This is a genomic window from Sporosarcina koreensis (assembly GCF_000826145.2).
GTDB classification, from domain to species: domain Bacteria; phylum Bacillota; class Bacilli; order Bacillales_A; family Planococcaceae; genus Sporosarcina; species Sporosarcina trichiuri.
Genome location: NZ_LN651337.1, coordinates 520,128 through 749,647, shown reverse-complemented (window position 1 = coordinate 749,647; position 229,520 = coordinate 520,128). Strand labels below are relative to the sequence as shown.

Sequence of the window (229,520 nt, the reverse complement as noted above, 5' to 3'; positions counted from 1 at the left end):
GCTGATTTCTTCGTCATCTGCCACGCGAATTCCGAGCGCCAAGTACAGGCGATCGCCCGCGAGATTGCGGACAAAGCATCCGAAGGCGGTCATGATGTTAAACGGATCGAGGGCATGGATGCCGGCAGATGGGTTCTCGTCGACCTGGGTGACGTTATTGCGCATGTCTTCCATAAGGATGAGCGCGGATTCTATAACCTTGAAAAACTATGGGGAGATGCCCCGTCGATCGAAGTGGCAGAAGACTCTGCCCGATGATGTATGCACGATTTGCATCCGTCTACGATGAACTGATGTCAGACATCCCTTATGGAGCGTACATCAGTCTTCTGGAAACGGCAGTGGGCCCTATTGGTAACAAGAAAATCCTGGATGTCGCTTGCGGCACTGGGATTCTCTCCGTCCTGCTGGCAGAACGCGGAGCGGATGTAACCGGGATCGACCTGTCCGAAGAAATGCTCGATATTGCCAGGAGACGGTTGGAAGACAGGCGGCTTTCAGCAGTCTTCCTCCATCAGGCGATGCAGGATCTGGATGCCGGTACGGATTTCGACGCGGCGATCATTCCGATCGATTCACTGAACTACCTGGAAAGCGAGCACGATGTCAGCAGGACGTTCCAGGGGATCCACAAAGCCTTGAAACCCGGCGGGACCCTGCTGTTCGATGTCCACTCGACCTTCAAGACGGACATCCTGTTCCCGGAGGGCCCCTTCACGTATGACAGTCCCGGGATTTCATACATATGGGAAACCGAGCCCGGCGCGGAAATGCACTCCGTCCATTCGGAACTTGCATTTTTCGTCAAGGGAGATGACGGACGATACGATCGTTTCGACGAAGTCCATTATCAGAGGACATTTCCAATCATGACGTACGCGGAGCTGCTTGAAAAAGCAGGCTTCTCAATCGAACGCATCTTTGCGGATTGGGAAGAGGAAGCGCCGGAAGAGGAAAGTGAAAGAGTCTTTTTCCAAGTGAGAAAATAGCGGTTCCTCTTCATAGGGAAATGAGGTATAGTGGAGGGGGCTCGTCAAGGCGAGCCAAGCTATACAGAAAGGGATGACGCCTCTGTTTTCTGAATTGCTTTTCGGAAAATGGCGGAAAGTCACCACTCCTCTCGCGATAGCAGCGGTGATTTCGGCAATCCTGTTCTTTCCCCGAGGACAGGCGGATACCGGGCTGCTCCCTCAAAATGATAATTTCAACACACCCCAGGCTGCCCTGCCTGAAGACGGCAGACCGGAAGATCCCGCCGAAACAGCGGAGGATGCAGAACCCCTTGTCCCTCCGCCTGTGATGGTGGATGTCAAGGGTGCTGTCCTGCACCCGAATGTCTATACCTTCGAAGAAGGCCAGCGGGTCATCGATGCCATCACAGCAGCAGGCGGCTATGCAGAGTCTGCGGACAGCCGGCTGCTCAATCATGCACAGCTGCTGGCCGACCAGATGGTGATCTATGTTCCGGCAGAAGGTGAAGAGATGCCGGTGTTTGAATCTGCAGGCATATCGGAAACGGACCAGGGCAGCGGGTCTTCTGCACTCATCAACATCAACACGGCGGACGAAACCGAGCTGATGACGCTGAACGGCATCGGTCCTGCCAAAGCGTCCGCCATCATCGCCTACAGGACCGACAACGGAACTTTCCAGACTGCGGAAGACCTGATGAAAGTTTCAGGAATCGGGCAGAAGACGTTCGATGCACTGGCGGATGCCATCACGGTGAAGTAGACCATTCCAATAGAGAAGGGAGATGGAAGCATGGACCGAATCACCTGGGAACAGTTTTTCATGGCGCAGTGCAGTCTGCTTGCCGTCCGGAGCACCTGCACGAGACTCGCAGTCGGCGCAGTCATCGTACGTGACAACCGGATCATCGCAGGCGGTTATAACGGATCTGTGTCCGGCGGAGATCATTGCATCGACCAAGGCTGCTACGTTGTCGATAATCATTGCATCCGAACAATCCATGCAGAGATGAATGCCCTACTGCAATGCGGGAAGTTCGGGATCCCGGCGGCGGGCTCCACGCTGTATGTGACACATTTCCCGTGTCTGCAATGCTCCAAAGCCATCATCCAGGCCGGTATTTCAAAAGTGTTCTTTGGCCAGGATTACCGGAACAATGAGTATGCGATCGAACTGTTCCGCCACGCAGGGATCGATGTGCATCGGATACCATTCGACGCAGGAAGTCTGGATTTTGAAAGAGCACCGAAACAGGAGCTGTTCGAAGAAATGCTCATGACAATGGAGCAGGCGGGCATCCCGGAAAACGACCTGAGACGTTTCACTGAGAAAGCCCAATCGTTATTTGGCGGCTGATCCGTCCTTCCCGTTATATCTATTACACGATTTCAGCTGCCGTATCAGTGTTTGCTGCGTACGGCTCAGCTGAACTGCTGTGGCTGCAGCTTCCCCTCATCCCCCTTCTCATGAAACACAGAAAAGATTTTCCAGCGGTCCTGCTGTTCGGGTTTTTTGTGTTTCTATCCTTCACTTTTTTCCACAACCATTCATCAGTAAGCAGTGCTTCCAGCAATTCCGGCGCGGCGGAAACCGGAAGGGAGATCATGCGCTTCAAAGAACAAGTGAAAATCGACGGCGCAAGACTGAAAGGTTTCGCTGAAACAACGGATGGCATCGTCTATTATGTGCTGTATACGATTTCGGATGAACAGGAAAAACAGATACTCCAAAACTATGTCTTGGCCGGAAGGGCCATCACGGTGACCGGTTCAGCGGAACCGCCTGAGGCTCCGGCACATCAGTATGCTTTCGACATGGCATCCTATTTGCGCATGAATGGCGCCGCCCTGCTGTACAAGGCGGACAGCCTTAAGATCGCAGGGCAACGGGATACACGCCGACTGGCACGGCTGCATGCGCAGCGGCAGAAACTGAAACAGCATATCCGGAAGGTTTTTCCTGAATCGCTCAGGACGGAGGCGGAGGCTCTCCTGATCGGCGACCGGAGCAGCATGGACGAGGAAGTATCGGCACAGTACCGGACGCTCGGCATCACTCACCTGTTTGCGATATCCGGTCTTCATGTCGGACTCCTCACGATCCTTTTCCGGACAGCGGCAAAGCGCCTGCTTATCCGTATTGAAACAGTCGACTCACTGCTGCTCGTACTGCTGCCCTGCTATGCACTTTTGGCAGGAGGCGCGCCGTCCGTGTGGCGTGCCGTGACAGTGACGATGCTCATACTGCTGACGCTGACAGGGAAGATCCGCCTGCCGATGGATGATGCGCTTGCGCTCAGTGCGCTCGGTTTCCTCCTGCTGAAACCGTATATCCTCTTCCAGCCGGGTTTCCAGCTGTCCTATGGGGCAGCCTTTTCACTGATCTATTCCGCCCGGTTCCTCAAAAGCCGCACATCCGCCCTCGGTTTATCCGCAAGTGTCACAGCGATCACGCAGACGGCTCTTGCCCCGATCCTGCTGTACCATTTCTATGAGCTGTCGCTGTCATCATTTGTGGTCAACTTGGTGTATGTACCGCTTTACTCTGTCATCATCCTGCCCGCAAATATCGTCCTGCTTGCCGTTTCACTTGTATCCGGTACAGCAGCGCTCCCTCTGTTTGCGCTCTATGAACCGCTCAGGTCCCTGCTCACCGTCTGCACTGCCTGGCTGGCAGATCTGCCATACCAGATGTGGACGGCCGGACAGCCGTCAGGCGGGTGGATCGGCCTGATGGTGCTGGCTGTCATGCTGGGGTTCGTCAAAATTGAAAGGACCGGACGCATATCCAGCGGGATAGTGATCCTGGCTGCACCCATGCTGCTGTTCCATCTGAAACCATACCTCGATCCTGCACTGCATGTCACGTACCTGGATGTCGGGCAGGGGGACAGCATCGTCATCGAGCTGCCGCACCGCAAAGCGGTGTATGTCATCGATACGGGAGGGAATGTTCCGTACGGTGACCCCGATTGGCGGACTCCCGAGAAGCCGTTCCAGATCGGCAGCCAGCTTGTCGTCCCGTTCCTGAAAGGCAGAGGGATCAGCCGGATCGATACGCTGGTCATCACACATGCGCATCTGGATCATATGGAGGCGGCGGATGAAGTGCTGCGGGACATAAGAACAGCGGCAGTCCATGCGCCTGCCGGCAGTCTCCAGGAAGAGCAGATGATCCCGGTTGCTGCTGAAGCGGAACGCCGCCGGACGGAGCTGCTCAGCAGGCAGTCCGGAGATGCCTGGCACGCCGGAGACATCCGGTTCACCTACTTGTCGCCGTTCGATGATCAGTACACGCATAATGACAGTTCCCTTGTATTGCTGATGGAAACGGGAACGCATAGATTCTTGTTCACCGGAGACCTGGAGACTGATGGGGAACATAGGATCATCCGCAGCTATGGCCATATGGACTGGAGGGGTGTCGTCCTGAAGGCGGGGCACCACGGGAGTGATACATCGACAACCGCGGAGTTCCTGGAATTCCTCCAGCCGCGGCTCGCAGTCATTTCAGCCGGCCGGAACAACCGGTACGGCCATCCGCATCCGAATGTGACCGCTCGGCTGGACGAGCAGCAGATTCCATACTTCGTAACGGCCGACCATGGGACTGTCGGCATATCGGTCCGGGACGGGCAGCTCGATATCCGATTGACCAGGAAAAAAAAGGAAGACCCCGGCTGACGGGGTCTTCCTTTTCATACTGCTATTGTCTGATCAGCGCGCAGCGACTTCGACAATCGTAGCAATTACCCAAATTAAAGAGAAACCTACGAAAGATACGATGAAGCCGACACCTGAGTCAAGAAGATCATTACGTTTGGACTGAACGTCCTTTTCGAATTCGTTCATTGCTACACCTCCTGATTCAACTTCAAGTATAGAGCAACCGTCCGCAAAAATCCACAGGAAAACGGATATATGACAATCGTGTTCCGATTTGTCACAATTTCTTCATCAGCAGCGGAGTTGAGGTATAATGGATGACAGAGTGAGGTGAGGTTCCATGGTAACAGCGGCATGGAAAGAAATCGAGAAGAATGCCGGACAGGCAGTCTATCTGCTGACGGGCAGCGAGCACTATCTGCTGCAGCAGACGGTGGACAAAATCATCAGCGGACTGGAAGGGATCACGGAGGAGGATGTCACCTATATCGATTTGGAAGAGCAGTCTGCCGGCCTCGTCATCGAGGAGGCGGATACGCTGCCATTTTTCGGCGACCGTAAAGTGATCGTCGCGAAAAATGCGTCATTCCTGAAGGCCAAAGACAAAGGGAAAGAGAAGATCGATCATCCGCTGGACAGGCTGGCGTTATGGCTGGAACATCCGTCGCCTACAGCGACCGTCATCTTCACTGCGCCTTACGAAAAGCTGGATTCCCGCAAAAAGATCACGAAGCTCATGCAGAAACACGCGGTGGTCGTGGAAGCGAATAAGTTATCGGGAAGTGATCTGACAGTGTGGGTGCAGCATCAGGCCGGTTCGCTGCATCGCAGCATCGACCGGCAGACGGCTGATTATCTGATCGGAACGGCAGGGGAAAATATGATGCAGCTGTCGAAGGAACTTGAAAAAATCGCTTCCTATCTGGATGAAGGAAAAGAAATCACGGAAGAGGTCATCGATCTTCTTGTTCCCCGGTCGTCGGAAACGGAAATTTTCCGTCTGACGGATGCTTACATTTCAGGCAGCCGTCCGAAGACGTTGGCGGTCTACCATGATCTGCTGCGGAATGGGGAAGAACCGATCGCGATGACGTCGCTGATCGCGGGACAGGTACGTCTCATGCTCCACGTCGGCACGCTCAAGAAAAAAGGGTATCATCAGCAGCAGATTGCAAGTATGCTCAATGTGCACCCCTACAGGGTCAAGCTGGTCATGACGAGCCGTTCGATGCCGCCGGAACACCGGCTGCTCCAAGTGCTCGACCGTCTGGCGGCTGTCGACCTCAAACTGAAAACGACGTCCGTCAGCCGCGAACGCGTATTGGAACTGTTCTTCATGGAACCGTTATAACGAAAAAAGCTGCCCGTCATTGACGGACAGCTTTTACCATTACAAAGCTTTTTTTGTAAGGCGTGCTTTTTGACGAGCAGCTGTGTTTTTATGGATAAGGCCTTTACCGGCAGCAGTGTCCAATTGTTTGATCGCAGCGCGCTTAAGTTCCTCAGCGTTGTCAGCGTTGCTGCTGATCGCAGCATCTGCTCTCCGAACTGCAGAGCGCATTGCAGCTTTTGTGCTTGAGTTCTGCTCATTCGCAGCGTTGCTTTGCTTTACGCGTTTGATGGCACCTTTAATGTTTGGCATTTCATTCACCTCCAAAAATCAGGTAAGAAGAGTGTTTCCATTATTTCTCGGATATCTCTTTATAACAAAAGTAATCTTATCAAATTGACGCCGTTTATGCAACAAGAAAAGTATAGGGCATATGTTTGAACAAAATGAGAGAGCATAAAAAAACTGTCCCGCGTCCAGAATGGACAATGAGGTGATGAATATGGAGAGCCATGACTTTTACCGTACGGATCTGGTTGTCGAAAGCGAAGAGATGGTGAGACATAGAACTGAAGATGAAAAAGAGACGCTGGATAACTCACGGGGCGTCGAGTTCCGAGAAGACAAAAAAGGCAGGATGCTTGTGACAACAGTGCGGATCGACAAGAAGGGCGAAGAGCGGATCGGGAAAAAGGAAGGGACCTATATCACCCTGACAGATCCGCTGCTGCATGCCGATGACAAGAGCGGACTGGCGAAGCTCACGAAAGAGATGGTGCGCCAGCTGAAGAGTCTGACAGAGCCGCTTGCATTGAAAGACGACAGCAAGCTGCTGTTCGTCGGTCTCGGAAATCGGGATGTGACACCTGACGCAGTCGGACCGCTGACGATGGAGCGCCTGCAGCCGATTGTACCGGATTACTACCAGGAAACCGGCGCGGAAATCTACCTGTACGCACCGGGTGTCACGATACAGACTGGGCTGGAGACAGCGGATTTCATCAAAGGGATTGCAGACGTTATCCGCCCGGATCTGCTGGTGGTTATCGATGCACTTGCCGCCCGTGACAGCGGCCGGCTTTGCCGGACCATCCAGATCACTGATACAGGCATCCATCCGGGTTCGGGTGTCGGCAACAGCCGGAAGGAAGTATCGCAGGAAACGCTCGGTGTGCCTGTAATTGCAATCGGTATCCCGACAGTCGTCGATGGGCCTGTACTCATCGCGGATGCGATCGATACATTATTCGGCTACATGGCAGCTAAAATAGAGGAAGAGAGCAAACCGTCCGCCAAGCTGTCCGTAGCTCCCTGGCTGCACAATGAGAATAAGGGTGCCGACCGGAAGACCCTGATTCCGATATTCGGTGACTGGGCATCATGGCCGCACGAGGAACGCGTCCAGCTGTTCGAAGAGGTTCTGTCGAATCACCAGCTGAAGACGTTTATCTCCCCGAAGGAGATCGACGGATGGGTGCAGCTGTATGCATCTGCACTCAGTTCGGCACTTGCTTCCTGGATCCATTCGTTCAAGAAAAGTTCTTGAATCGCCGTCTCCGGCATATAGTAGCCGGAGACGGGGGGATGACTCTTGAAAAAAACACTGTATATCTGGACTTTTGCCGTATTAGCACTTTTTCTGTTCCCGATCCTGCTCCAGCTGATTCCCGCCAAACAGCCGGGCAGCGCGCCTGCCGCATTGAAACAGAAAGCGTACATCGTCTATGCATCGAATGTACTTGAACCGCCGAAAGCTGCAGACCGGAAAAAGATCCTCCTCCACTTCACCCATTCGGAGGAAGCGTATGAACCGATCACCAAGGCTGCAGATGGGAAAGTGGCCGTTTCCCATAAAACAGAAAACATCACCAAGTTCGGTGAAACGCTCCGTCTTCAGCTGGATGCCATGGGTGCGGAAGCGGATATCCTGCCTGTCGACATCCAAAAAGAGATGGTCAAACAGAAAATCCCTTATCACCGATCATACAAAGCAATACGTCCGTATCTGGAAAAAGCACTGGCAGGCAAAGAATATGATTTTGTGTTCGACATCCATAGGGATTCTGTGCCCGCAGGGAAGACAACCGTGGAATACGAGGAGAACCGCTATGCAAAGATTGCAATGGTCGTCGGTCAGGAACATCCCCAGTATAAGAAGAATTACCGGGCAGCAAAGGATCTGGCCGCTCAGATGGAAGCGATCGTCCCCGGAATCACGCGCAACATCCTGCTGAAAGGCGGACCGGGGGTCGATGGGAAATACAATCAGGATCTTCATCCTGGCTTCATCCTGATCGAGCTGGGCGGCATCGGCAATACGGAAGACGAACTCAACAGGACGATCGCCGTGATCGCCGAGGCGGCAAACCTTCTGCAAACGGAGGAACAGGCAGATTGATAAGTAGTCCTGCGTGTGCAGGTAACGAACAAGACGGCTGGATATGCGGCCGTCTTTTTGGCGTGGGGCAGGCGGACTACTCACTTCCGGATGAAATGTCTAACACCGGTGCCGGGTTTCTGCTATAATTCATACTAGCCGAATTAGGAGTGAAAATTATGATGAATCATCAGCAGAAACTGGACAGACAGAAAAACATACGGAACTTCTCGATCATTGCGCATATCGACCACGGGAAATCCACTTTGGCCGACAGGCTGCTCGAACAGACAGGCACGATCACTGCACGGGAAATGAAAACCCAGACACTCGACTCCATGGATCTCGAGCGCGAACGGGGAATCACCATCAAACTGAATGCCGTGCAGCTGATGTACAAAGCGAAAAATGGCGAAGAGTATACATTCCACCTGATCGATACACCGGGGCATGTCGACTTCACATACGAAGTGTCACGAAGCCTTGCCGCGTGCGAAGGCGCCATACTGGTTGTGGATGCCGCGCAGGGAATTGAGGCACAGACGCTTGCGAACGTATATCTGGCACTTGATAACGACTTGGAAATCCTGCCAGTCATCAATAAAATCGACCTTCCGGCAGCCGATCCCGACCGCGTCAAGGATGAAATCGAGAACGTCATCGGCATCGATGCATCCGAAGCAGTTCATGCATCCGCAAAATCCGGGATCGGTATCGGAGAGATCCTGGAACAGATCGTCGAGAAGGTGCCTGCACCATCTGGCGATCCGGACGCACCGCTGAAAGCGCTGATTTTCGACTCCCACTATGATCAGTACAAAGGGGTCATCGTTAATATTCGTATAATGGAAGGTTCCATTAAGCCGGGAGACACAATCCGCATGATGGCAACAGGAAAAGAATTCGAAGTGGTGGACCTCGGTGTCTTCACTCCGAAAATCTCGCCGCGCGACGAATTGACCGTCGGCGATGTCGGGTATCTGTCAGCGGCCATCAAGACGGTCGGAGACACTCGAGTGGGGGATACGATCACCCTCGCGGACAACCCGGCTGAAAAACCTCTGGCAGGCTACCGGAAGATGAACCCGATGGTCTTCTGCGGGCTGTATCCGATCGATACATCCAAATATAACGACCTCCGGGAAGCGCTGGAGAAACTTGAATTGAACGACTCCGCCCTGGAGTATGAAGCGGAAACATCCCAGGCACTCGGCTTCGGATACCGGTGCGGATTCCTCGGCCTCCTCCATATGGAAATCATCCAGGAGCGGATCGAGCGGGAATTCAATATCGATCTCATCACGACGGCACCGAGCGTGATCTACAATGTCGTCTTGACGGACGGCAGCGAAGTGAAAGTGGACAACCCGTCCATGATGCCGAACGCCCAGAAGATCGAGTACGTCGAGGAGCCGTATGTCAAAGCATCCATCATGGTTCCGAATGACTATGTAGGGGCGGTCATGGAATTGTGTCAGAAAAAACGCGGGAATTTCCTGACGATGGATTATTTGGATGCCTCCCGTGTCAATATCGTATATGAACTGCCGCTTGCTGAAATCGTCTATGACTTTTTCGATCAGCTGAAGTCCAGTACGAAAGGATACGCATCACTCGATTACGAACTGATGGGATACAAGACGTCGAAGCTTGCCAAGATGGATATCCTCCTGAACGGAGAGACTGTGGATGCGCTCAGCTTCATCGTCCACAAGGACTTCTCTTACGAACGCGGGAAAGCGATTGTCGAAAAGTTGAAATCCCTGATTCCGCGCCAGCAGTTCGAAGTGCCGGTCCAAGCGGCAATCGGCCAGAAGATCATCGCGCGTTCGACGATCAAATCCATGGGGAAGAACGTCCTGGCGAAGTGCTACGGCGGCGACATCTCACGGAAACGGAAACTGCTCGAGAAACAAAAAGAAGGCAAAAAGAGAATGAAGCAAGTCGGCTCTGTCGAAGTGCCGCAGGAAGCCTTCATGGCTGTATTGCGGATGGACGAAGAATAAGTATGAACTGCGCAGACAGGGGGCTTCCATGCCCTCTGTTTGGCGTTTACAGGAGGAAACCCAGCAAATGAGAGGTATGTACATCCATATCCCGTTCTGTCACCAAATCTGCCACTATTGTGATTTCAATAAGGTCTTTGTCAAAAACCAGCCGGTCGATGCCTATCTAGAATCGATCCGGGGAGAACTATCCATACTGAAACAGGCAGGTGCCGACTTCAGCACAGTGGAAACCGTCTTTTTCGGCGGCGGTACGCCGACTGCCCTGACAGCCGGGCAGCTCGACACACTGCTGGAAATCGTCGGCTCATTCGTGGACACTGCCCGTCTGACGGAGTTCTCGACGGAAGCCAATCCGGACGAACTGACGACGGACAAGTTGCGCGTGCTTAAAAACGGAGGCATCAAGCGGCTCAGTCTTGGTGTCCAATCGTTCGATCCAGCACTGCTGAAACGGATCGGCCGCTCCCACAGTCCTGAACAGGCAGTGCAAGTCATCGCGGATGCACGTAAGAATGGATTCGATGACATCAGCATCGACCTCATCTACGCACTGCCGGATCAGACCCGCAAGCAATGGGAGACGACACTGGATCAGGCACTCGCTCTCGATCTCCCTCACTACTCCGGGTATTCGCTCATCATCGAACCGAAGACTGTCTTCTATAATCTCATGAACAAAGGGCGGCTGCCGCTTCCCGGGGAGGATGCGGAAACAGCGATGTTCGAGTCGTTGATCAGCAGGATGGAACAAGCGGGCCGCGGACAGTACGAAATCAGCAATTTTGCAATCCCCGGCCATGAGTCCGTCCATAATATGATCTATTGGGAGAACGATGAATATGCAGGCGTCGGTGCGGGTGCCCATGGTTACCTGGACGGTGTCCGGTATGCGAACCTCGGCCCGCTGAAAAAGTATATGGCGGCGGTGGACGAAGGACGGCTGCCTCGGCTGGAGGAGCATGAAGTGACCCAGCAGGAGAAAATGGAAGAGGAGATGTTCCTCGGTCTGCGGAAGCTCGACGGGGTCTCCGCCGGCAAGTTCGCCCTCAAATTCGGTATACCCTTGGAAGAGAAATACGGCAGCGTGGTGGATGATCTGGCCGCCAGGGGCCTTCTGGAACGCCGGGGAGACCGTGTCCGTCTGACAAAGGACGGAGTTTTCAAGGGCAATGAAGCATTCCAGCAATTCCTCTTGTAAAAGCGATCCAATCGTTTGACACTGCTTTCGCATTTTGGTAAATTGAATATAGTATTAGCACTCGTTCTACTTGAGTGCTAACAGGAGTGATGATCATGTTGACAAACAGGCAATTGCTTATCTTGCAACTGACGGTTAACGACTTCATCGAATCCGCTCAGCCTGTGGGCTCCAGACAGCTTTCGAAAAAAAAGGAAGCGCCTTTCAGTCCGGCCACGATACGCAATGAGATGGCAGACTTGGAAGAAATGGGTTTTTTAGAAAAGACCCATACGTCATCCGGGAGGGTCCCTTCTGAGAAGGGATACCGATTTTACGTCGACCACTTGCTGACTCCCCAAAAGCTTAAGACGGAGGATAACCTCCAGCTCCGTTCGGTATTCCGGGAAAGGGCGCTGGAAGCGGAAGTGCTGATAAGAAATTCTGCGTCCATCCTGTCTGAACTGACGGATTACACGACGGTTCTGCTCGGGCCGGATACAAAAGCGCATAAGGTAAAACGTTTTTCGATCGTGCCGCTGTCGGATGACAAAGCTGTCGCCATCATGGTGACCAATACAGGAAGAGTGGAGAATCATGTCGTCGATATTACGGACGGCCTGTCACCATCTGATATTGAACGGATGGTGAATCTTCTGAATGAACGGCTCGTCGGAACGCCGCTGTCGGACATTCCCAGAAAGCTCGCTGCTGAGTCGAAACAGCTGTACGAGCGCCATGTGAGCAATGCAGGAGCAATCCTTTCGTCCATACAGGACGCCATGGCCGGAAAGACGGATGAACGGCTCTTCCTGAGCGGTCAGATGAACATGATGAAACAGCCGGAGTTCAATGACATAGAAAAAGTGAAGTCCTTTCTCGAGGCTATCGAACAGGGCGTACCGCTGCGGCTGTTCGAACAGACTTTTGCGGGCATCCAAGTCCGCATAGGTTCCGAAAACAAGGAGCATACGCTCGATGATTTCAGTGTTATCTCCACCGCCTATGCCGTTGGTACCGACATGACCGGTTCAATTGCCATCATCGGTCCGAAACGGATGGACTACGGCAGAGTGATCACGCTGCTCGATATTCTCAGCGAAGACTTGTCGGCGGCATTGGAAAAACTCACGATTGATGGAAGAACGGATAGGAGGAACAAACCATGACAGAAAAAGAACCAGTTTCCGAAGAAGTTGAAAACAGCAGCGGTGCGGTGAACGATACCGAAGAAGAAAACGCTGTGCAGCCTGACGCTGAAAATGGCACTGCAGATCAGACAGACGGTGCAGAGGCGGATGAAAGAGATCGGCGGATTGCAGATCTCGAGAACAGGCTGGAAGAAGAGGAGAACCGCCGGCTGCGGATTCTGGCAGACCTCGATAACACCCGCAGGCGGGCGAACCTGGACAAAGAGGCGATGCAGAAATACCGCGCCCAGGAAGTACTGACGCACCTCATACCTGTTCTCGATAATTTCGAAAGAGGTCTGTCCGTCCAAGCCGAAAGCGAAGATGCGAAAAGTCTGATGACGGGTATGCAGATGGTGTACCGCAGTCTTGGCGATGCACTGAAATCCGAAGGTCTTCAGGAGATCGAGGCGGCTGGTCTCGACTTCGATCCGAACTTCCATCAGGCCGTCATGACCGGTACGGATGAGGAGAAGCCATCCGGCATCGTGCTTGAAGTGCTGCAGAAGGGGTATATGCTGAAAGATCGAGTACTCCGTCCGGCGATGGTGAAAGTGAACGAATAATCGAGTCTGACAACCTACTATAACGAACACATTTTAGGAGGAATTTTTCTATGAGCAAAATTATCGGAATCGACTTAGGAACAACGAACTCAGTAGTGGCAGTTTACGAAGGCGGAGAAGCGAAAGTGATCCCGAACCCGGAAGGCAACCGCACAACACCTTCAGTCGTAGCGTTCAAGAACGGCGAGCGGCAGATCGGTGAAGTCGCAAAACGCCAGTCCATCACGAACCCGAACACGGTCATGTCGGTCAAACGCCACATGGGTTCTGATTACAAAGAGAAAGTCGACGGCAAGGAGTATTCACCACAGGAGATCTCAGCAATGATCCTCCAGTACATGAAAGGCTATGCGGAAGACTATCTCGGCGAGAAAGTGACGAAGGCTGTCATCACAGTTCCGGCTTACTTTAACGACGCACAGCGCCAGGCGACGAAAGACGCCGGTACGATTGCCGGTCTCGAAGTCGAGCGGATCATCAACGAGCCGACAGCAGCGGCGCTTGCATACGGTCTTGACAAAACGGAAGAAGACCAGACAATCCTGGTCTATGACCTTGGCGGCGGTACATTCGACGTATCCATCCTGGAACTCGGAGACGGCGTCTTCCAAGTGCGCGCAACTGCGGGCGATAACAAACTGGGCGGCGATGACTTCGACAATATCATCATCGATTACCTCGTCCAGGAATTCCGCAAAGAGAACGGCATCGATCTGTCAAAAGACAAAATGGCGATGCAGCGCCTGAAAGATGCGGCTGAAAAAGCGAAGAAAGATCTGTCGGGTGTTACATCGACCCAGATCTCACTTCCATTCATCACAGCAGGGGAGGCCGGACCGCTACACTTGGAAGTGAATTTGTCCCGTGCGAAATTCGACGAACTGACAGCATCCCTCGTGGAGCGCTCGATGGTTCCGACACGCCAGGCCATCAAAGACGCCGGCCTGTCAGCTTCAGAATTGGACCGCGTCATCCTTGTCGGCGGATCCACCCGTATCCCGGCCGTCCAGGAAGCAATCAAGAAAGAAACAGGCAAAGAGCCGTTCAAGGGCGTCAACCCTGACGAAGTCGTTGCGATGGGAGCTGCTGTACAGGGGTCGATCCTGACAGGGGACGTTAAGGACGTCGTGCTTCTCGACGTGACACCACTGTCGCTCGGCATCGAGACGATGGGCGGTGTCTTCACGAAGCTGATCGAGCGGAATACGACTATTCCGACAAGCAAGTCGCAAGTATTCTCGACAGCTGCGGACAATCAGCCTGCAGTGGACATCCATGTCCTTCAGGGAGAGCGCTCCATGGCGAGCGGCAATAAGACGCTCGGCCGTTTCCAATTGACGGATATCCCGCCGGCACCACGCGGAGTCCCTCAAATCGAAGTGACGTTCGATATCGACAAGAACGGTATCGTAACCGTCAAAGCGAAAGATATGGGCACTCAAAAAGAACAGAACATCACCATCCAGTCGAGCTCAGGCCTTTCTGATGATGAAATCGACCGCATGGTGAAAGATGCCGAAGCACACGCGGAAGAGGATAAGAAGCAGAAGGAAGAAGCTGATCTCCGTAACGAAGCGGACCAGCTCGTATTCATGGCTGAAAAAACCGTGAAGGACCTGGAAGGAAAAGTTTCCGAAGAGGAGATCAAAAGCGTAGACGAAGCGAAGGAAGCGCTGAAATCCGCAATTGAGGCAAACAACTTGGAAGACATCAAAGAAAAGAAAGATGCTCTCGAACAAGTCGTCCAGCAGATGACGATGAAAATGTATGAGCAGGCACAAGCCGAAGCGAACGCACAAGGCGGAGACCAGCCGGGTTCGGACGACGACGGAGTTGTTGACGCCGATTTCTCTGAAGTGGACAACGACAACAAAAACTGAACCGATACTTGATTGACGGAAAAGTCAAAGTCCGATATTCCGGCTTTGGCTTTTTCGTTTGTACCCAAACAACCTCTTTTAGTGTTACAATGCACTCAACGCTAAATGAGTTTTCAGGAGTGTGGACCAATGAGCAAACGTGATTATTACGAAGTGCTTGGCGTGTCGAAGTCGGCAACCAAGGAAGAGATCCGGAAAGCGTACCGCAAGCTTTCCAAGCAGTATCACCCTGACTTGAACAAAGAGGCAGGGGCGGAAGAGAAGTTCAAGGAAGTGACGGAAGCCTTCGAAGTGCTGAGTGACGAAAACAAGCGGGCTTCCTATGACCAATACGGGCACGCAGATCCGAACCAGGGCTTCGGAGGGGGCGGCTTCGGCGGTTTCGGCGGAGGTGACGGTTTCGGGTTCGAGGATATTTTCAGTTCGTTCTTCGGCGGTGCCGGCGGCAGACGGCGTGATCCGAATGCACCGCGCAAGGGAGACGATCTCCAGTATACGATGACAGTCGACTTCATGGAGGCGGCCTTCGGAAAAGAGACCGAGATCGAAATTCCGCGTGAGGAAGTTTGTGAAACGTGTCATGGCAGCGGCGCCAAGAAGGGCACCACTCCGAAAACGTGTACGAATTGCGGTGGAACCGGTCAGATTTCCGTCACCCAGAACACACCGCTCGGACAGATGGTCAACCGCAAAGTCTGTAACGTGTGCGGAGGAACGGGCAAGATCATCCCAGAGAAATGTGAAACGTGCCACGGTTCAGGCCGCGTGACCAAGCGCAAGAAAATAAAAGTCACCATCCCGGCAGGTGTCGATGATGGCCAGCAGCTGCGGGTGGCAGGCCAGGGTGAAGCCGGCGTGAACGGCGGTCCGGCAGGAGACCTGTACATCGTGTTCCGTGTACGCCCGCATGAGAAGTTCATCCGTGAAGCGGACGACGTCATCCTGGAAGTCAACCTGACGTTCCCACAGGCGGCACTGGGTGACGAAATCGAAGTGCCGACGATCCACGGGAAAGTGAACTTGAAAATCCCGGCAGGCACGCAGACCGGCACCACGTTCCGCCTCCGAGGTAAAGGGATCCAGAACGTCCACGGCCACGGAATCGGTGATCAGCATATCATCGTCAAGCTTGTGACCCCTAAGAAATTGACAGAGAAACAGAAGGAACTGCTGCGTGAATTTGCATCGATCGACGGAGATTCGCCGGGCGAATACTCAAGTTCCCTGTTCGATAAAATCAAGCGGTCATTCAAAGGCGACTGAAAGGATTGAGTACACGTGAAATGGTCTGAAATTACAATCCACACAACAAACGAAGCGACGGAAGCAGTCGCGAACATTCTCCACGAAGCAGGTGCCAGCGGTGTCGTCATCGAAGATTCCGTTGAGCCGGAGCGGGAGCACGAAGACCGGTTCGGTGAAATCTATGATCTTGATCCCGGAGATTACCCTTCGGAAGGCGTGCTCGTGAAAGCATACCTGCCTGCGAACAGCTTCCTGAAAGAGACGGTGCAGGAAATCAGTGAATCGATCGATAAGCTGAAGGAATTCAACCTCGATACAGGGAAAAAAGCGATCACGACAACTGAGGTGGATGAAGAGGACTGGGCGACCGCCTGGAAGAAATACTATCATCCTGTCAAGATTTCAGGCCGTTTCACGATTGTACCGACGTGGGAGTCGTATGAACCCGTCGAGTCGGATGAACTGATCATCGAATTGGACCCGGGTATGGCTTTCGGGACAGGTACGCATCCGACGACGGTCATGTGCTTGCAGGCGCTGGAGAAGTATGTGAAGCCTGAGGACTATGTCATCGACGTAGGAACAGGTTCGGGTGTGCTGGCGATCGGGGCTGCCCTGCTGGATGCTAAGGAAATACTGGCGCTGGATCTGGACGAAGTGGCGGTCGCTGCAGCGAAAGAGAATATTTCCCTGAACAATTGTGACGAAAAGATAGAGGTCATGCAGGGGGATCTGCTGGAATCTGTAAATGAGCAGGCCGATGTCATTGTCGCCAACATCCTTGCGGAAGTCATTGTCACCTTTTCCGCAGATGCACACGAACTGCTGGCTCCGGGCGGCCTGTTCATCGTCTCGGGGATCATTTCCGCAAAGAAGGACCTGGTCAAAGAGGACCTGATCGGAAAGGGCTTCGAACTGGTCGAATCGGTCGTCATGGAAGACTGGGTCGCATTGATCGCCCGTAAAAAAGAGGTGTAATCATGCAGCGCTATTTTCTGGATGCTCCATTCGATGAAACAGGTGCAGCCGTCATCACTGGCGAAGACGAGAAGCATATTACTCGTGTCATGCGGATGTCGCCGGGGAACACGATCTGCTGTGTGTACGACGGCATCGGTCATATCGCCGATATTACGCATATCGACGAAGCCGGTGTCCATGTCCAGGCGGCCGGCCGCACTGCACAGAAGAGTGAGCTGCCGGTCCGTGTGACGCTGGCATGCGGGCTTCCGAAAGGCGATAAGCTGGAACTCATCGCCCAGAAAGGGACAGAGCTCGGAATGGCCGGCATGATCCCTTTCCAGGCTGCGCGTTCGATCGTCAAATGGGATGAAAAAAAAGGCGGCAAAAAAACAGCGAGGCTTGAAAAGATCGCGAAAGAAGCAGCAGAGCAGTCACATCGCACGGAAGTGCCCGTGATCAGTGAACCAGTCAGTTTCCGCCACATACTCGGCATCGCCGGTCAGTTTGATGTATGCCTCTTTGCGGACGAGGAGGATGCGAAGGAAGGCATGTCAAATAAGATTGCAGTGCGTCTGCAAAAGGTGTATCATGGACAATCGATACTGGTCCTGTTCGGGCCGGAAGGCGGTCTGTCACGCAATGAGGCGGAACAGCTTGAAGAGTCCGGCTTCCTGCCGATGTCACTCGGGCCCCGCATCCTGCGGACGGAAACTGCACCTTTGTATGTCCTATCCGCCGTGTCCTATGAATTCGAATGAAAGAGGTGAGCAGCTGATGTCATTGGTTGCCTTCCATACATTGGGCTGTAAAGTGAACCACTATGAGACTGAAGCGATCTGGCAGCTGTTTAAAGAAGCCGGCTATGAGCGTACGGAGTTCGAGAAGAACGCCGACGTCTATGTGATTAATACGTGTACTGTCACGAACACAGGGGACAAGAAGAGCCGTCAGGTCATCCGTCGGGCTGTCCGACAGAATCCGGACGCGGTCATCTGCGTCACTGGCTGCTACGCGCAGACATCCCCTGCTGAAATCATGGCAATCCCCGGAGTCGACATCGTTGTCGGCACCCAGGACCGCACCAAACTGCTCGGACTGATCGAGGAGTACCGCAGCGAGCGCCAGCCGATCAACGCTGTGCGGAACATCATGAAAAACCGTGTGTACGAAGAGCTGGATGTTCCTGCATTCACTGACCGCACACGTGCTTCCCTGAAGATCCAGGAAGGCTGCAACAATTTCTGCACATTCTGCATCATCCCATGGGCCCGCGGCCTGATGCGCTCCCGGGATCCGGAAGAAGTCGTCCGGCAGGCACAGCAGCTTGTCGATGCAGGCTATCTCGAAATCGTATTGACCGGCATCCATACCGGCGGATACGGGGAAGACCTGAAAGATTACAACCTTGCGAGACTGCTGACAGATCTTGAAACGAAAGTCCATGGTCTCAAACGGCTCCGCATCAGTTCCATCGAAGCGAGCCAGCTGACGGACGAAGTTATCGAAGTGCTGAAGAATTCGGAAATCATCGTACGACACCTGCATATCCCGATCCAATCCGGCTCGGACACAGTCCTGAAACGCATGCGCCGTAAATATACGATGGAATTCTTCGCGGAGCGTCTCGACCGCCTGCGTGAAGCACTGCCGCACTTGGCGATCACGTCGGACGTAATCGTCGGATTCCCGGGGGAGACGGAAGAGGAATTCATGGAAACATATAATTTCATCCGTGATCACCGGTTCTCCGAACTGCATGTATTCCCGTACTCCAAACGGACCGGTACGCCGGCTGCCCGGATGGAAGATCAGGTCGATGAAAACGTCAAAAACGAGCGTGTCCACCGTCTGATTGAACTGAATGATCAGCTTGCCAAGCAATATGCTGCCGAGTTCGAAGGTGCCGTGCTTGAGGTCATCCCTGAAGAGAAATTCAAAGAAGATCCGGACAGCGGTCTGTATGAAGGGTATACCGACAACTATTTGAAAGTGGTGCTGCCGGCTGCTGAATCCATGGTCGGCAAGATTGTCCGCGTCAAATTGCTGAAAGCAGGATATCCTTACAACGAAGGCCAGTTCGTCAGGGTTCTTGAAGAGACGAAGGAATTGGTTCACTGATCGCAGAGAAGCTGCCGGATTGACGGCAGCTTCTTTTTTATCCGTCTTTCTGATAAGATGGAAGAGGTACATACAACCTTCAGGAGGTCATAGAAATGGAAACGACTGCTATTGCTAACATGATCGATCATACGCTGCTGAAAGCGGATGCAACGGAATCACAGGTCACATTACTGTGCCAAGAAGCAAAAAAGTACGGGTTCGCCTCTGTCTGCATCAACCCCGCATGGGTGAAAACGGCTGCAGCTGAGCTGGAGGGCTCCGCAGTGAAAACGTGTACGGTCATCGGTTTCCCCCTCGGCGCATCCACTTCTGAAGTGAAAGCGTTCGAAACGAAAGACGCCATCCGCAATGGAGCCGGCGAAATCGATATGGTCATCAATATCGGAGCGCTGAAAAGCGGAGATACTGAAACTGTCCGCAAAGACATCGAAGCGGTCGTGGATGCCGCTGGTGATCAGGCAATCGTGAAAGTCATCATTGAAACGTCACTTCTGTCGGATCAGGAAAAGCGGGCTGCTTGTGAATGTGCTGTGCAGGCGAACGCTGATTTCGTAAAGACGTCCACCGGCTTTTCAACGGGGGGAGCGACTCCGGAAGACGTCAAGCTCATGAGATCGGTAGTCGGACCTGAAATGGGTGTGAAAGCTTCCGGCGGTGTGCGGAGTCTGGATGATCTGAAAGCCATGAAGGAAGCTGGCGCTACACGTATCGGTGCAAGTTCTGGAGTTGCAATCATGCAGGGACTCCAATCTGAAAATGATTACTGATTTCTAGTTTTTTATTGACGGTTCTAAAATAATAGGATATAATTTTCAAGTACATAGCAGTGTGCTATGTTCGAAGTGTGTTCGGAGGGAGGGACAAGAGATGACTAAAACAACTGTTCGTAAGAACGAATCACTTGAAGATGCTCTTCGCCGCTTCAAACGTACCGTATCTAAGAGCGGTACGATTCAGGACGTAAGAAAGCATGAGTTTTATGAGAAGCCAAGTGTTAAGCGGAAGAAGAAATCCGAAGCTGCTCGTAAACGCAAATTCTGATTAACTCCAATATTGATTGCCTGCGGCAATGTTAAACCAGTAAATGCGCGTAAGCCGGAAAACCCTCAGTGGTTTTCCGGCTTATTTTTTTATTCCTTAAAGGTTTGGCTGTGTAAATGAATTGTTTCTGCAAAAACTTTCAAGAGAATGAAACTTACGTGAGTTTCATCCGTATAACAGGTATACTGAAGAGACAATCATCCAGGAAAGCAGGTGATAATTTGCATAAATGGGTTCGTATTTTGCTGCTCTTAACACTGATTGTTTCAGCTGTATCGCTGCCGTTTTCCATCCACGCTTCTGCTAAAAAGGAAACCGTTTACAAAGTTCCTGTACACGGCGAAGTCGAGAAAGGGCTGTACGCGTTCCTGAAACGGTCTTTCACGGAAGCTGACGAATCGGACGCGGATGCGATCATATTGGATATCAACACACCAGGCGGTTTCACGGAAACTGCCGGCGAGATCGCAAAACTGATGGATGAGACGGAACTTCCGATCATCGCTTATGTCAATACACGGGCGATGTCCGCGGGGGCGTTTCTTGCGCTCCATGCCGATAAGATCTACATGGCGCCAAGCTCCAAGATCGGTGCTGCAGCGGTTATCGACGGGTCAGGAAACGCAGCCGGCGTGAAGGCGCAGAGTGCATGGTCCGCCGACATGCAAAACGCTGCCGAATCACACAATCGGGATCCGAAGTTTGCACTTGCAATGGCGGATGCTGATATCGACCTGAGCGAGTTCCGGGCCGGTAAAGGGGAATTGCTGACGCTGACGGATAAGGAAGCCGCCCGGCCGGACGTCAAGTACAGTGAAGGCACAATCAAGGACTATGATGCCCTGCTGGCGGAAATCAAACTGGACAATGCGGATATCATCACATCGGAACCGGCGTTCAGTGAGAAGCTTGCAAGGTTCATCACGAATCCGGTCGTAGTCCCGATCCTCCTGTCAATAGCAGGACTCGGGCTTGTCGTCGAATTGTATTCACCAGGCTTCGGCGTGTCGGGGACAATGGGGCTGTCGGCACTGCTGCTGTTCTTCTACGGTCATCTGATCGCCGGACTGGCAGGATATGAAGCACTTCTGCTGTTCCTGCTCGGTGCTGCTCTGATCGTTGCCGAGCTGTTCCTGCCCCATGGCATCGCAGGCGTGCTCGGAGCGGTGGCAGTCACCGCAAGTATCATAATGGCCGGCGCGAATCCGATGTATATGGCAGTCTCGGTGCTCATCGCAATTGCTGTAGCAATTATGGGGATGGTGGTAATCATGAAATTCTTCGGGAAACGGCTGCATCTGCTCAACAAGATGATTCTGCTGGATGCAACCGATACGGAAAGCGGATATGTGTCCAATGTGAACCATATCGACTGGATCGGCAAAACAGGTGTCACCATCACGGCTCTCCGGCCGTCAGGCGCCATCGTCATGGACGGCGATCGGATCGATGTAGTTTCAGAGGGAAGCTACATCGACAAGGGGAAGCATGTTAAGATAGTGAAAGTTGAAGGCTCCCGCACCGTAGTACGGGAACTTCAGGAAATGGAGGGAAATGAATCATGATCAATGGCGGTCTTGTAGGGATTGTTGCGATTGTCGTTGCGGCGATCATCGTCCTGTCTGTATTTTTCACGTTCGTCCCAGTCGCATTGTGGATTTCCGCGCTGGCGGCAGGTGTACGGGTCAGTATTTTCACACTAGTCGGGATGAGACTCCGGCGGGTTATTCCGAGCCGGGTGGTCAACCCGCTCATCAAAGCACATAAGGCCGGTGTCGATGTGACCATCAACCAGCTGGAGAGTCATTACCTTGCAGGCGGGAACGTCGACCGTGTCGTCAACGCCCGGATTGCAGCCCAGCGTGCGAACATCGAGCTGTCATTCGAGCGTGCTGCAGCGATTGACCTGGCAGGACGGGACGTTCTCGAAGCGGTCCAGATGTCGGTCAACCCGAAAGTGATCGAAACGCCATTCATCGCAGGTGTTGCCATGAACGGTATCGAAGTGAAAGCGAAAGCGCGTATCACGGTCCGTGCAAACATCGACCGGCTCGTCGGCGGTGCGGGTGAGGAGACGATTGTTGCGCGTGTCGGCGAAGGGATCGTTTCGACAATCGGTTCCTCGGTCGACCACGCCAAGGTGCTTGAAAATCCTGACCTGATTTCTCAGACGGTCCTGACCAAAGGGCTCGATTCAGGGACTGCTTTCGAAATCCTGTCGATCGATATCGCCGATGTGGATATTGGCAAAAACATCGGTGCCGAGCTTCAGACCGAACAGGCGATGGCGGATAAGAGCATCGCACAGGCTAAGGCGGAAGAACGCCGGGCGATGGCTGTTGCGAACGAACAGGAAATGAGTGCGAAAGTCGTCGAGATGCGCTCGAAAGTCGTGGAAGCCGAGGCGGAAGTGCCGATGGCGATGGCGGAAGCTCTCCGCAGCGGAAATATCGGTGTCATGGATTACATGAACTATAAAAACCTGCAGGCCGATACCGGCATGAGGGATTCAATCGGAAAGATCGGCAGCACTGAAAGTAAAGATGACAAACCGAAAAAACCGTAATGAGAAGCTTCAGCTTCCCGGAAAGGGGATGCGCTGATGGAACAGATTATAATTTTAGCAGTGATCGGCCTTCTCAGCACACTGTTCAGTAAAAAGAACAAAGGGGATGCCGGAACGAAAGACGTCCAGGAAACACGGCGTATGCCTGAACCACAGCAAAAGACGCCGCGCCCGGCTTCCCAGCAGCCGGATCCATTCAAACGGCTGAAGGAACTGACGGGTGATATCTACCGCGAAATCCAGGAGGAACAGCGGAAGACGGTGGAAGAACAACCCCCGGCCAGGCCGGAAATCGTTCGGCAGCCGCCGGGCGCTGCCAAAACTCCTAAGCCTGCGCCTCGGGCTGCCGGTTCACCGGTCAAGAACGAGGGCCAGCGGAATTCCGCTCCAAGGAGCGGCAGACTGTCCGCACACAATCCTGCTGCAGCTGCTGAAGAGAGCGCAAATGCTGTTCGGCTGAGCCTGACGGACGAAGAGGATATCCTGAAAGGGATCATCTTCTCTGAAATCCTCGGGCCGCCAAAATCCAAACGAAGATGAATACGCATTGACCCCCTGTGCCAAGCATACATTTGGTATAGGGGGTCTGTGCTTTGAGAAAACTATTCGAAATGGGTTCATTTGTCTCAGTCGAAGATTGGGCGTCCTTCAAACTGCTGGGCGGATATGAACTTGTCAAGATCACTGATAGTAACGTTACATTGCGCAAGGAAGGCTACAATATAGAATTGCGGGGGACCGGACTTGAGTTCGATATGCTTCTCGAACATTCTGCATTATTATCCTTTTCCGAGCTGCATGAACTCCATATAGTGAAACAGGGAGCCGGAGGGGAAGCGCATGAAAAAAAGACTGTTTGATGTGGAGCTCAGCGGCTCCTCCTGCACATCCTTCATCAATGAAATGGTGCGCAGCCGCAGGAAAGTGACACGGGTGGAACAGCAGGCAGGGAAAGTCTGGCTGAGGACGGACAGCAGGGGACTCCGCTACATAAGGGCGAACCGCAGGCGGCACCGTCTGAAAGTCCATATTGTCCGTCTGGAAGACGGACTGCCCGCTGAGCGGCTGTTCCGGTCGTGGAGCCTTTTGCTGTTTGGTCTCATCCCGTTCGCGGCTTCCTTATTCCTATGGCAGGTGACGGTCGACGCGGAACACCCGGAGACAGCAGAAAAGGTCCAGCAGGCCCTCGAACGGTCGTCTGTCAAACCGATGCAGCTGCTTGGCGGCATACCGGCGGAGGATGCCCTCCGGACGCAGATCATGGCGGTGGACCATGATCTGTCATGGGTGCGGTTTGAAAAGAAAGGGACTACACTGCATGTCATTCCGATGCTCTCGCCGAAAACCGCGCGTGTACAGGAATCCGACGGAAAACCCAGCGAACTCGCTGCACGTACAGGCGGGGTGGTGACAGGGTTCAGGCTGTCCAGCGGTGAACCGGTCGCCCACCGGAACCAGACGGTGAAAAAAGGCGACTTACTCGCGACAGGGGTCCTCGTCCAAGGTGATAAAACAGCTGTCGTCGGTGCAGAAGGAGCGGTCTTTGCTGATTACTGGCTGGAATACCGCTTCAGCCTGCCCCGAACCGTCCGGTACAGGAGCGCAGGGGAAACGGAAACAGTCATTGACTGGCAGGCTCCATGGTCGGACAAACGGCAAAACGGACGGCCATGGTGGAAAGTCGTCGAGTGGAAAGAGATGACCGACTATCCTGTCAGGGCAGAGGAATTGAACGAAGGGATGGAGGAGTCATTTCTGATTCCTCTCCTGAAACACAAGCTGCTGTCTGAAACGTCCTATGAAAAAGAGATTAAGGATGAAAACATTTTACAGGTGACGTTTGACAGTGATAAAGTAACAGGGACTGTACTTTTTTTGATAAATGAAAATATCGCGGAAAAAAGACCGATATCCCAAGGGGGAGACGATTGATTGAGTGAACAAATGCTGCAACTTCATTTGGAAGACCCGAACGAAGCCGTCATGCTGCTCGGTATTTCCGATCAGAACATCAAATTGATCGAAGAGCAGCTCGGCGCTGCCATTGTCACGAGAGGCGAGACCATTTCCCTGAAAGGCACAGAAGAAAGCACAGAGGCCGCCAAACAGCTCTTGGAGCAATTGCTCAAAGTGATCCGGAAAGGCATCCAGATCAATCAGAGGGATGTTGCAACTGCGCTTGAGATGGTGAATAATGGTACTATCGAATATTTTGCCGAACTGTATGATGCAGAAATCGCACGCAACAGCAAAGGGAAGGTGATCCGGGCCAAGACGATAGGCCAGCGGGAATATGTGCAGGCGATCCGTCACAACGACCTGACGTTCTGTATCGGACCTGCAGGGACAGGAAAGACCTATTTGGCGGTCGTGCTGGCCGTGCATGCCATGAAAACGGGTGCTGCCAAACGGATCATCCTCACCCGGCCCGCTGTCGAAGCAGGTGAGAGTCTCGGGTTCCTGCCGGGTGATCTGAAAGACAAAGTTGACCCGTATTTGAGGCCGTTGTATGATGCCCTCCATGACATGCTGGGTGCCGAACATACCGAACGGCTCATCGAGCGGGGGGCGATTGAAATCGCACCGCTCGCTTATATGAGGGGACGCACATTGGATGATGCGTTTGTCATCCTTGACGAAGCTCAGAATACGACCCATGCGCAGATGAAGATGTTTCTGACACGCCTCGGATTCGGCTCCAAAATGGTCATCACCGGTGATAAGACGCAGATCGACCTGCCAAAAGGCGCAAAGTCAGGACTGATCGCGGCTGAATCCATCCTATCCAAGGTGCCGGAGATCCATTTCCAGTATCTCGAACCCGCTGACGTCGTCCGGCATCCGATTGTTGCGAAGATTATCGATGCCTACGAGGGAGAGCAGTCCTGACCGGGCTGCTCGTTACATATTGTAAGAATCACTTAACTGACTGCATTTCTTTTGGCTGAAAGGGGATTCAAGGGATGCACAAGCCGTTGATCCGACTTATCAAGTCCTTGACATTTCAAGTAACTGCATCGTTCGTGGTCGGCCTGTCCGCCGTCCTTCTCTTTTTCCTGCTCCTGGAAGACGTCCGTCAGGAAACCTACGAACTTTCGCCCTTCGAGATTGCACCGAGCACGATACGTTCCCTGAAAACAGTTGAAGATACGGAACGCACTGAAGAAGAACGGGAACGGGTGGCGGACGAGCAGCCGCCTGTCTATCAATTCAACGAAGAGATAGCGCCGAACCGGCGGATGATCGCCCGATCGCTGTTCGATGATATTCTGGAAGTGAAGCAGTCGGTGCTTGCAAAAGAAGAGCACGTCACAGACACCGTTCTGAAGAAATCGGTGGATGAGATGAAAAAGAAACTGAAGGTGCTGAAAGAAAAGGAACCGGATTTTTACCTGAATGATACGGTACTCCGCAGCCTGCTCCTGGAAAACGAAAGCGTACTCCTGAACATCCGTCAGGAGACCGACAGCATCCTGGAGTCAGAGCTGACAAAGCCGTTCAAAGCAAAGGATCTTGCAGCCGTGCTGTACGATGCGGAACGCAAAATCAGGATGTCCGAGGACGTACCCGAAGAGCAGATCCAGACGATGATCCAGCTGATCAGGCCGCTGATCGTCCCTACTGAAACAGTCAATGAAGAACTGACTGAGCAGCGTATCAAACAGGCGAGGGACAGCATCGAGGCGACGCGGATCCTGCAGGGACAAGTACTCGTGCGGGAAGGTCAGGTGATCGACAAGGAGACGTACCGGCAGCTTCAGCTGACCGGACTGCTGACAAATCAGAGCTCCGCAAAACCGATTGCGGGTCTGGTCTGTTTCCTGCTGCTCTTGTCAGGCCTGATCTACGGATACTTCATGTTAAGCCGTGAAGACAGCGCCGTCAGGAGAAAATACTTGTTCATCTTTTATGCGGTCTTATTCCTGACAGTCATCGTGATGAAACTGGCAGGCGTGCTCGAAAAGGAATTCGACGTGCAGGTCGCCTTCATGTTCCCTGCCGCCATGGCACCCCTGCTGGTGAAACTGCTGACGAACGACCGTCTTGCAATCCTGTCGATCGTTGTCACATCCGCACTTAGCGGACTGATCCTGCAGGAAGGCGTTGCGTCGATCATGCAGATGGAAGTGGTGCTGTACTTCCTGCTCAGCGGGGTGACTGCCCTGCTGGTGCTCGGCGACAGCGGCAGGCGGACTGCTATCCTCCGTACAAGTCTGGCGGCTGCAGTCGTCAATGTGTTGTATATCGCTTTCTATCTGCTGATGACACAGTCTTCCTATACGATAGCGGAGATCATTTTCTATGCCGTCGCTGCTGTCAGTTCTGCTATCCTTGCAGCAGCGCTTACGATCGGGCTGCTCCCATTCTTCGAGTCGGTGTTCAACGTCGTCTCGGATATGCGCCTGATTGAGCTGTCGAATCCGAATCATCCGCTTCTGAAAAAAGTGCTGACGGAAACACCGGGAACCTACCACCACAGCGTGATGGTAGCAAACCTTGCCGACGCGGCATGCGAAGCGATCGGCGCTCACGGACTGCTGGCGAGGGTCGGCAGCTATTACCATGATATCGGTAAAACGGTGCGGCCGATGTACTTCATAGAAAACCAGCATGGCAAAAATCCGCATGATCAGTTGACGCCGGAAGAAAGCCGGGATATCATTATTGCCCACGCAACCGACGGTGCGGATATACTGGCGGCTCACAAAATGCCTTCACATATCATCGACATCGCCCGCCAGCATCATGGCACTAGCTTTTTGAAATTCTTTTTCCACAAAGCGAAAGAACAGGACCCCGGCGTCCGGGAAGATGACTTCCGATATGCAGGACCGAAACCGCAGACGAAGGAAATCGCTGTTATTTCCATTGCGGACAGCTGCGAAGCTGCCGTCCGTTCCATGAAGGAACCGACACCTGAAAAGATTTCCGCGCTCGTGAAAGCGATCGTCAAGGAAAAAGTGAACGACGGACAGTTCGATGAATGCGACCTGTCGCTCAAAGAGATCCGTAAAGTCGAGCAGGTCATCTGTGAAACATTGAACGGCATTTTCCACAGCCGTATCGAATACCCGAAATAACTTACATTAAGGAGGGAGCCTGTGCTTACCATTGACTTCATGGACGAAACAGACGGAGCCGCTGCCGGTGCCGCGGAATTGATCGAGCGGCTGCTCGCGTTCGCTGCAGATAAGGAAGCGGTAGCGTCCGGCACTGAATTGTCGGTAACCTTTCTGGACGATGAGTCCATCCGGGACATTAACCGGGAATACCGCGGGAAAGACACACCGACTGACGTCATTTCGTTCGCCCTGGAAGAAGAAGGCGAAGGGGAGACGGCGATTGTCGGTGCAGCGGACATGCAGCGCCATCTCGGCGATCTCCTTATCTCCGTCGAAACCGCAAAACGGCAGGCAGAGGAATACGGCCACAGTCTGGAGCGTGAACTTGGGTTCCTCGCACTGCATGGATTCCTCCACCTGCTTGGCTATGATCATATGACAGAGACCGATGAAAAGAAGATGTTCGGCCGGCAGGATGAGATCCTGCAAGAATACGGTCTCGGACGGTAATATAGCTATGAAGAAGTACCTCATGGCGTTTACGTACGCATGGATGGGCATCTGGCATGGTGTCCTGTATGAACGAAATGTCAAATCCCATCTGGCTGCAGCGGCTGCTGTCCTGGCTGCCGGCTTATGGACGGGCCTGAGCCGGACGGAGTGGATCATCATCGTCATCGTCATCGGACTGATGATAGCACTGGAGCTGATGAATGCAGCCGTCGAGCGGACTGTGGATCTTGTGACTGGTGAATGGCATCCGCTTGCGAAGCAGGCCAAGGATCTGGCTGCCGGTGCTGTCCTTGTTTTCGCGATAGCAAGCGCTGTCACAGGCGCAATCATATTTTTGCCGAAATGGTTTGATTAAGCGGCTTAATTACTAGATTGGAGTGGGATTTTTGGATAAACAGAAACTGATAGATCATGCGATACACGCTATGGAGAACGCCTATGTGCCGTACTCGAAATTCCCAGTGGGTGCAGCACTCCTGACTGCGGATGGTGACATCATAGAAGGCTGCAACATCGAGAATTCAGCATACAGCATGGCGAATTGTGCCGAACGGACCGCTTTCTTTAAAGCGATCTCGGAGGGAACCCGGTCGTTTGCTGCATTGGCCGTTACTGGGAATACGGAAGGCCCCATCTCACCCTGCGGTGCATGCCGACAGGTCATTGCAGAGTTCTGCCCGAGCGACATGCCGGTCTTCCTGACCAACACGACAGGAAGCATCCTGGAAACGACGGTTGGCGGGCTCCTTCCCGGAGCGTTCAGCAAGGAGGATCTCGACTATGGAGCACAATGATTTCAAGTCAGGCTTTGTCTCCATCATCGGCCGGCCGAACGTCGGAAAATCGACATTCATGAACCGGGTTGTCGGACAGAAGATCGCCATCATGAGTGATAAGCCGCAGACAACACGCAACAAAGTGCAGGGTGTCGTCACAAACGAAAACTCGCAGATGGTGTTCATCGATACACCGGGCATCCATAAGCCGAAACATAAGCTCGGCGACTTCATGATGAAATCCGCCAAGAATACGCTGAAGGAAGTCGATGTCATTCTTTTCATGGTCAATGCCAACGAGAAAATCGGACCTGGCGACAGATTTGTCATGGAAATGCTGCAGGGGACGGAGACACCTGTATTTCTCGTCATTAACAAAATCGACCTAGTGCATCCTGATGATCTGCTTGGCATCATCACCTCATATACCGAGGAATATGACTTTGCGGAGATCGTGCCGCTGTCCGCCCTGAATGGCAACAACGTGGAACGACTGATGGAGACGCTGCTGACCTATCTTCCGGAAGGACCGAAGTATTATCCTGATGACCAGGTGACCGATCATCCCGAACGCTTCATCGTCTCGGAACTGATCCGTGAAAAGGTGCTTCACCTGACGCGCGAGGAAGTACCCCACTCGATTGCAGTTGTTATCGACAAAATCTCGCGGGAGTCCGACAGGGACCTGGTCAATGTCATGGCCACCATCATCGTCGAGCGGGATTCCCAGAAGGGGATTGTCATCGGTAAGCAGGGCGCCCTGCTGAAACAGATCGGTTCGAAGGCCCGTCGTGATATCGAAATGCTACTTGGTTCGAAGGTCTATCTGGAACTCTGGGTGAAAGTGCAGAAAGACTGGCGCAATAAGCCCGGGCAACTGAAGGAGTTCGGATTCAGGGAAGACGAATACTGACCGTTCTGCAATTGAGTGGAGGCGAACGTCATGATGAACAAATGGGAAGGGATCGTGCTTCGTACAATCCCATATGGCGAGACGAATAAGATTGTCACCATACTAACGAAGGAAGCGGGCAAGCTGACAGCGATGGCCCGCGGCGCAAAGAAACCGGCGAGCCGGCTTTCTTCCGTTACGCAGGTGTTCGTCCATGCATCCTTCCTGCTGCGGACCGGGAAAGGGATGGGCGCGCTGGAACAGGGGGAGACGATCGATTCCATGCGGCACATCCGTGAAGACCTGGAAGCGACTGCGTATGCCAGTTATATTGTCGAATTGACTGATAAGCTGACAGAAGACGGAAGCCGCCTGTCAGGTGTCTTCGATTTGCTCTACGACTCCCTGCATGCGATCGATGAAGGGTATGATCCTGAAGCTGTTGCACTGTTCGCTGAGTGGAAGATGCTGCCGGTCGCCGGAATATACCCTGTACTCCACCAATGCGCCTCCTGTGGTGCCACGGAAGGTGAATTTGCGTTCTCCTTCCAGGAGATCGGTTTCCTCTGCCACCGCTGCTTCCACAGGGATCCCTATATCGTCCGGATCACACCCGCACAGCTGAAACTGATCCGCACATTCGCCGCCGTGCCGATTTCCCAAGTGGGCTCGCTGATACTGAAGAAGACGACCAAGCAGTTCATGAAGAAATTGGTCCGCCAGATCTATGATGAGCAAGTCGGGCTGCGGCTCAAGTCACGTACCTTCCTCGACCAGATGGACAGGACTCCTGCACTGACACGGAAAACTGAAAAACCGGAGGAACCAGATGAGTGATCTGGTTTCTCCGGTTTTTTCACGGCTGTCAGAATGTGATGCGTTCTTCGATGTATTGCTGCAATTCACTGATCGGCATCCGGACCTGATCCATCGAGTCCCGATGGCGGACGGTCACTTGACGGTCCTCTTCGGAATCGAAATCATAGGTGATGCAGAAAGGCGTGCCGATTTCGTCCTGGCGGCGGTACCGCTTTCCGATCGACTGGGAATCGTCATATTGGACGGCAAAATGTTTCCGCAGCCCGGCGAACACTTCCTCCGCGCCGGCAGACAGTTTCTTGGACAGCGGCAGCACGGCAGCCTTGACCGGCGCGAGTGCTGGATGGAAGCGCATGACAGTCCGCTTGTCATCCCCTTCGAGATCCTCTTCGTCGAATGCGTCACAGAGGAAGGCGAGCGTGACACGGTCGGCCCCGACGGAAGGTTCGATACAGTAGGGTACGAATTTTTCGTTCGTCACAGGATCCTGGTAATGGAAATCCTCATTGGAGAATTCCATATGACGCTTCAGATCGAAGTCTGTCCGATTGGCGATTCCCCAAAGTTCGCCCCAGCCGAACGGGAACTTGAACTCGATATCAACTGTGCCTTTTGAGTAGTGGGACAGCTCATCCTGATTATGTTCACGCAGGCGGATGTTATCTTCTGTGAGCCCGAGAGCGAGCAGCCAGTTCTTGGATGCTTCCCGCCAGTATGCGTACCAGTCTTCGTCTTCACCCGGTTTGCAGAAGAACTCGAGTTCCATCTGTTCGAATTCCCGTGTGCGGAACGTGAAGTTACCGGGAGTGATCTCGTTCCGGAAACTTTTCCCGATTTGCGCGATGCCGAATGGAAGCTTCTTTCTCATGGAACGCTGGACATTTTTGAAGTTCACGAAAATCCCCTGTGCCGTTTCCGGACGGAGGAAGATTTCGTTGGCGGACGAGTCCGTCACCCCCTGTGTCGTCTTGAACATCAGGTTGAACTGGCGGATGTCCGTATAGTCGAGTGCTCCGCATGACGGACAGACGATATCATGCTCGACGATCAGTTCTTTCATCTTTTCGAATGGCATGCCGTCGACGACGACCTCCATTCCTTTTGCTTCGAGAGCGTCTTCGATCAGCTTATCCGCCCGGTGGCGTGTCTTACACTTCTTGCAGTCGATCATCGGGTCGTTGAAATTGCCGATATGGCCGGATGCTTCCCAGACTTTCGGATTCATGAGGATTGCTGCGTCCAAGCCGACATTGTACGGGGACTCCTGGACGAATTTCTTCCACCAGGCCTGTTTGATATTGTTTTTCAATTCGATGCCGAGCGGCCCGTAATCCCACGTATTTGCAAGTCCTCCGTAGATTTCCGAGCCCGGAAATACGAATCCCCGCTGTTTTGAGACGTTGACGATCTGCTCCATTGTGTACATAAGAATCCCTCCAATTAAAATAAGCACCCGTCCCCGGACATATACTGTCCGAGGACGGGTGCGACATGCCCCGCGGTTCCACCTCGATTGGCTGTGAGTCACAGCCCGCTTTCCAAATTGCAATGGCTCCAGGCTGCCGTTTCATGTCCGCTGCGGGCTTGCACCATCCCCGCTCGCTGTCTTCGTGACACTAGTTATAGGCCCTTCTTCGCCTTTTATTCAGCTGGATACAGTTTAGCACGGTTCTTCATTCTTCGCAATAGAACATGATTTGTTATATACTAGAGGGAGATTTGTTGAATTGAACGCTTAGGACGGTGACATAGATGGAACTCAATAAGCGCCAGACGGAGATCGTTGCCATCGTCAAGGCGGATGGCCCGATAACCGGGGAGCATATCGCAGACCGGCTGCATCTGACACGTGCTACAATCCGTCCGGACCTGGCCATCCTGACAATGGCCGGATACTTGGATGCCCGGCCCCGTGTCGGCTACTTCTATTCGGGGAAAAAGCAGGCGGCATCTGTCGGCGACGAGATGATCGGCATGAAGGTCGGTGATTTCCAATCCACACCCGCAGTCGTCACGGAGCAGGATTCCGTGTATGATGCCATCTGTCAGATGTTCCTGCAGGATGTGGGGACATTGTTCGTCGTTGACGGGAATTCCTGTCTGACAGGTGTCCTTTCACGCAAAGACCTGCTTCGGACAAGTATAGGGAATACCGAACTTGAAAAGATGCCGGTGCATGTCATGATGACACGCATGCCGAATATCATCTACTGCCATAAGCAGGATACACTCCTGTCCGCGGCTCGGAAGATGATAGATAAGCAGATAGATTCCCTGCCCGTCATCAGTTCCGCGTCCGTTGGGCTGGAAGTTGTCGGGCGGATTACGAAGACAAACATTACGGCTGCTTTTCTGACACTCGCACAAGACCATGAGCTATGAGGTGACCCATTCTATGAACAAACTCAAATTCTTCATCGTATCGGATTCTGTCGGTGAAACTGCGGAACTCGTCGCAAAGGCAGCGGCCAGTCAGTTCCGGCAGGACTTGGAGACGGTATCGATGACCCGTTTCTCACATATCGAAGAGGAGAGCCAGCTGAAGGAGATCGCCTGGCTCGCCCAGCAGCAGCATGCGATCATCATCTATACACTTGTCAGAAGCAGCATGCGTGAATCGCTGGTCCGTCTTTGCGGCACGCACAGTATCCAGTGTGTCGATCTGCTCGGTCCGATCCTGCATTCCATCGAGCATTTGACAAGAGAACAGCCGATCGAGGAGCCGGGCCTGGTCCGCCAGCTGGACGACGATTATTTCAAGAAAATCGAGGCGATCGAGTTTGCGGTGAAGTATGATGACGGCCGGGACCCGCGGGGGGTTTTGAATGCGGATATCGTATTGGTCGGAATCTCGAGGACATCCAAAACACCGCTGTCCCAGTACTTGGCGCATCAGCGTTTCAAAGTGGCGAATGTCCCCCTCGTCCCTGAAGTCGAGCCGCCCTCTGAGCTGTACAGTATTGACCCGGGCAAGTGCTTCGGGCTCGTGATTTCCCCGGAAGTCCTGAATTCGATACGGAAAGAGCGGCTGATCGCACTCGGCCTGAAAGATGATGCGAACTACGCCAAAATCGACAGGATCGAGCAGGAGATTGCCCATTTCTATAAAGTGGCGGACAAAATCGGCTGTACCGTCATCGATGTTTCCAACAGGGCAGTCGAGGAGACCGCCAATGTAATCATCGCGCAGCTGAATAACAGGAAATTCGAACAGATTCGGAAGGACCTCCAATGATTGGAACGGTCCCTCTTTTTTCGTTTTGGACTTCCTGAAGCGGGAAAACTATTTTGTATTGGTATTGTTCTGCAGAATGGTGTAAACTAGAAATTTCCGTATAAAATAAAAAATTGTCGAATTAAGAAGGGTTTTTCGGCACGATATCGAATTAAAGACTGTGAGATGGTGAGCATATGTCTAAAATACCTGAACAGACAATAGAGGAAATCAGGTCCAAGACGGACATTGTCGATCTGATCGGCGAACATGTCCGCCTTACGAAGCGGGGAAAGAATTGGTTCGGACTCTGTCCGTTCCACGGTGAGAGCACGCCGTCTTTCTCGGTCTCGGAGGACAAACAGCTTTTTCACTGTTTCGGCTGCGGAGCGAGCGGCAATGCAATAACATTCATCATGGATATTGACGGACTCCCTTTTACGGAAGCGGTCGTCCAGCTCGCTCAGCGGCTGGACATCCCGATCGATGCATCCGTGGAGATGGGGAACCGCTCTGAAAAGAATACGGTCCACAAACAAATGTATGAAGCCCATGAGTTCGCGGCAAACTTCTATAACCATCTGCTTTTGAATACGGTTGAAGGTGAAAAAGCATACGAATATTTGCTGGAAAGAGGGTTTACGAGGGAAACTATCGAAAAGTACAGCATCGGCTTTGCCCTGGACGACTGGGAAGCGCTGACTTCACTGCTGGCACGTCAGGGATTCGATCCGGAAGAGATGGTCGCTTCAGGGCTTATCATACAGAGGGAGGACGGCACAGGCTGTTTTGACCGGTTCAGGGGGCGGGTGATGTTTCCGCTGCACGATGACAATGGCCGGATTGTCGGTTTTTCCGGCCGCGTCCTCGTCAAAAATGATAAGGAAGCGAAATACCTGAACAGCCCGGAGACACCGATTTTCCAGAAAAGCCGTCTGCTCTATAATTTTCACAGGGCGCGAGTCAATGCACGTAAAACGGGTAATGTCATAGTATTCGAAGGTTTCATGGACACGCTGTCGGCGGATCGGAATGGGATCGGAAACACGGTGGCGGTAATGGGGACGTCACTGTCCGACCATCAGCTTATCAAGCTGAAGCGGATCACCAGCGACCTGATCATATGCTGTGACGGGGACAGCCCTGGCTGGGAAGCCGCGAAACGTTTTGCCGACCTTTCCATGCAGAAGGGATTCAATGTAAGGGTAGCCCTGCTGCCGGGAAAGATGGATCCCGACGATTATATTTCCGAGTACGGCATCGAAGCCTTCGAAGATAAGATCATCGGCAATCCGCATACGTATATGTCATTCATACTGGCTTATTCAAAACGGTCCAAAAACCTGTCACAGGAAAATGACATTCTCCAATATATCCACGAAGTCATGGAACAATTGGCGGCTGTCCTGACACCTGTCGAAAAGGATATCATGCTGCGGCAGCTGTCTGCAGAGACGAACGTCTCGGCGGACGCACTTGCACAGGCATTTGCAAAAGCCGCCGGAAAAGCTGCCAAACATACACAGAGCAGCACAGCTGCAGTCCAGGCGCCTCCTCCGGTCCAGCAGCCTTCCAAGAAGACGCTGTCTGCAACGGAACGGGCGGAACGGCTGCTGTTCGGACACATCGTGAACGATGGTTCCCTGTTCGATACGGTACGGCAGCATGATAATGTCTTCATCCATGACGAGTATGCAACGCTTTACATCCGCCTCGCAGGATTTTATGAACAGTACGGCAGTCCGGACTTCCACCGTTTCTCTGAAATGATCGAGGAACGGGAACTGCGCCGTCTGGTCCTGGAAGCTGCATCGGCGGACCGTGACCCCGAGCATGCCGAACAGGAAGTGGAAGATTGTGTGAAACACCTTAAGAAATACAGGATCCAGCAGCTGATCGAACAGAAAATGCACGAATCGAAAGACGCGGAAAAAATGAACGATCATCCAGCAGCTCTTGAGCTTGCGCGCGAGATCATACAGCTCCGGAAATCATTATCGGCAATGTAAGCCGACCGGCGTACTAAGGAGGAACAGGTTATTATGGCAAAAAAAGAGGAACTGACTGGCGAGACTGAAACTACATTGGAGGATGCCAAAGCGGCCCTGCTCGACAGCGGCAAGAAAAGCGGAGAGCTTTCTCTGGAAGAGGTTACAGAGAAACTTGCAGCCTTTGAAATGGAACCCGACCAGTTTGAGGAGTTTCTCGATCAGATCGAGGCAGCCGGCATCGAGATGGAAGGCAAAGAGGACAGCGCGGAAGATGCACCTGATAAGCCGGCTGCCGATGAGGAACGGTTCGATCTGAACGATCTCAGTGTTCCGCCGGGTGTGAAGATCAATGATCCTGTCCGTATGTATCTGAAAGAGATCGGCCGTGTCGACCTGCTTACCGGTAAAGAGGAAGTCGAATTGGCGAAGCGGATCATCGCTGGCGATGAGGAAGCGAAGAAAAGGCTTGCGGAAGCGAACTTGCGGTTGGTCGTCAGTATCGCAAAGCGCTATGTGGGCCGCGGAATGCTGTTCCTCGACCTCATCCAGGAAGGTAACATGGGGCTTATCAAAGCTGTTGAAAAGTTCGACCATACGAAAGGGTTCAAGTTCAGTACGTATGCGACTTGGTGGATCCGCCAGGCCATCACCCGTGCGATCGCGGACCAGGCGCGTACGATCCGGATTCCTGTCCATATGGTGGAAACCATCAACAAGCTGATCCGTGTCCAGCGCCAGCTGCTGCAGGATCTCGGCCGGGAACCATCGCCTGAGGAGATCGGCGAGGAAATGGAACTCACACCTGAGAAAGTGCGTGAGATCCTGAAGATTGCGCAAGAGCCCGTCTCTCTCGAAACACCGATCGGGGAAGAGGATGATTCCCATCTTGGTGATTTCATCGAGGATTCGGAAGCGCAGTCCCCGTCTGACCATGCAGCCTATGAACTGCTGAAGGAACAGCTGGAAGATGTGCTCGATACGCTGACCGACCGGGAAGAGAACGTCCTGCGTCTCCGCTTCGGACTGGATGACGGCAGAACAAGGACACTCGAGGAAGTCGGGAAAGTATTCGGCGTCACCCGGGAACGGATCCGGCAGATCGAAGCGAAAGCACTCAGAAAGCTGCGCCACCCATCCCGCAGCAAGCGTTTGAAAGACTTCCTGGAATGATTGCCGAGGTGCCGGACAAGCTGCCGGCGCCTTTTTTGAAAGAGAAGGAGAACGGTTATGAACCCACAGCGCAAGCGGATCATCATTTCTGAAATACAGTATTGGAAGAAAAACCGACTCCTTCCCGAGCATTATTGTGATTTTCTGATCACGCTGTACGCCCAGGGTGAATCGGAAGGACAGGAAGAGATGAAGGCAGAGACGTCCGTTCTTGAGAAAGAACGGTCTCCCGTTTCCGGCAGACTGATTCTGCTTCTCCTGGCAGCCGGCGGGCTCGGAGCAGTACTGTTTTTCGTCAAAAGTCATCCGCTGGCAGCAATCGCAGCCACTTGTCTGTTCACGGCGATGCTGCTAGTCCGGCTGATGACCAGCAAGGCAGTCAGGAATTCCCTGCTGCCATTTACCTACATAATTGCGGCGTTTCTTATTCTCGGACTCTCACTGAAAGTATGGTTTTCATATTTTGAGGGGGAGACCATGCTGCTTCTCGGTCTGCTGATGCTCAACAGTATCCTTTGGCTGTTTGCGGGCCGGCTTCTGAAACTGATGTATTTCACGATTTCCGGTTCAGCCGGACTTTTAATGATTATCGGATTCCTGCTCATGACCTATTGAGCAGGGATTCTTTTTTCTGTTAACCTATCCGTAAATTCGGTATAATGAATCATGTAAGCGTTCACAAAGGGGGAATGAGAGATGGATTTTAACTTAACTGAAGAACAGCAGATGATACAGAAGACGATCCGGGAATTCGCCAGTGAGGAAGTCGCTCCCGGCGCGATTGAACGGGACCGTACAAATGAGTTTCCGAAAGAGATTTTCCGCAAACTTTCAGACATGGGGATGATGGGCCTGCCGTTTTCGGAGGAGTATGGGGGCGCCGGTGCGGATACGACCAGTTTTGCAATTGTCACGGAAGAGCTGAGCCGTGCCTGTGCTTCGACAGGGATTACATACTCCGCACATATTTCACTTGGCGGTGCGCCGCTCAATCTGTTCGGGACGGAAGAGCAGAAGCAGAAATATCTGCGCCCGATCTGCGAAGGGACATCGTTCGGCGCGTTCGGTCTGACAGAACCGAATGCCGGCTCGGATGCCGGAGGCACACAGACAACTGCCGTGCTGGAAGACGGCACCTTCACGATCAATGGGTCGAAGGTGTACATCACCAACGCCAGCTATGCAAAGAATCTGGCATTGACCGCAATTACAGGGAAGGATGAGTCAGGCGGCAAAGAGATCAGCGCCATCATCGTACCGACGGATGCGGACGGGTTCACAATCATCGACAATTATGAAAAGATGGGGCTTCACGCATCCAATACGACGGAGCTCGTACTGGATAATGTCCGGGTGGCGGAAGAAAACCTGCTCGGCAAGAGAGGGAACGGTTTCCGTCAGTTCCTTGTCACATTGGACGGCGGCAGGATCGGAATCGGAGCGATGGCTGTCGGAATCGCCCAGGCAGCTTATGACAGGGCCCTCCGCTATTCAAAAGAACGGAAACAGTTCGGTAAGACGCTGTCCGAATTCCAGGCGACGCAGTTCAAGCTCGCAGACATGGCGCTGAAGATCGAGCTCGCACGCACAATGGTGTACAAAGCCGCCTGGCTGAAAGACCAGGGCAGGCCGTTCACAAAAGAAGCGGCGATGTGTAAACTGTATGCGTCCGAAATTGCGATGGAAGTCGCCGATCAGGCGATCCAGATTCATGGCGGCTATGGCTATATGCGGGAGTACGAAGTCGAGCGCTATATGCGGGACGCCAAGCTGCTTGAAATCGGGGAGGGAACTTCCGAAGTCCAGCGTATGGTGATCGCCCGGCAGATCGGCTGCTGAAAATCTTCACAAAGTATGGCGAAATTGTCACAAAATCGAAAAGTAGAATGATAAGTCTTTCGGTTTCGCCGCGAATACAGTACAATGAATGTGTGCACTATATACTACAGAATTGTTTCTGGTGAAGGAGGTTAGTTCGTTGGGTAAAAATCCTGTTGTTCCTTATATTCTGATTTTCGCGCTTGGAATCGGACTCATTTTCTTCATGTCCTTGTACGGGATTCCGCAGCAGAAGGAAATTGCCGGTTCGGATGATGAAGCAACTGAAGAAGGTACGAAAGACGAAGGCGCAGATTCCGGTGATTTCGATCCGGAAGCGGTCGCTCAGCAGAAATGTATTACATGTCATGGTGAAAACCTCGAAGGTAACATTGGGCCGAGCCTGCACGGTGAAGGCAAAGATGCCGATGAGCTCCATGAAATCATCAAGAATGGTAAAGGCGGCATGCCGGGTGGACTTATCGAAGATGCTCACATCGACGACATGGTCGACTACATTCTCTCTTTGAAATAATCCATGTGAAAAGCGACCGGGGGTATCCATACTTCCCGGTCGCTTTTTTGTGCGGTACTGCGTGCAACCGCTGTCCATTTCCGATATGATGGGGAGTAGGAATCAGCGTCATGTGCAGATGACGAAAGGTGGAACACTATTTATGAATGCAAAAAGATTATCCGAACGGCTGGCGTGTGTCGCATCGTTTGTTAAGCCGGGGTCGGTGCTGGCCGACATTGGCAGCGACCATGCGTACCTGCCCTGCTGGCTCATACAGAACAGCCGGATCGATAAAGCGGTCGCCGGTGAAGTCGTGCGGGGGCCGTACGAATCGGCAAAACGGAACGTCGCAAAAGAAGGTCTGGGTGACCGGATCACCGTCCGTCTTGCAGACGGTCTCCAGGCGATCATGCCGGAAGACGGAGTGGATACAGTAACGATTGCAGGGATGGGTGGAACACTGATCGCTTCCATTCTGGAGGCGGGAGCCGGCCGGCTGGCGGACGTGAACCGGCTGATCCTGCAGCCGAACGTCCATGCCAAGGCGATCCGGGAATGGGGCGCTGCGAACGGTTGGCGGCTTATCGGCGAAGCGATCCTGAAAGAGGACCGCAAGCTGTATGAAGTGCTTGCCATGGAACGCGGACATGCAGCATACTCGCCGGAAGAAATGCTCATGGGTCCGTTCCTCATGAACGAACGGACAGAGCCGTTCCTCGAGAAATGGCAGGGGGAAGCAGCAGAAATCTCCCGCGTCCTGGATCGGCTCTCTTCGTCCGCACAAAGTCCGGAAGCTTCGGAAAAGCACCGGCAGCTGAGTGAAACAAAAGAATTGATCGAAAGGGTGCTGACAGATTGAAGAAGGTCAACGGTCATGAAATCATACAATTGTTCGAGTCATGGTCACCTAGAAGGCTTGCGATGGAAGGCGATCCCGTCGGTTTGCACATCGGCCGGCTGAACCGAAGGGTGGAAAAAGTGCTTGTGACACTGGACGTGAATGAGCAGGTTGTCGAAGAGGCGATCGGCAGGGGGGCGGCTTTGATACTCGCGCACCATCCGCCCCTATTCCGGCCGGCTAAGCATATCTGGACAGACACACCGCAAGGCCGGATGATCGAGCTGTGCCTGAAGAATGATATCTCGGTCTATACCGCCCATACGAACCTTGATATCGCAATCGGCGGCGTGAATGACCTGCTTGCACAGAAACTGGGACTCGCCGATCTGGAAATCCTGCAGAAGACGGAAGAGGGGACGGGCGAAGCAATGGGCCTCGGCCGAGTAGGGAAGCTGCCGGACAACATGACATTGAGGGAGTTTGCCGAGCATGTGAAGGAATGCCTGGATGTTCCGATGGTCCGCGTCGTTGGAGACACGGAGCGGACTGTGCGGAAAGTCGGCGTTCTCGGAGGAGATGGGAACAAGTATATCCATGCGGCGAAACGGGCAGGTTCTGACGTGCTCGTGACCGGAGATATGTATTACCATACAGCACAGGACGCTGAAGCCATCGATCTGTGCATCGTCGATCCCGGCCATAACGTCGAGAAAGTGATGATCCGCGGCGTTGCGGAAAAAATGACACGCCTCTGCGAAGCTGAAACGTACGATGTTGAATTCCTCGAGTCCCAAATCCGCACAGAACCCTTCACCTTCATCTGAGCGAATGCCGGCAGAAGACAAAGGAAAAGGCTGTTACTGACCGTCAGCGGACTGACGGGCCGGCAACAGCCTTTTTGGAGTTTAAACGTACGGTTCGATCCGTGTGACAGGCGTCGGTTTCTTGATTTTCGGAAGAAGACGGCTGAGTTCGAATTTCCGTTCCGCACTGTGCGTCGATGGGTCTTCAGGGTTGTACTTCGTGAGGAATTCAATAACTTCCCGGACAATCAGTGTCGGCGTGGAAGCACCTGCAGTCACAGCTACACGCTCGACGCCTTCGAGCCATTCCAGCTGGATTTCGGAAACGTCAGAGATCCTGTAGGAAGGGGTTCCGGCGATCTCGACCGACACTTGTGTCAGACGGTTTGAGTTGTTGCTTTTCGGATCCCCGACAACGATGAGCAGCTCGGCCTCGCCCGCCTGCTCTGCGACAGCTTCCTGCCGTACCTGGGTCGCCATGCAGATTTCCTTGTGCACTTCGATCTGGGGAAACTTCTCTTTCAGCAGCTCCATCATGTGGGCGACATCCCACTGGCTCATGGTCGTCTGGTTCGTGACCAGCAGCTTATCATTGTGCAGATCGAGGTTTTCGATGTCTGCCGTATTTTCAACTAAATGCACTTTCCCCGGAGCGACACCGAGGGCGCCTTCAGGTTCCGGGTGATGCGATTTGCCGATATAGATGATTTCATATCCGTCGGCTGTCTTCTCGCGGATCAGGTCATGTGTGACAGTGACATCCGGGCACGTCGCATCAATTGAAACAAGGCCCTTCTTTCTTGCCAGCTCCCGTACTTCGGGGGAGACGCCATGCGCGGTAAAAATGACTGTTCCTTTTTCCACCTGGCTCAGAATATCCAGCCGGTTGTTCCCTTCAAGTGTAATGATGCCGTCCTCTTCGAATGCATCGGTCACGTGCTTGTTATGGACAATCATGCCTAATATATAAATCGGTCTCGGCAGCGATTCGTCGAGTGCCGCATTCCTCGCGATAACCATTGCATCGACGACCCCGTAGCAGTAGCCCCTCGGGGAAATCTTCAATACTTCCATTTACGTTCACTCCTCTAAAGGGATCTACAGTCCATTATAGCGGAGTTGAGGGAAAGGTTCAAAGTCTTAGATCGGTGGCTGGAACACTTTTGGAACAGAAGGCCGCGGTCCGGCTGCAGCTGCCGTCCGGTTCACCGATGAGGCAGCACTTGCGGCACTTGCTGCAGCGCCCGTATCAGGCAGGGACTGGAACCCGCGATACAGCTTCCACATCGCCGGGATGTTCTGGATCATCGGTGCAAACTGCTGGACGATCGGGGCATACTGCTGGACTGTCGTGATGAGACGGTTGGCGGTCTCCATATACATCTCCGGTTTTGAAGATCCGCGGGCCTGCGGAGCATTTCCGGGCTGCTGGGGCGCTCCTCCCATCAGATGGTTCATGCTGAAAGGGGAAAACCCCTGAAATGCATTCTGCTGATCCGGCTGTCCTGGCTGGGACTGAGGCGTATATGGCTGGTGCTGCTGGATAGACTGCTGATAAGGCTGCGGACTTGCCTGTGCGTAGCGCTGCTGGTTCGCAAATGGATAAAACGACTGATATCTCATAACAGACTCCTTTCTGAAGCATACTGGCTTTATACGGTATCCTATGCGAAAAAACGAACAGACGTCACCATTTCATGCTACAATGAACGAATGATAGGAGGACATCGAACATGTCTAGATACACTGATTACCAATTCAAGCTATTCCTTCGCGACGCGATCGAATCACTCGGATTCACAAGTCCCACTCCCATACAGAAAGAGATGATCCCGCTGATCCTGAAAGGGACGAGCGCAATCGGACAGGCACATACAGGAACAGGGAAGTCGCATAGTTTCCTGATTCCGATTGCAGAGCGCATCATTCCAAATGAAGACCAGCTGCAGGCAGTGATCACCGCACCTACACGGGAACTTGCAATCCAGCTGTCCGACGAATTGAAGAAGCTCACGGAAAACTCCGGAATCCGCTCCCTTCTCCTGATCGGCGGGACGGATAAGAAACGATCCGCGGACAAGCTGAAATCCAATCCGCACATCGTGATCGGAACGCCGGGACGGATCCGGGATATGGCCGAGACGGGATCCCTCGCAATCCATACAGCCAGCATCCTGGTGATCGATGAGGCCGACCTCGCATTCGACATGGGGTTCATCGAAGATATCGATCAATTCGCTTCCAGAATGCCGAATGATCTGGAAATGTACGTCTTTTCTGCGACCATTCCTGAAAAACTGAAACCTTTCCTCGGGAAATACATGGATTCACCGATGCACGTCCAGCTCGATGCGAAAAAGCCGCTGACGGAAGGGATGCATTATTCACTCGTGCCCGTACGGGGGATGGACCGGAGGAAGAAACTTGTCCAGGTACTTGGAAGCATCAACCCATACCTTGCGATCATCTTCACCAATACGAAACAGAATGCGGACGAACTGGCATCCTACCTTTCGGGCCAGGGCATTAAGACCGGGAAACTGCACGGTGACCTGAATGCCCGGGAAAGAACACGGATGATGAAGCAGATCCGTGACCTGGAGTACCAATTCATCGTGGCGACCGATCTCGCAGCACGCGGAATCGACATCCCCGGGGTCAGCCATGTCATCAATTATGAGCTCCCCGAAGACCTTGAATTCTACATTCACCGTGTCGGCAGGACGGCACGTGCGGGCTTAGAAGGGATTGCCATCACACTCTACGACCCATCCGAAGACGATGCGATCGTCAAAATCGAGAAACTCGGCGTGCCGTTCGTCCATGAAGATGTGAAGAACGGTGAATGGGTGCAGCTGAAAGAACGCCATTCCAGGAAGAACCGCCCGAAAGAGCAGGATGAAATCGATAAGAAAGCCGCCGCGATGATCAAAAAACCAACAAAAGTGAAACCCGGCTATAAAAAGAAACGCGCTCAGGAAGTGGAACGGTTCAAAAAACGGCAAAGGAGACTGACGAAGAAAAAATGACAGAACAGCCAATTTTAATCGGATCGCATGTATCCATGAGTGGGAAAGAGATGCTGCTCGGTTCAAGCAAGGATGCAGCCGCTTTCGGATCCTCCACATTCATGATCTATACAGGAGCACCTCAGAATACGCGCCGGAAAGCCATCGATGAACTGAACATCGACGCAGGCCGTGCACATATGGAAGCGAACGGACTGTCCTCGATGGTCGTCCATGCCCCGTATATCATCAATATTGCAAACACTGTGAAACCGGAGACATTCCGGTTAGGTGTCGATTTCCTGCAGTCCGAGATCGAACGGACCGCAGCGCTCGGCGCGGATCAGATCGTTCTCCATCCAGGTGCCCATGTAGGGGAAGGGACGGACAAGGGGATCGCCAAGATCATCGAAGGGCTGGATGAGGTCCTATCGTCGGATTCAACTGTCAGGATTGCACTTGAAACGATGGCCGGCAAAGGAACGGAATGCGGCCGCAGTTTTGCAGAACTTGCCCGCATCATCGATGGCGTGAAAAATAACGAGCGCCTTTCAGTCTGCTTCGATACGTGCCACGTGCATGACGCGGGGTACGATATCGTCAATGACTTCGAAGGTGTGCTGGAAGAATTCGATCACTTCATCGGGCGGGACCGCATTTCTGTCATCCATGTGAATGACAGCAAAAATGTGCGCGGGGCGGGGAAGGACCGCCATGAGAATATCGGTTTTGGCCACATCGGATTCGAACCGCTCCATTACATCGTCCATCATCCTTCTTTCAAATCGGTTCCGAAGATCCTGGAAACGCCGTTCATCGGAGTGGATAAGAAGAATAAGACAGCGCCTTATAAAGAAGAGATCAGCATGCTGAGAAGCGGTGAGTTCACGACTGCGCACAGGGATGCTCTTCTCGGTGAAGCATCAGACGTATGAATTTCATCAGAACAGGAGGCCCATCCCGGCTGAGGGAGGGCCTCCTGTTCACTTTTTCATGTTCAGATAGTTTTCAAGGATCTGATGGGTGCGCTGTTCCCCGATGACATTAGACACTTTCGATACGAATGTCTCCGGGACGCCCGTCAGGATCCAATGCATCGATATTTCATCCAGCAGCGGCCGGAGCTGACGGATTTCTTCTACGGAGAAATCCAGTCCATAACTCCGGGACAGCTTGAACATGTCTTCATCCGACCGTTTCTTCATCTCCAGCAATAACTTTGTATAATCCAATATGCCACCCAACTTTCTTTTTATTTGTCAGCGAACGGCCAATCGTATATAATCAGACGAGTAATCGTAACCGTTACTATTTAATAGAAGGATGATGGTATGCCAGAGAGTTTAGTGAAACTGACAGATGTCTCGTTCAGTTATGGCAGTTCGACTGTCTTGAAAGATATTACATTCTCCGTGGAGCCGGGAGAATTCTGGGCGCTGATCGGCCCGAACGGTTCAGGGAAATCCACGCTCATCAAACTGCTGCTCGGCCTTATGAAGCCGGGAAGCGGTACGATCGAGCTGTTCGGCCGGCCTGCAGGCTCCGCCGATCGCAAAGAGCGGATCGGCTATGTGTCGCAAAAGGCCAACTCGTTCAACAGCGGGTTTCCGGCAACGGTGCTCGAAGTGGTGAGGAGCGGTCTGACCAAGAAAAGAGGGCTCTTCAAACGGTTTACAAAAGAGGATACTGAGGCGGCAATCACTGCATTGCAGCAAGTCGGGATGGCGGATTTCGCCGCCCGCAATATCCGAGAACTCTCCGGCGGCCAGCAGCAGCGGGTATTCATCGCCCGCGCTCTCGCTGCACAGCCGGCACTTCTGATCATGGATGAGCCGACAGTCGGAATCGACCAGCAAAACTCGGCTTCTTTCTATACTATGCTGGAGCGGCTGAATCGTGACTCGGGAATCGCGATAATTTTGGTTTCCCATGAAATCGATCTGGTCACGGACTTGGCGTCACACGTCGCCTGCCTGAACCGGACGATGCATTTCCACGGCGGACGCCGGGATTTCGCAAAGCTCGGGGATCGTGACCTGTCGACGTGGTACGGCCATCCTGTTCGTCTCCTGCATCAGAAAGGGGGCATGGGAACCGATGATTGACGCATTGGCAACCTATGGATTTCTTCAAAATGCTTTTTTGTCAGGGATCATCATCGGAATCATCGCACCGATGCTCGGTTTATTCATTGTCGTCCGGCGCCTGGCGCTGATCGCAGATGCTCTGAGCCATGTGTCTTTAGCGGGGATTGCGGGAAGTTTGTATTTAAGCCAGCAAGTCGCCTTGTTTGCCGGACTCAATCCTGTCTATCTGGGAATGACGGCAGCGGTGGGGGGATCATTGCTCATCGAGAGGCTCCGGAGGGCGTATCGGAATTTCGAAGAGCTGGCGATTCCGATCATCCTCTCGGCGGGTATAGGCTTCGGGGCGATTTTCATTTCGCTTGCGAAAGGATTCGGCGCTGATCTGGTCGGGTATCTGTTCGGTTCCGTCTCTGCGGTGAGCCGGCAGGATCTGGCGGTCGTCACCATCTTGGCGCTTGTGGTGTTCGTGTTCATCTATCTGTTCTATAAGGAACTGTTCACCCTTTCGTTCGATGCCGATTATTCCAAAGCGTCCGGTATCAAGGGCCGCTGGATCCAGATGCTCTTCATGGTACTGACGGCTCTCGTCATTGGGGCGTCCATGAGGATCGTCGGGATCCTGCTCGTATCCTCCCTGATGACCCTGCCGGTCGCGTCTGCCATCCAGGTCGCGAAAAGTTTCAAGTCCGCTATGCTGCTGTCCGTGCTCTTCGGAGAAGTCTCCGTCGTCGCCGGATTGGTGTCTGCCTACTACTTGGATATCGCTCCGGGCGGCGCTATCGTCGTGACAGCCATCGTAATCCTGCTGGCAGTGCTATTGGGGAAACGCCTGCTCGGCATGCGTATGCCGAAAGTGGAGGAGGAAGTGCTTTGAATGTAGAGAGAGCGTGGGTCGTCCTGAAAGAACACTCGTTCAAGAGGACGAAGAACAGGGAAGCGATCTTGGAGTATTTGGCACATCAGGACGGTTACACACCTGCGATGCATGTATGTGATTTCCTGAAGAAAGATAACCCGGGTCTCAGTTTCGATACGGTCTATAGGAACCTCGCCACCTTCTCGGAGCTCGGGATCTTGGAAGAGACCGAGCTGAATGGAGAGCGGCAGTTCCGCATGCACTGTGATCCCGGCGTCCACCATCATCATTTCATCTGCACAGTGTGCGGAACGACCCGGCATATTCCGGCCTGCCCGATGGACCTTCTCGCCGTGGACCTGCCGGGTGTGGAGATTGAAGGTCACAAGTTCGAGATCTATGGGAAATGCTCCTCTTGCAAATAGCCCGTATAAAAAACTGCCCGATGCCGGATCATCATTCCGGCATCGGGCAGTTTTTATGTTTCAATTGACGTTCGCTGCGAAAAAGTGCTGTCTGATCCATTGATCCGCTTCATCCCATGTGTGCACCCGGATGACCCCTTTCGGAACCGGAAGGCGGTTGTAGGGTGTGTCGAAGAGAATGACCGGAATACCGAGTTCTTCATGGAGATCAACCGCATTGTCATGCTTGTCTTCAAAGAAGACGTCGATGCCGAATTTGCGGGCAGTTTCGATCTTCCTGTGACTGCCGATCAGTTCGATATGATCATAAGGAATCTGTTCCCGGCGGAACCATTCCGCCGTCGCATCTGTGACCTCTGCGCCGCGGGCGGAAATATAGAAAAGTTCCGCCTCATGCATGCGCCAGTCTTCCAGGATCCGTTTGGCATTCTCCTGGACAGAGGAAGCCAGGCAGATTTCCGCTTCGGTTTCTTTGTACCAGTTATGGAACTCCACCGGATCGACGTCGAAAGCGGCAGTGAGATCATACTCTTTGATATCATCCAGGACAAGATTGCAGCCGAACTTCTTATTGATATGCGGCAGGAGGGAGGACGGCGTCGTTACGGTTCCGTCTATGTCGATCCCAAAGCGGCAGCGGCTCAATTTGCAGCGCCGCTCTCCGCCAGTTTCTCTTCCTGACGTTTCTTCTCGAAGTATTCCTCTGCAAGCTTGTCGATTTCGACTTTAAGCTCTTCCACCATCGTTTCCTCAGGCACTTTGCGGACTGTCTTGCCGTGCATGAACAGCAGACCTTCTCCGCGTGCTCCCGCGATTCCGATATCTGCTTCACGCGCTTCTCCCGGTCCGTTGACGGCACAGCCGAGCACCGCGACTTTGATCGGTGCCTTTATAGTGGAAATATATTCTTCCACTTCGTTGGCGATCGAAATCAGATCGATCTCGATACGGCCGCAAGTCGGGCAGGAAATGAGGGTGGCTGCGTTGGATGACAGACCGAACACTTTCAGCAGTTCACGTGCAACCTTAACTTCCTGGACAGGATCGGCACTGAGCGATACACGCATCGTGTTGCCGATACCGGCAGAAAGAAGGGCGCCGAGACCGGCAGCACTCTTGATGGAACCGGAGAACAATGTGCCGGATTCCGTAATGCCGAGGTGGAGTGGGTAATCGAAAGCGGCCGCCGCTTTCTTGTAAGCTTCGATCGCCAGGTTGACGTCGGATGCTTTCAGTGAAACGATAATATCATGGAAATCGAGATCTTCGAGGATCTTGATGTGATGCAAGGCACTTTCCACCATGCCGTCAGCAGTCGGGTAGCCGTATTTCTCAAGGATCTTCTTTTCAAGCGAGCCTGCATTGACGCCGATACGGATCGGGATGCCTTTCGCTTTGGCCGCGTTGACAACAGCTTCCACTTTCGATTGTTTCCCGATGTTGCCCGGGTTGATCCGGATTTTATCCGCACCTTGCTCGATCGCGATCAGGGCAAGCTTATAGTTGAAATGGATATCCACGACGAGGGGGATATTGATGCGCTCTTTGATGGCTCCGATGGAATAGGCAGCACGCTCATCCGGACAGGCGACGCGGACGACCTGGACACCGGCTTCTTCAAGCCGTTTGATTTCTGCGACAGTCGATTCCACGTCATGGGTTTTCGTGGTCGTCATACTCTGGATGATCAGCTCATTGCTGCCTCCGATCGTAAGATTCCCGACTTTAACCGGACGTGTTTTGGATCGATGTATCATTTCAGTCATTAATCTCTCTCCTTACTTCGCAATACTACTGTACATTTTATCAACCATTCGGGCTAAAAGACAAGGAACTGCCCTCAGTACGTTACTGTTTTGTGCAAGATGTGACGATTTCATCACCGAGCGGCAGCTTGACCTGCTCGCCACCGGCAGGATCCTGTTTCTGCAGATGGGGGTTCAGCTGATAGAAGGCAGTCAGGCGGTCCATGAACGGCACCGCCGGATCAGGGTAGAGTGCAAACAGTGTCTCGATCGTGTCGCCTTCAGCAGCAGTGACAACGATGGAGGGGGGCTTGTCCACTTCCGGACAGCCGGCTTCTTCGGATGCAAACGCAGCGAGCTGAATTGTACCTTCCGTCAAGTCGCTTTTCAGCATATAGATGATGGCAAACAATGCAATGGCAGATAACAGAAGTCTCATTCGGCCGCCTCCTTTGCGTACTATATGCAGGAAGGTGCGGCAGGTATGCCGGTCATTTCACGGATGGGACAGGTTTTTTCGGATAATACGACACAGCCCTTCCGATGTAGAGGAGGTGGACCGCTCCGGTGACCAGGAAATTCACAGTGCCCGCGACATGGAAACTGTCCAGCAGCAATGACAGCAGTATCGGGGCAGTTATGGATACAGCGGCAGTCCGCCACGTATGCCGGTACTCCCCGCGCCGCTTCATCACATACAGCAGCCCTTTGCCGAGCCAGCCGAAAAAGCTGACACGGAGGAACAGGTAGAATGTGCTGACGACTAGCTGAAGGACGAAAGCGATCGGATACAGAAGGGCCCCGACTGTTTCTGCGTACTCTATCAAGTCATCCGACGCGCCGAACAGGTCGATGTCCCCCACAAGAAAACGGACGAACGATACGGCCGTCGACAGGAAGACGAACAGGAAGACGTATTGGAACACTTTTCCGATCGGAAGCAGCCGGAACGCTGCAAGTTTTTTCGGCTCATACAGGGAAGCCGTGAACAGCTGATGGATTTTCAAGATGATGGCTCCTTTCGATGCTACTAGTCAGTTTATCATCCGCGCAGAACTTTTGGACAGGAAATGACGGGAATCTGCAATTTGCGGCTGCCAATGTTAAAGGATTGTAAAGATTGCCGGATGTCTATTTACAACAACCTCATAAGACGCCAATAATAGAACCGTATACATATTGATATTGGGGGTTTCACATTGCATGGATATTAACTGGCAGCAAGTGGCGTTTCAATTTCTCGGGGGATTGGGGATTTTCCTGTTCGCCATCAAATACATGGGCGACGGTCTCCAGAAAGTGGCGGGGGACAGGCTGCGCTCGATCCTGGACCGGTTCACCACGAACCCTTTCATGGGCGTCCTGGTCGGGATCATCGTGACTGTACTCATCCAGTCGAGTTCAGGGACGACTGTCATCACGGTCGGACTTGTCAGTGCCGGCTTCATGAAACTCCGCCAGGCGATCGGAGTCATCATGGGGGCGAATATAGGTACGACTGTGACGGCATTCATCATCGGCCTGGATGTCGGTGCCTATGCACTGCCGATCATGGCAGTCGGTGCATTCCTCATTTTCTTCATCCAGAAACTGACCGTCAAGCATGTCGGGGAAGTGATCTTCGGGTTCGGCGGTCTGTTCCTCGGACTTGAACTCATGAGCACAGGGATGTCCCCGCTGCGGACGCTTGACGCCTTTTCCTCCCTGACCGTCTCGATGTCTGAGCATCCGATGCTCGGCGTGGTTGCGGGTACTGTGTTCACGTTGATCGTCCAAAGTTCGAGTGCAACGGTGGGGATCCTCCAGGGGCTCTATGCTGAACATCTCATCGATTTGAAGGCGGCGCTCCCTGTCCTGTTCGGCGACAACATCGGGACGACGATCACCGCGATCCTCGCATCGATCGGTGCATCCGTCGCAGCGCGGCGCGCGGCAGCGACCCATGTGCTCTTCAACGTCGTCGGGGCAGTCATCTTCATGCTTCTGCTTATACCGTTCACCGCCTACGTCGAATGGATCACGAGCGCCCTTGCAATCGAGGATAAGATGCAGATCGCATTCGCTCACGGATCTTTCAACGTCGTGAATACAATCATCCAGTTCCCGTTCATCGGTGCCTGGGCGTACTTTGTCACGAAACTGATACCAGGGGAAGATGTTACGATTGAATACAAACCGAAGCACCTCGATCCCCACTTCATCCACCAGTCGCCATCTGTTGCGATCGGACAGGCGAAGGAGGAGATCATCCGCATGGGCTCGTTTGCTGTTCAGGGATTAGGGGAGACATTCAATTACTTGAAAACAAGCAAGAAGAACCATGCAGAAACGGCTTATCAGATTGAAGACGCCATCAACAATCTGGATCGGAAAATCACCGATTATCTCGTGGAGATCTCGGCTGTCAACATCTCTCCCGTTGAATCGGTCCGGCACGTCATGCTGATGGATTCCGTCCGGGATATCGAACGGATCGGCGACCACTTCGAAAATATCATCGAGCTGATCGATTTCCGGGAAGTAAACAAAGTGAAGCTTTCCGAAGATGCAATGGAGGAGCTGTCCGAGATGTTTGAACTGACAGTCGGCACGGTCCAGAAGGCGGTGGATGCACTCGACACGAATGATCTGGATATCGCACGGGCAGTTGCGAAACAGGAAGAACTGATCGACAAGATGGAACGCAAATGCCGGAAGAGCCATATCATCCGGCTCAACGAAGGCGCCTGCTCCGCACAGGCCGGCATCGTGTTCGTCGATATTGTCTCCAACCTGGAGCGGATCGGCGACCACGCCGTGAATATCGCAGAAGCTGTGCTCGGTAAGAGGGCGTAACTGACGGAAGGGAGGCCACGATATGGAATGGATTGCGTGGATTGCAGCAGCCGTATGTTTCGCTGTCGCATTTCTCGGACTCATCTACCCGGTGATTCCATCAGTGGTATTTGTCATCGGCGGCTTTCTGATCTATGGGCTGCTTGATTCGTTCGCTTCGATGGGATGGCTGTTCTGGAGTATCCAGGTGCTCTTCACGATTCTTCTGTTCGGCGCTGATACGGTTGCCAACTTGTTCGGCATCAAACGGTTCGGCGGATCGGCTGCAGGCGGCTGGGGAAGCACGATCGGCCTCCTTGCCGGCCCCTTTGTCATACCGGTGGCGGGCATCCTGATCGGCCCGTTCCTCGGAGCTGTGCTCGCTGAGCTGCTGTTCACACGGGCAGGGTTCAGGCAGGCGTTCCGTTCGGGCATCGGGTCACTGGTCGGTTTCCTGACATCGGTTGCAGTCAAAGCTGCTGTAATGGCCGTCATGATAGGTGTATTCATACTATTCATTACTTGAAGACAAGATAATTGAATGCCCATAGGAAGTTTGTTACGCTTACAGGGCAGGAAAGAATTCAATCATTCGAGGAGGAATAGTAATGGCTTACAAATTACCCGAATTGCCTTATGCATATGATGCATTGGAACCGCACATCGACAAAGAAACGATGGAGATCCACCACACGAAGCATCATAATACGTATGTAACGAATGTGAACAGTGCATTGGAAGGTCACGATGACCTTGCTTCAAAATCAGTTGAAGAGCTGATCTCAGACCTGAATGCGGTTCCTGAGGACATCCGTACAGCAGTCCGCAACAACGGCGGAGGTCATGCAAACCACTCCTTGTTCTGGAAGCTCCTTTCCCCAAATGGCGGAGGCGCTCCGAAGGGCGAGCTGGCAGAAGCAATCGATAAGAAATTCGGCAGCTTCGACAAGTTCAAAGAAGAATTCGCAAACGCAGCAAAAACACGCTTCGGATCAGGCTGGGCGTGGCTCGTATTGGACAACGGTGAACTTTCGATCGTTTCCACTCCGAACCAGGACAGCCCGCTGATGGAAGGCAAAACACCGCTTCTCGGGCTGGACGTCTGGGAGCACGCGTACTACTTGAACTATCAAAACCGCCGTCCTGACTACATCTCTGCATTCTGGAATGTTGTCAACTGGGACGAAGTAGAAAAACTGTACGCAGAAAATAAGTAAGACTGCATGCAACTCAGCACACATCTTGTTCGTCAAGATGTGTGCTTTTTCATTGGATAATGCTATAATTCTCATGATGTGCACTTTGCCGAAGGAGGGAAAAGCGTGAAGAAAAATCAGCGTAAAGCCGACCAGGCGAAAGTCCGACAGCGTAAGCTGACTTCCTTCCGGATGAACTTCCTGTTCTTTTCAATTTTCGTATTGTTTTCATTGCTGATTTTCCGATTGGGATACTTGCAGATTGTCAAAGGAGAAGACTATAAAAAGTTATTGGAACGGACAGAGGAAATCGCTGTGAATACGAGTGTGCCGCGGGGGCGGATCTTTGACCGGAGCGGGCATCTGCTTGTGGACAATGAGCCGCGCAACGCGATTACATACACAAAAGCAACTTCCACCACTTCAGCGGAAATGCTGGAGATCGCCCGGAAACTTTCGAAGCTGATCGAAAAACCGACGAATCGCATTACTCTCGGAGATAAGAAGGATTTCTGGATCCTCCTGCACCCTGAGGAAGCGGCCGCGAAAGTGACCAAGAAGGAACAGCTGGCAATCCAGAACAATGATAAATTGACCAAAAAAGAAGGCCAGCGCAAGATCACTGAATTGACGAGGGAACGGATCACCGACGAGGATGTGGATTCGTTCACCGACAATGAGCTTGAAGTTCTTGCAATCTACCGCGAAATGATGTCAGGCTATGCGTATACTCCTCAAATCGTGAAGAGTGAAGACGTGACGGACCGTGAGTTCGCACTGGTATCCGAGCATTTAGCATCACTGCCCGGCGTCAATACAACAACGGACTGGGAGCGCATCAAATTGTCCGACAGTGCGATCCTCGGTACGACAACGAGTCCGCTGGAAGGGATTCCCCGGTCAGACCTCGATTACTTCCTGGCGCGCGGCTACTCCCGCAATGACCGGGTAGGGAAGAGTTATATTGAACGGTATTACGAGGATCTGCTGAAAGGTCAGAAAACTGTCGTCAAGAACATCAAGGACCGTACCGGAAAAGTGGTTGAAACGAAGACCGTCCGGGAAGGTGAACCGGGGAAAGACCTGATGCTGACGCTCGATACGGAGCTTCAGGCGCATCTCGAAAAGATCGTCGAGGATAATCTGATGAAAGCCAAACGGCTGCCCGGTTCCCGATTCCTGGACAGGGCGTTCCTCGTCATGATGGACCCGAACAACGGTGAAGTCCTGTCGATGGTCGGCAAGAAGGTCGTGACGGATAAGGAAACCGGCAAGCAGAGCGTGCAGGACTACACGTTCGGCACGTTTAGCACGTCGTATGAGGTCGGTTCCACAGCGAAGCTTGCAACACTGCTGACAGGATACAAATACGGAGCTGCCCGCATCGGCGAAGTGAAAATCGACGAACCGATCTATTTCAAGGGCAGCCGGCCTAAATCCTCGCTTTTCAACCAGAGCTCCCGGATCCCGGTTGATGATGTCGAAGCAATCGGCCGATCTTCCAACGTTTACATGTTCAAGATTGCGATGAATATCGCCAACTATAATTATGTCCGCGGAAGCGGCCTGAAGATCGACTTCGATGCATTCAATAAGATGAGGGAAGGCTATGCATCTTTCGGACTCGGCACCAAGACAGGCATCGATCTTCCCGGCGAGGTGACAGGATCATCGCCGGAACCGAACCGGGCGGAACCCGGAAAACTGCTCGACTTGGCGATCGGTCAGTATGATACGTATACCCCGCTCCAGATGGCGCAGTACGTATCGACTGTTGCGAATGGCGGATACCGGATTGCGCCGCGTATCCTGAAGTCGGTGTACGAACCGTCGAAAGACGGAAAAGAATTCGGTGCACTGCTGAAGGAGATGGAGCCTGTCGTCCTGAATAAGATTGATAACACACCGGAAGAGATCGCCCGTGTGAAAAAAGGGATGAAGTATACGTACTACGGGCCCCGCGGTACAGCCAGGGATCTCTTCAAAGGGGAAGCGTTCGACGCTGCCGGGAAAACCGGTACCGCGCAATCGGGCTATTACGAAGGCGAGGACCGATCGCTCTGGGGAACGCAGACCGTTTCCGTTGCACACGTCGGATTCGCGCCGTTCGATAATCCCGAAATCGCCTATGCGGTCATTGTGCCTCATGTGTCGACCTCCACAACACCGCCGCATCCGAACAACGATATCGTCCAGGCGGCAGTGAAGGAATACTTCGAGTTGAAGAAAAAACGGGCGGAGAGTGATATCTTCTCCACAGAAACGCCGGAGATCCAGCCGCCGTACGATGCAGCAGCCGATAAAAAGGCACCGCAGCAATAAGACAGCAAAAAGCTGCAGGGGAATTAGTCCCCTGCAGCTTTTTTCATTGTCTGACGGTTGTCAGCTCTTTTGCCAATTGAGCAAAATCCATCGATGAGTCGACCTCATGGCGGCCGATCTGAATCTTCCCGGACAGCCCTTCCTTGTTCAGATACCCTTCGAACTCCGAGGCGCTTTTGACGATGCCTGCCGTCTCCAGTGCATCCGAGGCGTCTTTCGACGTGTCGCCAGGCGACAGGGATATTATCATCTTTGTGACAGTCTCTTTCTCGGGTGTCTGCTCCTTGGCCGCTTCGGTCAGAGGGGCTTTGCCGGAAGAAGTGTTCGGAGAAGCAGACTGCTTCTTCTCCGCCTGTGTCGCTTTCTGTGCATCCGCAAGTGTTTCTTTCACTGAAGACAGATTCCGCTTCAGTTCGCTGTTTTCAGCTGTGAGCCGTTTGACAGACGCTTGATCATCAACAGGGTCGCCTGCGGTAAAGAACAAGACGGCGCCGGCAGTCAGACAGATGACTCCCGCCAGCTGCATCAGCTGCCGCATCATACTCGCACACCCTTCGACTGCAGGACTGCCACTACCTGTGAGGGAGGAAGGGACGAGCGCTGTGCGATCTCCTCTACGGAGAAGCCCTGGTTATGTAATACAGTGATCTGGCTGACGATGATCGAATGCACTGGTTTTTCCTGCGCTGATGATGCGGAAAGACGGGAGGATGGCGCGCTCTCCATCATCAGCTCCTCTTCCAGTGCTTTAATCCGTTTCTTCAGCTGGCTTGTCTCCTGATGGAGGCTGATGGAGATCTGCTCGATTTCATCTGACTTCGTCTGACGCGCATTCAGCAGAAGGGAAATCAGAAGAGCAGCTGCCCCAATTGCCATGAGGGTTATCGGAAGTGACAAAGTACCCCTCCTTGAAAGTATCATTTTCCTCTATCCTACCATAATCAGATCGTTTAAGGAATTCACTTTTAGGCTGGACAAAATCTCTGAGTATGATACAATAGAACAGTCGTATAAATCATGCTCATAAAAATTCAATTATCGCTGATGAGTGGGAGGGACAACCATGCGCGTAAATATTACACTTGCTTGCACTGAATGTGGTGAGCGTAACTATATCACAAAGAAAAACAAGCGTAACAACCCGGAACGTATTGAAATGAAAAAATATTGCTCACGCGAAATGAAGCAGACGCTTCACCGCGAAACAAAATAATTGCTCATGCCAAAACCTTTTACCGGTTTTGGTTTTTTCTTTTAATAAGAAGGGAAGAGGGGTACTATGGAGAAGTCTGAAATTCGCAAAAAAGTGCTGTCACTTCTGGAAGATCTGCCCGATGAGCACTATCGCAAGATGAGCGAGGAAGTCAGCGGCCGGTTCTTCGGAACGTCAGAGTATGCAGAAGCCGAAACTGTTGCCTTGACGGTTTCACGCGGAAGGGAAATTTGCACCCGACCGATCATCGAAGCGTGCTGGCAGGCGGGGAAGCGGGTGGCTGTACCGAAATGCAGACCTGCAGACAGAACGATGCAGTTCCGGTTCATCACCTCATTCTCCCAGCTGGAAACCGTTTATTTGGATCTTCAGGAACCGATCGAAGAACAGACAGAGAGTGCAGTGGCTGACGACATCGACCTGATTGTCGTGCCTGGCGTCGCCTACTCATCTGACGGCTATCGGATCGGCTATGGCGGCGGCTATTATGACCGCTTCCTTGAGGGATATGAAGGGAATGCTCTTTCACTCGCGTTCGAGTTGCAGATTGGCCCCTCGCTGCCAGTCGAACCGTTCGATATCCCGGTCGGCAAAATCATCACGGAAGAGCGTGTGATCGTATGCAGCAGAGCGGAATAACCGAGTTCTGGGACGTCGTTCGACTCTTAAGGCGTTTCGGCGCATATATCTATACAGGTGACCGGAAAGCCGATATTCTGCTGATGCAGTCCGAGCTGAAGGATCTGCATGCGGACGCTCTGATCATGAAAGAAGACTATCTTGCTGCCTCCCTTCTTCTCCGGAGAGAACTGGCAAACTGTGAATAGGCTGCCGGAGAGTGAATGCAGGGGGCTTCCTGCCTGACCGCTTCCCCATGGTTCGGTGCAGTCTGAAACTTTTTCACATACTCGAACGTTAGTATAAAGACCGTGCATCCCGATATGGTGGAAAGGAAGAGATAGAATGGGCAAAATTCACTGGCCGAAACACTCAGTGCTCGGAATCGCAGTCATTGCAACCTGGCTGACGACATACTTCGGCTATCTGACAAGCTTCAACATGAGCATCGATAACATGGTGCAGCAGCTGATTCTCTTCATGAATCCGTTGAGTTTCCTGCTGTTGATATACGGGGCAGGCTTGTTCATCAAGACAGCGAAACGCCGTAACCGTTACATCATTTTTGTAAGCGTCATCACCTCGGTGATCATGTTTGCCAACGCGGTTTTTTATCGATTCTTCAGTGATTTTATAACGTTACCGCTATTGTTCCAAACAAATAACTTCGGCGATCTGTCTTCATCCGTCATGGCGAACATCCATGGGGCGGATGTCTTCTTCTTTACAGACGTGATCATCATCGCACTGGCGGTGAAGTTCATTCCCCAGCCGGCAGAGTCGGCCGTGCAGTTCAAGATGGGACGGCGTCTGTATTTCATCGCCGCAGCGGCTCTGTTCATGGTGAATCTCGGTCTGGCTGAAGCGGAGCGTCCGCAGCTGCTGACCCGAAGTTTCGACCGTGAGCTCCTCGTGAAGAATATCGGCACGTACAATTACCATATCTATGATCTGATTGTGCAGTCTAAATCACATGCCCAAAGGGTGCTGGCGGATGGCAGCGAGCTGTCTGAAGTGGAGAACTATGTGCAGGCCAGCCGAAAGGAACCGAGCAAGGAAATGTTCGGCGCGGCGAAGGGGAAGAATGTCATCATCATTTCCCTGGAATCCTTGCAGAATTTCGTCATCAATAAAGAAATGGACGGCCATGTCATCACGCCGTTCCTCAATTCCCTGACCGAAGATCCGGACACGTATTACTTCGATAATTTCTATCATCAGACAGGTCTCGGAAAAACGTCAGATGCGGAATTCATGGTCGAGAATTCGATTTATCCCCGTAACGGCAGTGCCGTATTCTTTACGCACAGCGGCAATACGTATGATTCCCTGTCCGAACGACTCGGTGAGAATGGATATTTCACGAATGTCATGCATGCGAACAATCGCAGTTTCTGGAACCGCGACATCATGTACAAAGCACTGGATATTGACCGATTCTATGACGTGCAGAGCTATACGATCGGCGAGGGCCAGGCAGTCAACTGGGGTATGAAGGACATTCCATACTTTGAACAGTCCGTCGAGATGATGAAAACCATGCCGAAACCGTTTGCGTCCCGTATGATTACGCTGACGAATCACCATCCGTTCGACCTGGATGAAGAGGATATGCTCATACCGCCATATACATCGAATTCAAAAACACTTAATAAATACTTCCAATCCTCCCGCTACTTGGATGAATCCATCAAGGTGCTGTTTGATAAGCTGAAGGAAAGCGGCCTGTATGATGATTCCATTATCGTCATGTATGGGGACCACTACGGAATATCGGAAAACCATAACAAAGCGATGAGCATGTATCTGGACAAGGAACTCACGCCTTACGACAATACCGTCCTTCAAAAAGTCCCGTTCTTCATCCATATCCCGGGGAATGGGCAAGGAAAGGTCATGCATGAACTGGCCGGCCAGATGGATATCCGGCCGACCATCCTGAACTTAGCAGGGATCGACTCGAAAGACGACCTTCAGTTCGGTTCTGACCTTTTTTCAGACGAACACGAGAACTTTGTGATTTTCCGTGACGGACGCTTCGTAACGGATCAGTACGTCTATGCCCATGAAGTATGTTACGATGCGGAAACAGGCGAGCCGACGGACAATGAATTGTGTGCTCCATTCATGGAGCGGGCTGCCAAAGAACTCGATTACTCGGATGCCATCATCAACGGTGATCTGCTCCGTTTCAAAGATGGGGATGAGGAAAAGCAAAAAGATCAGCCGGAGATGACCGGCAAATAAAGAGAAAAGACCGTCGGCAGCGCAATTTGCCGATGGTCTTTTCTCTTGTCGGGCCAATGAAAAAAGCGCTTCCGGTTTTGGCCGGACAGCGCTTTTTCATTGGATTATGTGATTAGTGCAAGCTTGGCGGATACCCTTGGAAAACGATGGTGGCAATTGTGAACCCACCGAAAATAACGGCAGCCAGCAAATTGAATACGATACTGAGCAGGTTACGCTCTTTGAATCCCTGTACGGTTCCAACAACAGCTAAAATTGCGATAAGACCGAAAATAACCATTAAAAGATTCATAAAAGATGACACTCCTTTCGAAAAAGAACAGATGAATGCCTAGTTAGCAATACTCACCTTCCATTGTACTGTTTTGCAATCCATTTGTCGAGTTGTAAACGTGACGATTGTTTGAATTCCTATTCATCTTTCCGTATTCTAAGATGGAGGGGGAATTCTTGTGAAGATCAATACTTTGCCGCTTGGCCCTGTCCAGGCGAATTGCTATCTCATCATCCATGATGATGGAACCTGCCTGATCATCGATCCGGGTGAAGAAGCGAATAAAATCCAGCAGGCCATTGAGCAGGAAGGTGCTGTGCCGGCTGCCGTTTTGCTGACACACGCACACTTCGACCACATTGGTGCACTGGAGCCCATCCGCGCCCGCTACGGAATACCGGTGTACGTGCACGAAAGTGAAAAGGACTGGCTCCAGAATCCGGACCTGAATGGGTCTGCGAACTATCCGATGCTCGAGCCGGTTTCATGCAGGCCGGCGGACCGGTTTCTGCAGAAAGACGGCAGTCTGGCGATCGGTCCATTTGATATGGAAGTCCGCCATACGCCGGGACATTCACCGGGCAGTGTCTGTTATGTCTTCCATGACAACCGGTCAGCGATTACAGGCGACACGCTCTTCAGGCAGGGGATCGGCCGTACGGACCTTCCGGGCGGCAATGCCCACCAGCTGCTGACGGCCATCGAGAAGCAGCTGCTGTCGCTCGATCCGGACTACCGGATTTATCCGGGGCACGGACCGAAAACGACGCCGCAGTTCGAGATGGACACCAACCCATTCCTGAACGGATTCTAAAAAAACAGCCGAAGTTCGGCTGTTTTTTTTAGTGTCCGGCTCCTGGGACATGGATGAACGTCGCATAGTACGTAAACCCGACTGTAAAGATCATCAAATACGCGCCGAACATGTACAAGTACATTCTTTCGGTAAGCTTCATGTAGCCAAGCAGCATGAAGAAGATAGTGCTCGCGACGAATAAAAGAGCGACCTGGTCCATGTGACCGACAAAAAACATAACTGCGAAAATCCCTGTCCAGAAACCACACAGCTTGAACATATTATCCATAAGTGCGTCCCTCCTTACAACAATACAATAAACTCCTCTTCATTATAAAGGATAGGCTGGTGAAAAGTAAACTCAAATCAGGGCGGAGGTGTGACAGATCCGTGAGGGATTGTTCACATGAAATTATCACACAGTTCAACTTTTATACCCCTCAGTGTATGGAAAATGCGGGTTTGGCAAAAAGCATTCCAATTCATTTGCCAACCGTCTATACTGTGGGCAAGACATAAAGCGGTCTTATGTCCCAGAAAGAGGGGTGTGCATTGGAAACACAGGACAACCTGATTGAACAGAAATGTTTTCAGCTGCTGCAGCAGGCGATCGGAGCGGATGCAACGGATATCCACATGGTTCCGTCCGAACAGGATTATGACCTGTTCCACAAGAAGGGCAGCAGACTGGAACGGATCGGCAAGCTCCCCCCACAGCTGGCCATCCGGATGATTTCTTTTTACAAATATTTATCTTCCCTCGATATAAGCGATCGCCGCAAACCTCAGAGCGGCTCATTCCACAAACAATTCAGCGACCAGAACTTTTCTTTCCGTATTTCAACAATTCCATCAATCCATACAAATGAAAGTGTTGTCATCCGCATCCAGCAGCATAACAAAATCGTATCGCTCGATCAGTTGTGCCTGGATCCCGAGTGGTCAGGCCAACTGAAGAAGTCGATCAGCCAGCAGCAGGGGCTGTTCATGGTGACGGGGCCGACCGGGTCAGGCAAGACGACGACAATCTATTCCCTGACCGCCCATTGCGTCAACGAACTCGGCAGGCATGTGATCACCTTGGAGGACCCAGTCGAGAATCCCCACCGCCATCTGCTGCAGATCCAGGTGAATGAACGTGCAGGCATGTCCTATGCGGCCGGCTTGAAAGCCATCCTGCGGCATTCCCCCGATGTGATCATGATCGGCGAGATACGGGATGCCGAAACTGCGAAAGTCGCTGTCCAGGCCGCCCTGACCGGCCATCTTGTACTGACAACCGTACACGCAAAAGACGCAGCGGGCTGCCTGTACCGGATGATGGATTTCGGTGTCTCGGCAGAAGAGCTGCGCCAGACAGCGGTCTGCATTTCCGCTCAGCGTCTCATCCGAAAAAGCGATGGCAGGCTCGGGGCAGTGTTTGAGATCATCCAGGATGCGCCGCTTGAAGAACTGAAGCGATCCGTGAAGAACGAAGAACCAAGCTTGATCGCCGGGGAAGGGGGCGTGGAAGCCCTTGTCCGGAAATACAGCGCGTCCGTCTATTCGACTTAGACTGAATTCACTCAGGAAAACGGAACGGCCGCCTGCCGTCAAAGACCAGCCAGTATTCCTGCTGAGAGCTTCCGAGCTGCTTCAGGAAGGCTATACGATGCATGAGTGCTTCACCCTGCTGCTGCCGCATCATTGTGCGGACAGTCTGCAGGTCATCCGAAAAGTCGAGGAGGTTTTCCGGGAAGGTGAAAATATTTCAGAGATCCTCGAAATGCTCGGATTCCCGAACCGCATCCTGCTGTCCGTCAAATTATCCGAGAGTGACGGCAGACTTGCAGAAGCGCTGCGGGGGGCCTCCATACGGATGGAAGCGGCACAGCTGCGCCGGCAGAAGTTTGTACAGGCAGCGACCTATCCCGCTGTCCTGATCACCGCAATGGCGATGCTGCTCGTGGCATTCAAACTGTATTTCCTTCCGAATTTCGAAACGTTGGCAGATGCCCGTTCCGCTTCGTCAACCGGGCTGGAACGGTTCCTGCCGCGGCTTGTGGCTGCAGCACCTGATGCTGCCCTTGCCGGGATATGTGCATTGGCCGTCTGCCTGCTTGCTGCCGGGTTGCTTTACAGGCGGCTCAGCCCGGAGGATCGGATCCGCAAGATTTCCAGACTGCCGGTCGCCGGTAAATTGTTCACAGAGCGTCTGACGAGACTGTTCGCCTCCGAAACAGGAAACCTTCTCGCTGCCGGGAATACGATCCAGGAAGCGATGATGATACTCGGCACCCAGAAACTTGATCCGCTGCTGGCGCACATCGCTGACACGGTCCGGAGCCATGCAGCAAAAGGCGAGCAGTTCCATATAGCTGTCCAGCTGACGGGCGGTCTGACGAAAGAATTATCTTTTTTCGCAAAACACGGAGCCGACAGCGGGCATCTGTCCAAGGAACTCCTCCTGTTCAGCGAGCAGCTTGGAAATACACTCGACAGGAAAGTGAACCGGGCGGTCGCCATGCTCCAGCCGGCGCTGTTCGTCTTGCTGGCAGTCTGTATGATCGCAGCCTACCTGGCGCTTCTGCTGCCTGTCTATGGAATGATAAAAACGATGTAAAGGAGATCCAGAATGAAGAAACGACTGAATGAAGATGGATTTACGCTGATTGAAATGATGATCGTCCTTCTGATCATATCTGTCCTGATCCTTGTAGCGATCCCGAATGTTACGAAGCATTCGAAATCGATCGATGAAAAAGGGTGCGATGCCTATCTGAAAATGGTAGAAGGACAAGTGCAGGCATACAAGATGGATACCAAGAAGATCCCTGCCTCCCTTGTGGAGTTGAGCGAAAACGATTACTTGCCTCCGGATGCAAAATGCCCTGACGGCTCGGGTCTGACAATAGACACGGCGGGCAAAGTGACAGTAAACCGTTCAGGCGCCGGAGGCTGAATGAAGTGGAAAAGTGAAGCCGGCATGACGTTCCTGGAACTGCTGCTCGTTCTCATGGTGGTGGGCGTGCTGACGCTTCTGATCATTCCCGTCGGCAAGGGCTGGTCATCCGGACAGACTGAACAGGACGGCATCGAGGCTTTCAAGGCAGCTGTCCACCATATGCAGTCATATTCCATGGCCCATAAGGCACGGACCTCCATGACATTCAGCGGTGACGGCAGTGTCTATACCATTGTCTATTCCGATAGACCGGAAACTCGGCCGGCAAGTTTTCCGACGTCCATCACTCTCGACGATTCCAGCTCGTTCCGTTCCATCGTGTTCCAGGCGAACGGTGACATGCAGAAGACGGGAACCCTTTACTTGAAGACAGACAGCGGCGGAAAGAAAATCAAGTTTCAGTTCCAGAGAGGGAGGATGATAATCGATGGATGAGACGGGCTACTCCTGGCCGGAAGCGATCCTCACACTGGCTGTCATGATGCTGATTTTCGGTACGCTCCTTCCGGTTTCCTTCAGGATGATGACCGGCCTGGAAAGCAAGAAGCATGAGATGTACGCAAAGGAGACGATGTACCAGGGAGCCCTCCTGCATCGTTCATACGGCCTACAATCCGGGTACCGGAAAGAAGATGGCGTGCTGTTCAGCTGGACTGTGGAGAGGACAGCGATTTGCGTCAGCTATATGCGTGAACAGGAAACCCGGACGGTCTGCTCATCGTGAACACACGAACCGATGAATCTGGTTTCACGCTTCTCGAAAGCCTGTTCCAGCTGCTGATCGCCGTGGCTTTCCTTCATCTGATCGTGCTGTTCCTGTTATTCAAGGATACCGTCCACACCCAGCTGACCGACAGCCATGCCGTCGAGTGGGAGCTGTTCATGGTCGACCTTCAGCGGGATCTGTCTGACGTCATATCTGTACGGGTCTCTGCGGACGGGAAATCCTTCACTGTTCTGAACGCGTCCGATCAGACCGTCGACTACAGCACGGTCAATCATGTCATCCGCAGAAGGATCGGCCATGAAGGGCATGTCCCGCTCTTGACGTCCGTCCAAACAGCGGTTTTCAGTCTGGAAGATGAGTATATGGAAGTGTCTGTACTGACGTCCGGCAGCAGGGAACGGACAAGGAGGGTTGCGGTTGGTCTGGCTGAAGAATGAGCATGGCGTAACGATGCTGATGGCGCTTATTCTATTATTTTTCGTCACCCTCTTTCTTTTTACATTCGTTTCATGGCATAGTTATCTATATGAAACGTTCGACTCGCTGGGCACAATCTACGAGCAGGCAGCGAGAACAAAGATGCAGGGCGGATGATTTGAATGAACAAAGTATATCTTGTCGGATTCATGGGCTGCGGGAAAAGCGCCATCGGCAAACGGCTCAGCTTCTATACGAAGCTCCCTTTCTACGACATGGACCATGAAATCGTCCAGAAGACCGGTATGACGATCCCTCAGATCTTCGCGACCTACGGGGAAGAGCGTTTCCGTGATATGGAGACCGAATTCCTCCGGACGTTCCGCGACGAGAAATGTATCATTGCGACAGGCGGTGGGGCAGCGATGCGGGAAGAGAACCGGGCACTCATGCGGGCCGGCGGTCTCGTGTTTTTCCTGGATGCTCCGTTCCGCGATATCTGGCGGCGGATCGCAACCGACAAAAACCGGCCGATCGTCCAGCGATCGACGCGCGCAGAAATCGAGACGCTCTATAAGAAACGTTATCCCGCATACAAGACTTCGGCGCACTTCATCGTCCAGACGAAGAAGCGGTCCTTGAGGAAAGTGACCGAGTATATCGCCTTCCAGATGGACCGTCTGTCAGGCGGACAAGACTGAGTGACCCGCTTTCTGCCGGGCAGCCGGCGGACTCCGATTTTGATTGCGCTCCGGCTTGTAAACTGGTAAGATAGGGACGATATCAGCAGTTTTCCGAATCTTGAACTATTGGACGTAAATTAAATAGTGCGGATGAATGTATGGGGAGAGAGCGCAGGATGCGCCGCCGAAGGAGCAAGTGACCGAGTCATGAATCTCTCAGGCAAAAAGACCTGTACTGGACGCATTCCTGAACTGGGCTGCATGAATTCAGCTGGACGGACAGGGGCTCTCTTTTATCACAAAAGGGGCCTCTTTCTTTTTTTAGACGAATGGGGGAGAATGTGTTGTCTGAATCTTTGAAACGAACACCGCTTTTTGAGAGCTACGCATCACATAATGGAAAGACGATCGATTTCGGAGGCTGGGAGCTGCCGGTCCAATTCACGGGCATCAAGGCCGAACATGAAGCTGTCCGAACGGCTGCCGGATTGTTCGATGTCTCGCACATGGGTGAAGTCGCTGTTCGCGGCGCAGGGGCGCTGGCGTTCCTGCAGTCGATCGCAACCAACGATGTGTCGAAACTGAAGGACGGGCAGGCACAGTATACGGCGATGTGCTATGAAGACGGCGGCACGATCGACGATCTTCTGATCTATAAGCGCAGCGACGAAGACTATCTGCTCGTTGTCAATGCCTCGAATATCGAGAAGGATGTCAAGTGGCTGGAACAGCATGCTGCACAGGATGTCGAGATCGATGACCAATCCGACCGCTGGGCGCTGCTTGCCCTCCAGGGACCTAAAGCGGAGGCAATCCTGCAGCGGCTGACCGATGAACCGCTTGCGGACATCCGGTTCTTCCGTTTCAAGGATGATGTCTCCCTGGCGGGGGAGACCGTCATGATTTCCCGGACGGGCTATACCGGTGAAGATGGTTTTGAAATCTACTGCACACCGGAAAGTGCCGTGAACCTTTGGGAGAAGATCCTGCAGGAAGGCAAAGAGGACGGCTTGGTCCCGGCCGGTCTCGGTGCGCGAGATACGCTCCGCTTCGAGGCGGGACTGCCGCTGTATGGGCAGGAGCTGTCCAAAGATATTTCCCCTCTTGAAGCCGGTATCGGCTTTGCTGTCAAAGTCGGGAAAGAACCTGATTTCATCGGAAAAGAGGCGCTCGCCAGGCAGAAAGAGGCAGGGGTGCCAAGGAAGTTGGTCGGATTGGAAATGATCGACAAAGGAATCCCCCGCACCGGCTACCCGGTATTTGCTGACGGGCAGCCGGTCGGTGAAGTCACGACAGGAACCCAATCGCCTACATTGAAAAAGAATATCGGCTTTGCATTGGTCGGCAGGGAGTCATCCGCCGAAGGAACCGAACTGGAAATCGAAGTCCGGAACAAACGCCTGAAAGCGAGAATCATCGGGACTCCGTTCTACAAGCGCCCGTAACGATGACGCCTATCCGATACCCAACAAACAGGAAAGAAGGGATTTGCACATGCAGCACCGCTATATACCGATGACTGAGTCGGATCAGAAAGAGATGTTAGAAACGATCGGCATCACTTCCGTTGACGAATTGTTTGCAGATATACCCGAGAAGATCCGCTACACGGAAAAACTGAAGATCAAGGAAGCGAAATCAGAATCCGCACTTCTAAAGGAACTGTCCCGGCTGGCAGCGAAAAATGCGGACTCCCGGAATTATGCATCTTTCCTCGGTGCAGGTGTCTATGATCATTACAAGCCGGTGATCGTCGACCATGTGATCTCCCGTTCGGAATTCTATACAGCGTATACACCATACCAGCCGGAAATCTCGCAAGGGGAGCTGCAGGCTATCTTCGAGTTCCAGACGATGATCTGCGAGCTGACGGGCATGGACCTCGCCAACTCATCCATGTATGACGGCGGCACTGCACTTGCCGAAGCGGGTACGATGGCTGCAGGCCATACGAAACGCAAAAAGCTCATCGTTTCCGAGACAGTCCATCCGGAAGCCCGTGATGTTGTCCGTTCGTATGCGGACGGACAGCAGATCGAAGTGGTCACTGTGCCGCACAGGGACGGCGTCACAGATACGGATGTCCTGCAGGAATTGCTTTCTGACGAAACAGCGGCTGTGCTTGTCCAGTATCCGAACTTCTTCGGCCAGGTGGAAGACATCCAGGCGATCGGTAAGATGGCGCATGAAGCAGGCGCCCTCTCCGTCGTTTCTGCAAATCCGCTTGCACTCGGCATCCTGACACCGCCCGGAGCACTCGGTGCGGATATTACGGTCGGGGATGCCCAGCCATTCGGGATCCCTGAACAGTTCGGCGGACCGCATTGCGGCTACTTCGCCGTAACGAAGAAACTGATGCGGAAAGTGCCCGGCCGTCTTGTCGGCGAAACGACAGATGACGAAGGCCGCCGCGGCTATGTCCTGACTCTGCAGGCAAGGGAACAGCACATACGCCGTGACAAAGCGACTTCCAATATCTGCTCCAACCAGGCGCTGAATGCCCTGGCGGCTTCAGTGGCGATGACAGCGCTCGGCAGACAGGGAATCCGTGAAATTGCCTATCAGAACTATGCAAAGACGCATTACGCCAAGCAGGCATTCGAGCGGGCCGGTTTCACCGTCCTTGGCGGGGACCGGCACTTCAACGAGCTCGTGGTCGACTGTGGCCGCCCGGTTGCCGAACTCAATGAGCAGCTGCTTGATCAGGGGATCATCGGCGGCTACGAGTTGAGCCGGACGTACGAAGGCATGGAGAATCACGCGTTGATCGCCGTTACGGAACAGAGGACTAAAGAAGAAATCGATGCACTTGTGCAGGAAATGGAGGCCGTCCATGCATAACGAAAACCAGCCGCTCATATTTGAAGTCTCAAAAGCCGGCCGTGTCGGCTACAGCCTGACTGAACTTGATGTGCCTGAAGTCGACCTGGACACACTGCTTCCGGAGTCGCTGCTGCGCAAGGAAGCACCGGCGCTGCCGGAAGTATCCGAACTGGATATCATGCGCCACTATACAGCGCTGTCCAACCGGAACCACGGGGTGGATACCGGATTCTATCCGCTCGGTTCCTGTACAATGAAATATAATCCGAAAATCAACGAAGCCGTCGCACGCATGTCCGGATTTGCGAACATCCATCCGCTCCAGGCTGAATCCACTGTCCAGGGGGCGATGGAAGTCGCCTATGATCTGCAGGAGCATCTGTCCGAAATCACAGGGATGGCCGAAGTGACCCTTCAGCCGGCTGCAGGCGCCCACGGGGAATGGACAGCACTGATGATGATCCGTGCGTTCCATGAAGCGAACGGTGACCACAAGCGGACGAAAGTTCTCGTTCCGGATTCCGCGCACGGGACGAATCCGGCATCCGCGACAGTCGCAGGCTTTGATACCGTCACGGTCCTGTCCGATGAAAAAGGTCTCGTCGATATCGAAGATCTCCGCTCGAAAGTGGACGAACAGACAGCAGCACTCATGCTGACGAATCCGAATACACTCGGATTGTTCGAGGAGAATATCCTCGAAATGGCGGAAATCGTCCATGGTGCCGGCGGTAAACTGTATTATGACGGTGCCAATCTGAATGCCATCATGTCCAAAGCACGTCCGGGGGATATGGGATTTGATGCAGTCCACTTGAATCTGCATAAGACGTTCACAGGCCCTCACGGCGGCGGAGGCCCGGGATCCGGTCCGGTCGGTGTGACGGAGGAGCTCGCATCGTTCCTGCCAAAGCCTGTGCTTGAGAAGCATGACGGCGTCTTCACCTTCAATTACGATCGGCCGCAGTCGATCGGCCGTGTGAAGCCGTTCTATGGCAACTTCGGTATCTACTTGCGCGCCTATACGTACATCCGCTCGATGGGGCCGGACGGACTGAAAGCCGTAACGGAAAATGCGGTGCTGAATGCGAACTACATGATGCGCAGACTTGAGCCGTATTTCGATCTTCCGTACCCGCAGCACTGCAAGCATGAATTCGTCCTGTCGGGCCGGCGTCAGAAAAAACTCGGCGTCCGGACACTGGATATGGCGAAACGGCTGCTCGATTTCGGCTTCCACCCGCCGACTGTCTACTTCCCGCTCAATGTCGAGGAAGGAATGATGATCGAGCCGACTGAAACGGAATCGAAAGAGACACTCGATTCATTCATCGACGCCATGATCCAGATCGCGAAGGAAGTCGAGGAGAATCCTGAAATCGTACAGGAAGCGCCTCATACAACGGTCATCAACCGTCTTGACGAAACGAAAGCCGCACGGAAGCCCGTGCTCAGGTATACACCGGAGACGGAGAGCGAACTTGTGAAAGCATAAGAAAAAAGGCCGGAGCTGACTGCTCCGGTCCTTTCCATTATTTCTTACTTTTCACTTTCCCCGACCACGTGCGGAATCCGCCTTGCAGGTGGTACAGCTGGGAGTACCCTTTCTTTTTCAGGAAGAGGGCGGTCCGGGCGCTTCTGCCGCCATTCTGATCATACAGGTAGACGGGCTTATCTGGACGGATTTCCTTATAACGCTGGCGGAGCTGCGTATACGGCAGGTTCCGCGCGCCTAAGATATGACCGGCATCGAAATCTTTCGGTTCCCGTACATCGATCAGCTGCGCTTTCCGGTAGCCTTCGATGAACTGCTCCTGGGATAAGTTCGTAACTGCCTTGCGCAGCCGCAGGGCTGTAATTGCAAAGTAAGCGATCAATATAACAATCAAAGCTCCCAAAACGTAGAAATTAGCGTTCACAGCATTTTTCCCCTTTCTATCTCCCTTTCATTATAAAGATTAAGTGGCACTTGTTCAATCGCAATGGTAAAATTGAGTCCGAATGAAAGGGATGTGATTGAGTGGGGAAGACGAAATGGCATTTCATCGAGTCGGGCAAATGTGCGCCTGCCTATAATATGGCACTGGACGAGGCACTCCTCGAGTGGCACAGCCGCGGGGAGATCGGCCCGGTTCTGCGATTCTATGAATGGGATCCGGCGACGCTGTCCATCGGCTATTTCCAGCGTGTCGAAAAGGATATCGATCTGGAAGCCGTTCAAGCGCACGGGCTAGGCTTTGTCAGAAGACCGACCGGCGGCCGCGGCGTGCTGCATGAACACGAACTTACATACAGTGTCATCGTTACAGAGGATTATCCGGAAATGCCGGAAACGGTGACGGAAGCCTACCGGGTCATTTCAGGAGGATTGCTGGAAGGGTTCCGCAATTTAGGGCTCGATGCCTCATTTTCCGTGCCGGGTGAGCAGCTGACGGAACAGCTGAAACGGCCGAAGAGCGGTGTCTGCTTCGATGCGCCGAGCTGGTATGAGCTTGTGGTCGAAGGGAAGAAAGTGGCGGGCAGTGCGCAGACGAGGCAAAAAGGTGTCATCCTCCAGCACGGCGCCATCCTGCTGAGCCTGGATGAGGACAAGCTCGTCTCCCTGTTCAAGTTCGATTCGGACGAAGCGAGGGAGAAAGTCCGCCGCGGTCTCCCCGAGAAGGCGGTGGCAATCGACCGGCTCACCGACCGGCCGATCAGTGCGGCCGACTGCTCCCGGGCCTTTGCGTCTGGGTTCGAAACAGCGCTTGACATCGAGCTCGTCCCGTTCGCGCTGAATGAGGAGCAGCTTCGGACAGTGAAGGAGATTGAGCGGACAAAGTACGCCAATCCTGAATGGACGTACAAAAAATAAAAGGCATTCCCGGATGTGCCATGCACACCCGGGAATGCCTTTTTTGCTATAGGTTCACTGTACTCATTTCCGCTTCCGGCGATAATGGTGACGGATCTGTCAAAACGGCTTCGCCGTGGACTTCCACTTCCAGCAGCTTATTGAAGGAAGCGATTGCGACTTCCACCTGGTCGTCGTCCGGCTCTTTCGTTGTCAGCAGCTGCAGCCACAGACCTGGATATCCGAGATACCGGAGGACAGGCACATTCCGTACAGCATTTGTAAGCTGCAGAACTTCGAACGACACACCAAGTACGACAGGGATGAGAAGGATCCTGTTGACAATCCTGAGCCAGAACGGATCTGTCGGCACAAGGAAGTAGATGAACATTCCGACAATGACCGTGAACAGCAGGAAACTGCTGCCGCACCGGTAATGCAGACGTGACTGCCGTTGGACATTCTCGACAGTCATCGGCAGACCGCTCTCGTAGCAGTTGATCACTTTGTGTTCCGCTCCATGATACTTGAACACACGTTTAATGAGCGGTGTCATGGAGATGAGCGACACATAGCTGAGCAGAAGAGCCAGTTTAAAGAAGGTTTCCAGCAGGATCTGAACCGTCTTGCCGGGCAAGATCGAATGGAACAAGCCTGCCAGGAATACAGGGAACAGTGTGAATACGAATTTGCCGAACAGGAAGGATAATACACCTACCGCGGCAACTCCCAGCACCATTGCCAGTTTGGACGATTCTTCTTCGGTAGTCTCCTCTTCTTCACCGGGCAGGACGTCATACCTGTCGCTTGCAAACGTCAAATGCTTCGAACCGAGCCCTGCGGATTCAATCAGCGCAATGATTCCGCGGACAAACGGGATTTTCTTCAATTTTTGGCGGACGGGGCTCGTCTCTTTCAACGCGTGGAAATAGTCGATGGATCCGTCTTTTCTGCGGATCGCAGTGACAGTATGCTGTTTCCCCCCGAACATGACGCCTTCGATCAGCGCCTGCCCGCCGTATGCAGGAGTTTGTCGGTTTTCTTCCATACAAAGCCCACTTTCTATAGTAAGTCTATTTGTTCATGCTGATTGTTCCATTGTACAGGAAAAAGCGGTTTCCCTCCAGCATTCCCGTTTAAAAGTTCTCAATTCGGCGACACTTGAAGAAAGGAGGGAACCATCATCCATATACAATCATTATTCTGGACTTCAGCCGTTGCTGCACTGTTTAGTGCACTGTTCCTGAAATTCCTGCACATTTTCCATTTCGTCGGCTGGTCGCCGACCGGATGGACGGAGTCGCTCGTTTTGTTAGCGGGCCGCCCATGGTTTGTGAAATGGTTTGCACTTTTCGCCGTTCTCCTGATCTTCTATATTCTCGTCTATCTGATCTTTACAGCGGCCGCCTCGCTGCCCCCGTCCGTCCTTTCGATCATAGCCGCGCTGGCCGTCGTTTGTACCGCGGAATGGGTGATCTCCCCGCCTTCGGGTGCAAAAGAAGCTGTCCGCACCATTTCAATTCCTCTGCTGGCCATTGCAGCGATTATCATGCGGTTCGTCTCCGGTACGGCGGTCTTCATGCGGACTGAAGTGGATCGGAAAGCGAAATAGGTGGCCTCGTCAAAATGTTGTGATAAAATGAGGAAGAAAAAGACGAGGGGCTGATGGATTGTGAAGCTGCTGTTGCTGAATGGACCGAATTTGAACCGGCTGGGCAAACGGGAACCCGATATCTATGGTCATGACACACTTACGGATGTGGAACGCCGATTCCGTGAACTGTGTGACAGCCATGATATCGGATGTCTCTGTTTCCAGTCGAACCACGAAGGTGCGCTGATCGACCGTATTCACCAGGCTGCCGATGAAGCGGTTTCCGGCATTGTATTCAATCCGGGTGCGTACACGCATACGAGCATCGCGCTGCGTGACGCCATTGCGGGCGTCGGGATTCCTGTCGTGGAAGTCCATATATCGAATGTACATACCCGGGAACCATTCCGGCATCAGTCCATGCTGGCACCTGTATGCATGGGCCAGATCACAGGTCTCGGCACGCTTGGCTATGAGCTGGCGGCCCTCGCACTGATTCGCAAACTGGAAAGGAATGATGACAAGTGAAACTTGCAAAACTGCGCGATGTCCTGAAAGAGAGAGAATTAGATGCACTGCTGATCACGAGCGGTTACAACCGCCGCTATATGACAAACTTCACCGGGACGGCCGGCATTGCCGTCGTATCGGAAAACGATGCGGTATTCATCACCGATTTCCGCTACATGGAGCAGGCTGCGGAGCAAGTGAAAGATTTCCGGATCGTCCAGCATGAGAAGACGATCATCGAGGAAGTGGCCGAACAGGTTAAAGCGATGAAAATCAGCAGACTCGGTTTCGAGAAAGAAGATTTGACGTATGGTATGTACGAGCTGTACAAATCGAATGTCGATGCGGAACTTGTGCCGACTGCAGGTCTGGTTGAAAAGCTGAGGATCGTCAAGACGCCGGAAGAACTCGAAATCCTGCGCCAGGCAGCCAAGATTGCGGATGATGCGTTCACGCATATTTGCGGATACATCAAACCGGGTATGACGGAACTCGAAGTGGCAAATGAACTTGAATTTTTCATGCGCAAGCAGGGGGCCGCTTCGTCTTCGTTCGATACGATTGTCGCATCCGGCGTCCGCGGTGCGCTTCCGCATGGTGTGGCAAGCGACAAAAAAATTCAATCCGGAGAACTCGTGACAATGGATTACGGTGCGTTGTATAATGGGTACATCTCTGACATTACGCGTACTGTCGCAGTTGGCGAACCAACAGAACAAATGCGGGAAATCTATGAGATTACACTAGCTGCTCAAAAATTGGCAGTGGAAGGCTTCAAACCAGGAATGACTGGGAGGGAAGCGGATGCGATTGCCCGGGATTACATTACTGAAAAAGGGTACGGTGATGCGTTCGGCCATTCGACAGGCCACGGCATCGGTCTGGAAGTGCACGAAGCACCGGGGTTATCTTCTCGGTCCGACATGGTGCTCGAGCCGAATATGACGGTGACTGCGGAACCGGGCATCTACCTGCCGGGTATCGGCGGCGTCCGTATCGAAGATGACCTCGTCATCACGGAAAACGGCTGCGAGCGGCTGACGCACTCTACCAAAGAACTGCAAATTTTATAACAGCAATTGGAGGAAACAACATGATTTCAGTGAACGACTTCAAAACAGGCCTTACAATCGAAGTGGACGGCGACATCTGGCGCGTTATCGATTTCCAGCACGTCAAACCGGGAAAAGGAGCGGCATTCGTCCGTTCGAAACTGCGTAATCTCCGTTCCGGAAACGTGAACGAGAAGACGTTCCGGGCTGGCGAAAAGGTGGAAAAGGCACAGATCGACAACCGTCGGATGCAGTACTTGTACGCAAACGGGGACGATCATGTTTTCATGGATAACGAGAGTTTTGAACAGATCGAACTCCCTGCAAAGCAGATCAAGGATGAATTGAACTACTTGAAAGAGAACATGGAAGTGCATGTCATCCAGTACAAGGAAGAAGTGCTTGGTGTTGAACTTCCTTCCACAGTCATTCTGGAAGTTGCAGAAACAGAACCGGGCATCAAAGGCGACACTGCGAGCGGCGGCTCGAAACCTGCCAAGATGGAAACCGGTCTTACTGTCCAAGTTCCATTCTTCGTTAATATCGGTGACAAACTGATCATCAATACAGAAGAAGGCGAATACGTCTCCCGGGCGTAATTCCGCTCAGCATATGAAAAATCCGGCGCACAGCTGTCCATCTCGGACGGCTGTGCGTTTTTCATATTCAGGAAAGCGGCTGCGTATAGTGGAACAGAGGAGGACTGCCGGATGGAATTGAATGATCTGCTGCGAATCGCCGGCATCGGACTGGTGATCGGCTGCCTGCATATATTCTTTGAACAGACCGGAAAGAAGGAATTCTCCTTTTTCCTGTTCTTCATCGCCTATTTGTACATCGCTGTTGAGATGATCCGGTTCCTTAAAATCTTCTTCACAGAGATTTCCGAATTTCTCCAATGGCTCTCACTGGCAATGTAATGATACTGCTCTTCCAGCTTTTCACCGTGTTCCTGCTGCTATTGGCACTCCGCTATGCGGTTCCGCAGCTGCATCCGATGCTGTACAGTGCATTGTTCGTATTCTTGCTCGGGTACGTGACGATGACCGTCCTGCTTCCATTCCTGAAGACTTTGAACCGGACGTTCCAGATGATCCCGGATCCCTTCGGCCCGCTGCTGATCGGCAGCGCCCTGCTGTTCTTTCTGGAGCACGCCCTCTCCAGCCTTCTGGAAGAGTCGGGATATGGATCACTGGCCACACTGGCACAGCTCGCCGTGAAAATCTCCATCCTGTCGCTGTGGCTTCCTCACCTGGCCCGTCTGATCCAGCAGCTGACACAGCTAATTACGCCCTGACCGAAGGGGATGATCGCCCTGCTCCAATTCATCCACTCGATACTCGGAAGCCTGCTGTCAAGTTTTGCGGTTGTCCTGCTCATCGCGCTCTTCGCAGCTCTTCTGAACTATCTGTTCCCATCCTACAGTGAATGGACGAAACAGCTGCTCTTCATCATCATTCTGCTGGTGGTTCTTCGGCCGGCATTCGAACAAGTACTGCTCATCCAGACGATGATGAAGTCAGTGTCCGCCCTGTTCGTTGCAAGCTATCCGGTTTTGACAGCCGGCATGGCCATCTCCGGGAATGTACTGAGCCTGATCAGCTTCCAGCCTGCCCTGCTGTTGTTTGCGCAAGGGGCCGTCTTCTTTGCAGACAGGCTGCTGCTGCCTCTGATGACAGCAGCTCTGCTCTTCGATATCATCACCCATCTGAATCCGCGTATTTCCTATGCAAAACTATCGGACATGCTCAGAACCACACTGCTCTCCATCGTGTCCGCCATTGTGGCAGCCTATTCGATCTTCATAACAGCCGGGGGAGCGGTGACGTTCGGACTTTCTGAGAGTGCGAGCGAGCCGATCAAAGAACTTATCAGCAAGAACATTCCGTTTGTAGGCTCATTTGTTACGGACAGCTTAGGCGCCTTGGGACGCTATTCATCGGGCGCCGGGACCATGGCCGGCGGCTGGCTGCTGGCAACACTCTGGGGACTCGCAGCTATGCCGGTATTTCAGACGCTGCTCATCGCATTCCTTTATAGATGGAGCGCTGCCATTATCGAACCATTCGCGCCTGAGGTGTACTCGGATGTGCTGGACGATATCGGCCGATCGCTTTTCGTGCTGAGCAGCCTGACGTTCCTGCTGATCTTCGCGTTCGTCTACACCATTCTATTTTTCATCGTCTTCCTGAAACTGATGGGGGGCTGAAAGGGAGTGACCCGCAGATGGCATCTTTTTGACCGGTGTACTGCTCATCTCCATATTGTCCGGTTTACTGCTGCTGCTGCTGCCTGAGGAGAGGCAGGGGGAATTTTCGCAGCTTGCCAGACTGGCAGCCGGCATCTGGCTGCTCGCCAACCTCTTTTCACTGTTCAGGTTATAGTTCGCCGAAACCGCGCATACATTGCAACATAGATGAACAGGCCTCATCTCGAAGACAAAACGGAATGGTGATGCTATGGAAAAACCGAGTATGAAAGCCCAAGTGCTCATCTTTGCAGCTATCACGATTCTAGCGGTCATCTTATTGAATCCTCCCTGGAAAAGCAGCACACAGGAGGAAAAGAAGGAGGGGACGACGGAAACATCTGGACTTGAACACGCGCTGAACCAAATGGAGGGAGTCGGACAGGTTGCTATCTATTTCCATCCTTCCGAACTGAAAGAGGAACGCTCGCCGCTCGCTGATTACTTCAACAAGCAGCCTTCCGCAGCAGACACCGCGTCAACCGGCGTACTGGTCGTGGCGGAAGGGGCAGGGAATCCGGGAGTGAAATCAGAACTGACACGGCTGCTGTCAGCTGTCCTGCAGATTCCCGAACATCGGATCGTAATCGTGGAAATGAAAAAAAGGGGGAACACTGATGAGAACCAATAAACGCACAGTCTGGTTTTTAACACTGATGAGCTTGGTGGCAGTTATTTCGATCTACTACATTAAAGAGAAGGCGCCTATATCATTTGATGGTATCCAGATTTTTTCCGATGATATGAAAGAGACCGCTGACGGTTCGAAAAAGGCGGACGGCGATAAAAAGACACCGGTTTTCGCGAATTCATATGTATTCGAAGAGATGCGGATGGTCGTCCGGGACGAGCGCAGCAAGATGCAGGAACAACTCAACGCTAAAATGACTTCCCCCGACTATACTGCTGAAGAGAAGAACGAAGCGTTCAATGAAATGGAAGCATTGACAAAGCGTGAATCGGCGGAAGCCCTTCTGGAGCTGCAGATCAAAGCACTCGGGTATCCGGAAGCCTTCGTGAAGGCGGAAGACGGGGAAGTGAACGTGACTGTCCTGTCGACGGAAGGGCATTCAGCGAAACTGGCAGCCGAGATCACACAGTATGTCATGGCGAGCTGGGACGGCGCACAGCGCGTTCAGGTTGAATTCACAGGTGACAAGTAAGCTGCTGAAGGCCCGATAACGGGTCTTTTTTTCTATTTTCCTTTGTTTTCCCTCGCAAATAAAGGTTAACTATTTCAAATTCCGTTAAAAACGTCTACTATAGAGAATGAGGGTGTTCAAGAAAACCATATGGAGTCAGGAGAATCATTCATGCTAAAGATCCAGGAAATCCGTGAAATCATCAAGCTGATCGACCAATCTTCGATCGACAAGTTTACGTATGAAGCCGAAGGCACAAAGCTTAAAATTGTCAAAAGTGCAGCACAGGAAGCTGTCCAGGCGCCCGTACAGGCCAAACCGGTGCAGCAAGTTCCGGATGTGCAGGATTCCACTTCAGGCATCCAGGCAGCCCGCCAGCCGGAACCGGCTGTCCAGGAAACTCCGAAAGAACCGGCTTCTGCCCAACAAGAACAGAAACCGGCACCCGCTGAGGAGAAAGCGGCCGATCCGTCTCTCAAGAGCATCGTCTCTCCGATGGTCGGCACATTCTATAAGTCTTCTTCACCGGAAGCGGAAGCTTATGTGCAGGTCGGCAAGAAGGTCGGCAAGGAAGATGTCGTCTGCATCGTGGAAGCGATGAAACTATTCAACGAAATCGAAGCGGAAGTTTCCGGGGAGATCGTTGAAATCCTTGTGCAGGATGGACAGCTTGTCGAATACGGCCAGCCGCTGTTCCTGGTCAAAGAAAACTGATAGGGGGAACGGAAGATGAAAAAAGTTCTGATCGCCAATCGTGGGGAGATAGCGGTCCGCATCATACGGGCATGCAAGGAAATGGATATCCAGACGGTAGCTGTGTACTCTGAAGCAGACCGTGATGCGCTGCATGTCAAAATTGCCGATGAGGCTTTCTGCATCGGACCGAAACTGTCAAAAGACAGCTACTTAAATTTTTCCAATATTATCAGCGTCGCAAAAATGACCGGCTGCGACGGCATCCATCCGGGGTATGGATTCCTTGCGGAGAATGCGAGTTTTGCAGAAATGTGTGAAGAGGTGAATATCGAATTCATCGGTCCTTCATCCGAATCAATTGCGAAGATGGGAGCGAAAGACGCTGCCCGTGAAACGATGCGGCAGGCAGGCGTTCCGATTGTTCCGGGTTCGGACGGTCTGGTGGCCGATGAAGAGGAAGCGCTTTCCGTAGCGGAAGAGATCGGCTTCCCGGTCATCATCAAAGCGACCGCTGGAGGCGGCGGTAAAGGGATCCGGGTCGCACGGGATCCTGAAGAACTGAAGAAGGGCATCAAGATGACGCAGAAAGAAGCGGCTGCCGCGTTCGGCAATCCGGGTGTCTATCTTGAGAAATTCATCGAAGTGTTCCGCCACGTCGAGATCCAGGTTCTCGCGGACAAGCATGGCTATACGGTCTATCTTGGCGAACGTGACTGTTCCATCCAGCGGCGGATGCAGAAGCTGGTCGAGGAAGCACCGTCCCCGGCATTGACACCTGCTCTGCGCAAAGAGATGGGCGAAGCGGCAGTGAAGGCTGCGGAAGCCGTGAAGTACCGCGGTGCCGGCACGGTTGAATTCATCTTCGACCACATCAACAAGAAGTTCTATTTCATGGAGATGAATACCCGTATCCAAGTGGAGCACCCGGTCACGGAAATGATCACAGGCATCGACCTCATCAAACAGCAGCTGAAAGTGGCTGCGGGCGAGGAACTGGCGTTCAAGCAGAAGGATATCAAAATCAACGGCTGGGCGATGGAATGCCGTATCAATGCGGAAAACCCTGAGAAGAACTTCATGCCGTCCCCGGGATTGGTCGATATGTATCTGGCACCCGGCGGATTTGGTGTGCGCGTCGATTCAGCGGTCTATCCCGGTTATAAAATCCCGCCGTTCTATGATTCAATGGTCGCGAAATTGATTGTCCATGCGGATACACGGGAAGAAGCCGTCGCACGCATGAAGCGGGCATTGGATGAGTTTGTCGTGGAAGGCGTGAAGACGACGATACCTTTCCATTACAAATTGATGGATCACGAAGTATTCCAGTCAGGAGATTTCGACACGAAATTCCTGGAAAAATATGACGTTATGAAATCCGACTGAAAAGGAGGCGGCTCGTATGTCAGAAAAACAAACTGCCTTTTTCAAAGCGAACAACTCAGCGGGAGAGAATCTCGGCAAAATTGAACTTGCACCTGAAGTACTGGAAGTCATCATCGGAATTGCCACTTCCGAAGTAGAGGGCATCGTAATGACCTCAGGGAATTTCGCAACAGGGGTTGCTGAGAAATTCGGTAAAGTCATGCACGGGAAGGGCGTCAAGACGGATTGGGCGGACGGCCGGCTGATCATCGACGTGTATTGCATCGCGGAAGAGGGACAGTTCATCCCCCAAGTGGCTGCAGACGTGCAGAAAAAAATACGGGAAGCCGTATTCCACATGACTTCGATCGAAGCGGGAGAAGTGAACATACATGTAACCGGCATCCGGTCAGAACAAAACCAATGACACATATTTCGGCAAGAGCATCATCCGCGGATGGTGCTTTTGCCGTTTCTTACTGTATCTTCATGCAGCAGATGTGCTATGATAAAGCCTAATCGATACAGCGACGAAGGAGACCATACGTATGAAACGAAGAGAAGCGAGAGAAAAAGCGGTCCAGACACTTTTCCAGCTGGATGGAATGGACTTGCCGGCTGAAGAAGCGATCGGCTATATAATCGAAGGGCCGGTTGACCCGTTTTACGAAACCCTCGTAAAGGGCACGAAAGAGCATCAGGAAGAAATTGATGAAGTCCTCATTTCAAAATTGGAGAATTGGTCACTCGCGCGTCTGCCTAAAATTGAACGGACAGTGCTCCGTCTGGCAGCATTTGAGCTGCTCTACAACGATGATGTGCCGCACAAAGTCGCTGTTAACGAAGCGATCGAGCTCTGCAAGACGTTCGGCGATGAAAAATCAGGACGGTTCGTGAACGGAGTCCTGTCGAAGTTTTAATTGAAGAAGGAAGTGTTGCGTCCGATGGGTGTAATCATTGACGGTAAAGCGATTGGTGAAAAGATCAGAAAAGAGATCAAGGCGGATACGGAACGTCTGATCGAGCGCGGCTGCAGGCCGGGCCTTGCAGTGGTGCTGGTCGGAGACGATCAGGCATCCAGAACCTACGTACGGAACAAACAGAAATCGAGCATCGAGGCAGGTATGAAATCCGAGCTGATTGAACTGCCTGTCGACGTCAGCCAGCAGGCACTCCTGAATACGGTGGACCGGCTCAATGCCGATCCAACCATACATGGCATCCTTGTGCAGCTGCCGCTGCCGCCTCATATAGACGAAAGTGCTGTCATCCAGGCGATTTCCCCTAAGAAGGACGTCGACGGCTTCCATCCTGAAAATGTCGGCAAGATGATCATCGGCCAGGATTCCTTCCTGTCATGCACGCCGGCAGGCATCATGGAACTTCTGAAACAGACAGGTGTGGACATCGCAGGCAAACATGCGGTCATCCTCGGGCGCAGCAATATTGTCGGCAAGCCGATGGGACAGCTTCTTCTCCAGGAAGACGCGACCGTCACCTATTGCCATTCGAAGACCTGGGACCTCAAATCATTCACCCGGCAGGCGGATATCCTGATTGCGGCGATCGGCCGCGCGGAATTCATCGATGCCGACCATATCAAAGAAGGCGCGGTCGTCATCGATGTCGGCATGAACCGGGATGAGAACGGGAAACGGTGCGGCGATGTGGATTTCGAGGGCGTCAAAGAAAAAGCCGGCGCCATCACACCGGTGCCCGGCGGGGTCGGCCCGATGACAGTGACGATGCTGCTGAAAAACACACTGAAGAGTGCGCAGCGAACATGCAGCAACTATATTTCCACAAATGGCTGAATCAGCCGTTACATAGAGAACGATTTTGCTGTTTCTTCCAAAGAGACAGCTTTTTAAACGCGGGGAGGGAGTCGGCTTGGCGAACAATCCATATTTGACCGTGCAGGCGGTGACAAAGTATATAAAGAGGAAATTCGATGCGGACCGGCACCTTCGGAATGTCTATATTAAGGGCGAGCTGTCGAATGTCAAACTCCATCCGAGCGGACACATCTACTTCACGCTGAAAGACGAAAAAAGCAGAATCCAGTCGGCCATGTTCCGCGGCAATGCAGCCAACTTGAAGTTCCGGCCGGAGAGCGGCATGAAAGTCCTTATTATCGGGGATATCAATGTATACGAAAGCAGCGGTCAGTATCAGCTGTATGCCCAGTCGATGGAACCGGACGGCGTCGGTGCTCTGTTCCTCGCTTTTGAACAGCTCAAGGAGCAGCTCGGGAAAGAAGGCCTGTTCGACCCGCGCTGGAAACAGCCGCTTCCCTGGATCCCCCGGAAAGTCGGTGTCATCACCGCGAAGTCCGGTGCTGCATTCCGTGATATCTGTTCGACCATCGGACGGCGGTTCCCGATGGCTGAAATCGTCCTGTTCCCGGCCGCTGTGCAGGGAAAGCAGGCAGTGCCCTCCATTGTGGAGGCGATCGGCCAGGCAGGACAGCGGACGGATCTCGATGTCCTGATCGTCGGCCGGGGCGGCGGATCGATCGAGGACTTATGGGCATTCAACGACGAAGCGGTCGCACGTGCGCTCTTTTCCTGCAGAATCCCGACGATCAGTGCTGTCGGGCACGAAACAGATACGACGATTGCGGATTTCGTGGCGGACCGGCGTGCCCCGACCCCGACAGCGGCTGCCGAAATGGCGGTTCCTGCGCAGGATGAACTGGCAGGCCGCATTTTGGATAGGAAGCGTGTGATCTACAGGTTCCTCGCTTCCCGGCTGCAGACTGAACAGAAAAGGCTGACCCGCCTGAAAGATTCCTATCCGTTTGCCTATCCGGATCGCCTGTACCGTCCGTTCATCGAGAAACAGGCGCTGCTGGAGGAAAGACTGACCCGCAGCCGGAACGACCTGCTGTCGCGGAAAGACCAGGAGCTCGGGAGGACGGTATCCCGCCTGAAATATGTCAATCCGCTCGTCCGTGTGCAACATGGTTTGAAAGAACTGCTTGCCTCTGAAGGCAGGCTCACCCGGGCCGTCACCCATTCGACTGCAGTCCGGCAGGAGCGGTTCATGACCGGCATCCGGATGCTGCAGGCGCTGAATCCGCTCCATGTGATGGAACGCGGCTTTACGATCATCTACAATGGGCAGGACCTTGTGAAAAGCGCAACAGGCATGAAAACCGGCGATATCGTGGATGTCAGGCTGCAGGACGGACAGGCCAAGGCGGAAATCATATCGGTGACACTGACTGAGGAGGAATCTTGAATGGAAAACGAATCCATGAAATTCGAAGATGCGATGCTGCAGCTGGAAAAGATCGTCCAGCAGCTCGAAACAGGCGACGTGCCACTGGAAGATTCCATCACGTTGTACAAGAGGGGGATGGAGCTTTCATCATTCTGCCAGCAGAAACTGCAGAGTGCGGAAAAACAGCTCATTTCCATTGTCGATAAGGACGGCACTGCCACACCGTTCGACCCTTCGGAAGGAGAGAACGCAAGTGAATGAACAGCTGAAACAGTTCATGGAAGAAAAACTTCCTCTTTTACATAGCCATTTTGAGCAATTGTTCGAAAGAAAGGAAATTCCGGAGACTTTACGCAAAGCGATGGCCTATTCGGTCGAAGCAGGCGGTAAGCGTATCCGCCCGCTGCTTCTGTTTGCAATTCTGGAAGATCTGGGAAAAACGTCTGAAGACGCCGTCCGTACTGCCGGAGCGATTGAATTGATCCATACGTATTCCCTGATTCATGACGATCTGCCCTCCATGGATGATGATGATTTCCGACGGGGCAATCCGACGAACCATATCGTATTCGGGGAGGCCGCAGCTGTCCTAGCCGGCGATGCTTTGCAAACGCTTGCTTTTGAGGAGATCGCCTCGCTGCGTCATACACCTATTGAGACGGTGGTCGCCCTTCTCAAGTCGCTGGCCAAAGCATCCGGTGCCGAAGGAATGGTCGGAGGTCAGATCCTTGATATGGAAGGCGAGCGCAGGCAACTGTCGCTTGAGGAGCTTGAAACCATCCATGCACGTAAGACCGGTGCGCTTTTGTCCTGCTGTGTCGAGTGCGGAGGACTCCTCGCCCAGGCCTCTTCTGAGACATTGGAACACCTGCGCGTATTCTCATCCAATATCGGCCTCGCCTTCCAGATCAAAGACGATATCCTGGATATGACGGCATCCACTGAACAGCTCGGGAAAACAGCAAACAAAGACATGGAGAGCGAGAAGAGCACATACCCGGCGCTTCTCGGCCTCGAAGGCGCCGAAGAGAAATTGAAGCTTCATCACAGCCGTGCGGTCGATGCTCTGCAGGCAATCGGCCTCGGCAGCAATTCACTCGCCGCCCGGATTGCTGATTACATCATCGATCGTCAGGCATAGGAAAGGCGTCAAAATGGTACTGTCCCCTCGGTTGTTGATATACTAAGAACAATTAGCCGAAGACAGCGGGATTAACTTATGAAGGTGTGTGATAGAGATGGATCTTACAAAGATCAGCAGTCCATCGGATATTAAAAGTTTGAATACGGAAGAGATGAAGGAACTGGCAGCGGACATCCGGAAGTTTCTCATCAATAAATGCTCCGTCACGGGCGGCCATATTGGACCGAACCTTGGTGTTGTCGAATTGACGATCGCCCTGCACAAGTTCTTCGACAGTCCTGACGACAAGTTCATCTGGGATGTCGGACATCAAGCGTACGTCCACAAAATCCTGACCGGCCGTGCAGACGAGTTTGACACGCTCCGGAAATACAAAGGATTGAGCGGGTTCCCGAAACGGGCGGAAAGCGAGCATGACGTCTGGGAGACAGGACACAGTTCGACCTCCCTGTCCGCTGCGATGGGCATGGCTGCAGCACGGGATATCAAGGGCGGGCATAATCATGTGATCCCTATTATCGGTGACGGTGCACTGACCGGCGGGATGGCGCTTGAAGCGCTCAACCATATCGGACACGAAAAGACGGATATGATCGTCATCCTCAACGATAATGAGATGTCCATCGCACCGAACGTCGGCGCATTGCACTCCATTCTCGGAAAACTGAGAACTGCCGGGAAGTACAACAGCGTCAAGGACGATATTGAGGACCTGATCAAAAAAATACCGGCTGTCGGCGGCAAGATGGCTTCCATCGTGGAACGGCTGAAAGACAGCCTGAAGTATCTCGTCGTCTCGGGTATGTTCTTCGAAGAGCTCGGTTTTACGTATCTCGGGCCAATCGACGGTCACGACTTCAATGAGCTGGAGCGGAACCTCCTCTATGCCAAAAAAGTGGAAGGCCCGGTACTGCTGCACGTCATTACGAAAAAAGGTAAAGGCTACCATCCGGCGGAAAACGATAAGATCGGCACTTGGCATGGGACGGGCCCTTACAAGATCGAGACAGGGGACTTCGTGAAATCCCCTGCGAAAGGTCCTTCATGGAGCGGACTTGTGGCAGCTACGGTCGCCCGGATTGCCCGTACCGATAAACGGGTGGCGACGATTACACCGGCCATGCCGGTCGGTTCGAAGCTGGAAGGGTTCGCGGCTGAATTCCCGGATCGCTTCTATGACGTAGGTATCGCAGAGCAGCACGCAGCAACGATGGCTGCCGGAATGGCGACACAAGGTATGAAACCGTTCCTGTCCATCTATTCCACCTTCCTGCAGCGCGCCTATGACCAGGTCGTCCATGATATCGCACGTCAGAACCTGAATGTATTCATCGGCATTGACCGTGCCGGACTGGTCGGAGCGGATGGGGAGACCCATCAGGGTGTATTCGATATTGCATTCCTCCGTCATGTGCCGAATATGGTGATCATGATGCCGAAAGATGAAAACGAAGGCCAGCACATGGTCAATACCGCAATTGCCTATGATGACGGACCGATTGCAATGAGATATCCGAGAGGCAACGGCTTCGGCATCCCGATGGATGAGGAGCTGCAGGTGCTGCCGATCGGTTCGTGGGAAATACTCGCAGAAGGTGCGGATGCCTCGATCCTGACATTCGGCACGACAATTCCCATGGCGTTCGAAGCGCGTGAAATACTCGCTGAACGGGGAATCGATGCAGCCGTCGTCAATGCGCGCTTCATCAAGCCGCTCGATACAGCGATGCTCGATGAGCTGTTCGCCGCCGGGAAACCGATCATCACAGTGGAAGAGGCGATCCTGGCAGGAGGATTCGGCAGTGCTGTCCTGGAATATGCTGACGACAGCGGAGTGTCTGCGCCGATTTACAGGATGGGAATCCCCGACCAATTCATTGAACACGGCGACGTCGATGCATTGCTCGCTGAAATCGGCATGACACCGGCAGTGCTTGCGGATATGACAGCAGATGCGATTGCCGCAGCCGACCGCAAAAAGGAGCTGCGATGACCAACACCGATCCGAAAGAACGGGTGGACATACTCCTCGTCCAGCGCGGTCTCGCCGAAACGAGAGAACAGGCGAAACGTGCCATCATGGCAGGCCTGGTGTTCTCGAATGAAACAAGGATGGACAAACCTGGGGAAAAGATCAAGTCCTCCTCTCCGCTGCAAGTGAAGGGGAATACGCTGAAATATGTCAGCAGAGGCGGATTGAAACTTGAAAAGGCTCTGAATGAGTTCGATACGTCCCCTTCCGGACAGATCATGCTGGATATCGGTTCATCGACCGGCGGCTTTACGGATTGTGCGCTACAGAACGGTGCCGTGCACTGTTATGCTCTGGATGTAGGCACAAACCAGCTGGCCTGGAAAATCCGGTCCGACGAACGGGTGACAGTGATGGAACAGTGCAATTTCCGCTATGCCACACCCGATATGTTCACGCAGGGATTACCGGGATTCGCGACGATCGATGTCTCATTCATATCACTGGCGCTGATCCTTCCCCCTCTTAAGAAAATCCTCGTTCCAGGCGGTGAGGTGATCGCGCTTGTGAAACCGCAGTTTGAAGCAGGCAGGGAAAATGTCGGGAAGAAGGGCATTGTCCGTGATTCCGGTGTCCATGTACAGGTGCTGAAAGATGTGGCGGCATTTGCGGCGGAAAATGGGTTCGGTCTGCGGAACATGACATATTCGCCGGTGACGGGCGGTGAAGGGAATATCGAGTTTCTCTACCACCTTGTTTCAGAAGAAGACCCCGCCACCGGATACGAGGAAGAAGATTTTAAACGGCTGTCAATGGAGGCGCATTCAGCCTTGAGCAGTTAATGTATGAAGGAGCGGCGTTTCAGGAAAGCGGAAGCAGCATCTGCAGAACAGCTGGCGGCTGGGCTGGGGATGCAGCTTTCGCTTTCCGCCCTATGAAGCAGCCGGTACTGGAGGGAAGTATATGAACAAAGGGCAGCGGCATCTCAGGATCCGTGAAATCATACTGGAACAGGAGATTGAAACGCAGGACCAGCTGGTGGAAGCGCTCAAGAATTCAGGGGCTGATGTCACCCAGGCGACGGTTTCCCGGGATATCAAGGAGCTCCACCTGTTCAAGACGCCAATGCAGAACGGTCGATATAAGTACAGTCTGCCGGCCAGTCCTCAATTCAACATTGAAGACAAGCTCCATCGAATGCTGACGGATGCGTTCATCAGCATGGACGGAGCGAGTCATTTTCTCATATTGAAAACACTGCCGGGCAATGCCCATGCAGTCGGTTCCCTTATTGATCATCTGGAATGGCAGGAGATGCTCGGCACTATTTGCGGCGATGACACGTGCATGATCATCTGCCGGACGGAACATGCAGCGGGCATAGTCAGGGACCGTCTGCTCGCAATGCTGTAAGAAAGGGGGAGCAGCCCTTGTTAAGTGAACTTTCGATCAAGAATTTTGCAATCATAGAAGCGCTGGATGTGTCCTTCGAAGAGGGACTGACAGTACTGACGGGCGAAACAGGTGCCGGGAAATCGATCATCATCGATGCAGTCCAGCTGGTCGCAGGCGGGAGAGGTTCCGTTGAATTCATACGGCACGGGACGAAGAAGGCGGAGTTGGAAGCGATGTTCTCCATTCCGGATGCGGACCATCCCGTATTCAGGAAGATGCAGGAGTTCGGAATTGAAGCGGAAGAAGGTACGATCATCCTGCGCAGGGAGCTGAACCTGAATGGGAAGACGACCTGCCGGGTGAACGGCAAGCTTGTGACCATCGCCATTCTGCGTGAAATCGGCTCCCAGCTGATCGACATCCACGGTCAGCATGAAAACCAGGAACTGATGCATCAGAAACAGCACATCCACCTGCTGGATGCATTTGCCGGGCAGCCATTCAAATCGTCCATGAAAAGTTACAGCGGTCTATATGAGGATTACGTGAAATTACGGAAGAAACTGAGCCTTGCCTCGGAAAACGAACAGCAGATCGCACAGCGTATCGATCTGTACTCGTTCCAGCTGCGGGAAATCGATGAAGCCTCCCTGCAGGCAGGGGAAGAGGAATCACTGGAGAGCGAACGGCTGAAACTCCAGCATTTCCATCGGCTGTTCGATCGCCTGACTAGTGCGTATGATGCCCTGCAGGGGGATTCACATGCACTCGATCTACTTGGCAATGCAATGAGCGATCTGGAAGACGCCGCCTCCGTCGATAAGGATCTCGCAGGCTTCGCAGAGACGGCGGGGGAAAGTTTCTACTCTCTGCAGGACATTGCTCATGATATCAAAGTCATCATTGACGAGATGGAGTACGAGCCGAACCGCCTCGAAACTGTGGAAGACCGGCTGGCACTGATTACATCGCTGAAGAGGAAATATGGTTCCTCCATCGAAGATATCCTGCTGTACCGCGACAAGATCGCGGACAAGCTGGACGAACTGGTGAACCGGGACGGCCGAATCGAAAAAGAACAGGAAAAGCTCAAGCATCTCCGGGCTGACCTGGAAATCGAAGCCGGCGAACTGTCCGAGATCCGGAATCAGTCCGCCAAAATGCTGGAAGAAGCCATTATGGAGCAGCTGAGGCAGCTGCACATGGAAAAGGCGGTATTCCAGGTGAGGATCGATCGGAAAGAGGCAGGGACGTTCGATTATAATGGATTTGACGACGTCGCTTTCTATATTTCAACAAATGTCGGGGAACCGATGAAGCCGCTCGTGAAAGTCGCCTCCGGCGGTGAACTGTCGCGTGTCATGCTCGGGCTGAAGACCATATTCTCGAAACACCAGGGGATCACGTCGATCATTTTCGATGAAGTCGACACAGGGGTGAGCGGCCGGGTGGCACAGGCGATTGCTGAAAAAATCGCTGCCGTCGCCAGGAATTCCCAAGTTTTATGTATTTCCCATCTGCCGCAAGTCGCCGCCATGGCGGATCACCATTACCTCATTCAAAAAGAGGTGACGGACGAACGGACACGGACATCGATCCGCGATGTGATGGAGGATGAACGGACACGGGAACTGTCGCGGATGCTGTCCGGAGCTGAAGTGACACCGCTCACACTGCGGCATGCAGACGAGCTGCTCCAGCTGGCGGAAGCAAGGAAATCCGAATTATGAATGTGAAGCCGACGCCGCAGCGGAGCTGCCGGCGTTTTTTTTCGATTCCACCTCTGCATGTTTTACCCTTTCATAACCGACACCGGAACGGACACTCTAACTGTAATCCCGAAACGAAGGAGGTGACGTATGGAATGGAATAGACAGCTGAAAGCGATCATGGCATCCGCTGCGGCAATGGTGATGCTGTTCACGGGGTCCATAACGGTTCTCGCTGCGCCGGCAACATTGATCCCGATGGGGAATTCGATCAGTATCCAGCTGGCACTGTCGGGAGTTTTCGTTACAAATGATATCCCATTATCCAAAGGGGACGGGCTCTTGAAGGCGGGAGATCAGGTCGCTGCTGTTGATGGTGTTTCTGTGAATTCCCTGGAATCTCTGACGGATGCAGCAGCATCCCTCAAGGACGATGGGACGGTAAAGCTGTCCATCATGCGGGACGGCCGTGAAAAGGTGTTCGAAACGGATGGCTTATCCTTCAAACGGTCGCTGTCGTTCCTGAAAGACACGACGGAAGGGACCGGGACACTTACGTATGTGGATATCACAGAGAAAACATATGGCGCTCTCGGTCATCAGATCATCGACAGTTCGTTCAACAGTGCGCCGGACTTCAAAACTGGTTCAATCTATCTGTCCGAAATCGAACAGATCAAAAAGAGTTCGCCTGGACATCCAGGATATAAGATCTCTTCCATCCTCGATCAGAATGAGACACTCGGCACAATTGTGACCAACAGTGTGGTCGGTATTTTCGGTGAATGGAACGCTTCTTATAAAGAAGTCTTGACGAAACCAATGGAAGTTATGCAGCCGGACGAACTCGCTCTCGGTCCAGCCGAGATCTTGACAACCATTGAAGGGACAAAAGTGGAGTCATTCAAGATCAATGTGACAGATTCGTCAGCGGATGCTTTCAAATTCACGCTGACAGATGAACGGCTGCTGAAAAAGACCGGCGGCATCCTGCAGGGGATGAGCGGCAGTCCTGTCATCCAGGACGGGAAGTTTGTCGGAGCCGTCACGCACATGTTTGTTGACCAGCCTGAAAAAGGAGCCGGTCTATTCCTCGATAAAATGACAGAGCAAGGCAGCTGAAGCTAACCAGCCGGACTTCCGGCTGGTCTTTTTTAATTTTTTGTAAAATAGGCAAGAATCCAGTCGAAATAAGAAGAAACTGTATGTCCTTGTATTCATTTTGGATACAAATGGAGGAACAGATGTAGATTTGTCGAAAAATTACACGTAGAATAACTCTTACAGCGGGTAAACAAGGGGGACGTAAAAATGGGGAAAATTAAAATAGCAATCGCAGATGATAATAAAGAACTTGTGAAAACGATGGGTGCATACTTTGAGAAACACCCCGAAATTGAAGTGATCTGGACAGCACCAAACGGGAAAATCTGCCTTCGTAGCCTGGGAGAAGCTGTTCCGGACGTACTGCTGCTGGATATCATCATGCCGTATCTTGACGGAATCGCCGTATTGGAGAATATCCGACAGCAGGAAGCGTATGCGAATGTCAAAATTATCATGCTGACCGCTTTCGGTCAGGAAGATGTCATGACACAGGCGGCGGGCCTTGGCGCTTCGTATTTCATGCTGAAGCCGTTTGAATTCGAACAGCTCGTCAACCAAGTGTTCCAGGCAGCGCAGATCCAGAAACCGGCCAAAGCGCAGGCTCCGGCCCAACAGGAGGCCCGGACTGATGAAGCTGTGTCCCAGAAGGTCCTGGATACGGCCATCACGTCCACTATCAAGGAGATCGGTGTGCCGGCCCATATTAAAGGCTATTCCTATTTGCGTGAAGCGATCCACATGGTCTATGCAGACCATGATCTGCTGGGAGCAGTGACGAAGATCCTGTATCCTGAAATAGCGGAAAAATACAAAACAACTCCATCCCGTGTCGAGCGGGCGATCCGGCATGCGATTGAAGTGGCCTGGAACCGGGGGAATTACGAAGTGATTTCAAAAACATTCGGTTACACCGTCCACCATTTGAAGAGCAAACCGACAAACAGCGAGTTCATCGCCATGATAGCGGACAAGATCCGGATTGAACACATGGCCAGCTGAATAACGTCCCGGTAAAGGGGCTGTCCTGCAAAAGTCCATCCCGGATTTTTGGAGGACAGCCCCTTTTTCAATGTCGTATTGAGGATAGTTTGCAGTCGATGGCAGTATAACTGCCCTCTTCCCGTGTGAAGAAAGTTGCAATAGATGAAAAACACAGAAAATATAAAGGCGGAAGAATAGACAAAACGCCTATTTCTAATCCAACCGTACCATCTATAATAGAAGGAGAAGAAGAGGTGAGCGAGATGCTGTATGAAAACGATTTCATAACTTTGACACTGGATGGCGAATCAGTCATCATGGAGACGATAAAGAGCGGTTTTCCGCTGAAATCTTTCGACCGGGTGACCCGCGAGCTGCCCCGGTTGAGGATCACTTCCTTCCCCGAGCTGCGCAGTGCCCTGTCGGCTGAAGGCGCCGTAACGGAAATCGGTCAATATGCACCTGAAATCGAAATCACTCTATCCGCCGATAAGATGAAAGCCGAAGCAGTCATCTTATTAACGGAGGAAGAGCTTGCTGAGAGAAAGCAATCGCTGCCGGCCTATGTGGACCGGCTGCTTGATGAGTCACGGATCATTCATGGCCGCTGCCCGATCGATTGGGATGCCGTCAAGCCCAGGCAGACCATCCTGGCAGCTAAAGGTACAGAGCCGGTCAAAGGCAGAGACGCTCAGCTCACATACATAGAAGCACCTGAAAGACGTCCCGTCATCCGGGAGGACGGATCAGCCAACTATTATGAAATGAATTTTGTCAAACATATAAAAAAAGGGGACTGGCTTGGAGAGAAACTGCCGGCACAGGAAGGTAGCTCGGGATGGGATGTTACAGGCGGCCAAATCCAGGCGAAACGTGGATTGGATGCCAAGTTGGTCTATGACCGTAAATCCGTGGAAGAAATCGAGGAAGGCGGCAGAACCGTCCTGCGCGCCATCCATGGCGGCGTTCTTGACTATCACAATCAGATCGTCGGGGTCGGCAGGCAGCTGATGATCGACGGGGATGTCGGCCCGGAGACAGGGTCTGTCACCTTTGACGGCACAGTCATCATTTCCGGAACTGTCCTGGCAGGATACAGTGTCAATGCAACAGGAGATATATCGGTAGGTGCCAAAGAAGGGGTCACGAATGCAAAAGAAATCCGCTCCGAACAGGCGGATATCTACATACAGGGCGGAGTCTTCGGCGGCGGTTCGACCGTTTTGGAGGCAAGCGGCACGATATTCATCAAACACGCAAACGACTGCTGCCTGTTCGCCCACACTGTCCAGGCCGGGCTGTATATACTCGGCTCCCATGTAGCAGCAGATTACGTCCATGTCGATCGCCACAAAGGCAAGATCATCGGCGGCAAAACGGAGAGTGTATACCTGATCGAATGCGCATATGCAGGAAATCATCATGAACGGAGTACGGAACTCATAGCATGCGGTATTGATAAAGAGGCTCTCCATATCGAAATCCAGCAGCTCGCACAGACCATCAAAGATTTGCAGAAACAGATCACCACCCTTGAAAGTCATGCAGATCCCCTGGAACCGATGAAAGACACACTGCCACCTCCGCAGCGTGAGGCGTATGATAAGATCCAGCAGATGATCCGCACGAATACTGACGAAGTATTCGCGCTGGATGGAATCATACAGAAAAAGCTGCATACGATAAAAACAGCGGTCCGGCCAAAGATAGAAATCACGAAAGAAGCGAATGCAGGCGTTACAATCCAGGTGGTTGCGAAATCGACAGTTCTCACCTCTCCGACAAGAGGGGTCTTTGAGCTGACGGATGGTGTGCTGAATATTTAGAAGCGGCATATGAAAGGGGCTGAGTCCATGGAGCTCGGAAACAGGCCGAGAGTCTATGCGCACCGGGGGGCGTCCGGCGCGTATTTTGAAAATACGATGGAGGCATTCGGCGGGGCGGCGGAGGAAGGCGCAGACGGAATCGAGCTGGACGTCCAGCTGTCGAAGGACGGTGTGTTCTTTGTCATCCATGATCCGGATCTTGTCAGGCTGGCAGGCATCCGATGCCGGATTTCCGATATGGAAGCGGCCGATATCGACCAAGTGCAGATAGGCAGACGGTTCACCCGTAAATTCAGGGGCTTTCATATACCGAGGCTGTCGAAAGTCATCACCTTCGCCCTCATGGAGCCGATCGGACTCAATGTTGAAATGAAAGAGACGATTTCGGAAAATCCGGACTGCCTGCAGGCTCTGCTGAATCAGCTGGCAGTGCTGGATGATGTCCATCTGTCTTCTTTCGATTATTCACTGATCGTGAGAGCGAAGGAACTGGAGCCGTCGATGGAAACTGCATTTCTGCTGAAAAAGGCTGTGCTGAAGGAAAAGTCGCTGGCAGATTATCCTGCCGCGGATGCATTCCACTTCCATAAACGGATGCTGACCGATACCTATGCCGAGCAATGGCAGGCGGCAGATCGGCCGATCAGGATATACGGTGTGGACGGGACGGAACCCTTCATAGAGGATCCGCCGGCGTACATCCATGGCTGGATCACCGACTATCCCGGCCGCTTTTGCAAATGATTGCAAGCGGCCGGCCGTCAAACTGAAAAAGGCTGCCCCGGATAACTTTGTTATCCGGGGCAGCCTTTTTCATTGTTTTTTCTTCGGAATGCGTCCTTTACGCTGATCACGGCGGAACAGGAATCCAGCAAAGAAGCCGATACCCGCAGCCAGAAGGACCAAACCTGCAATAAATTGCAGCCATATGTATGGGAAGGGATTGAATAGTACACCAAAGATAGCATCACGCATCAATTTAATGCCGAGAGCTGCTGCAATGCCCGGTACGATCAGGACTATGAAGGCGGCTAAACGTGCCATATGATCTCCTCCATTCGTATTTCATTTTACCTGCTGCCGAAGGATTGTCAAGAACGAGAAGATGCGGTATGATAAATGGGAAATGCAAAAGATTGCACAGTGAGGGAAGGAGATTGAATGACTTTGCAAAACATCGTTGTGATAGATCCGAATGACCAGCAGCTGAACATTTTGCAAAAGATCATCCAATCGGACTTCTGCCGGATCACTGCTATTGCCAGCCGGGAAGATTCGGCTGAGGCACGGAGTTTTGCTGCACGCCATTCCATTGCGTATGACACCGATCCTTCGGCTGTTTTAACAGATGACGTACAGACCGCGTTTGTTTTCTCGGGAATGGATGCCGCCGAATCAGCACAGCGGTTTCCTGGTATTACTGTCTTTCCTGAAGAGATCAGCACATTATATTTCCGGCTGATCGAGAGGGAGATTACACATTTGCAGACGATCCTGTCAAAAAGTTTTACATACGAGGCGATTTTCCATTCTGTCGAGGAAGGAATGATCGGAATCGACAGGAACGGAATAATTCAGCTCTTTAATGACAGCGCTTCCAAAATGCTCGGTATCCCTTTAGGAAAAGCGGCAGGGAAACCGATCTCATCAGTAATTCCGTCTTCGCGGCTTTTGGAAGTTGCGAACAGCGGACACGGGGAAGTGAACGTCAAGCTGCAGCTGCCGAACGGGCTGGATATTTTAAGCTCCCGTTATCCGATCACCCTGGCAGATGGCACCACTGCCGGCGCATTCGCCGTGTTCAAGGAGGTTACAGATGTTATTGAAACCGCTGAAGAGATCACGGACTTGAAGCGTGTGAAAACGATGCTTGAAGCGATTATCCATTCCAGTGACGATGCTATTTCGGTTGTCGACTCGAATGGCCTCGGTATTCTGGTCAACCCTGCGTACACCCGGCTTACCGGCCTGTCGGAAAAAGAAGTGATCGGCAAGCCGGCGACAGCTGACATAAGTTCAGGTGAAAGCATCCATATGAAAGTGCTCGAGACCGAGCGGCCGGTGCGCGGAGTCAAGATGAAAATCGGAGAGAATAACCGTGATGTCATTGTCAATGTCGCTCCGATCATCGTCGACGAAGAAGTGAAGGGAAGCGTCGGGGTCATCCACGATATCACCGAAATGCGCAGCTTGATGAGACAGCTGGATCAGGCGAAAGCGATGATCCGTGACCTTGAATCCTCTTATACATTCGATGACATTATCGGCGGGGACGAAGATCTGACAATTGCAGTCAGCCAGGCAAAGATAGCTGCCGGCTGTGAAATCCCTGTCATGCTGCGCGGGGAGCCGGGAACAGGCAAAGGGCTGTTCGCCCATGCTATCCATACTGGCAGCAACCGGCATGAAAGCGATTTCATCCGTGTGTCATGCAGTTCACTTGATATGGATTCTGTCGAATTGGCTCTCATCCATTTCAAATTACAGACTGATGAATTGTCAGGCACCCTGTTCCTGGATGAAATCACGGACCTGAAACCGGAAATCCAAGAGAGTCTGCTGGAATATCTCGAGTCAGGCAGGGTCACGGCAGCTGGACAGCCGAGACAGCTTGGCATGAGGATCATCGCCTCGTCATCTGCGAACCTGGAGCGGGCGGTCCACGGCGGTACGCTGAGTGAGGAACTCTATTTCCAGCTGACCCGGATATCCATCCGCATCCCGAGCCTGCGGGCACGCTCCGGTGATATCCCAGAAATGACGGAAGTGCTGCTTGCCATGCTGAACCAGGAGTTCGGGATGGCTGTCCATTCCCTGACCGGCAGCGCCCTGAAGCGCCTCCAGTCCTACGAATGGCCAGGGAATGTCCGGGAGCTGGAGAACGTGCTGAGCCGTGCAATGATCCTGTCCGAACCCGGATCTGATATTCTGGATGAAGAGGATATCATCCGCGCCCTGTCCTCAGGGAGTGAACTGACAGCAGCACAGACACTTCCTGAAAAGCGGACACTCGCTTCCCTCATGGAAGCCCATGAAAAATTACTGCTGGAAACGGCTTTGAAAGAGAACGGCGGCCAAAAAGTCGCCGCTGCCGATAAGCTCGGCATCTCGCTGCGATCGCTTTACTACAAACTGGAGAAGTACAAACTGATTTGATGGAAATGGGGGGATCGGATGAAAACGCTCGCTGAAGTGGTCAGACGTGCAGCGGAGCTGCCGGGCAGGCCATGCACTGCGGTTGCTTGTGCAGCCGACCAGGATGTTCTGGAAGCTGTGGAACACGCCGTATCCAGAGGGCTGGCTGCATTCAAGCTGTTCGATGACGGACAGGAACTCAATGAAATGGTCCGCAAGCATACACCCGAACTGATCGGCCATCCTGATGTGGAGTTCATCCAGGCAGCAGGACGGGACAATGCGGCCGCGATGGCTGTGCAATCCGTCTCATCCGGCGAGGCGCAGGTTCTCATGAAAGGGAATCTCCCGACGGCTTCCCTCATGAAGGCCGCTCTCAAGAAAGAAGGCGGGCTGCGCAGCGGAAATGTACTGTCGCATGTAGCGGCATTCGAGATACCCGGGTATGACAAGTTGATCTACCTTACGGATTCGGCGATGAGTCTTCTGCCGGACCTGGAGACGAAAGCGCAGATCATCCGGAATGCAGTTTCAGTCGCCCGGGCGTGCGGACTTGAGCTGCCGGTCGCCGTTCCGCTCGCTGCCGTGGAAGCCGTCAATCCTGCCATGCAGGCGACTTTGGATGCTGCTGCCTTGACGATGATGAATCAGCGAGGGCAGCTGGACAATTGCATAGTGGACGGGCCGATGGCACTCGACAACGCAATTTCAACAGAAGCGGCCCTGCATAAAGGGCTGACAGGACCGGCCGCAGGGAAAGCGGATATCCTGGTCGCACCGAACCTCGAATCCGCGAATATGCTCTACAAGTCGCTCACCTATTTCGCGAAAGCGAAAGTAGGCGGCATGATCCAAGGGGCAGCCGCTCCGATTGTCATGACATCCAGGGCGGACAGTGCCGAAACAAAACTGAACTCGCTGGCACTCGCCTTGCTTGTCAGCAAAAATCAAACCGAAAACGGAGGAAACTAAAATGGAAATCATGAAATATATGGAAACTTATGACTACGAACAGCTTGTGATCTGCCAGGACAAGACAACAGGCTTGAAAGCATTCATCGCCATCCATGACACGACACTCGGACCGGCACTCGGCGGAACACGTATGTGGACATATGACAGCGAAGAAGAAGCGATCGAAGACGCACTCCGTCTTGCGCGCGGCATGACATACAAGAATGCTGCAGCCGGACTGAACCTCGGCGGCGGCAAGGCCGTCATCATGGGCAATCCGAAAACCGACAAGAACGATGAGATGTTCCGCGCATTCGGCCGTTTCATCGAAGGGCTGAACGGGCGCTATATAACAGCGGAGGACGTCGGCACAACAGAAGAGGACATGGACCTCATCCATCTGGAAACGGACTATGTCACGGGTGTCTCCGCTGAATTCGGTTCCTCAGGCAACCCATCGCCGATCACTGCACTCGGCGTCTACAAAGGCATGAAGGCAGCAGCGAAAGAAGCATTCGGCAGCGATTCCCTGAAGGATAAAACGGTTGCTGTCCAAGGCGTCGGAAATGTCGCGTACACAATGTGCGAATACCTCCACAAAGAAGGCGCGAAACTGATCGTCACAGACATCAACCAGGACGCGGTCCAGCGCGCAGTCGACAACTTCGGCGCAACAGCAGTCGGCATCGATGAGATCTACAGCCAGGACGCGGACATCTTCTCGCCATGCGCACTCGGCGCGGTCATCAACGACGACACGATTCCGCAGCTGAAAGCGAAAGTGATCGCAGGATCGGCGAACAACCAGCTGAAAAATCCGGAACACGGAGACAGAATCCATGAGATGGGTATCGTCTACGCACCGGACTATGTCATCAACTCAGGCGGCGTCATCAACGTCGCGGACGAACTGGACGGCTACAACCGTGAACGTGCTCTTAAGAAAGTCGACACGATCTACCAGACAATCGAAAAGATCTTTGCAATTTCCAAGCGGGACAGCATTCCGTCATACGTGGCAGCTGACCGTCTGGCCGAAGAACGGATCGAGCGTGTCGCGAAAGCGCGCAATCAGTTCCTGCAAAATGAAAAAAGCGTTCTGTCGCGGCGCAAGTAACAGACCTGCCGGACATGTGTACCGCGAAAGGAGAAAATGGCCATGGCTGCTTCAGGAATGACAATATTGACGATCAATCCAGGATCGACGTCAACAAAAATCGGGGTGTTTGATGACGGCCGGCTGATAATGGAAGAAACCCTGCGTCATTCGACTGAAGAACTTGCACCGTTTCCCAATGTCACCGCGCAGTACGGCTTCCGGAAAGAACTGATCATCCGGTCGCTCGCCGACCATGGAATCAGCACAGCAGCCCTGGCTGCAGTTGTCGGGCGCGGCGGACTGCTCCGCCCGATCGCCGGCGGTACGTACCGTGTCGACGGACAGATGCTGGAAGATCTGAAGCGGGGCGTTTCCGGCCAGCACGCCTCGAATCTCGGCGGCATCCTCGCGAACGAGATCGCCTCGGCAGAAGGGATCCCCGCGTTCATCGTGGACCCGGTCGTCGTGGACGAACTGCAGCCGGTCGCCCGGCTGTCTGGATTCAAACTGCTGGAACGGCATTCGATCTTCCATGCGCTGAACCAGAAAGCGGTCGCCAGGCGCTATGCCAAGGATACAGGCAGGAATTACAGTGATCTGAAACTGATCGTCGTCCATATGGGAGGCGGTATCACTGTCGGTGCCCATGAGTACGGCAATGTGATCGATGTCAACAACGGCCTGCACGGGGACGGACCATTCAGTCCGGAACGGGCAGGGACCGTCCCGGCCGGGGACCTTGTCGATATTTGTTTTTCCGGCAAGTATTACCGTCAGGAAGTGATGGAGATGCTCGTAGGCCAAGGCGGTATGACAGGGTATTTGGGCACGAATGATGCAGTGCAGGTTGAGAAACGGATTGCAGCAGGTGATGAGGAAGCGAAACGTGTCTACGATGCGATGGCCTATCAGGTCGCAAAAGAAGTAGGCAGTGCCGCTGCGGTGCTTCGCGGGAAAGCGGATGCCATCATCCTGACGGGCGGACTTGCATACGGCAGAGGATTTGTGGAAGAGATCAGGAACTATATCGAGTGGATCGCAGAAGTCGCCGTCTATCCGGGGGAAGACGAATTGCAGGCCCTTGCAGAAGGGGCAATCCGTGTTCTCACCGGTGAAGAGGAAGCGAAGACGTATCCCAGTATAGAACAGGAGGCAGCACACGATGGCTCAAGAATATGACGTAGTGATACTCGGAGGAGGGACCGGCGGATATGTCGCCGCAATCCGTTCCGCCCAGCTCGGTCTGAAAACGGCGCTTGTTGAAAAGGGGAAACTCGGAGGCACTTGCCTGCACAGAGGCTGCATTCCGAGCAAAGCACTTCTGAAAAGTGCGGAAGTGTTCCAGCTGGCAAAAGAGAAAGCCGGAGATTTCGGTGTGCGCACGGAACGTGTCTCACTCGATTTCCAGGCGGTCCAGCAGCGGAAACAGTCGATCGTCGACCAGTTGTACAAAGGTGTGCAGGGTCTCATGAAGAAAGGCAAGATCGATGTCTACGAAGGGACCGGCCGGATGCTCGGACCGTCCATCTTCTCGCCGATGCCGGGAACCATCTCGGTGGAGATGAACAATGGAGAGGAAAATGAGATGCTCATCCTCAAAAATCTGGTACTTGCCACCGGGTCCCGCCCGCGTACGCTGCCGGGCCTTGAACTGGATGAACAGCAGGTGCTGTCATCGGATGGGGCGCTTGCCATGGAATCACTTCCCGCGTCGATGCTGATCATCGGCGGGGGTGTCATCGGAATCGAATGGGCATCCATGCTGAATGATTTCGGTGTGGAAGTGACTGTCGTCGAATACGCTGACCGGATCCTGCCGACGGAGGATGCGGACATTTCGAAAGAGATGAAGAAACTGCTCGAGAAAAAGGGCATCCGTTTCGTCACCGGGGCAAAAGTGCTGCCGGGTACAATCGAGAAGTCCGAAAACAGTGTTACGATCTCCGCGGAAACAGGCGGCGATCAGCAGACATTCACGGCGGAAAAAATGCTGGTCTCCGTCGGCCGTCAGGCAAACACGGAAGGCATCGGGATCGAGAATACGGATATCGAAATCGAGAAGGGCTATATTAAGACGCGTCCTACGTTCCAGACGAAAGAAAGTCATATCTATGCAATCGGCGACTGCATCGGCGGTCTCCAGCTCGCCCATGTCGCATCCCACGAAGGGATTTCGGCAATCGAACATATTGCCAACCAGTCACCAGCACCGATGGAATACGAAAAGATCTCCCGCTGCATCTACTCGAGCCCCGAAGCGGCAAGCGTCGGAATCACTGAACAGCAGGCGAAAGACCGCGGCTACTCAGTGAAAATCGGGAAGTTCCCATTCCAGGCGGTCGGCAAGGCACTCGTCAACGGGAAAGCGGACGGATTCGTCAAAATCGTCGCGGATGAAGCGACTGATGATGTCCTCGGCGTCCATATGATCGGCGCCGGTGTGACGGACATGATTTCCGAGGCGGGTCTTGCGATGGTGCTGGATGCGACGCCTTGGGAGATCGCGGAAACAGTCCATCCGCACCCATCCCTATCAGAAGTGATCGGGGAAGCGGCATTGGCGGTAGACGGAAAAGCAATCCACATGTAACCAAAAAGGGGGAAACACCATGGCAACGAACCGGCACGAAGAGCTCGGTCTCACAAATGATGATGTGCTCAAGATGTATGAAACTATGCTGATGGCGAGAAAGATCGACGAACGGATGTGGCTGCTGAACCGGGCAGGGAAAGTCCCGTTCGTCATCAGCTGCCAGGGCCAGGAAGCGGCGCAGATCGGCGCAGCGTTCGCGCTCGACAAAGACAAGGACTGGATTGCGCCGTATTATCGTGATATGGGCGTCGTTCTCCATTTCGGCATGACGCCGAAAGATCTTATGCTGTCGGCGTTCGCCAAGGCGGAAGATCCGAATTCAGGCGGCCGGCAGATGCCCGGACACTTCGGGCAGCACAAAAACCGTATACTGACCGGCTCCTCCCCTGTTACGACACAGCTGCCCCATGCTGTAGGGGTCGCGCTTGCCGCGAAGATAAAAGGCGAAGATTTCATTACATTCTCGACACTCGGCGAAGGTTCTTCCAACCAGGGGGACTTCCATGAAGGCATGAACTTTGCAGGCGTGCATAAGCTGCCGACAGTCATCATGGTCGAAAACAACAAGTATGCGATTTCCGTGCCGCTTGAGAAGCAGATCGCCTGTGAGCATGTATCCGACCGTGCAGCGGGCTATGGCATGCCGGGCGTCACGGTGGACGGCACAGATCCGCTCGAGGTCTACAAAGTCATGAAGGAAGCAGCCGACCGTGCGCGGCGCGGAGACGGTCCGAGCCTTGTCGAAGCTGTCTGCTACCGTCTCACAGCCCACTCGTCCGATGACGACCACCGGCTGTATCGTGATGCTGAAGAACTGGAGACGGAACGCAGACTTGATCCGCTGCCGAAATTCGAGGCGTACCTGAAAGAGACAGGAGTCCTAACAGACGAAAGCCGGGATGAGATCGAGACGCGTATCATGAAAGAAGTGAACGAAGCGACAGACTATGCGGAACAGGCGCCGTATGCGGAGCCTGAGTATGCGCTCCGTCATGTCTATGCGGAACAAGGAGGGAACGACTGATGGCGGTCATTTCATATATCGACGCAATTACCAGCGCCATGGCAGAAGAGATGGAACGTGACGAGAACGTTTTCGTCATGGGTGAAGATGTCGGCCGCAAAGGCGGCGTATTCAAAGCAACGACCGGGCTGTATGACAAATATGGTGAATACCGCGCTCTTGATACGCCGCTGGCCGAATCGGCGATTGCCGGCGTAGCGATCGGTGCTGCCATGTACGGAATGCGGCCGATCGCAGAGATGCAGTTTGCGGACTTCATCATGCCTGCGGTCAATCAGATTGTCTCCGAAGCAGCCAAGATCCGCTACCGGTCCAATAATGATTGGTCGTGTCCGCTTGTCGTCCGTGCACCTTTCGGCGGCGGTGTCCACGGCGCGCTTTATCACTCGCAGTCAGTGGAATCCATGTTTGCCGGCACACCGGGACTTAAAATCGTCATTCCGTCGACTCCATATGATGCAAAAGGATTGCTGAAAGCGGCAATCCGCGACGAGGATCCTGTCCTGTTCTTCGAGCATAAGCGGGCGTACCGCCTCATCAAAGGAGAAGTGCCTGAAGAGGAATATGTTCTTGAAATCGGCAAGGCGGACGTCAAGCGTGAAGGCGAAGACATTACAATCATCACATACGGACTCTGCGTCCACTTTGCGCTGCAGGCTGCTGAACGGCTTGCAGAAGACGGAATTTCAGCGCACATCCTCGACTTGCGGACGATCTATCCGCTCGACAGGGACGCGATCATCGAAGCAGCGAAGAAAACAGGGAAAGTCCTTCTCGTCACAGAAGACAACAAAGAGGGCAGCATCATGAGCGAAGTGGCTGCCATCATCTCCGAGAACTGCCTGTTCGATCTCGACGCGCCGATCCAGCGGCTTGCCGGCCCGGATGTCCCGGCGATGCCCTATGCGCCGACAATGGAGAAGTTCTTCATGGTCAATCCGGATAAAGTCGAAAAAGCAGCACGCGATCTCGCTGAATTTTAAAAACGGACGGAGGGAATTCCAGTGGCAATCGAATCGATCAAAATGCCCCAGCTCGGTGAAAGTGTCACCGAGGGGACTATCGAGAAATGGCTTGTGAAACCAGGAGACCATGTAGAGAAATATGACTCGCTTGCGGAAGTGAACACTGACAAAGTGACAGCGGAAGTGCCATCTTCCTTCAGCGGCATCATCAAGGAAATCATCACCGAAGAAGGACAGACGGTCGCTGTCGGTGAAGTGGTCTGTACGATCGAAACCGAAGGCGGTGCCCAGGCGGATGAACCGGCAGCAGTGCCGGCAGCAGAAGAACCGGCCAGCGAAATGCCGGCTGCGGGTTCACAGAAGCCGTCGACGCCTTTGAAAAAGGAGAAAGGCTCGGCATCCGGACGCTATTCACCGGCCGTCCTCCGTCTTTCACAGGAGCACGATATCGATCTGTCGCTCGTAGACGGTTCGGGGCGTGACGGGCGGATCACACGCAAAGATATCCAGGCCATCATCGACAGCGGTGAAAAACCGCAGCCGAAAACAGAAGAATCGTCAGCGTCACAGCCAGAACCGGCTCCATCCGCCCCTGCACAGCAGGCTGCAAAAGCACCGGCCGCCAGCGGCACTGCGAACGTACCGACGGCTCCGGGAGATGTCGAAATCCCGGTAACCGGTGTCCGCCGGGCGATCGCAAACAATATGCTGAAATCCGTGCACGAAGCTCCGCATGCATGGACGATGGTCGAAGTCGATGTGACTCAGCTGGTGCAGTACCGTGACTCGCTGAAAGCCGACTTCAAGAAAAAAGAAGGCTTCAACCTGACATACTTCGCATTCTTCGTCAAAGCGGTATCCCAGGCGCTCAAAGAATTCCCGATGATGAATTCCATGTGGGCCGGCGATAAGATCGTCCAGAAAAAGGACGTCAACATCTCGATCGCTGTCGCGACGGAAGATGCGCTGTTCGTGCCGGTCATCAAACAGGCTGACGAGAAGACCATCAAAGGCATCGGCCGCGAAATCTCAGAACTTGCAGGAAAAGTGCGGTCCGGAAAACTGACGTCCGCTGAAATGCAGGGCGGCACATTCACTGTCAACAACACCGGATCGTTCGGTTCGGTCCAGTCGATGGGCATCATCAACCATCCTCAGGCAGCGATCCTGCAGGTGGAATCGATCGTCAAACGCCCGGTCGTCATGGATAACGGTATGATCGCAGTGCGTGATATTGTCAACCTGTGTCTGTCGCTCGACCACCGGGTGCTCGATGGACTCGTCGCCGGAAACTTCCTGGCACGCGTCAAAGAGATCCTTGAATCTGTTTCCCCGGATAACACATCCGTTTACTGAAAAAGCATGCACCCCCCCGGCCAAGATGAACTGGACGCGGGGGTTTCTTTTCAATCAGGTGCAGCATGATGTACACTGGATTCATCAGTACTCATGAAAAGCCGAGGAGGGACAATGATGGGCAAGTCCGACATACATACGATGAAACAGCAGGAGTTCAGCCGGCCGACAGCAGAAGAATGGAGAGCCGCAGCGGAAACGTCACTGAAGGGCAGGAAGGTGGAGACGCTGGAGACGGAGACGATGGAAGGGATCCGCCTCAAACCGCTGTATATGGAACGGCCTGCCCGGCTGCCGGTGCGGCCGGATAACGGCAGCTGGGTGATTGCGCAGGGCGCAGGAGGCCAGACAGGGCAGGAATGGCTCACTGGTGTAAGGGAAGGGCTGGAGAAAGGCAATGAAGCGATCTGCCTGGACGGAAGACAGCAGAAGATCGAATGGGACGACACGTCGCTGGAGCAGCTTGCAGAACTGCTGACAGAGTCGCCGATCGCCTGGTTCCACATTGAAGAAGAGGACGAGATCCTGAAAGTGTTCGGGAAAGTGCAGGAAACGGACCGGAAATCGGTGTCCGGGCTTCTGTGCGCAGGTAATTTCCGCATGCCTGCAGGATATCCGAACGTCCGGACGGAAGGGATCGATCTCGAACCGATCCATATGAAAGGCGCCGACAGTGTGACTGAACTGGCATACGCTCTGGCAGCGGCTGCAGAACGTGCCGAGAAATCAGAGGACTTCGAACAGTTCGCGAACAGCGTGTTCTTCCGATTTGCCGCAGACACGCAGTTCTTCATGGAAATCGCCAAGTTCCGTGCATTCCGGTCGCTCTGGTCATTGTTCAGCAGTGCCTATGGAGCGGATGATGATATAACCATCCCAGTCTGCGGCATCACCTCCATGAGGTCATTCTCCAAGATCGACCCTCATGTCAACCTGCTGAGAGCGGCCAACAGTGCGTTTTCCGCCGTGCTCGGCGGTGCCGACTGGCTGATGGTGACACCATACAATGCATTGACCGGTGACACGCCGCAGTCGCAGCGCTATGCGCGCAGCATGCAGCTCATCCTCCGTGAAGAGACGCACGCCGGAAAGACCGCAGACCCTTCAGGAGGTTCATATTTCATCGAACAGCTGACGGACGAACTGATCCGGCGCGCATGGCAGCGCTTCCTCGATATGCAGGAGGCAGGGGGCACCGAAGGGTTCCTTGCCTCAGGCAGGCTTGAAGAGCTCGCGGACGAACGGAAAACGAAGGCGGCTGCAGGTGAGCTGCGGCTGATCGGAACGAATGTATACGCCGATCCGGAGGGTGCAGAACAGCTGTCGCTGACTGCGATCAGCGCGGAAGACCGGCCAGCCTATCCGTTCGAGCGTCTGAGGGAGAGGGCGAAAGGATGCAGACTCGACATCGTCCTCATTCCGTTCGGAAAGCTCGCAGACTACAAACCCCGCACTGATTTCGCAGCCGGCTTCCTTGCGGTTGCAGGGTTGACGGCACGAATGGCGCCGCCGTGCAGCAGCGGCTCGGATGCTGCTGCCTGGCTGAACAGTGAAACACCCGATTATGCTATTCTTTGTGCCGATCCCGCGACATTGGAGTCAGTTACCGCCGATGTGCTTGCCAGAGTGGCGGACAGCATCCGTCTCGATGCAGCCGGTAAGGCAGCTCCGGCACTAGCTGAGCAGTGGCTCAGATCCGGGCTGAACGGTTTCATCCATGCAGGACAGGATAAGGTTATGAAACTCACAGAGATCATCAGTCTCAGCAAGGGAGGGATCACAGATGAAAAAGCCTGATTTCAGCCAAGTCAATCTTACAGGAGTGCTGAACGGGGGACAGCAGAGGGGGCAAGCATCAGACAGTCCATTCATGACCAATGAAGGGATCCCCGTCCGTCCCATGTATACTGCTGAGGACATGAAGGACGCCGGGCATTTGGACGGCTTTCCGGGGATCGCCCCGAACACACGCGGCCCGTACCCGACGATGTATGTATCCCGTCCGTGGACGGTCCGGCAATATGCAGGATTTTCGACGGCTGAAGAAAGCAATGCGTTCTACCGCCGCAATCTTGCGATGGGCCAGAAAGGGCTGTCCGTGGCGTTCGACCTCGCGACACACAGAGGATACGACTCGGACCACCCGCGGGTGACCGGCGATGTCGGGAAAGCTGGTGTCGCCATCGACTCCGTCGAGGATATGAAAATCCTGTTCGACGGCATCCCGCTCGACCAGATGTCTGTCTCCATGACTATGAATGGTGCCGTCCTGCCGATCATGGCCTTCTATATCGTTGCAGCGGAAGAACAGGGGGTAACGCCCGAACAGCTCGCCGGCACAATACAGAATGATATCCTCAAAGAATACATGGTGAGGAACACCTATATATTCCCTCCCGAAATGTCCATGAAAATCATTGCAGACATATTCGAGTACACATCCAAAAATATGCCGAAATTCAATTCGATCTCCATCTCCGGCTATCATATGCAGGAGGCGGGTGCCACAGCGGATATCGAACTGGCCTACACACTCGCGGACGGCCTGGAATACGTGCGGACCGGGCTGCAGGCAGGTATCGATATCGATTCGTTCGCACCGAGACTGTCGTTCTTCTGGGCAGTGGGCATGAACTATTTCATGGAAATCGCAAAGATGCGGGCAGCCCGTATCATTTGGGCGAAAATGATGAAAACGTTCGATCCGAAAAATCCGAAGTCCCTTGCCCTCCGAACACATTCTCAGACCTCGGGATGGAGCCTCACGGAACAGGATCCGTTCAACAATGTCGCCCGGACGCTGATCGAAGCGAATGCTGCGGCCATGGGGCATACGCAGTCGCTCCACACGAATGCGCTCGATGAAGCGATCGCCCTGCCGACAGATTTCTCTGCCCGGATTGCACGCAACACGCAGTTGTTCCTGCAAGAAGAGACACTGATGACCAAAACGATCGATCCGTGGGGAGGGTCCTATTACGTCGAATCGCTTACGGCGGAACTCGTGGACAGAGCATGGACACTTATCGAAGAGATCGAAGACCTCGGCGGAATGGCGAAAGCGATCGAGACCGGCCTGCCGAAGATGAAGATCGAAGAAGCCGCAGCAAAAAGACAGGCGAAAATCGACTCGAAAAGCGAGACGATCGTTGGAGTTAACCAATACCGGCTGGATGAGGAGGAACCGATCGACATCCTCGATATCGATAACACGCTCGTCCGGCAGAAGCAGATCGAGCGTCTCGGCAGGGTCAAGGAGAACCGGGACGGGCAGGCCGTCAAAACGGCGCTGGACCGCCTGAGCTCAGCGGCTGCCGATGGGTCAGCCAATCTTCTGGCACTCGCTGTCGATGCAGCTCGCGCCAGGGCGACCATCGGAGAAATCTCCGATGCCATTGAAGCGGTTTCGGGACGTCACAAAGCGGTCATCCGGTCCGTAAGCGGCATCTACAGCCAAAACTTCTCCAATTCCGAAGAGATTGATGAAGTCAAACTGATGACAGATGAATTCCTTGAAAACGAGGGGCGCCGTCCGCGCATACTCGTCGCGAAAATGGGGCAGGACGGCCATGACCGCGGTGCGAAAGTCATCGCCTCCTCATTTGCCGATCTTGGATTCGATGTGGACATCGGCCCGCTGTTCCAGACGCCTGAAGAAACAGCCTTGCAGGCGGCCGAGAACGATGTACATGTCATCGGTGTCAGTTCCCTTGCGGCAGGCCATAAAACCCTCGTACCCGCACTGCGCAGTGAACTCGCCAAGATTGGCAGACCGGACATATTGGTCATCGTCGGCGGTGTGATTCCCGCTCAGGACTATGAATTCCTGCGTGAGAACGGAGCGGCCGCAATTTTCGGTCCCGGGACGGTCATCCCTGTTGCAGCTCAAAAGGTGATTGAAGAGATCTACCGCCAGCTCGGTTACGAGGAAGTGATGGAGTGAGCAGCCAGGACAATGTCCGGGGTAAGGAAACGGCACTCAATATAGCTGAGGGTGTCACCTCCTCCCATGACGGCATGCGCCGGACGGGACGCAAGGTGTTCAGGAAAAGCTCTGGTCCGCTCGATATCGGTGCGCTGACTGCAGGCATTTCTTCAGGCGACCGGCTGAGCCTCGCTAAGGGGATCACTCTGCTAGAAAGCACCGCTGCCAAAGACCGGCCGGCTGGCCAGGAGCTGCTGCTGAGCCTCCTGCCGAAAACCGGGCGCAGTGTGCGGGTCGGCATCACCGGAGTCCCGGGAGTCGGCAAAAGTACATTCATCGAAGCGTTCGGACTGATGCTGACGGAGGCCGGTCACCGTGTCGCGGTTCTTGCCGTCGATCCGAGTTCCACCGTTTCGGGTGGCAGTATTCTTGGTGATAAGACACGGATGGAGCTGCTTGCACGCGAGCCGAAGGCATTCATCCGCCCGTCACCGTCCGCTGGAACCCTCGGCGGCGTCCACAGGAAGACACGGGAGACGATGCTGCTGTGTGAAGCTGCCGGCTATGATGTCATCTTAGTGGAGACCGTGGGCGTCGGGCAATCGGAAACAGCCGTCAGGGAAATGACGGATTTCTTCCTGATGCTGGCGCTCACCGGTGCGGGAGACGAGCTGCAGGGGATGAAAAAAGGAATCATGGAGCTGGTGGATGGAGTCCTTGTCCACAAAGCCGACGGCGGCAATGAACGGCTGGCCAAAAAGACCGTACGGGATTACCGGCAGCTCGCACACTTCCTGCAGCCTGCCACCCCCGGCTGGACTACACAGGCGCTTGCCGTTTCTTCCATCGAGAAAACAGGACTTGCGGAAACCTGGGCGATGATCGAATCATTCAGGGACCAGATGCAGTCCGCAGGTTACTGGACCCAGCGGCGTCAGGAACAGACACGGAGCTGGTTCCATTCCATGATCGAAGACCAGCTGATCCATTCGTTCTACGAGACACCGGGCAGGAAGGAACTTGTTGCTGCGCTCGAAGCGAGAGTTCTTGCAGACGAGCTGACCGTAGCCGGAGCGGTGAAGCGGGTATTCAGTGAGGATGAGGGTGCCCCCGAGGAAAACAGCTGAGCGGCTGAACGGTTTTCATCAGCCCCGTAAACTGGTATGATAGAGATATCTTGCAAGGAGGAGGACAACTGTTATGACTATGGATTTCAATTTCTATATGGACGATATAACCGGCCAGGCACGCAGTGAAATGGAAGCGGGCGGCTATGAGCAGCTGAAGACGGCTGAAGAGGTGGAAACGGCGTTCACGCGCCCCGGCACGACGCTTGTGATGGTGAACTCCGTATGCGGCTGTGCAGGCGGAATCGCCCGTCCCGCAGCGCTGCATGCCATCCACTACGATAAGCGGCCGGATCACCTTGTCACGGTCTTTGCCGGTCAGGATAAGGAAGCGACTGCACAGGCACGGATGCATTTCGGTGAGTATCATCTGCCTTCCTCGCCGTCCTTCGCGCTCATGAAAGATGGGGAGATGGTCGCTGAAGTAGGCCGTCACGAAATCGAGGGGCACGATCCGATGTCCGTCGTCATGAATCTGCAGGAACAGTTCGATAAGTACTGCGACGAACTCTGATTGAACAAACAGGCCGGCATCAGATTACTGATGCCGGCCTGCATATTCGAGCGTGATCAGAACAGGGTGCTGATACCTATGACGACAGTGGAGATCACCATAGTTGCGATCATGACATAGACGATTACTTTCTGGACTTTCTTGTTGCTCATGAGCGATAACCCCTTAATTGGTTTGATATCTCCATTCTAACAGAATCAGCGGAATTCTCAACAGGCAGTCTGTCTTTTTATTCATATACATCAGAATAGGGGTGGGACTTTGGAAAAGGTGGATCACATCGGGATTGCCGTGAAAAACATGGACGATTCGCTTTCGTATTACATACATACACTGGGCCTGGAACTGCTCGGCACTGAAACGGTTCCCGAGCAGCAGGTGACCGTTGCGTTCCTGGATGCCGGCAACATCAAACTGGAACTGCTCGAGCCGATCGGAACAGATGGCCCTGTCGCTAAATTCATCGAGACACGCGGTGAAGGGGTGCATCACATCGCATTCGGTGTCCGGGATATCCGCGGACGCATGGAAGAGTTGCGATCGCATGGTGTGCGGCTCCTCCAGGAGGAGCCGAAAGAGGGTGCAGGCGGCGCAGAGGTCGCTTTCCTGCATCCGAAGTCATCGTTCGGCGTCCTGTTTGAATTATGCTCGAAACGCAGACTGGGGGATGAGTAAGATGGATATCTATGAAAAGATCAATGAGTTGTACGACAGGAAACGGAAAATCGAACTTGGCGGAGGGGACGAACGGATTGCCAGGCAGCACGAAAAAGGGAAGCTGACTGCCCGCGAACGAATCGATCTGCTTGTCGACGAAGGGACGTTTGTCGAGCTGAACCCGTTCGTCGCACACCGGACACAGGATTTTGGCATGGACAAACTGGAAGGACCGGGTGATGGTGTCGTGACAGGCTATGCGAAAGTCCATGGCCGGCCGATCTATCTGTTTTCCCAGGACTTCACCGTGTTCGGCGGGGCGCTCGGGGAGATGCATGCCATGAAAATCGCCAATGTCATGGACTTGGCCGCCAAGAACGGAGCACCTTTCATCGGGCTGAATGATTCAGGCGGCGCCCGGATCCAGGAAGGCGTTGTGTCACTGGATGGCTATGGGGAAATCTTCTACCGGAATTCCATCTACTCCGGTGTGATTCCGCAGATTTCCGTCATTCTCGGACCATGTGCCGGAGGGGCAGTCTATTCTCCCGCCATCACTGATTTTGTCTTCATGACCGATGAGACGAGCCAGATGTTCATCACCGGCCCCAAAGTCATTGAAACCGTGACAGGCGAAAAGATCACATCAGAAGACCTGGGCGGTGCGGAAGTCCATAACAGTATCAGCGGCAACGCCCACTTCCGGGGGGCATCCGAACAGGAAGTGCTGGAAGACGTTCGGCGCCTGCTGACGTACCTGCCGCAGAACAATAAGGAAAGGACCCCTGTTGCAGAAACAGGCGGCGGCGATGATTACCGGCCGGATCTGGCCGATGTCGTGCCGTATGAAACAATCCGCCCGTACGATGTCAGGAAAGTGATCGAGCAGATTGCAGACGCTGGGTCCTTCATGGAAGTCCAGAAGGAATTCGCCCGCAATGCAGTCGTCGGCTTCGCCCGCATCAAAGGCGAGTCCGTCGGGTTTGTCTGCAACCAGCCGAAAGTGATGGCGGGCGGTCTCGATATCGATTCGTCGGATAAAATCTCACGGTTCATCCGCACATGCGATTCCTTCAACATTCCGATCATCACGTTCGAGGACGTGACAGGCTTCTTCCCGGGTGTCAAACAGGAACACGGCGGAATCATCCGCCACGGAGCGAAAATCCTGTATTCCTACTCGGAAGCGACAGTACCGAAAATCACGGTGATCTTACGGAAAGCATTCGGGGGAGCCTATGTAGCACTCAACTCCAAAGCAATCGGCGCAGACCTCGTGTTTGCGTGGCCGAACGCGGAGATTGCCGTCATGGGGGCGGAAGGGGCCGCCAACATCATCTTTGCCCGTGAAATATCAGCAAGCGGGGATCCGGAAGCGACGCGCGCGGCAAAAATCGCGGAATACCGGGAAAAGTTCTCGAATCCGTATGCAGCTGCCGCGAAAGGGATGGTCGACGATGTGATCGACCCGCGCGAGACGCGCATCAAACTCGTGCAGGCGCTTGACATGATGCGGACCAAAGAGGAACAGCGTCCGAAAAAGAAACATGGAAATATGCCACTATAAAGGAGCGATTCGATGAATTACCAACGTATGCTGGATGAGTTTTTTGAACTGGTGAAGATTGATTCGGAAAGCGGGCACGAGGAAGCGATTTCAGCAGTGCTGAAAAAGAAACTGGAAGACCTCGGATTCGAAGTGGTCGAAGATTCGTCGAAAGAACGCACAGGCCACGGGGCGGGCAACCTGATCGCCACGATGAAAGGATCCATCCCTGAGTCGGATCCCATCTACTTCACTTCCCATATGGACACCGTCACACCGGGGACAGGTATCGAACCTGTACTGAAAGACGACGGATATGTGTACTCGGCAGGCGAGACGATTCTCGGTGCGGATGACAAAGCAGGGCTTGCCGCCTTGTTCGAAATGATGCGGACATTGAAAGAGAGCGGGGAAGCGCACGGGGATATCCAGTTTGTCATAACGGCAGGCGAAGAAAGCGGCCTTGTCGGAGCCCGGGAGATCGACCGTGACCTGATGCATGCGAAGTACGGCTATGCGGTCGACAGCGACGGGAAAGTCGGCGGCATTGTCACAGCAGCACCGTACAATGCAAAACTGAAGACGGTGATCCATGGCCGTACAGCACATGCAGGTGTCGAGCCGGAAAAAGGGATTTCAGCGATCACGATTGCTGCGAAATCCGTCGCGAAAATGAAACTCGGCAGACTTGACTCCGAGACGACTGCGAATATCGGCCAGTTCACAGGCGGCCAGGCGACCAATATCGTCTGCGACGAAGTCCATATCCTGTCGGAAGCGCGCTCGATCGACCGTGCGAAACTGCAGGAACAGACCGACCATATGGTCAGCGCCTTCAAGGAGACTGCCGAAGAGATGGGCGGCTCTGCGGAGACCGATGTCAAACTGAACTCACCGGGCTTCCGGTTCAGCGAACAGGACGAGGTCGTGCAGGTCGCATCGGAAGCGATCCGGGCAATCGGCCGGCAGCCTGAACTGCTGACGAGCGGCGGGGGAAGCGACGGTAACATTTTCAATGGACATGGGTTCCCGACGGTCACACTGTCCGTCGGCTACGAAAAGATCCACACAAAAGAAGAACGGATGCCGGTCGAAGAGCTCAACAAGCTGGCTGATCTGCTGCTTGAAATTGTCCGGACAGTCGTGAACAAAGGGAAGAAGGAACAGTAATATGGAAGATTTCAAAGCGATTGTCGTCCGGTGCGGGAACGAAGAGTATGCGCTTCCTGTCGAAAAGACGGTATCCATCGAAGAGCTGGAGAAGATCAATCCGATCCCCCATCTGCCGGACTACTTGCTCGGTCTCATGAGAATCAGGGGAGAGCTTGTGCCGATCCTCGATTTCCAGCAGATCCTATACAATACGTCTGCAAAGGATGAGCCGGATGCGAAGGTCGTCGTCGTCCAGACTGGGGACTTCTTTTACGGGCTGCTCGTATTGGAAGCGAAGGAAATCCTCGATATCCCGGCAGACCGGCTGACGACACAGGGGCTGATGGCCTATTCACGGACACCGTATTTCTCATCGGTAGCCAATCTGGAAGATCGGATCATCACGGTGATCGATCCTCGAGTATTGACCGAAACACTTTCCGGAATGCAGGATATTGCAGACTATGTCCATTCCCGGGAAGCCGACGTAAAGTGATTAACACGGCCGGGCGGCTTGCTGCCTGGCCTTTTCGTAAAGGAGGCGCCCGTATGGCGGACAATGGACAGAAGACACCGAGAGTCATTTTGCATCTGGATATGAACTGTTTCTTTGCCTCCGTCGAACAGGCCCACAACCCGGACCTGAAAGGTCTTGCCATGGCGGTCGCCGGCAACCCGAAAGCGAGGAGGGGCATCCTTGTCACGTGTTCCTATGAAGCTCGTGCGAAAGGTGTATATACGACGATGACTGTCGGGGAAGCGAAGCGTCTGTGCCCGGAACTGGTCCTCGTTCCGCCGGATGGTGAGAAGTACAGGCAGGCATCACAGGCGGTTTTCGGCATTCTCCGGACATATACCGATCTCGTAGAGCCGGTTTCCATCGATGAAGCCTATATTGATATCACGGCAATCGGCGGGCTGACGAATGCGATCGGGCTGGCAAAGGATATGCAGGACCGTATCCTCCGGGAACTCGACCTGCCCTGTTCAATCGGAATCGCCCCGAATAAGTTCCTTGCCAAGACGGCATCTGATATGAAAAAACCGATGGGCATCACAATATTGCGCAAACGGGAATTGCCGGAACTGCTGTGGCCGCTGCCGGTCATCGATATGCATGGCATCGGCAAGAGCAGCGCCCAGAAGCTGGAGGACAGCAAGATTCTCACTATTGGGGATCTTGCCTGCGCTGAGGACTTACTCGTCAAACAGGTGCTCGGCAAGCGCGGACTGCGTCTGAAGGAGCGTGCAAACGGATTTGACAGCCGTCCGGTGGATCCGGAGGCGGCGGAAGAACGGAAAAGCGTCGGCAGCTCCACCACGCTGCCTGTCGACGAAACAGAGCTCCCTGCCTGCCTGCGTGTGCTGGAGGGGCTGGCGGAACGGGTCGAGGAACGGCTGGCCAGACGCGGCCTGGCAGGCCCGCTGCTGTCGATACAGATCCGGACAGCCTCCTGGCGCAATCAGTCGCGGAGCCGGACGCTGCTTAATCCGATCTACCGGAAGGATGATATTTACAAGGAAGCGGCAAGTCTGTTCAAGCAGCATTGGGACGGAGAGCCGATCCGTCTGCTCGGCATCACTGTTGGAAATGTCATCCCCCGTGAGGAATTGTACGAGCAGCTGTCGTTCGATAACTACGAACGTCACGAAAAAGAAGTGGCCATGGAGAAGCTGGTCGTGCGCATGAACGATCAATTCGGCGAAGGGGCTGTCCGGAAAGGCCATCAGTAAATTGAAAGGAGCAGATCGAAATGGAAGTCCAATTTTTAGGGACAGGGGCAGGCATGCCGTCAAAACTGCGCAATACGACATCGATCGTGCTGAATCTTTCTGCAGAGGAGCGCGGGTACTGGATGTTCGACTGCGGGGAAGCGACCCAGCATCAGATGCTGCATACGACGCTGAAACCGCGGAAAGTGAATAAACTGTTTGTCACCCATCTGCACGGGGACCATTTGTTCGGGATCCCGGGATTCATCGGTTCCCGCTCGTTCCTCGGCGGGAACGAGCCGCTGGATCTCTATGGGCCGCCCGGTATCAGGGAGTGGGTGGATACGACACTCCGCCTGACGAGGACTCATCTCGCTTATCAATTGAGAATCCATGAGATCACCGAAGAAGGAATCCTGTATGAAGATGATGAATACAAAGTGACCGCCCGGCTGCTCGCGCATGTGATCCCAAGCTTCGGCTTCCGGGTGGAACAGAAGCCGCTCGCCGGCAAGCTGCTCATCGACGAAGCGACAGCAGCCGGTGTGCCCAAAGGACCTCTTCTTCAGCAGCTGAAACTCGGCAATGATATTACACTGGAAGACGGCACCGTGGTGACCAGTGCCAGTGTGCTCGGGGAACCGAAGAAGGGGTTCATTGTGACGATACTCGGCGATACATGTGTTTGCGAGGCGTCCCGGGTCCTATCGGAGAATGCAGATATTGTCGTGCATGAAGCAACGTTCGACGCAGAGACGGGACAGCTTGCAGAAGACTTCGGGCATTCGACGATCCAGCAGGCTGCTGCGGTTGCGAAGGAAGCCGGAGCGAAGGCGCTGATCGCCACTCATATCAGTTCCCGGTTCCTGCCCTCCGATATGGAGGCGTTCAGGCGGGAAGGGCAGGCCGTCTTCCCGAATGTATTCGTGGCGGAGGATTTCTCGCAATATACACTGCAGGGCGGGGAAGTCGTCGAAAGCTCATTCAGAAGGTAAAGCATGCCGTATAGGAAAGCGCTTGGATGGATATCTCAGTATCCGTCCAAGCGCTTTTATGTTGGGTTCAGCCAGTGGCTGTTAGAACGTCCAGCCGCGGCTGTATTGCACGGGAGGCTCGATTTCAGTATGGAGCTCCCGGGCAGCTTGGTATGGCCAGTAGGCATCGCGGAGCATTTCCCGGCCGATCAATATGAGATCCGCCCGTCCGTTCTGCAGGATCTCTTCCGCCTGCAGTCCCGATGTGATGAGTCCGACGGCGCCAGTCGGAATGTCCGCACCTGTCCGGATCGTTTCCGAGAAAGGCACTTGGTACCCCGGGTACGGACGTATTTTCGCTGGGACGACTGCACCCGAACTGACATCGATCAGGTCGACCCCCTGTTCTTTCATCCATTCCGCCATCTGGACATATTGGTCAGCCGTCATGCCGCCGTCCGCGTAGTCTTCAGCGGAAATCCGGACGAACAGGGGACCCTGCCAGACGGAGCGGACGCCGTCGATGATTTCCCTGAGGAACCGGTAGCGGTTTTCTGCGGATCCGCCGTACTTGTCGTTCCTGTGATTCACGAGCGGAGACAGGAACTCATTGATGAGGTAGCCGTGCGCTCCGTGCAGTTCCAGCAGATCGAAACCGGCGCTGCCGGCACGGCGGGCGGCAGCTGTGAATGCCTCGACGGTTTCCCTGATGTCCTCTGTGCTCATCTCGACAGGTGTTTTATAGTCCTCGCTGAACGCAATTGCGCTCGGTGCCTGGATCGGTCCGTCGACTTCCGATTTCCGTCCGGCATGGGCGAGCTGGATGCCCGCGGCGGCTCCATGCTGGCGGATCAGCGACGTGACCTGCGACAGCCCCTCCACATGACCATCACTCCAGATGCCGAGATCCTGCGGGCTGATCCGTCCCTGCGGCTGGACTGCGGTCGCCTCCAGGATGATGAGACCGGCCTGGCCGACAGCCCTGGAAGCGTAGTGGACGCGATGCCAGTCCCCTGCGATGCCGTCTTCATCCATGCAGGAATACATGCACATCGGCGCCATAGCGATACGGTTCTTCAATGTAAGATTGCGGATCGTATAGGATTCGAATAGTTTGGTCATTATCTGCTCACACCTTTCTGCGAATGACTTCATTGTAGCAGAAAGTGCCAGTCTGTCATCGGCTGCGGCTTACGGGCTGGCCGAAACCGGCCCCCAGTTCCCTTGAGCGCCGCTCCGCCTGCCGGATACAAGCGTCCACGGCGGCCTGAAAGCCGTGATCGTCCAATGCCTGCAGACCGGCTGCCGTCGTGCCGCCCGGGCTCGTGACGTCATTCCTGAGCACGGCAGGCTCCTTTGCCGTCTGCCGCAGCATGGCTGCAGCCCCTTCGATCGTCTGGATGATCAGATCCCGTGCGGTCCGCTGCTTGAGCCCTGCCTGTATAGCCGCTTCCTCAAGTGCCTCCGCCAAGTAATAGACATACGCAGGACCGCTTCCTGATAAAGCGGTCACTGCGTGCAGATCATCCTCCTCCACCTCGGCAACCATGCCGAACGATCGGAGAAGTGTCAGGATGAACTCTTTCTGGCAGGCCGTCACTTGACGATTCCAGGCAATCCCGGTGGCGGACAAACCTGCAGCAGCGGATGTGTTCGGCATGGAACGGGCGATTCCCCTCACGCCGAGTCCCGCTTCAATCGCTGCGATCGGTATACCTGCAAGGACGGACAGCACCACTGCATGGGACGGGATAGCCGATGCGATTTCCTGCATGGCGCTCTCCGCATCCTTCGGTTTGACGGCAAGAACGATGAGGTCGGCCTTTGTCAGCACACTGCGGTCCTTCAGCACAGGAGATACACCGTATTCCGTCTTCAGGTAATTGAGCCGTTCATCGTCGGACTTATTCAGCACATGGATGCCGGACGGCTCCACTGTCCGTTTGGCGCAGATGCCTGCAATGACGGCTTCAGCCATCGATCCGGCGCCGATAAATACGATCGTCTTCATGGTAGCTCCCTCTTTCCGCAAAGGCTGTTTTGTACCAGTTTAGAGGATTCGGAAAATAAGTCAACTGCTGTGTAAGACGGCGGGACATGACGAACTCAGGGAAAAGAGGTACAATGACTGAATAGTGATTCAGTATTGGAGGAAACAGAATGATTCATCAACTGACAATCCCGACACCGTACGCAGTGGGCGATGTGAATGCATTCCTTGTGAAAGGGGATGCACTGACACTTGTCGATGCAGGACCGCGTACAAAGGAAGCCTATGGAGTTCTTGAGAACCAACTTGGTGAACTCGGTGTGAGGATGACGGATATCGAGCAGGTGCTTCTGACCCATCATCATCCCGATCACAGCGGGTGGACAGACGCATTTCCGAACGCCGTGCTCCTCGGCCACGAATATAATAACAATTGGCTGACCCGCGATGGTGGGTTCATCGAACGGCATGACCGTTTCTATATGGACCGGTTTGTCGAACAGGGTGTGCCCGAACAGTATCTCGGTCTTGTGAAAAAAATGAAACGGGCCGCGGAATTGATGGGGCAGCGCAGGCTCGACCGGATTCTGACCGAAGGCGATGAACTTCCCGGCCTGCCCGGCTGGACAGCACTGGAAACATTAGGCCATGCACAGAGCCATCTTTCCTTTTGGAATCCTGGGAAGCAGGTGCTGATCGGCGGGGACCTTCTGCTGTCGAAAGTATCATCCAACCCGCTCATCGAACCGCCGCTTTCACCTGATGAGGAACGGCCAAAAACACTGCTCCAGTACAACCGCTCCCTGGAACGGCTGCTGGAACTGCCGGTCGGAACCGTCTTCAGCGGGCATGGCGATCCTGTCACCGACGTTCATCCTCTCATCCGGCAGCGGCTTGAGAAACAGCACGAACGGGCGATGAAAGTGCACGGCATGCTCGCGGACGGCCCTAAATCGGTCTTCGAACTGACCACGCAGCTGTTCCCGAAAGCCTATCAGCGGGAGCTGGGACTGACCTTATCCGAGACTCTCGGCCAGATGGATTACCTGATGGAACAGGGGCTCATCAAGCGGAATAGGGACGATCGGGGGATCGATCGGTATGAGCAGTCGTAAGAAAGTGCTCATCACCGGCGCGACGAGTGGTGTCGGATTCGAGACGGCAAAACGGCTTGTCACCGAAGGGCACGCCGTCCAGGCGACCGGGCGGAATCCGGCCAGGCTGGCTGAACTTGAACAATATGGTGCGGTTGTCTATAGGGAGGATCTCAGCTTGGAAGGGGCTGCCGACCGACTGATGAAACTGATCGATATGCCGGATACCGTCATCTTTTCCGCAGGGGTCGCCAAGTTCGCGCTTGCAGCGGACACAAGCGATGAGGACATTGACCGGATGTTTACGGTCAATGTACAGAGCGTGATCCAGCTCACGCAGCGGATCCTTCCGGCGTGGGTCGCGAGACAGAGCGGCCACTTCCTCTTTATCGGCTCGCAGGCCGGAAAAGTGGCCACACCAAAAGCTGCGGTCTATGCAGCAACGAAGCACGCGCTGATCGGTTATACGGATGCACTCCGCATGGAAGCCGCACAGTCCGGAATCGATGTGACCGTCGTCAATCCGGGTCCCATCGATACAGCGTTCCTCGACACGGCAGACGACACGGGGAACTACCGGACGTCGGTCGGGAGACATCTGCTGACGGCGGATGGGGTGGCTGCCGCTGTCGTGGCGGCGGTCAAACAGCCGGTTCGGGAAATCAGCCTTCCGAGAATCATGGGGGTGACGAGCCGGCTGCATGCACTCGCTCCTGCGCTGACCGAGCGGATCGGCAAGAAATATTTCATGAAGAAGCTGGAATGACGGAGATGTCCTGGACGAACAAAAGCCCGCCGGCCCCATTATGGGGCTGGCGGGCTTTCATTTGTGCAGGGACGGTTTACATCCGGGCTGCAGTTTTTTTCCTTCTGAACTTACCGAGGAATTCATAGACAATCGGTACGAAGACCAGTGTCAGCAATGTGGAACTCACCAAACCGCCGATAACGGTAACGCCGAGTCCTTTCGAGATCAGCCCGCTGCCTTCCGCGCCGATCGCTAACGGTATGAGTGCACCGATCGTAGCCAGTGCGGTCATCAGGATAGGGCGCAGACGTGTGGCGCCGGCTTCGAGGAGTGCTTCACGGGTCGGTGAACCGGCCTGTTCCTGGTGGATGACCCTATCGATCAGCACGATGGCGTTCGTGACGACGATGCCGATGAGCATCAGCAGTCCGATCATCGCGGATACACTGATCGTTTCGCCTGCAATCAGCAGACCGACGAGGGCTCCGATGACTGTGAATGGCAGCGAGAAGAGAATTGCAAGCGGCGCAAGTCCTCCGCCGAACGTGATGACGAGAATCAGATAGACAATTGCGATGGCAGCAAGCATCGCCAGTCCGAGCTGGGTGAAAGCTTCCGCGATATCTTCTGTCACACCTGCTGATTTCACCTGGACGCCGGACGGCAGATCGAGTTTGTCGATCTGTTTCTGAACGTCCGCCGAGACACTTCCGACATCTTTGGAGGTGATGTCCGCTGTCACACTGGCGTACAGCTTTCCGTCTTTCCGGGACACTGTATCCGATGTAGTGCCTTCCTTGACAGTGACCAGGTCGGAAACCGGAATTTCCTTGCCGAGAGGGGACATGACCGTCTGTTTCAGCAGGTCGTCGATCGATTTCAGTGACTCGGTATCCTTATGGATGACCACATCGATGGAACGGCCGTCCTGATCCAATTTGGTCAGAACATCTTTCCGCGTATCCGGATACAGCACACCGCCGATCTGTGCAGTCGTCAAGCCGGCTTGCGTCAGTTTCTCCTGATCGGCTTCCAGTGTGTATTCCTTGTAGGTGCGGGATAAGCTGGTTTTCGGATCTTTCAGTTCCTTGTTATCTGTCAAGACAGTTTCGACTTCTTCAGCAGCGGCCTGCAGATCTTTCAGGCTGCTGCCATAGATGCCATAGCTCACCTGGCTGCTCGCTCCGGTTGCTGCGAAATCCTGGGATTTCCATTCACCGTCCGTCTTCATATTCTGCAGTTCCGCAAGCGTGTCATCTTTCACTTTCGTGAATTCCGGTGTATCTTCATCGAATGTGACGAATAGCAGGCCGCCGTTTGACGCTCCCGGCGCCATCGGGTTCTGCCCGCCGACTGATACTTGAACCGTTTCCACATCGTCCTTACCGAGCAGCAGATCTTCCGCTTTCTCCGCATTTTCATCCACGGTTTCAAGCGGCTCGCCAGGTGCTGGCGTATAGGTGATGTACATCGTTTTCTGCTCTTCATCCGGCAGGAAGCTGACGCCCACTTTCGGGATGAGGAAAAGACTGCCGACGAGCAGGGCGATCGAAATCAGCGCTGTAATCACTTTATGGTTCAGCGACCACTCAAGCATCCGCCTGTAGCTGAGTGCGAGTCTGCCATGGTGCTCTTTCTTCGCCTTCACCGTTCCGTCCAGTTGTTTCCGGAACAGCGAGTGGGCCATCATCGGAACGATCGTGATGGCGACAAGCAGGGAAGCGAGCAGTGCGAACACGACAGTCAGAGCGAACGGCATGAACAGCTCACCGACCATACCGCTGACGAGTCCGAGCGGTACGAAAACGGCAATGGTCACAAGGGTGGAGGACAAGATCGGCCGGATCATCTGTTTCGTCGATTCCCGTATGAGCTCCCGGCCCTTCAGCTTCTCATCCGGGAGATGCATGCGCCGGTAGATATTTTCGACGACGACAATCGAGTCATCGATCACCCGGCCGATCGCAACGGTCATGGCACCGAGCGTCATGATGTTGAGTGTAATGTCCATCTGATTCAGCAGAAGGACTGCAATGAGCAGGGACAGCGGTATCGAGATGATCGAAATCAGGGTCGACTTGAAATTACGCAGGAACAGCAAAATGATGACGACTGCGAATAATGCACCGAATATCGCTTTGCTGAGCATCGTTTCGATGGATTGTTCAATCGGTTCCCCCTGATCGAGCGTAGTGGAAATCGTGAAATCCTTATTGTCTTTCTGATATTGCTCAATTTTATCCTTGACGCCATTGGCAACTGTTACAGTGTTGGCATCCTGCGATTTCGTGATTTGCAGGGAGATCGCTTCTTTTCCGTTCGTGCGGGAGATGGACTCGGCTTTGCCGACCTCTTCGATATCCGCAATGTCGCCAAGTGTTACGGCAGGCAGTTGGATGTCAGCAGGCATCTGACCCGGCATCTGTCCGTCGGGCTGCCCGGACAGCCCGCTCTGCAGAGCAGCACTGTCAGCTGCCCCGGCAGCAGGGGCTTGCGGTGTAATCGGGATTTCAAGCTTTTTCAGCTCTTCAATGGTGGTCAGTTTACCATCAACGACGACTGATTGTTCTTCACTGCCGAATTCCAGCAGTCCGAGCGGCATTTTCATATCAGTTGCCTGAATCAGCTGCCTGACCGTCTTTTCATCCAGATTATACTGCTTCAATTTGTCAGGGAGGAACGTAAGCTGGACTTCCTCGACCTGCTGGCCGGTCACTGCGACGTCCGATACACCGTCGATACCTTCCAGAGATGGCACAAGGTCGTTCTGGACATGGCTCGTGAGGTCTTCAAGCGAAGCTCCTTCTTCTGAGACACTCAGTCCGAGGATCGGAAACGCGTTGATGCTGATTCTTCCTACCGATGGTTCTTCCGCGTTTTCCGGAAGATCGAAGCTGCTGAGGGATTCTTTTACGTCTTCTTCAGCGGCCTTCATATCCGTGCCGAATTTGTACTCGATCTGGAGGGAGGAGGCATTCTGGTAGGACGTGGAACTGACTGCGGAGACGCCTTTCAAGTTGCGCATCAGCCTCTCAAGAGGTGCTGCCAGTTCATCATCGACCTGCTGGGGGATCGCTCCCGGATAGATGGTCGTCACACTGACGATCGGCACTGTGATATCCGGAATGGTTTCGAGTTTCATTCGCGTGCCGGAATAGATGCCGGCCGCTGTAATGATGATTGTCAAGATCCATACCGCTAACTTGTTCTTCATGACAAAATTGATGATCGGGTTCATAATAACCTCCATAGCGTTAATTTTAACAGTTTGCTATAATACGTTGTAATGATAACTGACCGGTCAGTCAGAGTCAATAATTGGACGTCCATATCAGACGGAGGAGGCGTATCTGTGACAGAAAAAAAGGAAATGATCATCAAGAAAGCGGCGGAACTGTTTGCAAAGAATGGGTATGACGCAACATCCATCCAGCAGATCACCGATGCCTGCGGAATATCGAAAGGCTCTTTTTATTTATCATTCAAATCGAAGGAAAGTCTTCTTGGGGGTATCATCACGTATTTCAGTGAAAAAATCGTCAATCGGATCGAGGGTGTGTTCATCGGGGAAAGCACAAGTGCAAGCCGGTTTGAACACTCGCTATCCATCTATTTCGAGGAACTGGATGACTACTCATCGTTCATCCTCACCCTGATCAGGGAGCAGGCGAATCCGATGAATGAATCTATGAGGGACCAGATGGAAAGTATGCGGAAAAAGATGTATCTGACACAGGAAAAACTGCTGATCGATCTGTACGGGGAAGAGTATCGGGACCGGATGCCTGATCTGATCACGATGCTGAATGGCATCATTAAAGGGTATATTGAACTGATTGTAATCAGTAACGGAACGTTGGATCATAAAAATCTGCCAGCATTCATCCGGAATACGATGGATGCGATCGCATCGGCTGTCGAGACACCTTTTCTGACCCGAGATCAGCTGATCGAGTTTCAATTCACGGAGGGGCCGGCGGAGATGACGGCCGAAGAACTGGTCGCCGCACTTGAAGAGGTCATGAAAGACCCTGACGCACCTGAAGAGGAAATTGTCAGCGCGGAAATGATCCGCACGGAGCTAATGACAGGCAAGCCGAGGCGGGCTGTCCTCTCCGGCATGGCAACCAATCTGACAAAGAGCAGGTCAGCGAAACAGGCAGCAGAAGGACTTTCCGTCTGGCTTTCCGGTGAGTAAGTCGCAGCAGACAAAAAGAAGAGGCATCCAGAATTCGGATGCCTCTTCCGCTGCGGAAAATTTTATGGTTCTGAGATGCATGCTGCTGACGTTTCTACCGTTAGCTGACTGGCATACCTCTTGCATTCAATCCGTACAATCCATCATGCACTTGCACAAAAAACTTACAATACACTGTCTTTCTTCCACACGTTCTTCTAATCACGGTGATAGATCGTCAGTTCAGCAAATTTTCCGCCAAGGCTGTGCATTTCTCCCGGTCGGCGTATGACGCGTATCCGGATTTCGCCTTGTAGTAATCGATACCCCGCATTCACATACCATAAACCTTGTTTTCAATTCTTTTAGTAAAACTTTTCCCGTCTGCATAGCGCAGGCAATTATGCTACACTATTGTCACAACCAGCAGCAGGAAAGGTGTTCCGTCATGAAACAACTAACAGTGCAGGATATTGTGCAGAAATTTACGTTTGAACTGCTTTCCGGGCAAGATCATCTCACAAGGCCCTTGAAGAAGACAAAAGTCCGGCGCCCGGGATTGGAGTTCATGGACAACTTCGAATTCATTGCACGGGGGCATATCCAAATCCTCGGGAAGAATGAAGTCAACTATCTGCACACATTGACCGATGAAGAATGCAAATGCAGGATTGCCAATCTGGTGGAATATGATCCGCCATGCATCCTGATCACATCCGACCAGGAGCAGCCATACGGTCTGCATACATACTGTACGGAGAACGGGATACCTGTCTTGCGGACCCCGGATTCCATGGGGGTGGCGAGCGCCAAACTGGATGCGTTCGTCATCAGTTCGATGGCTGAAGAGATTGCGGTCCACGGGGTCATCGTCAATGTGTCGGGAATCGGGATTCTGCTGCGCGGGAAGTCGGGCGTCGGCAAGAGCGAAACGGCGCATACACTGATCGGGCGCGGCCACCGTCTGGTCGCTGACGATATCGTCGTACTCCGCAAACTGAGTCCGCAGACCCTGCTCGGCACCCATAACGAAACGAATAAGGAGTTCCTGGCGCTGCGGAGTATCGGCCTCCTGAATGTTGTGCGGCTGTACGGCCGTGCTGCGTTCCAGGAAGAGACGCGGATTGCGCTCGATATTGAACTGACGGAATGGAAGGACAACTCCCTGAACAACGAACTGGAACTCGATGAGAAATTCACGGAATACATGGGAGTGCCGGTCCCGTATATCCAAATCCAGCTGCAGCCCGGCCGCGATGTGGCGGGCCTGATTGAAGCGGCGGCGAACAACTGGTACCTCCAGCAGCAGGGGTACAGCGCCCTGGATGAGTTCATGGAGCGGCTGGAGCCGAAATTCACGGAAGACTGACTGGAATGTTTACTCTGTGTCCTGGCGGGAAAACTGTTGAAACAACGGGTAAAGGAGGATGCATCATGGAAGAGAAGAAACAACCGCACGAAACATTGACAGACAAGAACAATGAGTTATCCTCGGCTCAGGAAGTCGAGTATGCGAGTGATTTCAAGAAGGCGGATCGAGCAGCCGAACAGGAAGACAAGAAGAGCGAATAAAATAACCCGGCCGTTCCTGTACCATCAATACAGGAACGGCCGGGTTATTTCGTTGTGCCGAGAAGGTACAGCACTTCCTCGATGCGGATGAACATCCCCGCTTTGCCGTATTTGTCCAGATCCGTTACTGCAAAAATGACACCGATGACTTCCTTGTCCTGAAAAACCGGACTGCCGCTGTTCCCTCTGTAAACAGGTGCATCCAGCAGGATGACGGGGGTTGTCCGTCCGGCCCATCGTGTTTCTCCGATAAGTTCCCCTTCGTTGGCGATCCCATAGAAGTTCAGCGGATTTCCAATGAACCGGACGGCCTCGCCTGGGGAATAATCCGGTGATTTGGCCAATGGCAGGGGCGGGACATCCGGAGGATCTTTCATTTGCAAAACAGCCAGATCGTTGACATTGTCTTCTGCGATAATGTCAGCGGCATACCTGCCATTCTTATCGAACGAGACGGTGATCTGTTTCCGGTTTTGGACGACATGATGATTCGTGATGACTTTCCCATCGCCGGATACGACAAATCCGGTCCCTTTGCCGTCCTCGGTCAGGATGACTGCGACCGACTGCTTCCACTCTGCGATGTCCGGCTGTTTCGACAGGCGGGCGGATGTCTTCAGGAAGTCGATAGCCGGAAGGGAATAGATGTCGAACAGGAACGCGATGGGCTGGAACAGCAGGACGAGGGCCATAAGCCAAATGGCGGCACGGGGGATTTTCCGCCGTTTTGCCGGTGCGTGCCTTTCCGCCCGTTCTTCCTCCAGTGCTTCCTGCTGCGCCTGCAGGACCATAAGCCGGAATTCTTCCTCCTCGAGTTCCTCCGGGGTCAGAGGAACGTCGGTTACATCCGGCTGCTCTTCCCCTAGCTGACCAGGATGGTCCGGATGATCCGCACCGAAGTTGTCTTCAATTTCACAGTCCGGATGACCCGGCTGCGTTCCTTCCTCTTTCATCATACACTCTCCTTGCTGGCTGAACTTTTATATGGACGGTCATACGACAGCAGCATCCTCAAGCAGGCTGGAATACAGGACACGCAGATTTTTGCATACATGCTCTCTCCAAGCAAAGTGTATCACAAACCGTCCTGGAAAGTTTAGCCGCATAGCTGAACTATAGCTTTCTCGGAGTCAGAATAATTGGTATAATGGAAGTGATACTATGGAAAATTCAAAAGGGGATCATTCATGATGGAAGAGACCAACTTGCCGGACGTCACCAAGGAGCATCTGCCAGCACGCACGGAGCGGGATGTCCGCCTGCTGACAGAGCAGGTGAAAGAGCTGGAGGACGAAGTGAGGGAGCTGAAAAAAGACCTGCATGCGATCGACCTGTTCCAGAAGAAACCTGTCATTTCAACCGACGCACTCGCCATCAGCGGATTCTGGATCGTTGCCGCTCTTGTCGTCATTGGCATCTTCTACTGACAAAAAGCCCCTTCTCCTATGACGGAGAAAGGGCTTGTTTAGATTATTTCCGTTTTGCCCGCATGAGATCCAGTTCGGCGCTCAGGCCTTTCATCAATGAAAAGACCATGAGCAGTATGACGAACGAGAAGGGCAGGGCGGCGATGATGATCGTGTTCTGCAGAGCGGTCAGACCGTTGACCGACAGCAGGATGAGGGCGATCGCCGACTGGAGGACACCCCAGATCATCTTAATGCTGTTCGGCGGGGTCAGGGACCCGTACGAACTCTGCATGCCGAGGACGAACGTCGCCGAGTCCGCAGATGTGATGAAGAACGAACCGATCAGAACGATTGCTACGATGGAGATGAACACACCCCAAGGCATCGTGTTGAACAGTTCGAAGATGACGAGCTCCGTCGCCTGATCAGCCAAGTTTGCAACTCCGGCCTTCTGTGCTTCGATCGCTGTCGTGCCGAATGTCGTGAACCAGAACGTACAGAGGATGGTCGGAGCGATCATCACACCGACGATGAACTCACGGATCGTGCGGCCTTTCGACACACGGGCGATGAACATGCTAACGAACGGCGCCCAGGAGATCCACCAGGCCCAGTAGAAGATCGTCCAGTCATCGAGCCACTGACGGTTCTCTGTATTGAGCGGGGATGTGCCGAAACTCATTTTGATGAAGTTCGTCAAATATCCGCCCAGCGAATCGGAGTACATGTTGAAGATGAGCAAAGTCGGTCCGAGAATGACGACGAGCACGAGGAGCAACACTGCCAGCACCAGATTCAGGTTGGACAGATACTGGATCCCTTTGCTCAGTCCGCTCCAGGCAGAAGCGATGAATAGTACAGTGACGACCAGCACGATGTAGAACTGGGACTGTGTGCTGATGGAGACTCCGAAGAGGTAGTTCAGCCCTGCATTAATTTGTACAGCACCAAAGCCGAGAGTCGTCGCAACGCCGAAAGCGGTTGCAAAGACAGCAAGGACATCGACAAGAACCCCCCAGGGGCCGTTCATCTTGTCGCCGAAGATCGGCTTCAATGTTGAAGAAATTAACCCAGGCTCCCCTTTGCGAAATTGGAAGAATGCGAGTGCGAGTGCAACGAAACCGTACATTGCCCAGACATGGATGCCCCAGTGGAAGAACGACTCTCTCAATGCGTCTTTGAAGGCAGCCGGTGTGTTGATCTCCCCGGTTGCAGAGTAGACCGCATAGTGGGAAATCGGTTCAGCAGCACCATAGAAGACGAGTCCGATGCCCATTCCGGCGGAGAACAGCATGGCAATCCAGGAGACCGTGGAGAATTCCGGTTTATCGGTGTCTTTCCCAAGACGGATCTTGCCGTATGGGCTGAAGACCAGGAAAACACAAATCAGAACAAGTACAGATAAAAGCATGAGGTAATACCAGCCAAATCCAGAAGCGACAAAGTTTTTGATCATACCAGTTTGTTCAGCAAAGCTTTTCGGCGCGAGAACACCATAGCCTACTGCCAAGACGATCAGTCCGATCGTAATGTAAAACACGTTTGAAATTTTTCTCATGATTCCCCCTAAGATCTTCGTAGTATACAACGGTTATATACTATAACAATCCTTTTTAAAAATTGCAAAATAAAAAGAAGAAGGGCATGGCCCTTCTTCCGGATTATGCGAAGCGGTACGTACCTGCCTGCTTGAGGCAGCGGGGGAGTTACGAGAGCCGGTCATCCTGGTGGATATGTTCCGGTTCCCGGATGAGATAATACTTTCCTTTCGTCATCACGGCGATCACGATTGTCAGAACAGCCGCAAGCAATGCTGCGAAGAAAGCGGCCGTCGACTCGAGGAACACGCCCATATAGCCAAGTGCGGCCAGTGTACCGAGAAGACTCGCGATCAGCAGGGACGCGACACCGACAGGGTTCCATTTATACAGGTATTCCTGACGGGCGACATAGTAGTCCGGACCGATCTTCAGAAGCTTCTTGACGACGAGTGCATCCGTCACGAGGATCGCCGCCCAGGAAAGCAGGAACACACCCTGGAAGGTCATCATCGTATCCAGATGATCGACGATGTCGGCGAGCATGAGTAAAATAGCCGCAACTCCTGATACGACAACCCAAAAACGGCGTCCCGGCGTGAAGCGGATCACGTTCTCAAAGAAATTCGACAGCGACAGCGAACTGCTGTAAATGTTCGTGACATTGATGCGCAGCTGCGTCAGCATGGTGAAGAGCGCTCCGAAAATACCGAGCAGCAGGACGATATAGACACCTGGGTCCGGTTCCATGAAACGGACCCCGAACCAGATGCCGAGCCCGCCCATCATGCCGAAACAGAAAATCTGGGGGATGAAACCGATCATGAACGAGCCGAGTTTGATATCTTTCGGCTTCAGGAACCGGGCATAGTCCGATGCCAGCAGCGCAGTCAGCCCCATGATGCCGTTGTGCATCCCGATACACATCAACAGAGCTGTTCCGCCGATTGTCACGCCTTCAGGCATATAAGAGAATACAGACCCTGCATACGCCGGCTCCTTCATGAACGAAATGACGATAGCCGCCAGCAGGAACACGACGAATAATGGCATGGACCATTTTTGCAGCTTATCGAGCTGCTCGATTCCGAACCAATTCAAGGGGATGACGATTGATCCGAAAATGATGATGAAAATCCACTTTGGGAGGGATGGAAAAAAGTGGTGGACTGCAGAAACCAAAATCAGTCCTTCGAATGCGCAGTACATAATAAAATTGGATGCGTAGATCAATGATGTCAGGGAAGATCCTATATATCCAAAACCGCCGCCGCGCGACAGCAGATTGACGTTCATGCCTGATTTGGCGGACAGGAAAGCGATCACTGTTCCGAGAATCCCTGCCACGACGATGGCATACGCGGAAGAGATCATTGCATTGACTGCCCCGTAGGATAAGGCCATGACACTGCCCATCTGGAAATAGAAAATGGCGGTTGCAATTCCGAATGTGATGTTCGTGATGCTCAGCCAGCTCTTGTTCCGCTCGCTCCGCGGCACACGGTCAAGGGAATAATCACTTTCAAGTTCTTCCATTTCTTCGTTGTAATCGTTTGTCGTTTCGTCGATTGTCTTCATTCAATTCCTCCTCTATGTAGGTACATGCATCTCCTTCCTGCTGAGTCAGGTACTCGTACGCAAAGCATTTTCTTCAATAGCATACCAAAAAAGTTGCCTTTTTATCAAGAAAGTGATCTGTATACGTACTTTCGTTAACGGCTGGACAGGCAGATTAATTTGAAGACCAATAGTTAGGTGTTAAACTTGTCTTGTAGAAAAGGAGTGATCACAATGGGAAGATTAGAGGGTAAAGTAGCGATCATCACAGGCGGTGCCGGCGGCATCGGCAGCGGTATGGCGAAAGCTTATGTAAAAGAGGGTGCAGTCGTAGCGATTGTGGACCTGAATCCTGAAACCGGGAAAGCGATGGAGAAGGAGCTGCAGGCGGTTCAGCCGGACAGCATGTTCATCCAGGCGGATCTGACAGACCGTGCAAAATTGAAGGACATCATCAAGGAAGTGACTGACCGGTATGGCCGTCTCGATATCCTCATCAACAACGCGCACGCATCCCGTCAGGCTCTGATCGAGGATGTGAAACAGGAAGACCTGGACTTCTCGTTCAATACAGGATTCTATCCGACATTCTACCTGATGCAGGCAGCGCTGCCATTCTTGAAAAAATCAAAAGGAACGATCATCAACTTCTCATCTGGCGCAGGCATCAACGGAGATGTCATGCAGTCCACGTACGCGGCAGCGAAAGAAGCAATCCGCGCGATTACACGGGTTGCAGCTAACGAGTGGGGCCAATACGGTATCAACGTCAACCTCATCTCGCCGATTGCAAATTCGCCAGGTATCCAGCAGTGGAAAAAAGATCAGCCAGACGCATATGATAAGATGATCAATAACATTCCAATGCGCCGTCTTGGCGAATTGGAAGGAGACATCGGCCGTGTGGCGGTATTCCTCGGCAGTGAAGATGCTTCCTACATCACCGGTCAGACAATCATGGTCGACGGCGGAGCAACAAAATTACGGTAATGAAAAAACGGTCCCTCAGCTGAGGGGCCGTTTCATTTTTTCATGAGCAGATATAGGAAATACGGAGCGCCAATGAGAGCCACTGCCAAACCTGCAGGGATCGTGCCGGCATCCGTGATGTTGCGGCCGAGCGTGTCGGCGAACAGCAGCAGCCATCCGCCGAGGACGATGGAGAGCGGCAGATGCAGCTGGCTGCGCGGACCGACGAGCGCCTTGGCGATATGGGGCGCCATCAGTCCGATGAACGCAATTCCTCCTGTGACAGATACTGCGGAAGCGGCGAGCGCGACAGCCGTCAGCAGTAGGATGGTGCGTTCCTTTTGAACGGAGACGCCGATCCCGATAGCCACCGGCTCGCTGAGGGACAGCAGGTTTAGCCGGCTCGCTTTATAAAACGCAAATGGTACGAGTATGATCAGCCATGGAGCAAGCGCCAGGACGAACGTCCAGTCGGACCCCCATACATTGCCGGCGATCCACTTCGCTATGAAATCCACCTTCTGCTGTTCAGCGGACGACATTAGAACGATCATCGCACCAGACAGCGCCAATGAGAAGCCGACGCCGATCAGCACGAGACGGACCGGCTGCAGACCGGTCTTCCGGTCCCAGGCGAACAGATAGATGAGCACCGCTGTCAGAAGTGCGCCGGCGAACCCGACGACCGGCAACAGATAGACGAATTTCCCGGCTTCAACAGGGATGAACAGGAATAGCACGGCAATTGCCAAGCCGGCACCGGAATTGATGCCGATGATACCGGGATCCGCAAGATCATTCCGGGTGATGCCCTGCAGGAGGGAGCCGGAAAGGGCCAGCGCCGCCCCGGCGAGGAACGTGATGAAAACCCGGGGCAGACGGATGGAGAACAGGACAAAGTCCTCTTTGAATGTCCCGTCACCGAACAGGGCAGGCAGGATGCGCCCGGGCTCGATGGAAGCGGGTCCGATGGTCATAGCGGCGGCAGCGGTCGCTGCAGTCAGAATGAGGAACAGTGTCAGGTAGATGCGCTGCCGCCGTTTCAGCTGTGCAGATATCATGAGAAGGCCCTGCCTCCTTTCTTCACGATGATGAGGAAGAACGGCAGACCGATGACGGAGACTAGTGCCGCGGTCGAAATCTCATATGGTGCGTTCAGCGTCCTCCCCAATGTGTCCGCAAGCACCATGAACATACCGCCGATCAGTGCGGACATCGGCAGGATGAACCGGTAATCCGTGCCGACGACCGCCCGTGTGATATGGGGGATCATCAGGCCGACGAACGCCAGGTTTCCGACAAGTGCGACCGCCGCTCCTGCCAGAACCGTCAGCAGGATGAACAGCAGCACTTTGATGCGCAGCGTGTGCTGGCCGAGGCCGACTGCGACTTCCTCGCTCAGGCTCAGGAGGGTCAGCTGTTTCGACAGCAGCAGGCTGATGAGGATTCCGATCACGATGACCGGGACGATCAGCTGCAGCTGGTGCCAGGTCGTTCCGTTGACACCACCCGCGGTATACATGGAGATGTCCTTGGCAACACGGAAGAAAATGCCGATCCCCTGTCCGACAGCAAGGAAGAAGGCGGAAACCGCTGCGCCGGCCAGGACAAGCCTGAACGGTGAAAACCCGCCGCGTTGCACAGCGGCGATACCGAAAACGATTCCCGCTCCGCCGGCAGAGCCGATGAAACAGGCAGCCATGATGCCGATCGTCGACAGGGAAGGGAAGAAGGCATACGCGGCAGCCAGGGCCGCGTTCGCGCCCGCCGTGAGGCCGAGAAGCCCCGGATCCGCGAGCGGGTTCCGGGTCATTCCCTGCATGATTGCCCCGGAGACTGCAAGGGCCGATCCGACGAAAAGGGCGGCCAGTTCGCGCGGAATCCTGATTTCCCGCAGCAGCAGGTTGTTTTTCGTTGCGCCCCCGGTGACCGCCCCAAACAGATCGGATACCGAGACAGGTGCCGCACCGAGCATCACAGCGCCGAAGAAGACAGCGGCAAGAGCGGCTGCGGCCAACAATATTTTCACGCCAAATGAAGCGGTTTTGTTCATGATCTATGTACACTCCTATCAGCAGAAAGGGGATCCTTTCATAAGTTGAAAGAATCCCCATTGTACCAGGTTATTTCAAGAAGTTCTCTTTGAAGAATTCCAGCTGGTAATCGAGCGACAGCGGATCGTTGAAGTAGAACTCATCTGCATTCGCTACAAATACGTGCCCGTTTTTGGCGGCTTCCGTATTCTTGAAGGACTCCGTTTCCATGAAGGAATTATCAGCGGCGCCGTTCTTACTGAGGATGACGTAGTCGCCCATGTATTCAGGCAGGACTTCCGCCGACAGATCGAAATAGCCTTCTTTCTCAGTATCCGCTTTAACCTTTTCAGGCATCTTCAGCTTCATCTCCTGATAGAGGATCTCCGTTCCGCGGCCCCAGCTGTCGCCGAAGACATACAGCTGCTTTTCGAAATTCTCGATGACAGATACGGTCTTGTCCTCGCCGATCTTCGCTTTGACTTCTTCACCGGCTTTGTGTGCGCGATCTTTGAAGTCGGCGACCCAGTCTTTCGCTTCCTGTTCCTGGTTCAGCAGCTTGCCAATTTCTTCGAACTGTGCCAGGTAGTCGAGCTTGTTATACGTGTAAGTGACCGTCGGTGCGATTTCTTTCAGCCGATCGAGATTATTCGTCGTGGAGTATCCGATGATCAGGTCGGGTTCCAGTTCGAGGATCTTCTCCAGATCCTCATCTGTCACTTCCTGAGCGTCCTTCAGCGTGTCCTGGAAACGCGGATTGTCTTTCGACCAGGAGTCAACGCCGACAATCGGCACATCCAACGCCATTACGTGACCGGCGAACCCGGACAGGACGACGACCCGTTTCGGATCTGCCGGAACTTCCACAGGTCCGTTTTCGGATTCATAAGTGATCGTGCCGGTCTTATTCTCCTCGGATTTAACCGGTTCTTTCTCCTTCTTGCTGCTGTCATTGCTGCCTGACGAACAGGCGCCCAGGACGAGCACGAGCAGCAGGGTGAATACGAGTGTAAGTTTCTTCATGTCAACGTTCTCCTTTTAGCAGATCATAGGTGATGCACATAGGTTTACCGCTCCTAGGGTCCACACCGATCTCCGCATCGATTTTGAAAACTTCGCGCAGGACGGACGGTTCGATGACCTCGGCCGCCGGTCCCGCCTTTACGACTTTCCCATCTTTCATGGCGATCAGATAGTCGGCGAACCGTGCCGCCTGGTTCAAGTCGTGGAGCACCATGATGATGGTGCGGCCCTGCTCGGCGTTCAGGTTCTCCAGCAGTTCCAGCACTTCGAGCTGATGGGCCATATCCAGGTAGGTCGTCGGTTCATCCAGGAAGATGATCTCGGTCTCCTGGGCGAGCGCCATCGCAATCCAGACCCGCTGACGCTGACCGCCGGACAGGGCGTCCACTTGACGGTCCCGGAACTGGATCGTGTTGGTGACGGTCATCGCCCAGTTGATCATCTCGTAGTCGGCTTTCGTCAGACGGCCGAGACCTGACTGGTAGGGGAAGCGGCCGTAGGAAACGAGTTCTCCGACCGTCAGGCCGCTTGCGGCTTCCTGCGTCTGCGGCAGGATCGCCATCCTGCGGGCAAGGGCTTTCGTCTTTTCTCCTGCAATATCAGCACCATCGAGGAGCACTTTTCCGGAATGCCGGGGAATCAGACGGGTCATCCCTTTCAGGAAAGTGGACTTGCCGCAGCCGTTCGCACCAATAATCGCGGTGACCTGATTGTTAGGAATACCGACGGTCATATTGTCTACGATGATCTGATCTCCGTATGCGATCTGAAGTTGTTCAGTTGCCAGCCTCACCATATTGAACACTCCTATTCTGAATATCCACAAAAACATTGATAATGATTATCATTCGCGGTATAGTTATGACTATAAAGTCCGGAAGACGCATTGTCAAACAATTATTGAGGGGGATATAAATGTCACAATCATCAGTTACCGACGTTACGGTAATCGGCGGAGGGCCTGCCGGTCTCTATTCCGCATTCTACAGCGGGCTCCGCGGAATGACTGCGCGGATCATCGAATTCCAGCCGGAACTCGGCGGCAAGCTCCATGTCTATCCTGAGAAGATGATCTGGGATATCGGCGGCATTACCCCAGCACCGGCTGCAGATATCATCGCGCGTCTCGTTGAACAGGGGCTGACATTCGACCCTGAAGTGGTCCTCAATGAGAAGGTTGTCCAAATTGAGAAAGATGCAGACGGCTTGTTCACAGTGACCGGACATTCCGGTGAAACGCACAGAAGCCGGACGGTGATCCTTGCGATCGGCGGAGGGATCCTGAAACCCCAGAAGATCGAAATCAGCGGCGCTGAACGGTTTGAAGTGACGAACCTCCATTATACTGTTAAATCGCTGCAGCATTTCAAAGGTAAACGTGTTCTGATTTCAGGAGGCGGAAACGCGGCAATCGACTGGGCGAATGAGCTGGAGCCGATTGCAGAGCAAGTGATGCTCACCTATCGGAAATGTGATCTGAACGGCCATGAAGCACAGGTCGAGCAGCTGCTGCAAAGCAAAGTGGAATGCCACTTCAATACCCATATTACAAAACTGATCGCTTCGGATGATCATCATTCCGTTGAAAAGGTGGAGCTCAGTGATTGTACGGGAGGAGATGCCAAACTGCTGGAAGTGGATGAAATCGTCATCAATCATGGATATGAGATCGATACATCCCTGATTGGAGGAGGCGGAGTGCAGCTTGAACTGACAGCGGATCACCGGGTAGCCGGTACTGGAATGAGCGCAACATCAGTTCCGGGAATTTTTGCAGCAGGGGATGTCCTCTTCCATGAGAGCAAGGTGACATTGATTGCCGGAGCCTTCCAAGATGCAGCGAATGCTGTCAACAGTGCGAAGATGCACCTGGATCCTGAAGCGACACAATGGGGTATGGTGAGTTCCCATAACGAACTGTTCAAGGAACGCAACAAGGAACTGGTCAAGCAGCTGATCGGCTGAGTCCTTCCATAAGAGAAACGAACCGCCCTGCAGGAATTTGCCCCCTGCAGGGCGGTTCGTTTTCATGACCAGAAATGTGCAATGACCGCTAAAACGATGACGTGGAAAACCTGATCGGCCATGATCAGCAGCCATGCAGGCTTACCGCCTGCCGTCCCCATGACGTTCCGCGCCCACCAGGCAACGAACGTCCGGCGATCAAGGAATACGTGGCTGGCAAAGATGAAAGCCGCCGCAATCCAGGAAAATGACCCGCTGCCGATCAAGAAAGCACCGATTATGACGATGGTATACACAAGGCAGTGAGCCAGGAGCGGCAGCCATTCCGCTGCCTTCCGCTCTGCCATCCAGCGCGTCTGCAGCAAGTAATCACCAATCAGATGACCGACCAGAAGATATGAGAATAAAGTCACTTGTAGTTCCTCCGGATCGTAAAATAATCATTAAAAGATTACTTTGGATGTGTGTTCGTGTTGTTTTCATGATACTATTATTACAGATTGCTGGATTGCTGACAATAGGTTTAGAAAGGGCTTGACGAATGATCAACCAACATACGCGGGAAGTGAACCGCTCCAAGGGGGCCGCGAACTCCGATATCCTCTTAGCCACTATTTTTGAATACATGGGAAAAATGTCACTGGAAACCGACATTCATAAAATGCTCCTTCTGCTCGCCGATTTAGGCACCAAGCTGGTGCAGGCTGACCGCTGCACCGTATGGCTGCATAATCGTGATCGGCATACAGTGTGGACTGTCGCTGGCCATGGTGTAGAACGGATCTCCATACCGGACACAAGCGGGTTTGTCGGCCGAAGTATCCAGACAGGTGTGACATTGAACATCGGAGATGCCTACTTAGATGAGCACTTCAACAAAACCGTCGACCTGGAGACGGGTTACAGGACACGTTCCATACTCTGTATGCCGATCAGTAATCAGGAAGGGACCATCATCGGCGCTTTCCAGGCCATCAACAAAATCGGCATGCCCTCCTTTACGGCAAATGATGAAAAAATATTGACGTTCGCTGCCACCTATGCGGGGAAATCCCTGGAATCCTTCCTTCTTCAGGACGAACTCGCAGAAACTCAGAAGGAGATCATCGAGACACTTGGCGAGCTCGGTGAAAGCCGTTCCCAGGAAACGGGTAATCACGTGAAACGGGTCGCAGAATATTCCTATGCCCTGGCAAAACTGGCAGGATTACCGGAAGAGGAAGCGATGGAGCTGCGGTATGCCTCCCCGATGCATGATATCGGCAAAGTCGCCATTCCGGACGCCATCCTGCTCAAACCCGGGAAGTTGACAGATGCGGAGTATGAAACGATGAAGAAACACGCTGTCTACGGCTATGAGATTTTCCGGAAATCGGGGCGTCAGCTGCTGAAGACGGCTGCCATCATTGCACACCAGCATCATGAACGGTGGGACGGTCAGGGATATCCGTCCGGACTCAAGGAAGACGGAATCCATGTATATGGAAGGATCACGGCTGTCGCTGACGTGTTTGACGCACTGGGCAGTGACCGTGTGTATAAGAAAGCATGGCCTCTCGAAAAAATAACAGCATACTTCCTGGAGCAGCGTGACCGGCAGTTTGAAGGCAGACTCGTGGATCTGTTCCTGGACCATCTGGATGAGTTCCTCGCCATCCGGAACAAATATGCAGACAGAGGGTGACGGATGTTGGGGAAACAACTGGAACTGGAGCAATCACAAATCATCGAAAGGCCGATCGCTGAAGTCTGGGATCTCCTGGCGGATACAAATCGGCTGAACCGTTCCATCGGATTGTTCCCGGTCACGTTTTCACCATTCAGGACGGAGGCTCGCCGGCTTTTCAGGGAAGCACAGGGCAAGGCATACGGACTGCTCGATATCCAATGGAAGGAGCACGTCTTCGAATGGGTGAAGGGATCGTATTATTCAATCGAACGCAACTATACGAAAGGGCCGGTGGACAGGGTCATATGGAAAGTGGCGGTCGAGGAATTGACCAGCCTGGCAACCCGGGTGACGCTGTCGGGTTTGTTCGTCTATAAAAACGGAATTGGGAAGCTCGCTTTGAAGAAAGGGATCATTCCGCAGCTTCTGAAGACGTTCGAGTATGCCAGGGAGGCGGAGACGGATGGACATATACCATCTGGCAGAAAGTCTTCTCCTGCCAATGAAGTATTGCTGGCAGAAGCGAAGGACCATCTGTATGCATTAGGCATCCGGGAACCGCTTGTCGATTCCCTGATCAGCACAATCACGACAGCTGATGATAGTGAAGTGACCCATATGCAGCCGTACAGGTGGGCGGAGGAGCATGGGGTGGCCAAAGAGGAGGCTGTCGATCTGTTTCTTTTGGCGAGTGATGCCGGCATTCTCGATTACGAATGGAACCTCATGTGTCCGAACTGCCGTGTCTCCAAGATGCAGACAGCCCATCTTGCGGATGTGCATAATGCGGTCCATTGCGATCTCTGCGGGGTCGATTTCGACGTGGATTTCGACCGCTATATCGAAATGCGATTCAAAGTCAACGGAGCGTTGAGGGAGACCGTTTCCCAAGTGTTCTGCTTGAATGGTCCTGCCAACTCACCACAGACGGCGGCCCAGTTCAGGATAGGTCCAGGTACGACGAAAACGATCAGCTGGACGCCTGACAAAGTGGACCTGCAGCTGCGTGTGCTGAAACATAACTTTGTGGTTCCGTTCACACATCAGCATATAGGACCTTATGCGTCACTGCACATAAGTTCCGATGGTTTCCTGGAAACGACTGTTCCGCAAGCAGACGAGATAACGATCAGGAACAGCACCGATGAGGAAATGATCCTGGCTGTCGAGACACTTGAGTGGGATCCCTATGCGCTGACCGCTCGGGATGTCACAAGCATGCAGCTGTTCAGGGACCTGCTTCCGAAGGAGGTCCTCGCAGCCGGCATGCAGATCGGCGTCGGCAAACTGACGATCATGTTCACCGATCTGAAAGATTCCACACGTCTCTACGAACAGGCCGGAGATGCGGCCGCATACAGTGATGTCCAGCGGCATTTCACGGAACTGGGACAGATCATACGCAAACACCGGGGGACGATCGTCAAGACGATCGGCGACTCCGTCATGGCGGCATTCAGCAATCAGATACATGCACTGCAGGCAGCTCTTGACATACAGTCATCGGTGGACCGTCTGAACACGGCACTCCGCAATCCGGTGACCATCAAAATCGGACTTCACGAAGGTCCGGTCATTGCCGTCAATGCGAACGGCGTACTGGATTACTTCGGCCGCACTGTCAATATGGCAGCACGGGTCCAGCAGCAAAGCATCGGGGATGACATCGTCATGGATCGACAGTTCTATTCGGCCGTTGCACCCGGGCTCGGTCTGCACAAAGCAGAACCGTTTACCGCAGCCCTCCGCGGCATGTCCGGTGATACCGAGCTCATCCGGGTCACATGACTGCCTGAGGCTGGTCAGATATTATAAAGAAGCTGCATGGGCATAAATCCCGATGCAGCTTTTTCGATTTGAAAATCAAGATTCCCGGCTGCTTAGGTTGCTTCTGCAGGCCAATCAGTCAGTTTCCCGGCCGATAATGCCGAGTATATACGTCATCGTCCGTTCGTGGGCCTCCTCGGCAGTAATGTCCAGCCGCTTATTCAGGAAACTCATCATCATGCCCTGCCAGATAAGGATGGTTACCTCATTCAGTGAATCCCGCTTATCCGCCGCCAGGCTGCCTTCTTCCACAGCACGGACCAAAATCGGATTTCCGCGCTTTTCGACACTCGGTTCAAGCAGGCTGCTGCGTATCTCCTCAGGCACATCCACCAGATCGGAAGGGTAGAAGCCGTAATATTTCTCAAGCAGGTTGTCGGGATTGTCGCCGAGATCCCGGATGAATACCGTATAGAAGATTTCCGGGCTGCGGAACGAGTATTCGGAGAAGCACTGCCACGCGGCGCGGTATTGCGCCAGCGCACTGTCCGCCTGTTCGATCCGCCGCGCCACTTCCTCTGTATACTCCTTCATGAGCCGCATGGATGCGAAGAACAGCAAATGTGAGAACTCCTCGAAATAGTTGTAGATGGTCGCGCTGTTATACCCGGCACGGTCTGCGACTTTCCGGATCGTAATATGCTCTGTGCCTTCTTCCTTTATGATATCGGTCGCCGCCTCCACAAAGTACTTCCACATACGCCCTTTTTGAAGCTTTTTCTTATCCAATGAAGAACCCTCACTTTTTGAATCCGCTTAACAGCAGATCATTTGTATGTCCAGTATACAGGCGCGCCTGCCACTTGTCTTTGCAAATTTATTCTGATAGTATGAACAAGGTCATATTGTAATCATGATTATAAGTTAGATACATATAGTTGGCAATCCTTTGAAGACAGGATTTACTTTTTGCAGCTGAAAGGAGGAATGGAAGCGTTCTCAACTTGTAATTATGGACAAATCATAAGGAGGTCGTTTGATGCAGAAAGCTAAATTGGATCCATTCGTATTCTGGACATCCATGATTTTCATCCTGGTGGCCACCGTCATGCTCGTTGTTTTCCGGCACAGCGCGGAGCCGGTACTCGATGATGTGATGAGTTTCATCACATTCAAAATGGACTGGGCGTTTCAGTTCCTGACATTCGGCTTGTTCGTGTTCCTGATCTGGCTGGCGTTCAGCAAGTATGGAAAGATCAAACTCGGGGAAGGCAAGCCGGAGTTTTCGAGCTTCAGCTGGGGAACGATGCTGTTCACTGCAGGCATGGGGACCAGCATCATGTATTGGTCGATGATCGAACCGATCTCATACTTCGACGGACCGCCGTTCAGCATTGCTCCTGGCAGCGGGGAGGCGGCCGAATGGTCCCTGACATACGGACTGTTCCATTGGGGAATTTCCGCATGGTCCCTGTATGCATTCCCGACTGTCGTCATCGCATATTCCTATTTTGTAAAAAAACGGCCGTCCCTCAAGATCAGCACCGCACTGAGCGGAGCGCTTGGCAAGTATGCTGACGGGTGGGTGGCGAAACTGATCGATGTCCTTGTCATCTGGAGTCTGGTCGGAGGTCTCGGTACGTCACTGGGTCTCGGTGTGCCGATGGTTTCCGCAGTGGTCGGTTCCATTTTCGGTATCGAGCCATCTTTAGGAATGGATGCGGTCATCGTCACGCTTATCACGATCATCTACTCCTCAAGTGCCTATCTCGGACTGCATAAAGGGATCCGCCGTCTGAGTGATATCAACATCTACTTGGCGGTCGCTCTGGCGCTGTTCGTCTTTATCGCCGGACCGACGTCGTTCATCCTCACGTATTTCTCGAACAGCTTCGGCATGATGCTTCAGAATTTCACCTTCATGAGCTTCCATACGGACCCGATCGGCCAGGGAGGATTCCCCCAGGCATGGACGGTGTTCTACTGGGCCTGGTTCGCAGCGACGGCCATGTTCATGGGCCTGTTCGTCGCCCGGATCTCCAAAGGGCGCACGCTGCGTGAGCTGATCACCCATATGCTTTTGTGGGGTTCGATCGGCGGCTGGGTCTATTTCATGGTCTTCGGCGGCTACTCGATGAATCTTCAGCTGGAAGGCATCACGGATGTTGCGAAAACACTGGCGGAACAAGGCGGCCCGGCAGCGGTTGTCGACATACTGCGCTCGCTTCCACTGGACGTTCTGGTGCTGCCATTCTTCGTCATCGTCGGTGTCATCTTCCTGTCGACCTCGATGGACTCCGCCACGTATATACTGGCAGCTGTCGCGACGAAGGAACTGCAGCCGGGGCAGGACCCGGCGCGCTGGCACCGCATGGTCTGGGGGGCTGTCATGGCCGTCCTGTCGATGTCACTGCTCCTGGTCGGCGGTCTGCGGGTCATCCAGACGTCCGCAGTCGTCGTGGCCGTTCCGATCTACATCATCTATCTGCTGCTGCTCGTATCACTGATCCGCTGGCTGCGGGAGGATTACCCCGGCGGCAGAGCCAAATCTTGAATCTGGAGGACTATTACTATGGTTTTTAACGTACGAGAAACAAACCGCACGAACAGGACGGAGTATCCGTATAAGGTGAAAGAGCTGTCCAGCATCATGATTCCGCTCTCTGACGGCACGCAGCTGGCAGCCCACATCTGGCTGCCGGAAGACGCAGAGCAAAATCCGGTGCCGGCTGTGCTGGAATATCTGCCGTACCGGAAGAATGATTTCACAGCACTGAGGGACTCTCTCCGTCATCCGTATTTTGCCGGACATGGCTATGCGAGCATCCGTATCGACATCCGGGGCACCGGTGATTCGGACGGGATCCTGTACGATGAATATCTGAAACAGGAACAGGACGACGCACTGGAAGTGCTGGACTGGATCGGCAAGCAGCCATGGTCTGCCGGGAAAGTCGGCATGATCGGCAAGTCGTGGGGCGGATTCAACGGGCTTCAGATTGCTGCACGGCAGCATCCGGCATTGAAAGCGATCATCACCCTTTGCTCCACGGATGACCGATACGCGGATGATGTCCATTACAAAGGCGGTGCCATGCTCGCTTCCGACATGCTGTGGTGGGCGTCGACCATGTTCGCTTACAACGCCCGTCCGCAGTTCCCCGAAGCGCGCGGAGAGTCGTGGCGCGAAAACTGGCTCGAACGGATGGAACTGACGCCGCCATACGCCGAAGCCTGGGTGCGTCATCAGAGACGCGACGCCTACTGGAAGCACGGGTCCGTCATAGAGAACTATGATGACATCAAAATCCCGGTGTACGCTGTCGGCGGCTGGGCGGACGGCTATACCAATGCAATCCCCCGCCTGCTGACAGGCCTGAAAGGACCGAAAAAAGGACTGATCGGCCCATGGGCGCATGAGTACCCGGAAATGGCAGTTCCGGGCCCGCAGATCGGCTTTCTCCAGGAAGCCGTCCGCTGGTGGGATGAGTGGCTGAAAGAGGAGGAGACCGGCATCATGGACGAACCGATGCTCCGTGTCTATATGCAGGACAGTGTTCCCCCGCAGACCGATTATGCCTGCCGTCCCGGCCACTGGGCGGCCGAAGAGCAATGGCCGCCTGCAGCCATCAAGGAAAAGCAATTCTTCCTGGACGGCAGGGAATTGGCCGGACGGGCAGGAGGCGAGGATGTCATCGTCTCCTCGGTCCAGCAGCATGGCCATTATGCAGGTGTCTTCTGCCCATTCGGCCAGCCGGGCGATCTTCCGGCGGATCAGCGGATTGAAAACGGCATGGCTGTCGTCTTCGATGCGTCGCCGGCAGAGGAAGACGAAGCGATCCTCGGCGAGCCGGAATTCCGCTGCCGTATCACACCTGATAAGAAAGCTGCACACTTGGTCGTCCGCCTGAACGACGTGGCACCTGACGGGTCGTCCACCAGGGTCACATGGGGAGTGCTGAACCTGACGCACAGGGACAGTGACGAGCATCCGTCCTATCTCAAACCGGGAAAAGCGATCGACATCAGTGTGAAGATGAATGTCATCGGCCATACACTGCAGAAAGGGCACCATTGGCAGCTGGCGGTATCACCGAATTACTGGCCGCACATCTGGCCGTTCCCCGAAGAGGTGACATTCACCCTTGAAACCTCGGAACGGACAGCATTGGTCCTCCCGATCCGCGAGCCGAAAAAGCTCGATCGGGAACTCAAGCCGTTCCCTCAAGCGGAAACGGCACCAGTTCTTGGAAAAGACATATTGCGTGAAGCCGGACGGACGCGTGAAGTCAAGCAGGACGCAGCGACGGGAATCTGGGTGCTCGATGACTTTTCGGATGAAGGCAAAAGGAAGCTGCACATCAACGGAATCGAATATGGCAGCACGAACCGCAACGTCTACACAATCCAGGAGAACAACCCGCTGAGCGCACGTGTGGAATGCGACTGGACCCTGAGCGTCGGAAAAGGGGACTGGCAGACATACCTGGAAACCAAGAGTACGATGTCTGCGGACGAATCGTTCTATTATCTGATGAATGAATTGAAAGCTTGGGAAAACGGAGCTGAAGTGTTCCATAAAGTATGGGAAGAGAAAATCGAACGGGATTTCACCTGACCGAGAGGTGCCGTCCGGACATGCCAGCAGATGCTGGCATGCCCGGACGGTTTTTTATAGTTCCCGGATGGGAGCCGGGCTCCCTGACTTTTGTTTAACAGACATCCGCTTAAGGGAATAGTGAAGAAGAGAATCAGTAGGAGGTGGCGTCTTGAAACAGCCGAAGTCATTGGAACAGTTTTGTGAGTACGCACAGCAGCTGGGAGGCAGCGGAAGGACCTTGCTCGTGAACCAGGCCGATTACACACCGGAAGATGCGATCGTACCGGACGAAGATACGTCAGGAGGAGTCAATATGCAGGTCGTCAGGCTGCTCGCCTGCACAGGGGAAGACGCTGTGTATTGGGCTGAACCGGTGTATGACAGCGGGGAACTGGAGCAGATGAACGTGAAACTGGCCGTATTGGCTGATTTCGACCGGAAAGTCGTGACGGAAAACGAATTGAACAAACGGAAGAACGAAACCGGACTGCACGAAAACAGTATCCAGAAAGAGACCGACTGATCCGCGGAGTACTTTTCCTCTCGCAGACTTCGTCGATTTCCGGTATAATGAAAACAGGGTACCACACACGGACAGGTTCAGCCATCACCATATGGCTGACCTTTTTTTACGGAAAGAAGTGACCATCATGAACCGCAATACATATGAGGATACAGTGACGTGTGAACTGGCGATGACGGCAAGCGCACGCAAAGGGATCGGCAAAGTGGCCCGGGATGAGCACGCTTTTTTTGCTGTTCAAAAATCCTTTACTGTCCACATCGAAAAGCGGCCCGACAACCAGCATGGCAGCCAGTCATTCTCCTTCTTCTTCGATAATACGGAAAATGCAAAACTCTCGCAGCTGCTGGAAGGCAGAGTGGCTGTTCTCGACTGCGTAGTGAAGAATGATGGCTTCCTGGCTGTCGGCTTCCATGTCAGAGGGAAACGGGATCCTGCCGCAACAAACCGCCGGCTGCGTGCATCCGTCCGTTTCAGAACCGGCAAAAGCACCGGCCGGACACTGCCCGTCGAATTCGCAGCACTGGTCCGGGAGCTGCCGGTTGCGGAAGAACGTTCTGAATATGTGAAAAAGCGGATCGGCGGCTGGGAAGGCTACTTGCGGATCATGGAAAAGAATGCCGACGTGGAGGATATCCATGTGCCGGTCCAGTCGGTATCGGTCAGTGCGGATGTGAAGAAAGTGTCCGTCGGGATTTCGGGTATGCAGGCAAAACACTGGAAACGTATTCAAGGGTTTTCAGCGAAGTTTGACGGAGCCGCCTACGACCTTGGGAACGTTATCTCGGCAGACCGGAAAAGGAACCGGGTCGAGATCGAACTGAAACCCTCAGCGGTCGCGCAGGCGCGCAAAACAGGCTTTCAAGGCCAAGAATCCAGCTCGATCATCTTCAGTAATTTTGCCGAATTGAGCCAGGTCAGGCGGCTGCGGAAAGGGTTCAAAGACCTGCAGGACGGCCTTGCAGCCAATGGCAACCTTGAAAAGATACTGTTCGAGGAACGCCCGGTCGTCCGTATCAACAACCGGAAAGAGCCGCTCGAGTACAGCACGCAGCTGAACGAGTTCCAGGAGGAAGCCGTCTCCGGTGCCATGAATGCGAGCGATATCTATGTCATCCAGGGGCCGCCGGGTACAGGGAAGACGACAGTGATCTCCGAAATCTGCAGCCAGGCGGTCAAAGCGGGGATGCGGACATTGGTGGCGTCCCAGGCGAACTTGGCGGTCGACAATGCACTCGGCCGTCTGCTGGACCATCCGGAGATCCGCATACTCCGTTATGGCCGGACAGAGAGCATCGAGGAAGAAGGCCGCAAGTTCATCGAAGAAAACGTGGCGGAGCATTGGCGCCAGCAGACGCTGGAAACGATCGAAGGAGCGCTCGCTTCCCACAGCAGTCTGGCGGAACGCCTGGAACAGGAAATCGACGCAGCCGGAGCCCGCTTGGCTGAACTGGACGCGGAAGAAGCGGAATTGAAGCACCGCATGCAAGTGAGACGGGAGCAGAAAGAGGAGTTGGCATCCCTTGAGCAGGGCGTAAAAGAAATCGAGCGGACTCTTCGCAATTTTTCCCTGGAAAGCGAGAAGAACCACAGCCGGGAAACGTCATTGCAGAAAAAGATCGATTCCATCCAGCAGGACTGTGACAGCTGCAAGGCTGCGCTCGCCGGTCTGGCAAGTGCAGGCCGCCCCCTGGCGGAACTGAATGCGGAGCAGAGCCGTTTGGCTGACAGGCTCAGGCTTCTGAAGGAGGCCCGGTCGATCGGAGAACTCGAAGAGAAGCTGAGCGTCTCTGAAAACGACTATGAGCAGCTCTTCCAACGTCACGAAGCGGTGGCTGCCGTACTCGGGAAGATTCCCTCGGCAGCTAAGCTGAACGATCTCAACGACCTTCTGGACAGTATCATGTACAGCCCGTCCAACCAGGTCGATCAGCAAATGACAGCACTGATCCGGCAGATCGACAGCCTCCAGGAAGCCGGCGGCAGCGACGGGGCGACGGCGTGGTCGGAGACATTGGCGCGGGTGGACAAAGCGATCCGCACAGTGACCGATATACTGCGCACCCACCACTTCCAGAACCGGATCACAGTACCGACCGGTTTCCGGAACCGGCACTCCATCGACTCCATCCAGGAGACGGTAAGCCGAGTCGGGAGATACCTGATCCAGCCGTCCGTCAAAAAGATCCTGGCAACGACGTCATTTTCAGTGGAAGCGTACGACTGTCTCGAGAATCTGACGAAAGCGGCAGCCCTGCTGCATGACAGACGGAATTTCATCCTGGCCTATTTGTCCGAAGCGAAATCGGCAGCATCGCTTTTCCGTGACATACGGGAAGGAGCGGCTGCCGAAGTTGCTGCCGAAGCGGAAACACTATCGGTGCGACTGACTGAACACAGCCGCCGGATCGATGAACTGAAGCAGCAGCTGGCGTCGATCCGGCAGGAAGCCGGCCCTGCCCAGGAACGGGCGCTGCCGGAAGTTCTGGCTGAGACGGAGGCTGCGTACAAGTCCGTCACGGAGGCGATCAGGAAAGCTGCCGGGCAAGAGGCGGAAAGAGAGGCCGTCCTGTCGGAACACACAGCTCTGTCCAGTCAGCTGTCCGGTCTGCAGGAGGAATTGGAATCATGCCAGCAGCGTAAGCGATCACTCCAGGATGAGCTGGGACGGACGGAGAAGACTGCTGCAGACAGCCGGCAGAAGATCGAATCGCTGCGCTCCGGGCTCATCAGTGATCCGTCACCGCGTCTCTTGCAGGTCAAGTCCGAACGGGAAGAAACCGCCCGTTGTGCCGAGTCAGCGAAGGGCAGGCTTGCGAATGTGCCGGTCATCCAGTCATTGCAGGCGGAATGGCAGAAGATGCTGAAAGAGGCGAGCCCATATGATCTGGATGAAATCCGCAAATTGTATGTGAAACACGCGAACGTGATCGGCACGACTTGTGTGGCGTCTGCAAGGAAAGGATTTGCAGAGGATTACCCGGAGTTCGACCTTGTCATCATTGACGAAGTCTCGAAGGCGACGCCTCCTGAACTGCTGCTGCCGATGCTGAAAGGCAAGAAGATCATCCTTGTCGGCGACCATCATCAGCTGCCGCCGCTGGTCGGCCAGGAAACGATGGAGGAGTTCCTGGAAGAAATGCCCGAGGATGCTCAGAAGAAGGAGATGGAGATGCTGCTGAAAGAGTCATTGTTCGAGAGGCTGTTCCGCACACTTCCGAAGCAGAACAAGACGATGCTCGGCAAGCAGTACCGCATGCATGAAAAAATCATGCGCACCATCACGCCGTTCTATAACGGAAACGGCTATACACTTGCATGCGGTCTCGCCGATTCGGATGCCGCTCGTGCGCATAACCTGGAAACTCCGCTCATCCAAAGAGACAGCCATGTCATCTGGCTGGATCAGCCGAATACGCCTGCCTGTTATGAGGCGAAACCGAAGGGCGGAACGAGCCGCTATAACGAAAGTGAGCTGGAAACAATCCGGAATCTTCTTTTGGAACTCGAAGAGGGGACCGAATTGGCCATCCGGAATGGCACGCTTCCTGCAGGTACGAAAAAACGGATTGGTGTTATCAGCTTTTATGGAGAGCAGGTCAAACGGATCGATCACCTGATCCAGGAAGAGTATTCATTCGGCAATCTTGAATTCAGGACGGGATCTGTCGATAAGTTCCAAGGTATGGAGATGGATATCATCATCGTCAGCTTCGTCCGCAATCATGGGGATGCCGGCGGGGATATCGGGTTTGCGAAAGACTACCGCCGGCTGAATGTCGCACTGTCGAGGGCAAAGGAACTGCTCGTCATCGTCGGCAGTTCGGAAATGTTCGCCGGAAAGCCGAAATCTCCGCAAGTCCGCAAGATGTACAGCCAGCTGTATGAGACGGTGAAAAATCTTGACGGTATCCGTCCAATCGCGGAACCGGCAGTTAATTGAAGGAGGCGGTCTTATGAAAGCCAGCCAGGCAGAGCTTCGTGCGCAAGTGCTCCAATCACAGGACGTCCGGCTGCTGGAGGAGCAGAGCTGGCTGCTTCCCGCAGTGCGGCTTGCAGTAAGCTTCGAGACGATCACGAAGACGACAATGGATATCCTGATGAAAATGACATTGCTGACGCTGCAGCGCCTGCCGCTGGAACAGGAGACCGATATTGCCCGGCTGCTGGGTGTGGAGGCCCTGTTCGTTTCGGATCTTCTGAAGATGATGGAAGCAGATGGACTGGTGGTCCGCCATAGGCAATGGACTATCACGGAAAAAGGGAAGACCCAGCTGCAGGAGGGGCACTATACCCATGCAGCCGAGAAGGAACAGGCGATCCTGATGTACAGTCCTCTGCTGGACGTTTTTTTCAAGGAACCGGAGACAGACGCATCGGCGGCGCCGGAAAACGACTTTCGCTACACTTGGGAAGAGGAATTGTGGAATCCGGGGATGATACCGAAAGACCGTCTGGAAGCAGCCCTGGCGGAGACGGTCGGCCTGGACAACTCGGAGAATCGGACGAAGACTGTAGGTGCTGTATTGGAGATCACCCAAGCCGGGCAGGCTGAGTACCCTTGTTACGAGTACAGGCTCTATGAGAAACGGACGGATTCACTGTTCGTCCGCGTATGGAATACTGCAGCCGGACAGTGGGATGAAACGCTTGAAGAGTACATTTTGACGAGAGAGCGCGGCGATTGGCGGCAACGCTATCTGACAAAGGAGGAGTAATGATGGAACGGAATGCGGAATACTGGAAAACACAGTTAGGACTTGAGAGTCATCCGGAAGGCGGCAGCTATGCAAGCACGTTTCGATCCGGGCAGGATAGTGAAACTGAGCAGGGCATGCGCCCGCTCTATACGAGCATCTATTTCCTGCTCGAAGCTGGCGAGGTCTCGCATTTCCATCAGCTGGAATCGGATGAGCTGTGGTATTACCACGACGGCGCGCCGCTTACAGTGCACATGATTTCCGAAGAGGGTGTCTATACAGCAGCTAAGCTTGGTCTTGCGATCGAGGAGGGGGAGAGACCGCAGATCCTAGTTCCTGCAGGTACGATTTTCGGTTCATCGATGACCGGTCCCGGACAGTGCTCCCTCGTCGGCTGCATGGTGGCGCCCGGCTTCGACTTCGAGGATTTCAAGCTGTTCGGAACGGACGAACTTCTGAACCGTTTCCCGCAGCACAAGGCGATCATCCGCAAGATGACATAAAGAAGGCTGGTCGGGCATGCAAATCGCTGCATGCCCGACCAGCCTTCTGTTCTGTTACTCGTTGTCTGTTTCTGTCCGGGAACCGTCAGCGTCACTTTGATCCGTATCAGCTGTTACCGGTTTTCCTTCCAGGAAGTTATTCAGTGCTTCCGTGTTTTCTTCGAAGTCGATATCGAGCACCAGTCCCGCTCCTTCCACCCGTCTGTCTTCATACGAGTCATCGAGCGGAATCCTGAGAGATTCGATGCCGGCATCCTTATTGTCGAGCAGCCCCTTGCCGATGGACAGCATCGTCCGCTTGTCCAGGTTGGTTTTCACATAGCTGTCCGCCATACCGAGAAGTTTCGGAAGGCTGAGCAGACTGTGCAGGCTGACCGCTTCCTTCTTCAGTTTGGCGAGCGCTTCCTGCTGTCTTTCCACCCGGCCGAAGTCGCTCTTGCTGTCGTGACGGAAACGCACATATCCGAGAAGTTCCTTGCCATGCAGACGCTGTACGCCGGGTTCCAATGTCATATTGATGCCATGGGACATCTGATAGGGGATGTCGACTTCTATGCCGTCAGGCGCGATGACATCGACGACTTTCGGGAACCCGTCGAAATTGACCTCGGCATAATAATGCACATCGAGTCCGAAATTTTCCTTGATCGTCTGGCGGACAAGTTCCGGGCCGCCTAAAGAGTAGGCGGCGTTCATCTTATGCTTGCCGTGCCCCGGGATCTCTACATAGATATCACGCATGACGGACACGGTCTTCAGTTCCTTCGTATCTTGGTTGTAGTGCGCGATCATGAGAGAGTCCGAACGGCCGTCATCGTCTTCGGGACGGGCATCCGAACCGAGCAGGAGTATATTGATTTCTCCATATTGAGGTTCAGGTGCATCGAAGATATCCTCATCGCCGTCATCAGGCGTTTCTCCGGCAAGCGACTGCCCTGCATTATATTCGGAAAACCAATAGAGTGCGATGCCTCCTCCGACTAGCAGAAGGAATACAAGCAGTCCCACCCAAAGTTTACGTTTCTTTTTACGGGTTCTGATTTCAGAACGTTTCATAGTGCCACCACCTGTAGTTGGTACCGCGTAAGTGCGGGTTCCTGCTGTCTGTAGGACGCATTTCAAGAGGAAATGTTTTCTCAGCAGCCGGATTATTTCCTAACTAATGAAGCATACGACGTCCGGACATAATTTGCAATATGCAATCAGCCGTCTTCCTTGCGGGAAGACGTTTGCAACTCAGCGGATCCCCCGATATAATAACAGGAGAATAAAGTTCCGCAAGCTGCAGGAACTGGGAGTCTGCGTCAGCAATGCCTGTCGCGACTTTTTTTATTTGACTATAGAAATTTATGTATTGAAAGGAGACCATGCATGTTTTTCATTGAAGCGAAGCGGATTGCGGTTGTCATTATCGGCGCCCTCCTTCTTGCGGTATCCCTTAACCTGTTCCTCATCAACGCGAACGTCTATGCAAGCGGTTTTTCAGGAATGGCACAGCTTTTGTCGAGTGTATTGGATGATTTTGCCGGGCTCACGATTTCCACAGGTATCCTGATTTTGCTGCTGAACATTCCTGTGTTCGTGCTCGGATGGTTCAAAGTCGGGAAAGGCTTTACGATCTACAGTATCGTTTCCGTCATTTTCACGACAATCTTCATGGGAATCATCCCTGTCATGTCCATGTCGGATGATATCATTCTGAATGCCGTCTTCGGCGGTGTGATCGGCGGTGTTGGTGTGGGGATCTCCCTCAAGCTGGGGGCATCGACCGGCGGTATGGATATCGTCGCCATGGTGCTGTCGCGCCTGCAGGACAAACCGATCGGCACGTATTTTCTGCTGCTGAACGGTGTAATCATCGTGGCGGCCGGTATTCTGTATGAACCTGAAAACGCCCTCTATACGATGGTGGCACTTTATGTATCGACTGCTGTGATCGATATGATCCATACGCGCCATGAGAAAGTGACGGCCATGATCGTCACCCGGAAGGCGGATGAACTGCAGGAAGCCATCCATGAAAAGATGGTGAGGGGTATCACGATCATCCCTGCAAAGGGCGGGTATACGAAAGAAGAGAAAAACATGATGTACCTTGTCATCACACGCTATGAACTTTATGACTTGGAGAAAATCATCAATGAGGTGGACCCGAAAGCATTTGCAAATATCGTGCAGACGGTCGGCATTTTCGGATTCTTCCGCCGGGAAGGCGAATCGGTTCCATCTTGACCATACATCAGCACCGGATGCCGTAACGACGGCTTCCGGTGCTGTTTTGTTCATTTCTCTTCTTTTTGCTTCTGTGATTGGCGGTACAGGTCTTTCATCGCTTCCCGTTTTTCTCCATACGTCAGAAATTCAGGTGCGACTTCTTCGAGACCGGGTTTTTTCACCCGGTACTCTTGTTTTTCTCCATCGATATTCCGTTTGGCCATGCGGATCCCTCCTTTTGAGTGCAGTATGGTTTCTGAACGGGCTTCCTAATCACCCTTCATGAGGAGATGCCATACGTATAGAGGGAAAGGGGAGGATCTATTGGTCACCGTAAACACGATTACAATTGAAGGGCACAGTTTCACGGCCGTTTCCGTCTCACTTCCAAAGACGACGCTGCTCACCGTATCCAACGAGCACGGCTATATCATGTGCGGAGCGCTCGATGTCGGACTGCTCAACCGTCTGCTGGCTGATCGAAAAATCATCGCAGGCCGTGCGACAGGGGTGAAGACGATCGATGAGCTTCTGGCTGCCCCGCTGGAGTCGGTTACATTGGAGGCGGAAAAGAGAGGGATCACCGCCGGCATGACAGGTGAGCAGGCGCTGCTGAAAATGTGCTGATCCAAAACAATCGGGGAGGGTGAGGCATATGGCTTCACCTTTTTCGTATTCTTTTTTCCTATCAAACACACCAGCGGTTGCGCATCGCTGATACATCCATTACAATGAGAATGAGAAACAATCTCAATGAATACATACCAGCCATGCGGCATTCATGATGGCGGATGGGCGGGAAAGGTGAGTGCGATGAAAAAAGTTATCGTAGCAGCAGTACTTTGCGGTGTATTGTCGGCTGTACTGGCAGCAGGCGGTTTATCGAACTACTTCTCGGATGGTCTGATCCTCGGAGCCATCACCATCATTGTACTGGCAGCCGGGTCTGCAGCAGCTGTGCGAAAAGACCGCAAACGGCACGCATGGCACTGATAGAAGCATAGGAACACCGGCGGACTCGGTCTGCTGCTTTTCCCATTCCGGCACTCGTGCCATTCTATAATCAGACAGGAGATTGAAGATGAATTTACATGTAACATACGGAGATCCCGCAGCCTTGAAAGCTATTTTGAATGGTCTCGCAGACGACGAAATCGTCTTGATGGAACAAGGCAACGAAGCGGTCCTTATCCAGGAGAATGAAGCATCCGCAAGTTTTGCGGACGCGGATTCCTACACCGTCCTTGATACTGCCGGAACGCTGACAGACGGAGCATTCGCGGTATTTAACAACATTCCGGTGACTGCGGAAGGCCAGGAGCTGTTCGAGGAGCGGTTCATGGGTCGTGCACGGAGAATCGAAGACACCGAAGGGTTCGGCGCAATCCGGGTGCTGCGTCCGCTTGACAGCGATACGTATGTGGTCCTGACAATCTGGAAAGACGAACAGGCTTTCAAGGACTGGCAGACGTCCGATGCGTACGCGCATGCCCATAAAAAACGAGGCACTGAAGAAGGAATCGACAAGAAACCGAATATTTTTGCCCGTCCGTCTTTCTTGACAACTTATAAAAAAACGGAACAGGTGTAACACACTCCAAAAAGCCGTCCGCAGCGTATCCACTATACGCTGCAGGACGGCTTTGCCGTTCAGCGGAATGTTTAGAAGGGACCGGTATGTGTAAGAGAGTATGGAGGACTATATAGGGAGGAATTCATATTGAAGAAAACAGCGATCTTTCCGGCGTTCCTGCTGATGCTTGCACTTGGGGCATGCAGTGCAGACAAAGAAGACAGCAGTGCACCTGCGGACGAGACTGCATCCGATGATACAACAACCGGTACTGAAAATACGAATGAAGTGAAACCGTACTCTGTGCTCGTCGATCTGAAAGATACTGACGGCAAGACGACCGGGACTGCAGAATTGTCGGAGACGAAGGAAGGCGTGAAAGTCCATGTGGAAGCGGAAGGCCTGTCACCGGGTAAGCACGGTATTCATTTCCATGAAACAGGAGTGTGCGAAGCGCCTGATTTCAAATCGGCAGGCGGCCATTTCAATCCTGCAGACAAAGAGCATGGGCTTGACACGGAAGGCGGACCGCATGCTGGTGATCTGCCGAATCTGGAAGTCGGTGATGACGGCACAGTGGATGATGAGTTCACAACGAAACTCGTGACGCTGCAAGACGGCAAGAAAGATTCTCTTCTGAAAGACGGGGGGACCGCTCTGGTCATCCACGCCGGTGAGGATGATGGCGAATCACAGCCATCCGGGGATTCAGGCGATCGGGTTGCCTGCGGCGTTATCAACTAATAGCAAAAGGACAGCGGCCGGTGAAAACGGAGCTGTCCTTTTTGATCAGAGAAGCGCAGCGACAATGCCGCGTTCATCATCCAGTATAAGTTTTATCCCTGCAGCATATGGATCCTGATGGAGCTGCTGCTCAATCCACATCCTCAGTGCCTGCGTCATCTCGAATTTAGTCATATGGATTTCCATCCGGTTTACATAGACATTTGCAAAAAAACCTTCGTCGTCATCGTAGCATAGCTCGACTTCCACCGATTCAGGTGCGATGTTCTGACGGTCGGCCTGGTACAAACAGATTGCGTTGATGATATCCTGCTCTTCGATCATCAGTTCTGCCATCGCCGCATATCATCCTCACGGGATTTCTTTTTCTTGAAATGCGTGAAGACCATACGGATGATACCGATGATCGCAATGATCGCGAACACGTTGATCAGCAGGCCGAGCAGGGAGCCGAGAATGCCCATGTTAGCGAAAAGGCTGCCGAACAGGAGTCCTGCCAGGCCGCCGACCATGAGACCTTTCATGAGACCGCCAGATTTGGGTTTAGCAGTCTGGGCACTTTTGTCTTTCGTAAATGAGGTTTGGTCTTTCTTTTTGTCAACTGCAGGTTTATTGAAGTTGTTCTGGTTTGGTGTGAAACCTCTCTTGCCGGATTTGTAGCCCCGCGCATCCGCAGTCGGCGACTGATCCTGGAAAACATAGGATCCGATCGGCGAAAAGATGAGTGTGAGCGCCAAAAAAACAGCTGCTAACTTTTTCATAGGTGAATCATACCTCCGTTGGTGTGATGGGTTGCTCAGCAATCCTCCCTATTCAGTATACAGGATTTTAATTTGGAGTTAAATGAAAAGGGTTTCATCTGAATGGCGCATATTAGTTAAATACCAAACTAAACACTTGAAGAAAAGTTCCATTAGGAGTATAGTATCGGATGGTAATCTGAATAGGAGAATGTGCCGAGTGAACGGAACGTCAGTTTTGCCATGCATATTCTTACTACCTCAGGACAAATACACATCATACTGAAAAGGGGATTTGCACATGACTACGCCGCTCAATCCTGAAGAAGCAGCGAACACTGCTGCTGAAGGCACAAAACTGCCGTCAGAACAGAAACAAGACATTTTGGACCAGCTGCTGAAGCCGGAAGTACAGGAATCATTGACAACTCTTGTGGAAAAACTTCCACAGCTGACAGAGCTGGTTGACCTGATGACGAAATCATACGATGTTGCGAAAGCAGTCGCAACAGATGACGTACTTAAAAACGATACAGCTGAGTTCATGAAAGAGATCGCTGCACCAGTGAAAGACTCTGCAAAGAACTTGGCTGCAACCGTTATCGAAGCAAAAGACCTTGCTGCTCAGAATACGGAAACCATCGGTCTGTTCGGTCTCATGAAAATGATCAAAGATCCGGAAGCCCAGCGCATTTTCCGTTTTTTGAATGCATACCTCGAAGTTGCAGGACAGCGCAACCGCACAAAGTGATCACAACCTAAATTATTGTAGAAGGAGATTAGACAATGACCAAGCAAATCGTTATTCTAGGAGCAGGTTATGGCGGTCTTTTGGCAGCGCTGAACGCCCGCAACTTCTTGTCAGAAAGTGATGCAGCCATCACGCTCATCAACCAGACTCCGACTCACCAGATCATTACAGAACTCCACCGTTTGGCTGGCGGCACAATCAGCGAAGGAGCGGTTGCACTGCCGCTTGAGAAACTTCTTGCAGGCAAAGGCGTCCAGCTGCTCATCGAAACGATCGAGAATTTCGATGTGAACACAAAGAAAGTGAATCTTGCGAATGGTGATACACTTTCCTACGATGCACTTGTCGTAGCCCTCGGCAGTAAAACAGCATACTTCGGCATCCCGGGCCTTGAAGAGAACAGCATGGTCCTGAAATCGGCAAGTGAAGCGAATGCCATCTATGCTCATATCGTAGACCGCATCAAAGCATACGCTGTCTCGCACGATGAAGCGGATGCGACGATCCTGATCGGCGGAGGCGGACTGACAGGCGTCGAACTTGTCGGTGAAATCGTCGACCACATGCCGAAAGTGGCACGTGAGAACGGCGTCAACCCGGATGATTTGAAAATCATGCTGGTAGAAGCAGGACCAAAAATCCTTCCTGTGCTGCCGGATCATCTGATCGAACGCGCGACGGAAAGCCTTTCAAAACGCGGTGTCGAATTCCTGATCGGTCTTCCTGTCACCAACGTGGAAGGCAACGAGATCTCCTTGAAAGACGGACGGATCATCAAAGCGAACACATTCGTCTGGACAGGCGGCGTCACTGGAAATCCGCTGGTTGGCGAGTCGGGGATTGAAGTCGACCGCGGCCGTGCAACAGTGAACGAATTCCTGCAGTCGAAATCACACAAGGATGTCTTCGTTGTCGGTGATGCAGCTGTGGCATTCCCTGCTGAAGAAGGCGCACGTCCATACGCACCGACTGCGCAGAACGCATGGCAGATGGGTGAATTGGTCGGATACAACTTGTATGCAATGCTTGCAGGCAAGCAGATGGAAGTGTTCAATCCGGTCAACTCGGGAACACTTGCAAGCCTCGGCCGTAAAGATGCTGTCGCGTCTGTCGGCGGAAACAATACATCCCTCAAAGGGATGCCGGCATCTCTTATGAAAGAAGCAAGTAATGTACGTTACCTTTCACATATCAAAGGGCTGTTCAGTCTCGCATACTGAGCCGCTTGAAAACTGTCCGGAGGTCTGTCGATACAGGCCTTTGCGGCAGTTTTTTTCTGTTTTCTGAACGATCCGTCAGTTGACAGCGGAAAATGCGATTCGCTATGATAGTTGTTGGCTGCAAATGCAGTCCGTGCAGGAAGGAGCACAGGGAGCACGTAAAACCCGGAAACCAATTGAAGCGCCAGAGCCGGAAAAATCACTCCGCACTTTCCGGCAGACGAGGCGGAGGTTCATCGAACATTCGGCGGATGCCTCCCGATCGATGCTGCCCGATTGTCATGCCATCTCTAAAAAGCACAGGGCGACCTGTGTGACAAAGGAGATGAGCAGGCAGCCTATTACAACCAACGGCCCGGCAACAAACCTGCCGGACTGCTAAAGTGATTCTTAGTTCGGCAGACGTTCTGTATGCCTGTCCGCTGAAGCGGAGGAAACGATATGTGCGGAATTGTAGGTTATAACGGAAAGAAACAGGCAGCGGATATTTTATTGAACGGTCTTGAGAAATTGGAGTACCGGGGATATGATTCGGCAGGCCTTGCATTCCAGACAGCAGAGGGTCTCATGCAGTACAAAGAGAAAGGGCGGATTGCCGATCTCCGGAAAGCTGCGGACCTGACGATCGATTCGAAGACCGGTATCGGTCATACCCGGTGGGCGACCCATGGTATTCCCGATCAGAAGAATTCGCATCCGCATAAAAGTGCGTCAGGTCGTTTCACGCTCGTCCACAATGGGGTCATCGAAAATTACAGCAAGCTGAAACGTGATTATTTGGCAGGCGTCCCTTTCGCATCTGACACAGACACGGAAGTCATCGTACAGCTTGTTGAGCGCTTTGCGGAAGAAGGTCTGACAACAGACGAGGCGTTCCGGAAGTCGTTATCCCTCCTTCATGGCTCGTATGCAATTGCCATGCTCGACGAAAAGGAACCCGATCTGATCTTCGTCGCGAAAAACCGCAGCCCGCTGCTCATCGGCGTCGGAGAAGACTGCAACGTCGTCGCTTCGGATGCAATGGCGATGCTGCAGGTGACGGATCAGTTCATCGAGCTGCACGACGGGGAAGTCGTCCTTCTTGGCAAGGAAGAAATTGTTATCGAGACAATTGATAGAACCGTAATCGAGCGCACGCCGTATACGGCTGAACTCGATATGAGCGATATTGAGAAGGGCACATATCCTCACTATATGCTGAAGGAGATCGATGAGCAGCCCGGGGTCATCCGGAAAATCATGGAGGTCTATACTGATGAAGACGGCAGTCTGGGGATCGACGCAGCCATCCGGCAGGCATTCCAGGAGGCGGACCGTCTCTATATCATTGCAGCCGGAACAAGTTACCATGCCGGCCTGATCGGCAAGGAGTATTTTGAAAAGCTCGCAGGACTGCCCGTCGAAGTGCACATATCCAGTGAATTCGGTTATAACATGCCACTTCTTTCAAAAAAACCGATCTTCCTGTTCATCACACAGTCAGGCGAAACTGCAGACAGCCGGCAAGTGCTCGTCAAAGTGAAGGAACTCGGATATCCGTCTGTCACAATGACGAACGTACCGGGCTCCACATTGTCCCGGGAGGCCGATTATACGCTGCTGCTGCATGCAGGTCCTGAGATTGCAGTCGCGTCAACGAAAGCCTATACAGCGCAGCTTGCGGTGCTGGCTATCACAGCCGCTGCGCTCGGCGGCTCTGCAGGTGAATTCGACCTGAAGCAGGAACTTGCGATTGCGGCAAATGCAATCCAGACATTGACCGATGCGAAACAGGAAATCGAAACGCTTGCGGCCGAACTGCTCACTGACCGCCGCAATGCCTTCTTCATCGGCCGCGGGCTCGATTATTACGTCAGTCTGGAAGGCGCCTTGAAATTGAAAGAAATTTCCTATATCCAGGCAGAGGGCTTTGCCGGAGGGGAACTGAAACACGGAACGATTGCTCTGATCGAGGAGGGCACTCCTGTCATCGCACTCGCAACACAGAAGAGCGTAAATCCTAACTTGCGCGGCAATGTCAAGGAAGTGACTGCACGCGGTGCGAACGCATGCATCATTTCAATGGAAGGGGACAGCGAAGAAGACGACCGGTTTGTCATCCCGCATGTCCATGACCTGCTGACACCGCTCGCCTCCGTCATCCCGCTGCAGCTGCTCAGTTATTATGCTTCGCTGCAGCGCGGGTGTGATGTCGACAAGCCGAGGAACCTCGCGAAGAGTGTGACAGTCGAATAACGTAAGAGAAGCCGGCCCCATGCATAAGCATGGGGTTTTTAAATTTCAGTTACCCATTTATACCAGTTGTGGTATGCTGGAAAGAAAAGGGCTGTTGCCTGAGCAATATTGGGGGCGGAAAACGGAATGTCGAATGTACAGCAGCTGATGGTGATATTAGTTGGAATTCTATTGTTCTTCTTCTTGACGATCTGGCTTGTCCGCAAGCTGTTCAAGGTGAAGACGCCGTTTCGATGGGTTGCCCATTCAGTGAATGACCGACACCGCCGGATCGACTGGACGCTGCGTGCGGTGTTCATCTTTCTATTAATCGGCCTGGCGGTCTGGCTGGCGGCGTCAGATTACTCGACGGTCACTTGGTTATACGTATATTTCCTTTACGTCACTTTGAGCAATGTCATCTTGGAATCGATTCGGGGGTATATGCAGAAAAAGTATTCCGAGGACCCGGCAGAATACAAAGTGACTTTTGTCCAAACTGCCCTAATGGTGCTGATCGGGGTTGTCCTGTTGACGACCCGTTTCTTCGGTCTGATCGTGTGAGAGACTACTGGGGTGATTGAAAAATACGCCTGCATGCTCGCTGGCATACAGGCGCAGATTTGCTATGATCAGCAGTCTTTTTTGTGATGATGGCCATGATCCCGGCAATTATTTGGGACATAGGATGCTCCGATGATGATGAGGAGGATGAACAGAACGACCAGAAGAGCAAACCCTCTTCCTGGACCGAATCCCCCGCGGCAATGCGGCTGTTCAGGGTATGGCATATATCCGCCATGACCGCAGCCGCACAAATCCCAACCGTAACCCATTGTATCGGCCTCCTTTCCATGAGCGGCCAGCTTGAAGGCAGATGACGAATCCAGATCATCCGGCTTTCAAGCTGCCTATAGAATAAGGTATGTCAAAGCCGCCTGTTTGACAGGGGCATACGTCCCGATGACTTGATATTGTATGGGAACAGCTATGGAATCCTGCTGGGAATTGTGAAGTTATGAGCGTTTGCAGAGGTTTATGAGCAGTTTGTCGGTTTTATGATCATTATCTGCGGTTAAGAGCGGAACGGCAGATTTATGATCACTTTCCGAGGTTTATGAGCGGAATGAGATGATTTATGAGCGCCGTCGCCATTTCAACTGCAGGAAAGGAAAAGAGCAGCCGCGGCTGCTCTTTTTAGGTGGTCTCTTTCAGGATTTCGTCGACGGTTTCATTCACTTCGTCGCGTTTCATCTTGTCTTCGCCTTTTTCCAGGGCGGCGAGTGTTTTCTTCGCCAGTGCCAATGGGATTTTGCAGAACAGGATGATGTTCTTCGTCTGGATCGATTTCATGTATTCATCTGCCATTGCAAGGTTCTCTTTGGCGTAGGCGAACAGGTCATCACGTGTCCAGCCGTCCGGCAGGAACCGGACGCCGCGTTCGGCATCCTCTTCCTGGTTGCGCAGCATGTTGACGGCCTGCAGACCCCGGCCATAGCTGATGGCAAGGTCCCGGTCTGTCTTCGTGCCGTCATATTGTTCCCAGATGTCGGACAGCATGACGCCGACGAGCCCGGCGACATAGTATGTGTAATCGTCCAGGTCCTCTTTTGTTTCGATGACGAAATCTTTTTCGACCCACTTGGCCATGCCGTCCGCCATGATGGCGGTCACATTCCGTACATTCTCATAGAGGTCAGGCGGACAGACATCGAGCCAGTCGGCCAGCCGCAGTGTCACTTCCGGCAAGCTGCCTTTTTCGTCTGCGAGCAGCTCCGTATACGCATGCCGATCCAGTCCGTTCCGCAGGAGTTCGGCTGTTGCGCGCAGAAGGGCGGCTTTCTTCACAGCATCCAGCTGTTCGTGGTCCTCGATCTCGTCGATTGCACGCATGCATAAATAAGCGGATCCGACTGTCTGGCGCAATGTCGGTTTCAGCAGTTTGATCGGTATGTAAAACGTCCGGCTCGTCTCTTTCAATACGCGCATCGCGTCTTTTTGCAATGTCGTTTCATTCATGTCAAAATCCTTCTTTCCGTCTGCTCTTGTAAATATCAATGAACCTATCATACCGTGTCGTCCGCCGGTAATCCATTAAAAAGGCGTATCAGGCACTTGACGGAAAGCTGTCAGAGAAGTATACTGGCAATTACTTTAACAATTGAACTATTAAATGAGTGAACAATTAAGGGCGAGGAGGAATAGAATGGGGAACGATCATTCAGAGGACTTCGGTAAGTTCGAAGAGCTTTTTTGGAATGTCACGCGGGATATGGGACGGATCTGGAAGGATATCTTCATCTCCCATTTCCCGGGATCGCAATCACAGCTGGTATTCACACTGGCGCGGAAAGGCCGTCTGAAAATGTCCGAACTTGCAAAAATATTGGGATTGACGGCCGGGGCCGTCACGGCGGCTTCCGATAAGCTGATCGAGAATGGATATGTCTTGCGCATCCGTGATGATAAGGACCGCCGGATCATCTATCTGGAAATCACGGATAAAGGACGCAAAGAACTGCAGCAGCTCCGTCTGGCCGGTCGCAGAAAAATGGCGGAAGCATTTGCCGGAATGGATGCTGCACAGCTGGAGGTCATGCTGATTGTATTCGAACAGGCCGCAACCAACATATCAGCTATGAAAGGACTGAAAGAATGAAAGAATGAATCATTTAACGGACAAACAAAAAGTGACCATCATGCTGGCCATCATGGCTGCCATGTTCTTTTCGGCCATCAATCAGACGATTATCGGGGTAGCCATGCCGCGGATCATCGCCCGTCTCGGCGGCATGGATTACTACACGTGGGTCATCACCATCTACTTGCTGACAATGGCAGTTGCGACCATCCTGGTCGGTAAATTATCGGATATATATGGAAGGAAACCATTTTTGCTCGCCGGAATCGGATTCTTCATGGTCGGTGCGTTCTTATCCGGTCTGTCGAATGATATTTTCCAGTTGATCGTCTACCGCGGAATCACCGGTCTCGGCGGCGGGATGATCATGTCCACGGCGTTCACGGCGGTCGGAGATCTGTATTTGCCGCGGGAGCGGGCGAAGTGGACGGGTGCCATGAGCGGGATTTTTGGGATCTCCAGTGTCCTCGGTCCATTGATGGGCGGCTACATTGTCGACCATCTCGACTGGCACTGGGTGTTCTGGGTTTTCCTGCCGCTCGGTCTGATCGCATTTGTCCTGATAGCGAAACTGTTCCCGAAAGTGCCGCGTCGGGAAGGGGAATCGATCGACTATCTCGGTTCGTTCTTCCTGACGGTCACCATTGTGTCCCTGCTGATGGCATTCAGCCTTGCAGGTGAGGGACCCGGGAAATTTGCGTGGTACTCCTGGCAGATCATCGGTCTGTTCGGTCTGACGGTCATTGCACTGATTGCGTTCATGATCACAGAAAGCAAAGTGAAGACGCCCGTCCTGCCGTTATCCTTGTTCAAGAATGACATTGTCACCATGTCCAATATTGCTGGCTTCTTGCTGGGAGCGGGCATGATGGGGATCATGATCTATACCCCGTTCTTCATCCAGGGGGTCAAGGGCATTTCACCAAGCGGCTCCGGGTATATCATGATGCCGATGTCGATTGCAATGGTGTTTGCAACTACATTTGCCGGCAGTTTCATGACGAAGACCGGTAAGTATAAAGGCCTTGCGATCACAGGACTGCTCATAGGGGCTGCCGGGATTTTTGCCATGAGTTCTGTTTCAATCGACACCCCGATCGCACTCATGATTGCCTATCTGTGCGTAGTCGGCATCGGTTTGGGTCTCAGTATGCCGGTCTTCTCGCTGACCGTTCAAAATGCGTCAGTCTGAGCCAGCTCGGTGTCGCATCCGCGTCCTCCCAGCTGTTCAGATCTCTCGGCAATACGGTCGGGATCGGTGTGTTCGGCGCTGTCATGAGTTCCGTCATGGCGAAGAAGATGACAGCCCGATTTTCCGGACAGGAAAGCGGGATGGGAAGCCTGCCGTCTGAACAGTCAGGCAAACTGGGCCAGCTGATGGATCCGCAGCTTCTGCTCGATGCACCGAAGCTGAAGGAACTGCAGGCAAGTCTGCCGGCTGATCTCCAGCCGGTCGCCTCCCAGCTCGTCAGCACGATTAAAGGCGTATTCAGTGATGCGTTGACGACAACATTCTTTGTGGCCGCCTGCATAATGGTCGCGGGGGCTGTGATTGCCATCTTCCTGCGGGCCATGCCGCTTGTATCCGCGCAAGATGCCATGAAGAAAAGCCAAGGGGCAGACGAAACTGAAAAACTGGATACCGCTGGTACCAAATGATCCATTATAGTAAAAGCAAAGCACTTCGTCCTGTTGCGGACGAAGTGCTTTGTGTGCTTGGCAGCGCTTTTCTTTAACGGGTGAAAGTCCCTGGCATACCGCAGTGGCGAAAGTGCTTAGCTGACTGGCAGTGTGGGTGCTGCGAGGTTCCGTGCGGGGTACCAGAAGGCATAACCGGAATAGATGGCATATACCATGTTGGCTGATAGGAACAAATAACCTTGCAAAGCATAGGGGGCGTTCAATACTACGATGGTTCCTATAAGTTCTGGCAAAAGACTCCTTGAAAGAGATCGAGCAGATGTTTGATCCGTTTGAGTTTTACAGGGTGCACCAATCATTCCTCGTGCCTCTTCATCAGATCATCTCGATCGAAGCCGACTCATCCGCCCGTTCGTATGCAATCGAATTGACGAACGGCCACAAAATACCATTGAGCCAATCCAAGTACAGTGAACTGCAGGAGATGCTGAAAGCGGAAGGAATTCATATTGTGTAAGTGAAACACTTTTCTTTTAGGAAAGGTGTTTTTTTGATTCAGAGACATGAATTGGGGAAAGGAACAACAGAAAGGATGTGCAGGAAATGATTGTTCGAGAACGGAAAGACAGTTTCATACTGGTTGAGCAGGACTGCCATGGCCGGCTGGCCGAGCAGATCATGAGTCACTGGAAAGAGGAGCTGTTTCCCGGAGAGGAGGATCGCTCATCCGTATTGACGGCAGTCCGTCTGCATGACGTCGGCTGGTCACCCTTCGACAAAGAACCATTCTGGAATGATAGCAAACAGGCACCTTACCGGTTTACCGATTTCCCTCTTCCCTCCAAGATCGTCTTATACAGGCAGGGCATCGATGCTGTCGAAACGGTCGACGCCTACTCGGCGATGCTCTGCAGTGAACACTATTCCCATTTTGTGAGCGGTGGGGACGGAGGGCAATCCGATGACTTTCTGGAGTACGAAAGGAAGAGGCGGGCCAGGCTAAAGAGCGCCTTTGCTGACTTTGATGAAACAGTCTTTCGTCAGCACTATGGAATCCTGCAGCTCGGCGACAATTTTTCACTGTACTGCTGTGTGAATGAATCCGGCGCGGCCAAGGATCAGGAGCACCCATTCTTCGTGAACGGCATTCCTGCACCTGAATCGCTGCCCGGCCTCCCGGATCATCGGCTGGCGATCCAGTTCCTCGACAATCGGACGATTGCGGTCGAGAGTTTTCCGTTTGACGCACCGTTCGAGGTGAGCTATCCGTACAAAGAGGTACGGAAGGAAGACATCCGCAAACTCGGTTTCCAGAAAGCGTATGATCAGGCAGATCAGCATCATACGGAACTGCGATTTGTACCGCAGACATGACAAAGAGCAGACCGCAAAGACGGTCTGCTCTTTCATTTGGATGTGTCAAAATAGAGGTGTTTGTGTAGGCTGCAGCCTGGGTTGAATGGCGCGCTGCAGGCCGGACAGGCAGAGCCGCAAGATAGATATTCCGTAACCGATAGTTCGAATCTGCAGGCGCCGCAAAGAACGGCCTTCTCCGAGAACCGGGAAGCCGGCCATACTGCAGGATGGCCGCAGCCATGCATGCCATGGCATTCATAACATGGATAATACGTTTGGCAGCAGAAGAATTTGATCGCAATCCGGTCGACTTCCGAATGGTAGTGCTGGCAGCGCGTCTCCTCATCCACCTGCTCGCCAACCACTTCTTTTTCATGGATTTCCATGGAACAGCACTCCTTTTTGCTAGTATAGCGTAAAAGAAGTGCAGCAGGGGATTACTGTTCTGCAGGTTTGTCGGATTCATCCACATATTTTCCATGATCCGGTACAGCGAGTTCCTTGAAATTCCGGTCAAGCTGTTCGAGGTGCTCGGTCAGCCAGCTGCCTTCCGCTGCAGCGCCATGCCCGGTGATCGCATAGGCCGGCTTCAGACCTGTCAGCAGATGGACCGATGCTTCGGCTGCCGCCCAATCGGGAGTCAAATAACGGGGCGGGCCCGTCAATTCCTTTTCCTGGGTGAGAACCTTATACAGCTCATCTTGCCGCACAGTCACAAACGCATCCCCGGCGATCAGGGCCCGATCTTCATCCCGGAACAGGGAGATATGGCCTTCCGAATGACCTGGTGTATGGATCCAGCGCCAGCCGGGAAGAGGGGGAACACTTCCGTCTTCCGGCAGGGCACGGAGGAACTCCGAAATGTCGATCGGATCCGTCGGGTAGAGGAATGACAGTTTGGCCAGCATACCGCCTTCCACTGTTATATCCGGATCGGGGTACTGCTCCCGGCCGGTTAAATAAGGGTGTTCGGCTGGATGGGCGTACACGGGGACCTGCCATTTTTTGAGAACATCGATGATGCCGCCGATATGATCGAAATGGCCGTGTGTCAGGACGATCGCTTCCGGCGGACGATCCGGGCCAAAGCGCTCCTCCGCTTTTTCGATGACTGTTTTACCTGATCTTGGCATACCGCTGTCCACCAGCACCCACGGGTTGCCGGGCTCAGGATTTCCTACGAATACGAGATTGACGATCTGGTCGGTGAGATAGGCGAGATCGGGAAGAACTTCCGTAATCTCCCCGCTGTTTTTCGACGTGACCGGCTGGAACCGGTCAGTGGATGAACTTCTTTCCATCATGATCTCCTCCTGTTGGCGTTTCTGTACCAGTTTCCCCGTTCCCCGGAAAAAAACACCTGATCGGCTCACTTTTCAATCGAAAAGCTGTACGCTGAGTCGTTGAGGTGCATATTGAATGGACTTTTGTGGTATACACAAATAAGAAGGAGGGATGATTGCATGACATTTGTCCATTTAGGGGTCTTCTTGATAGCCGTGGCGTTCGCTGTGTTCGCCGTGTACGTATGTATTGTGCTAAATCGGATTTCCGGTCTATTATCGACGGTCGGACATACAGCGAAACGGATGGTTGGCAAGAGTGATGAAACGATCCGCCAGCTGGAGCTTACAATCGTGGAAGCAAGGTCTTCAGCGGCAGATGTGCAGATGAAACTCGATGCACTGGAAAGCCTGACGGATACGGTGAAGAACGCAGGTGACACTGCCGAACAGGCGGCTGAGAGCGTCAGTGATCTGACTGCTTCATATGGGAAGCAGCCCGGACTCCCGGGAACAAAACCGTTCGTCGGCCTGATCCAGGCAGGTGAACTGGCGGCGAGCCTGTTCACAACTTGGAAGAAAGCAGAAAAAGTCACAAAATAACATGATGATGCTGGAGGGATGATGATGAGTTTAGCAGGTGTGGGCGTATTATTGATCGGCGTCGCCTTCCTGATCCTTGCAATCTTCATTGCAAGGATCCTGAAAGGGATTGCAGGAACGCTTGACGGCGTGAACAAAACACTCGATCAGCTGCCTGAACAGCTGGACGGAGTACTTGGGGAAACAGGACAGCTTATCCGCCATTCCAACGACACATTGGCGGACGTTAATACGAAATTGGGCAATCTGACACCGCTGTTCCAAGTGGCGGGGGACCTCGGTAACACAACACGCAATTTGACAGCTTCGCTGCAGAACGTGACAGATGCAGCGAAACGGAAAGCGGAGGGTGCCGACGAAACGGCACGCAACAAATCGATCGGCGGCATCTACGGCACAGCGGCACTCGGCTACTATGCAGTCCGGAAAGGCAAAGCGCTGAAACAGCCGGAGCGTTATCCAAAACCGGACACGTTCGCTGCGAGAGGCCAGGAACGCGCACAAGAGATCGACAGGATGAAAGCCGAAGCTTCGGCTGCGGCAAAAATGACGAAATGAACGGGATGATGAGCACCGGCCGCGGCCGGTGTTTTTTGGTGCTGTAGATTTAGCGTATTGGCAAGTCGGCAGGAAGAGCCACAGTCCGTGGGTGTACTAAAACAGATTAGGGAAGCTATTCAGCACGCTGATAGATTTGGCATGGGTATTTAAGCGGTGGCGGACAGGGGAGCTGTTGGCGAACGAAGAGATGATGTGGTTTATGAGCGTTTTTTTAGTTTTATGATCACTTTTTCCGTTTTATGATCACTTTCCAGGATTTATGGACACTTTCCCCGATTTATGAGCACAATGGCAGTTTGAGCAGGAAAAGAAAGGAGCCGGCGCATAATGCGCTGGCTCCGTATCGATCACTTATTCAGCACTTCGGCTTTCACTTTGATTTCCTGCTTGTTCTCTTTCAGATAATACAGGAACGACAGCAGGCCGTACAGCCCTTGATATCTTTCACGGCGGGACAAGTTCGCAGCATCCGTCGTACGGGATTTCAGCTTCGTCGTCTTCTCAAGAGCGGAGTTGGTAAGGGAGCGTGCCGCTTCCCCGGTATCACCGACAATCTGGAACAGGGGAGTGATTTCATTCACCTGCTGATTCACATTGCCGATCGTCTCATTGCTCGTATTCAGCACGAGTTGTGCCTGTCCGGTGACAGTTTCCATCGTACCGGGCAGCTTTGCTGTCGTCTCTTTCAAGTTCTCCGTAACATCCCCAAGATTCTTCAATGGTTTGATAAGGATCACCACTAACACTGCGAAGGCGATCCCGATGATCAATACACCGATTCCAAGCCAATCCATCTGCATCACCTCTTCGTTTAGTTTTTACTTCGGCTCAGGAAGCCGCTTTTGCGGCGGCGGGAGCAGTTCGACATCCGTCCTGGCATTCCGGCTGCGTCCGGGACGGCTGGAAGGGTCAGTCTGCTTCGCTTTCTCCCGTTTCGCCCGGTAATAGATGCTCGCTGCAATGCCTGTCACTGTGTTCGCTTTCTGCATCAGATCTTTGTACTTCGGATCAGGATTGCTGATCTGGTCCGCCAATGCCTGGAAGGACTGATTCATGTGTTTCGTCGACTCATCCAGCTTCTGGGCGGCCTTGGCAACACTGTTCAATGATTGCAGTTTACGTTCCACGTCTTCCGTGATCCGATTCGTATTTGCAAGCAGCTCATTTGCCTGTCCGGTCACACCGTTGAGCTTGCCCTGCAGATCCGTGAGGGAATCCGCGATCTCATCCTTCGTCGCATTCATAGCTTTGACTGCCTTAATGACGAAGATAGCGATGAGGAGGAGAGATAATGCCGCGATTGCTGCGCTGGCATATAAAAGTATTTCCATTCCATAACCCACTCCATTCTGACTGACGTTTTCTAATTGCACCGCTTACCTAGTTGTACCACTATTCCATTGTGCATAAACAATTGGAAGCATGCAAGTTCGACGTCAATAGAGGGCCAGAGCGGCAGACATGAGAATGAGAATCGGGATTCCTGCCTGGAAAAAGATCTTAGGGCTGAACGAAAAGACTTCAGAGGGACGCCGCATCGTTTCTAAGTCATCCCGGGTATGTTTCGATGCCAAGACTTTTCTCATACTGCTTGTGAAAAAATCAAACGAACCAGTCCGGACAATATAGACTATTCCTCCTGCCAGTACGAGCACACCGCCGACATAGAAGGAGTAATTGATGTAGTTTAGCAACGAAATACCTCCGTCTGACAGGAAACACAGAAAAAAAATAGTAAGTTGACCAATTGAAAACAAAAATATGCTTTTTCTCAAAATTCTAACCTCGATTTCCTATTTCGTAATAATTCATTATGTATCATACAGCACTATCGTTGTTTAGACAAAGAAAAATAGGGCCGGAAACCGCTTACCGACACAATTCGACGACTATTCAAATTCATCGGTTGGTTATGCCTAGTAAAATTTTTTGTAAAAAACACTTTGACTTAAGAGAATTTGATTGTATAATGAAATAGTGTTAATTCTTCAGACAATTATAAAAAGGGGGAATGACCTTGAAGAACACAAAATGGCTATTGCTGCTCGCGATGACATTAGTACTAAGTATCTTCCTTGCTGCTTGTGGCGGCTCGGATGATAAGGACAATGCTTCAAAAGACGACGACAGCAAAAAAGATGACTCCGCAACAGAAACACCTAAGAAAGAAGACGGTGAGCCGGATGCAGAACAAATTCTGAACTTGGCTGAATCTGCTGCAATCCCTTCCGTCGACTCAGCAATCGTTGAAGATGCAGTAGGATTCAACGTACTGAACAACGTAAACGAAGGTCTCTACCGTCTGAACGAAGAAAACATTGCAGAACCTGCAATGGCTGCAGAAGAGGCGACTGAAAGCGAAGACGGCTTGACGTACACGTTCAAACTCCGTGACGCAAAGTGGTCTGACGGTACACCAGTCACTGCTGATGATTTCGTATTCGCATGGCAGCGTGCAATCGATCCTGCTACAGGATCTCCGTACGGTCCGTTCATGATGTCCGGAACTGTCAAGAATGCAACAGCTATCAGTGAAGGCAAAATGGACAAGAAAGAGCTCGGAATCGTCGCGAAAGACGAAAAGACACTCGAAGTGACACTTGAGCGTCCGGTCCCTTACTTCCTGTCACTCATGTCATTTGGAACGTTCTACCCGCAAAAAGAAGAATTCGTCACTGAAAAAGGCGACGCGTATGCTACAAACTCCGACAACCTTCTATACAATGGACCATTCACTCTGACTGAATGGGACGGTACAGGCGGAAGCTGGAAATATGTTAAGAACGATCACTATTGGGATGCTGACAACGTGAAATTGACTGAAATCAATGTCAACGTCGTTCAGGATTCTGCAACAGCAGTCAACCTGTACCAGGATGGCAAGCTTGACCGTGCCGGCGTATCCGGTGACCTTGCAATGCAGTACCAGGATGACCCTGAAGCTGTAACACAGGCAGAAACATCTGTTTTCTACTTCAAGTTCAACCAGCAAAAAGGCGGCAAGGAAACACCTCTTGCAAACGTCAATATCCGTAAAGCGATCGCAAAATCATTCCAGAAAGAAGACCTTGCAGATGTTGTTCTTGCAAACGGATCGATTCCTGCAAACTTCCTCGTACCGAAAGATTTCGCTTACGATGAAAACAAGAAAGACTTCCGTGAACTGAGTGGAGACCACCTCGAGTACAACGCGGAAGAAGCGAAAGAATTCTGGAAAAAAGGATTGGATGAACTCGGTGTCGACAGCCTTGAGCTTGAAATCCTCGGCGGAGATACAGAGCTTTCCAAGAAGATGGATGAGTACTTCAAATCTCAGCTCGAAACGAACCTTGAAGGTCTGAAGATCAAGCTGAAAGAAGTTCCATTCGCAGTACGTCTTGAGCTTGACAGCTCACAGGATTACGATATCCAAGTTTCCGGATGGGGCCCTGACTTCCAGGATCCGATCTCCTTCCTGGATCTGTTCGTCACAGATGGAACAAACAACTTGATGTCTTATTCCAACAAAGAATATGACCAGCTGATTGCCGATTCGAAAGGCGACTTGGCATTGAAGCCGGAAGAGCGTTATGAAGCATTCGCTAAAGCTGAAAAAATCCTTCTGGAGGACGATGCAGCTATCGCACCGATCTATCAGCGCGGTTTGATTTTCCTTGAAAAACCATACTTCAAAGGTTTGGTAAGCCACCCATTCGGAGCTGACTACAGCTATAAGTGGGCGTATATTTCAGGTAAAGAGTAAGCGGTTCAGCTGAATAACGGGAGTATATGGCGGCGTTCCGCCATATACTCTCTTTTTCAATAACAGAAAATAATGTGAATGTTTTGTAAGTGCTTTCATTTTGAATACAAATCGTCGACACGGTTTCAGATACAGTGGTACATAGACCTGGAGGTGCAGCATGGTTAAATATATTGGTAAACGGATCATTTATATGTTCATCACAATGTTTCTCATTGCGACGACAACATTTTTCTTAATGCAGACATTGCCAGGTTCCCCGATTGCGTCTTACAGCAAGCTGAATGACACGCAAAAGAAGATTGTCGAGAAAAAATACGGTATCGACAAGCCGGCACCTGTCCAATATGCAATTTACATGAAAAACTTGGCAAAAGGCGATCTTGGTACGTCCTTCGCATTCAAAGGCAAGAGCGTCAATGACCTTCTTGCTTCACGTATCAAGCCGTCGTTCATCCTCGGCGCCCAGGCGATGGTATTCGGCACCCTTGTCGGTATCCTCCTCGGAATGCTGGCCGCATTAAGGCAGAATACATTCTGGGATTACGGGAGTACGTTCATGGCGATATTGGGAAGCTCGATTCCATCGTTCGTATTCGCCTCACTCCTTCAATACTATGTCGCTTCCCAATGGCACCTGCTTCCGGTCGGCCTGTGGAATGACGGCTGGCAGTCCAGTGTACTTCCATCGCTGGCACTTGCAATGGGACCTCTTGCACTGTCCGCACGTTTCATCCGGACCGAGATGATCGAAGTGATGAGTTCCGATTACATTACACTCGCCAAGGCGAAAGGTGCGAACAAGTTCGAAATCGCATTCAAGCACGCATTCCGGAACGCGCTCATTCCGCTCATCACAGTTCTCGGACCGGTCGCTGCAGGCCTCGTTACCGGCTCACTCGTTGTCGAGAAAATTTTCGCGATTCCCGGAATCGGAGAGCAGTTTGTTTCTTCGATCATGGTCAACGACTTCGCGACAATCATGGGAACTACGCTGTTCTTCTCGGCATTTCTTATTGTGGTTATTTTCATTGTGGATATTCTGTACGGTGTCATTGATCCGCGTATCCGCTTGGCTGGAGGGAAAGCATAATGCAAAAAGATCACGAACAACTGCCCCAAGACCAATTTGAACGGATATCCCTGAACAGTGATCAGGCAGAACGGATCGAAAAACCGAGCTTGAGTTTCTGGCAGGACGCCTGGCTCCGCCTCCGTAAGAACAAAGCGGCCATCGTCAGTATGGTTGTCCTTGTGCTTCTGATTCTAATGGCGTTCATCGGTCCGCATTTGAATGGCCACGATGGTGCTGCCCAGAATTTGCGGCATGCGAATCTTCCGCCGAAAGTTCCGGGTATTGAGAAACTCGGCATCATGGACGGCGTCGGAAACCTCGGCGGCAAGAAAGTCAACTTGTATGAGATGAAGAAAGTCGACGAATATTACTGGTTCGGTACGGATGGACTCGGCCGTGACTTGTTCACCCGACTGTGGGAAGGTACCCAGATTTCGCTTCTCATCGCCTTTGTAGCGGCAGTCATCGACCTTGTGATCGGTGTCCTGTACGGAGGGATTTCCGGATACTTCGGGGGACGGACGGATGATATCATGCAGCGGATCGTCGAAATCCTGATCGGGATCCCGACTCTCATTGTCGTCATCCTGATGCTCATGATCATGGAACCGGGCATCAAGGCGATCATCATCGCCATCTCCATCACCGGGTGGATCGGGATGTCCCGTATTGTCCGGGCACAGATTCTGAAATATAAAAACCAGGAATTCGTCCTGGCAGCCCGGACACTCGGAACCAATGATACGAAAATCATGTCGAAGCACCTCATGCCGAACGTTCTCGGAATCATCATCATCAACACGATGTTCACCATTCCGAACGCTATTTTCTTCGAAGCATTCCTGAGCTTCATCGGGATCGGTCTTCAGCCGCCAGATGCCTCACTCGGAACTCTGATCGATGACGGTTACAAAGTGATGCGGAACCAGCCATACGTTCTGCTGTACCCGTCCATCGTCATCAGTGTTCTCATGATCGCATTCAACTTGATCGGTGACGGACTGCGCGATGCGCTCGATCCGAAGATGAAGGACTAACTAGGAGGAAAGCAAAATGAGTAAAATACTACAAGTCAAAAATTTAGAGCTTTCCTTCCATACGTTTGCTGGAGAAGTGAAAGCGATTCGCGGCGTCAACTTCGATTTGAACAAAGGGGAGACATTGGCGATTGTCGGGGAGTCGGGTTCAGGGAAATCCGTCACGACGAAATCGATCATGCGTCTTCTGCCCGAATCGAGTGCCGAATTCAAAAACGGGGAAATCCTGTTCGATGGGAAAGACCTGACAAAACTCTCGGATACAGAGATGCAGAAAATCCGCGGGAAAGATATTTCGATGATCTTCCAGGATCCGATGACCTCCCTGAACCCGACGATGACCATCGGGAAGCAGATCATGGAACCGATCTTAAAGCACCAAAAAGTGAGCAAGGCGAAAGCACGTAAAGTGGCAATCGACTTACTCAACATGGTCGGCATTCCTAATGCGGAAAACCGTTATAAGATGTACCCGCACCAGTTTTCCGGCGGACAGCGGCAGCGGATTGTTATTGCGACTGCGCTTGCGTGCAATCCCCAGATCCTCATCGCCGATGAGCCGACAACTGCGCTGGACGTTACCATCCAGGCGCAGATCCTGGAGCTCATGAAAGATATCCAGAAGAAGATCGATACATCGATCATTTTCATCACCCATGACCTTGGTGTCGTCGCAAACGTCGCGGACCGGGTTGCGGTCATGTACGGCGGTAAGATTGTCGAGATCGGCACAGTGGATGAAATCTTCTACAATCCGCAGCATCCGTATACATGGGGGCTGCTGAGTTCGATGCCGTCAATGGACGTCAATGACGAGAAGCTGTATGCGATTCCCGGCACGCCGCCGGATCTGCTGAACCCGCCGAAAGGGGATGCCTTTGCACTCCGAAGCGAATATGCCCTGAAGATCGATATGGAACAGCCACCCCCATTCTTCCAGGTGAGCGACACACATTATGCAGCAACATGGCTGCTGCATCCGCAAGCACCGCAAGTGGAACCGCCTGCTGCAATCATCGAACGGATGCGGACATTCCCGGGCAGCCGATACTATGAAGCAACAGGAGGGCGTGCATGATGTCAGATGTCTTACTTGAAGTGAAGAACCTGAAACAGTATTTCAACGAAGGAAAACCGAATGAAGTGCGGGCGATCGATGACATCAGCTTCAAGATCAACCGAGGTGAAACATTCGGTCTCGTCGGCGAGTCGGGATGCGGAAAGTCGACAACCGGCCGGACGATCATCCGTCTCTATGATGCAACGGACGGCGAAGTGCTGTTTGATGGCGTGAATGTCCAGGGGAAGAAATCGAAAGCCGCCAACAAAGAATTCAATCGGAAGATGCAGATGATCTTCCAGGATCCATATGCATCGCTGAATCCACGGATGAAAGTCATGGATATCATTGCAGAAGGCATTGATAACCATGGACTGGCCAAGACGAAGAAAGAGCGTCAAGAACTTGTGATCAAGCTTTTGGAGACTGTCGGATTGAACCGGGAGCACGCTCAGCGCTACCCGCATGAGTTCTCGGGCGGACAGCGACAGCGGATCGGGATTGCACGTGCACTTGCGGTCGATCCTGAGTTCATCATTGCGGATGAACCGATTTCCGCGCTTGACGTGTCCATCCAGGCGCAGGTCGTCAACCTGCTGAAAGAACTGCAGGAAGAACGCGGGCTGACGTATCTCTTCATCGCGCATGATTTGTCGATGGTCAAGTACATCTCCGATCGGATCGGCGTTATGTATTTCGGCAAACTCGTGGAAATGGCGCCTGCTGATGAGCTGTACCGCAATCCGATGCATCTGTATACGAAGTCGCTGCTCTCAGCGATCCCGCTGCCGGATCCCCGGTATGAGCGCACACGGGTGCGGACGCCGTATAACCCGAAAGACCATAATTACGGAGCAGACGAAACAGTCGAGTTCCGCGAAATTGCACCGGAACACTTCGTCCTCTGTTCCGAAAAGGAATACAAGGAAATGAAAGCGGCCCATAAACCGGCTGAATGACAACAGAAAGCCCGGACATCCAATACGGATGGCCCGGGCTTTTTTCAATAGATCTTCATGTAGCGGTCGAGTTCCCATGGATGCACGGTGATCCGGTAGCTGTCCCATTCCGCCTGCTTGGCTGCTTTGTAGTTCGCATAGATATGGCTGCCGAGCGCTTCCTGCATGACAGGATCCGCTTCGAGTGCGAGCAGGGCGTGGTCGAGGTCTGTCGGCAGCGTCACGATACCGGCCTGCTTCAGCTCTCCGGCATTCATCTCGTAAATATTACGGTCGCACGGAGCACCGGGATCGAGCTGCCGGCGGATACCGTCAAGGCCGGCTTTCAGGATGGCAGCCAATGCCAGATACGGGTTTGCGACTGAATCGACCGATCGCACTTCGATGCGGGTGCTCAAGCCCCGCGATGCCGGAATACGGATCAGCGGGCTCCTGTTCTGTGCAGACCAGGCGATATAGCAGGGTGCTTCATAGCCGGGGACGAGCCGCTTATACGAGTTGACCGTCGGATTGGTGACGGCGGTGAACCCTTTCACGTGATCGAGGATACCGGCCATAAATTGATAGGCTGTCGTGCTCAGCTTGCGGTCGCCGTTTTCGTCGAAGAACATGTTTTCACCGTCTTTGAAGAGGGAGATGTTGCAGTGCATGCCCGACCCATTCACGCCAAATAGCGGTTTCGGCATGAATGTCGCATGGAGACCGTGTTTGCGGGCAATCGTCTTAACGACGAGCTTGAATGTCTGGATATGGTCGCATGCGGTTAATGCATCCGCATATTTGAAATCGACTTCATGCTGGCCGGGGGCCGCTTCGTGATGCGATGCTTCCACTTCGAAACCGAGCGCTTCCAGTTCCAGGACGATATCCCGCCGGCAGTTTTCACCGAGGTCGAGCGGTGCGAAATCGAAGTAGTCGCCGTGGTCATTCAGTTCCATTGTCGGCTCGCCATTGCTGTCGAGTTTGAATAGGAAGAATTCCGGTTCAGGTCCTAAGTTGAAATCAGTGAAGCCCATATCTTCCATCTCACGGAGCACCCGCTTCAGATTGCCGCGCGGATCACCCGGGAACGGCTGACCGTCCGCAAGTGAGACATCGCAGATAAGCCGTGCCACTTTTCCAGTGCCGGACGGCCAGGGGAAGACCATCCAAGTGTCCAAATCGGGAATCAGGTACATATCCGATTCCTCGATCCGGACAAACCCTTCGATGGAAGAACCATCGAACATCATCTTGTTATCCAGTGCTTTGTCGAGCTGGCTGATAGGAATCTCCACGTTCTTGATCATCCCGAGGATGTCAGTGAATTGCAGACGGACGAAATTGACGTTGTCCTCTTTCACAAATTTCCGAATATCGTCTTTGGTTGTCTTCCTCATCAGGCCACTTCCTTCTTGTCGGTATTATATTACTGCACTGTCACGGCTGCATAATATTTTTTAATAGTACGGAAATACAGGCTGCATTACAAGATTTTTTTTGTGTCGATTTTGGACATAGAAAAACCCGGACACGAAGGGGTGTCCGGGTGCAGGATGATCAATAGATTTTACGGTATTCGTCGATTTCCCAAGGATGGACGGTGATCCGGTAGCTGTCCCATTCCTTCTGTTTGACGTCGCGGAAATTCCGGTAGATATGCTCACCGAGCGCCTCTTGGACGACCGTGTCCTCATCGAGTGCAAGCAGCGCATGGTCCAGATCGGTCGGCAGCACCGAAATACCGGCTTCCTTCAAGTCTGACGCGGTCATGTCATACAGGTTGCGGTCACAAGGCGCGCCTGGATCGAGTTGCTGCTCGATACCGCTGAGTCCTGCTTTCAGGATCGCTGACAGCGCGAGGTATGGATTCGCCACCGAGTCTACGGAACGGAGCTCGATCCGCGTGCTCATGCCGCGGGATGCCGGAATACGGACGACAGGACTCCGGTTCGATGCGGACCAGGCAATGTAGCACGGTGCTTCATAACCAGGCACGAGACGCTTATAGGAGTTGACCGTCGGATTAGTGATAGCTGTAAATCCTTTGACGTGTTTCAGCACACCTGCCATGAACTGGTAAGCGGTCCGGCTGAGCTGGTCATCCGCGTGTTCATCGTAAAATGTATTTTTACCATCTTTGAACAGAGACACGTTGCAGTGCATACCTGAGCCGTTGACACCAAAAATCGGTTTTGGCATGAAAGTTGCATGAAGGCCATGCTCCCGGGCAATTGTTTTGACGACAAGTTTAAAGGTCTGGATATTGTCGCATGCTCGTAAAGCATCAGCGTATTTAAAGTCGATTTCGTGCTGGCCCGGTGCGGACTCATGATGGGAGGCCTCGACTTCGAATCCGAGCTCCTCCAGCTGAAGAACGATATCCCTGCGGCAGTCCTCACCGAGATCGAGCGGGGAGAAGTCGAAGTAGTCGCCATCATCGTTCACATGCATCGTCGGCTCACCGTGGCGGTCCAGCTTGAAGAGGAAGAACTCCGGCTCGGGACCGAGGTTGAAATTGGTATAGCCCATACTTTCCATCTCTTTCAGCACCCGTTTCAGGTTGCCGCGGGGATCACCGGGGAACGGGGTGCCGTCCGCCTGGCAGACGTCACAGATCAGGCGTGCGACTTTGCCGTTGCCGGATGCCCATGGGAATACCATCCACGTATCAAGATCTGGTACGAGGTACATATCGGATGCTTCGATTTTCGTAAACCCTTCTATTGAAGAACCGTCGAACATCATTTTGTTATCCAGCGCCTTATCCAGCTGGCTCACCGGAATCTCCACGCTTTTGATCATCCCGAGTATATCGGTGATCTGCAGGCGGATGAAATTCACGTTTTCCTCCTTTGCAAACTGTCGTATGTCATCTGCTGTGGTTCTGCTCATTTTGGCACGTCCTTTGTAAGTAGTATCGAAAATCCATGCAAAAAAAATCACATCATTATTCTATATATCCTATTTTACAAGTTTCACTCCTGAAATCAGCATTTTTGAAAGTAAGTCCGTATTTTTTACGCGCAATGAAATGCCGGCCAGTGAAAACGGGTATAAGGGGGGAGAATCTGAAAGGAGGAACGGCTTTATGAACCGTATTTTTTCCATAGTTGTATTTGCGGGGGTCCCGATCGTCGCGGCCGGTGCGTTCCTGCACTGGTCGGATATCGTCATGTTCATCCTGAGCTGTATTACGATCATCGGTCTGTCGGGTTTCATCGGGCGGGCGACGGAAAGTCTTGCAATCGTAAGCGGCCCGAGGATCGGCGGTCTTCTGAACGCGACATTCGGCAACGCTGTTGAGCTTATCATTTCCATCTTCACCCTGAAAGCGGGATTGATCGGCATCGTGCTTGCGTCCCTGACAGGTTCGGTCCTCGGCAACCTGCTGCTAGTGCTCGGTCTGTCGTTTTTCGCAGGCGGCCTGAAGTTCAAGCGCCAGAAGTTCAGTCTGCATGATGCCCGTTATAATTCCGGGCTGCTCATATTCGCAATCATCGTAGCATTTATCATACCGGAAGTGTTCTCGATCTCCATGGACTCCGGAACGACATTGAATTTGAGCGTCGGCATCTCGGTGATCCTCATTGCGATCTACTTGGCAGGACTGTTCTTCAAATTGGTGACGCACCGAGGTGTATTCGCTTCCGGCGATGAGGCTGCAGTCGAGGAGGAGGAACCGGAGTGGACCAAAGGGAAATCGATTCTTGTGTTATTGCTGAGCACTGTGGCGGTTGCGTTCGTTTCCGAACAGCTTGTGCAGACTTTCGAGACGCTGGGCGAACGATTCGGCTGGAGTGAGCTGTTCATCGGGATCATCATCGTGGCGATTGTCGGAAATGCCGCGGAGCATGTCTCCGCCGTGACGATGGCCATGAAGAATCGGATGGACGTATCGGTTGAAATTGCTGTCGGTTCAACACTGCAGGTCGCGATGTTCGTAGCCCCGGCACTCGTGCTCATTTCGCTGCTCATGCCGACAGAGATGCCGCTTGTCTTCACGATTCAGGAACTCGTCGCCATGGTGACGGCGGCCCTGCTCGTCATCAACTTATCCAATGACGGGGAATCGAACTGGTTTGAAGGGCTCGTCCTGTTCGCCGCTTACATCATCATGGCGATCGGCTTCTATTTATTGTAACGAAAAAGACCGCAGTCAGCTGCGGTCTTTCCAATTGGCCTGGATGAATTCGTCACGCCCTGATTGTGCGCGGTCGTCTTCATAGGCTTCTTTTTCTTTTTTGTAGAAATCCTGGTGATACTCTTCTGCCCGGTAGAACGTTTCTGCAGGACGGATCGGCGTGACGATCGGTTTGTCGAACCGTCCGCTTTCTTCGAGCGCCGTCCGGGACTGTTCAGCTGCCGTGCGCTGGCTGTCCATCGTATAGAAGATGGCCGTCGTGTAGGAGTGGCCGCGGTCCTGGAACTGGCCGCCTGCATCTGTCGGGTCGATCTGTTCCCAGAAGATAGGAAGCAGATTCTCATACGGGAACTTTTCCGGATCGTAGGTGATTTCGACGACTTCCAGATGCCCCGTATCCCCCTTTTTCACTTGTTCGTATGTCGGGTTCTCGACAGTTCCGCCCATATAGCCGGAGACGACCGACTCGATGCCGTCCCACTCGGTGAACGGTTTCACCATGCACCAGAAGCATCCGCCTGCAAATACCGCTTTTTCAAATTCCGCCATCCGCTGTTCCCTCTTTCTTCAATTGACTGATTGCTTTTAATAGTAGACGCTTGCGGGCAGGCTGTAAAGTGATTGAGCATGTTATAATAGCAGTCCGGCATGCAACCAACGCCTTATCCGGGCGTCCTGTTTGGTGACTTCTTTATTGGGGGAATAGATTCATGTCAGAACAATACGAAGGACCGGTTCCGCGCAGGCGCAGACGGCGCAGGCTGAGGAAGGGACGGGTGTTTCTCAGCCTGCTGCTCGTCGGATTTGTCGGAGCAGGACTTTTCTCATCTTATCAATATATGGCAGGCAAGCGGGTGGCTGTGAAAAATGCAATCGAACCCGGCAGTTTTGAAGGCGATCTTCAGGATCCCTCTGCATCGGCGGTCGAAAATTACCTGCTTCTCGGCGTGGACGACGACGGCAGCGGACGCTCTCGGACGGACACAATGATGGTGCTTTCCTGGGATAAGCAGGCACAGTCGATGAAACTCGTGTCATTCATGCGGGATATCTATGCGGACATCCCCGGATACAAATCGTACAAACTGAACACCGCCTATTACCTGGGCGGCGTCCAGACCGCCAAGGATACGATCACCGGCATGTTCGGCATCCCGATCCACCATTATGCGATCGTCGACTTCGATAATTTCGAAAAGATTGCGGATGCCGCTTTCCCGGAAGGTGTCGAAATCGATGTCGAGAAGGAAATGTCCGAAAAGATCGGCGTGACGCTGAAGCAGGGTGTCCGCAAGCTGAACGGCAGGGAACTGCTCGGCTATGCGAGGTTCCGTGCGGATGCGGAAGGGGACTTCGGCAGGGTGCGCCGCCAGCAGCAGGTGCTGTCCGCAGTGAAAGAACAGGCGATGACACCAGGGATGGTGCTGCGCGCGCCGAAGATTGCCGGTGTGCTGTCGCAGACGATCGAGACGGATCTGACATCGAAAGAGGAACTGTCAAGGGTCGTCAGCCTGCTCTTATCCCGCGGCGCAGACATTGAGACGTTGACGATTCCGGCGAAGGGTACATACTCGTTCGCGGATTACCCGCACGCAGGTTCCGTCATCGAAGTGGACACAGAAACGAACAAACGGGAACTGCAAGCGTTCCTGCAAACTGAATAGGCTGTTGTTGTAAAGGGGGAGTGAAGTTGAGCGCACAGAAAGAAACGAAGAAAACTGAAAACAGTATGGCGGAGGGATTCCTGGCCGACAACCGGATCATCCGGTTCCTCGGCGGGAAGACGACGCTTTTCATATTGATCGTCCTGATGCTTGTGGGCATCAACGTCATGATCTTCGATAAGATTTCATTTATCTTCTATCCGATCCGTGTTCTCTTTTCCGTCGTTGTCCTGCCGATCGTGCTTGCGACGATCCTGTATTACCTCCTGCGTCCGCTGCTGCAGTTACTGGAGCGGGCGAGGATCCCGAAAGTATGGGGGATTGCCATCATATTCCTGACAGCGATCGGACTGATCACGCTGCTCGTATTCCTCGTACTGCCGTTCTTGAAATTGCAGTTCTGGAAACTGGTGGACGAATTCCCGACGTATTTCAATGAGCTCATCCTGACGCTCGATTCGTTTTTCAGCAACTCAATATTTGCACCCTATTACAATCAGCTGAATATCAATGCCGGCGAGCTGCTCGATTCAGGACTCGAGAATATCGGCCAGATGATTGCAGACGCTCTTGGGGGCATCGCTTTGGGACTTACGACATTCATCTCCAAGCTGACGGGTATTTTGCTGTCGATCGTCACTGTGCCGATCATCCTGTTCTACCTGCTGAAGGACGGCCATAACCTGCCTGGCTTTGTGCAGCATTTGCTGCCGCCCCGCATGCGGGATGATGCGGAATCGATCCTCGGTGATGCCGACAAGCAGATCAGTGCTTACATACAGGGGCAGATCCTGGTCGCTGTCTGTATCGGGACGATGGTGACAATCGGGTTCCTGATCATCGACATGAAATATGCACTGCTGCTCGGGGTGCTGGCCATGTTCACAAGTGTCGTCCCGTATCTCGGTCCGGTGATAGCCATCACGCCGGCGATCATCATCGCCATCGTGACATCGCCGTTCATGCTCGTGAAGCTGGCGGTCGTATGGACGATCGTGCAGGTGATTGAAGGGAAATTCATCTCCCCGCAGATCATGGGGAAGACGATGCATATCCATCCGATCACCATCATCTTCGTGCTGCTGACCGGGGGATCGCTGTTCGGCATTCCAGGGGTGATTCTGGGAATTCCCGGATACGCACTCATCAAAGTGCTCGCGACCCATCTGTTCAAGCTGTTCAAGATCCGCTACAACAAATATGAGGTGGACGTCCGGATGCATTACGAACGGCCGCCTTCAAAAAAGTAGACCGCAGGAAACCGGCAATCCGCTGAATTGGAATGCCGGTTTTTTGTTCCATATATTAATTAACCATAATAATATTATGTAAAGCAGATGGTGCTGATGAAGAAGAAGAGGGAACACCGTCCGGCATGAACAGCAGGACGGTGTCTTATGGTGTGTCATATAATATCTGCCCCATTCGCGAAAAGTCGTATCCTTGAATTGAGGCTAATTCTTTCCGGAACGATTCGGATTGCAGAATACGGATCACCGTGTCCCGGAATTCGGCATTCTCCGGCTTCTTCAGCATGACAAGGTCATATTGCTCAGTCGTGATCGGTACAAAATCGACATTCACGAGGCTGGCGGCCTTTTCGATGCCGACACCTGTATCGGCTTCGCCGGCAGCAACTTTTCCCGCGACTGCCAGATGTGTCTGTTCGATCGTACTGTATCCGCTGATGGTCCGCGGAAGGATCCCTTCCAGGCGCAGCCGTTCGTCCGTTAGCACCCGGATGCCTGAGCCAAGTTCCCGGTTGACGAATCGGATATCATTCCGGTTGAGATCCCGCCAGCTCATGATCTGTTTCGGATTGCCCGGCTGTACATAGAAACCCGCTTTCCGGGACAGCATCTGGATGACGGTATACTCACGGCCTGTCAGGAGTCTCCGGATATAGGGCAGGTTATAGGATCCCGTGTCGCCGTCGAACAGGTGTGTGCTCACCAGGTCCGCATCCCCCTGCAGCAGAGCAATCAGGTTTGCGAGACTTCCTGTATGGGACCGCAGCGTGCGCCAGCCGGCAGAAGACGCCGAGATCTCGTTCGCCAGCAAGTCGAGTGTGACATCCTGCCCGCTGATAATGAGGGGCTGTACTGTCCGGGGGTGAGGGGCTGCAGGAGGGGAAGTCGTCTCGTATTGCTGATTGACAGGCGGTGCCTTGGCTACTGGTGCTTCAGCTGCAGACACGGAAAGCCGGCCGCCTTTCATCCGGTTTTTGTAGGCTTCGAAGTCCGCTGCGTCGACACGCATCTGACGGCCGACCCGGTAAGCTGTGATTTCCCCTTTTTTTATGAGATCGTAAACTGTCAGCTTGGATACTTGAAGGAACTCTGCAAGATCTTCAGTTGTATAGGATATTCCATCATTCGGTTTCAAGATATATCCCTCCGTTCGTTTCCTCCATTCTCCTTTATCCGGAAGAAGAATGCAATAGATATAGATAGACTAATCTAATTATTTTTAATACTATATAGATAAAAGTAGATATAGGAAGTGTCGTTGTGTTATAAGTAGTTATAAGCAAAGATATAGAATGATATATAGAAAAGGGGAGCTCGGTATGAAGCGTGCGTTAGCAGCAGGGCTGGCGGCGGCCGTCCTGGTTTTGTTGGCAGCCTGTACTAATACAGAAGATAGTGATGAAAAAGGGAATGCCCCGGATAATGTCGAATTGCGTATATCAGCCGCTGCGAGTCTGACAGATGCCTTGGATGATTTCAAGAAGACATACGAAGAAAAACATGAGGGCGTTAAGCTGACTTTCATGTATGGGGGATCCGGCAAACTGGCAACAGCAATCGAGAACGGAGCGCCTGCCGATCTGTTCCTGTCCGCCAGCAAGAAGGATATGGATACACTGGATGGAAAGGGGCTCATCGATGGGCCGACACGGAAGGACTTCACAACGAACACACTTGTCCTCATCACAAATGAGGGCACAGCAGATCCGATTACAAGCTTTAAGGACATCGACCCGGCGGATATCGATCATTTCGTCATCGGCGAGCCTGGAAGCGTCCCGGTTGGCCGGTATACGAAAGAGGTTTTCGAGTCTCTCGGACTTTGGCGAAAGATGCAGGACAAACTTGTGCTGGCTTCGGATGTCCGGCAGGTGCTGACACAAGTGGAGCTCGGGAACGCGGAATATGGTATTGTTTATTCAAGTGATGCATTCATCTCGGATAAGGTCAAAGTGGTAGCGGAAGCGGACCCGGGCTGGCATACCCCGATCGTGTACCCGGGAGCGGTCGTGAAAGATTCCAAGCATCCCGAAGAAGCGGAGAAGTTCTTTGACGAATTACTGGGGGATGAAGGCCAGAAGGTACTGGAGAAATACGGCTTCAAGTAAGAAATTGGGGAGGTGGACGCAATGGACATGCATCCGCTGCTGCTGTCCGTGAAAGTGGCGGCCATATCGACGGTGATCGTCTTCATATTTGGTGTATTTCTGGCCCATCTGTTCGCAAAACACAGGTTTTTCGGCAAATCGGTGCTGGAATCGCTGTTCCTGCTGCCGCTCGTCCTGCCGCCGACAGTTGTCGGGTTCGGCCTCCTGCTGCTGTTCGGCAAGAAGGGCTGGATCGGCAGCTGGCTGCTCGAGACGTTCGACATCCAGATCGTCTTCACATGGACCGCCGCTGTGATCGCCTCCGTGGTCGTCAGTTTTCCGCTCATGTACCAGAGTGCGGCGGCAGCCTTCGAAAACCTGGACGGGAAGCTGGAGGATGCCGCCCGGACGATGGGTGCTTCCGAGTGGCGGGTGTTCCGCACAGTGACCTTTCCGCTTGCATGGCCGGGTCTGCTTGCAGGACTCATCCTGTCGTTTGCCAGAGGACTCGGCGAGTTCGGTGCCACCCTCATGCTCGCCGGATACATACCAGGCAGGACGGACACGATGCCGATGGCCATCTACTTCGCCGTGGAAGCCGGTCAGATGGAAAACGCATCGTTCTGGGTCATCATCATCACAGCACTCGGGTTCAGTATCATATTATGGTTGAATTGGTGGAGCAGACGGAACTTGCGCCGGTTTGCCGCCGACAAACGTTAGGCAGGTGTGAAAAGTGCTGGAAGTTGCGATCAGTAAACAGCTTGGCCATTTTAAACTGGAGGTAGAATTCGAGGCTGGCGAGGAGATCATCGTCCTGGCAGGTCCTTCCGGGGCAGGGAAGACATCGATCCTGCAGGTGATTGCAGGCCTCACACACCCGGACAGCGGCAGCATCACGCTGAACGGAAGGCGATTTTGCGGCGGGCCGGGAAGACCGCTGCCTGCCCGGGACCGCAATATCGGCTATCTGTTCCAGGACTATGCGTTGTTTCCGCATATGACCGTCGAACGCAATATACTGTACGGAGTGGGAAAAGACCAGCTTGCAGACGCCCGGCCCGTCATCAACCAGCTCCAGGAAGTGCTCGGTATCGGTCACCTGCTGAAGAAATATCCCCATCAGATCTCAGGCGGCGAAAAGCAGCGTGTCGCACTGGCGCGCGCACTCGCTGCGGAGCCCGATCTGCTGCTGCTGGATGAACCGCTGTCGGCACTTGACGAAGAGACCCGCGAGGAATGCCAGGATGAGGTGCTGCGGCTGCATGAGCTGTGGAACATCCCGTTCATCGTCGTGACACACAGCCGGTCGGAAGCAGAGAAGCTCGGGGACCGCATACTGCGGCTGAAAAAGGGCTCGCTTGTCGAAGAAAGTCGTGGAACAATATAGAAAACCCTGCAGAGCTTCAGGCGGGTATCGGAGGGGATCCATAGTGGGAACAATCGAGATCACCGTTTTACGTACCGAAGAGGAATTGCTGGAAGGGTTTCCGATCATGAACCAGCTGCGGACACATCTGAACGAAAAAGAATATCTGGAACTCGTCTACGAGTCGGAAGCGAAAGAACGGTACCAGCTGCTCGGCCTGCGGGATGACGGTATCCTGAAGGCGCTGATCGGCTTCAAGCCGATGATCACGCTGTATTACGGCAGATCGCTCTGGGTCTGCGATCTCGTGACCGACAGTGCTGCACGTTCAAAAGGCTATGGTGACCAGCTGCTGACCCATGTCGAGAAGTGGGGAAAAGAGCATCACTACGAATCGATCGCACTGTCGTCAGGCATCCAGCGGACCGATGCGCACCGTTTTTATGAAGAGAAGATGCACTATCATAAGGTCAGCATGGTGTTCAAAAAGAATTTCTGAAACGGAAAGTGCGGTTTTTGCTGTATGCGAACACCGATGCGAACAGCCGGCGGAACTGGTTCGCCGCCGGTTAATCTCATTTAAATATAGGAGGAATCCATCATGTGGATCAACCGGGACGGACAGTTGTATCAGGCAGCCGATGAGACGCGGGTCAAATTCCGCACATCACTCAGCGCGAAAGTACTGGAAGAGCTGAAACAGCGAGCCGATGAACACGGTACGTTTGTGAATTATTTGCTGGAAGACGGATTGAAAGAACTGCTGCAGCAAGAAACGATCCATTTTACGAAAGATATGCGGCCGAAAGACCGGATCCAGTATAAGACGACGTATGACGAAGTGCTGCTCGAGCAAGTGCGTGCAGCTGCGAAAGAGCATAAGCTGTATATCAATGATGTGATTGAAGCCGGTGTGCAGTTCATCGATGCGGAACGTGCAAAAAGGGGGCAGCATCGGTATCGTATTGAGTAATAAGAAGGTTATCTTTTAACGCCCCCGTCATAATATATATTATAGGAAGTTATGTATCAATTGCAAGTATACTTATGATAGTGAGATAAAACGCGAAATTTAAGATGACTCACGGCAACTTAAAAAGCCGCAGCAAAGTTCATTGCGCTGCGGCTTTTCCGTCTGTAAGATCATTCTGTTCACGTTGCTGGTTTCACCGGCATAACCGGTTCGGTTTCAACTTCCGGCTCTTCCAGATCGATGTTACGCCGTCTCATCTGCACGTAGAATATTGCGGTCAATCCGATGCTGATCATACCGAAACTCATCACCATCACTTGCATCCCGACAATATCCAGCAGCGCCCCCGCCGCCAGCAGTACGACCTGGAACATGACCCGTTCCAGCATATTGCGGAATGAGAAAAACCGGCCATGGTATGCTTTCGGCATCTGTTTCTGGAAGACGACCATCGCTGTCGGGAAAAAACAGCCTAAACTGAATCCGAGCAAGGAAAACGCAGTCAGTACGGCGAACTGGCTCTCTGTGAAGAACAAGATGAACTCAGCAACCCCTACCATGCCTGCAAAGAAAAACAGGATTTTTGCGGTCTGCCATTTCATCGCAATCCGTTTGACGGCGAATGATCCCACCATGAACGCGACGCCTTCACATGTATAGATCAGTCCTTTGATGGATGCAGACTGCTGGATCTCACTGATATTGATGACAATCAGGTTGAACGCCCCGAGGAACAGCAGCGGGATGAGGGTCATGATCAGTGTCATACCGACCGCCGGATACATCTTCAGCACAGGAAAAACATCCATGAATCCGCTGTTTGGTGTACCGGCCGTTCCGGTGCTCCCTTCCCCCTTCCCTTCATCGATCGTCAGCATGAATGTGAAGACGAGCAATATGGCGTAGGCGGCAATTGATATCCAATAGAGTGACGACAGCGACCAATAGACGAGAATCACGCCGGCGAGCGCAGTCCCGGAGACCCGGGCGATCGTCGCAACATTCATATGGAGCCCGTTCATCGTCAGCAGCTCCCCTTCCCTTACGACAAGCGGGATGGCCGCCTGCAGTGCCGGAAAATAGAAGGTGGCGGCCAGCTGGATGCTGATGACGAAGGCGAGCATCCACCAGACGGAGCCTGCAGCGATCGCAATGAGCATGAAGACGACACTGACGAGCCGTCCGGCGCCCGCAATGATCAGAATCCGTTTCTTCGGCTGCTGGTCGATGATCCTGCCGGCGAGCGGTCCGGCCAGGATGCCGGCTAACAGGCCGACGGATAAGATGAGTGCTTTGACGAAGTCGGATGGGATCAGGCCCTGCATGAATTCCAGATTGCCGATGATTCCGGTCCACAGCCCGATTCCCGCAATCAGCTCCCCCGATAGAATAATCCAGACATTTCGGTTTTTCCACAGCATGCCAGTTCCCTCTTTCTGTTTCTGGATAATTCGCTTCTCGAACTAGTATACGACAAAACACGAAAAAAGCACACGAAAATTAAAAGAATTTTCGTGTGCTTCCGGATGGTTACTTCGAATCCGGTTTATCGGTCTTCGCTTTCGGTTCATAGTAGAGCCGGACAGCTTTGCCGTTTTTCGCTTCGTCGGACAGCGTGCTGCCATTCGACAGCCGGTCTGAAAGACGGAGTTTGCCGGCGTCCACTTCGATGCGCGGTTCGTGCTTCGCGGACAGGATCAGCGTTTCGGCAGGTCCGGTCAATCTGGCGCCGATCACCCGGTACGGATTCTTCTTCAGTTCCTTGAGGATCATCAGGCCGCGCTGCGCCCGGCCGCCGATCTCAATTTCCTTCAGGGCGGTCCGTTTGACGGATCCGCGCTGTGTTGCAACGACAATGGAGGCAGTGCTGTCGGTGATGACATCGAGCGCCGCCACATAGTCATCGGTCTTCAGGTTGATGCCTTTGACACCGGCTGTACGGACGCCTGTCGTACTGATTTCACTTAGCGGGAATCGGAGGATGTATGCCTGATGGGTCACCAGGACAACATCTTCACTGCCTTTGACGAGGCGCACGTCGATCAGCCGGTCGCCTTTCTTCACATTCATCGCCTTGTAGGAGCGGCCATACCGCTGGACTTGATAATCAGCGAGCTTTGACAGTTTGATGAACCCATTCGCTGTCACAGTAAGAAGGGAATGGACATCATCGAATGCTTCGAGGCCGATCGCCGCCACAAGCGTCTCACCCGGCTCGAGTGAAACGATGCTCGAAATGTGCTGGCCGAGGTCCCGCCACCGGATATCCGGCAGTTCGTGGACCGGCTGATAGATATAATTGCCGAGAGACGTGAACAGCAGCAGATGATGCTGCGTATTCATCGTCTGTTCGAACAGCGGATAATCCGACTCCTTCATATCCATGCCCGCACCGTTCGAGGCCCCGTACGACCGCATGCTCGTGCGTTTGACGTAGCCTTCCTTTGTGACGGAAACGACAACTTCCTCGCTCGGTACGAGAATATCGAGATCGACTTTCAAGTCTTCGATCTTCTCTTCGATGACCGAGTTCCGCGGTTCCGCGAACTGTTTGCGCACCGCATGCAGTTCCTTCTCGATGACGCGGGACAGCTTCTTCGGACTCGTGAGGATTGCATTCAATTCCTCGATCTGCTTCCTCAGCTGCTCCTCTTCCTTTTTCAGTTCCGTAATATCCGTATTTGTCAGGCGGTACAGCTGTAGCGAGACGATCGCCTCCGCCTGCACTTCGGAGAAGCCGAAACGGGCGATCAGGTTGTTTTTCGCATCCCGTTTATCGTTGGACTCCCGAATTGTCCGGATGACGTCGTCGAGGATGGAGAGCGCCTTGATGAGTCCGTCGACAATATGGAGACGGTCTTTCGCCTTCCGGATATCGAATTCGGAACGGCGTGTGACGACGTCCTTCTGGTGCTCGATATACGCATCGAGCAGCGTCGGAAGTGTCATGAGTTTTGGACGTCTGTCGGCGATCGCCACCATGTTGAAGTTGTAGGCAACCTGCAGATCAGTGTTTTTCAGCAGATACCGGAGGATCGGATCTGCCGGGATGTCCTTCTTCAGTTCGACGACAATCCGGAGTCCTGTGCGGTCCGATTCATCGCGCACTTCGGAAATACCGTCGAGGCGGCGGTCAAGACGGAGTTCATCCATCTTCTTGACCAGGTTCGCCTTGTTGACGTCATATGGGATTTCCGTGATGACGATCTGGGATTTGCCGGCCTTCAAGGATTCGATCTCCGTCTTCGAACGGACGATGACACGACCTTTGCCGGTTTCATAAGCGGCTTTGATGCCGTCGGTCCCCTGGATGATGCCGCCTGTCGGGAAATCCGGCCCTTTCAGTACGGTCATCAGCTCTTCGACGGATGCTTCAGGATTCTCCATCCGCATGAGGACAGCATCGATCGCTTCGTGGAGTGCATGCGGCGGGATGTCCGTCGCGTAGCCTGCCGAGATGCCGGTCGATCCATTGACGAGAAGGTTCGGGAACCGCGCCGGCAGTACGGTCGGCTCCGGCTCGGTATCATCGAAGTTCGGGATGAAGTCGACGGTTTCCTTGTTCAGGTCGTTCAGCATCACGCCTGCAATGGCGGACAGCCGGGCTTCGGTATACCGCATGGCAGCTGCCGAGTCACCGTCGACCGATCCGTTATTGCCGTGCATCTCGATCATCAGATGACGCAGTTTCCATTCCTGGCTCATCCGCACCATCGCTTCATACACGGACGAATCGCCATGCGGATGATAGTTGCCGATGACATTCCCGACTGTTTTCGCCGATTTCCGGAATGCTTTGTCATGCGTGTTCCCTTCGTTGTACATGGCGTACAAGATCCGCCGCTGCACCGGTTTCAGGCCGTCGCGCGCATCAGGCAGCGCCCGGTCCTGGATGATGTATTTACTGTAGCGGCCAAAACGGTCGCCGATGACTTCCTCTAGCGGAAGATCCTGAAAGCGTTCTGCTGCATTCATTCAGTTTCCTCCTCCATATGCAGGAATTCGTTTTCCAAGATGGTCTTATCTTCTTCGAGACCGAAGTCGACATTGTGTTCGATCCAGCGGCGGCGCGGTTCGACCTTATCGCCCATGAGCGTCGTGACACGCCGTTCGGACTGTGCGCCGTCCTCGATCGTGACGCGGATCAGCGTGCGCGTCTCAGGATTCATGGTCGTTTCCCACAGCTGGCCGGCGTTCATCTCCCCGAGACCTTTATAGCGCTGAAGGATGTAGCCTTTGCCGACCTTTTTGATGGCCGCATCCAAGTCGCGCTCCGTCCAGGCATATTCAATCTTCTCTTTCTTGCCTGTGCCTTTCGAGACTTTGTAGAGCGGCGGCAGGGCGATGTACACTTTCCCCGCTTCGATCAGCGGTTTCATATACCGGTAGAAGAACGTCAGCAGAAGCACTTGGATATGCGCGCCGTCCGTATCGGCATCTGTCATGATGATGACTTTGTCATAGGCGGCATCGTCGATTGTGAAATCCGCACCGACGCCTGCGCCGATTGTATGGATGATCGTGTTAATCTCTTCGTTTTTCATGATATCTTCGAGTTTCGCTTTTTCGGTGTTGATGACTTTTCCGCGCAGCGGCAGGATCGCCTGGAATGTACGGTCCCGTCCCTGTTTGGCAGACCCGCCGGCAGAGTCGCCCTCCACAAGGTACAATTCGTTCTTCTTTGCATTCTTCGACTGAGCGGGTGTCAGTTTGCCGGAAAGCAGTGTGTCGCCTTTCTTGCGCTTCTTGCCTGAACGCGCGTCTTCCCGCGCTTTACGGGCCGCCTCACGCGCCTGGTGGGCACGTACAGCTTTCCGGATCAGATTGGCGCTCAGTTCAGCGTTCTCCTCGAGGAAATAGAGCAGATGCTGGGAAATGACGGCGTCCGTGACGGTCCGCGCCTCGCTCGTGCCGAGCTTCCCTTTCGTCTGCCCTTCGAACTGGAGGATCTCTTCCGGTATGCGCACCGAAACGATGGCTGCGATCCCCTCCCGGATATCCGCACCATCGAGATTCTTATCTTTTTCCTTCAACAGCCCGGTCTTCCTCGCATATTCGTTGAATACACGGGTCATCGCCGTTTTGGCACCCGTTTCGTGCGTGCCGCCGTCCTTGGTCCGCACATTATTGACGAACGACAGGATCGTTTCGGAATATCCATCATTGAACTGGAATGCATATTCCACTTCGATGCCGTCCGATTCGCCTTCAAGATACGCGACTTCATGAAGCGTGTCCTTCTCTTCGTTCAGATAGGAGACGAACGCTTTGATGCCCGTTTCGTAGTGAAATGTCTCGGTCTTCCCTGTACTCTCTTCCGTCAGGACGATTTTCAGCCCTTTCAGCAGGAATGCCGACTCCCGCAGACGTTCCGCAAGAATGTCATATTGGTATTTCGTCGTCGAGAAAATCGACGCATCCGGCTTGAAATGGATGGTCGTGCCGGTGTCTTTGGCTTTCCCGATCACTTCAAGCCCGGTTGCCGGTTTCCCGCCATGTTCGAACCGCTGACGGAAAATCTTACCGTCCCGGTGGATCGTCACGTCGAGCCATTCGGATAAGGCATTGACGACGGAAGCGCCGACGCCATGCAGGCCGCCGCTTGTCTTGTAGCCGCCCTGGCCGAACTTCCCGCCGGCGTGAAGGACAGTAAGGATGATCTCCGTCGTCGGCTTCCCTGTCCTATGCGTGCCGGTCGGCATGCCGCGTCCGAAATCCCGGACGCTGATACTGTTGTCTTCATGGATGATCACATCGATTTCCGATCCGTAGCCGCTCAAAGCCTCATCGACCGCGTTGTCGACAATCTCGAACACAAGATGGTGCAGCCCGCGGCTGTCCGTGGAACCGATATACATCCCGGGCCGTTTGCGGACGGCTTCCAGGCCTTCGAGCACTTGGATGGAATCATCATTATACACATTCAATTCTTGTTGTTTCGTCAAGGTGCAACCCCCATCAAACAAATGTTCTTATTTAGTTCATGATACGCCGGCGTGCAGACCGTGTCAAACCGCTGCACCGGCGCTTTGCTTACATAATTGTATAGAAGAAGCCTTTAATATGCAATGCCGGCACGGATGCATGGACCCCTGATTGTCGCACGGCTGCTGTTCTGGTAAACTGGATAGTATCTTTATCACTATCTACCGAAGGGGCTTTCTATGGAGACTGTAATTGTTCTAGTACTTGCATATGTGATCGGCTCCCTGCCGTCCGCACTCTGGATCGGCAAGCTGTTCTTCAAGACGGATATACGCCAGCACGGCAGCGGCAACATGGGGGCGACCAACACGTTCCGGGTACTCGGAAAAAAAGCCGGTATCTTCGTGACAGCGTTCGATATCCTGAAAGGGACTGCCGCTGTACTGCTCGTATCGCTTCCTGCGTTCAGTGATGTGCACCTCCACCCGCTCCTTGTCGGGATGGCAGCGGTCATCGGGCATATCTTTCCGGTGTTTGCAGGGTTCAAAGGAGGAAAGGCGGTCGCGACGTCCGGCGGTGTGCTGCTCGGCTACAGCTGGCCGGTCTTCGTGCTCGTCATTCTGACGTTCCTTCTCGCACTGAAGATCACGAAGATGGTCTCGCTCAGTTCCATCATCGTTGCGGCGATGGGGGCTGTTTACGGATTCATCTATTACCTGATGACAGGTGACATCTACTTGGAGGCGGTCATCGTGCTGATGGGCGTGTTCATCGTAATCCGCCACCGTGCCAATATCGGGCGTATCAAGGCAGGAACCGAGCCAAAAGTGAAGTGGCTGTAATAAAATCAAGCGGACAGCGAAAGGTGGTGTTGCTGGATGGAAATCCGGATTACACAGAAGGCGGCTGATTGGTTCAAGGAAGAAATGGATGCAGAACGCGGCGAGGCTGTCCGGTTTTTCGCACGCTATGGCGGCAGCAGTCCGCTCCATGAGGGCTTTTCGCTCGGCGTGACGAAGGAGCAGCCGGACGAAGCTGCCGTGGAAGCGGAAACGGACGGCATACGGTTCTATATTGAATCCCGGGACGTGTGGTATTTCGACAGCCACGATCTCCATGTCGATGTGGATGATACGATGGGTGAGCTGAAGTTCGGCTATGTCCGGAGCTGAGCAGGAAACTTCAGGCAGGCTGCAAAACTGGACAGAGCATTTCACGTTTGGTATACTTGCGTTGAAATCAGGATACAGTAAATAGGATCAGGAAGATGTGGTGATCGACCTGGCCCTGCAATAGAAAACAGCGTTCGCTTCAAAGGCGATCGCATAGTGCTGAGTAAACCGCTCCTATGCTTGTCGGCTCAAGGGCGGTTTACTTTTTTCTTGAAAAAGTATATGACAAAGCGAGAACTGCTGTGATCAGGCTGCCAAAGCCGATCATCAGGCTGACTGCTTCATATGATGTCATACGCATCACCCCCTCCCGGCCTGGAACAGGCTGCAGGATTGCAGGTATGCGAACCGCCTATGAGCTCGTACTGTTTCTATCTGTCTATCAGTATACCATAAAGTCAGGACGGGCACATACGTTCCTGTCCTTTTTTTGCTGCATCATGCCGGTTCCGGGCGTGATGCTTTTTTGGCTGGTATGGATTGTACCGCGGGACTTGCCGACAGTAAACGAGCGGAAGCGAGCACAAGCCAGGGGGTTTTGCAGTACTGCTGTCTTATGCTGATAAAGGGCTGCGCCCGCTGTCGTATAGGTGAGAATTGTGAAGTTATGAGCGCGAACCGGTGGTTTATGAGCAAAAATCTGCATTTATGAGCACATTCGTCAATGTATGAGCAAAACTTGCTTCCGACAGCAAAAAACGCCCTGTTTCATCAATAAGACGACGGGGCGTTTCTGCATCATTCGGCTGATTTTGCAAGTTCGGCATATTTCGCATCCCACTCGGGGGCGATCTTGCGCAGCGACACCGGGCGGAAATTGTCTTTCCGCACGACGACGTGTTCCGACACGGCGGTCGCCGCCACGGTACCGTCGGCGTGCAGGATTTCATAGCCATAGACCGTGCGCAGTTTTCCGTGGGACTCGATCCACGTACGGACGGTCGCGGTTTCACCATACCGCATGGCGGCTTTGTAGTTGACCGACAGATCGGTCACCGGCGACAGGTATCCGTCCGCCTCCAGTCCTGCATAATTGAAACCGAGGTCCTCGATCAGCTTCGTGCGGCCGATCTCCATCCAGACGAGATAGTTCGCATGGTAGACGACGCCCATCTGGTCCGTTTCCGCATAGCGGATTTCAATCTCTTTTTCACTGACATGCATGTCTGATCACCTCTTCTACCCCGCCAGTATACCGAAATTCCGTCCGTCCTGCACAAAAAACCCCTTCCCTGACAAGCGTCAGGAAAGGGGCGGCAGGCTGGCTCAGCCTTTCATCTTGTCGCGGAGCACCATTTGCAGGATGCCGCCGTGACGGTAGTAGTCGATCTCCACTTCGGAGTCGAAACGTGCGAGTGCCTCGAATTCAGTGACGGTGCCGTCTGCCGCCGTCGCTGTCACTTTGAGGATATCGCGCGGGCTGACGCCTTCCGCGATGTCGACGCTGATCGCTTCTTCGCCTGTCAGTCCGAGGGATTCCGCGTTCTGTCCGTTGATGAACTGAAGCGGCAGGACACCCATCATAACGAGGTTCGAACGGTGGATCCGCTCATAGCTCTCGGCGATGACTGTCTTGATGCCGAGAAGGGACGTTCCTTTGGCTGCCCAGTCACGGGACGAGCCCATACCGTAATCTTTGCCGGCAATGATTGCGAGTCCAGTGCCGTCTGCCTGGTACTTCATGGCAGCGTCATAGATCGGCATGATCTCTTTGTTCGGCCAGTAGGTCGTATAGCCGCCTTCCGTTCCTTTTGCAATCTGGTTGCGGATCCGGATGTTGGCGAACGTACCGCGCATCATGACTTCGTGGTTTCCTCGGCGGGAGCCGTACGAGTTGAAGTAGCGCGGCTCGACGCCATGCTCACGCAAGTACAGTCCTGCAGGTGTATCCTTGCCGATCGCACCAGCCGGCGAAATGTGGTCGGTTGTGATCGAATCGCCGAACTTCCCGACAACGCGCAGATCTTTCAGTGCGCTGATGTCTGCAGGTTCTTTGGAAAGCCCTTCGAAGAATGGCGGGTTCTGGATGTATGTGGAATTCTCATCGAAATCATACAGCGCTTCGTCTGTCGTTTCGATTGCATTCCATGCTTCGTTCTCTGTGAACACGCGTGCATATTCTTTACGGAACAGTTCAGGTGTGACCGTCTTCTCGATCATCGCCTTCACTTCTTCCGTCGATGGCCAGATGTCATTGAAGTAGACATCTTTGCCGTCTTTGCTCTTGCCGATCGGCTGTTTCTTGAAGTCGATGTCGACTGTTCCGGCAAGCGCATATGCGACGACGAGCGGCGGAGATGCCAAGTAGTTGGCTTTGACGAGCGGGTGGATCCGGCCTTCGAAGTTCCGGTTCCCGGACAGGACGGAAGAGACAAGCAGGTCATTGTCCATGATCGTCTTCTCGATTTCAGGAAGAAGAGGACCCGAGTTCCCGATACATGTCGTACAGCCGTAACCGACTGTGTTGAAGCCGATCTGGTCAAGATATTTGTCGAGACCTGATTCTGCCAGGTAGCCTGTCACGACTTTCGATCCCGGTGCCAGTGAAGTTTTCACGTAAGCCGGCGGTGTCAGGCCGAGTTCGACAGCTTTTTTTGCTACCAACCCTGCGCCGAGCATAACGTACGGATTCGATGTGTTCGTACAAGATGTGATTGCAGCGATCGCGAGGTCACCGGTCTTCATTTCGATCGACGTACCGTTAGCGAATTCGATTGTGCCGCTCTTCTTGAACTCTTTCGGAGTGAGGCCGAACCCTTGGTTGCCTTCAGGTGCAACGACTGCATCGTTGAATTCACGCTTCATGTCCGAAAGCGGAATCATATCCTGCGGGCGTTTCGGTCCGGCAAGGTTCGCTTCCACTTGCGTCAGGTCGATTTCGATACACTCCGTATACACCGGCTCTTCTTTGTCCGGCGTGAAGAACATATCGTTCTCCTGCAAGTATTTTTTGACGACCGCAATGTGGTCTTCGTCGCGGCCTGTCAGCTTCATATAGTTGAGTGACTCTTCGTCAACCGGGAAGAATCCGCATGTTGCGCCGTATTCCGGAGCCATGTTGGCGATGGTTGCCCGGTCTGCAAGCGGCAGTTCGGAAACGCCTGGTCCGAAGAACTCGACGAATTTGCCGACGACGCCGTGTGCACGCAATGTCTGCGTCACTTTGAGCGCGAGGTCAGTCGCAGTCGTGCCGTTTGGCAGTTCGCCTGTCAGCTTGACACCGATAACCTGAGGAATCGGGAAGTAAGAAGGCTGTCCGAGCATGCCGGCTTCCGCTTCGATACCTCCGACACCCCATCCGAGGACGCCGATTCCGTTGATCATCGTTGTATGGGAGTCCGTACCGACCAATGTATCCGGGTAGGCTTCGAATGAGCCGTCTTCGTTTTCGATTGCATGGACAACGCTTGCCAGGTACTCGAGGTTCACCTGGTGGACAATCCCTGTAGCCGGCGGAACCGCGCGGTAGTTGTCATATGCTTTCTGCGCCCAGTTCAGGAACTGGTAGCGCTCTGCGTTCCGTTCGAACTCGAGCTCCATGTTCTTCTGGAGGGCATCATGCGTGCCGTAGCTGTCTACCTGCACGGAGTGGTCGATGACGAGATCGACCGGGATTTCCGGGTTGATCTTGTCCGGGTCTCCGCCCATGTCCGCCATCGCGGAACGCAGGGATGCGAGGTCGACGACGACCGGTACGCCTGTGAAGTCCTGCAGGATGACGCGGGATGGCTTGAATGGCACTTCTGCATCGGCATCCGCGTCTTTGCCCCACTTTGCCAGGTTGTTGACATGGTTGTCTTTGATGACATATCCGTCATGCTGGCGAAGGACGGATTCCAGAAGTACTTTGATCGAGTAAGGCAGTCTTGAGACTTTTGCAATACCTGCGTCCTCCAGCGCCTTGATGCGGTAGTAGTTATACGTCTTACCGTTCAGGTCGAATGAGGAGCGGCTGTTGTGGAAATTGCTCTTTGTCATTGCTGAATTCCTCCTTTACGTACTGAAAAGGCTTTAAAAATAAGCGTCTTTTCTCTACTCCATCATATAACAGCAAAGTCTATAAGTAAATTACATTAAATTTATAGTAGTCCATAAGAAGAATCGATATGATGACTGTTCTGATGAACGGATGGCCTTTTCTCAGACTATGTGCATAATAGAAGAAAGAAAGGAAGTGGCTGAATTGAAGAAGGCATTGCTGGTCATCGATTACACGGAGGATTTTGTCGCGGAAGACGGCGCATTGACGTGCGGGGCGCCCGGAATGGCGCTCGAGCGGTATATCACACAGCTCACACAGGAATTCATCGACCGGGAGGAAGCAGTCGTCTTTGCGGTCGATGTGCACGAAAAGGATGATCCCCACCACCCCGAGTCCCGGCTGTTCCCGCCTCATAACTTGCGCGGCACACCCGGGCGGGACTTGTACGGTTCCCTGAAAACATTATATGAAGAAAACAAGGAAGCGATCCACTGGATGGATAAAACCCGATACAGTGCGTTTGCCGGAACGGATCTCGACATCTGGCTGCGTACCCGTACTATCGATGAACTCCATTTGACAGGAGTCTGCACCGACATCTGTATTCTGCATACGGCTGCTGATGCCTATAACCGCGGGTACAAGATCGTTATCCACGAAAAGGGCGTCGCGAGCTTCGATCCGGCCGGCCATGAATGGGCGCTCCGCCACTTCGAGAACACGCTCGGTGCCGAACTGATCCGCTGAAGCAGCCTCCCTTTTTTTCGCTGTCATGTTTGAAGTATAGAATTTGTGGCTATAACAAATACTACACCAGACAAATTACTAAAGCGAAAAGGAGAGGAATCACATGCTAAGTTTTCTTTGGTTTTTAATCATCGGAGGTATTATTGGCTGGATTGCCGGACTTATTCTTGGTAAAGATATCCCAGGCGGAATCATCGGTAACATCATCGCTGGTATCGTAGGTGCATGGGTCGGCGGAACACTGCTTGGAGAATGGGGACCGAAAGTATCGGACTTCTATATCATCCCGGCGCTGATCGGTGCACTCGTCCTTGTATTCATCGTCAGCCTCGTGCTCAAAGCGATGCGCAAGGCTTCGTAACACCAGGCATAGCAAAAAGGACTTCGCATATTGCGGAGTCCTTTTATTTTTTGGCCTGTTTAGTCTGCTGGGCTTCATACTCATCGAAAAACCAAAGGACGTCCTCTACGTACTTGTCACTATGATTGTAATGATAAATCGCTTTTTCGATATGGCCGTCCGCCGCCCCGCTTTTCGATAAGTAGTTCGCGGCGCTGAAGATGGCATCCTCGAGATTGTACGGATCGGCCTTCCCGTCTCCGCTGCCATCCACGCCGTATCCGCCGTACTCCGCGATGATTGCAGGATCGGTCTTGTCCTTTTCGGGGATATCCCCTTTGCCGAGGCCGCTGCAGCCGGGATAGCTCCACCCGACGAATGTACACGGCATGAACTGCATATGCCCTTCTGCGCCAGTCGGTGACAGCAGCGGATCCATCGTGGAAAAGCGGGTTTCGACCCGATGATGGGCTGCAAGCAGCGTCCATGGGATGTCATACTCGTCGGCAGCCGCTTTATAGATCGGGATGTATTCGTCCGGAATGGTGAGTCCGCCGTGCCGGTCATGCAGATCGATCAGCGTACTCGCGGACTTCTGGATGACCGACGGATGGCGGAGGGTTGTCCAGATGATGGCGGTCAAGGTGAACAGGACGGCTGAAACCGGTACAAGCAGTGCGATCAGCAGCAATTTCGCCTTCGCGGTCAGCCTGCGTTTCTTTTTCTTCACCCGTCCCTCCCCTTTCCTGCAATCAGTCTTGTTTGCTCAGTGTTTTCATGTCTTTGACAATCGTGTCGAATGGTACGTCTTCGTTCCCTGCGTAGGTTTTCACGACTTTCCCTTCTTTGTCGACCAGACCGAAACGTGAGCCGTGGATGACCTGATCGGAATTTGGATCATCGATGACCGGCATCTTGAACGATTTGACAGCAAGATCGCTGATGTCATCCATCGTGTAACCGGTCAGCATCTCCCATTTTGATTTGTCCGGCACGTCAAAGGCGTCCAGGTATTCGCCGAGTTTTTCAGGCGTATCGACTTCCGGATCCACACTGAAGGAGACGATTTTATAGTCTTCCACCCCTTTTTTCTCGAGGCCTTCCTGGATTTCCGCCATGTTGCTCATCATCGGCGGGCAGACAGTCGTACAGCTGGTGAACACGAACTGGGCCAGCCAGATCTCGCCTTTCAAATCGTCCAATGAAACCTTCTCATTGTTCTGATCGGTGAATTCGAACGGAGCGATGCTGTAATGGTGGTCGGCTTTGAAGCCGCCGCCGCACGCACCCAAAATCAGAGACAGCATAAGGACGCTCAGTAACAATGCTTTTTTCTTCATGACTCTTCCTCCAAACTCTGTGCACTCACTTTATCATATCGAACCGGCAAACGCCAAACAACCGGGATTTCCACAGTTGTTTGGCGTTTGTTTGTCGGAACTGTGAAGACTATTTCACTTTCAGCAGGACGAGGGCGCCGTGGATCGCTTCCAGTTTCGTTTCCAGCCGATGCAGCAGATAGAAGGATACGAACACTGGAAAGCCGATCTCCTGGATGAACCCCATCGACAGCTCAAGCATCTGTTCCACGTTTTTTCCCTCCTTTATGGTGTACGTCCGAAAAAGCCGGTCCCAGTCACTGGACTGGATACCGGCCTCTCCCCCCTTACTTGGTTTTGATGAGTTCGTTTACACTGCGGTCGATGATGCGGGCGCTTTTGACTGCTGTCAGGACATCGCCGTCCTTCTTGAATGCAGCGGAATCGATGATCTGCTGCATGGCGGCTTCCACCTCCGCCGGCGTCAGGTCGCTGCGCGGTTCGTCCACGGTCATGATGAAGTCCTTGCCGTCGGACTTGGTGAAGACAAGCTGCAATGTGAGTGCCATTCAAGTTTCCTCCTTCCGTTTTGAGTTGCCTGCGGTTAGTCGGTGACAGTCGATGTAACGACTTTCTCGTACGACATTACAGACCATGCCGACAGCTGGCCGAGCGCTGTCAGAGCTGCCTGCAGACTTTCCGGTGAAGCGTTCCGTTCGACGAACCGGTATGTTTTCGTCCGGCTGATCAGACGGCCGTCCGGTGTCTGGCCGGCGTCGAAGATGATCTTGCCTGTTGCAGTCTGGAATTGAAGTGCTGCCATGTGTGTTCCCCTCCTTTCACACTCTACATAGACGCAGAAGAAGGAAAAGGATACAATGTTCGTGAAAGAGTTTCAGTTTGCAGGTACAATGGATAGGAAGAGAGTCTGTAAAGAGGTGAACGAATCATGCCAGGCTGGTTTATCTGGTTTATCGTCTTCTGGTGCATCGTGCTGATCGTCCTGTTTGGAATCGGCGGCTTTTTCATGTTCCGGAAGTTTTTGAAAGTGTTCCCGAAAGAGGATGGGAAATCGACGCTGGACTGGGAAGAGTATTATGTCGACCGGTCGCTGCATCTGTGGAATGACGAGGCGAAGGGGCTGCTGAACGAACTGGTCCAGCCGGTGCCCGAGCTGTTCCGGCCGGTGGCGAAGCAGAAGATCGCCGGAAGGATCGGGCAGATCGCACTGGACGAACACGCGAAACGAATCGAGTTCGACCATATCATCCGCGGTTACATCGTTGCGACGCCAAAGCGCGACCATAAATTCCTGCGCAAGAAACTGACGTCAATGGACGTCGATATGACGCCGTATGAGCATCTGTTTTAACGCAAAAAAGAGAGGGACCCGGTCATTTCACCGGAAGTCCCTCTCTTTTTTTCAATCGGCTGTATTTGACGAGCATCCCGATCCGCCAGGGGATGATCATGGAGAACGCGAGGATGAAAAACATGCCCGCGAGTTCCCCGACGTCGATCGAACTGCTGAGAATCAGCTTGGCGACCAGACGGAAGATCAGCAGCCCTGCCAGAATGAAGATGAACGCCTTCGACCGCTTGACGAACAGATTGCCGTCCTTATGCTCGAAATTCGTCGTGGCGATCAGGATGGTCGAGAATAACAGGCCGACCGCCATCGCTTCGAACACTTGGTTTTTCGGCACCTGGAACTGTGTGAACAAAAACATCAGCAGTCCCGACGACATGAAGAGCGGCGGCAGGATGATGCGCACCGGTGTTATGGGGCGCTGTGCCGCTTTCGATCGGACGAAGAATGCAAGCAGTCCCATGACAAAGAAAACGACGGTCGACCCGACAATCAGGACGACAGGCGGGATATCGTTGAAAATGGTATCGAGCAAGCCCTGGATCCGGTTCATCCGGACACCGCCTCCTTGAGCTCGTCCAGCCGCTTCCGCAAGTCATCCATCGGCACGAACCGCGCAAAACGCGTCAGCTCCCGGCCGCGGCTGAACAGGAGGACGACTGGAGCGGTGAACAGCGCCAGCTGGCCTGCCATCTCAGGCACGTCCGACACATTCACCCGGGCGAACGGGAATGGATAGGCCGGTTCCAGTGCCGCCACTTGCGGATACAGCCCGTCACAGACGGAGCAGCCGTCCGTTTTCACGAACAGCAGGACGGCTGTTTCCGAAGCAGCGAGCTGCTGCCAGTCATCATATGAAGTTACTTCAATCATTCAATCCAGCCTCCCTGCTTAAAAGCCTTGGAAATCCCCGAAGATCGGGCTGAGCAAGCTGATCAGGTATGTCATGCCGTCAAAGAACAGGATGATACCGAAGACGATCATCAGGACGCCCCCGATGCGCATGATCGTCCGGTTATGGCGCCGGATCCAGCCGAGCCGTGTCACGAAGAACGACAGGACGAAGAACGGCACTGCAAAACCGAGGACGTACATCATCATGTAGAGCATGCTCGATCCCGGATTGGATGCGGCGAGTCCGATGATCGCCCCGATGATCGGGCCCATGCATGGCTGCCAGCCGGCGGAGAACGCCAGACCGATCAGCGCCGTACCGAGATAGCCGGACGGCCTGTTCTTGAACTGCAGTTTGTGTTCCTGCATGAGGAACTTCGGCGTGAAGACACCTGCCACCATCAGTCCGAACAGGACGATGAAAATTGCGCCCACCTGCCGCAGAAGGTCCATATATTCGATGAAGAACCGGCCGATGAAGGACGAGCCGAACCCAAGGAAGATGAACACGATGGAAAATCCGAGCAGGAAGAATAATGTATGCAGCATCCCATTTCGGCTCATGCGCTTCTTATCAGACGTCAGATCCTCGATGGACATACCGGTTATGTAGGAAATGAATGCCGGATAAAGCGGCAGGACACACGGGGAGACGAAGCTGAGAAAACCCGCGCCGAATGCAAGGAATACGTTCACATCTGCTGCCAATGAACTTCCCCCTTATCAGTTTGTCTGAATTTGCTTCTCCATCGTATCAGAACAGGGCGGCGAATACGCACATTTTGTCTGTGAACAGTTTATGACATGTGAAAAGCCGCACGCAGCGGAACCTGCGTGCGGCTTGACCCAGCTGGTCAGGCGGTCTGCCCGTTCTGCAGCTGATACATTTTGTAATAGAGCCCTTTCTGGCGCAGCAATTCCTGATGAGTCCCCCGCTCTGCGATCTCCCCTTTGTGCAGGACGAGGATGAGTTCGGCATCCTGGATGGTGCTCAGACGGTGCGCAATGGCAATGGTCGTACGCCCTTTCCGCATCTTCTGCAGGCTCGCTTGGATGGCAATCTCCGTCTCGGTATCGATGTTGGCCGTCGCCTCATCGAGCACCAGGATTTTCGGATCGGCCGCCATCGTGCGGGCGAACGCGATCAGCTGGCGCTGTCCGCTCGAAAGCGTGGCGCCGCGCTCCATCACTTTATGGGCATAGTTCCCTTCAAGCTGTCCGACGAATGCATCCGCCCGGACGAATTCCGCTGCCGCCCGGACGGTTTCGGAAGACATCCCGGAATTGTGCAGCCGGATATTGCTTTCGATATCCCCGTAGAACATGAACGGATCCTGCAGGACAAGCCCCACCTTGCTGCGCAATTCTTCGGCGGAGTAGGATTTCAGCGACCGGCCGTCGATGGTGATGCTCCCCTGCTCGTATTCATAGAAGCGCATGAGCAGGTTGATGATCGAACTCTTGCCGCTGCCGGTATGCCCGACGAGTGCCACGGTTTCACCGGCGTTCGCGGTGAAGGAAATGTCTTTCAGGACATCGTTCTTGCCGTCATAGCTGAACGTCACATGATCGAAGACGATCTTCCCTTCCGTGATCGATGCAGGCTCTGTCACTTGCTGGACAGGCTCCATATCCGTTTCATCGATCAGCGTGAATACACGGGAGGCGGACACGAGTGCCTGCTGGAAGATCGACATCCGGTTCATCACCTGCTGGACCGGCTGGAACAGGCGGCTCAACAGCGTCGTAAAGGCATAGATGACGCCGACGTCGACGGCCGAGACCAGGGACGTGAAGCCGAAATAGGCGAGTGCAGCAACAACGGCTGCCGTATACAGCAGGTCAATGAACGGCCCGAGCAGCAGGCTGTCGAATTTGATGTTCCGGCGGCCGGCCCGGTAATGCCCTTCATTGATGGTCCCGAATTCATCCGCGAGCCGCTGCTCCTGACGGAAGGCCTGGATCATACCCATGCCGGAGAGCGATTCCGAAATCTTGCCGTTGAGCTGGCTGAGACGCTCCCGGATATCTTGGTAGAAATCCGCGCTGTAATGGCGATAGACCGCCACCAGCACCGCGAACAGCGGCAGCAGGACAAGTGAATACAGCGCCAGGGACGCATCGAGTGAGAAGAGGGCGATGTAGACACCGATGATGCCGAAGATCGCCTGCAGGAACGTGACAACAACGCTGACGAACATCTCCTTGATCGCTTCGGTGTCGTTCGTGACGCGTGATACAATCGCGCCTGCCGGTGTTCTGTCGAAATACCGCATGCCGAGTCCCTGCACCTTTGTGAATGCATCGATCCGCAGCTGCTGGATGATCTTCAGGGCGATCCGCTGGAAACGGATCGACTGGAAGTACGAGATGACGACGACCGTCACCTGGACACTCACATAAGCAGCAAGCAGCCGGATGACACCTGTACGTTCGAAATTGAGCGGAACAAGATGATCATCGATGAACGACTGGATCAGCAGCGGACTGACGATCCCGCCTGTGGTCGTCAGGGCCAGCAGGATGAGCGCAAAGGCGATCGAGAGTTTGTGGGGTGTCAGATAGCGCAACAGCCGCACAAATACGCGGAGCTGCTCCCGTACCGACATCGTTGGTTGTTTCGTCTCTCCCATTACGCCTCACCTCCCTGTTCGACGGATGCTTCCAGCTGCTGCAGATCATACATCTCTTTGTAGCGCCCGCCGAGTGCCATCAGTTCAGCATGGGTGCCGGCTTCCGCGACACGCCCGCCGTCCATGACGATGATCTGGTGGGCATGCTGGATAGCACTCAGCCGGTGCGACGTAATGATCGTCGTTTCTCCGCTCCTTGCCGTCTTCAATGACCGGAGGATCGCTTCCTCGGTTTTCGCATCGACCGCCGAGAGCGAATCATCGAGGATGAGCAGTTCGGGTTTCATGAGCAGGGCGCGTGCGATGGAAATCCGCTGCTTCTGGCCGCCGGAAAGCGATACGCCGCGTTCGCCGACAACGGTCCGGTAGCCTTCTGCAAACCCTTGGATATCTTCATCGATGTGCGCAAGACGCGCAGCCGCCCGGATATCATCCATGGAGACGGTCGGATTGGTGAAGGCGATATTCTCTGCGATGGTCGTGGAGAACAGGAAGTGATCCTGCGGCACATAACCGATCGATTCCCGAAGGAACTGCTGTTTGTAATGCTGGATGGAGTGGCCGCCGAACCGGATCTCCCCTTCGAATCCATCGAATTCCCGGAGCAGCAGTTTCAGGATGGCGGTCTTCCCGGAACCGGTTTTTCCGACAATCCCCAGCGTTTCTCCCTGATCCAGCGCAAAGCGGACGTCCTGCAGGGCGGGTTTCGGATCACCTGGGAATGTGAAGGAATCGATATTGAAAACAAGATCTCCCTTCGGCCGCTCACTGATCGCCCCTGCGACGTCCGTCACTTCCGGCTCGACAGCCAGCAGATGGCGGATCCGGCTGTACGAGGCACTTCCCCGCTCGACAATGTTGAACAGGAAGCCGAACGCGAGCATCGGCCATGTCAGGAGGCCGAGATACGTGCTGAACGCCACCATATCTCCGACGGACATATCACCAGCAAGGATGAAACGCGCACCGAAGATGAACGAAATAATGGAAGAGACGGCGAAGATTCCGCCGATGGTCGGGTCGAACAGAGCATCGATCCGGGCGACGCGCATGTTCTTCTCCACGACTTCGTCGGACAGTTCCTTGAAATCTTCGATGTCTTCTTTCTGCTGGCCGAATGTCTTGATGACTTTCATGCCTGAAATGCTTTCCTGCGTCTTATCATTCATGCTGGAAAATGCCTCCTGCGCCGTACGGAAGTGCCGGCGCAGCAATCTCCCGTAGAAACTTGTCAGGATGATCATGAGCGGGATCGGAACGAGGGCGATCAGGGTCAGTTTCCAGTTGATTGTCAGCGCCATCGTCAAAATGACGAAACCGCCCGTCGAAAGGGAGTCGAACAGAGTGAGCACCCCCATGCCGGCGGTCTGCTGGACGGCGCTGACATCATTGGTGGCATGGGCCATCAGGTCCCCGACCCGCCGCTTCTGGTAGAATGCGGGTGACATCTTCAAGAAATGATCGAACAGCTGCTTGCGGATGGTCCGGGCAAGTACGATGGAGGAGCCGAAAATCATGACCCGCCACACATAGCGGAACACATACATGGCGGCACCCGCTGCTGCCAGGATGATGAGCCATCTGGTCAGCTGGCCCGCGTCAAGTGTTCCTTCGGTAATATCATCGACGATATAGCCGATGATCTTCGGCGGCAGCAGCTGCAGAATCGAAACGAGCACAAGTGCCGCGATGCCGGTGAGGTATTGCTTCTTCCGCTGTCTGAAAAACCAGCCGAGCTGAATGAGTACGTTCAATGGACTTCCCTGCCAATCTATAGAGGACTCTGACCAGTTTAGCAGATAGATCCGCAGCCCGGATAGTCTTTCTTTCGAATTATCCGATTTTGAAAACAGTTTCGATGTCACACAGTGAAATGATGCATGCTTTCCCTTCCGCCGTCACTCCCCGCAGGCGGCTCCGTTCAGGTTCCAGGCAATGCACATGGAGTTCCTCTGTCTGCGGCCGGCCTGTCTGCCAGTGGGTCAGGACGACCAGTTCGTTCGTCTCCATCGCTTCCGCCAGCAGATAATTCCATTCTTCCAGCTGCTGTTCGTCAGGCTCGGTCCGCATCCGCATCGTATCTTCCGCCTGCCAGGCGCGCAGGCGCTCGACATGTTCCGGTAGCATGAGTGCCGTCCATTTGATCTTTCCGCGATCTCTCAGCATGATGATCCCTCCTTCCGTCCATCTCCTCGTGTACTTATTTCACATGGCCGCCGATCAAGCCCGCCCGGCGGCGCGCCGTGCCGGCATCGGTATACGACACAGCACGCAGCACGGCGGCCGAACCATACTTGCCGCGCAATTCATCGACCGTCTCCCCGAGTTTCCGTTTCCGCCATTTGCCGGTGTCGAACAGGCTCAGCTGCATGGCGTGCTCATCGATCAGATTGCCCAGGCTGATCGACAGCTGGCGGACCGGGCGCCCGTCGTGGAACGTATCGAACAGTTCCGTGCAGACGGCGTAGATCTTCATCGTGTCGTTCGTCTCTTCCGCAATCGACTTCGACCGGCTGAAACCGCCGCCGAGCGCATTTTTGGAGTAGCCGACGGACAGCTGGACCGTGCGCCCTGCACGGCGGGCGGTGCGGGCTCGCATCGCCACGTCCTCGCACATCTCCAGCAGGACTGCGAGTACATCTTCCCGGCGGTTGTAGTCCCGGAACAGGATCTGGCCTTTTCCGTAACTCACCTGCCCTTCGATGAGCGGTGCGCCGAGGTCGGACAGGTCAATGCCGTGCGCATGGTGGTACAGCTGATTGCCCATGACGCCGAACTTGTCTTCGAGTGCCTCGAGCGGCGCATGTGCAAGATCGCCGACCGAATAGATGCCCATGCCGTTCAGCGTCTTTTCGAGCCGTCTGCCGATCCCCCACATTTCGCTTAAAGGGGAAACCGGCCAAAGCTTCTCCGGCACATCGTCGTATCCCCAGCGGGCAAATCCCGTCTTTTTCGCTTCCAGGTCGAGTGCCAGTTTTGCCAGCAGCATGTTCGGCCCCATCCCGCAGGCGGAGGGCAGCTGGAATTGGCGCAGCAGATCATCCTGGATACGGGCGACCGTTTCACGCGGCGGTCCCCACAGCCGCTCGGTCCCGTCCAGATCGACGAAACACTCGTCGATACTGTAAACGTGGATCGCCTCTTTCGGTACGTACTGATTCAGCAGATGGGCGATTTCCATCGAAACGGATATGTAAAATTCCATGGATGGCTCGATCAGCCGGATCGCCGGATCATCAGGAATCTCGAACAGCCGCATGCCGGTCTTGATGCCGAACCGCTTTTTCAGCGGTGGCGAGGCGGCAAGTACGACGCCTCCTTTGCGCTCCTTGTTGCCGATGATCGCAATCGGCGTCTCCATGACATCGAGTCCTTCGAGGGCCGCTGCACAGCTTGCGTAGAAGCTCCTCATATCCAGGCAGATGATCGTCCGTTCAGGCAGTTGGTTCATGTTCATTCCCCTCCTAGAACATCTGTTCCCATAGTATAAAGCGCACAAACCCATCCGGCAACGGCCATTCTTTTCCAGTTCTTGTGAGACGTTGAGACTCCGGCCTAAAATCGCTGAAAATCTTTTCAGGATATCCGCCGCTGGTATGGAATTTCCGGTTCGGCAGGCTGGTTTTACTGAATCAGCCGTCAGCAGAGAACAGCAGCTGTCCTGCACCAGAAGAACCGGTTCCTTGGGTATACCGTTAGAAGAATCAAAGAAATTGACCAGTTATCGCCAATCGCGGTACACTTCGATAGATACGCATTCATTACATACAGATAGGAGCAAGTCCATGTTGAAGAAATTATGGCGCGGCTACCGTGACAGTTCATTTGTCCTTAAGATGACTGTCGGGTTCGGCGCCGGAATTATAAGCGGACTGCTGTTCCGCGAAAAAATGGCGGTCTTCCAGCCGCTTGGCACACTGCTCATCAATCTGCTGAGCCTGGTCGCCATCCCGGTCATCTTCCTGACAGTCGTGCTCGCAGTCGATCAGATGAGCATCAGACAGCTCGGACGGATCGGCTGGAAACTCGTACTCTATTACGCGGCCACGACGGCAGCCGCCGTCGGAATCGGAGTCGGGCTCGCCCTGCTGTTCCAGCCGGGGAAACATCTGACCCTGCCGAATACGATGGTCGATACACCGGCAGCGCCGAATTTCTCGGATGTGCTGTTCCAGCTCGTGCCGTCCAATATGTTCGAAGCGTTCTCGGGCGGCAACGTCATGGGCATCATCTTCCTGGCCGTCATCATCGGTCTCGCCATATCGGCGATGAAATTCGCCGAAGAGCCGGAGATGCGGCGGAACGGCGAGCTGCTCGACCGGGTGATTGTCGCGCTGAAAGAGATGTTCTCGAAACTGCTGACAGGCGTGCTGCTGTACGCACCGATCGGCGTGTTCGCGATCAGCGCGACCGCATTCGGCAGCCAGGGCGGTGCCACATTCAAATCGCTTCTGGCATTCACGGCCGTCTTCTACCTCGGCATCACACTGCTGTGGCTGCTCGTCTATACGAGCTTCCTCCGGCTGTCGGGAAACTCGGTCATCGACTTCTTCAAGTCGACGAAGGAAGCCTACACGACGGCATTCTTCACATCGAGCAGTATCGCCTCACTTCCGGTGGCCATCAAAGCCGCACAGAAAGCGGGCGTGTCGGAAAAGACCGCGAACTTCGCCCTCCCTCTCGGTGCTGTCTTCAATTCGGATGGCGGTGCGCTGCGCATGGGGGTCTCCATCGTCTTCGCGGCCAATATCACCAACCTGGAACTATCGGTGTCGAGCTTCTTCGTCATCGTCATCGTCGGCACTCTGCTGTCGATCGGGACGGCGGGCGTACCGGCGGCCGGTCTCGTCACCCTGGCCGCCGTCCTCACGATGTTCGGCCTGCCGCTTGAAATCGTCGCCCTCATTGCAGGCGTCGATGCGATCATCGGCATGGGCGGCACGGCGTCCAACGTCACCGGCGACCTCGTCGGCGCCGCGGTCGTCGACAAGTCCGAGCGGAAACGGGCTGTGACAGAATCATAAATAGGGAAAAGCCCGCAGTCCGGGAAGGACGCGGGCGTGAAGGGAGAACGTACAGATGATCGGTCTGTGCGTTTTTTTGTTTGGGTTATTTTGAGAGTGAAACTACCTTTTTTTTCTTTGCAAACACATCCGATTACCGAAGAGTCTGCTGTTACAAAGTACTATTCAACTCCATTCATAGATCTCCCTGATTAATCATTTCAACGACTTCCTCTGTTGTATATATTTTTCCGTGCAAAATATCCATTTTGGCTTGAAGCAATTTTTGTTTCAGATCCGGGTCGGCTTCTACATCTTCAACGACCGTTGATTCAGGTTTTTCAATTAAAGAAAGGTAAAATTTTTCCCCTTCAATTTCCACAACTGATTTATCATCGGCGATAGTTTCCTCCAACGATTCTGCCATGTGACCTTCAATCTTCTTCATTGTAAATTCCTCCTTGTAGGAATTACCGGTCAACAACTAAAAGTCTATTATCTTTTATGGTGTAGGTACCATGTTTCCTTGAAAGCACAACGGTTTTGACGGCATGTTTTTCATTAGCAAATACTAATAAAAAACGGTCGTCTAGTAAATCAATTCCACCATTGTCCCCTTTAAATTCAATATTCATTAAATCCTCAATTGATTCATCTGTTGTATAAGGTCCAAATAGACTGACTTGAGTCCATTTAAAGTTGGTTAGCCTTGTTAAATCAATTTGTGTTTCTCCCTTTTTTAAAAGGGAGTCAATTTCTTTAGCTAAACCCGTATCTTGACCAGCTCGATTTTCCAATAAATTAACAGCTAAACCTATAATGACAATAAAAGAAACAATATAAACTATTCTTTTCATAAGCCCCTATCCCCCCTATCACCTGAATTTTACATACCTTATTTCAAAAGACGCCAGGTAGAGAGTGTAAGATTCCCAAAGCTAAATTTTTTAGGGGTATTTGGAAGCCTTGTTGCACTATGACCCTTTTGTGGAACAACTTGTATCTATTCACCAAGACAAAAAAGTAACCACTCTCCGCTGACCGGCAAGTTAGCAGGGTAGTTACTTTTCTTGAAAACACCGTGGAAATGGGCCGATCGCACGTCTTGCGGATGTCAGCTGTATGGACTGGGTGTTCGCGCACGCGGTCTTTCTTCGTATATGCTCAGGTTACCACAGTCATACAAAACGTACACGCATTCACCGAGATAATGCTGAGCTCAGATTTTATGAACTTCACTCAAACACCAAATGTACGGAATCCGCTATAAACCGGTAGCCGATCTCCTGGTAGATCTTGTTCGACGTGGGATTCGCCATGTCCGTGTACAGGATGCAGAAGTCGTAGTCTTTCAGCAGTTCCGCGGAACCGGCGGTGACCATGGTGCGGCCGTAGCCTTTCCGGCGTTCTTCTTCCGGCGTGTAGACGAATGATACGGTCACACCGTGCACGGTCGGACGCGCCTTTTTCATGACCGAGACGATGCGGCCGCCGTCTTCCCATAGGAACACTTCTCGTTTCCCTATGAATCGGGCGGTTTTTTCACGGATGGTGTCCGCGGAAGACGGTGGCAGTCCGCAGTCTTTTTCGAACGCAGCGAACCAGTCTTCGATCAGCGGGCTGTCCGCTTCCTCTGCATACCGGAACTGGCCGGGGCTTGCGGATAGACCGGAGACGACTTCATCCAGCCGATAGATCCCCTGGTCCATCGCCTCCCGGATGGATTGCCCTGTTACGGCGGCCCATTTTCCGGCAAGCGGCTTGACATGGTGTTTCCGGCCGATAATTCCTGTCGGCCGGACATCATGCGCCGTCAAACCTTGGACAATTGTATCCAGCACCGTCCCTGCGCGCGACTCCTCGATCAGCACGACATTGAGCGGATGCGGCGGCGTCATCAGAAGCAAGGCGAGCGGCCGTCCGTCTTCTTCCACCGCTGCCAGAAAGAACTCTTCATAGGTGCCTCCCTGAATCGCGTGGAGAACCCCCTGCATTAGGCTGAGACTGTCCTCGTGCTGCTGCAGGAAGGGTACCGCTTTCTTTGCGAATTCTTCCGGCTTCTCATATACGATCCATTCCATCGGTGTTCCCTCCTGACTGCCAAATTACGTAATTATTACTTCCTTCCGCCATCTTAGTTCCAATTTCGCCCTCATGATCCATTGTAAGAAGTCTGTTTCTGGCCGGCCGTCCGACCTTTCAGGGATAGCACGGCATATAGGACAATAACCATCAGGCCGGCCCATATGAGCAGGATGGCACTTCCCGTGTAGACACTGACGGACGGATTGTTCAGCAGCGTCGCCGTCTCTCCATTCAGGATTTTCGGCAGATCCAGATACAGGAAAGGCGAGTACGGGGCAAGCGCCTTCCATTGCCCGCTCAGCAGGCTGCCTCCGACTGCCAACAAGGCCGTGAGTAAATAGACCGCGAACGGCTGCCGGATAACCAGGCCGAGACTGTTCGTCAGTGCCACCAGGAACAGGGTGATGCACACATAGAGCAGCAGCGCCTGCAGCAGATAATCCCCAAGCGGGATGAACCCATACCCGCCTTCGAATGCGCGCAGCCCCGTGAAGTCGAATGACTGCACTTCCTGTTTGGTGTGATACTGCAGCACCGGATACATCCAGTCCCCGAACCGGTTGAAGACCGCGCCGATCACCATGGTGAAGAGGAACACGCCCGCAGCGCTGAGGACGGAAACCACCGACGCATTCACCACTTTCCCGAGGAACAGGGAGCGGCGCGTGAGGGGCAGTGTCGACAGCAGCCGCAGCGTCGGCCGCTTGCCGCGTTCCGTCGCGAGACCCGCTCCTGTCAGGTAAAGAAGAAGCACCAGCGGAATGACGAACAGATAGTCGCGGAAGACGCTATACAGCACGAACAGCCCGCTGTGATCGGCTTCCCGGTTCCCCTTTTCAAACAACACTTGTTCATTGCGGTCTTCAGGTTTCCAGCGGTCATGGATATTCGGGATGTAGCCGCCTAAGAACACCGGGCGGACGTCATGCTGCTGCATCCATTCCGTCCGTGCGATGACGGCTTCATAGCCGAAATACGTCAGCGCCCCTTCCATGGATTCTTGCGACTCTTTATACTCCTCGAACCAGCGCTCAACATACAGGCGGTGCGTATACACAGGTCCCCAATCGCCTTTCCCAAAAGCGATGGCAGACTGATCAGCGAGTTCGGCCTCTTCCTGTGCTTTCTCGATCATCTGCTCGAACATCGGGATGTTGTGGGCATAGTTGGCTTCTCCGTCCTCGCCCTTTTCGTTCGCCTGTTCAATGAGCTCTTCGTACCTTCGGATCTCCTCCTCGAAATACGGAACGATTTCCGTCTCTGTACTCGCTTTCGTCCCCGCCAGTTCCTCGAGCGCCCGGCTCTCTTTCTCCTCCGACTGGTGCGCAAGGAGGAAATAGCCGACAGCCGCTCCAGCCAGCAGGACCAGAAGGCATTGGACGAGAAGCCCCTGCCGTCTGACTTTGCGCCACTCGAACAGGAGGCTTGTGACAATGCGACCCGCGTGACGCACCTTCCCCTGATGATACGGCTTTACATCCTGCGCGGCCCTGGACAGACCCCGGTTCCCTTCCCGCAGCCAGACGGCCGCCAAAAACAGGGCGGCACTCCACAGGACGGCAAAAATTGCATACAGCCCGATTGGATGGTCAGACGGGACGGCCAATACATCAGATGCCCGGAAGAGCTGGAAAGGATTCCAAGGGTGCTGCAGAAAACGGGACGTCCCGGTCAGCACAAACCCGATCATCGAAAGGAGCCCTGTCAGCAGGATGGCGGTGAATGAGCTGCGCAGCTGGGTGCCGAGCAAAAGCAGCAGCGCAAACAGGACGGCCGCCGATCCGATGAACAGGACGGCATGCTCGAACAGCAGCTGCCAGACCGGGAGGATGGCAAACGAGGATGCCGACTGCAGCACAACCGGATACGACCAGTCCTTGAAGGTTTCACCGAAAACGGACGGTGCTGCCCAGCTGCTGCCGGCGACAAGGAACACAAATACACCGGTCACTGCCAGCAGGATGACGTATTTGGCGGTCAGCAGTGCGCCTCGTCGGATCGGCTGCGTACGGAGCGTCGACAGGGTGTGCTGCTCCTTTTCCGCAGTGTAGAGACTGCCAAAAAGCACAAGCAGCAGCAACAGTCCCGCCGGTCCAAGAAGAGTTCTTTTCACCTGGTTCAGCAGCAGTCGGGTGAGACCGGGTAGGTTTCGTTGGCCTCCGGCAGCTGCCGCTCCATTAAAACCGCATTCCGCGCGATAGCGATCTCCCTGTCGATCCCTTTCAGTTCGGTGTAGGTGCCGCCCGCCTCTTCATAGGCGGACAAGCCCGTCAAAAAGTCCTGTTCGATCGGCGGGATGTCGTTCCAGCGATTCTCGTAGATCGCACTCCGCCACTGGAAGATGGCGGTTGCCATCTTGTTCAGGCTGTCGAACTGATGCTGCTGTTCCATAGACAGCTGATTCTCCCGCTCAAGCGGCAGAAGGCTGGCATATAATTGATCGGCCTCGACCGCGAGCGATTCCACCTGGTCGATCGCCTCTTTCACCCGCAAGTCCTGATTCAGCAGGTTCTGGTAGAACAGCCAGCCGACAATGACCACCACGGAAACCAGCAGCCAGATGAGCTTATGCTGGCGGATGAGTTTCTTCAGCTCAAACTTCAGCAGGCGCATCGGCTTTTGCCCCTCCCCCGAAGATCATCCGGTAACGCTCTTCGGAACCGGAGATGTTCTTGTCGATGTCCTGGATGGTGACCCCTGTTGTGTCAGTTCCTGCAGTACCCGGTCCAGCGTACACGCCTTCTCCAGGAAGCGCAGCTTTCCATCCGCCTGCTCAAACGGGATTCCGGCGGTCTCAAGTGTCTGAAGTGCTTTTTCAAGCGGGAGCGCCGTGATCTGATAGCGGATCTGTTCGAACGCCGCCAGATCTTCCTGGATGAGTTCCCCGTTTTTCAGGAACAGGATCGCAGACGTCACCCTGTCGATCTCCGCCAGATTGTGGGACGACAGCAGGATCGTGGTCCCTTCCGCCCGCAGGGACAGCAGCAGCTCCCGCACCCGGATGGCACTGGTCGGATCGAGGCCGTTGAGCGGTTCATCCAGAATGAGCAACTTCGGCTGATTGACGATCGCCATGGCGAGCAGCAGATGCTGTTTCATGCCAAGGGAATAGTTTTTCACTTTCTTCCGCAGGTAGCTCGTGATGCCGATGCGTTCTGCTGCGGCCAGCAATTGGTCCTCAGAAAGCCCCTGCACCTCGCAGATGAACTGCAGATGGTCATAACCGGTCCAATAGTCATACAGCACGATATTGTCCTGCATGAAGGACACATGGCGGAACATTTTCGTATCTTTGTTGCTGCTGCCGAGAACGGTGACGGTGCCCGTGTCTGCCGGCAGCAGATTCGCAATGATGTTGAGCAAGGTCGATTTCCCGGAACCATTCGGTCCGACAAGCGCCGTGATCTGCGCTTCCGCCAATTCAAACGAGACGCCTTTCAGCACGGGGTCTTTGCCGTACGATTTGGTGACATCCCGGACAGATAAAATCATTGTCATCCCCCTGTACTGACAAATGCAGACTATCCCCCAGTCATTTATGAAGTTAGAATAGTCGCACTTTCGTTTTTGCCAGTATATCACAACCATCTGCCAAGAAGACCGAAGACCGGAAAAGAATCCCTGGGAGACCAACTAGTTCCTTCAGAGAAGTGACAGGACATCTTCCGGCTGCCGAAGGATGAAATCCGCAGTCTCAAATTGCCCGGCGTCCTGCGCTCCCCACAAGGCGAGTGCAAACTGGACACGTGCGCTCTGGGCGCACTGCATGTCGTAGATGGAGTCACCGATATAGATCGCTTCGTCATGGGTGACTCCGAGTTTGTCAAGACAGAGCAGGAGCGGATCCGGGCATGGTTTGTGCAATTGTGTATCGCTTGCCGAGACAATTGCATCGAAATGATGGCTCAGCCCGAACGGATCGAATTCATCCGTCACTTCCCGGCGCGTTTTGGAGGTGACAATCCCTAAACGCAGCGGACTTTCCGCCAACTGCTCGATCACTTCCTGTGCCCCTGCAAACAAGGTGACATCATCCGCGTACGCCAATACGGCATCCGACCAGTCCGCCTGCACCCGCTCACTGTCCTCGATGCCGAGCCGAGCCAGCGTTTCTTTGCCCGGAATACCGAGCGCAAACCGCAAGTCTTCCTGCTCATAGGACAATCCTTCCTCTTTCAATACGTGCTGGAGGGATTGTAAGATGGACTGCTCCGTATCGATCAATGTGCCGTCTACGTCGAATATCACTGCTTTGTACATTTGGCAGCCTCCTCGAATTTCAAATACTTAACTTTCACAGATCCTGTGACAGCCGGATCATGTCCCGGCTGTGGATCCCGTTCTCCATGATATTCTCCGGATAATGCCGGAGAAAAAAATCCAGATCGACACCCGTGATACGGAATTCGCATTTCTGATAGAGTGCGAGCTGCGCGATGCTCGAATTGCCGGTACCGACGTCAATCGTCTTGAAACCTCTCTCTGCCGCTTCCCTGATCGCATCGAGCACCAGCTGCTTGCCGATCCCCCTGCCATGCAAGTCTTCCGCTACCGCCACATTCACGAGTTCCACGGTCTCCGGACGGGTCGGCAGCAGGACATAGACACCGACCGGCTGCTGATCCCGTTCAGCGATGAAACAAGAACCCCGGCTGACATAGTCTTCGATGATCTGGCGGGACGGATCGGCGAGCAGGAGGAGATCCATTGGCGGTGTTTCATTAGTTCTTAGTTCTCTGATAATGACTTTCATGGTCGAAACTCCTGTCACTTTATTGATCCATCAAATCTCTGCAATTCCTTTCAGCCGCGCCAGTCCCTCCTCCGCGGTCCTGTTCATCCCGTCGAACAGCTCCTGCACAGCCGGTACATCGTCGATCAGTCCGATTACCTGGCCGCCCCAGCCGAATCCTGCGGAGTCATCTCCGTCGTAGATATAGTTCCGGTTCGCTTCCCCGCTGATCGAATCTTTCAGGTCCTCGTAACCGGCGCCTTCCTCTTCATGCGAGAGGATCTGTTCCGAAAAGGGAGTTTTCAGTACGCGGCCCGGCGCGCCAAGGCTCCGTTTGATGATGACGGTATCCGTCTCGGCACCCTGTACGATCGCCTCCTTGTAGGCTTCGTGCGCATGGACACATTCTTTCGTCGCAATGAACCGCGTCCCCATTTCGATGCCTTCCGCACCGAGGGCCAGTGCTGCCAGCAGCCCGCGTCCGTCGCCGATCCCGCCACTCGCTAGAACCGGGATGGACACCGCATCGACAACACGTGGTGTCAGTACGATGGTACCGATGTCCTCCCTACCGATATGGCCGCCGCCTTCCTGGCCGACCGCCATCACGATATCGGCGCCGAGCTGTTCGGCTTTTACGGCCTGCCGGACACCGGACACGAGCACGAGGGTTTTGATCGGTTCGCCCTGCAGCCGCTCGAACACAGGCTTCGGGTTGCCGCCGGTGATCGAAATGGCAGGCACTTTTTCTTCGATGGCCACTTCGAGCAGTTCTTCGTAGTTGCCGTCATGCCGGGCGATGGCAAAGTTGACGGCGAACGGCTGATCCGTCAGCGTCCGCACTTTCCGGATCTCTTCACGCAGCCGGTCGGGTGTCCGCAGCGTAGCCGCTGTGATCTGCCCAAGGCCCCCCGCGTTCGACACGGCCGCCGCCAGTTCCGCGTAGGCCAGATACGCCAGGCCGCCCTGAATGATGGGATAGCGGATTTTTAAAATTTCAGTCACTCGTGTTTTCAATGGCCCTACACACCTTTCCTCAATAAAACCTTCAAACGATTACAGTTGGTCTTCCCAAGGTCCAAGTTGTCCAATGGTGGTCAATTCTGCTTTATGCGCAATTGCCTTCAGCACGCCCTGAGAAATCTCTTGATGGGTCAGCCATCTCGAGACACCGTTCTCTCGAATAGAACCAAGCTGTATTTGCGAGTAGCGACAATCAGCGGGCACATCCAAATCCCGTCTGAGCGCTTCGGCATCTGTCCCGCTGCTGATAACATGAAAGAGTTTCCATGGCCCGGGAGTCTCAGAAATGGTACGGATCAGTAAGGGCAGAGCTTCAGAGGCCTCTGAATGGATCCAGGCAACAGCCATCTCGATAGGACCGTTCCTCTGGATCGACTCTCTTATTTTTTCTTGCAGTCCCGAACTGTTACGATAATCTGCGAAGAGTGGGGTGACTTTTCCGGGGCCCTCCAAACTTTCCAACAAGGCATCCATGGGAGCGGCGTTTCTGGCCAATACCGAAACATGATAGCCGTCAGCCGCCAGCTGTCGTGAGACGCCCGCCAGCATGCCGGTCCCCCCGACAACAAGTGCGTGTTTCAACAGGCAGCCCCCCCTTCGTTGCGATACGTGCTAATCAATATCTCCCTACTTAATGTCACGTGTGAAATACGTTTACATGTGGTATACTATGCATATACTGAAAAAGACCGAGTGCTGAGAACACCCGGTCGATGCAGCTGACATCCGCATGAAGTGCGGTTGGCCAGTGAAAAACATAAGGTGTTACAAAGAGTAACCACTCAGCTTTCTGGTCGTTAGCGGAGGGTGGTTACTTTTTTCTGTTGATGAATAGAGCAATTAATGCAACAATAGCTGTCACCATTGCCGCAAGGAACATTCCAAATTGGAACAGCATGTTCATTGCATCGTATGTCACCATATGAACACCCCCTTTCTCAAGGGAGTGCCAACCGCCCATCCGCTATATGCAGCTGCTCCTTCTATTCTAACATTTCTGAATGAAGGAAGACAGGTATGTCGCATGTTATAAAAAGATTCATTAACAAGCGGTATATTACAGTATTCTCAGCTTGTTAAACTGATTCTTCATGAAAGTAATGCAGCCGTATTATTCTTTAAACACCATCATATTGGCCTAGTATCCGCCAATATCGCCACCTCAAATTCCCCTTTTTGATATCTCCTCACTCATCAATTCGCTTTAAAAATGAAAGCATCCGTTCAACCATCTGCGCTGTCGCATCAGCATCATATCCAGGCTGGCTGTTGTCTGCGAAAAAGTGCTGGTCTCCCGGATAGAGGAACAGTTCACCGCTGTCCGAAGCCTCCGTGATCTCCTGGGCTGCTTCAAGATCTTCTTCGTCTGCGAAGAAATGATCTCCCTTCGTCCCGTGGACCTGCACGGGGAGCTCGGCTGGCCACGGACTGCCAAACTCCTCGGCAGGTGCGCAAGAAGCGATGAACAAGGCACCTCTCGCATTTGATTTCGTTTGGGCGAGCTGCTGGGCGGCCATCACCCCGAGGGAGTAGCCGGCGTAGACAACAGCCTCTGGCAGACCATCCGCTGCCTGTCCAGCGCGCTCCGTCAGCGTGTCGTATCCGGTTTCTTTCACATAAGCGAACCCTTCGTCAATTGTTTCAAACGTACGACCTTCGAATAGATCCGGCGTGTGTACCGCGTGTCCTGCTTGCTGCAGCTGCTCGGCCAAGTGAAGAATTCCTTCGGTGCGCCCCAATACATGATGAAAAAGTAAAACGTCTGCCATCTCATGACCTCCTCAATTTATTTTGCATTCTGTATATTGTCCCGTTGCTCATTCATCCTCTTCCGTCAGCAATTCCAGCAGCCCGTCGGGAACGATCCGAAGTTCCCCTGACTGAAATTTATGGATGGGGAGACGCCGGACGACGAAAGAGGCCCCGTTGTCTTCAATTCCTTCAAAGGTTTCCGCAGTATTGAAGAATTTGTCGACGAACACACCGTCATAGACACGCACAATCTCGTGTCCTGTCTTCCCGTTGAAGGTAAAGACATTCTCAACGGTACCCAAGTAGGTGAGATCCGTGATAGCCGCATTCAGCTCTTCTCTTATCTCCCGGACAAGGGTCTCTTCACTGGTCTCGCCGAACTCGATACCGCCGCCGATCGGCCGGTAAAAGTGATCGCCCTTGACAGCATCATAACCTTCCGCAACCAGGATGGTGTCCTGCTGGCGGAATATACAGATAGCAATCGGGCGGATGACGCCTTCTTTCATGACCCTTCCCTCCCTTTTTCACTTGGAATGGGTGTAATTAGTTTCTCCGATAAGATCAGCAGCCGAAAATGCTTGCACATACTTATTTGACCGCATGGAAGATGAATGATTTGGTGTACGGATTTGCCTCTTCAAATGACCAGTCATGGTATGCCTGGAAGGATGCGAAACCGGCAGCCTGCAGACTCTCTGCAATCACATCATAGCTGCGAAAACGGAGCTGCATTTTTTCACGCACCAGCACGGTGTCCGTCCGCGCATTGACGACCGTTTCATAGAACGAATAGACATTCCCCTTGAATCCTTCATAGTCTGTCCAGATCAAAAGAGGCTCCCCGTTCTGGTCATCTATGGCATGGTCGGGAGTGTCGTCTTTCTCCCACTGCTCCCATGCTTTGGCTGCTGGATTCCGTGTATCGAAAATCAAATGGCCGCCAGGTTTCAATGCACGATAGACATCGGACAGAACTTGCTGCCAGCTCTCGTCCGTCAAGAACACTTGCGCGACATTTGCCGTCATGATGACCGTGTCGTATGCATCCTCCTCCAGATTGCTGCTGTCTCCGACAATCCACATGACGTCATTTCGATACGCCTTCCCCTTCGCGCATTCAATGGCCTCTTCGTTAGGGTCGATTGCAGTGATTTGGTAGCCTGCTTCCGAAAAATGTGTCGTCAGCCGTCCGGTTCCGCACCCGAGATCCGCAATTTTTTCGGGACTTACTTTCTTGAGCAATTTCATAAAGAATTCATCATCCCTTGCCCATCTGTTCACTTGGTCATATACAATGGGAATCACGTACATACCTTCTTTCTGTCTGCGTTTCTATTTCACAGCGCCTTCAAGGATTGTGAAACTCTTCTCGTTGCAGCCAATTTCCGCCAGCGCCCCATACGGCAGGATGCATTTCGGCTCGGTATGTCCGAAATTCAAGTTATACAGAATCGGCAGGTCTTCCAGGCCATACTCTTTCATGACCGTCCGGATCTCTTCTTTGTATTCATCATAAAATTGTTCGTCCTGCGGTTTACCGAAGAGGATGCCGTTTGCCTGTTGCAGGATTCCCTGGGCGGCATAGTTCCGCAGCCAGTAGCGGATGAGGTCCGGCTTCGGCTTCTCTTCGGATGTCTCGAAGAACAGGATACTGTCTTTCCAGTAGTCCTGATCCGGCCACAGCTCGGTCCCTTTGACGGTCTCCAACACTTCCATGCAGCCGCCGATCAGGCGGCCCTGCACCGTCCCGGTACCCTGCAAGAGCTCGTACCCGTGGTTGTCTTGCATGCGGCGACGTGTGAACTTATTCTCTTCCACCCACTCCAGCCGCTCGCTCGTCCACTGTGCGGCCGGTTCAATCGGACCAATCGGCTGATCCAAGAACAGCGTCTGGTTCACCATTTCGACCGTGTACGGATCCATCTCAATATTTTCGGCAAAGTCGGTCAGGACGGCCGGACCGTAAAATGACGACAGGCTGGCTCTGTGACAGAACAAGTGGGAGATCGTGACATCCGAGTAGCCCATGAAGATTTTCGGGTTATCACGAATCACTTGAAAGTCGATGTACGGGAGCAGGCGGATGCTGTCCTCCCCGCCGATATTCGCGAAGATCCCCTTGATGGTATCGTCACGGAACGCCGTCATCAGATCTTCGGCACGTGCTTCCGGATGCTCATAAAGATAGCTTGCACCTTTCAGACTGTTCGGCATGGGCACGACTTCCAGGCCGAATACCTCCTCCAGCCGTGTCACTCCCTGCTCGTACCGCCAGCGGATCTCCGGCTCGCCGGCACCTCCCCACGAGGGGCTGACCGTGGCAACACGGTCCCCTTTTTGTAATTTATTCGGTTTTTGCAGCATGTTTCTTCACTCCTTTTTAAAAATCAATCGTCCAGTTCTCACAGACTTGTAAAGATCAATGAAATCCCGGTCGCCGCTAATAGGATATACGTGATGACCTGGAACATCGCGACATTGAGATACTTGAACAGGAGCTGCCCCAGGACAATTCCGCCGAGCAGTGCCGGCAGTGCAGCTGCCGAGGCGATCCATGTTTCCTTTTGTGTTCCGCCAAAGAGAATCTGCATGACCAGACTCACCGTATAGACAACAAGATAGAAGGCAAGTGTTGTGCTGCGCAGAACACTCTTGTCCATCTGGGTACCCGCAAAATACAAGAGCAGCGGAGGGCCCGGCACCCCGATACTGGTCGTCAGGATCCCTGAGATGCTGCCGGCGAGAGCATCCTTTCCTGCGCTGCGGGAAGTCGTCCATTTCAGCAGCAGCAAAGCGGTCAGGAAGAGGGTGGCCGTCCCCGTTGCCAGCTTAAGGATCCAGATGTCTGCATACAGGTAGATGAAGATCCCAACTAGCAATCCCACCGTGCTTCCTTTTAGAAGCCGGACGAAGAGTGTCTTATCCATTTCCTTATGGATGCTTTTGATCATCAGGGCAGACAGGCAGATGGACAGTATGATATTCACCTGGATGGCCATATGAGCGGGAAATAAGATCAGCAGCACAGGAGTACCCAGTATTGAAAATCCAAATCCGGTCACAGCCTGCAGCAGGGACGCAAGCAGGACAACCAGCAGTAACAGCAGCCATTCTTCCATATCCATTCACCTGCTTTACGATACGTGTTTCCGACATTCGGCAGAATTCCTATAATATAACCCTGCCGATATGTAAAAAGACGCTTACCTGTTACCGATAAGCGTCTTTCTGTTTTCACTTCAACAATGAATCCGTTAAGCTGACGAATTCGTCCACGTCTTTTTCTACGATTTCGATGCCGGCTGCCCAGAAGTCCTGCTGGGTGATGTCGACCCCCAGATGTTTCTGCGCAAGCTCTTCCACTTTCATCGAACCGGTGTCCTTCAGCAGCGCGATGTATTTCTCCTCAAACCCTTCCGGCTGCTTCAGGTATTCCGCATAGATGCCGAGGCTGAACAGGTAGCCGAACGTATACGGGAAGTTGTAGAACGGCACGCTGTCGATGAAGAAGTGCAGCTTGGCCGCCCAGAAGTGCGGATGGTACGACGACAGGCTGTTTCCGTACGCTTCCTTCTGTGCTTCTGTCATCAGCTCATTCAGCCGTTTTTCCGAAACGAACCCTTTGGCGCGTTCCTGATAGAAGCTGTCTTCGAACAGGAAGCGGGACCGGATGTTGAGGAACATCGCCGTTGCGTTCTCGAGCTTCGTCGCAAGCAGGGCGATCTTTTCTTCATCACTGGAAGCGTTCCGCACGGTCGCATCGGCAATGATCGTTTCTGCGAACGTACTTGCCGTTTCGGCGACGTTCATGGCATAGCCGCGGTTCTGTCTCGGCACTTCTTTCATGACATGGCTGTGGAACGCGTGCCCGAGTTCGTGTGCGAGCGTGCTCGTATCACTCGGCGAGCCGGTGAATGTCATGAAGATCCGGGACTCCTCAAATTCCGGCAGGCTTGTGCAGTAGCCTCCCGGCCGTTTGTTCGACCGGTCTTCCGCCTCGACCCAGCGGTTTTCCAGCGCATGTTTCGTGAAGTCCGTCAGTTTCGGGCCGAATGACGAGAAATTCTCGATGACGAAATCGGCCGCTTCATCATAAGTGAAATGGGTCGGCGCAAGATCGCCTGTGGCTACCGGTGCGTCGACATCCTGCCAGCCGAGCTTCTCCATGCCATACAGGTTTGCTTTCCGATCCAGGTAGTCGATGAACTTCTGTTTCCGCGCGTCAACTGCTCCCCACATCGCGTCGAGCGTTTCTTTGGTCATCCGGTTGTACTCAAGCGGTTCTTCCAGATGACCGTTCCGTCCGTGGACCTCCTGCAGCGTCAGGCGGTAGCCGGCCAAGTGGTTCAAAATATCTGCGAAGACCGGACCGAATTCCGTCCAGGCCGCTTCCCAGCTGTCGAACAGCGCCGTCCGCACGTCAGCATCGGGATCGGCATACATCCGGTTCATGGCCTGTCCGATGGAAAGGTCCTTCACCGTGCCGTCACTCTCCTTGAACGGGATGGTCATGATGGAGACCGTCGTGCTGTATAGGTCGCTCCATGCAGCAATCCCGTCCTTGTTCAGCTTGGCGAGCAGCCGTTCCTCTTCTTCGGATAGCAGGCGCTTGCCCTCATCCCGTGTTTCGTTCAGCACGAAGCTGATTTCCTTCAGGTGTGGCTCTTCCAACAGCTGTTTCCATTGGTCATCCGAGAAGGCCACCAGTTTTTTTGTGAAGATGGTGGACAGCTGCTGGATCTCACTGGCGAGCTCCATCACCTGACCTTTGACGACGCTTGCATGCTCATCATCCATGAAGGCATCGTGCCACATGTTGACGAACGTACTGACTTGGCCGAGTCCTTTCCCGATGAGTTCCTGCTGTGACAAGATCGCCTGCAAATCGGCTGCGTGATCCGCAGAATCACTGTTCCAGTTTTTCAGCAGATCCGCGTACTGTGCAATCTCCTCTTTTACAGCTGCCAGCTTCGTCTGCACTTCCTCCGAATTGGTCCCGCCTGGATAAATACTTTCCAAATCCCAAGTCTCTGCATATTTCATCATTATGTCACTCTCCTCATTCCCCTATTGTACTAGTAATCTATCAATTTAGAAAGTACTGTCAAGATGATTGGCCGGTAATTCTTCTATCCCTCTAAGTTCCATTCAAACCAGCGGCCATGACCATCCGTATTGCCGATTGTGTTCCGCTTCAGCTGCCCGGCAACATAGCAGTCGAGATGCAGCTGCGGGTCTTCCATATTGTTATACAGATGGAACAGGTCACGCTCGGAGCCAATCTGGGCCAGCGTGTCGGTCAGTGCTTTTTTTGTGTCCTCCGGCAGCTGATTGGCGACGTGGGTGTGGAAGATGCAGAGCGCCGCATCCGCGGGAATGGAATGGAAGCGTTCTTGCAGCAGCTGGATGCCATCCCCTTGTACGAGATCGACCGGATGATCCTGCAGACAGGCGGCTGCTTGGTCAAACAGCTCGCGTCGTTCCGTGTGCTCCGGCCAGATAAGCGCTTTCATCCACAGATAATCATCCCGCTTGGACAGATCGCTTACATGCAGATCGAAACCGATGCGGGAAATGACAGGCGGGCTTTCCGGAAGCAGGAACGGCAGGCTGCCCCCTTTCACTTCCGCATGGATCGTCAGGCAAGGGTCTGAATTTCCGTAGACTTTGTCTGTGCCATACTTATAGGCATAGTGATCCCACAGCAGCTGGAGGCCGGCGCTCGTCCCGATTTCGACAAGCGCGAGCGGCTTGCCTGTTTTATGGTGGATCCATGAAAACGCAGGGTACAGCTAGGCGCAGCGCCGCACCTCATTCGTCTGGACGAGCCGGTGCGCAAGGATCGGAGTCAGCTCGCTCTGATGAGTCAGGCAGAAGTCCTTGAATTTCAGGAATGCCCGCTGATCCGGCGCTTTCGGCGATGCAGTCAAGCTGGGATAATAGTCTTTCAGCGGGTGTTCTGCCCCCTGGAGCAGCAAATACTGGACACCTGCAAACAGCAGGTTCGGCACTGGCTGACCATCCGGAATCGATTGGCAGATGCACAGGATTTCTTCATCGTCAGCTATCTGATTTGCCAGCACCTCATACAGCTCACTCGATTCCCGGCATTCCATTTCGGCGAATCGCTTGAATTTCTCAGCCGTCTGTTGACTATCCATTCGACGTCCTCCTTTATAGCAAGTCCTTCCGATCCATCTTCTCCGCAATCCTCCGGAGCAGCTCATTCCGCTCTTTCTGCGAACGGATCAAGGCAATCGCAAACCAGACCGCCCCGGCGATCATCAGTACATTGATCAGCATCCCGAGCAGCGGTAAAAATGCAAACATGCTGAAGCCCATATTCATATCCATATCCATTCCATTCAACCCTTTCCTTCAGATGGATCACCCGTCGAATTGACGGATTCTTCCTGCAACTAGTGTACCATACCGGGCAGATTGTCAGGCACCCTTCCCCGTTTGTAATTGTAAACGTGCGTTCATCCTCCGTTCATGTTGGCGCAGTACACTGAGAGTATCGAATAACGGAGGTGGTCTCCATGCAGATGGCGTGGAAAGAAGTGAAGAAAAGTAAAATGAAGTTCCTGATCCTCGGCTCGATCATTTTTCTGGTGAGCTTCCTGACGTTCATCATCTCAGGACTTGCGAACGGACTGTCGGAAGACAACGCAGCCCTCATCAAGAACATGCCGAACGGCCAGTTCTATCTGAATGACGACGCCAAACAGACATACAACCTGTCGAAGATCGATGAATCAAAGCAAGATCAGCTGCTCGACACGTATTCAAATGCGACGGCCATGTCCCTGCAGATGGGCTTTGTCAACGATGCGGACGATAAGCAGCACAGCGTGGCATTCGTGACGTCAACGGACAGCGAACTGTTCCCGAACGTGAAAGAAAACGAAATCGTCCTGGATGCCTCCCTAAAAGACGAAGGCGTCCAAGTCGGTGATATCCTGACGAACAACCAGTTCAGCGGGGAATTCAAAGTGACCGGCTTTGTTGAAAAACAGACGTACAGCCACGCGCCAGTCGCCTTCATCAACATGACAAACTACCAGGAAATGTACCGGGTGATGGAGATGCAGACGATCTTCATCCCGGGTTCGAATGCGCCGGATTCCATCAGCGGACTGGAAGCGTTCAGCAACAAGGAATACTTGAAGACGATTCCGAGCTACGGTGCAGAGCAGATGTCCCTCAACATGATCATCTGGTTCCTCGTCGTCATCAGCGGCATGCTGTTCGCGATCTTCTTCTATATGATGAACGTCCAGAAAATCGGCCTCTACGGCATCCTGAAAGCGATCGGTGTGAAGACGAGCAAACTGTTCAGCATGATGTGGTATCAGATGCTGCTGATCACGGTTGTCTCCCTTCTGCTGTCCGCCGGCCTCAGCCAGCTGTTCAGTGCGTTCGCTCCGAAAGGTATGCCGTTCAGTCTGACGATGCAGACGACCTTGACACTGTCCGCTGTGTTCCTCGTGATCGGGTTCATCGGCGCGACGATTTCTGGATTCCAAATCAAAAAAGTGGAGCCGCTTCAGGCAATCCAGCAAGGAGAGATGTAACATGGCGATTTTCCAGATTGATGAAGTCAAGAAATCCTTCAAAACCGGAGATGTCACTGAACAGATCCTGAAAGGCGTCGATCTCGACCTGAAACAAGGCGAGATCACGGCACTCGTCGGGCCTTCAGGGTCCGGCAAGTCGACGATGCTGACCATTGCAGCCGGGCTGCAGAAAGCGTCCGGCGGCCAGGTCATCTTCGACGGCAAGGACATGACAGAGATGAGCCAGGAAGAGATCCGCAAGATCCGATCGAGCGAGTTCGGTTTCGTCTTCCAATCATCGCACCTGGTTCCCTTCCTCAATGTCGAAGACCAGCTGCTGCTGATGCTGGATGTCGCGGAGACGAAGCTGAGCAAGAAGCAGCAGAAACAGGAAGTGGCGAAGATTCTCGACCTGGTCGGGATGGCCCACAGGAAAGACGCCTACCCGTCTTCCCTGTCCGGCGGGGAACGCCAGCGGATTGCGATCGCCCGGGCGATCATCCACCAGCCGAAAATGCTGTTCGCGGACGAACCGACCGCCAGTCTCGACTCGAAACGTTCGCAAGAAGTGATGGAGATCATCCGGGACTTGACGAAAACATTACAAATCACTACACTGATGGTAACGCACGACGAAGAGATGCTTCCGTACGCACACCGGATTGTGACGATGAAAGACGGATTGATCGCCTGAAAAAGTTTTCCCCCGCCGGTACGTTCCGGACGGGGGTTTTTTGGGTAATCTGGACAATATGGTCTGATCCGCTGTCTGCACGGGACACAGACAGTGAGAACTACTGAAAGGGGGAGCGGACATGCATCACATTTTCGGCATTTTCAAACGGGACGTGCGCAATATTACGACAAACTGGGTCGCCGCGGTGCTGATCGGCGGCCTGATTTTCCTGCCTTCTTTATACGCCTGGCTCAATATCTACGCTTCTGGTGATCCATACGGCAGGACGGACAAACTGCCCGTTGCTGTAGTGAATGAAGACAAAGGGGCCGACGTGCAGGACAAGCACATTGATGTCGGAACGGATATCGTCGAAACGCTTCAAGAGAACCCCTCGATGGAGTGGCATTTCGTGTCGCATGACGAAGCGATGGACGGCGTGGAATACGGCGACTATTTCGCCGTGATGGTACTGCCGGAAAACCTTTCGGAACAGCTCGGATCCGTCGTCTCCGGCAACCCGAAAAAAGCTGAAATCGATTACTACGTGAATGAAAAGCTGAATTCCATCGCACCGAAGATCACGGAAAAAGGCGCTACGGTGATTGTCGACAAGGTGAGCAGCCAGTTCGTATCGACTGTGAACGGCGTCATCTTCGATATGCTCAATTCACTCGGCCTGGAATTGGAAAAGGATCTGCCTGATGTGAAAAAGTTCGAGAACTATATATTCGAAGCGGAGAAGAGCCTGCCGGAAATTTATGACCTGCTGAACCGGGGGCTGACCGATGCGGCGGATGCACAAAACGTCATCCATGACGCGCAAAGCAAACTGCCGGCCGCTCAGCAGATCACCGATGACGGCCTGGGACAAATCAACCGGGTTGTCACCTATCTGGACGACGCGGAAAAGAAATTGGATGAAACCTCGCCGAAGATCAAAGCGGATCTGAAGAAAGTCCGGGATATCTCAAATGAGGCCAACGACTTTCTGAAGAAACTGCAGGGGGTCAATCTCGATTTCACGGAACTGGACAAAGCGAAGAAAGCGCTGGACGACCGGATGACCCAAAGCATCGATCGGGTGGACAATGTCGAACAGGATCTGAAACAGCTGCAGGAACTGGCCCGGCAGGCACAGGCACAGGCACCGTCGACGGAACCGGAAACTGAACCATCAGCAGGGACGGAAGCCGTACCGGATGATAACACAGGCCAGACCCCTTCCCTGCCGAAACCGGATCTGTCCGGCAAACTCGACGGTGCAATCACGAAGACGGGCGACCTGAAACGTCTGCTGCAGGAAGCGCAGACGAATGCCCGGAACGTCGACAGTATCGTC

Annotated in this window: 243 protein-coding genes, 2 pseudogenes and 1 riboswitch (2 of these 246 cut by a window edge); of the genes and pseudogenes, 163 read left to right on the top strand and 82 right to left on the bottom strand. The window is 53.3% G+C overall.

Features of this window, described 5'->3' with window-relative positions; all coding sequences use genetic code 11:
* The 5 genes from rsfS to BN1190_RS09425 all read left to right on the top strand — a co-directional run.
* Positions 1-258 carry the 3' portion of a ribosome silencing factor gene (gene rsfS, locus BN1190_RS09445; protein WP_040286665.1) on the top strand. 93 nt of this gene lie to the left of the window's left edge, so only the last 258 of its 351 coding nucleotides appear in the window; the start codon falls outside the window, past its left edge; it ends in the stop codon at positions 256-258.
* Entirely contained in the window at positions 255-989 is a 735-nt protein-coding gene (locus BN1190_RS09440) for a class I SAM-dependent DNA methyltransferase (protein ID WP_040286664.1), read from the top strand. Before rsfS ends, BN1190_RS09440 begins: the two co-directional genes overlap by 4 nt.
* Positions 990-1,134: 145 nt before the next feature.
* Positions 1,135-1,734, top strand: a complete 600-nt coding sequence (locus BN1190_RS09435) for a helix-hairpin-helix domain-containing protein (RefSeq protein WP_179860772.1) — start codon at positions 1,135-1,137, stop codon at positions 1,732-1,734.
* Positions 1,735-1,764: 30 nt separating this feature from the next.
* Complete coding sequence (locus BN1190_RS09430; RefSeq protein ID WP_040286663.1) at positions 1,765-2,328, top strand: ComE operon protein 2; 564 nt, start codon at positions 1,765-1,767, stop codon at positions 2,326-2,328.
* A gap of 248 nt (positions 2,329-2,576) precedes the next feature.
* Positions 2,577-4,655 carry a DNA internalization-related competence protein ComEC/Rec2 gene (locus BN1190_RS09425; RefSeq protein ID WP_179860771.1) on the top strand — a complete coding sequence of 693 codons (2,079 nt, stop codon included), beginning with the start codon at positions 2,577-2,579 and terminating at the stop codon, positions 4,653-4,655.
* A gap of 33 nt (positions 4,656-4,688) precedes the next feature.
* On the opposite strand, the gene BN1190_RS09420 is transcribed toward BN1190_RS09425, so the two are convergent.
* On the bottom strand, positions 4,689-4,823 hold the full coding sequence (locus BN1190_RS09420) for a YqzM family protein (RefSeq protein ID WP_025784809.1): 135 nt from the start codon (positions 4,821-4,823) through the stop codon (positions 4,689-4,691).
* Between the two features lie 154 nt (positions 4,824-4,977).
* Between BN1190_RS09420 and holA the strand changes: the two genes are divergently transcribed.
* The gene (gene holA, locus BN1190_RS09415) at positions 4,978-5,988 is read left to right on the top strand and encodes a DNA polymerase III subunit delta (protein WP_040286662.1); all 1,011 of its coding nucleotides are present in this window, start codon (positions 4,978-4,980) and stop codon (positions 5,986-5,988) included.
* Positions 5,989-6,027: 39 nt separating this feature from the next.
* On the opposite strand, the gene rpsT is transcribed toward holA, so the two are convergent.
* On the bottom strand, positions 6,028-6,279 hold the full coding sequence (rpsT, locus tag BN1190_RS09410; RefSeq protein WP_040286661.1) for a 30S ribosomal protein S20: 252 nt from the start codon (positions 6,277-6,279) through the stop codon (positions 6,028-6,030).
* 190 nt (positions 6,280-6,469) lie between these two features.
* Here rpsT and gpr point away from each other — a divergent pair, with 190 nt between their 5' ends.
* The 25 genes from gpr (at position 6,470) to recO (ending at position 31,183) form a co-directional block, all read left to right on the top strand.
* Positions 6,470-7,513 (top strand): GPR endopeptidase, encoded by a 1,044-nt coding sequence (gene gpr / locus BN1190_RS09405; protein ID WP_040286660.1) that lies wholly within the window; start codon positions 6,470-6,472, stop codon positions 7,511-7,513.
* Between the two features lie 45 nt (positions 7,514-7,558).
* Complete coding sequence (gene spoIIP / locus BN1190_RS09400) at positions 7,559-8,365, top strand: stage II sporulation protein P (RefSeq protein ID WP_040286659.1); 807 nt, start codon at positions 7,559-7,561, stop codon at positions 8,363-8,365.
* 161 nt (positions 8,366-8,526) lie between these two features.
* Complete coding sequence (gene lepA / locus BN1190_RS09395) at positions 8,527-10,350, top strand: translation elongation factor 4 (protein ID WP_040287254.1); 1,824 nt, start codon at positions 8,527-8,529, stop codon at positions 10,348-10,350.
* Positions 10,351-10,417: 67 nt separating this feature from the next.
* Positions 10,418-11,551 carry a radical SAM family heme chaperone HemW gene (hemW, locus tag BN1190_RS09390; protein WP_040286658.1) on the top strand — a complete coding sequence of 378 codons (1,134 nt, stop codon included), beginning with the start codon at positions 10,418-10,420 and terminating at the stop codon, positions 11,549-11,551.
* A gap of 95 nt (positions 11,552-11,646) precedes the next feature.
* Positions 11,647-12,699 carry a heat-inducible transcriptional repressor HrcA gene (hrcA, locus tag BN1190_RS09385; protein ID WP_040286657.1) on the top strand — a complete coding sequence of 351 codons (1,053 nt, stop codon included), beginning with the start codon at positions 11,647-11,649 and terminating at the stop codon, positions 12,697-12,699.
* Positions 12,696-13,286: a nucleotide exchange factor GrpE gene (grpE, locus tag BN1190_RS09380; RefSeq protein ID WP_040286656.1), complete on the top strand. Its 591-nt coding sequence runs from the start codon at positions 12,696-12,698 to the stop codon at positions 13,284-13,286. Before hrcA ends, grpE begins: the two co-directional genes overlap by 4 nt.
* Positions 13,287-13,336: 50 nt before the next feature.
* Positions 13,337-15,166 (top strand): molecular chaperone DnaK, encoded by a 1,830-nt coding sequence (dnaK, locus tag BN1190_RS09375; protein WP_040286655.1) that lies wholly within the window; start codon positions 13,337-13,339, stop codon positions 15,164-15,166.
* A gap of 129 nt (positions 15,167-15,295) precedes the next feature.
* The gene (dnaJ, locus tag BN1190_RS09370; RefSeq protein ID WP_040286654.1) at positions 15,296-16,429 is read left to right on the top strand and encodes a molecular chaperone DnaJ; all 1,134 of its coding nucleotides are present in this window, start codon (positions 15,296-15,298) and stop codon (positions 16,427-16,429) included.
* Positions 16,430-16,444: 15 nt separating this feature from the next.
* Positions 16,445-17,389 carry a 50S ribosomal protein L11 methyltransferase gene (gene prmA / locus BN1190_RS09365; protein WP_040286653.1) on the top strand — a complete coding sequence of 315 codons (945 nt, stop codon included), beginning with the start codon at positions 16,445-16,447 and terminating at the stop codon, positions 17,387-17,389.
* Positions 17,390-17,391: 2 nt separating this feature from the next.
* A complete protein-coding gene (locus BN1190_RS09360) occupies positions 17,392-18,132 on the top strand; it encodes a 16S rRNA (uracil(1498)-N(3))-methyltransferase (RefSeq protein WP_040286652.1) in 741 nt (246 codons plus the stop codon).
* A 16-nt stretch (positions 18,133-18,148) separates the two neighbouring features.
* Complete coding sequence (gene mtaB, locus BN1190_RS09355; RefSeq protein ID WP_040286651.1) at positions 18,149-19,492, top strand: tRNA (N(6)-L-threonylcarbamoyladenosine(37)-C(2))-methylthiotransferase MtaB; 1,344 nt, start codon at positions 18,149-18,151, stop codon at positions 19,490-19,492.
* A gap of 95 nt (positions 19,493-19,587) precedes the next feature.
* On the top strand, positions 19,588-20,262 hold the full coding sequence (gene deoC / locus BN1190_RS09350; RefSeq protein WP_040286650.1) for a deoxyribose-phosphate aldolase: 675 nt from the start codon (positions 19,588-19,590) through the stop codon (positions 20,260-20,262).
* Positions 20,263-20,362: 100 nt separating this feature from the next.
* A complete protein-coding gene (rpsU, locus tag BN1190_RS09345) occupies positions 20,363-20,536 on the top strand; it encodes a 30S ribosomal protein S21 (protein ID WP_025784794.1) in 174 nt (57 codons plus the stop codon).
* A 221-nt stretch (positions 20,537-20,757) separates the two neighbouring features.
* The gene (locus BN1190_RS09340; RefSeq protein WP_040286649.1) at positions 20,758-22,101 is read left to right on the top strand and encodes an NfeD family protein; all 1,344 of its coding nucleotides are present in this window, start codon (positions 20,758-20,760) and stop codon (positions 22,099-22,101) included.
* Entirely contained in the window at positions 22,098-23,102 is a 1,005-nt protein-coding gene (gene floA / locus BN1190_RS09335) for a flotillin-like protein FloA (protein WP_040286648.1), read from the top strand. The genes BN1190_RS09340 and floA overlap by 4 nt, the downstream gene beginning before the upstream one ends.
* Positions 23,103-23,138: 36 nt before the next feature.
* Positions 23,139-23,642 (top strand): hypothetical protein, encoded by a 504-nt coding sequence (locus BN1190_RS09330; RefSeq protein WP_040286647.1) that lies wholly within the window; start codon positions 23,139-23,141, stop codon positions 23,640-23,642.
* Between the two features lie 53 nt (positions 23,643-23,695).
* Positions 23,696-23,962, top strand: coding sequence for a hypothetical protein (locus BN1190_RS09325; protein WP_040286646.1), 267 nt, complete (start codon positions 23,696-23,698; stop codon positions 23,960-23,962).
* Positions 23,943-25,034, top strand: coding sequence for a sporulation protein YqfD (locus tag BN1190_RS09320; RefSeq protein WP_040286645.1), 1,092 nt, complete (start codon positions 23,943-23,945; stop codon positions 25,032-25,034). The genes BN1190_RS09325 and BN1190_RS09320 overlap by 20 nt, the downstream gene beginning before the upstream one ends.
* Positions 25,035-25,991 (top strand): PhoH family protein, encoded by a 957-nt coding sequence (locus BN1190_RS09315; protein ID WP_040286644.1) that lies wholly within the window; start codon positions 25,035-25,037, stop codon positions 25,989-25,991.
* 74 nt (positions 25,992-26,065) lie between these two features.
* Positions 26,066-28,183: an HD family phosphohydrolase gene (locus tag BN1190_RS09310; protein ID WP_040286643.1), complete on the top strand. Its 2,118-nt coding sequence runs from the start codon at positions 26,066-26,068 to the stop codon at positions 28,181-28,183.
* A 39-nt stretch (positions 28,184-28,222) separates the two neighbouring features.
* Positions 28,223-28,675, top strand: coding sequence for an rRNA maturation RNase YbeY (gene ybeY, locus BN1190_RS09305; protein ID WP_040287253.1), 453 nt, complete (start codon positions 28,223-28,225; stop codon positions 28,673-28,675).
* Between the two features lie 22 nt (positions 28,676-28,697).
* Positions 28,698-29,033 (top strand): diacylglycerol kinase family protein, encoded by a 336-nt coding sequence (locus BN1190_RS09300; RefSeq protein ID WP_276327491.1) that lies wholly within the window; start codon positions 28,698-28,700, stop codon positions 29,031-29,033.
* A gap of 31 nt (positions 29,034-29,064) precedes the next feature.
* Positions 29,065-29,472, top strand: a complete 408-nt coding sequence (locus BN1190_RS09295) for a cytidine deaminase (RefSeq protein WP_040286641.1) — start codon at positions 29,065-29,067, stop codon at positions 29,470-29,472.
* Positions 29,459-30,367 carry a GTPase Era gene (gene era / locus BN1190_RS09290; protein WP_040286640.1) on the top strand — a complete coding sequence of 303 codons (909 nt, stop codon included), beginning with the start codon at positions 29,459-29,461 and terminating at the stop codon, positions 30,365-30,367. The genes BN1190_RS09295 and era overlap by 14 nt, the downstream gene beginning before the upstream one ends.
* Before the next feature lie 30 nt (positions 30,368-30,397).
* A complete protein-coding gene (gene recO, locus BN1190_RS09285) occupies positions 30,398-31,183 on the top strand; it encodes a DNA repair protein RecO (protein ID WP_040286639.1) in 786 nt (261 codons plus the stop codon).
* A 28-nt stretch (positions 31,184-31,211) separates the two neighbouring features.
* On the opposite strand, the gene BN1190_RS09280 is transcribed toward recO, so the two are convergent.
* The gene (locus BN1190_RS09280; RefSeq protein WP_040286638.1) at positions 31,212-32,591 is read right to left on the bottom strand and encodes a glycine--tRNA ligase; all 1,380 of its coding nucleotides are present in this window, start codon (positions 32,589-32,591) and stop codon (positions 31,212-31,214) included.
* Positions 32,592-32,917: 326 nt separating this feature from the next.
* Between BN1190_RS09280 and BN1190_RS09275 the strand changes: the two genes are divergently transcribed.
* From BN1190_RS09275 to BN1190_RS09235, 9 genes are all read left to right on the top strand, one after another.
* The gene (locus BN1190_RS09275) at positions 32,918-33,547 is read left to right on the top strand and encodes a helix-turn-helix transcriptional regulator (RefSeq protein WP_040286637.1); all 630 of its coding nucleotides are present in this window, start codon (positions 32,918-32,920) and stop codon (positions 33,545-33,547) included.
* Between the two features lie 13 nt (positions 33,548-33,560).
* Positions 33,561-34,400, top strand: a complete 840-nt coding sequence (locus tag BN1190_RS09270; protein ID WP_040286636.1) for a pyruvate, water dikinase regulatory protein — start codon at positions 33,561-33,563, stop codon at positions 34,398-34,400.
* Between the two features lie 176 nt (positions 34,401-34,576).
* On the top strand, positions 34,577-36,388 hold the full coding sequence (gene dnaG / locus BN1190_RS09265) for a DNA primase (protein ID WP_040286635.1): 1,812 nt from the start codon (positions 34,577-34,579) through the stop codon (positions 36,386-36,388).
* A gap of 33 nt (positions 36,389-36,421) precedes the next feature.
* Complete coding sequence (gene rpoD, locus BN1190_RS09260; protein ID WP_040286634.1) at positions 36,422-37,540, top strand: RNA polymerase sigma factor RpoD; 1,119 nt, start codon at positions 36,422-36,424, stop codon at positions 37,538-37,540.
* A gap of 57 nt (positions 37,541-37,597) precedes the next feature.
* Positions 37,598-38,155 (top strand): hypothetical protein, encoded by a 558-nt coding sequence (locus tag BN1190_RS09255; RefSeq protein ID WP_040286633.1) that lies wholly within the window; start codon positions 37,598-37,600, stop codon positions 38,153-38,155.
* A gap of 81 nt (positions 38,156-38,236) precedes the next feature.
* Positions 38,237-39,379, top strand: a complete 1,143-nt coding sequence (locus BN1190_RS09250; RefSeq protein WP_040286632.1) for an acyl-CoA dehydrogenase family protein — start codon at positions 38,237-38,239, stop codon at positions 39,377-39,379.
* Between the two features lie 139 nt (positions 39,380-39,518).
* Positions 39,519-39,893, top strand: a complete 375-nt coding sequence (gene cccA, locus BN1190_RS09245) for a cytochrome c550 (protein WP_040286631.1) — start codon at positions 39,519-39,521, stop codon at positions 39,891-39,893.
* 142 nt (positions 39,894-40,035) lie between these two features.
* Positions 40,036-40,734, top strand: a complete 699-nt coding sequence (locus BN1190_RS09240) for a tRNA (adenine(22)-N(1))-methyltransferase (RefSeq protein ID WP_040286630.1) — start codon at positions 40,036-40,038, stop codon at positions 40,732-40,734.
* Positions 40,731-41,540: a Nif3-like dinuclear metal center hexameric protein gene (locus BN1190_RS09235; RefSeq protein WP_040286629.1), complete on the top strand. Its 810-nt coding sequence runs from the start codon at positions 40,731-40,733 to the stop codon at positions 41,538-41,540. Before BN1190_RS09240 ends, BN1190_RS09235 begins: the two co-directional genes overlap by 4 nt.
* Positions 41,541-41,621: 81 nt before the next feature.
* Here the strand turns inward: BN1190_RS09235 and BN1190_RS09230 are convergent, their stop codons facing one another.
* Positions 41,622-42,593: a 4-hydroxy-3-methylbut-2-enyl diphosphate reductase gene (locus BN1190_RS09230; RefSeq protein WP_040286628.1), complete on the bottom strand. Its 972-nt coding sequence runs from the start codon at positions 42,591-42,593 to the stop codon at positions 41,622-41,624.
* A 66-nt stretch (positions 42,594-42,659) separates the two neighbouring features.
* Entirely contained in the window at positions 42,660-43,142 is a 483-nt protein-coding gene (gene vrrA, locus BN1190_RS09225; RefSeq protein ID WP_052461779.1) for a VrrA/YqfQ family protein, read from the bottom strand.
* A 110-nt stretch (positions 43,143-43,252) separates the two neighbouring features.
* On the opposite strand from vrrA, the gene BN1190_RS09220 reads away from it, so the two are divergent.
* Positions 43,253-44,548: a DEAD/DEAH box helicase gene (locus BN1190_RS09220; RefSeq protein ID WP_040286627.1), complete on the top strand. Its 1,296-nt coding sequence runs from the start codon at positions 43,253-43,255 to the stop codon at positions 44,546-44,548.
* Positions 44,545-45,462, top strand: coding sequence for a deoxyribonuclease IV (locus BN1190_RS09215; protein WP_179860770.1), 918 nt, complete (start codon positions 44,545-44,547; stop codon positions 45,460-45,462). Before BN1190_RS09220 ends, BN1190_RS09215 begins: the two co-directional genes overlap by 4 nt.
* A gap of 48 nt (positions 45,463-45,510) precedes the next feature.
* On the opposite strand, the gene BN1190_RS09210 is transcribed toward BN1190_RS09215, so the two are convergent.
* Positions 45,511-45,759 (bottom strand): hypothetical protein, encoded by a 249-nt coding sequence (locus BN1190_RS09210; protein ID WP_040286626.1) that lies wholly within the window; start codon positions 45,757-45,759, stop codon positions 45,511-45,513.
* 99 nt (positions 45,760-45,858) lie between these two features.
* Between BN1190_RS09210 and BN1190_RS09205 the strand changes: the two genes are divergently transcribed.
* The 3 genes from BN1190_RS09205 to BN1190_RS09195 are packed head-to-tail and all read left to right on the top strand — an operon-like array spanning position 45,859 to position 47,895.
* Positions 45,859-46,632 (top strand): metal ABC transporter ATP-binding protein, encoded by a 774-nt coding sequence (locus BN1190_RS09205; RefSeq protein WP_040286625.1) that lies wholly within the window; start codon positions 45,859-45,861, stop codon positions 46,630-46,632.
* Entirely contained in the window at positions 46,625-47,488 is an 864-nt protein-coding gene (locus BN1190_RS09200) for a metal ABC transporter permease (RefSeq protein ID WP_040286624.1), read from the top strand. Before BN1190_RS09205 ends, BN1190_RS09200 begins: the two co-directional genes overlap by 8 nt.
* The gene (locus BN1190_RS09195) at positions 47,485-47,895 is read left to right on the top strand and encodes a Fur family transcriptional regulator (RefSeq protein WP_040286623.1); all 411 of its coding nucleotides are present in this window, start codon (positions 47,485-47,487) and stop codon (positions 47,893-47,895) included. The genes BN1190_RS09200 and BN1190_RS09195 overlap by 4 nt, the downstream gene beginning before the upstream one ends.
* A gap of 60 nt (positions 47,896-47,955) precedes the next feature.
* Here BN1190_RS09195 and BN1190_RS09190 read toward each other — a convergent pair whose 3' ends face one another.
* The 4 genes from BN1190_RS09190 to BN1190_RS09175 all read right to left on the bottom strand — a co-directional run bounded on the left by BN1190_RS09190 (position 47,956) and on the right by BN1190_RS09175 (position 50,647).
* A complete protein-coding gene (locus tag BN1190_RS09190) occupies positions 47,956-48,540 on the bottom strand; it encodes a 5' nucleotidase, NT5C type (RefSeq protein ID WP_040286622.1) in 585 nt (194 codons plus the stop codon).
* A complete protein-coding gene (ispG, locus tag BN1190_RS09185) occupies positions 48,537-49,661 on the bottom strand; it encodes a flavodoxin-dependent (E)-4-hydroxy-3-methylbut-2-enyl-diphosphate synthase (RefSeq protein ID WP_040286621.1) in 1,125 nt (374 codons plus the stop codon). Before ispG ends, BN1190_RS09190 begins: the two co-directional genes overlap by 4 nt.
* Before the next feature lie 82 nt (positions 49,662-49,743).
* Positions 49,744-50,079, bottom strand: coding sequence for a hypothetical protein (locus tag BN1190_RS09180; RefSeq protein ID WP_040286620.1), 336 nt, complete (start codon positions 50,077-50,079; stop codon positions 49,744-49,746).
* A gap of 52 nt (positions 50,080-50,131) precedes the next feature.
* On the bottom strand, positions 50,132-50,647 hold the full coding sequence (locus tag BN1190_RS09175) for a DUF1189 family protein (RefSeq protein ID WP_040286619.1): 516 nt from the start codon (positions 50,645-50,647) through the stop codon (positions 50,132-50,134).
* Positions 50,648-50,843: 196 nt separating this feature from the next.
* Here BN1190_RS09175 and BN1190_RS09170 point away from each other — a divergent pair, with 196 nt between their 5' ends.
* The 4 genes from BN1190_RS09170 to BN1190_RS09155 all read left to right on the top strand — a co-directional run bounded on the left by BN1190_RS09170 (position 50,844) and on the right by BN1190_RS09155 (position 55,972).
* Positions 50,844-52,475 (top strand): Na/Pi cotransporter family protein, encoded by a 1,632-nt coding sequence (locus BN1190_RS09170; protein WP_040286618.1) that lies wholly within the window; start codon positions 50,844-50,846, stop codon positions 52,473-52,475.
* A gap of 22 nt (positions 52,476-52,497) precedes the next feature.
* Positions 52,498-52,980 (top strand): DUF456 domain-containing protein, encoded by a 483-nt coding sequence (locus BN1190_RS09165; RefSeq protein WP_040286617.1) that lies wholly within the window; start codon positions 52,498-52,500, stop codon positions 52,978-52,980.
* 82 nt (positions 52,981-53,062) lie between these two features.
* Positions 53,063-53,671 carry a superoxide dismutase SodA gene (gene sodA, locus BN1190_RS09160; RefSeq protein ID WP_040286616.1) on the top strand — a complete coding sequence of 203 codons (609 nt, stop codon included), beginning with the start codon at positions 53,063-53,065 and terminating at the stop codon, positions 53,669-53,671.
* A 171-nt stretch (positions 53,672-53,842) separates the two neighbouring features.
* Entirely contained in the window at positions 53,843-55,972 is a 2,130-nt protein-coding gene (locus BN1190_RS09155; protein WP_082023385.1) for a peptidoglycan D,D-transpeptidase FtsI family protein, read from the top strand.
* Positions 55,973-56,015: 43 nt separating this feature from the next.
* On the opposite strand, the gene BN1190_RS09150 is transcribed toward BN1190_RS09155, so the two are convergent.
* Positions 56,016-56,513 carry a hypothetical protein gene (locus BN1190_RS09150; protein ID WP_052461778.1) on the bottom strand — a complete coding sequence of 166 codons (498 nt, stop codon included), beginning with the start codon at positions 56,511-56,513 and terminating at the stop codon, positions 56,016-56,018.
* A complete protein-coding gene (locus BN1190_RS09145; protein ID WP_040286614.1) occupies positions 56,510-56,869 on the bottom strand; it encodes a hypothetical protein in 360 nt (119 codons plus the stop codon). Before BN1190_RS09145 ends, BN1190_RS09150 begins: the two co-directional genes overlap by 4 nt.
* Positions 56,870-57,035: 166 nt before the next feature.
* Between BN1190_RS09145 and rpmG the strand changes: the two genes are divergently transcribed.
* From rpmG to BN1190_RS09125, 4 genes are all read left to right on the top strand, one after another.
* A complete protein-coding gene (rpmG, locus tag BN1190_RS09140) occupies positions 57,036-57,185 on the top strand; it encodes a 50S ribosomal protein L33 (RefSeq protein WP_082023335.1) in 150 nt (49 codons plus the stop codon).
* Positions 57,186-57,251: 66 nt separating this feature from the next.
* Positions 57,252-57,824: a 5-formyltetrahydrofolate cyclo-ligase gene (locus BN1190_RS09135; RefSeq protein WP_040286613.1), complete on the top strand. Its 573-nt coding sequence runs from the start codon at positions 57,252-57,254 to the stop codon at positions 57,822-57,824.
* On the top strand, positions 57,806-58,012 hold the full coding sequence (locus BN1190_RS09130; protein WP_040286612.1) for a YqgQ family protein: 207 nt from the start codon (positions 57,806-57,808) through the stop codon (positions 58,010-58,012). Before BN1190_RS09135 ends, BN1190_RS09130 begins: the two co-directional genes overlap by 19 nt.
* 136 nt (positions 58,013-58,148) lie before the next feature.
* Complete coding sequence (locus BN1190_RS09125; protein ID WP_040286611.1) at positions 58,149-60,050, top strand: LTA synthase family protein; 1,902 nt, start codon at positions 58,149-58,151, stop codon at positions 60,048-60,050.
* 112 nt (positions 60,051-60,162) lie between these two features.
* On the opposite strand, the gene BN1190_RS09120 is transcribed toward BN1190_RS09125, so the two are convergent.
* Positions 60,163-60,342, bottom strand: a complete 180-nt coding sequence (locus BN1190_RS09120) for a DUF2759 domain-containing protein (RefSeq protein WP_025784750.1) — start codon at positions 60,340-60,342, stop codon at positions 60,163-60,165.
* Between the two features lie 160 nt (positions 60,343-60,502).
* Between BN1190_RS09120 and BN1190_RS09115 the strand changes: the two genes are divergently transcribed.
* Positions 60,503-61,138, top strand: coding sequence for an MBL fold metallo-hydrolase (locus BN1190_RS09115; RefSeq protein WP_040286610.1), 636 nt, complete (start codon positions 60,503-60,505; stop codon positions 61,136-61,138).
* Positions 61,139-61,166: 28 nt separating this feature from the next.
* On the opposite strand, the gene BN1190_RS09110 is transcribed toward BN1190_RS09115, so the two are convergent.
* On the bottom strand, positions 61,167-61,409 hold the full coding sequence (locus BN1190_RS09110; protein ID WP_040286609.1) for a DUF2626 domain-containing protein: 243 nt from the start codon (positions 61,407-61,409) through the stop codon (positions 61,167-61,169).
* Between the two features lie 263 nt (positions 61,410-61,672).
* Between BN1190_RS09110 and comGA the strand changes: the two genes are divergently transcribed.
* The 11 genes from comGA (at position 61,673) to gcvPB (ending at position 70,209) form a co-directional block, all read left to right on the top strand.
* Entirely contained in the window at positions 61,673-62,674 is a 1,002-nt protein-coding gene (gene comGA / locus BN1190_RS09105; protein WP_040286608.1) for a competence type IV pilus ATPase ComGA, read from the top strand.
* Complete coding sequence (comGB, locus tag BN1190_RS09100) at positions 62,637-63,722, top strand: competence type IV pilus assembly protein ComGB (protein ID WP_040286607.1); 1,086 nt, start codon at positions 62,637-62,639, stop codon at positions 63,720-63,722. Before comGA ends, comGB begins: the two co-directional genes overlap by 38 nt.
* 12 nt (positions 63,723-63,734) lie before the next feature.
* Positions 63,735-64,061: a competence type IV pilus major pilin ComGC gene (gene comGC / locus BN1190_RS09095; RefSeq protein WP_040286606.1), complete on the top strand. Its 327-nt coding sequence runs from the start codon at positions 63,735-63,737 to the stop codon at positions 64,059-64,061.
* Positions 64,062-64,499 (top strand): competence type IV pilus minor pilin ComGD, encoded by a 438-nt coding sequence (gene comGD, locus BN1190_RS09090; RefSeq protein WP_040286605.1) that lies wholly within the window; start codon positions 64,062-64,064, stop codon positions 64,497-64,499. It begins immediately after the preceding gene.
* A complete protein-coding gene (locus BN1190_RS09085) occupies positions 64,492-64,788 on the top strand; it encodes a hypothetical protein (protein WP_040286604.1) in 297 nt (98 codons plus the stop codon). The genes comGD and BN1190_RS09085 overlap by 8 nt, the downstream gene beginning before the upstream one ends.
* Positions 64,785-65,228, top strand: a complete 444-nt coding sequence (gene comGF / locus BN1190_RS09080; RefSeq protein ID WP_040286603.1) for a competence type IV pilus minor pilin ComGF — start codon at positions 64,785-64,787, stop codon at positions 65,226-65,228. The genes BN1190_RS09085 and comGF overlap by 4 nt, the downstream gene beginning before the upstream one ends.
* Positions 65,209-65,385, top strand: coding sequence for a hypothetical protein (locus BN1190_RS15050; RefSeq protein WP_179860769.1), 177 nt, complete (start codon positions 65,209-65,211; stop codon positions 65,383-65,385). Before comGF ends, BN1190_RS15050 begins: the two co-directional genes overlap by 20 nt.
* 5 nt (positions 65,386-65,390) lie before the next feature.
* A complete protein-coding gene (locus BN1190_RS09075; RefSeq protein ID WP_040286602.1) occupies positions 65,391-65,909 on the top strand; it encodes a shikimate kinase in 519 nt (172 codons plus the stop codon).
* Positions 65,910-66,041: 132 nt separating this feature from the next.
* Positions 66,042-66,133: riboswitch (glycine riboswitch) on the top strand.
* Between the two features lie 87 nt (positions 66,134-66,220).
* Positions 66,221-67,336: a glycine cleavage system aminomethyltransferase GcvT gene (gene gcvT / locus BN1190_RS09070; RefSeq protein ID WP_040286601.1), complete on the top strand. Its 1,116-nt coding sequence runs from the start codon at positions 66,221-66,223 to the stop codon at positions 67,334-67,336.
* A 49-nt stretch (positions 67,337-67,385) separates the two neighbouring features.
* Positions 67,386-68,732, top strand: coding sequence for an aminomethyl-transferring glycine dehydrogenase subunit GcvPA (gene gcvPA, locus BN1190_RS09065; RefSeq protein ID WP_040286600.1), 1,347 nt, complete (start codon positions 67,386-67,388; stop codon positions 68,730-68,732).
* The gene (gene gcvPB / locus BN1190_RS09060; protein ID WP_040286599.1) at positions 68,725-70,209 is read left to right on the top strand and encodes an aminomethyl-transferring glycine dehydrogenase subunit GcvPB; all 1,485 of its coding nucleotides are present in this window, start codon (positions 68,725-68,727) and stop codon (positions 70,207-70,209) included. The genes gcvPA and gcvPB overlap by 8 nt, the downstream gene beginning before the upstream one ends.
* 37 nt (positions 70,210-70,246) lie before the next feature.
* On the opposite strand, the gene BN1190_RS09055 is transcribed toward gcvPB, so the two are convergent.
* Entirely contained in the window at positions 70,247-70,612 is a 366-nt protein-coding gene (locus BN1190_RS09055) for a rhodanese-like domain-containing protein (RefSeq protein WP_425313930.1), read from the bottom strand.
* Between the two features lie 179 nt (positions 70,613-70,791).
* Between BN1190_RS09055 and BN1190_RS09050 the strand changes: the two genes are divergently transcribed.
* Positions 70,792-71,568 carry a lipoate--protein ligase family protein gene (locus BN1190_RS09050; protein WP_082023384.1) on the top strand — a complete coding sequence of 259 codons (777 nt, stop codon included), beginning with the start codon at positions 70,792-70,794 and terminating at the stop codon, positions 71,566-71,568.
* A gap of 46 nt (positions 71,569-71,614) precedes the next feature.
* Here BN1190_RS09050 and BN1190_RS09045 read toward each other — a convergent pair whose 3' ends face one another.
* A complete protein-coding gene (locus tag BN1190_RS09045; RefSeq protein WP_052461776.1) occupies positions 71,615-72,595 on the bottom strand; it encodes a DUF1385 domain-containing protein in 981 nt (326 codons plus the stop codon).
* Between the two features lie 261 nt (positions 72,596-72,856).
* Here BN1190_RS09045 and BN1190_RS09040 point away from each other — a divergent pair, with 261 nt between their 5' ends.
* The 26 genes from BN1190_RS09040 (at position 72,857) to BN1190_RS08920 (ending at position 94,257) form a co-directional block, all read left to right on the top strand.
* Entirely contained in the window at positions 72,857-73,159 is a 303-nt protein-coding gene (locus BN1190_RS09040; protein ID WP_144036085.1) for a hypothetical protein, read from the top strand.
* A 60-nt stretch (positions 73,160-73,219) separates the two neighbouring features.
* Positions 73,220-73,669, top strand: coding sequence for a type II 3-dehydroquinate dehydratase (aroQ, locus tag BN1190_RS09035; RefSeq protein ID WP_040286595.1), 450 nt, complete (start codon positions 73,220-73,222; stop codon positions 73,667-73,669).
* Complete coding sequence (locus tag BN1190_RS09030; protein WP_040286594.1) at positions 73,666-74,724, top strand: M24 family metallopeptidase; 1,059 nt, start codon at positions 73,666-73,668, stop codon at positions 74,722-74,724. Before aroQ ends, BN1190_RS09030 begins: the two co-directional genes overlap by 4 nt.
* Positions 74,725-74,744: 20 nt before the next feature.
* Positions 74,745-75,302, top strand: a complete 558-nt coding sequence (gene efp / locus BN1190_RS09025) for an elongation factor P (RefSeq protein WP_040286593.1) — start codon at positions 74,745-74,747, stop codon at positions 75,300-75,302.
* 111 nt (positions 75,303-75,413) lie between these two features.
* Complete coding sequence (locus BN1190_RS09020) at positions 75,414-75,623, top strand: stage III sporulation protein AC (RefSeq protein ID WP_040286592.1); 210 nt, start codon at positions 75,414-75,416, stop codon at positions 75,621-75,623.
* The gene (locus BN1190_RS09015) at positions 75,623-76,000 is read left to right on the top strand and encodes a SpoIIIAC/SpoIIIAD family protein (protein ID WP_040286591.1); all 378 of its coding nucleotides are present in this window, start codon (positions 75,623-75,625) and stop codon (positions 75,998-76,000) included. The genes BN1190_RS09020 and BN1190_RS09015 overlap by 1 nt, the downstream gene beginning before the upstream one ends.
* A 9-nt stretch (positions 76,001-76,009) precedes the next feature.
* Positions 76,010-76,912, top strand: a complete 903-nt coding sequence (locus BN1190_RS09010) for a stage III sporulation protein AE (RefSeq protein WP_052461775.1) — start codon at positions 76,010-76,012, stop codon at positions 76,910-76,912.
* Positions 76,913-76,940: 28 nt separating this feature from the next.
* A complete protein-coding gene (locus BN1190_RS15045) occupies positions 76,941-77,087 on the top strand; it encodes a hypothetical protein (protein ID WP_179860768.1) in 147 nt (48 codons plus the stop codon).
* A 75-nt stretch (positions 77,088-77,162) separates the two neighbouring features.
* A complete protein-coding gene (locus BN1190_RS09005; RefSeq protein ID WP_040286590.1) occupies positions 77,163-77,582 on the top strand; it encodes a hypothetical protein in 420 nt (139 codons plus the stop codon).
* The gene (locus BN1190_RS09000; RefSeq protein WP_040286589.1) at positions 77,569-78,114 is read left to right on the top strand and encodes a SpoIIIAH-like family protein; all 546 of its coding nucleotides are present in this window, start codon (positions 77,569-77,571) and stop codon (positions 78,112-78,114) included. The genes BN1190_RS09005 and BN1190_RS09000 overlap by 14 nt, the downstream gene beginning before the upstream one ends.
* 150 nt (positions 78,115-78,264) lie before the next feature.
* Positions 78,265-78,807, top strand: coding sequence for an acetyl-CoA carboxylase biotin carboxyl carrier protein (accB, locus tag BN1190_RS08995; RefSeq protein ID WP_040286588.1), 543 nt, complete (start codon positions 78,265-78,267; stop codon positions 78,805-78,807).
* 15 nt (positions 78,808-78,822) lie between these two features.
* Positions 78,823-80,175, top strand: a complete 1,353-nt coding sequence (gene accC, locus BN1190_RS08990; protein ID WP_040286587.1) for an acetyl-CoA carboxylase biotin carboxylase subunit — start codon at positions 78,823-78,825, stop codon at positions 80,173-80,175.
* A gap of 16 nt (positions 80,176-80,191) precedes the next feature.
* Positions 80,192-80,581 carry an Asp23/Gls24 family envelope stress response protein gene (locus BN1190_RS08985; RefSeq protein ID WP_040286586.1) on the top strand — a complete coding sequence of 130 codons (390 nt, stop codon included), beginning with the start codon at positions 80,192-80,194 and terminating at the stop codon, positions 80,579-80,581.
* 121 nt (positions 80,582-80,702) lie between these two features.
* Positions 80,703-81,074, top strand: coding sequence for a transcription antitermination factor NusB (nusB, locus tag BN1190_RS08980; protein WP_040286585.1), 372 nt, complete (start codon positions 80,703-80,705; stop codon positions 81,072-81,074).
* 24 nt (positions 81,075-81,098) lie between these two features.
* Positions 81,099-81,968, top strand: coding sequence for a bifunctional methylenetetrahydrofolate dehydrogenase/methenyltetrahydrofolate cyclohydrolase FolD (gene folD / locus BN1190_RS08975; RefSeq protein ID WP_040286584.1), 870 nt, complete (start codon positions 81,099-81,101; stop codon positions 81,966-81,968).
* A 76-nt stretch (positions 81,969-82,044) separates the two neighbouring features.
* Positions 82,045-83,397, top strand: coding sequence for an exodeoxyribonuclease VII large subunit (gene xseA / locus BN1190_RS08970; protein WP_040286583.1), 1,353 nt, complete (start codon positions 82,045-82,047; stop codon positions 83,395-83,397).
* Positions 83,398-83,640: an exodeoxyribonuclease VII small subunit gene (locus tag BN1190_RS08965; RefSeq protein ID WP_040286582.1), complete on the top strand. Its 243-nt coding sequence runs from the start codon at positions 83,398-83,400 to the stop codon at positions 83,638-83,640.
* Entirely contained in the window at positions 83,633-84,520 is an 888-nt protein-coding gene (locus tag BN1190_RS08960) for a polyprenyl synthetase family protein (protein WP_098060127.1), read from the top strand. Before BN1190_RS08965 ends, BN1190_RS08960 begins: the two co-directional genes overlap by 8 nt.
* Before the next feature lie 97 nt (positions 84,521-84,617).
* On the top strand, positions 84,618-86,516 hold the full coding sequence (dxs, locus tag BN1190_RS08955; protein ID WP_040286581.1) for a 1-deoxy-D-xylulose-5-phosphate synthase: 1,899 nt from the start codon (positions 84,618-84,620) through the stop codon (positions 86,514-86,516).
* Positions 86,513-87,337, top strand: a complete 825-nt coding sequence (locus tag BN1190_RS08950) for a TlyA family RNA methyltransferase (RefSeq protein WP_040286580.1) — start codon at positions 86,513-86,515, stop codon at positions 87,335-87,337. Before dxs ends, BN1190_RS08950 begins: the two co-directional genes overlap by 4 nt.
* Positions 87,338-87,458: 121 nt before the next feature.
* Positions 87,459-87,908, top strand: coding sequence for a transcriptional regulator AhrC/ArgR (gene ahrC, locus BN1190_RS08945; protein WP_040286579.1), 450 nt, complete (start codon positions 87,459-87,461; stop codon positions 87,906-87,908).
* Positions 87,909-87,925: 17 nt separating this feature from the next.
* Positions 87,926-89,620, top strand: coding sequence for a DNA repair protein RecN (gene recN, locus BN1190_RS08940; RefSeq protein WP_040286578.1), 1,695 nt, complete (start codon positions 87,926-87,928; stop codon positions 89,618-89,620).
* Between the two features lie 129 nt (positions 89,621-89,749).
* Positions 89,750-90,721, top strand: coding sequence for a SpoIVB peptidase S55 domain-containing protein (locus BN1190_RS08935; protein ID WP_040286577.1), 972 nt, complete (start codon positions 89,750-89,752; stop codon positions 90,719-90,721).
* A gap of 189 nt (positions 90,722-90,910) precedes the next feature.
* On the top strand, positions 90,911-91,705 hold the full coding sequence (gene spo0A / locus BN1190_RS08930) for a sporulation transcription factor Spo0A (RefSeq protein ID WP_040286576.1): 795 nt from the start codon (positions 90,911-90,913) through the stop codon (positions 91,703-91,705).
* A gap of 245 nt (positions 91,706-91,950) precedes the next feature.
* Entirely contained in the window at positions 91,951-93,513 is a 1,563-nt protein-coding gene (locus BN1190_RS08925) for a DUF342 domain-containing protein (RefSeq protein WP_040286575.1), read from the top strand.
* A 27-nt stretch (positions 93,514-93,540) separates the two neighbouring features.
* Complete coding sequence (locus BN1190_RS08920) at positions 93,541-94,257, top strand: glycerophosphodiester phosphodiesterase (protein ID WP_040286574.1); 717 nt, start codon at positions 93,541-93,543, stop codon at positions 94,255-94,257.
* A gap of 69 nt (positions 94,258-94,326) precedes the next feature.
* Here BN1190_RS08920 and BN1190_RS08915 read toward each other — a convergent pair whose 3' ends face one another.
* Positions 94,327-94,557, bottom strand: coding sequence for a DUF2627 domain-containing protein (locus tag BN1190_RS08915; RefSeq protein ID WP_040286573.1), 231 nt, complete (start codon positions 94,555-94,557; stop codon positions 94,327-94,329).
* Between the two features lie 117 nt (positions 94,558-94,674).
* Between BN1190_RS08915 and BN1190_RS08910 the strand changes: the two genes are divergently transcribed.
* From BN1190_RS08910 to BN1190_RS08855, 12 genes are all read left to right on the top strand, one after another.
* A complete protein-coding gene (locus BN1190_RS08910; protein WP_040286572.1) occupies positions 94,675-96,669 on the top strand; it encodes a PAS domain-containing protein in 1,995 nt (664 codons plus the stop codon).
* A gap of 18 nt (positions 96,670-96,687) precedes the next feature.
* A complete protein-coding gene (locus tag BN1190_RS08905; protein WP_040286571.1) occupies positions 96,688-97,620 on the top strand; it encodes a bifunctional enoyl-CoA hydratase/phosphate acetyltransferase in 933 nt (310 codons plus the stop codon).
* 1 nt (position 97,621) lies between these two features.
* Positions 97,622-98,719, top strand: a complete 1,098-nt coding sequence (locus tag BN1190_RS08900) for a Leu/Phe/Val dehydrogenase (RefSeq protein ID WP_040286570.1) — start codon at positions 97,622-97,624, stop codon at positions 98,717-98,719.
* A 42-nt stretch (positions 98,720-98,761) separates the two neighbouring features.
* Positions 98,762-99,880, top strand: a complete 1,119-nt coding sequence (gene buk / locus BN1190_RS08895) for a butyrate kinase (RefSeq protein WP_040286569.1) — start codon at positions 98,762-98,764, stop codon at positions 99,878-99,880.
* The gene (gene lpdA / locus BN1190_RS08890; RefSeq protein ID WP_040286568.1) at positions 99,864-101,291 is read left to right on the top strand and encodes a dihydrolipoyl dehydrogenase; all 1,428 of its coding nucleotides are present in this window, start codon (positions 99,864-99,866) and stop codon (positions 101,289-101,291) included. The genes buk and lpdA overlap by 17 nt, the downstream gene beginning before the upstream one ends.
* 19 nt (positions 101,292-101,310) lie before the next feature.
* Positions 101,311-102,318, top strand: coding sequence for a thiamine pyrophosphate-dependent dehydrogenase E1 component subunit alpha (locus BN1190_RS08885; protein ID WP_040286567.1), 1,008 nt, complete (start codon positions 101,311-101,313; stop codon positions 102,316-102,318).
* Entirely contained in the window at positions 102,318-103,301 is a 984-nt protein-coding gene (locus BN1190_RS08880) for an alpha-ketoacid dehydrogenase subunit beta (protein ID WP_040286566.1), read from the top strand. Before BN1190_RS08885 ends, BN1190_RS08880 begins: the two co-directional genes overlap by 1 nt.
* A gap of 21 nt (positions 103,302-103,322) precedes the next feature.
* Positions 103,323-104,639 carry a dihydrolipoamide acetyltransferase family protein gene (locus BN1190_RS08875; protein ID WP_040286565.1) on the top strand — a complete coding sequence of 439 codons (1,317 nt, stop codon included), beginning with the start codon at positions 103,323-103,325 and terminating at the stop codon, positions 104,637-104,639.
* 117 nt (positions 104,640-104,756) lie between these two features.
* Entirely contained in the window at positions 104,757-106,436 is a 1,680-nt protein-coding gene (locus tag BN1190_RS08870; protein WP_052461773.1) for a methylmalonyl-CoA mutase family protein, read from the top strand.
* Positions 106,423-108,582 (top strand): methylmalonyl-CoA mutase, encoded by a 2,160-nt coding sequence (gene scpA, locus BN1190_RS08865; protein ID WP_040286564.1) that lies wholly within the window; start codon positions 106,423-106,425, stop codon positions 108,580-108,582. Before BN1190_RS08870 ends, scpA begins: the two co-directional genes overlap by 14 nt.
* Positions 108,579-109,691: a methylmalonyl Co-A mutase-associated GTPase MeaB gene (gene meaB / locus BN1190_RS08860; protein ID WP_040286563.1), complete on the top strand. Its 1,113-nt coding sequence runs from the start codon at positions 108,579-108,581 to the stop codon at positions 109,689-109,691. Before scpA ends, meaB begins: the two co-directional genes overlap by 4 nt.
* 73 nt (positions 109,692-109,764) lie before the next feature.
* Positions 109,765-110,205: a BrxA/BrxB family bacilliredoxin gene (locus BN1190_RS08855; protein ID WP_040286562.1), complete on the top strand. Its 441-nt coding sequence runs from the start codon at positions 109,765-109,767 to the stop codon at positions 110,203-110,205.
* 56 nt (positions 110,206-110,261) lie between these two features.
* Here BN1190_RS08855 and prli42 read toward each other — a convergent pair whose 3' ends face one another.
* On the bottom strand, positions 110,262-110,357 hold the full coding sequence (gene prli42 / locus BN1190_RS15040; RefSeq protein ID WP_179860767.1) for a stressosome-associated protein Prli42: 96 nt from the start codon (positions 110,355-110,357) through the stop codon (positions 110,262-110,264).
* A 109-nt stretch (positions 110,358-110,466) separates the two neighbouring features.
* Here prli42 and mce point away from each other — a divergent pair, with 109 nt between their 5' ends.
* Genes mce through rnz form a run of 6 tightly spaced genes read left to right on the top strand, consistent with a single transcriptional unit; the run spans position 110,467 to position 116,268 of the window.
* A complete protein-coding gene (mce, locus tag BN1190_RS08850; protein WP_040286561.1) occupies positions 110,467-110,880 on the top strand; it encodes a methylmalonyl-CoA epimerase in 414 nt (137 codons plus the stop codon).
* Between the two features lies 1 nt (position 110,881).
* Complete coding sequence (locus BN1190_RS08845; RefSeq protein ID WP_040286560.1) at positions 110,882-112,429, top strand: acyl-CoA carboxylase subunit beta; 1,548 nt, start codon at positions 110,882-110,884, stop codon at positions 112,427-112,429.
* A gap of 12 nt (positions 112,430-112,441) precedes the next feature.
* Positions 112,442-113,578 carry a M20/M25/M40 family metallo-hydrolase gene (locus tag BN1190_RS08840; protein ID WP_040286559.1) on the top strand — a complete coding sequence of 379 codons (1,137 nt, stop codon included), beginning with the start codon at positions 112,442-112,444 and terminating at the stop codon, positions 113,576-113,578.
* Position 113,579: 1 nt separating this feature from the next.
* Positions 113,580-114,056 (top strand): chemotaxis protein CheW, encoded by a 477-nt coding sequence (locus BN1190_RS08835; protein WP_040286558.1) that lies wholly within the window; start codon positions 113,580-113,582, stop codon positions 114,054-114,056.
* A gap of 53 nt (positions 114,057-114,109) precedes the next feature.
* Positions 114,110-115,294: a DNA polymerase IV gene (locus BN1190_RS08830; RefSeq protein ID WP_040286557.1), complete on the top strand. Its 1,185-nt coding sequence runs from the start codon at positions 114,110-114,112 to the stop codon at positions 115,292-115,294.
* Positions 115,295-115,314: 20 nt separating this feature from the next.
* On the top strand, positions 115,315-116,268 hold the full coding sequence (gene rnz, locus BN1190_RS08825; protein WP_040286556.1) for a ribonuclease Z: 954 nt from the start codon (positions 115,315-115,317) through the stop codon (positions 116,266-116,268).
* A gap of 81 nt (positions 116,269-116,349) precedes the next feature.
* Here the strand turns inward: rnz and namA are convergent, their stop codons facing one another.
* Together namA and proC are read right to left on the bottom strand one after the other, a co-directional pair.
* Positions 116,350-117,372: an NADPH dehydrogenase NamA gene (gene namA / locus BN1190_RS08820; protein WP_040287245.1), complete on the bottom strand. Its 1,023-nt coding sequence runs from the start codon at positions 117,370-117,372 to the stop codon at positions 116,350-116,352.
* Between the two features lie 52 nt (positions 117,373-117,424).
* A complete protein-coding gene (proC, locus tag BN1190_RS08815) occupies positions 117,425-118,258 on the bottom strand; it encodes a pyrroline-5-carboxylate reductase (RefSeq protein ID WP_040286555.1) in 834 nt (277 codons plus the stop codon).
* Positions 118,259-118,407: 149 nt separating this feature from the next.
* Here proC and BN1190_RS08810 point away from each other — a divergent pair, with 149 nt between their 5' ends.
* Both BN1190_RS08810 and BN1190_RS08805 read left to right on the top strand, forming a co-directional pair.
* A complete protein-coding gene (locus BN1190_RS08810; protein ID WP_040286554.1) occupies positions 118,408-119,352 on the top strand; it encodes an MBL fold metallo-hydrolase in 945 nt (314 codons plus the stop codon).
* Positions 119,339-120,097: an SDR family NAD(P)-dependent oxidoreductase gene (locus BN1190_RS08805; protein ID WP_040286553.1), complete on the top strand. Its 759-nt coding sequence runs from the start codon at positions 119,339-119,341 to the stop codon at positions 120,095-120,097. Before BN1190_RS08810 ends, BN1190_RS08805 begins: the two co-directional genes overlap by 14 nt.
* 76 nt (positions 120,098-120,173) lie before the next feature.
* Here BN1190_RS08805 and BN1190_RS08800 read toward each other — a convergent pair whose 3' ends face one another.
* Positions 120,174-123,317, bottom strand: a complete 3,144-nt coding sequence (locus BN1190_RS08800; protein ID WP_040286552.1) for an efflux RND transporter permease subunit — start codon at positions 123,315-123,317, stop codon at positions 120,174-120,176.
* Positions 123,318-123,431: 114 nt separating this feature from the next.
* On the opposite strand from BN1190_RS08800, the gene BN1190_RS08795 reads away from it, so the two are divergent.
* The 3 genes from BN1190_RS08795 to BN1190_RS08785 all read left to right on the top strand — a co-directional run bounded on the left by BN1190_RS08795 (position 123,432) and on the right by BN1190_RS08785 (position 125,828).
* Positions 123,432-124,277, top strand: a complete 846-nt coding sequence (locus BN1190_RS08795; protein WP_040286551.1) for a TetR/AcrR family transcriptional regulator — start codon at positions 123,432-123,434, stop codon at positions 124,275-124,277.
* 427 nt (positions 124,278-124,704) lie between these two features.
* On the top strand, positions 124,705-125,625 hold the full coding sequence (hprK, locus tag BN1190_RS08790) for an HPr(Ser) kinase/phosphatase (protein WP_040286550.1): 921 nt from the start codon (positions 124,705-124,707) through the stop codon (positions 125,623-125,625).
* 65 nt (positions 125,626-125,690) lie between these two features.
* The gene (locus BN1190_RS08785) at positions 125,691-125,828 is read left to right on the top strand and encodes a YfhE family protein (RefSeq protein WP_082023329.1); all 138 of its coding nucleotides are present in this window, start codon (positions 125,691-125,693) and stop codon (positions 125,826-125,828) included.
* Between the two features lie 44 nt (positions 125,829-125,872).
* Here the strand turns inward: BN1190_RS08785 and BN1190_RS08780 are convergent, their stop codons facing one another.
* Positions 125,873-126,781 (bottom strand): S1 family peptidase, encoded by a 909-nt coding sequence (locus BN1190_RS08780; RefSeq protein WP_052461772.1) that lies wholly within the window; start codon positions 126,779-126,781, stop codon positions 125,873-125,875.
* Between the two features lie 234 nt (positions 126,782-127,015).
* Here BN1190_RS08780 and BN1190_RS08775 point away from each other — a divergent pair, with 234 nt between their 5' ends.
* Positions 127,016-127,255: a hypothetical protein gene (locus BN1190_RS08775; protein ID WP_040286549.1), complete on the top strand. Its 240-nt coding sequence runs from the start codon at positions 127,016-127,018 to the stop codon at positions 127,253-127,255.
* Between the two features lie 43 nt (positions 127,256-127,298).
* On the opposite strand, the gene BN1190_RS08770 is transcribed toward BN1190_RS08775, so the two are convergent.
* The gene (locus BN1190_RS08770; RefSeq protein WP_040286548.1) at positions 127,299-128,795 is read right to left on the bottom strand and encodes a BCCT family transporter; all 1,497 of its coding nucleotides are present in this window, start codon (positions 128,793-128,795) and stop codon (positions 127,299-127,301) included.
* 148 nt (positions 128,796-128,943) lie between these two features.
* Positions 128,944-130,353 carry a purine-cytosine permease family protein gene (locus tag BN1190_RS08765; protein ID WP_040286547.1) on the bottom strand — a complete coding sequence of 470 codons (1,410 nt, stop codon included), beginning with the start codon at positions 130,351-130,353 and terminating at the stop codon, positions 128,944-128,946.
* 213 nt (positions 130,354-130,566) lie between these two features.
* Between BN1190_RS08765 and BN1190_RS08760 the strand changes: the two genes are divergently transcribed.
* On the top strand, positions 130,567-131,322 hold the full coding sequence (locus BN1190_RS08760; protein WP_040286546.1) for an SDR family NAD(P)-dependent oxidoreductase: 756 nt from the start codon (positions 130,567-130,569) through the stop codon (positions 131,320-131,322).
* A 32-nt stretch (positions 131,323-131,354) separates the two neighbouring features.
* On the opposite strand, the gene BN1190_RS08755 is transcribed toward BN1190_RS08760, so the two are convergent.
* The 4 genes from BN1190_RS08755 to BN1190_RS08740 all read right to left on the bottom strand — a co-directional run bounded on the left by BN1190_RS08755 (position 131,355) and on the right by BN1190_RS08740 (position 135,153).
* Positions 131,355-132,362 (bottom strand): FecCD family ABC transporter permease, encoded by a 1,008-nt coding sequence (locus BN1190_RS08755; protein WP_040286545.1) that lies wholly within the window; start codon positions 132,360-132,362, stop codon positions 131,355-131,357.
* Positions 132,359-133,354, bottom strand: a complete 996-nt coding sequence (locus BN1190_RS08750; RefSeq protein WP_040286544.1) for a FecCD family ABC transporter permease — start codon at positions 133,352-133,354, stop codon at positions 132,359-132,361. The genes BN1190_RS08755 and BN1190_RS08750 overlap by 4 nt, the downstream gene beginning before the upstream one ends.
* 70 nt (positions 133,355-133,424) lie before the next feature.
* Positions 133,425-134,357 (bottom strand): iron-hydroxamate ABC transporter substrate-binding protein, encoded by a 933-nt coding sequence (locus tag BN1190_RS08745; protein ID WP_040286543.1) that lies wholly within the window; start codon positions 134,355-134,357, stop codon positions 133,425-133,427.
* 1 nt (position 134,358) lies between these two features.
* The gene (locus tag BN1190_RS08740) at positions 134,359-135,153 is read right to left on the bottom strand and encodes an ABC transporter ATP-binding protein (protein ID WP_040286542.1); all 795 of its coding nucleotides are present in this window, start codon (positions 135,151-135,153) and stop codon (positions 134,359-134,361) included.
* Between the two features lie 119 nt (positions 135,154-135,272).
* Between BN1190_RS08740 and BN1190_RS08735 the strand changes: the two genes are divergently transcribed.
* Positions 135,273-136,322 carry an NAD(P)/FAD-dependent oxidoreductase gene (locus tag BN1190_RS08735; RefSeq protein ID WP_040286541.1) on the top strand — a complete coding sequence of 350 codons (1,050 nt, stop codon included), beginning with the start codon at positions 135,273-135,275 and terminating at the stop codon, positions 136,320-136,322.
* Between the two features lie 62 nt (positions 136,323-136,384).
* Here BN1190_RS08735 and BN1190_RS08730 read toward each other — a convergent pair whose 3' ends face one another.
* Positions 136,385-136,735 carry a DUF3307 domain-containing protein gene (locus BN1190_RS08730; protein ID WP_040286540.1) on the bottom strand — a complete coding sequence of 117 codons (351 nt, stop codon included), beginning with the start codon at positions 136,733-136,735 and terminating at the stop codon, positions 136,385-136,387.
* 128 nt (positions 136,736-136,863) lie between these two features.
* On the opposite strand from BN1190_RS08730, the gene BN1190_RS08725 reads away from it, so the two are divergent.
* Both BN1190_RS08725 and BN1190_RS08720 read left to right on the top strand, forming a co-directional pair.
* Positions 136,864-138,006, top strand: coding sequence for a GAF and HD-GYP domain-containing protein (locus BN1190_RS08725; protein ID WP_040286539.1), 1,143 nt, complete (start codon positions 136,864-136,866; stop codon positions 138,004-138,006).
* Positions 138,007-138,012: 6 nt separating this feature from the next.
* Positions 138,013-139,779 (top strand): adenylate/guanylate cyclase domain-containing protein, encoded by a 1,767-nt coding sequence (locus BN1190_RS08720; RefSeq protein WP_040286538.1) that lies wholly within the window; start codon positions 138,013-138,015, stop codon positions 139,777-139,779.
* 114 nt (positions 139,780-139,893) lie between these two features.
* Here BN1190_RS08720 and BN1190_RS08715 read toward each other — a convergent pair whose 3' ends face one another.
* Positions 139,894-140,547 carry a TetR/AcrR family transcriptional regulator gene (locus BN1190_RS08715; protein WP_040286537.1) on the bottom strand — a complete coding sequence of 218 codons (654 nt, stop codon included), beginning with the start codon at positions 140,545-140,547 and terminating at the stop codon, positions 139,894-139,896.
* 250 nt (positions 140,548-140,797) lie between these two features.
* Here BN1190_RS08715 and BN1190_RS08710 point away from each other — a divergent pair, with 250 nt between their 5' ends.
* The 6 genes from BN1190_RS08710 to BN1190_RS08685 all read left to right on the top strand — a co-directional run bounded on the left by BN1190_RS08710 (position 140,798) and on the right by BN1190_RS08685 (position 150,084).
* Complete coding sequence (locus BN1190_RS08710) at positions 140,798-142,312, top strand: BCCT family transporter (protein WP_040286536.1); 1,515 nt, start codon at positions 140,798-140,800, stop codon at positions 142,310-142,312.
* Between the two features lie 18 nt (positions 142,313-142,330).
* Entirely contained in the window at positions 142,331-144,376 is a 2,046-nt protein-coding gene (locus BN1190_RS08705) for a CocE/NonD family hydrolase (RefSeq protein WP_040286535.1), read from the top strand.
* A gap of 151 nt (positions 144,377-144,527) precedes the next feature.
* The gene (locus BN1190_RS08700) at positions 144,528-144,881 is read left to right on the top strand and encodes a hypothetical protein (RefSeq protein ID WP_040286534.1); all 354 of its coding nucleotides are present in this window, start codon (positions 144,528-144,530) and stop codon (positions 144,879-144,881) included.
* 127 nt (positions 144,882-145,008) lie between these two features.
* Positions 145,009-148,824, top strand: coding sequence for a DEAD/DEAH box helicase (locus tag BN1190_RS08695; RefSeq protein ID WP_040287243.1), 3,816 nt, complete (start codon positions 145,009-145,011; stop codon positions 148,822-148,824).
* Positions 148,825-148,837: 13 nt separating this feature from the next.
* A complete protein-coding gene (locus BN1190_RS08690) occupies positions 148,838-149,599 on the top strand; it encodes a hypothetical protein (protein WP_052461770.1) in 762 nt (253 codons plus the stop codon).
* 2 nt (positions 149,600-149,601) lie between these two features.
* Positions 149,602-150,084: a cupin domain-containing protein gene (locus BN1190_RS08685; protein WP_098060126.1), complete on the top strand. Its 483-nt coding sequence runs from the start codon at positions 149,602-149,604 to the stop codon at positions 150,082-150,084.
* 54 nt (positions 150,085-150,138) lie between these two features.
* On the opposite strand, the gene BN1190_RS08680 is transcribed toward BN1190_RS08685, so the two are convergent.
* Positions 150,139-151,140: an LCP family protein gene (locus BN1190_RS08680; protein WP_082023326.1), complete on the bottom strand. Its 1,002-nt coding sequence runs from the start codon at positions 151,138-151,140 to the stop codon at positions 150,139-150,141.
* A 315-nt stretch (positions 151,141-151,455) separates the two neighbouring features.
* On the opposite strand from BN1190_RS08680, the gene BN1190_RS08675 reads away from it, so the two are divergent.
* Positions 151,456-152,316, top strand: a complete 861-nt coding sequence (locus BN1190_RS08675; protein ID WP_040286532.1) for a YitT family protein — start codon at positions 151,456-151,458, stop codon at positions 152,314-152,316.
* Positions 152,317-152,366: 50 nt separating this feature from the next.
* On the opposite strand, the gene BN1190_RS15035 is transcribed toward BN1190_RS08675, so the two are convergent.
* On the bottom strand, positions 152,367-152,522 hold the full coding sequence (locus BN1190_RS15035; RefSeq protein ID WP_179860766.1) for a hypothetical protein: 156 nt from the start codon (positions 152,520-152,522) through the stop codon (positions 152,367-152,369).
* Positions 152,523-152,580: 58 nt separating this feature from the next.
* Here BN1190_RS15035 and BN1190_RS08670 point away from each other — a divergent pair, with 58 nt between their 5' ends.
* The 4 genes from BN1190_RS08670 (at position 152,581) to BN1190_RS08655 (ending at position 154,615) form a co-directional block, all read left to right on the top strand.
* Complete coding sequence (locus BN1190_RS08670; RefSeq protein WP_425313923.1) at positions 152,581-152,925, top strand: YunC family protein; 345 nt, start codon at positions 152,581-152,583, stop codon at positions 152,923-152,925.
* A gap of 186 nt (positions 152,926-153,111) precedes the next feature.
* On the top strand, positions 153,112-153,291 hold the full coding sequence (locus BN1190_RS08665; protein ID WP_144036083.1) for a hypothetical protein: 180 nt from the start codon (positions 153,112-153,114) through the stop codon (positions 153,289-153,291).
* A gap of 88 nt (positions 153,292-153,379) precedes the next feature.
* On the top strand, positions 153,380-153,889 hold the full coding sequence (locus BN1190_RS08660) for an antibiotic biosynthesis monooxygenase family protein (RefSeq protein ID WP_040286529.1): 510 nt from the start codon (positions 153,380-153,382) through the stop codon (positions 153,887-153,889).
* Between the two features lie 129 nt (positions 153,890-154,018).
* A complete protein-coding gene (locus tag BN1190_RS08655) occupies positions 154,019-154,615 on the top strand; it encodes a superoxide dismutase family protein (RefSeq protein WP_040286528.1) in 597 nt (198 codons plus the stop codon).
* A 45-nt stretch (positions 154,616-154,660) separates the two neighbouring features.
* Here BN1190_RS08655 and BN1190_RS08650 read toward each other — a convergent pair whose 3' ends face one another.
* Positions 154,661-154,951 carry a DUF2653 family protein gene (locus BN1190_RS08650; protein WP_040286527.1) on the bottom strand — a complete coding sequence of 97 codons (291 nt, stop codon included), beginning with the start codon at positions 154,949-154,951 and terminating at the stop codon, positions 154,661-154,663.
* On the bottom strand, positions 154,939-155,376 hold the full coding sequence (locus BN1190_RS08645; protein WP_040286526.1) for a hypothetical protein: 438 nt from the start codon (positions 155,374-155,376) through the stop codon (positions 154,939-154,941). The genes BN1190_RS08650 and BN1190_RS08645 overlap by 13 nt, the downstream gene beginning before the upstream one ends.
* Positions 155,377-155,656: 280 nt before the next feature.
* Here BN1190_RS08645 and BN1190_RS08640 point away from each other — a divergent pair, with 280 nt between their 5' ends.
* The 4 genes from BN1190_RS08640 (at position 155,657) to BN1190_RS08625 (ending at position 160,104) form a co-directional block, all read left to right on the top strand.
* Positions 155,657-156,106, top strand: coding sequence for a DUF1641 domain-containing protein (locus BN1190_RS08640; protein WP_082023325.1), 450 nt, complete (start codon positions 155,657-155,659; stop codon positions 156,104-156,106).
* 35 nt (positions 156,107-156,141) lie between these two features.
* Positions 156,142-157,326, top strand: a complete 1,185-nt coding sequence (locus tag BN1190_RS08635) for an NAD(P)/FAD-dependent oxidoreductase (protein ID WP_040286525.1) — start codon at positions 156,142-156,144, stop codon at positions 157,324-157,326.
* A gap of 441 nt (positions 157,327-157,767) precedes the next feature.
* The gene (gene glmS / locus BN1190_RS08630) at positions 157,768-159,561 is read left to right on the top strand and encodes a glutamine--fructose-6-phosphate transaminase (isomerizing) (RefSeq protein WP_040286524.1); all 1,794 of its coding nucleotides are present in this window, start codon (positions 157,768-157,770) and stop codon (positions 159,559-159,561) included.
* Between the two features lie 126 nt (positions 159,562-159,687).
* On the top strand, positions 159,688-160,104 hold the full coding sequence (locus tag BN1190_RS08625) for a DUF4181 domain-containing protein (RefSeq protein WP_040286523.1): 417 nt from the start codon (positions 159,688-159,690) through the stop codon (positions 160,102-160,104).
* A 68-nt stretch (positions 160,105-160,172) separates the two neighbouring features.
* Here BN1190_RS08625 and BN1190_RS08620 read toward each other — a convergent pair whose 3' ends face one another.
* Together BN1190_RS08620 and BN1190_RS08615 are read right to left on the bottom strand one after the other, a co-directional pair.
* Positions 160,173-160,376, bottom strand: a complete 204-nt coding sequence (locus BN1190_RS08620) for a YjcZ family sporulation protein (protein WP_082023324.1) — start codon at positions 160,374-160,376, stop codon at positions 160,173-160,175.
* A gap of 361 nt (positions 160,377-160,737) precedes the next feature.
* Positions 160,738-161,559: a squalene/phytoene synthase family protein gene (locus BN1190_RS08615; RefSeq protein ID WP_040286521.1), complete on the bottom strand. Its 822-nt coding sequence runs from the start codon at positions 161,557-161,559 to the stop codon at positions 160,738-160,740.
* 187 nt (positions 161,560-161,746) lie between these two features.
* Between BN1190_RS08615 and BN1190_RS08610 the strand changes: the two genes are divergently transcribed.
* The 4 genes and pseudogenes from BN1190_RS08610 to BN1190_RS08595 all read left to right on the top strand — a co-directional run bounded on the left by BN1190_RS08610 (position 161,747) and on the right by BN1190_RS08595 (position 165,196).
* Complete coding sequence (locus BN1190_RS08610) at positions 161,747-162,199, top strand: MarR family winged helix-turn-helix transcriptional regulator (protein WP_052461769.1); 453 nt, start codon at positions 161,747-161,749, stop codon at positions 162,197-162,199.
* Between the two features lie 4 nt (positions 162,200-162,203).
* A pseudogene (locus BN1190_RS08605) lies at positions 162,204-163,840 on the top strand (MDR family MFS transporter).
* 283 nt (positions 163,841-164,123) lie between these two features.
* Positions 164,124-164,339, top strand: a complete 216-nt coding sequence (locus tag BN1190_RS08600) for a LytTR family DNA-binding domain-containing protein (protein WP_276327490.1) — start codon at positions 164,124-164,126, stop codon at positions 164,337-164,339.
* A gap of 86 nt (positions 164,340-164,425) precedes the next feature.
* Positions 164,426-165,196: a DUF3891 family protein gene (locus tag BN1190_RS08595; RefSeq protein ID WP_040286519.1), complete on the top strand. Its 771-nt coding sequence runs from the start codon at positions 164,426-164,428 to the stop codon at positions 165,194-165,196.
* 32 nt (positions 165,197-165,228) lie between these two features.
* On the opposite strand, the gene BN1190_RS08590 is transcribed toward BN1190_RS08595, so the two are convergent.
* Both BN1190_RS08590 and BN1190_RS08585 read right to left on the bottom strand, forming a co-directional pair.
* The gene (locus BN1190_RS08590) at positions 165,229-165,564 is read right to left on the bottom strand and encodes a CHY zinc finger protein (RefSeq protein WP_082023322.1); all 336 of its coding nucleotides are present in this window, start codon (positions 165,562-165,564) and stop codon (positions 165,229-165,231) included.
* A 51-nt stretch (positions 165,565-165,615) separates the two neighbouring features.
* On the bottom strand, positions 165,616-166,479 hold the full coding sequence (locus BN1190_RS08585; RefSeq protein ID WP_040286517.1) for an MBL fold metallo-hydrolase: 864 nt from the start codon (positions 166,477-166,479) through the stop codon (positions 165,616-165,618).
* A gap of 162 nt (positions 166,480-166,641) precedes the next feature.
* Between BN1190_RS08585 and BN1190_RS08580 the strand changes: the two genes are divergently transcribed.
* Positions 166,642-167,064, top strand: coding sequence for a DUF948 domain-containing protein (locus BN1190_RS08580; protein WP_040286516.1), 423 nt, complete (start codon positions 166,642-166,644; stop codon positions 167,062-167,064).
* A gap of 24 nt (positions 167,065-167,088) precedes the next feature.
* Positions 167,089-167,622, top strand: coding sequence for a DUF948 domain-containing protein (locus BN1190_RS08575; RefSeq protein ID WP_082023321.1), 534 nt, complete (start codon positions 167,089-167,091; stop codon positions 167,620-167,622).
* Between the two features lie 350 nt (positions 167,623-167,972).
* Here the strand turns inward: BN1190_RS08575 and BN1190_RS08570 are convergent, their stop codons facing one another.
* The 3 genes from BN1190_RS08570 to BN1190_RS08560 form a co-directional block, all read right to left on the bottom strand.
* Positions 167,973-168,419: a DUF948 domain-containing protein gene (locus BN1190_RS08570; RefSeq protein ID WP_040286515.1), complete on the bottom strand. Its 447-nt coding sequence runs from the start codon at positions 168,417-168,419 to the stop codon at positions 167,973-167,975.
* 24 nt (positions 168,420-168,443) lie between these two features.
* The gene (locus BN1190_RS08565) at positions 168,444-168,956 is read right to left on the bottom strand and encodes a DUF948 domain-containing protein (RefSeq protein WP_040286514.1); all 513 of its coding nucleotides are present in this window, start codon (positions 168,954-168,956) and stop codon (positions 168,444-168,446) included.
* A 105-nt stretch (positions 168,957-169,061) separates the two neighbouring features.
* Positions 169,062-169,319, bottom strand: coding sequence for a DUF3899 domain-containing protein (locus BN1190_RS08560; protein ID WP_052461768.1), 258 nt, complete (start codon positions 169,317-169,319; stop codon positions 169,062-169,064).
* A gap of 323 nt (positions 169,320-169,642) precedes the next feature.
* Here BN1190_RS08560 and BN1190_RS08555 point away from each other — a divergent pair, with 323 nt between their 5' ends.
* The 5 genes from BN1190_RS08555 to BN1190_RS08535 all read left to right on the top strand — a co-directional run bounded on the left by BN1190_RS08555 (position 169,643) and on the right by BN1190_RS08535 (position 175,498).
* Positions 169,643-171,367 carry a peptide ABC transporter substrate-binding protein gene (locus tag BN1190_RS08555; RefSeq protein ID WP_040286512.1) on the top strand — a complete coding sequence of 575 codons (1,725 nt, stop codon included), beginning with the start codon at positions 169,643-169,645 and terminating at the stop codon, positions 171,365-171,367.
* Between the two features lie 160 nt (positions 171,368-171,527).
* Complete coding sequence (opp3b, locus tag BN1190_RS08550; RefSeq protein ID WP_040286511.1) at positions 171,528-172,460, top strand: oligopeptide ABC transporter permease; 933 nt, start codon at positions 171,528-171,530, stop codon at positions 172,458-172,460.
* Positions 172,460-173,479, top strand: coding sequence for an oligopeptide ABC transporter permease (gene opp3C / locus BN1190_RS08545; protein WP_040286510.1), 1,020 nt, complete (start codon positions 172,460-172,462; stop codon positions 173,477-173,479). The genes opp3b and opp3C overlap by 1 nt, the downstream gene beginning before the upstream one ends.
* Positions 173,480-173,495: 16 nt before the next feature.
* On the top strand, positions 173,496-174,557 hold the full coding sequence (locus tag BN1190_RS08540; protein ID WP_040286509.1) for an ABC transporter ATP-binding protein: 1,062 nt from the start codon (positions 173,496-173,498) through the stop codon (positions 174,555-174,557).
* Positions 174,557-175,498 (top strand): ABC transporter ATP-binding protein, encoded by a 942-nt coding sequence (locus tag BN1190_RS08535; protein WP_040287237.1) that lies wholly within the window; start codon positions 174,557-174,559, stop codon positions 175,496-175,498. Before BN1190_RS08540 ends, BN1190_RS08535 begins: the two co-directional genes overlap by 1 nt.
* 44 nt (positions 175,499-175,542) lie before the next feature.
* On the opposite strand, the gene glnA (BN1190_RS08530) is transcribed toward BN1190_RS08535, so the two are convergent.
* On the bottom strand, positions 175,543-176,877 hold the full coding sequence (glnA, locus tag BN1190_RS08530) for a type I glutamate--ammonia ligase (RefSeq protein WP_040286508.1): 1,335 nt from the start codon (positions 176,875-176,877) through the stop codon (positions 175,543-175,545).
* Positions 176,878-177,037: 160 nt separating this feature from the next.
* Positions 177,038-178,372, bottom strand: coding sequence for a type I glutamate--ammonia ligase (gene glnA, locus BN1190_RS08525; RefSeq protein ID WP_040286507.1), 1,335 nt, complete (start codon positions 178,370-178,372; stop codon positions 177,038-177,040).
* A 196-nt stretch (positions 178,373-178,568) separates the two neighbouring features.
* Between glnA (BN1190_RS08525) and cax the strand changes: the two genes are divergently transcribed.
* A complete protein-coding gene (gene cax / locus BN1190_RS08520) occupies positions 178,569-179,621 on the top strand; it encodes a calcium/proton exchanger (protein WP_040286506.1) in 1,053 nt (350 codons plus the stop codon).
* Between the two features lie 15 nt (positions 179,622-179,636).
* On the opposite strand, the gene msrA is transcribed toward cax, so the two are convergent.
* Positions 179,637-180,170, bottom strand: coding sequence for a peptide-methionine (S)-S-oxide reductase MsrA (gene msrA / locus BN1190_RS08515; RefSeq protein ID WP_040286505.1), 534 nt, complete (start codon positions 180,168-180,170; stop codon positions 179,637-179,639).
* A gap of 161 nt (positions 180,171-180,331) precedes the next feature.
* Between msrA and BN1190_RS08510 the strand changes: the two genes are divergently transcribed.
* Positions 180,332-181,285: an LCP family protein gene (locus tag BN1190_RS08510; protein WP_040286504.1), complete on the top strand. Its 954-nt coding sequence runs from the start codon at positions 180,332-180,334 to the stop codon at positions 181,283-181,285.
* A 65-nt stretch (positions 181,286-181,350) separates the two neighbouring features.
* The gene (locus BN1190_RS08505) at positions 181,351-182,535 is read left to right on the top strand and encodes an AI-2E family transporter (protein ID WP_040287236.1); all 1,185 of its coding nucleotides are present in this window, start codon (positions 181,351-181,353) and stop codon (positions 182,533-182,535) included.
* A gap of 145 nt (positions 182,536-182,680) precedes the next feature.
* Here the strand turns inward: BN1190_RS08505 and BN1190_RS08500 are convergent, their stop codons facing one another.
* Positions 182,681-183,670, bottom strand: coding sequence for a substrate-binding domain-containing protein (locus BN1190_RS08500; RefSeq protein ID WP_040286503.1), 990 nt, complete (start codon positions 183,668-183,670; stop codon positions 182,681-182,683).
* Positions 183,671-183,854: 184 nt separating this feature from the next.
* Between BN1190_RS08500 and modA the strand changes: the two genes are divergently transcribed.
* The 5 genes from modA to BN1190_RS08475 all read left to right on the top strand — a co-directional run bounded on the left by modA (position 183,855) and on the right by BN1190_RS08475 (position 186,964).
* Complete coding sequence (gene modA / locus BN1190_RS08495; protein WP_040286502.1) at positions 183,855-184,643, top strand: molybdate ABC transporter substrate-binding protein; 789 nt, start codon at positions 183,855-183,857, stop codon at positions 184,641-184,643.
* 21 nt (positions 184,644-184,664) lie between these two features.
* Complete coding sequence (gene modB / locus BN1190_RS08490) at positions 184,665-185,345, top strand: molybdate ABC transporter permease subunit (RefSeq protein WP_040286501.1); 681 nt, start codon at positions 184,665-184,667, stop codon at positions 185,343-185,345.
* A gap of 13 nt (positions 185,346-185,358) precedes the next feature.
* The gene (locus BN1190_RS08485) at positions 185,359-186,012 is read left to right on the top strand and encodes an ATP-binding cassette domain-containing protein (RefSeq protein ID WP_040286500.1); all 654 of its coding nucleotides are present in this window, start codon (positions 185,359-185,361) and stop codon (positions 186,010-186,012) included.
* Between the two features lie 43 nt (positions 186,013-186,055).
* Positions 186,056-186,490, top strand: a complete 435-nt coding sequence (locus BN1190_RS08480) for a GNAT family N-acetyltransferase (RefSeq protein ID WP_040286499.1) — start codon at positions 186,056-186,058, stop codon at positions 186,488-186,490.
* Positions 186,491-186,592: 102 nt separating this feature from the next.
* Positions 186,593-186,964 carry a hypothetical protein gene (locus BN1190_RS08475; protein ID WP_040286498.1) on the top strand — a complete coding sequence of 124 codons (372 nt, stop codon included), beginning with the start codon at positions 186,593-186,595 and terminating at the stop codon, positions 186,962-186,964.
* Positions 186,965-187,143: 179 nt separating this feature from the next.
* Here the strand turns inward: BN1190_RS08475 and BN1190_RS08470 are convergent, their stop codons facing one another.
* The 3 genes from BN1190_RS08470 to parE form a co-directional block, all read right to left on the bottom strand.
* The gene (locus BN1190_RS08470; RefSeq protein ID WP_052461836.1) at positions 187,144-188,382 is read right to left on the bottom strand and encodes an MFS transporter; all 1,239 of its coding nucleotides are present in this window, start codon (positions 188,380-188,382) and stop codon (positions 187,144-187,146) included.
* A 112-nt stretch (positions 188,383-188,494) separates the two neighbouring features.
* Positions 188,495-190,939: a DNA topoisomerase IV subunit A gene (gene parC / locus BN1190_RS08465; RefSeq protein ID WP_040286497.1), complete on the bottom strand. Its 2,445-nt coding sequence runs from the start codon at positions 190,937-190,939 to the stop codon at positions 188,495-188,497.
* A complete protein-coding gene (gene parE / locus BN1190_RS08460) occupies positions 190,936-192,909 on the bottom strand; it encodes a DNA topoisomerase IV subunit B (protein ID WP_040286496.1) in 1,974 nt (657 codons plus the stop codon). Before parE ends, parC begins: the two co-directional genes overlap by 4 nt.
* Before the next feature lie 219 nt (positions 192,910-193,128).
* Between parE and plsY the strand changes: the two genes are divergently transcribed.
* Entirely contained in the window at positions 193,129-193,731 is a 603-nt protein-coding gene (gene plsY, locus BN1190_RS08455) for a glycerol-3-phosphate 1-O-acyltransferase PlsY (RefSeq protein ID WP_040286495.1), read from the top strand.
* Positions 193,732-193,767: 36 nt separating this feature from the next.
* Positions 193,768-194,061, top strand: coding sequence for a HesB/YadR/YfhF family protein (locus BN1190_RS08450; protein ID WP_040286494.1), 294 nt, complete (start codon positions 193,768-193,770; stop codon positions 194,059-194,061).
* A 199-nt stretch (positions 194,062-194,260) separates the two neighbouring features.
* On the opposite strand, the gene BN1190_RS15240 is transcribed toward BN1190_RS08450, so the two are convergent.
* The 3 genes from BN1190_RS15240 to acnA all read right to left on the bottom strand — a co-directional run bounded on the left by BN1190_RS15240 (position 194,261) and on the right by acnA (position 198,039).
* On the bottom strand, positions 194,261-194,356 hold the full coding sequence (locus BN1190_RS15240) for a putative holin-like toxin (RefSeq protein ID WP_244898705.1): 96 nt from the start codon (positions 194,354-194,356) through the stop codon (positions 194,261-194,263).
* A gap of 443 nt (positions 194,357-194,799) precedes the next feature.
* Complete coding sequence (locus BN1190_RS08445; protein ID WP_040286493.1) at positions 194,800-195,225, bottom strand: acyl-CoA thioesterase; 426 nt, start codon at positions 195,223-195,225, stop codon at positions 194,800-194,802.
* Positions 195,226-195,327: 102 nt separating this feature from the next.
* A complete protein-coding gene (acnA, locus tag BN1190_RS08440; protein ID WP_040286492.1) occupies positions 195,328-198,039 on the bottom strand; it encodes an aconitate hydratase AcnA in 2,712 nt (903 codons plus the stop codon).
* Positions 198,040-198,244: 205 nt separating this feature from the next.
* Here acnA and BN1190_RS08435 point away from each other — a divergent pair, with 205 nt between their 5' ends.
* Complete coding sequence (locus tag BN1190_RS08435; protein WP_040286491.1) at positions 198,245-198,790, top strand: cysteine hydrolase family protein; 546 nt, start codon at positions 198,245-198,247, stop codon at positions 198,788-198,790.
* Between the two features lie 103 nt (positions 198,791-198,893).
* A complete protein-coding gene (locus tag BN1190_RS08430; RefSeq protein ID WP_040286490.1) occupies positions 198,894-199,151 on the top strand; it encodes a GlsB/YeaQ/YmgE family stress response membrane protein in 258 nt (85 codons plus the stop codon).
* A gap of 43 nt (positions 199,152-199,194) precedes the next feature.
* On the opposite strand, the gene BN1190_RS08425 is transcribed toward BN1190_RS08430, so the two are convergent.
* The 5 genes from BN1190_RS08425 to BN1190_RS08405 form a co-directional block, all read right to left on the bottom strand.
* On the bottom strand, positions 199,195-199,860 hold the full coding sequence (locus tag BN1190_RS08425) for a lytic transglycosylase domain-containing protein (RefSeq protein WP_040286489.1): 666 nt from the start codon (positions 199,858-199,860) through the stop codon (positions 199,195-199,197).
* Between the two features lie 22 nt (positions 199,861-199,882).
* Positions 199,883-200,470: an SCO family protein gene (locus BN1190_RS08420; protein ID WP_040286488.1), complete on the bottom strand. Its 588-nt coding sequence runs from the start codon at positions 200,468-200,470 to the stop codon at positions 199,883-199,885.
* Between the two features lie 109 nt (positions 200,471-200,579).
* Complete coding sequence (locus BN1190_RS08415) at positions 200,580-200,711, bottom strand: YvrJ family protein (RefSeq protein ID WP_082023382.1); 132 nt, start codon at positions 200,709-200,711, stop codon at positions 200,580-200,582.
* Positions 200,712-200,796: 85 nt separating this feature from the next.
* On the bottom strand, positions 200,797-201,018 hold the full coding sequence (locus BN1190_RS08410) for a DUF2922 domain-containing protein (RefSeq protein WP_040286487.1): 222 nt from the start codon (positions 201,016-201,018) through the stop codon (positions 200,797-200,799).
* Positions 201,019-201,053: 35 nt separating this feature from the next.
* Positions 201,054-201,272: a DUF1659 domain-containing protein gene (locus tag BN1190_RS08405; RefSeq protein WP_040286486.1), complete on the bottom strand. Its 219-nt coding sequence runs from the start codon at positions 201,270-201,272 to the stop codon at positions 201,054-201,056.
* Between the two features lie 126 nt (positions 201,273-201,398).
* Between BN1190_RS08405 and BN1190_RS08400 the strand changes: the two genes are divergently transcribed.
* A complete protein-coding gene (locus BN1190_RS08400; protein ID WP_040286485.1) occupies positions 201,399-201,821 on the top strand; it encodes a DUF2621 domain-containing protein in 423 nt (140 codons plus the stop codon).
* 22 nt (positions 201,822-201,843) lie between these two features.
* Here the strand turns inward: BN1190_RS08400 and BN1190_RS08395 are convergent, their stop codons facing one another.
* From BN1190_RS08395 to BN1190_RS08365, 7 genes are all read right to left on the bottom strand, one after another.
* Positions 201,844-202,371: a CcdC family protein gene (locus BN1190_RS08395; RefSeq protein WP_179860765.1), complete on the bottom strand. Its 528-nt coding sequence runs from the start codon at positions 202,369-202,371 to the stop codon at positions 201,844-201,846.
* Entirely contained in the window at positions 202,368-202,691 is a 324-nt protein-coding gene (locus tag BN1190_RS08390; protein WP_040286484.1) for a thioredoxin family protein, read from the bottom strand. The genes BN1190_RS08395 and BN1190_RS08390 overlap by 4 nt, the downstream gene beginning before the upstream one ends.
* A gap of 18 nt (positions 202,692-202,709) precedes the next feature.
* Positions 202,710-203,420: a cytochrome c biogenesis CcdA family protein gene (locus tag BN1190_RS08385; RefSeq protein WP_040286483.1), complete on the bottom strand. Its 711-nt coding sequence runs from the start codon at positions 203,418-203,420 to the stop codon at positions 202,710-202,712.
* A 146-nt stretch (positions 203,421-203,566) separates the two neighbouring features.
* A complete protein-coding gene (locus BN1190_RS08380; protein ID WP_040286482.1) occupies positions 203,567-205,345 on the bottom strand; it encodes an ABC transporter ATP-binding protein in 1,779 nt (592 codons plus the stop codon).
* Positions 205,345-207,099 carry an ABC transporter ATP-binding protein gene (locus BN1190_RS08375; RefSeq protein WP_040286481.1) on the bottom strand — a complete coding sequence of 585 codons (1,755 nt, stop codon included), beginning with the start codon at positions 207,097-207,099 and terminating at the stop codon, positions 205,345-205,347. The genes BN1190_RS08380 and BN1190_RS08375 overlap by 1 nt, the downstream gene beginning before the upstream one ends.
* Positions 207,100-207,178: 79 nt before the next feature.
* Complete coding sequence (locus BN1190_RS08370; protein ID WP_040286480.1) at positions 207,179-207,511, bottom strand: YolD-like family protein; 333 nt, start codon at positions 207,509-207,511, stop codon at positions 207,179-207,181.
* A gap of 34 nt (positions 207,512-207,545) precedes the next feature.
* Positions 207,546-208,802, bottom strand: a complete 1,257-nt coding sequence (locus BN1190_RS08365; protein WP_040286479.1) for a DNA polymerase thumb domain-containing protein — start codon at positions 208,800-208,802, stop codon at positions 207,546-207,548.
* A 328-nt stretch (positions 208,803-209,130) separates the two neighbouring features.
* Here BN1190_RS08365 and BN1190_RS08360 point away from each other — a divergent pair, with 328 nt between their 5' ends.
* Positions 209,131-210,369 (top strand): dicarboxylate/amino acid:cation symporter, encoded by a 1,239-nt coding sequence (locus tag BN1190_RS08360; protein ID WP_052461767.1) that lies wholly within the window; start codon positions 209,131-209,133, stop codon positions 210,367-210,369.
* A gap of 175 nt (positions 210,370-210,544) precedes the next feature.
* On the opposite strand, the gene BN1190_RS08355 is transcribed toward BN1190_RS08360, so the two are convergent.
* The 19 genes and pseudogenes from BN1190_RS08355 to BN1190_RS08270 form a co-directional block, all read right to left on the bottom strand.
* On the bottom strand, positions 210,545-210,796 hold the full coding sequence (locus BN1190_RS08355) for a hypothetical protein (RefSeq protein ID WP_040286478.1): 252 nt from the start codon (positions 210,794-210,796) through the stop codon (positions 210,545-210,547).
* A 22-nt stretch (positions 210,797-210,818) separates the two neighbouring features.
* Positions 210,819-211,205, bottom strand: coding sequence for a hypothetical protein (locus tag BN1190_RS08350; RefSeq protein WP_040286477.1), 387 nt, complete (start codon positions 211,203-211,205; stop codon positions 210,819-210,821).
* Positions 211,206-211,583: 378 nt separating this feature from the next.
* Complete coding sequence (locus BN1190_RS08345) at positions 211,584-212,429, bottom strand: GNAT family N-acetyltransferase (RefSeq protein ID WP_040286476.1); 846 nt, start codon at positions 212,427-212,429, stop codon at positions 211,584-211,586.
* Positions 212,430-212,500: 71 nt separating this feature from the next.
* Complete coding sequence (locus BN1190_RS08340; RefSeq protein ID WP_144036082.1) at positions 212,501-214,546, bottom strand: ABC transporter permease subunit; 2,046 nt, start codon at positions 214,544-214,546, stop codon at positions 212,501-212,503.
* Positions 214,547-214,551: 5 nt separating this feature from the next.
* A complete protein-coding gene (locus BN1190_RS08335) occupies positions 214,552-215,046 on the bottom strand; it encodes a hypothetical protein (RefSeq protein ID WP_144036081.1) in 495 nt (164 codons plus the stop codon).
* A gap of 24 nt (positions 215,047-215,070) precedes the next feature.
* Positions 215,071-215,925 (bottom strand): ABC transporter ATP-binding protein, encoded by an 855-nt coding sequence (locus tag BN1190_RS08330; protein WP_244898704.1) that lies wholly within the window; start codon positions 215,923-215,925, stop codon positions 215,071-215,073.
* A 150-nt stretch (positions 215,926-216,075) separates the two neighbouring features.
* On the bottom strand, positions 216,076-216,693 hold the full coding sequence (locus BN1190_RS08325; RefSeq protein WP_040286473.1) for an HAD family hydrolase: 618 nt from the start codon (positions 216,691-216,693) through the stop codon (positions 216,076-216,078).
* Positions 216,694-216,727: 34 nt separating this feature from the next.
* Entirely contained in the window at positions 216,728-217,186 is a 459-nt protein-coding gene (locus tag BN1190_RS08320) for a GNAT family N-acetyltransferase (RefSeq protein WP_040286472.1), read from the bottom strand.
* 30 nt (positions 217,187-217,216) lie between these two features.
* Positions 217,217-218,182, bottom strand: a complete 966-nt coding sequence (locus tag BN1190_RS08315) for an NAD(P)H-dependent flavin oxidoreductase (protein WP_040286471.1) — start codon at positions 218,180-218,182, stop codon at positions 217,217-217,219.
* A 39-nt stretch (positions 218,183-218,221) separates the two neighbouring features.
* Entirely contained in the window at positions 218,222-218,770 is a 549-nt protein-coding gene (locus BN1190_RS08310) for a short-chain dehydrogenase (RefSeq protein ID WP_082023318.1), read from the bottom strand.
* Positions 218,771-218,999: 229 nt separating this feature from the next.
* Entirely contained in the window at positions 219,000-219,110 is a 111-nt protein-coding gene (locus BN1190_RS15235) for a putative holin-like toxin (RefSeq protein WP_244898703.1), read from the bottom strand.
* 265 nt (positions 219,111-219,375) lie between these two features.
* Positions 219,376-219,957, bottom strand: a complete 582-nt coding sequence (locus BN1190_RS08305; protein WP_040286470.1) for a dienelactone hydrolase family protein — start codon at positions 219,955-219,957, stop codon at positions 219,376-219,378.
* Between the two features lie 48 nt (positions 219,958-220,005).
* The gene (locus tag BN1190_RS08300; RefSeq protein WP_040286469.1) at positions 220,006-220,449 is read right to left on the bottom strand and encodes an NUDIX hydrolase; all 444 of its coding nucleotides are present in this window, start codon (positions 220,447-220,449) and stop codon (positions 220,006-220,008) included.
* 82 nt (positions 220,450-220,531) lie between these two features.
* Complete coding sequence (locus BN1190_RS08295; RefSeq protein WP_244898702.1) at positions 220,532-221,254, bottom strand: class I SAM-dependent methyltransferase; 723 nt, start codon at positions 221,252-221,254, stop codon at positions 220,532-220,534.
* A gap of 21 nt (positions 221,255-221,275) precedes the next feature.
* On the bottom strand, positions 221,276-222,307 hold the full coding sequence (locus BN1190_RS08290) for a S66 family peptidase (RefSeq protein ID WP_040286467.1): 1,032 nt from the start codon (positions 222,305-222,307) through the stop codon (positions 221,276-221,278).
* A gap of 38 nt (positions 222,308-222,345) precedes the next feature.
* Complete coding sequence (locus tag BN1190_RS08285) at positions 222,346-223,062, bottom strand: sulfite exporter TauE/SafE family protein (RefSeq protein ID WP_040286466.1); 717 nt, start codon at positions 223,060-223,062, stop codon at positions 222,346-222,348.
* 115 nt (positions 223,063-223,177) lie between these two features.
* On the bottom strand, positions 223,178-224,986 hold the full coding sequence (locus BN1190_RS08280) for a M3 family oligoendopeptidase (RefSeq protein WP_040287231.1): 1,809 nt from the start codon (positions 224,984-224,986) through the stop codon (positions 223,178-223,180).
* A gap of 86 nt (positions 224,987-225,072) precedes the next feature.
* A pseudogene (locus BN1190_RS08275) lies at positions 225,073-226,104 on the bottom strand (DUF2332 domain-containing protein).
* Positions 226,105-226,117: 13 nt separating this feature from the next.
* Entirely contained in the window at positions 226,118-226,303 is a 186-nt protein-coding gene (locus BN1190_RS08270; protein ID WP_040286465.1) for a hypothetical protein, read from the bottom strand.
* A 182-nt stretch (positions 226,304-226,485) separates the two neighbouring features.
* Between BN1190_RS08270 and BN1190_RS08265 the strand changes: the two genes are divergently transcribed.
* The 3 genes from BN1190_RS08265 to BN1190_RS08255 form a co-directional block, all read left to right on the top strand.
* Complete coding sequence (locus BN1190_RS08265) at positions 226,486-227,520, top strand: ABC transporter permease (RefSeq protein WP_040286464.1); 1,035 nt, start codon at positions 226,486-226,488, stop codon at positions 227,518-227,520.
* Position 227,521: 1 nt separating this feature from the next.
* Positions 227,522-228,196, top strand: a complete 675-nt coding sequence (locus BN1190_RS08260; RefSeq protein WP_040286463.1) for an ABC transporter ATP-binding protein — start codon at positions 227,522-227,524, stop codon at positions 228,194-228,196.
* A 121-nt stretch (positions 228,197-228,317) separates the two neighbouring features.
* On the top strand, positions 228,318-229,520 hold the 5' portion of the coding sequence (locus BN1190_RS08255; RefSeq protein ID WP_179860764.1) for a YhgE/Pip domain-containing protein. It continues 1,056 nt past the right edge of the window; 1,203 of the gene's 2,259 nt are visible here — the first part of the coding sequence; the start codon lies at positions 228,318-228,320; its stop codon lies off the right edge, out of view.

Coding starts and splice junctions, on each gene's coding strand:
- prli42 (WP_179860767.1), bottom strand. CDS start 110,357: ATGAGCAACAAGAAAGTCCAGAAAGTAATCGTCTATGTCATGATCGCA.
- buk (WP_040286569.1), top strand. CDS start 98,762: ATGGCTGCTTCAGGAATGACAATATTGACGATCAATCCAGGATCGACG.
- BN1190_RS08430 (WP_040286490.1), top strand. CDS start 198,894: ATGCTAAGTTTTCTTTGGTTTTTAATCATCGGAGGTATTATTGGCTGG.
- BN1190_RS08595 (WP_040286519.1), top strand. CDS start 164,426: ATGATTGTTCGAGAACGGAAAGACAGTTTCATACTGGTTGAGCAGGAC.
- BN1190_RS08590 (WP_082023322.1), bottom strand. CDS start 165,564: ATGGAAATCCATGAAAAAGAAGTGGTTGGCGAGCAGGTGGATGAGGAG.
- BN1190_RS08640 (WP_082023325.1), top strand. CDS start 155,657: ATGACTACGCCGCTCAATCCTGAAGAAGCAGCGAACACTGCTGCTGAA.
- BN1190_RS08780 (WP_052461772.1), bottom strand. CDS start 126,781: ATGAAAGAGGAAGGAACGCAGCCGGGTCATCCGGACTGTGAAATTGAA.
- glnA (WP_040286508.1), bottom strand. CDS start 176,877: ATGAGGAAGACAACCAAAGACGATATTCGGAAATTTGTGAAAGAGGAC.
- BN1190_RS08695 (WP_040287243.1), top strand. CDS start 145,009: ATGAACCGCAATACATATGAGGATACAGTGACGTGTGAACTGGCGATG.
- BN1190_RS09010 (WP_052461775.1), top strand. CDS start 76,010: ATGATCGCCCTGCTCCAATTCATCCACTCGATACTCGGAAGCCTGCTG.
- BN1190_RS08855 (WP_040286562.1), top strand. CDS start 109,765: ATGACTATGGATTTCAATTTCTATATGGACGATATAACCGGCCAGGCA.
- BN1190_RS08420 (WP_040286488.1), bottom strand. CDS start 200,470: ATGAAGAAAAAAGCATTGTTACTGAGCGTCCTTATGCTGTCTCTGATT.
- BN1190_RS08390 (WP_040286484.1), bottom strand. CDS start 202,691: ATGATTGAAGTAACTTCATATGATGACTGGCAGCAGCTCGCTGCTTCG.
- BN1190_RS08350 (WP_040286477.1), bottom strand. CDS start 211,205: ATGAAAAGAATAGTTTATATTGTTTCTTTTATTGTCATTATAGGTTTA.
- BN1190_RS09240 (WP_040286630.1), top strand. CDS start 40,036: ATGAATGCAAAAAGATTATCCGAACGGCTGGCGTGTGTCGCATCGTTT.
- BN1190_RS08935 (WP_040286577.1), top strand. CDS start 89,750: ATGGAATGGAATAGACAGCTGAAAGCGATCATGGCATCCGCTGCGGCA.
- BN1190_RS09110 (WP_040286609.1), bottom strand. CDS start 61,409: ATGGATAATATGTTCAAGCTGTGTGGTTTCTGGACAGGGATTTTCGCA.
- BN1190_RS08625 (WP_040286523.1), top strand. CDS start 159,688: ATGTCGAATGTACAGCAGCTGATGGTGATATTAGTTGGAATTCTATTG.
- BN1190_RS09180 (WP_040286620.1), bottom strand. CDS start 50,079: ATGAGACTTCTGTTATCTGCCATTGCATTGTTTGCCATCATCTATATG.
- folD (WP_040286584.1), top strand. CDS start 81,099: ATGGGTGTAATCATTGACGGTAAAGCGATTGGTGAAAAGATCAGAAAA.
- sodA (WP_040286616.1), top strand. CDS start 53,063: ATGGCTTACAAATTACCCGAATTGCCTTATGCATATGATGCATTGGAA.
- parC (WP_040286497.1), bottom strand. CDS start 190,939: ATGAATGCAGCAGAACGCTTTCAGGATCTTCCGCTAGAGGAAGTCATC.
- BN1190_RS15240 (WP_244898705.1), bottom strand. CDS start 194,356: ATGACATCATATGAAGCAGTCAGCCTGATGATCGGCTTTGGCAGCCTG.
- BN1190_RS08925 (WP_040286575.1), top strand. CDS start 91,951: ATGCTGTATGAAAACGATTTCATAACTTTGACACTGGATGGCGAATCA.
- dxs (WP_040286581.1), top strand. CDS start 84,618: ATGGATCTTACAAAGATCAGCAGTCCATCGGATATTAAAAGTTTGAAT.
- grpE (WP_040286656.1), top strand. CDS start 12,696: ATGACAGAAAAAGAACCAGTTTCCGAAGAAGTTGAAAACAGCAGCGGT.
- spo0A (WP_040286576.1), top strand. CDS start 90,911: ATGGGGAAAATTAAAATAGCAATCGCAGATGATAATAAAGAACTTGTG.
- comGC (WP_040286606.1), top strand. CDS start 63,735: ATGAAGAAACGACTGAATGAAGATGGATTTACGCTGATTGAAATGATG.
- BN1190_RS09230 (WP_040286628.1), bottom strand. CDS start 42,593: ATGGAAGTATTGAAGATTTCCCCGAGGGGCTACTGCTACGGGGTCGTC.
- BN1190_RS08750 (WP_040286544.1), bottom strand. CDS start 133,354: ATGAACAAAACCGCTTCATTTGGCGTGAAAATATTGTTGGCCGCAGCC.
- BN1190_RS09255 (WP_040286633.1), top strand. CDS start 37,598: ATGAACCCACAGCGCAAGCGGATCATCATTTCTGAAATACAGTATTGG.
- BN1190_RS09430 (WP_040286663.1), top strand. CDS start 1,765: ATGGACCGAATCACCTGGGAACAGTTTTTCATGGCGCAGTGCAGTCTG.
- era (WP_040286640.1), top strand. CDS start 29,459: ATGGAGCACAATGATTTCAAGTCAGGCTTTGTCTCCATCATCGGCCGG.
- BN1190_RS08870 (WP_052461773.1), top strand. CDS start 104,757: ATGGGCAAGTCCGACATACATACGATGAAACAGCAGGAGTTCAGCCGG.
- BN1190_RS09425 (WP_179860771.1), top strand. CDS start 2,577: ATGCGCTTCAAAGAACAAGTGAAAATCGACGGCGCAAGACTGAAAGGT.
- efp (WP_040286593.1), top strand. CDS start 74,745: ATGATTTCAGTGAACGACTTCAAAACAGGCCTTACAATCGAAGTGGAC.
- rnz (WP_040286556.1), top strand. CDS start 115,315: ATGGAAGTCCAATTTTTAGGGACAGGGGCAGGCATGCCGTCAAAACTG.
- BN1190_RS09280 (WP_040286638.1), bottom strand. CDS start 32,591: ATGTACACAATGGAGCAGATCGTCAACGTCTCAAAACAGCGGGGATTC.
- BN1190_RS08670 (WP_425313923.1), top strand. CDS start 152,581: ATGAGGAGATGCCATACGTATAGAGGGAAAGGGGAGGATCTATTGGTC.
- BN1190_RS08900 (WP_040286570.1), top strand. CDS start 97,622: ATGGAAATCATGAAATATATGGAAACTTATGACTACGAACAGCTTGTG.
- BN1190_RS08270 (WP_040286465.1), bottom strand. CDS start 226,303: ATGGATATGGATATGAATATGGGCTTCAGCATGTTTGCATTTTTACCG.
- proC (WP_040286555.1), bottom strand. CDS start 118,258: ATGAAGACGATCGTATTTATCGGCGCCGGATCGATGGCTGAAGCCGTC.
- BN1190_RS08735 (WP_040286541.1), top strand. CDS start 135,273: ATGTCACAATCATCAGTTACCGACGTTACGGTAATCGGCGGAGGGCCT.
- BN1190_RS08985 (WP_040286586.1), top strand. CDS start 80,192: ATGTCAGAAAAACAAACTGCCTTTTTCAAAGCGAACAACTCAGCGGGA.
- BN1190_RS08265 (WP_040286464.1), top strand. CDS start 226,486: ATGCAGATGGCGTGGAAAGAAGTGAAGAAAAGTAAAATGAAGTTCCTG.
- BN1190_RS09310 (WP_040286643.1), top strand. CDS start 26,066: ATGCACAAGCCGTTGATCCGACTTATCAAGTCCTTGACATTTCAAGTA.
- BN1190_RS09165 (WP_040286617.1), top strand. CDS start 52,498: ATGGAATGGATTGCGTGGATTGCAGCAGCCGTATGTTTCGCTGTCGCA.
- BN1190_RS08690 (WP_052461770.1), top strand. CDS start 148,838: ATGAAAGCCAGCCAGGCAGAGCTTCGTGCGCAAGTGCTCCAATCACAG.
- vrrA (WP_052461779.1), bottom strand. CDS start 43,142: ATGAGATATCAGTCGTTTTATCCATTTGCGAACCAGCAGCGCTACGCA.
- rpoD (WP_040286634.1), top strand. CDS start 36,422: ATGGCAAAAAAAGAGGAACTGACTGGCGAGACTGAAACTACATTGGAG.
- BN1190_RS08645 (WP_040286526.1), bottom strand. CDS start 155,376: ATGAAAAAGTTAGCAGCTGTTTTTTTGGCGCTCACACTCATCTTTTCG.
- BN1190_RS08335 (WP_144036081.1), bottom strand. CDS start 215,046: ATGCGCCTGCTGAAGTTTGAGCTGAAGAAACTCATCCGCCAGCATAAG.
- BN1190_RS08665 (WP_144036083.1), top strand. CDS start 153,112: ATGAAAAAAGTTATCGTAGCAGCAGTACTTTGCGGTGTATTGTCGGCT.
- lpdA (WP_040286568.1), top strand. CDS start 99,864: ATGGCTCAAGAATATGACGTAGTGATACTCGGAGGAGGGACCGGCGGA.
- BN1190_RS09275 (WP_040286637.1), top strand. CDS start 32,918: ATGGAACTCAATAAGCGCCAGACGGAGATCGTTGCCATCGTCAAGGCG.
- BN1190_RS08785 (WP_082023329.1), top strand. CDS start 125,691: ATGGAAGAGAAGAAACAACCGCACGAAACATTGACAGACAAGAACAAT.
- BN1190_RS08295 (WP_244898702.1), bottom strand. CDS start 221,254: ATGTACGTGATTCCCATTGTATATGACCAAGTGAACAGATGGGCAAGG.
- BN1190_RS08580 (WP_040286516.1), top strand. CDS start 166,642: ATGACATTTGTCCATTTAGGGGTCTTCTTGATAGCCGTGGCGTTCGCT.
- BN1190_RS08290 (WP_040286467.1), bottom strand. CDS start 222,307: ATGCTGCAAAAACCGAATAAATTACAAAAAGGGGACCGTGTTGCCACG.
- BN1190_RS09150 (WP_052461778.1), bottom strand. CDS start 56,513: ATGATGCGGCAGCTGATGCAGCTGGCGGGAGTCATCTGTCTGACTGCC.
- BN1190_RS08755 (WP_040286545.1), bottom strand. CDS start 132,362: ATGATATCTGCACAGCTGAAACGGCGGCAGCGCATCTACCTGACACTG.
- BN1190_RS08260 (WP_040286463.1), top strand. CDS start 227,522: ATGGCGATTTTCCAGATTGATGAAGTCAAGAAATCCTTCAAAACCGGA.
- BN1190_RS08345 (WP_040286476.1), bottom strand. CDS start 212,429: ATGGAATGGATCGTATATGAGAAGCCGGAAGAATTCGCAAAGAAAGCG.
- comGD (WP_040286605.1), top strand. CDS start 64,062: ATGAAGTGGAAAAGTGAAGCCGGCATGACGTTCCTGGAACTGCTGCTC.
- BN1190_RS09205 (WP_040286625.1), top strand. CDS start 45,859: ATGCCAGAGAGTTTAGTGAAACTGACAGATGTCTCGTTCAGTTATGGC.
- BN1190_RS08305 (WP_040286470.1), bottom strand. CDS start 219,957: ATGGCAGACGTTTTACTTTTTCATCATGTATTGGGGCGCACCGAAGGA.
- BN1190_RS08325 (WP_040286473.1), bottom strand. CDS start 216,693: ATGTACAAAGCAGTGATATTCGACGTAGACGGCACATTGATCGATACG.
- BN1190_RS08675 (WP_040286532.1), top strand. CDS start 151,456: ATGTTTTTCATTGAAGCGAAGCGGATTGCGGTTGTCATTATCGGCGCC.
- BN1190_RS08710 (WP_040286536.1), top strand. CDS start 140,798: ATGCAGAAAGCTAAATTGGATCCATTCGTATTCTGGACATCCATGATT.
- BN1190_RS08410 (WP_040286487.1), bottom strand. CDS start 201,018: ATGGCACTCACATTGCAGCTTGTCTTCACCAAGTCCGACGGCAAGGAC.
- rpmG (WP_082023335.1), top strand. CDS start 57,036: ATGCGCGTAAATATTACACTTGCTTGCACTGAATGTGGTGAGCGTAAC.
- BN1190_RS08905 (WP_040286571.1), top strand. CDS start 96,688: ATGAAAACGCTCGCTGAAGTGGTCAGACGTGCAGCGGAGCTGCCGGGC.
- BN1190_RS08300 (WP_040286469.1), bottom strand. CDS start 220,449: ATGAAAGAAGGCGTCATCCGCCCGATTGCTATCTGTATATTCCGCCAG.
- BN1190_RS08660 (WP_040286529.1), top strand. CDS start 153,380: ATGAATTTACATGTAACATACGGAGATCCCGCAGCCTTGAAAGCTATT.
- BN1190_RS08705 (WP_040286535.1), top strand. CDS start 142,331: ATGGTTTTTAACGTACGAGAAACAAACCGCACGAACAGGACGGAGTAT.
- holA (WP_040286662.1), top strand. CDS start 4,978: ATGGTAACAGCGGCATGGAAAGAAATCGAGAAGAATGCCGGACAGGCA.
- BN1190_RS08775 (WP_040286549.1), top strand. CDS start 127,016: ATGATGGAAGAGACCAACTTGCCGGACGTCACCAAGGAGCATCTGCCA.
- BN1190_RS08565 (WP_040286514.1), bottom strand. CDS start 168,956: ATGGAAATACTTTTATATGCCAGCGCAGCAATCGCGGCATTATCTCTC.
- recO (WP_040286639.1), top strand. CDS start 30,398: ATGATGAACAAATGGGAAGGGATCGTGCTTCGTACAATCCCATATGGC.
- dnaK (WP_040286655.1), top strand. CDS start 13,337: ATGAGCAAAATTATCGGAATCGACTTAGGAACAACGAACTCAGTAGTG.
- ybeY (WP_040287253.1), top strand. CDS start 28,223: ATGGACGAAACAGACGGAGCCGCTGCCGGTGCCGCGGAATTGATCGAG.
- BN1190_RS08765 (WP_040286547.1), bottom strand. CDS start 130,353: ATGAAGACAATCGACGAAACGACAAACGATTACAACGAAGAAATGGAA.
- BN1190_RS08915 (WP_040286573.1), bottom strand. CDS start 94,557: ATGGCACGTTTAGCCGCCTTCATAGTCCTGATCGTACCGGGCATTGCA.
- BN1190_RS08615 (WP_040286521.1), bottom strand. CDS start 161,559: ATGAATGAAACGACATTGCAAAAAGACGCGATGCGCGTATTGAAAGAG.
- BN1190_RS09045 (WP_052461776.1), bottom strand. CDS start 72,595: ATGGAAGAAAACCGACAAACTCCTGCATACGGCGGGCAGGCGCTGATC.
- gcvPB (WP_040286599.1), top strand. CDS start 68,725: ATGCATAACGAAAACCAGCCGCTCATATTTGAAGTCTCAAAAGCCGGC.
- BN1190_RS08585 (WP_040286517.1), bottom strand. CDS start 166,479: ATGGAAAGAAGTTCATCCACTGACCGGTTCCAGCCGGTCACGTCGAAA.
- hprK (WP_040286550.1), top strand. CDS start 124,705: ATGAAACAACTAACAGTGCAGGATATTGTGCAGAAATTTACGTTTGAA.
- BN1190_RS08380 (WP_040286482.1), bottom strand. CDS start 205,345: ATGGGAGAGACGAAACAACCAACGATGTCGGTACGGGAGCAGCTCCGC.
- BN1190_RS08360 (WP_052461767.1), top strand. CDS start 209,131: ATGTTGAAGAAATTATGGCGCGGCTACCGTGACAGTTCATTTGTCCTT.
- BN1190_RS15035 (WP_179860766.1), bottom strand. CDS start 152,522: ATGGCCAAACGGAATATCGATGGAGAAAAACAAGAGTACCGGGTGAAA.
- modB (WP_040286501.1), top strand. CDS start 184,665: ATGGACATGCATCCGCTGCTGCTGTCCGTGAAAGTGGCGGCCATATCG.
- BN1190_RS08475 (WP_040286498.1), top strand. CDS start 186,593: ATGTGGATCAACCGGGACGGACAGTTGTATCAGGCAGCCGATGAGACG.
- BN1190_RS08285 (WP_040286466.1), bottom strand. CDS start 223,062: ATGGAAGAATGGCTGCTGTTACTGCTGGTTGTCCTGCTTGCGTCCCTG.
- BN1190_RS08610 (WP_052461769.1), top strand. CDS start 161,747: ATGGGGAACGATCATTCAGAGGACTTCGGTAAGTTCGAAGAGCTTTTT.
- BN1190_RS08320 (WP_040286472.1), bottom strand. CDS start 217,186: ATGAAAGTCATTATCAGAGAACTAAGAACTAATGAAACACCGCCAATG.
- BN1190_RS08450 (WP_040286494.1), top strand. CDS start 193,768: ATGGAAATCCGGATTACACAGAAGGCGGCTGATTGGTTCAAGGAAGAA.
- nusB (WP_040286585.1), top strand. CDS start 80,703: ATGAAACGAAGAGAAGCGAGAGAAAAAGCGGTCCAGACACTTTTCCAG.
- BN1190_RS09215 (WP_179860770.1), top strand. CDS start 44,545: ATGACAGAACAGCCAATTTTAATCGGATCGCATGTATCCATGAGTGGG.
- ahrC (WP_040286579.1), top strand. CDS start 87,459: ATGAACAAAGGGCAGCGGCATCTCAGGATCCGTGAAATCATACTGGAA.
- gpr (WP_040286660.1), top strand. CDS start 6,470: ATGGAGAGCCATGACTTTTACCGTACGGATCTGGTTGTCGAAAGCGAA.
- BN1190_RS08445 (WP_040286493.1), bottom strand. CDS start 195,225: ATGCATGTCAGTGAAAAAGAGATTGAAATCCGCTATGCGGAAACGGAC.
- BN1190_RS08395 (WP_179860765.1), bottom strand. CDS start 202,371: ATGAACCGGATCCAGGGCTTGCTCGATACCATTTTCAACGATATCCCG.
- BN1190_RS08510 (WP_040286504.1), top strand. CDS start 180,332: ATGTCAGAACAATACGAAGGACCGGTTCCGCGCAGGCGCAGACGGCGC.
- BN1190_RS09155 (WP_082023385.1), top strand. CDS start 53,843: ATGAACTTCCTGTTCTTTTCAATTTTCGTATTGTTTTCATTGCTGATT.
- BN1190_RS09135 (WP_040286613.1), top strand. CDS start 57,252: ATGGAGAAGTCTGAAATTCGCAAAAAAGTGCTGTCACTTCTGGAAGAT.
- BN1190_RS08650 (WP_040286527.1), bottom strand. CDS start 154,951: ATGGCAGAACTGATGATCGAAGAGCAGGATATCATCAACGCAATCTGT.
- BN1190_RS08810 (WP_040286554.1), top strand. CDS start 118,408: ATGATTCATCAACTGACAATCCCGACACCGTACGCAGTGGGCGATGTG.
- BN1190_RS08535 (WP_040287237.1), top strand. CDS start 174,557: ATGTCAGATGTCTTACTTGAAGTGAAGAACCTGAAACAGTATTTCAAC.
- hemW (WP_040286658.1), top strand. CDS start 10,418: ATGAGAGGTATGTACATCCATATCCCGTTCTGTCACCAAATCTGCCAC.
- hrcA (WP_040286657.1), top strand. CDS start 11,647: ATGTTGACAAACAGGCAATTGCTTATCTTGCAACTGACGGTTAACGAC.
- BN1190_RS09015 (WP_040286591.1), top strand. CDS start 75,623: ATGATACTGCTCTTCCAGCTTTTCACCGTGTTCCTGCTGCTATTGGCA.
- BN1190_RS08635 (WP_040286525.1), top strand. CDS start 156,142: ATGACCAAGCAAATCGTTATTCTAGGAGCAGGTTATGGCGGTCTTTTG.
- BN1190_RS08415 (WP_082023382.1), bottom strand. CDS start 200,711: ATGCTTGAGCTGTCGATGGGGTTCATCCAGGAGATCGGCTTTCCAGTG.
- lepA (WP_040287254.1), top strand. CDS start 8,527: ATGAATCATCAGCAGAAACTGGACAGACAGAAAAACATACGGAACTTC.
- msrA (WP_040286505.1), bottom strand. CDS start 180,170: ATGGCGGAATTTGAAAAAGCGGTATTTGCAGGCGGATGCTTCTGGTGC.
- accC (WP_040286587.1), top strand. CDS start 78,823: ATGAAAAAAGTTCTGATCGCCAATCGTGGGGAGATAGCGGTCCGCATC.
- BN1190_RS08405 (WP_040286486.1), bottom strand. CDS start 201,272: ATGGCAGCACTTCAATTCCAGACTGCAACAGGCAAGATCATCTTCGAC.
- BN1190_RS09170 (WP_040286618.1), top strand. CDS start 50,844: ATGGATATTAACTGGCAGCAAGTGGCGTTTCAATTTCTCGGGGGATTG.
- BN1190_RS08840 (WP_040286559.1), top strand. CDS start 112,442: ATGAATTACCAACGTATGCTGGATGAGTTTTTTGAACTGGTGAAGATT.
- floA (WP_040286648.1), top strand. CDS start 22,098: ATGATCAATGGCGGTCTTGTAGGGATTGTTGCGATTGTCGTTGCGGCG.
- plsY (WP_040286495.1), top strand. CDS start 193,129: ATGGAGACTGTAATTGTTCTAGTACTTGCATATGTGATCGGCTCCCTG.
- BN1190_RS08880 (WP_040286566.1), top strand. CDS start 102,318: ATGGCGGTCATTTCATATATCGACGCAATTACCAGCGCCATGGCAGAA.
- BN1190_RS08330 (WP_244898704.1), bottom strand. CDS start 215,925: ATGATTTTATCTGTCCGGGATGTCACCAAATCGTACGGCAAAGACCCC.
- BN1190_RS08365 (WP_040286479.1), bottom strand. CDS start 208,802: ATGAACATGAACCAACTGCCTGAACGGACGATCATCTGCCTGGATATG.
- BN1190_RS08830 (WP_040286557.1), top strand. CDS start 114,110: ATGGCGGACAATGGACAGAAGACACCGAGAGTCATTTTGCATCTGGAT.
- glnA (WP_040286507.1), bottom strand. CDS start 178,372: ATGAGCAGAACCACAGCAGATGACATACGACAGTTTGCAAAGGAGGAA.
- gcvT (WP_040286601.1), top strand. CDS start 66,221: ATGGGGGAGAATGTGTTGTCTGAATCTTTGAAACGAACACCGCTTTTT.
- glmS (WP_040286524.1), top strand. CDS start 157,768: ATGTGCGGAATTGTAGGTTATAACGGAAAGAAACAGGCAGCGGATATT.
- rpsT (WP_040286661.1), bottom strand. CDS start 6,279: ATGCCAAACATTAAAGGTGCCATCAAACGCGTAAAGCAAAGCAACGCT.
- BN1190_RS08280 (WP_040287231.1), bottom strand. CDS start 224,986: ATGAAATATGCAGAGACTTGGGATTTGGAAAGTATTTATCCAGGCGGG.
- opp3C (WP_040286510.1), top strand. CDS start 172,460: ATGCAAAAAGATCACGAACAACTGCCCCAAGACCAATTTGAACGGATA.
- BN1190_RS08540 (WP_040286509.1), top strand. CDS start 173,496: ATGAGTAAAATACTACAAGTCAAAAATTTAGAGCTTTCCTTCCATACG.
- BN1190_RS09050 (WP_082023384.1), top strand. CDS start 70,792: ATGGCACTGGACGAGGCACTCCTCGAGTGGCACAGCCGCGGGGAGATC.
- BN1190_RS08800 (WP_040286552.1), bottom strand. CDS start 123,317: ATGAACCCGATCATCAATTTTGTCATGAAGAACAAGTTAGCGGTATGG.
- BN1190_RS08575 (WP_082023321.1), top strand. CDS start 167,089: ATGAGTTTAGCAGGTGTGGGCGTATTATTGATCGGCGTCGCCTTCCTG.
- BN1190_RS08770 (WP_040286548.1), bottom strand. CDS start 128,795: ATGAGAAAAATTTCAAACGTGTTTTACATTACGATCGGACTGATCGTC.
- BN1190_RS08885 (WP_040286567.1), top strand. CDS start 101,311: ATGGCAACGAACCGGCACGAAGAGCTCGGTCTCACAAATGATGATGTG.
- BN1190_RS08620 (WP_082023324.1), bottom strand. CDS start 160,376: ATGGGTTACGGTTGGGATTTGTGCGGCTGCGGTCATGGCGGATATATG.
- ispG (WP_040286621.1), bottom strand. CDS start 49,661: ATGACTGAAATGATACATCGATCCAAAACACGTCCGGTTAAAGTCGGG.
- BN1190_RS09020 (WP_040286592.1), top strand. CDS start 75,414: ATGGAATTGAATGATCTGCTGCGAATCGCCGGCATCGGACTGGTGATC.
- BN1190_RS15235 (WP_244898703.1), bottom strand. CDS start 219,110: ATGGTGACATACGATGCAATGAACATGCTGTTCCAATTTGGAATGTTC.
- BN1190_RS08725 (WP_040286539.1), top strand. CDS start 136,864: ATGATCAACCAACATACGCGGGAAGTGAACCGCTCCAAGGGGGCCGCG.
- BN1190_RS09130 (WP_040286612.1), top strand. CDS start 57,806: ATGCAGCAGAGCGGAATAACCGAGTTCTGGGACGTCGTTCGACTCTTA.
- BN1190_RS09300 (WP_276327491.1), top strand. CDS start 28,698: ATGGCGTTTACGTACGCATGGATGGGCATCTGGCATGGTGTCCTGTAT.
- BN1190_RS09085 (WP_040286604.1), top strand. CDS start 64,492: ATGGATGAGACGGGCTACTCCTGGCCGGAAGCGATCCTCACACTGGCT.
- BN1190_RS08400 (WP_040286485.1), top strand. CDS start 201,399: ATGCCAGGCTGGTTTATCTGGTTTATCGTCTTCTGGTGCATCGTGCTG.
- gcvPA (WP_040286600.1), top strand. CDS start 67,386: ATGCAGCACCGCTATATACCGATGACTGAGTCGGATCAGAAAGAGATG.
- BN1190_RS09330 (WP_040286647.1), top strand. CDS start 23,139: ATGGAACAGATTATAATTTTAGCAGTGATCGGCCTTCTCAGCACACTG.
- modA (WP_040286502.1), top strand. CDS start 183,855: ATGAAGCGTGCGTTAGCAGCAGGGCTGGCGGCGGCCGTCCTGGTTTTG.
- BN1190_RS08740 (WP_040286542.1), bottom strand. CDS start 135,153: ATGGTGAGGCTGGCAACTGAACAACTTCAGATCGCATACGGAGATCAG.
- BN1190_RS08965 (WP_040286582.1), top strand. CDS start 83,398: ATGGAAAACGAATCCATGAAATTCGAAGATGCGATGCTGCAGCTGGAA.
- BN1190_RS08920 (WP_040286574.1), top strand. CDS start 93,541: ATGGAGCTCGGAAACAGGCCGAGAGTCTATGCGCACCGGGGGGCGTCC.
- BN1190_RS08685 (WP_098060126.1), top strand. CDS start 149,602: ATGGAACGGAATGCGGAATACTGGAAAACACAGTTAGGACTTGAGAGT.
- BN1190_RS09270 (WP_040286636.1), top strand. CDS start 33,561: ATGAACAAACTCAAATTCTTCATCGTATCGGATTCTGTCGGTGAAACT.
- scpA (WP_040286564.1), top strand. CDS start 106,423: ATGAAAAAGCCTGATTTCAGCCAAGTCAATCTTACAGGAGTGCTGAAC.
- BN1190_RS08370 (WP_040286480.1), bottom strand. CDS start 207,511: ATGCTGAGAGATCGCGGAAAGATCAAATGGACGGCACTCATGCTACCG.
- BN1190_RS09075 (WP_040286602.1), top strand. CDS start 65,391: ATGAACAAAGTATATCTTGTCGGATTCATGGGCTGCGGGAAAAGCGCC.
- BN1190_RS09120 (WP_025784750.1), bottom strand. CDS start 60,342: ATGAATCTTTTAATGGTTATTTTCGGTCTTATCGCAATTTTAGCTGTT.
- BN1190_RS08950 (WP_040286580.1), top strand. CDS start 86,513: ATGACCAACACCGATCCGAAAGAACGGGTGGACATACTCCTCGTCCAG.
- opp3b (WP_040286511.1), top strand. CDS start 171,528: ATGGTTAAATATATTGGTAAACGGATCATTTATATGTTCATCACAATG.
- rpsU (WP_025784794.1), top strand. CDS start 20,363: ATGACTAAAACAACTGTTCGTAAGAACGAATCACTTGAAGATGCTCTT.
- BN1190_RS09125 (WP_040286611.1), top strand. CDS start 58,149: ATGGGCAAAATTCACTGGCCGAAACACTCAGTGCTCGGAATCGCAGTC.
- BN1190_RS09360 (WP_040286652.1), top strand. CDS start 17,392: ATGCAGCGCTATTTTCTGGATGCTCCATTCGATGAAACAGGTGCAGCC.
- BN1190_RS09000 (WP_040286589.1), top strand. CDS start 77,569: ATGAGAACCAATAAACGCACAGTCTGGTTTTTAACACTGATGAGCTTG.
- BN1190_RS09420 (WP_025784809.1), bottom strand. CDS start 4,823: ATGAACGAATTCGAAAAGGACGTTCAGTCCAAACGTAATGATCTTCTT.
- BN1190_RS08745 (WP_040286543.1), bottom strand. CDS start 134,357: ATGAAGAAACTTACACTCGTATTCACCCTGCTGCTCGTGCTCGTCCTG.
- BN1190_RS08835 (WP_040286558.1), top strand. CDS start 113,580: ATGGAAGATTTCAAAGCGATTGTCGTCCGGTGCGGGAACGAAGAGTAT.
- accB (WP_040286588.1), top strand. CDS start 78,265: ATGCTAAAGATCCAGGAAATCCGTGAAATCATCAAGCTGATCGACCAA.
- BN1190_RS09250 (WP_040286632.1), top strand. CDS start 38,237: ATGGATTTTAACTTAACTGAAGAACAGCAGATGATACAGAAGACGATC.
- BN1190_RS08845 (WP_040286560.1), top strand. CDS start 110,882: ATGGATATCTATGAAAAGATCAATGAGTTGTACGACAGGAAACGGAAA.
- BN1190_RS08805 (WP_040286553.1), top strand. CDS start 119,339: ATGAGCAGTCGTAAGAAAGTGCTCATCACCGGCGCGACGAGTGGTGTC.
- deoC (WP_040286650.1), top strand. CDS start 19,588: ATGGAAACGACTGCTATTGCTAACATGATCGATCATACGCTGCTGAAA.
- BN1190_RS08355 (WP_040286478.1), bottom strand. CDS start 210,796: ATGAAGAAGATTGAAGGTCACATGGCAGAATCGTTGGAGGAAACTATC.
- BN1190_RS08910 (WP_040286572.1), top strand. CDS start 94,675: ATGACTTTGCAAAACATCGTTGTGATAGATCCGAATGACCAGCAGCTG.
- BN1190_RS08505 (WP_040287236.1), top strand. CDS start 181,351: ATGGCGGAGGGATTCCTGGCCGACAACCGGATCATCCGGTTCCTCGGC.
- BN1190_RS08570 (WP_040286515.1), bottom strand. CDS start 168,419: ATGGATTGGCTTGGAATCGGTGTATTGATCATCGGGATCGCCTTCGCA.
- BN1190_RS09200 (WP_040286624.1), top strand. CDS start 46,625: ATGATTGACGCATTGGCAACCTATGGATTTCTTCAAAATGCTTTTTTG.
- BN1190_RS09220 (WP_040286627.1), top strand. CDS start 43,253: ATGTCTAGATACACTGATTACCAATTCAAGCTATTCCTTCGCGACGCG.
- mtaB (WP_040286651.1), top strand. CDS start 18,149: ATGTCATTGGTTGCCTTCCATACATTGGGCTGTAAAGTGAACCACTAT.
- BN1190_RS09320 (WP_040286645.1), top strand. CDS start 23,943: ATGAAAAAAAGACTGTTTGATGTGGAGCTCAGCGGCTCCTCCTGCACA.
- BN1190_RS09440 (WP_040286664.1), top strand. CDS start 255: ATGATGTATGCACGATTTGCATCCGTCTACGATGAACTGATGTCAGAC.
- dnaG (WP_040286635.1), top strand. CDS start 34,577: ATGTCTAAAATACCTGAACAGACAATAGAGGAAATCAGGTCCAAGACG.
- dnaJ (WP_040286654.1), top strand. CDS start 15,296: ATGAGCAAACGTGATTATTACGAAGTGCTTGGCGTGTCGAAGTCGGCA.
- BN1190_RS08760 (WP_040286546.1), top strand. CDS start 130,567: ATGGGAAGATTAGAGGGTAAAGTAGCGATCATCACAGGCGGTGCCGGC.
- acnA (WP_040286492.1), bottom strand. CDS start 198,039: ATGACAAAGAGCAATTTCCACAACAGCCGCTCCTCATTCGACCTGAAC.
- BN1190_RS08680 (WP_082023326.1), bottom strand. CDS start 151,140: ATGAAACGTTCTGAAATCAGAACCCGTAAAAAGAAACGTAAACTTTGG.
- cax (WP_040286506.1), top strand. CDS start 178,569: ATGAACCGTATTTTTTCCATAGTTGTATTTGCGGGGGTCCCGATCGTC.
- BN1190_RS09005 (WP_040286590.1), top strand. CDS start 77,163: ATGGAAAAACCGAGTATGAAAGCCCAAGTGCTCATCTTTGCAGCTATC.